This window comes from Xanthomonas sp. NCPPB 2864 (genome assembly GCF_056675615.1).
This window is the reverse complement of record NZ_JBWWVS010000002.1, coordinates 518,066-742,270: the sequence shown is the minus strand read 5'-3', so window position 1 is coordinate 742,270 and position 224,205 is coordinate 518,066. Positions and strand designations below refer to the sequence as shown.

Here is a 224,205-nt window from a genome sequence, read left to right as displayed (position 1 = left end):
CTGACGCAGCAGCGGCTTGACGCACGCCACCGCCGTCAGGAACAACGCATCAGCTCTTGACGTGAGCCTTGACGTAGTCGATCGCCTGCTGGACCGAGGTGATCTTCTCAGCCTCTTCGTCCGGGATCTCGCACTCGAACTCTTCTTCCAGCGCCATCACCAGCTCGACGGTGTCCAGCGAGTCGGCACCCAGGTCATCGACGAACGATGCGCTGGTGGTGACTTCCTCTTCCTTGACGCCGAGTTGTTCGACGACGATTTTCTTGACGCGTTCTTCGATGGTGCTCATTGGGGATATCGCTCCAGATGGAGTAGTGGTGGTACGAAAAAAACGCCATCGGGCTGCGATGGCCGCGTTGGATAGTGTAGTGGAAGCGACCGAGCCTTGCATTGCATCACAAGTCCCGGCCGATCAGCCACTTAGCGCCTCCCGGCGCCGCACGCTCACGGCATGTACATGCCGCCGTTGACGTGCAGGGTCTCACCGGTGATGTAACCGGCGCTCGGGCCGGCCAGGAATGCCACCGCGTTGGCGATGTCTTCCGGCGCGCCCAGATGCCCGAGCGCGATCTGCTGCAGCAGGTCGGCCTTGGCCTCCTCCGGCAGCGCCTTGGTCATGTCGGTATCGATGAAGCCGGGCGCCACCACATTCACGGTGACCCCGCGCGAACCGATTTCCTTGGCCAGCGACTTGGAGAACGCGATGATGCCGGCCTTGGCCGCGGCGTAGTTGGTCTGGCCGGGGTTGCCGGTCACGCCCACCACCGAGGCGATGTTGACGATGCGGCCCTTGCGCGCCTTCATCATGCCGCGCATCACCGCCTTGGAGGTGCGGAACACGCTGGTCAGGTTGGTGTCGATGATCGCCTGCCAGTCGTCGTCCTTCATCCGCATCAACAGGTTGTCGCGGGTGATGCCGGCGTTGTTGACCAGGATCGAGATCGCGCCGAACTCCTTGCCGATCGCATCGATCAGGCCATCGACCGCCGCGGCGTCGGTGACGTTGAGCTCGCGGCCGTGGCCGCCCTGGGCAGCCAGGCGCGCGCCGATCGCCGCAGCGCCGGAGGCCGAGGTCGCGGTGCCGATCACGGTGGCGCCCTGGGCGGCCAGCGTATCGGCGATGGCCGCGCCGATGCCGCGACTGGCACCGGTAACGAGGGCGATCTCGCCCTGCAGAGGCTTGCTCATGAATGCTGTTCCTCGAGTGGGGAGCTCGCGACCGCAGCCGCGAACGGTGAGGGCTGCCGGCAGCGCCGGCAGGTGCGTCGAATCAGTGCGTCCACGCCTCGAGCGCGCCGGCGTAATCGGCAGGCGTGGCCAGCGGACGGGCGTCCAGGCTCTTGTCGATGCGCTTGATCAGCCCGCTCAGCACCTTTCCGGGGCCGCATTCGGCGACCCGGGTGATGCCCTGGGCGGCCAGCGCCTGCACGCAGCCGGTCCACTGCACCGGCAGGTACAGCTGCTCGGCCAGCGCCTGGCGGATCGCATCGCTGCCGGTGTGCACGCGCGCATCGACGTTCTGCACCACCGGAATCTGCGGCGCGTGCCAGCTCAGCCCGGCCATCGCTTCGGCGAGCTGGTTGGCGGCATCGCGCATCAACGGGGTATGCGAGGGCACGCTCACCGCCAGCTTGACCGCCTTGCGCACGCCGCGCTCGGCCAGCAGGGCCAGCGCGCGATCCACCGCCGCCGCATCGCCGCCGATCACGATCTGACCGGGCGAGTTGAAATTGGCCGGCACCACCACCTGGCTGCCTGCCGCCTCGGCACAGACCTCCAGCACCAGCGCATCCTCGGCGCCCAGCACCGCCGCCATCGCACCGACACCGGCCGGCGCAGCGGCCTGCATGAACTGGCCGCGCAGCCGGACCAGGTGCGCGCCGTCGTGCAGCGACAGCGCGCCGGCAGCGACCAGCGCGGTGTATTCGCCCAGGCTGTGCCCGGCCAGGACCGCCGGGCGCTGCCCGCGCTGCGCATTCCACAGCCGCCACACCGCCACGCCAGCGGCCAGCAAGGCCGGCTGGGTGTACTCGGTGCGGTTGAGCATCTCTTCCGGACCGCCCTGGGACAGCGCCCACAGGTCGACGCCGGCGCCTTCGGAGGCTTCGGCGAAGGTTTCGCGGATCTGCGGATGCAGCTCGGACAGTTCGGCCAGCATGCCCAGGGACTGCGAGCCCTGGCCGGGGAACACGAAGGCGAGAGTGGATTCGGTCACGCGTTGCTGCCTACAAAAATCGAGCCGGGATGATACGTGCGAAATCGCCCCGGCGTCTGTACTGCCGCGTATGCAAGGCCCGTCCGGCGCGACCGCCGGCACACTTACAGCAAGGCGTTGAGCAGGTCCATTTCGCCATCGGCGAGCCAGTCCACGCACATCACCAGTACCAGCACCACGGCCAGGGAGGTCGCCGCGTGGATGGCCAGGATGGCGCGCGCCAGCGCCCCGGCCGAGCGCCCCAGGCGACCGGTGAGCTGCGCAAACCGCTGCAGGCGCCCGGTCACCACGTGCGCATGCGCCGCCACCGCCGGGCCGGCCGCATCGAAGGCGCCCGTCATCAACCGCTGCAGCACCTCGCGGCGGCCGCGGTAGTACTTGGCCACGCCGTAGCCGAACACCAGCCAGTCGCGCGCCTGGGCCTGGGCCAGGTCCATCACTTCCAGCGGGTCTTCTTCGAAATCGATGAAGCCGACCGCCTGCCCGTCGAAGGTCATGTTGCGCGGAAGCGGCTGGCCGAAATACGCGCCATCGCGATGGGCAGCGGCAATGGCCGCCACCGCCAGCGCGATCAGGCGGTCGCGCTCGGGCGCGTCGGCCTCGCGCAGGCAGCTGGCAAAGGAACGGCCGTTGTCGCTGAGCACCAGGACCGCCTGCCCGCAACCGACCACGCGCGGCACATTCACCGCCTGCGCCTGCAGTTCGCCGAGCCGGCGCGCTTCCAGATCGCGCGCGGCATCGCCGCCACGGTGCGGCGGTGGGCGCAAGGCGTCCAGGCCCCAGCGGCGGGCGACGAAGTTGAGTGCTCCGAGCGAGACCGCCCGGCTGTCGCGGCGGTACTGCTTCAGCCAGACGCGCTGTCCGGCGATGACGATGGGTTCTGCCATAACGGGTCCGTCCCTGACGCTGTCAGGCATCGCCGGCGGACGCGGCGCTGCCTGCGGAACTCAGTAGCGCAGCAGCGCCGAGCCCCAGGTAAATCCACCACCGAACGCTTCCAGCAGCAGCAATTGACCCCGCTGCACGCGGCCGGAGCGTACCGCTTCGTCCAGTGCCAGCGGCACCGAGGCCGAGGAGGTATTGCCGTGGCGATCCACGGTGACGACCACCTGCTCCATCGGCAGATCCAGCCGCTTGGCGGTGGCCTCGATGATGCGCAGGTTGGCCTGGTGCGGGATCAGCCAGTCCAGGTCGTGCTTGTCGTAGCCATTGGCGGCCAGGGTCTCGTCGACCACCGAATCCAGCGCCTTGACCGCGTACTTGAATACGTCGTTGCCCTTCATCAGCAAGGCGCCGCCGCCGTTCTTGCCTTCGCCGAAGCCCACCGACACGCCGACCGGATCCCACAGCAGCTCTTTCTTGCTGCCATCGGCATGCAGATGGGTGCTGAGGATGCCGGTGTCTTCGTCGGCCTTGAGCACGACCGCGCCAGCGCCATCGCCGAACAGCACGCAGGTGGTGCGGTCGGTCCAGTCGACGATACGGGTCAGGGTTTCTGCGCCCACCACCAGCACGGTCTTGGCGTCGCCGCTGCGCACGAACTTGTCGGCCACGCTGAGCGCGTAGACAAAGCCCGAGCAGGCGGCGTTGACGTCCATCGCGCCACACCCGACATTGCCCAGCCGCGCCTGCAACAGGCAGGCAGTGGACGGGAAGATCAAGTCCGGAGTGGTGGTGCCGACGACGATCAGATCGAGCTCGTCGGCGGTGACGCCGGCCGCTTCCATCGCCTTCAGCGAGGCGAAATACGCCAGGTCGCTGGTGGTCTGGTCGTCGGCGACGATGTGACGCTCACGGATACCAGTGCGCGAGAAGATCCATTCATCGCTGGTGTCGACGATCTTGGACATGTCGTCGTTGGTCAACACCTTTTCGGGCAAATAGCTACCCGTGCCCGCGATTCTGGAATAGATCCGCTTGCTCATACTGTTCCCTGTTGCAAGAGCCGCGGTGGTCGGCGGCTCCGGAAGAAGCGAGGGTCACCCGGTGGCGTCGAACGCGCCGGGTGCCACGAATCAATCTTCTTGGACGGCCGACGACTTGGTCGCAATCACCTTCTTGCCACGGTAGTAACCGTCAGCGGTGATGTGGTGGCGCAGATGGATTTCGCCGCTGGTCGGATCGGTCGACAGCTGCTTGGCGGTCAGGGCATCGTGCGAACGACGCTGGCCGCGACGCGACGGGGTAACTCGGGATTTCTGCACAGCCATGGGATTGCTCCAACTTAAGTTCGATAACTTGTCTGTCGAGTCGAACAGGACGCTTCACGCCCGCGCCGACCTGTCTTTCCGCCCTTCACAGCGGCGGTTACTGTTTTTTGAACGCTGCCAGTGCCGCGAACGGACTGGCCTTGTCTTGCTCTTCCTGGGTCGGAACCCACTCGGCCTCGACGGCTTCGCTACCCGGCGCCATCGGCACCACCGGTATCGACAGCACCAGTTCGTCCTCGACCAGATCCGCGGCCCGCAGCATGCCATCTTCCGGCACCAGCAAGGCCTCGTACTCGGCCGGCAACGCAGCTTCGTCGGCTTCGTCACGGATCAAACCAAGACGCTGTCTGATTTGCACCGGATACAGAAAACGCTGCAGGCTGCGCTGGCAGGCCAGCGGAAGCTCGACATCGACACTGAGTTCGACATAGGCGACCTTCAACAGGTCGTCATGATCGAATTGGAGCGAATAGACACACTCGCCCTCGGTATCGACCAAGCTCCCTTGCAGGCGGGTCATCGCAGAGAGCGGGATGCGGCCATCGAAGCGCCTGCGCGCTACGACCATCCGCCAAGCATCCAGCATTTCGGGTACGTTCGCGGACATAAGCCGCAGAATGTTAAAGACCCGCCGACGCCCTGTCAAATACCCCTATTCACGCGCCTCGCAAGGCGCCAACGCTGGCAGACTTCCCTGCCCGTCCTGTGCAGCGCCCCATGATGCCACGCCTGATTCTTGCCTCCACCTCTGTCTATCGACGCGAGCTGCTCGGCCGGCTGCGCCTGGAGTTCAGCACCGCCCGGCCGGAGGTCGACGAGCAGGCGCAGCCTGGGGAGCGCCCGGACGCGCTGGCCAGCCGGCTGGCTGCCGAAAAGGCAGCAGCGGTGGCTGCGCAGGCGCCCGACGCCTGGGTGATCGGTTCGGACCAGGTCGCCGACCTGGATGGCCTGGCCCTGGGCAAACCAGGCACGCTGGAGCGGGCGCATGCGCAGCTGACCGCGATGTCCGGCCGCGTGGTGCGCTTCCATACGGCAGTGAGCCTGGTCGGCCCTGGCCGCACCGCGCACGCGCTGGACCTGACCGAGGTGCAGCTGCGCCCGCTGATGCCCGCCGAAATCGACCGCTACCTGGCCGCCGAGCCAGCGCTGGATTGCGCCGGCAGCTTCAAGTGCGAGGGCTTCGGGATCAGCCTGTTCGACGCCATTCGCTCGCAGGACCCCACTGCCCTGGTCGGTCTGCCGCTGATCGCGCTGGCACGGCTGCTGCGCCAGGCGGGGTTCGAGATTCCGTAAGAATTGCCGTGCGACCAGGAGTGAAGGCCGCGCACGCACGGAAAAGATCGGGCACGAGCAAAACTCCCCGATCTCGAATCTCGAATCCCCAACCCCCAATCCCTGCACCCAGGCACGCAGCCCTAACCGGGCCGAGTCAACTCACAGAACTGATACGGATAATCAGCCTGCCCCACGCGCGAGGACAGCGTGCGGCAACGCGCAGGGTCCAGCGTCAGCCCATACGCGGCCAGGCGCTGCTGCGCGGCCTCGCGCACGGCACGGTCGGCGGCGGCGATGTCCAGCGCCCTGCCCTTGGCAACGTGGAGTACACAGCGGCCCGGCTGCGATGCATCCAGTTCGGCACGCAGTCCGCGCGCGATCAACCAGCGTAGGCGCGTGCATTGCGGTTGCACGCTCCAGCCCAGTTGCTGCGCCCAGCGATTCATCCGGTCGATCCGCAGCTGCTGCTTGTCGCGCGCCGCGCCCAGCATGGCGTAGAGCTGCGGCCGCTCGGCAATCAGCGTGCGCACGCGCTGCCGGTACTGGTCGGTCTCGGCGATATTCGTCGCCACACCGATATAACGCGCCTGCCGCGGAAGCAGCGGCACCCGCCAGGATTGCGGCTCGTCGCCGACCAGCAACACCGTGGAGGCGGCAGGTTCGCCCATCGCCGGTTGCTGCACCTGGAAGCTGTCGCGCGCCCAGGCTTCATGCCCCCAATCCTTCCACCCGGCCACCGCGACCAGGGCACATAGCCCGATCAACCAGGCCGCCTTGCGATCGGCTTGTGTGGCAAATGCATGCCGGCACACGATCCAGAGCACCAACGGCGCAAGCAGCTCCAGCACCACCAGATAGCGATGGATGCTGAAAATGGCCTGCCACAGCGCGTACGCAACGCCGAAGAACACCAGCAGGACCACGGCCGAGCGATCCAGCCCGACCTGTCGCACCGGCCGACGCAGCAACCCGCGCCCTGCAGCGACCAGCGTCACCGCATACAGCACCGCCCAACCGGCCTGCACCAGACCGAGATCGCCGATCCGCTGCGGCTTGAAGGTAAACAGCAGCGGCCAGATCAGCTGCTCGCCGAGATTGCGTGGCAACCACCGCACATCGGCGATCGACACCGGCTGCGCCAGCGGCGATTTGAAGACTCCGTTGAACTGCGGAAACAGCGGATTGCCCAGGTGTTGCCAGACCTGCCAATACCAGGGCCCGGCCACCAGCACCAACACCAGCGCCGCAACGCCGGAAAGCACACCAAGGCCCAGCACGCGGGAGCGCAGGCGCCCGCCATCGCACAGGACCGCCGGCACCAGCGCCAACGCGTAGAGCGCATTGGTGAGCTTGAGCGAGACGGCCAGGCCGATCAGTGCGCCGGCGATGGCCCATCGATGCACCGCATGCGCGCCCTGCCGCGCCCGCGCCTGCGCCGACAACACCAGCGCCAGCGGCGCCAGCACCGGGATCGCGCTAGCGGTGTCGCCCATGGTGCCGCCGAGCTCGGACAGAAACACCGCGCTGCACATGCCGGCCACTGCAAGCAGCGGTGCCCCCTGCGCGCGCTGCGTTTGCCCGGCCAATACGCGCCATGCCACTGCCGCCACCGGAACGAACACCAGCGCATGCAAGCCGCCCAGCAGCAGCCCGGCCACCGGCCCGGGAAGCTGCAGCATCAGCCAGGCATGCAGCACATCGAGCAATGGGCTGAAGTAACTCTGCATCTGCGCCGGCGCCAGATCCACGCCCAGCCGGTCGTGCGCCCAGGCATCGCCGATATAGAGGTGGTAGTTGCGCAGGTCCCAGTTGGCGTCCTGGCCCAGCCCAAGCGACAGCAGCGCACCCAGCAGCACGACCGCCGTCACCGCCGCGGCGATCTGGCGTGGTGAATGAAAGCCGAAACGGCGATCGGCCCAGCCCAACAGCCGCTGTCGCCGGCCCACCGGCGTCGATGTCGCGATGGCTGCCATCAGCGGGCGGCTCTAGGTGCACGCGCAGCGACAACAGTGGCGACGCCCGGCTCGGCCAGATACGCCAGATGCTTGGCCTCGACGCGTCCGCGCGTGACCGTATCCAGGATCAGCCCGCACGCCAGCAACAGGAAACCCAGCAGCATCAGCGCCACGCACAGGATCGCCGTGGGAAACCGCGGCACCAGCCCGGTCTGGAAATAGGTTTCGAACAATGGAATCGCCAGCACGATCGACAACGTGGCGCTAAGCACAAAGCCGATGGAGAAGAACAACAACGGCCGCTCGGCCTTGAACAACTTGGCGATGGTGGTGAGGATGCGCCAGCCATCGCGCCAGGTATTCAACTTGCTTTGCGAGCCCTCCGGGCGCACACCGTAGGCGGTTTCGACCTCGGCCACCGGCATGCGCAACTGCAATGCGTGCACGGCCAGTTCGGTTTCGGTTTCGAATCCCTGCGCATGCGCAGCGAAGGATTTGACATAGCGCCGCGAGAACACCCGATAGCCGGACAGCATGTCGTCGAAACTGCGGCCGAACAGCAGCCCCGCGCACCGCGTCAGCAACACGTTGCCGACGCGATGACCGGGCCGATACGCGGCCTGCTGCTGCTCGCGGCGCGCGCCGACCACCATGTCCAGGCGCTCGTCGATCAGCTTGCGCACCAGCGCCGGTGCGGCGGCCGCATCGTAAGTCGCATCGCCATCGACCAGCACATAGATGTCCGCTTCCACATCGGCAAATCCACGCCGCACCACATTGCCCTTGCCCTGCAGCGCCACGCGGCACACCTGCGCGCCTGCCGCTGCGGCGATCGTCGCGGTGGCATCGCTGGAATTGTTGTCCAGCACATGGATTGCCGCGCCCGGCAGGGCAGCGGCAAACGCAGCGACCACCGAGGCGACCGTCGCCGCCTCGTTATGGCAGGGCACCAGCACGGCGATTCGGATCCCGGGCACAGGCACGGGAGAGACAACAGTCATGGCGTCGGTCATTGCGTGATCTAAGGTGCGGAAACGGTGATGGGCTGTTCCCACCAGTCCTCGACGCTGCCGTCGTGGCCATGCAGGCGCAGTCCCAGCCAATGCGTGCCCGGCGGCAGCGCATGCGTGTCGAAGGTGGCGTTGAAACCGACGTTGGGGTGCTGCGGGTCGGTGGAGATCTTCCAGTACGGGCGCACATCCAGCGGCGTGCCGTACTCGGCCTGCGCGACCGGGCGCCCGTCCAGCAGCAGCTCCACCTGCGACAGCCCGACGCCGTCCTTGAATGCCCAGCCGCGCACCTGCACCTGCCCGGCCACGCGCACGTCCGGCAGCGGCGTGTCGATCCAGGCCATCGCCGGAGCGATGCACGGCCCGGGCTGGCGTTGCGCCGGCAGCGCAAACAGCAGGAAGCGCTGGTAGCCGTGATCGGTGGACACCACGGTGGGCGGCGGCAGCGGCCCGACCATCTCGCAGATGTCGTGGTAGCGCTTCAACAGGTCGCGATACCGCTGATCGCTGGGCGAGAGCACCAGCAGCCGCGGCCCGGCGCGCGTGCCGTCGCTGAGCAGCCCCCACTGCTGCAACTGCGCGCTGCGCCCGTGCTTGTCGTTCAACTCCGCGCGCAGCACTTCCACGTTGGCATCGTGCAGTTGAAAGCCAAGCTCGGCACCGACCTTGAAGTTTTCCGCCAGCACGCGCGTGCCCGGCGGCATCTGCGCAAGCCGGAGCTTGACCGCGCGCGCCAGGTCCTTCCACCCGGCAAAGTTGCGCGGATAGTATTTTTCGCCGGCCGCATGCGCGCGAATCGAGGGCACCGACACGGCCAGGTAATAGCCGTACGCACCCAGGGTGCCGAGCAGCGCAATCGCCCAGGCCGCGCGACGCAGCGTATGCGGCCAACGCATCAGGATCACCGGCACCGCCACCAGCAAGGCCAGGTAGCCCGGCAGCGGCCAGTGGAAGCTGATCCGCTCGGCATCGCTGAAGAAGCCGAGCACGAAGATCGCCACGGTCGAAATCCCGCCCAGCAGGCCGAAATACCGCCATTGCGCACGCGAACCGCCACCGGCGCGCGTGCCGGCCAGGCCGACCTTGAGCATCGCCCAGGCCAGCAGCGGGGTCACCAGCACCGCCTGTATCAGCAAGAACCACAGCCCGGTGATCTGAAAGCGCCAGGGATGCCGGTCGACCAGTTGGAAGCGCAGCCCGGCCTCGTCATGCTCGGTATTCCAGAACAGCAGCGGCAGCCAGCTCACCGCACCCACCGTCAGCGCCATCCAGATGCGCGGGTCGCGCATGACCGCGCGCCCCTGCGGAATGCACAGCAGCGCGATGCAGCCCACCCCGATCACCCCGGCAAAGCGGTAATGACTGAGCGCGCCGATCACCAGGCCGATGGCGAGCTCGAGCGCACTGGTGGCATCGACCTCGCGCAGCAGCCGCGCGCCGGCATCCATGCACAGCACCGCCGCCAGCGCCATCGGCACATCCGGCACCGCCAGGATGCCGAGCGTGGCCGACAGCGGCATCAGCAGGGTCAGGCTGCCGGCCTGCCAGCCCAGCGTGGAGCCGAACCAGCGCGTGGCGATATGCGCGATCAACCAGGGAATCAGCGCGGCAATGGCCAGAAACGGCAGGCGCAGGGCCAGCAGATGATGCCCGCCCAGTTCCACGCCCAGCCGCGCCAGCCAGGCGGTCATGCCCGGCAGATCCGAATACGCGGCGGCCAGATGCTGGCCTTCCTGCCAGTAGAACGCCTCGTCGACGAACAGCGGCAGCCGCGCGGCGATCAACAGCTTGACGGCCGTCGCCAGTGTCCACAGGATCACGAAGGTGCGATGTGCGCGTTGGTCCCCTTGCATTGCCCTGTGCACTCTTCTTCCACCTACGGAATTGTGATGTCGACACCGCTGCGTTCCACGGAAATGCTAACCGATGCGCTGCGCCAATCGCTGCGGCGCGCACAGGACCAGGTCAATTCGCTGCTGCTGGGCAAGGCGCAGGAAGTGCGCCTGGCGTTCGTGGCACTGCTGTCCGGCGGCCATCTGCTGATCGAAGACCTGCCCGGCCTGGGCAAGACCACTCTCGCCCACGCGATGGCCTCCAGCCTGGGGCTGGGCTTCCAGCGCGTGCAGTTCACCTCCGACCTGCTGCCGGCAGACGTGCTGGGCGTATCGGTCTACGACGCCGCCTCGCGCCAGTTCCAGTTCCATCCCGGCCCGGTGTTCACCAACGTGCTGCTGGCCGACGAAATCAACCGCGCGCCACCGCGTACGCAAAGCTCGCTGCTGGAGGCCATGGCCGAACAGCAGGTCACGCTCGACGGCGTCACCCATGCGTTGCCGGAGCCGTTCTTCGTGATCGCCACGCAGAACCCGGTCGACCTGTCCGGCACCTTTCCGCTGCCGGACTCGCAACTGGATCGCTTCCTGCTGCGGCTCAGCCTGGGCTATCCCAGCGCCGACGCCGAGCGCGCGTTGCTGTCGGGCGTGGATCGGCGCGAACTGATCGCCCAGGCCGCACCGCAGCTCAGCGACGCCGACGTGGTGGCGCTGCGCACGGTGGTGGGCCAGATCCATACCAGCGATGCGCTGATCGGCTATGTGCAGGCCTTGCTGCTGCGCAGCCGCCAGCACGCCGGAGTGCGCGTGGGGCTGTCGCCGCGTGCCGGCATCGCGCTGCTGCGCGCGGCCAAGGCCTACGCGCTGCTGCTCGGGCGCGAGCACGTGCTGCCGGAAGACGTGCAGGCGTTGTTCGTGGCGGTGGCCGGGCACCGGCTGGTGCCGGAGGCCGAATCCTCGTCCGGGCCGGCGCTGGCCAAGGCGCTGCTGCACAGCGTGCCGGTGGACTGACCCAGGTGCGTGCGCACGTGCGCGGCATCGGTCGCCGACTCAGCCTGCTGGCGCGTCCGCGGGGCGCGGAGGCCTTGCCGATCGTGCTGGATCGGCGGCGTATCTACGTGCTGCCGACGCGCTTCGGGCTGTTTGTCACCGCCTTGCTGCTGGCGATGCTGCTGGGCGCCTTGAACTACAACAACAACCCGGCCCTGCTGCTGGCGCTGCTACTGGCCACCGCCGGGATTGCCAGCAGCATCATGGCGCACCTGCAGTTGTCGGCACTGCGCGTCGAGGCGGTGTCGGCCGAACCGGTGGTCGCCGGCGAACCGTTGCGCATGCGGGTGTCGCTGGCACGCCGCGACAGCCGCGTACGGCGTGGGCTGCGCCTGGATCACCTGGACAGCAGCGGCTTCTGTGCGTTGCTCGAGCACGATATGGCCGAGGTCGACCTGCCGGTGCCCACCGAGCGGCGCGGCTGGCAGGACATCGAACGCATCCGCCTGTCCAGCACCCAGCCGCTGGGGCTGGTGCGCGCCTGGTCGTGGGTCTGGCCGGAGACACCGCTGCTGGCGTATCCCAGGCCCGAGGAACAGGGGCCGGCATTGCCCGAGGGCGCCGGTTCGCCCAACCAGACCCGCCTGCACCCGCAAGGCGAGGAGCTGCACCAACTGCGCCCGTATCGCGCCGGCGATGCGCCACGCACGATTTCCTGGAAGCACTCGGCACGCCGCGACAGCCTGCTGGTGCGCGAATACGAGCAACCGCTGGGCATCGAAGTCACGCTGGACTGGCGCACGCTCAATGCGCTGCCGTACGAGCGCCGCATCGCGCGGCTTGCCAGCTGGGTCAACCTGGCCGAGCGCGACGGGCGGCGCTACCGCTTGTTGTTGCCGGGCCAACCGCCGCTGGGGCCTGCACAAGGTCCGGCCCACCATCACCTGTGTCTGCGCGCCCTGGCCCTGCTTCCCCATGACTGAGCCGTCCGTCCCGATCACCCAGGCCAGCCGCGCCTGGGTGCTGGTCACCAGTTGGCTGGCGCTGGCGCCGTTGCTGTTGCAGCTGCCCGGCCCGCTCGCCGGCACCATTGCCGTGGCCGCCGTGCTGGTCGGGGTGCTGAGCTGGCGCGGCACCGTGATGGCACCGGTGCGGCTGTTGCTGGTGGTGGCAATGCTGGGCGCGGTGTACTGGCAGATCGGCATGCGCTTCGGCCGCGACACCGGCTGCGCGGTGCTGGCCGCGATGCTGGCGATCAAGGCCTCCGAGCTGCGCACCTTGCGCGATGCGCGCAGCCTGCTCGGCTTTGCGTTGTTCGCCCCGTTTGCGGCATTTCTGCTCGACCAGGGGCCGGCGACGATGGGGCTGGCGCTGCTGGCGGTGGTGAGCGCGCTGCTGAGCATGCAGCGGCTGGCCGACGAGGAACACCGCACCGCCACGCCTGCGCTGCGGATGCAGTTGCGCGGCATCGGCAAGCTGGTCGCCATCGGCGTGCCGCTGGCCCTGGCCACGTTCTGGCTGCTGCCGCGCCTGAGCTCGCCGCTGTGGGGCGTGCCCGAGCGCGCGCTGTCGCGGCCGGGCCTGTCGGACAACATGTCGCCGGGCGAATGGATCGACCTGATGGCCGACGACAGCCCGGCGCTGCGCGTGCAGTTCACCGGCAACGCGCCACCGCCGCAGCAACGCTACTGGCGCGGGCCGGTGATGTGGGACTTCGATGGCCGGACCTGGCAGCGCGCGCGCTGGACCGGCCGCGGCCAACCCGCCTCGGTCACCGCCGGGCCGCAGCGCTATCGCTATCGCCTGGACTACGAGCCCACCGATCGTCGCCAGTTGGTGTCGCTGGACCTGCCCACGCAGGCGGTGGCCAATACCGAGCTGTCGCCCGACTACGAACTGTTCGCGCAGCGGCCATTGAGTGCGTTGACCCGCTGGGAGCTGCAATCGGCGCCACCGGCACGCTTCGACACCGACCTGCCCGACCAGTTGCGCAAGCGCGCCCTCGCCCTGCCGCCGGGCTTCAATCCACGCACGCTCGCGCTGGCACGGCAATGGCGCGCGGAAGCCGGCAGCAACGACGATGCCGTGGTGCAGCGCGCGCTGCAGTGGATCACCCGCGACTTCGCCTACACCCTGGATACCCCCCTGCTCGGCCGCAACAGCGTCGACGAATTCCTGTTCCAGCAGAAGGCCGGGTTCTGCGAGCACTTCAGCTCTTCGTTCGTGGTGCTGATGCGCGCGGCCGGCATCCCGGCGCGCGTGGTCACCGGGTATGCCGGCGGCACCTACAACGGCTTCGGCAATTACTGGGTGGTGCGGCGCATGGATGCGCATGCCTGGACCGAAGTCTGGTTGGCCGGGCGCGGCTGGGTGCGGGTGGACCCCACCGCTGCGGTGGCGCCGGAACGCATCTACGACACGCTGGAAGACCGCGTGCAGGTCGGCGCGGGCAACAATTTCGCCCAGCTCGGCGTGTGGGCCAGCCTGGGCCAGGTCAGTGACCTGCTGCGTCGCGGCTGGAACGATCTGGTGCTGTCCTTCGATGCCGACCGCCAGCAACGGCTGCTGCAACCCTTCGGCATCGATCGCCTGGACAGCTCGCAGCTGGCCGCCATCTTCGGCGTGTTTGCGGTCAGCGCGCTGGCGTGGATGGGTTGGCTGCTGGCGCGCGGCGAGCGTGAACGCGACCCGCTGCTGCGCGCCTGGCATCGCCTGGGCCGCCGTTACGGCAAGCTCGGCCTGGCCCGCGAACCGCACGAACCGGCCATCGCCTGGGCGCAACGTGTCGCCCGTTCACACCCGAATCCGGCATTGTTGGCACTCAGCCAACGTTTCGCTGCCGCGCGCTACGCTGGCGCTGATTCGGACAGCGCCTCACTCCTCAAAGATCTGCAGCAGCATCGCCCGCGAACCGGAGCTTCCTCATGAGTACCCGCTTTCTTCTTCCCATTGTCGCCGTGCTCGGGCTCGCCGCCTGCGCCACCGCGCCCAAGCCGCTGCAGGGTCAGTTCCCTACGGTCAGTCCGAGCGATTCCACCGCCAGCGCCCAGGTCGGCACGTCGGTGCGCTGGGGCGGCAAGATCATCCAGACCAAGCCCGGGCAGGGCCAGACCTGCTTCGAGCTGATCTCGCGTCCGCTCAATGCCAGTGGCCGTCCGGACCGCAACGCCGTGGACGCCAGCGATGGCCGCTTCCTGGCCTGCCGCTCGGGCTTCTACGACCCGGCCGTGTTCGAGCCCGGCCGCGAAGTGACCTTCATCGGCAAGATCGAAGGCTACGAAACCACCAAGATCGGCGAGTACGACTACAAGCTGCCAAAGGTGAATGCCGACGTGGTCTACCTGTGGCCGGTCGTGCGCGAGGTGGATGTGGTGCCGGCCTACCCGTACGGCCCGTGGGGCGACCCGTGGGGCCCGCGTTGGGGCGGCGGCTGGGGCTGGGGCCGCGGCTGGTGGTAATCGACCGCTGAGTCAGTGACACGCAAAAACGCCGCTCGCAGGGAGCGGCGTTTTTGTTTATGCGATGCGACCAGGCGCTGATGCGCTCGATCGCGCAACCAGGTCAGGGCGTGCCGAACCGTCCCAGCGGCGCACCGGCCAGCAGATGCAGATGGATATGGAACACCGTCTGGCCGGCATGCTCACGGCAGTTCATCACGATGCGATAGCCGTCCTGCGCCAGCCCCTGCTCGCGTGCATACGATGCTGCAGCGAGTGCGAGCCTGCCCACCAACAGCGCCTGCTCCGGCGGCACGTCGTCCAGCGTGGGAATCGCATGCTGCTTGGGAATGAACAGCACATGCACCGGCGCCTGCGGTGCGATGTCCTGAAAGCCCAGCACCTCGTCGTCTTCATAGACGATGTTGGCCGGGATTTCGCGACGAATGATCTTGCCGAAGATGGTGTCGGTCATGGGTGGGGATTGGGGATTGGTCATTAGGGATTGGCAAGAGCTTACCGCGCATGCCTCCGCTTTTCGCTTCTACGAATCCCCAATCCCCGCCCTCAAAGCACCTCACCCCGGGTGCCAAAGGCATGCGACAAGGTGCCGCGATCGACGTATTCCAGCTCGCCGCCCAACGGCATGCCCTGCGCGAGCCGGCTCGGGCGCACCGCATGCTGGCGGGCAAGCTGCGCCAGGTAATGCGCGGTTGCCTCGCCTTCCACGGTGGCATTGGTGGCGATGATCATTTCGGTGACCTCGCCGGTGGCCAGACGCTCGCCGAGCCGGTCCAGGCCCAGCTCGCGCGGGCCGATGCCGTCCAGCGGCGACAGCCGGCCCTGCAGGATGAAGTACAGCCCGCGGTAGCCGGTGGCGTGCTCGATCGCCAGGCGATCTGCCGGCGATTCCACCACGCACAGCTGCTGCCGGTCGCGGCTACTGCTGGCACAGATCGCGCAGATCTCCGCCTCGGTGAAGTCGCGGCATTGCACGCAATGGCCAACCTTTTCCACCGCATTGGCCAGCGCCGCGGCCAGGCGGCGGCCACCCTCGCGCTCGCGTTCGAGCACGTGGTAGGCCATGCGCTGGGCCGATTTCTGGCCCACACCCGGCAATACCCGGAAGGCCTCGATCAGTTGTTCGAGAAGAGAGGACATTGGGTGGCCGGGATTGGGAATTGGAGATTTGGGATTCGCAAATGCAGAAGCGGATCTCGCTTCCAGCCAATCCCCAATCCCGACTCCCGAATCCCCTCGCTCAGAACGGCAACTTCATGCCCGGCGGCAGCTGCATGCCGGCAGTGGCCGAGCCCATGCGGTCCTTGGATTCGGCGTCGATCTTGTTGGAGGCGTCGTTGAAGGCGGCGGCGATCAGGTCCTCGGCCATTTCCTGGTCGGAGAGGATGCTCGGGTCGATGCGGACCTTGCGGCACTCCTTGGCGCCGGTCAGCGTCACGCTGACCATGCCGCCGCCGGCGGTGCCGGTGACTTCCAGCTTGGCCAGTTCTTCCTGGGCGCGCTGCAGGTTTTCCTGCATCTTCTGCGCCTGCTGCATCAATTGGGCAATGTTCCCACGCATGTGTCGTTACTCGTCGTAAGGGCGGATGGAATCGGGGACGACCCGCGCGCCTTGCTGCTGAATCAGCTGCTGCACGTTCGGGTCGTTCATGAACGCTGTTTCGGCCGCGCTCTGGCGCTCGCCTTTCTGGCGACTGGCCCGCTCGTGCAGGGTCTCGACATCGGCGTTGCCGGTCTCGATGACGATGCGCGGCGTATTTCCCAACTCGGGCGCGAGTGCCTGCGCAAGGTTGGCGATGGAACGCTCGGAATTGAGGTATTCGAAGCCCGGTGCCAGCGCCAGGCGCAGCACGCCGTCGCGATGGCCGATGAAGGCCGCATTGGCGGCGAGCTGTCGCGAGGGGCCGTTCAAGCCGCTGCGGGTGACCAGATCCAGCCACTGCTCGGCATCGTCGATGTGGCCATTGTCGAGCAGGGGCGATGGATCGGTTGTCTGTGCCGGTGCCGATATGGAGGGTGCGGCAACCGATGGCATCGACAGCACCGCCGCTGCAGATGCAGGTACCTCAGCCGCTGCGGCAACTGCCACTGCCGCTTCGGGCGCGACCGCGGCCGGCAACGCCGCATCGACTGCTGCGGGTGGCGCCATTGCCGCTTCCGGCGCCAGCACGGGCGTCGCCGCAGCGACGGGGGCAGCGTTGGCGCGCACCGGCGCATCGTCCATCGCCCAGGGCGGCGTGTCGTCGCTGCGCGTGGGAGCTGTCGATGGGCGGCTATCGGTCGATGCTTGCGCAGCGGGCAGCACCACGACAGGCGCGGGCGCAGCGGGCGCAGCAGCGACCGGCGCCGGCGCGGCGACCGCAGCCACGGCAGCAGGCGCGGCCTCCAGGTCGGCCGGTTTCGCCACCGCTGCGGGTGCGGGCGCGGCTGCCACCGGTGCGGCGGCCTGCACGCCGGTTGCCGTAGAACGCGCATGCCCCCCGGCACTGGCACCACGTCCATCGTCACTGCCGCCAGCCGGCACTGCCGCCGCTGGGCGGAAGGCCAGCATGCGCAGCACCGCCATCTCGAAACCGGCGCGCGGACTCGGCGCCAGATACAGATCGCGACGGCCGTTGAGCGCCATCTGGTACCACAGCTGCACCACTTCCGGCCGCAGCTGCGCGGCATAGGCGGTCGGGTCGATGCCATCACCGACGAATGCCACCGACGGCACCAACTGCTGCACCTGGATGCGATGCAAGGCCTCGGCCAGCGCCTCCAGCACGCCGCTCCAGTCGGGCGAGAACTCGGCCAGCGCGGCGACCACCTGCATCAGGCGCGCGCCATCGCCGTCGGCCAGCGACTGCAGCATCGCGCCGACCTGGGTGCGATCGACCGTGCCGAGCATGGTACGCACCACGTCCTCGCGCAGCGCGCCGCCGGCATAGGCAATGGCCTGATCGAGCAGCGACAGACCGTCGCGCAGCGAGCCGTCGGCGGCCTTGGACAGCTGCACGATCGCCGATGGATCCGATTCGATCTGCTCGGCGGCCAGGATCCGGGTCATTTGGCCCTGGATCTGGTCTTCGTCCAGCCGCTTGAGATTGAACTGCAGGCAGCGCGACAGCACGGTCACCGGCAGCTTCTGCGGGTCGGTGGTGGCCAGCAGGAACTTCACGTGCTCGGGCGGCTCTTCCAGCGTCTTCAGCAGCGCATTGAACGCCGCCTTGGAGAGCATGTGCACTTCGTCGATCAGATAGACCTTGAACTTGCCGCGCGAGGGCATGTACTGGGCGTTCTCGATCACCTCGCGCACATCGTCCACGCCGGTGTTGGACGCGGCGTCGATTTCCAGCAGGTCGATGTAGCGGCCGGCGTCGATATCCAGGCAGGCCGGGCACTGGCCGCACGGATCGGCACTGGTGCCGGTCTCGCAGTTCAGCGATTTGGCGAAAATGCGCGCGATTGTGGTCTTGCCCACGCCGCGGGTGCCGGTGAACAGGAATGCGTGGTGCACACGCCCACTGTCGAGCGCGTTACTGAGCGCGCGGACCACGTGTTCCTGGCCTACGAGTTCGGCAAAACGCTTCGGGCGCCACTTGCGGGCGAGAACAAGATAAGACATCGGGCAACCAGCTTCCTCTGAACCGATATTGTGCCACGGCACGTCAAGTGGATCGTTCAGCGGCCGTGCGCCCCGGCGTCGCCACCCACCGGAGGACTGCCGGACAGCGTCGGGGGCCGGCCAGACACCTGCGCTGGCACCGTCACGCCCGACCGGCAGATCCTTTACCTTGTTAATGGCGCCCGTGGCGGCTAGAATCCCGCTCCTGCCGACGACCTGGTCGCACGGCAGGTACGGAGAGGTGTCCGAGTGGTTGAAGGAGCACGCCTGGAAAGTGTGTAAGCGTCTAAACCGCGCTTCGGGGGTTCGAATCCCCCTCTCTCCGCCAGTTTCATGATCCTGCAATGCGATTGCATGGATCCAGGGTCACGCCAGTGACCCACGTCTTATGGTGGCCCCGTCGGTCCCTCGCGACGCTAGATCGAAAATCCCGCCAGGGCCGGAAGGCAGCAACGGTATCGATTGATGCGGGCGCCGAGGTCAACCGGCGGGGACACCACCCCAACCCAGACTGATGGCGCATCGACAGATGCCGCACGCATTCGGCGCGTAATGCTGACGGTGTGAAGCCGCCACTGCGACGCGGCACTTCGCGGCCATGCTCAAGGCTGGCCAGTGATTTGCACCGGCTGCAGCGATGGCTCGGAAATATGCGCAGCGTCAGGCACTTTCCGGCGCGCTCAACCGGCGGACACCAACTGATCTCTTGATGTTCCCGCAGCGCCTGACCTGCAAGACGCGCTACTGCGTCTGCGACTCCGGATGCAGCCAGCCGGCATCGCCTTCCAGGTAATGTTCGTGCTTCCAGATCGGCACGCGCGCCTTGACCTCGTCGATGATGAAGCGGCAGGCATCGAATGCGGCGCCGCGATGCGCCGCGCTGACGCCGACCCATACCGCCATGTCGCCGATGCGCAGCTCGCCCACGCGGTGCACGCAGTAGGCGTTGACGATGGCAAACCGACCCATTGCCTCGTCGAGCACGCGCTGGCCTTCGGCCTGCGCCAGTGCGGCGTAGGCCTCGTAACGCAGCCCGGCCACGCTGCGGCCCTCATTGTGGTCGCGTACCCAGCCTTCGAAACTGGCGAATGCGCCGGCATGCGGGTGCTCCAGCGCAGCGCGCAAGCTGTCGACCGGCAAAGGCACGTCGGAAAGCGCAAAGAGGGCGGAAGTCTGCTCGCTCATGCTCAACCTCCCGACACCGGCGGAATAAACACGATTTCACTGCCATCGCGCACGCCGTCCTCCCAGCGCGCAAACGCGCCATCCACCGCCACGCGCAGCTGCGCCGGCATCCAGCGCAGGCCATGGCGCGTATCGAGTTCGGCATATAGCGCGCGCAGGTCCTGCGCCTGCGATTGCACCTGCTCGCTGGCAATGCCCGCTGCCTCACGCAAGCTGGCGAAATACAGCACCGTCACTGTCGTGCTCATTGGTTTGCTCCGATATCGCGCTTGCCACCGCGCTTGGACACCAGCCTGGTCGGGCCGATGCTCATGCTGTGCGACAACGCCTTGCACATGTCGTAGACCGTCAGGGCCGCCACGCTGGCGCCGGTGAGCGCTTCCATTTCCACACCGGTGCGATGCACGCAGCGCACCGTGCAACGGATGTCCAGCAGCTGCTCGCCCGCCCAGTCGATCTCGAACCGGCAGGCATCGATCGGCAACGGATGGCAGAAGGGAATCAACTCGTGCGTGCGTTTGACCGCCATGGTGCCGGCGATCACCGCGGTTTCCACGATGCCGCCCTTGGCGCTGCGCAAGCCGTTGGCGCGCAACTGCGCGGCGACGGCGGCCGGAAAACGCACCCGGCTTTGCGCGGTGGCGCTGCGCGCGGTGACCGCCTTGTCCGAGACATCCACCATCGTGGGCAGTCCGGAATCGTCCAGGTGGGTCAGGCGTGCGGAACGGGATTTTGCAGGCATGGGAAACGACACGATGACAGGCGCTCAGGATGCGACATTCTCGGTGAACGGGGCGCCTGGATGGAACAGCAGTGCCTTACCCGCCGATCAGGAACATCTCCACCGGCTTGCCACGGCGCGGTGTCGATGCGCGCACCTCGCTGTAGCGGTCGCCACGTATGCTCCAGCGCGCACGTAGATGCTCGGACAATCCATGCTCGCCCTCGGCCAGGGCCGGCTTGAGGTCATGGCCCTGGCTGGCGAACAGGCAGGTGTACAACTGCCCGTCGGCCGACACGCGTGCGCGCTGGCAATCACCGCAGAACGGCACGCTGACCGAACTGACAAAACCCACCTCGCCGGCGCCATCGGCAAATGCATGCCGCTGCGCCACTTCGCCGGTGTAATTGGCATCCAGCGGCAGCAATGGCCAGCGCGCGTGGATGCGCGCGTGCAGTTGCGCCGAAGTCACCACCGCATCGGCGGTCCAGCCATTGCAACTGCCCACATCCATGAACTCGATGAAGCGCAGTACATGGCCGCTGCCACGGAAGTGTTCCACCAGGGGCAGCACCTGATCTTCGTTGACGCCGCGCTGCACCACGCAGTTGATCTTCAGGCGCTGGAAGCCGGCCTGCTCGGCAGCGGCGATACCGGCCAGTACCTGCGCGATCTCGCCACGGTTGCCACTCATGCGTCTGAACAGCTCCGGATCCAGCGCATCCATGCTCACCGTGATCCGACGCAGCCCGGCCTGGCGCAGCGCCACCGCCTGACGCGCGAGCAAGGTGCCGTTGGTGGTCAGCGCCAGATCCTCGATGCCCTCGATCGTGGTCAGGCGCGCAATCAGGCTGGGCAGATCACGACGCAACAGCGGCTCACCACCGGTCAGGCGTACCTTGGTGACGCCGACCGAGACGAAGGCACGCACCAGCGTTTCCAACTGATCGAAGCTCAGGCGCTGCTGCGCATCGAATCCGTAGTCGTCGGGCACGCGATCGGCCGGCATGCAGTAACCGCAGCGGAAATTGCAGGCCTCGATGACCGACAGACGCAGGTCGCGCAGCGGCCGGCCATAGCGGTCCTGCATCGGCGCGGCGGTCAGGTTCGGCAACAGCAGGGCGCTCATCAGGGCACCATGGCGGCAGTCGGCTCCGCCAGCGGCAGATGTTGACCAGGCACGGCCACGCGATGGCCGCGTGCGCGGAGCACGTCGCCGTCGGCGTCGCTGGCGTAGTGGTACAGCAGCATGCGGCTCAACAGGTCCTGCGGGTATTCCCGCTCCAAATCGTCCACCCCAGTATGCGACGGGTTGCCGTGAACGCCGCAGTCATGCGCGATGAGCTCGCTGTCATCGGCATACCGGGCCAGCATTTCCGGGATCGGCCGGGTGTCGCCGCTCCAGACCAGCGCCCCCTTCAGCCGCAGCCCGTAGGCGGTCTCCGGCCAGTGGTGGCGCGCCGGGAACACTTCCAGCCGCACCCCGTCGTGCCAGAACGCGTCGCCGACCGGCACCAGTTGGAAGGCATCCCAGAAGTTCGCGCCGCCCTCGGCCAGCACGTTCGGGTAGTCGGCGATCCGCCGCTGCAGCAACGGCACCACCGGCGCCGGCACGTACAGGCGCGTGCGGCCGCGGCGTTGGGAGAAATAGCTGTCCACGAACAGCCGTTCCAGCCCGCCGACGTGGTCCAGGTGCACATGGGTGATGAAGACCGCCTGCGGCAGATGACCGTACTGGGCCTGGTAGGCGGTCAGCCCTTCGCTGCCGCAATCGATGGTCAGCCACGGCGCGCCGGCGCGCTCGATGGTGGCCATCGGCGAACCGAGCGCCACCGCTGACGCATTGCCGACCCCTTGCACCCGCAATGCCCAGTTCATCAGTAGCCCCGGCCCCAGGCCAGTTCGTACGCGCGGTGCAGGCGTTCGTAATCCTTGTCGACCTCTTCTCGGCTGCGGTTGCCGCGCAATTTCAGCAGCGAGCGATGCAGGCGCTTGAGATTGCGTTCGCGCCAGCGCGTAGCCGGAATGCGCAACACGCCGCGGTCGAAATCGATCAACCAGCCATGCCCGCCGGCATCGAACAGGATGTTGTGCGCGTTGAGATCGGCATGATCCAGGCCGGCGCGATGAAAGCGCGCGATCAGCCGCCCGGTTTCTTCCCACGGCGCACCGCGCCCGGCGACCTGCGCATGATCGGCGAGCGAGCGCACGTTCTCCAGGCGCTCCATCAACAATGCAGCGCGATAACTCAGCCCCTCGCGCAGATAACAGGCCGCCAACGGGCGCGGCACCGGCAACTTGCGCTTGAGCAGTTCGCGCATCAGCCGGAACTCGGCAAAGCTGCGCGTGCGCCCGGCGCCCTTCCACATATAGTGATCGCGGCTCACGCGCGCGGCCATGCCGCCGCGCAGGTACTGCCGCAACACGCTGTGACCGAACGGCGCATCCACGAACCACGCCCCACCCCGTCCGCCTTCGTCGACCGGCCGTGCCCTGTCACCCCAGCGTTGCGGCGAAAACAGCCCGGCATCGGCTTGCCGCAGCCGTTCGCGGTCGAACAGAATGGCGCCATAGCCGCGGCCTTCGCGGTACGGCGCCAGCGCTTCAGTGGCGTCGAAAGAAACCATCTATCGAGTCTAACAACACCATGGCTTCTACGCCCGCCTCGTTATGCCTGCTGCGCCTGTCCGCCCTGGGTGACGTCACCCATGTGGTGCCGCTGGTGCGCACCTTGCAGGCGGGGTTTCCGGCAAGCCAGCTGCATTGGATCATCGACAAGGCCGGGCTGAAATTGCTCGACGGCCTGCCCGGCGTGCAGTTCCATGCCTACGACAAGCGCACCGGCGTGGCCGGTATGCGCGCGCTCCGCCGGTCGCTGGCGCCATTGGGTCGCTTCGACGCGCTGCTGCAGATGCAGGTGGCCTTACGCGCCAATGTGCTGTCGGCCTTCGTGCCGGCGCGGCGACGGATCGGCTATGACCGCAGCCGTTCCAAGGACCTGCACGGCCTGTTCGTCAACGAACGCATCGCCGACCGCCCTGGCATCCACGTACTCGACGCCATCGGCAGCTTCGCGCAGCCGCTCGGCCTGACCCAGACCCAGGTGCGCTGGGACTTGCCGGTCCCCGACGAGGCGCATCGCTGGGCACGCGCGCAATGGGACGACGATAGCCGCCCGGTGCTGATGATTTCGCCGTGCTCCAGCCACGCACGCCGCAACTGGTATCCCGACCGCCATGCCGCGCTGGCCGACCATGCCGCAGCGCAAGGCTGGCGGGTCGTGCTGTGCGGCGGCCGCAGCGAGCTGGAACGCAGCACCGCCGATGCCATCGTCGCGGCCGCGCGCACGCCGGTGCTGGACCTGGTCGGCAAGGACACGCTCAAACAACTCCCCGCCCTGCTCGCCCGCGCCGATCTGGTGGTCACCCCTGATTCCGGGCCGATGCACATCGCCAACGCGATGGGCACCAAGGTGCTGGGCCTGCATGCGGCCAGCAACCCGCTGCGCAGCGGCCCGTACTCGGACGTGCGCTATTGCGTAGACCGTTACGACGCGGCCGCCCGCAAATACCTGGGCAAGCCGGCCGACCAACTGAAATGGGGCACCAAGATCGAATTCGACCAGGTGATGGCGCTGATCACTGTGGACGATGCAATCGCCGCATTCGAGCGTTATCGCAGCGATCATCCGCGCTGAGAATCGGCGTCGGATCGTCGCTCGAACAGGCGTTCAATCGCGGCGCAGCTGCGCGCTGCGCCGCGGTGCAGACGCCCAGGACAGCCGGGAAGCAGGAGCCAAACACCGCCGGCTCACGTCCGCGGCAGCCAATCACCGCGGTGCCGGCCGACTCGAAGTGTGGCGGCGCACCAGAAAGCGCCGCGCACCCACCGACCACCACGTGTATCGGTTACGCAGACCTGCAGTCAGCGGCTCTCAGACACCGCTAGCGCGGTAGTCCTGATACGACTTCTCTTCCACGTACGACGAACCCAGCGCCAGGTTGATCTCTTTCTTGATGCGCGCGCGTTCGTCGTTTTCGATATAGACGCTGCGCGCCAGCTGCACGAAGCTGTCGTCGAAGGTCTGCGCCTGCTCCTTGAGCCGGATGTCGTCCTCGATCACCCACAGCCGCTCGTTGACGGCCTTGAGCGCAGCACGCAGACGCACGATGTCGTGGCCGGCGGCCGGATGCGCCATCCAGCTGGTCTCCAGCGCGGACAGCTCGCTGCGCACATTGGCCAGCTTGACGGGGTCGCTCATGCGCTCGGACTTGATCTGCAGGATCGCGATCTTGTCGAGCAGCTCACCAAAGGACACGGGCACCAGGATCTCGGACATGACAGGCCTCCAACGGATATCGGGCGGATTGTAGCCAGCGCAGCAGCGCGCGGCGGCGACACATAAACAAAAGCCCCCTTGCGGGGGCTGATGCGAATCTGGCGGAGAGGGGGGATTCACTCGGCATTTCGTGCCTTCGCCCTGCGGGCGGCTTCGCCGTGCAGACAGCGCTGCTGTCTGTCGAACCCGGGGCTTCTCACCCCCCAATGCCGCCGGCGAAACTCACGCGGCACTGGCACAACTGCTCGCCTCAATCTGGCGGAGAGGGGGGGATTCGAACCCCCGAGGCGCTATAAACGCCTGCCTGATTTCGAGTCAGGTACATTCAACCGCTCTGCCACCTCTCCAGATGGTCCCCAGTGTCCCGGGGCCGTGCATCATACGGGCACCGGCGCCCAGCCACAAGCGGCCCGGGCCGGCATCGCCGGCACGATCGAAGGTCCGGGCGTGAACCCGCCCTGCGGCACCGGCGATCGGCGTGTTGCTGCGGGCCGGCCGCGCCGCGATGATGGTCACGCACCTCCTTCCTTGGCGACCCGCCCCCATGCTCGAATTCGGACACCTTACCCATGTCGGCCTGCGCCGTGACCTCAACGAGGACACGTACTACGGCGACAGCGAGCTGGGGCTGTGGCTAGTGGCCGATGGTATGGGTGGGCATGCCTGCGGCGAAGTGGCCAGCGCCCTGGCGCGCGAAACCATCGTGCGCGAGGTGCGCGCCGGCACCCCGCTGGCCCAGGCGGTACGCATCGCCGACGAAGAGATCATCAAGACCTCGCGTCGCTGCAACGACACCTTGCCGATGGGCACCACTGTCGTCGCTGCGCGCGTGCTGGGCCAGCGCTTCGAAGTGGCCTGGGTCGGCGACAGCCGCGCATATCTGTGGCGCGACGGCCGGCTGGCGCAGCTGAGCCAGGACCATAGCTATGTGCAGGAACTGATCGCCCAGGGCACGCTGACCAGCGAGCAGGCACGCGCGCATCCGCATCGCAACGTGGTGACCCAGGCGCTGGGCGTCACCGATCCGGTCCACCTCAATGTCGCCACCATGCAGGGTGAGCTCAAATCCGGCATGCAACTGCTGCTGTGCAGCGACGGTCTCACCGAAGAAGTCGACGATGCCGCGATCGCCGCGACCCTGTCGCAGGCCGATTGCAGCGCGCAGGAATGTGTCGAATGCCTGGTCGCCGCCGCACTCGATGGCGGCGGCTCGGACAACATCACTGCGATCCTGGTGCGCAGCTACTGAAAGCGGCCAACAAGGCCTAGCGAGCGCCCGGCTGGCGGTGAGCGCAGAATTTCGTTGGCCGCATATGGTTGGATGCAGACAAACGCCTGGTCGGTCGAGGGCGCGATGTCCTCACCGCCTGCGGACCACGCCGTCAATCTAGCCCTGAAGACTTCCTGGCAGCATCCAGGCCGCCAAGGATCCCGGAGGCGTCGAGAGCACTGCACCAGAGCGTGAGTCGGCTGCCTAGTTGAATACCATGCACACCGACCATCTCGACAAGTCCTTGCCCGCCCACCGTCGCGGGACCTGACGCGGCATGGATGCCGCGTAAGAGCCTACACGGACGTACTTGCGGCGTGTCCCGCGAGGGTCGGCGGGCAAGGGCCCTGCAGCCAGGCCGCAGATCACCGGCCTACAGCCAAGAGCAAGCTCATCGCGCTCCGCAATAGACCGGATCGAAGTAGCTGTTAGCCGCGCCAAGCGCTGACATCGAACCTGCACGGCAGCGCGCTACTCACGCCCAGAATCGCCAGGCTTCAGCGGCGCACTGCACCACTCCCACCACATCGCCGCCCCACGCGACAGCCGGACACCCGTTGCCGACAGCCGCACTACCCGGCAGCAGCCACCTCTTCAACCGGCGCATCCCACAGCGCGCGCCCGGCCTTCTTGCGCAGGTACGCCAGACGCGCCTCATGCGCCTGCGACTCCGACGCGGTCACCACCACCCGTGCGCGCGGCAACAGCAACGCCGGATCGAAGGTGATCATGCCCTCGCCATGCTCGCTGCGCTGGCCGGTATCGGCGCTGGCAAAGCCGATCTCTTCCTGGCCCGAGGTCAGCGCGATGTACACATCGGCCAGGATCTGCGCATCGAGCAAGGCGCCATGCAACTGGCGATGCGAGTTGTCCACGCCCAGGCGCTTGCACAAGGCATCCAGCGAGTTGCGCTGCCCCGGATAGCGCTCGCGCGCCATCATCAGGGTATCCACCACGGTGGCGCGCTCGACGATACGGCCGTAGTTGTCACCCAGCAGCGACAGCTCGTTGTCCAGGAAGCCCAGATCGAACGCGGCGTTGTGGATGATCAGCTCCGCGCCGTCAATGTAGGCCAGGAACTCCTCGACCACATCGGCAAACAGCGGCTTGTCGGCCAGGAACTCCAGGGTCAACCCGGTCACTTCCTGCGCACCCGGTTCGAAATCGCAATCGGGCTTCAGGTAGCGATGGAAGTTGTTGCCGCTCGGGCGCCGCTCCAGCAGCTCCACCGCACCGATTTCGACGACGCGGTTGCCCTTGCGCCATTCCAGGCCGGTGGTTTCGGTATCGAGAATGATCTGACGCATGAATCCTCTTGCTGATTGCTTACGCGGTTGCGCTGCCACCGCGCTGGGCGATGGCCTGATTGCGGGCGAGCACGTCGACGCGCTCGTTGTCCGGGTCGCCATTGTGGCCTTTCACCCAACGCCAATCGATGCTGTGGCGTTGCGTGGCCGCATGCAGGCGCTCCCACAGTTCACGGTTCTTGACCGGGTCGCCGCCGGCGGTTTTCCAACCGCGGCGCACCCAGCCGGACATCCACTCGGTAATGCCCTGGCGTACGTATTGCGAGTCGGTATGCAGCACGATCTGGCATGGCTCGGTGAGCGTTTCCAGCGCCATGATTGCCGCCATCAACTCCATGCGGTTGTTGGTGGATGTGGCTTCGCCGCCGGACAATTCCTTCTCGCGGCCCTTGTAACGCAACAGGGCCGCCCAACCGCCCGGCCCGGGATTGCCGAGGCAGGAGCCGTCGGTATGCACTTCAATGGATTTCATCAGCTTCTGGTGTTTGGAAAGTGGTCGGTCGTCAGATCGTGGCTACAGGCTGCGGCCAGCGCGAGGGCATCGCGATCGGGGTCGGCCCGATCGAAGCGGCGGCGCGCTTTTCCACTTCGAGCAGATACACCGCGCGCCAGGGTGCGCGATCGGTGCCGGTAACGCCACGCCCGGTGCGCCAGATCGGCCCCAGGTAGCGCTCGGTCTCCACGCATTGCAGCCCCGCACGCTGCGCCAGCAGCCGCCAGCGATCCGGCCGCAGCGCCACCGGACCGCGCCGCGCCCAGCGAAAGCGGTACGGGCTCAGCGGATTGAGCGTGAACAGCCATAGCCGTCCGCCCGGCATCAGCAACCGCTCGCATTCGGCCAGGAATTCCGCCGCGCCGCCCACCACCGCATGCTGCACCACGATGGCCTGCAGGCTTTCGGTCGGCAACGGAAACGGCATGGCGCAACGCGCATCGCCCGCAAAGCGGCCAGCGCTGCGAGTCAGCCGCAGCCCGCGCCCTTGCAGCAGCTCGCGCGGCGGCAGCTCGGGCGTCGGCGTCAGCCACAACCAGGGCTGCGAGGGACGCGTTTGCAACGCCGCAAGCGCCAATTTGCGCTCCAGCAGGAGCAGGCTGCGCCCTGCACCTGTTTCAAACCAGGATGAGACGCCAGCTTGACGGGAGAATGGCGTGGCAGGCATGGTCCCAATTCTATGCGACTGACCGCCCTGCCCGCATTCGACGACAACTACATCTGGGCGCTGGTCGCCAGCGATGGCCGCGCAGTCATCGTCGATCCGGGCCAAGCCGAGCCGGTGTTCGCCGCCGCAGAGCGCGAAGGCTTCAGCCCCAGCGCCGTCCTGCTGACCCACCACCATGCCGACCACATTGGCGGCGTGGCAGCGCTGCAGCAGCGTTGGCCGGACCTTGCACTGTACGGTCCGGCCGACCAACGCATCCCGGCAGATGCCCACCGGGTGGGCCAGGGTGATCGCTTGAGCCTGCTTGGCAACAGCTTCGATGTGCTGGAAGTGCCCGGCCATACCAGCAGCCATATCGCCTTCGTCACCGAACGCCATCTGTTTAGCGGTGATACCCTGTTCAGCCTAGGCTGTGGGCGGATGTTCGAAGGTACCGCTCCTCAGATGTTCGACGCGTTGCAGCGCCTGGCCTCCCTGCCTGGCGAAACACTCGTGTGTTGCGGCCATGAATACACCTTGGCCAATGCGGTCTTTGCGCTGCACGTCGATCCCACCAACGCTGCCTTGCAGCGCCGTCAACAGGAAGCCCAGGCCATGCGTCATGCAGCCCGTCCTACCCTGCCGATTTCGCTCAAGAGTGAACTGGCCACCAATCCGTTCTTACGCACCAGCAGTCCCGAAATCCGCGCTGCGGTGGCATCTCGCGCAGGTGGGGCAATTTCCTCTGAAGTTGACGTTTTCGCCGAACTTCGGCGCTGGAAAGACGAATTTCGCGCATGAGGCGCCTGCTTCTGGCAGTGCTGACCGCATCAGCGGTCATCGCACCCGCAGCCGCATCGTCCAACGACGCAAGCCGCTCCAAACCCGCAGAGAGCTCGATCGCCCAGACCGCCACACCCCAGGTGCGCAACGGTCGGGAGATCTTTTCGTCGTTCCTGGACGGTCGCGCCGATCCAGGCTGCGACAGCGAACATAGCGATACCCGCTGGGAACAACATTTCTCGCGCGCGCCGGCCCGTCTGGCAGACGACGCACAGGATGTCTTGCCGCTGTTCGGCTACGTGGTCGATGAATTGCGCGAAGCCGACATGCCGACCGAATTTGCGCTGATTCCGTTCGTCGAGAGCGGTTACCGCCCGGGCGCCCGCAACGGCAGTGGCCCCGCCGGCCTCTGGCAGTTCATCGCTACCACTGCGCGCAACCACCATGTGCCGGTTGGCGCGCAATACGACGGACGCCTCTCGGCAGTGGACTCCACCACGGCGGCGGTGCGTTATCTCAAGACGCTGTATGGCATGTTCGGCGGCGATTGGCGCCTGGCGCTGATGGCCTACAACGCGGGCGAGTATCGCGTGCTGCAGGCCATGCGCACGGCCGGGATGAACGCGCACAACGCTCGCCCGTCCGAATTGCCCGGCATGTCCAAGGTCACCTACGAGTACGTGGAAAAGCTGCACGCGCTCGCCTGTGTGCTGGACCATGCGCAGCAGCAGGGCAATCTGCTGACCTCGCTCGACCGCCCGGTACCGGTACTCACCGAACATGCATTGCCGGCCGGCACCAGCCTCAACGCCTTCGCCGGACAACGCGCCATCGAGCCGCAGCTGCTGGCCCGGCTGAATCCGGCGCTGGCCAGCGCGCGCGCCGCACCGCGCGGCGTGCATGTGCTCGCCCCGATCGCGCCTGCGCAGCCAGGTGCTACAGGTGCCGCGGTCGCATCTGCCGACACGGGCAGCACTGCGGACAACAGCGCTGCCACTCCCACGGTCGTTGCCGCCGCGACGACGGATGCCTCCAGGCCACAGGCGCGCACCACGCATACGGTCCGCAACGGCGAATCCGCCTGGGCCATCGCACGCCGCTATGGCGTGACAGTCACGACACTGCTGACCAGCAATGGCCTGGACAAGCGTGCCGTGCTGAAGCCCGGCATGGTGTTGTCGTTCGACGACACACCCTGACCTAAGCCGCCTGCCTCCGGCGCCGTTCCGGCGCCGCTGACACCACAGCGGCATGCTTTTCGTCGACCTTGCACGGGGAAGTTGAGCGCCGCGCTGCGCAGGCGTAGGTCGGCTGCGAAGAGAGCGCCTGACACTTACCTTTTGCGTGCGCTGCTTGCGACGCCGTATGGAATCGGAAACGGGCGTACTCGCAGCCGATTGGCCCGCTATCGTTGCAAGCCGACCGACATCGCAGTTGATCGAGCGCGCTTGCAGCGTCTGCCGCCAACCGACAGGCAGCCACCCGTAGGCGCACCAAACGCGCAACCCGAGACTGGCTTTTCTGGCCTGGCAGATTGGCCTGGCAGATCAGCGCGCTAAATGACGCACGTCTTTGCGACCGCACGCCTGCAAGCATGACGCGCGAAATCCGCAACCCCGGCAGACCTATCCCAAACGGATGGCAATACGCACGACGTCAGATCAGTTGCGGCGGGCCATCGCAGTGCCTGTGCCAGTTGCTGCGGGCATCCAGTGCCTGGTCCACGCGACCACAGACTCGCCGCAGCGCCAGCGGCGGGATACCCCACACGAACGCTGGCACCTGCCCACGACGGCATCGGCCAAAGAAAAAGCCCGGTTCCCCGGGCTCTTTCTCCACCAGTCGAACAGCAGCGGTTACAGCTGCGCCTCTTCGATCTGGATCTTGTAGCGCTTGCGCATTTCCTTGACGTACGCCTGCGCCGCATTGTTGCCGTCGATCTGGCTCAGCTGCTCGCGCAGCATGGTCTGCTGCTCGGCCGGCATCTGCTTCAGGTCGCCTGGGGTCGCCTTGTTGATGACAAACACCGCAAAGCGCCCGCCATCCAGCTCCACCTTGCCCACCGACGGCTTGCCGTCGGTCGGACGCGGCGCGCTGAAGATGGCGCGGTTTGCCGCCGGCGTCGGAATCGGCGCGGTGCGCGGCAAGCCCGGAATCGGCTGCACCTGCAACTTCTCGCTGGCGGCCAGCGCCTGCAGGGTCTCGCCTTTCTGCACACGTGCCAGCAACGCGTCGGCAGCCGCTGCGGCGGCCTTCTCGGTGCGGTCCGCGCGGACGGCGGCGATCACCTTCTCGCGCACCTTGTCCAACGGCAGGGCCGCCTCGGCGGTGTGGTTGGTCACACGCAACACCACGCTGTGGTTCGGACCGATGGTGATCGGATCGCTCACCGTGCCGTCCTGCACCAGCGTTTCGGAGAATGCCGAACGCAGCACCGCCGGATTGGCCGCAATACCGCTGGCATCGGCGCGCGAGAACGGACCCAACGTCTGCACCGGCAGACCGACCTGCTTGGCTGCCGGCTCCAGCGCGGTGGGATTCTTGTAGACCTGATCCACCAGCTTGCCGCTCACATCCGTAAATGCCTTGTCGGCATCGGCCTTGAGCTGCTCGGCGGCGAGCTGATCGCGCACCTGCTCGAACGACTTGCCCTGGCCGCCCTTGACCTCGCGCAGCTGGATCACGTGGTAACCGAACTCGCTCTTGATCGGGCCGACCACCTCGCCAGCCTTCATCGAGAACAAGGCATCTTCAAACGGCTTGACCATCGTGCCCTTCTCGACCCAGCCAAGATCGCCACCAGCGCCCTTGGAACCAGGGTCCTGCGAATTGGCCTTGGCCAATGCGGCGAAATCGGCGCCGGGCTGCTTGGCTTCCGCAGCCAGCTTGGCCGCTTTTTCCTCGGCGGCTTTCTGCGCGGCAGGATCGCTACCGGCGGTGATCAGGATGTGCGATGCCAGACGCTGATCCGGCTCGACAAAACGCGCCTTCTCTTCGTCATAGCGCTTGCGCAGCGTCGCCTCGTCAGCGGCGGTTGCCGGCGGCAACTTGGCGGCATCGAGTTCGACATACTCGATCGTCACCGTCTCCGGCTGACGGAAATCCTGGGTATGCCCGTCGTACCACTGCTTGATCTGTGCATCGCTGACCGGCGCGGTATCGGCGGCCGGTGGCGGCAGCATGGCCAGCTGCACGTCGCGCGTTTCGCCCATCAGCTTGAGCAAGCGCTCGAACTCGGCCTTGGTGGCAAAGCCCGACTCGGCAATCGCCTGCGGAATCACCGACTGCTGCAAGCTGTCGCGCACCAACGCATCGAACTGCGCCGGCGTGCGCGGCGGCGTGCCCTGCGCAAGTGCAGCGCGGTACTGGTCGGGGCTGAATTTGCCGTCGACCTGGAACGCCTGAATGCCGGCGATGTAATCGCGCACCGTCGCATCGCCGATCACGATGCCGGCATCTTCGGCACCCAGACGCACGACTTGCTCGTCGACCAACTGGTCGAGCACCTGCAATTTGTTTTCGCGGGATTCGAACGTGCGCGGATCGAAATTCTCGCCCTGGCGCTGCCGCTCCTGCATGCGTGCCTGCTCGAAGCGGGCGCGGAAATCCTGGGTACTGATTTCATGGTGCTGCCACAGCAGCGAGACCGGCCACCACGACGGTGCCGATTTCCACCATGTCGGCGGTGCCTGCACCTTGGCCACGTTATTGGCGCCAATGCCGCCGAGGTAGCTGTTGTCGATGACGAACAGGAACGGAATCATCAGCAACCCCAGGATGGCGGTAGCGATCCAGCCTGACGTCTTGTCGCGAAGTTTCTGCAGCATTGGCAAATCACGGCCTGTGGGCGAGCCGCGCAGTGTAACGCGCCTGACGCCGGGCACCCAGCCCAATCCCGCACCGCACCGGATCCGACATGGCTTTCGGCGCGCAATTGCCGCCATAGCGGCCAAAAAAAAAGCCCCCGGCACGGAGCCGAGGGCTTTGTATAACTGGCGGAGCGGACGGGACTCGAACCCGCGACCTCCGGCGTGACAGGCCAGCATTCTAACCAGCTGAACTACCGCTCCGCTTCAAACTTGGACTGCTGCTTCTCCACCATTTCCGCAATGCGAATCCGGTGGAGAAAACGAAGCCCCCAATCGCTCAGGGGCTTCGGTATAACTGGCGGAGCGGACGGGACTCGAACCCGCGACCTCCGGCGTGACAGGCCAGCATTCTAACCAGCTGAACTACCGCTCCGCGCTTGAAACATTTGCCTGGTGCTTAATGGTGGGTGCTGAGGGTTTCGAACCCCCGACCCTCTCCGTGTAAGGGAGACGCTCTACCGCTGAGCTAAGCACCCTAGCGAGTCGATTAGTTTACTGCATCCTTCAGGGCTTTGCCAGCCTTGAATGCAGGATTCTTCGAAGCAGCGATCTTGATGCTGTCGCCGGTCTTCGGATTGCGGCCGGTACGCTCAGCGCGCGCGCGGACCTGGAAGGTGCCGAAGCCGACGAGGGTGACGGCATCGCCCTTCTTCAGCGCCTTGGTGATTTCGCTCACAACCGCGTCAACAGCACGGCCGGCCTCAGCCTTGGAGATGTCAGCGGCAGCGGCAACGCCATCGATCAATTCGGTTTTATTCATTCTTGAAACTCCCTTTGCGGCAGATGCCGCGGAATCGACAATCGGCGCTCTTGCCGTTAGCGAAGAACCCGACACAAGTGGTATCGCATGACGCATCACAATTTGCCGCGCCCACGAGTCGTGCATTTATACCAGCGCCCCCAACCGCACGCAAGCCAAAACCCAATAACGACGCGGGTTTTGGCTTGTTTTGCCTGGGTTTAGACAAGCGGTTTTAGTGCTTGACGCGGGTACCGGGAGTAGTGCGCGACTTGCCGCGGACCGCAACCCGCGAAGCCGTCTTGCGGGCCTTTTCCTTGCCCGCCTTCTTCGGTGCCAACGGACGTTCCAACGCGAGATCCAGCACTTCGTCGATCCACTTGACCGGCACGATCTTCAGATCGCGCGTGACGTTGGCCGGGATGTCGGCAAGATCCTTGCGATTCTCGTCGGGGATCAACACGGTGCGAATGCCACCGCGCAACGCTGCCAGCAACTTCTCCTTCAGGCCGCCGATCGCCGACACGCGACCACGCAAGGTGATCTCGCCGGTCATCGCCACATCGGCGCGGATCGGCACCTTGGTCAACACCGACACCAGCGAGGTCACCATCGCGATACCGGCGCTCGGGCCATCCTTCGGTGTCGCGCCATCGGGCACATGCACGTGCACGTCCTGCTTCTGCAGGAAATCCACGTCGATGCCGAGTCGCTCGGCGCGCGAACGCACCACCGACAAGGCGGCCGATGCCGATTCCTTCATGACGTTGCCGAGCTGACCGGTCAGGATCAGGTTGCCCTTGCCCGGCACCAGCGTGGACTCGACCTGCAGCAGCTCGCCGCCGACTTCGGTCCAGGCCAGGCCGGTGACCAGGCCGATTTCGTTCTCTTCTTCGGCACGGCCGAAATCGAAGCGACGCACGCCCAGATACTTGTCGAGATTCTTCGCGTTGACCGTGACCAGGGCCTTGGGCTTGCCCTTCTTGGCGACCACCTTCTTGGCATCCGGCTGCGGGCCGGCAAGCGCGATCTCCTTGACCACCTTGCGGCAAATCTTGGCCACTTCGCGCTCAAGGTTACGCACGCCCGATTCGCGCGTGTAGTAACGCACGATGTCCTGGATCGCATCGCTGCCGATCTCGATCTCTTCCGGCTTCAGGCCGTTGGCCTTGATCTGCTTGGGCACCAGGTAACGCATGGCGATGTTGAGCTTCTCATCCTCGGTGTAGCCGGGGATGCGGATGACTTCCATGCGATCCAGCAACGGACCGGGAATGTTGAGCGAGTTGGAGGTGGCGACGAACATCACCTCCGACAGGTCCAGGTCCACTTCCAGATAATGGTCGTTGAAGGAGTTGTTCTGCTCGGGGTCGAGCACCTCCAGCAGCGCCGAGGACGGGTCGCCGCGGAAGTCCATCGACATCTTGTCGATCTCGTCCAACAGGAACAGCGGATTCTTGCTGCCGACCTTGTTGAGGTTCTGCACCAGGCGGCCGGGCATCGAACCGACATAGGTCCGGCGATGGCCACGGATCTCGGCCTCATCGCGGATACCGCCCAGGCTCATGCGCACAAACTTGCGGTTTGTCGCCTTGGCGATCGATTGCCCGAGCGAGGTCTTGCCCACGCCCGGCGGCCCGACCAGGCACAGGATCGGCCCCTTCATCTGCTTCACGCGCGACTGCACCGCCAGATACTCGAGGATGCGTTCCTTGACCTTGTCCAGTCCGTAGTGATCGGCGTCCAGGGTGTCCTCCGCGACCTTCAGGTCCTTGCGGACCTTGGTGCGCTTCTTCCACGGCACGCCCAGCAGCCAGTCCAGATAGTTGCGCACCACGGCCGCCTCGGCGGACATCGGCGACATCTGCTTGAGCTTGTTGAGCTCGGCCTTGGCCTTGGTCTCGACCGGCTTGGGCATGCCCGCCTCGGCGATCTTGCGCGCCAGCTCCTCCAGCTCGCCCGGCGCATCGTCCAAATCGCCCAGCTCCTTCTGGATCGCCTTCATCTGCTCGTTGAGGTAGTACTCGCGCTGGCTCTTTTCCATCTGCGACTTGACGCGGCCGCGGATGCGCTTTTCCAGCTGCTGCACGTCGATTTCGCCGTCCACCAGCCCGACCAGCAGCTCCAGCCGCTCGCCGATCTCGGTGATTTCCAGCAGGCGCTGCTTGTCGGCAAGGCGCACGCCAATGTGCGCGGCGATGGTGTCGGCCAGACGGCCCGGCTCGTCGATGCCGGCCAGGGTCTGCAGCAGCTCCGGCGGCAGCTTGCGGTTGGTCTTGACGTACTGCTCGAACAGCGACATCAGCGAACGTGCGATGGCCTCCACCTCGCGCGGCTCACGCGCGTCGCTGGCTTCGATCTCGATGCCCTGGCCCTGCAGTGCGCCATCCAGCTCGACGACCTTGTCGACGGTGACCCGCGACAGACCTTCGACCAGCACCTTGATGGTGCCGTCGGGCAACTTGAGCAGCTGCAGCACCTGCGCGAGCGTGCCGACGGTATAGAGGTCGCTGGCGGTCGGGTCGTCGGTTTCGGCCGACTTCTGCGCAACCAGCAGGATGCGCTTGTCCGCCTCCATGGCTTTTTCCAGCGCGCGCATCGACTTGTCACGGCCGACGAACAGCGGAATCACCATGTGCGGAAACACCACCACGTCGCGCAGCGGCAACACCGGCAGATCGAGAACTTCTGGTTGGGACTGGGCCATGGGGCGCTCCGCAGGAATGGGGGTTTTGGGGCGTAAAAAAAGCCGATGGCCCCGTTATGGGGCCATCGGCCAGGTGTTGCAAGTAGCGTTCGGAAACCCTTTATCCGCGAGCGAGGCCGGGGCCCGGCGCGACGGCATCCAGGCCTCAGTCGCCGGACGCGGCCTTGGCCGGCGCCGGTTGCGCTTGGTAGATCAGATACGGCTCGGATTTGTGCTCGATCACCGACTCGTCCACCACCACCTTGCTGACATTTTCCTGCGAGGGCAGCTCGTACATCGTATCCAGCAGCACCGATTCGACGATGGTGCGCAGACCTCGCGCGCCGGTCTTGCGCTTGAGCGCCTTCTTGGCGATCGCCGACAGCGCATCGGGGCGGAACTCCAGCTCCACGCCTTCCATGTCGAACAGCTTCTTGAACTGCTTGGTGATGGCGTTCTTGGGCTCGGTCAGGATCTTGATCAGCGCCGGCTCGTCCAGTTCCTCGAGCGTGGCGACCACCGGCAGGCGGCCGACGAACTCGGGGATCAGGCCAAACTTGATCAGATCTTCCGGCTCGACCTCGGCCAGGATCTTGCCAACTTCCTGCTTGCGCTCACTGCTCTTGACCTTGGCACCGAAGCCGATGCCGCCAGCATCGTTGGAACGCTGCTGGATCACCTTGTCCAGCCCGGCGAACGCGCCGCCGCAGATGAACAGGATGTTCTTGGTATCGACCTGCAGGAATTCCTGCTGCGGATGCTTGCGACCGCCCTGCGGCGGCACCGAGGCCACCGTGCCTTCGATCAGCTTCAGAAGCGCCTGCTGCACGCCTTCGCCGGACACATCGCGGGTGATCGACGGGTTCTCGCTCTTGCGCGAGATCTTGTCGATTTCGTCGATGTAGACGATGCCCTGCTGGGCCTTCTCGACGTCGTAATCGCACTTCTGCAGCAGCTTCTGGATGATGTTTTCCACGTCCTCGCCGACATAGCCGGCTTCGGTCAGCGTGGTGGCATCGGCGATCGTGAACGGCACATTGAGCAGGCGCGCCAGCGTTTCGGCCAGCAGCGTCTTGCCCGAGCCGGTCGGACCGACCAGCAGGATGTTGGATTTCGCCAGCTCGACGTCATCGTTCTTGCTGCGGCTCTCGATACGCTTGTAGTGGTTGTACACCGCCACGGCGAGCGTGCGCTTGGCGCGCAACTGCCCGATCACGTATTGATCCAGCACCTCAAGAATCTCGCGCGGCTTGGGCAGACTGGAGCGTGCCGACTGCGCCTTCTCTTCGAGTTCCTCGCGGATGATGTCGTTGCACAGCTCAACGCACTCATCGCAGATGAATACGCTGGGACCGGCAATCAGCTTGCGGACTTCATGCTGACTCTTACCGCAGAACGAGCAGTAGAGAATCTTGTTGCTGTCGCCGGAACGACCTTGGCGGTCTTCGCTCATGCTTCTGTTACCCAGTTACCCCACCCGATGCACGGGGGTTCGATTTCGAGAATAGCACAGGGTCGGGAGGACATCCGCCCAGCCCGACCCTGCCGGTTTTTCCTGCAATTTCAGCAATCTGGCGATCAAGACGGCTGGATCGACTCTTCCGGACGGCGTTCCAGCACCTGGTCGACCAAGCCATAGGCCTGCGCATCGACCGCACTCTTGAAGTTGTCGCGCTCAGTGTCGCGCGCAATCGTCTCCAGGGACTGGCCGGTGTGCTTGGCCAGGATCTCGTTCAAACGCGAACGCAGGGTCAGGATCTCACGCGCATGGATGTCGATATCGGTGGCCTGGCCCTGGAAGCCGCCCAGCGGCTGGTGGATCATCACGCGCGAGTTCGGCAGCGCATAGCGCTTGCCGGCCGCACCCGATGCCAGCAACAGCGCGCCCATCGAGGCGGCCTGGCCGACGCAGATGGTGCTCACGTCCGGCTTGATGTACTGCATGGTGTCGTAGATCGCCATGCCGGCGGTGACCACGCCGCCCGGCGAATTGATGTAGATGCTGATGTCCTTTTCCGGGTTGTCCGCTTCCAGGAACAGCAGCTGGGCCACGATCACGTTGGCCATGTGGTCGTCGATCGGACCGACCAGGAAGATCAGACGCTCCTTCAGCAGACGCGAGTAGATGTCATACGCACGCTCGCCGCGGCTGGTCTGTTCGACCACCATCGGCACCAGGTTCAGGGCTTTGGTCACAATGCTCATCAGTCTTCCTGTAGTGGCAGCGGCTTGCGCCGATGCCCGGGTTTGACATCCGCATCCCAGCCATCGGGATGCGGGTTGGTGTCACGCGGTCGCTTACCTTAGACCCGAATGGCGTCCTGGAACGACAGCGACTGCTCGGTGTGCTGTGCGCGCTCGGCGATCCAGTCGATCACCTGCTCTTCCATGACACGGCTCTGCAGTCCACTCATCAATTGGGGGTCGTTGCGGTACATCTCAATGACCTGCTCCGGCTCTTCGTAGGTCGAGGCGATCAGACGCAGCGTTTCGCTGACGCGCTTGGATTCCAGGCGCAGCTCGTTGCGACGGGCCACCTCGCCCACCAGCAGACCGACCAGCACGCGCTTGGCAGCCGCGTCCATGAAACCCTGATGGGCATCGGCCGGAATCTCGCCCGGGTTGCGGCCGCTGCGGCGGACCTGCTCGACCTGCTGCGCCAGCATCGAACGGGCTTCGTTCTCGACCAGACGCGGCGGCATTTCCACGTGCGCATAGGCGGCGATCAGCTGCTCGCCCACTTCGCGACGCAGGCGGTTCATCAGCGCGCCCTTGAGCTCGCGCTCCAGGTTGGTGCGGATGTCGGCGCGGAACTGCTCGGCATCGCCACTCTTCACGCCGAAGCTCTTGATGAACTCCTTGTCCACCACCGGCAGCACCGGCTCGGAGACCTCGACCGCCTTGACGTGCACCTGCACGGTCTTGCCGGCCAGCTGCGGCACGCGCCACTCGGCCGGGAAGTCGATGGTCAGGGTCTTGTCTTCGCCCTTGACCAGGCCTTCCAGGCCCTTTTCGATCTGGTCGAACATCACGCCCGAGCCCAGCACGCTGCTGCCGGTCTCCACGCCTTCGGCGGGCAGACGCTCGTCGCCGGCCTGCGACCAGGTCTCCAGTGCCACCAGGTCACCGACCTGCGCGCCGCGCTCGACCGGGTTCCAGGTGCGGCGCTGCAAACGCAGGTTCTCGATCATCTGATCGATGTCGGCATCGGTCACTTCGGCGGTATGACGCACCACCGACAGCTTGGCCACATCGATATCGCCAAAATCCGGCACCACTTCGAAGGTGGCCACGAAGTCGAAATCGCTCTCGCCCTGGTCGATACGCGGGTTGCCGGCCAGACGCAGCGAATGCTCCCGCACCGCCGAATCGAAGGTCTCACGCAGCAGGCCTTCCATCGCCTCGGCACGCACCTGCTGACCGAAGCGCTGCTCGATGACCTTGGTGGGTACCTTGCCCGGGCGGAAACCCTTGATGCGCGTGGTCCGCGCAAGTTCGCGCAGGCGGCCACCGACATGCGTCTCCAGGCGCTCCTGCGGCAGGGTGAAGGTCAGGCGGCGTTCCAGATTGCCGGTGGATTCGATCGATGCTTGCATGTTGACTCCTGCCACCGACTGCACAAGCGTCGGCACGAGATGGAAGATGCGGGTTGACGGATGGCGAGAAAGCCGCCGAGCCTTGTAGTTTCGCCGATAACGGCGGCCGCTGCCAGCGGAATACGCGTCACTGCGCCGCGCAATGGAAAGCCCCCAGGCCTGCGGCGGGAAGCGGCCGGAACACGCACGGCCGCACTGCATTGGTGCGAAAGGGGGGACTCGAACCCCCACGCCTTGCGGCGTCAGAACCTAAATCTGGTGCGTCTACCAATTCCGCCACTTTCGCGATGCTGCCAGCCCGGCCATTGTTGCAGGGATGCCGGGAAAGAAAAAGCATCGCGAGGGCGATGCGGCTGGTAGAAACAGGAGCCGGCTTGCGTGCCTGCCGCCCGCACGGGCAGCACGATGCAAGGCGGCCCTGAATCCGACACACTAAAGGTAAATGCATTCATCATGCCACCCGGCCTGGCGGCGTACCTTCCGCCCCGCTAGCGCTGGGTAAAGCCTAGGTTCGCTAAAATTCCGTTAACACCAGTAGAGGCAGTCATCGCGATGAGAGATCGGTATCGGCAGATCGTGGCCCTGTCCCGCGACTGCATCAAGGAGATCGACCTCGATGGGCGGATTACGGCCATCAACGTCAATGGCCTGACCGAGCTTGGCGCCAGTCATCAGGATCAACTGATCGCGCGGAAGTGGCGCGACCTGTGGCCAGCGGAGGCAGCCGGGCTGGTGGATGCGGCCATCGCCGGCTCCCGTGCCGGTTCGATCCAGGAATTCGAGGCCGCCGGCGTGAACTTCGCCGGCGTGCGCCAGATCTGGCAGGTCGTCACCAGCCCGCTGTTCGATGCGCTTGGCAAGGTCGAAGCAATCCTGGCGGTGAGCAGGAACATTTCCGACCGCCGCGCGCTGGAGACCGCGTTTCGCACACTGGATTCGACCCTGGCCGCAGAGCGCGCGTTTTCCAGCGGCGTGCTGCGCATGGCGCGCGCGCGCGAACATTCGCTGTCGAGCGAACTGCACAGCCTGCGCGACCTGCAAGAGCGAATCGAAGGCGACCTGGACATTGCGCGCGCCGCACAGAGCGCTGCCGAAAAGATTTCCGAGCAGGCGCAAAAGGGCGAAGCGGTAGGACAACTGCTGGCCGGCGTGGTGCACGATTTGAACAACGTGCTGCAGGCGGCAACCTCGGCCATCGAACTGGTGGTACAGCGCGCCAGGATCGATGCGCACGATGCCAAGCTGTTGAGCGTGGCCGACGCGGCGCTTCAACATGGCTCGGTCATGGCACAGCGCCTGGTCGGGTTTTCGCGGCAATATCCGTACAGCCCGGAATCGGTGGACCTGGCTGCCTTGACCGAACAGCTCGGCCCCCTGCTCGAACAGGTGGTCGGCGCGGATCTGCAATTGCAGCTGCGCACCACCGAAGGTGGATGCTGCGCAATGGTGGATCGCCACACGGTGGAACGCGCCATCCTGAACCTGGTGATCAACTCCCGCGATGCCTGCCAGGGTGGCGGCGTCATTCGCGTGGAGACCGGCGACGCCGTGGTCGCTGAAGAACAGGCCAGCCTGGCCAGGCCGGCCGGGCGCTACGTCACCATCGCCGTGGCCGACAACGGGCATGGCATGGATGCGCACGTGCAGGCGCACCTGTTCGAAGCGTATTTCACCACCAAGGATGCCGACAAAGGCGCGGGCCTGGGGCTGGCGCAGGTGTACAGCTCGGTCCGTCAGGCAGGTGGCTTTGTCGAAGTGACATCGGCGCCCGACCAGGGCGCATGCTTTACGCTGGCGTTCCCACGCATGCAGCAGAGCGCGGCGCCCGCGCCCGCCGCAGCGCCGTAAGCGGCCACGGCTGCAGTTGCCCATCGCCGATCCGGCGTAGCGCATCGCTTCGGGGCCGTCAGCGCCATCCAGGGCAGCAAAGAACCTCTTCCTGCGCGTGCTGATGGACGTTGCCTGACGGCCCGTCACCTCGCGCGAGGCGACACTGCCAGGCGCGACCACATCAGCCAGACAAGCACGGCGCAGGCGCCACCTGCCGCCAACCCACACTGCAGCAGCGTCAGCATGACCGTGCGGTCGGCCATCATCGACCAGCCGCCGATGATCGCCAGCAGCAGCACGATCACCCCGGTCGAGAGCAGACCGCTCAACGCACCGATGCCAACGTGGACCAGCAGGTTTGGCGGGCGCCCACGGTACCGCCAGGCACAGATGCGCGCACACAGCCATCCCGCCGCGGCGCAGGCAATCACCGGCAACACCAGGCCGTAGGACCAGGCAACGATCAACAACGCGGTCAGCAGGTCGAACCGGGTCAACAGCACCAGGCCCAGCAGCCCGCCGAGCGGAGGACCGACGATCGCGAAGACGCCAACCTGGCCCAGGATCGAATGCCGCAATGCTCCGGACACAGCAGGCCTCATGTGCGCTCGCTCGACCGGGCAGCGACGACCGGTGGCGATTGCGCACCTGACACAAGCCAGACATCGTGCCCGGCCGAGATCAGCACTGCGTTGCCGCGGCCGCCGACCGAGACGACAGCGAAGCTGCAGCCGATTCCTTGCGTCATCTTTTCCTCAGCACAAAAAGAAAAGCACCTAGGCAGATGCCTAAGTGCTTTTGTTTGGTGGGCCGTCAAGGATTCGAACCTTGGACCTATTGATTAAGAGTCAACTGCTCTACCAACTGAGCTAACGGCCCTGAAACTGGTCGCACATTGTATGCGCGTTTTTGCGTCGTTGCAACACCCCGCGATGCATCGGGTCCAACTTTTCCTGCAATCAGTGGGGTGGCTGAGGGGACTCGAACCCCCGACATCTGGAATCACAATCCAGTACTCTAACCAGCTGAGCTACAGCCACCACTGAAACCTACTTCCTACCGCACCGCCGATGGCGCGCCCGACAGGACTCGAACCTGTAACCGCCGGCTTAGAAGGCCGGTGCTCTATCCGGTTGAGCTACGGGCGCCCGGACCGAACTTTGCATTCCCACGCCGTCAAGAGCTCGGAATGGTCGGGGTAGAGGGATTCGAACCCCCGACATCCTGCTCCCAAAGCAGGCGCGCTACCAGACTGCGCTATACCCCGGCGGGACCTTTCAATCCCGAAGGCTGGAAAGGTCGGCTATTTTGGGAATGATTGGCCTTGCTGTCAATCACTCTGTGTAAATCGGACGATCCGGTATCCTCGCGGCATCGCTCGCCAAGTCGGCAGGCATCTACATTTCATGGAGAACACGCATGCGTAGCGGCAATCCCGCCCTTCGGGAATCCACCTTCCTCGACCTCGGCTCCGGCTCGGTAGTCACCCGCGATGGTCAGGCGATGACGCTCAACGGCACCGTCAACAAGACCGGCCTGCTGTTGCTGATGGCGGTGGTCACCGCCGCCTTCGCCTGGTCGCAGTCGATCGGGGCCGATGGCGCTCCGTTGCCTGCCGCGCGGCTGTACATGATCGCCGGCGCGATCGGCGGGCTGGTGTTCGCGCTGGCGACCAGCTTCAAGCCGACCTGGGCCCCGGTCACCGCGCCGCTGTACGCGCTGGTGGAAGGCTTCTTCCTGGGCGCGATCTCGGCAGTCTACGAGGCGCGTTTCAACGGCATCGTGTTCCAGGCGGTCCTGCTGACCTTCGGCACCATGTTCGCGCTGCTGTTTGCCTATCGCAGCGGCATGATCAAGGCCACCGAGAACTTCAAGCTGGGCGTGGTGGCAGCCACCGGCGGCATTGCGCTGGTGTATCTGGCGACCATCGTGCTGGGCCTGTTCGGCGTGCGCATCCCTTTCATCCACGACTCTGGCCTGATCGGCATCGGCTTCAGCCTGTTCGTGGTGGTGGTGGCTGCACTGAACCTGGTGCTGGACTTCGACTTCATCGAAAGCGGTGTCGAACAGGGCGCTCCCAAGCACATGGAGTGGTATGGCGCGTTCGGCCTGATGGTGACGCTGGTGTGGCTGTACATCGAGTTCCTGCGCTTGCTGTCGAAGTTGCAGTCGCGGAATTGAGCGGGGAATCGAGCGTCGGGATTGGGGATTCGTAAGAGCGACTCCCCAAATCCCTGGACTCAACGCAAAAAAAAGGGCGCCTGGGCGCCCTTTTTTTGCTGTCGCCGTGTCGCTCAGAGGCGGCTGGCGATGGCCTTGGCGAAGCCCATGGTGTTGCCGGTGCCGCCCAGGTCGGGGGTCAGCGAATCCTTGGCTTCCAGGGTGGCCACGATCGCTTCGCGCAGGCGCTCGGCGTTCTGCGGCTGACCGATGTGGTCCAGCATCTGCGCGGCACCCAGCAGCAGCGCGCACGGGTTGGCCTTGCCCTGCCCTGCGATGTCCGGCGCCGAGCCATGCACGGCCTCGAAGATCGCCGCGTCCACACCGATGTTGGCGCCCGGGGCCAGGCCCAGGCCGCCGACCAGACCGGCGCACAGGTCGGAGATGATGTCGCCGAACAGGTTGGTGGTCACGATGATGTCGAACTGCTCAGGACGCATCACCAGCTGCATGCAGGTGTTGTCGACGATCATTTCCTGGAATTCGATTTCCGGATACTGCGTGGCCACATCGCGTGCCACCTTCAGGAACAGGCCCGAGGTCGACTTGATGATGTTGGCCTTGTGCACCGCGGTGACCTTCTTGCGGCCGGTGGCGCGCGCCAGGTCGAAGGCGTAGCGCACGATGCGCTCGGAGCCCTTGCGGGTGACGCGGGCGCCGGAGAACGCGGTCTCGCCGTCCTCGGACACGGTCTGGCCTTCGCTCAGGTAGGCGCCTTCGGTGTTCTCACGCACCGTGATCAGGTCCACGCCATCGGCGAAACGCGACTTGGTGTTGGGGAACGACTTGGCCGGACGCACGTTGGCGTACAGGTCGAACTTGCGACGCATGGCGACGTTGATCGAGCTGAAGCCCTCGCCGACCGGGGTGGTCAGCGGGCTTTTCAGGGCCACCTTGTTCTTGGTGATCGAGGCCAGGGTGGACTCGGGCAGCAGATCGCCGTGCTTTTCCAGCGCGACCAGGCCAGCGTCGGCGTACTCGTAGGTCAGGCCAGCCTGCAGCGCGTCGAGCACGAACAGCGTGGCATCCATGATCTCCGGGCCGATACCGTCGCCGCGGATGACCGTGATTGTCTGCGTCATAACGTTGGGTTTCCGAACTTGAAGGGGGGAGCGCCAGCCGCAATACCCGGCAGAGCGGCGCAAGGAGGTTTCACAGGCAATTATGCCCGATGCCGGTGAAGGCGCCCAAACCGACCTTGGTCTAAGAGCCCCCGGATGCGCACGGCAGCCATTCGGTGCAGCGAACGGCCGCGCGTACCACCGCCTGCAGGCACAACTTCAGTGCAGCTGCCTGAAAGCACCTGCCGTCCCAGCCAGCGGCCGGTGCCCAAATCGGACCACCTCAACGCAAAGCCGCCAACAACAGGCGGCACGCGCCCTCGCCCGCCGTTACGAATCCCGAATCACCTCTCCCCCTCCCACCCACTCACCCGTGCGCGTGCTGCTCCGGTGCCGGGGCGCCGCCGTCGAGCTGGTCGAGGAAGTCCACCGCGCGACGCAGATGCGGGATGACGATGGAGCCGCCGACCACCAGGCCGACCGAGAAGGTTTCGAAGAATTCCTCGCGGGTCACGCCGGCCTCCTTGCACTGGGCGACGTGGTAGCTGATGCAGTCGTCGCAGCGCAGCACCATCGAGGCGACCAGGCCGAGCAGTTCCTTGGTCTTCACATCCAGCGCGCCCGCCTGGTAGGTCTGGGTGTCCAGCGCAAAGAACCGGCGCACCACCTGGTTGGGCTCGGCCAGGATGCGCTGGTTCATGCGCTGGCGGAATTCGGTGAACTCGCGCAGCCGGTCGTCGCTGCCGCTGCCGGTCTCGCTCATGCCTGGCCGCCTGTGTTGCCGGCCAGCAAGGGCTCGAGCTTGCCGGCCCGGTGCATCGCCATCATGTCGTCGTAACCGCCCACATGGACGTCGCCGACAAAGATCTGCGGCACGCTGGTGCGCTTGGCCAGCGCAACCATCTTGTTGCGCTCGGCCGGATCCAGGTCGATGCGCACCTCGGTCCAGGTCCGGCCCTTGCTCTTGAGGAAGTTCTTGGCCGCCACGCAGTACGGGCAAATGGCGGAGGAATACAGGGTGATCTGCGGGCCGCTGGCCGCATCCTGCACGTTGGTGTCTTGGCTCACGGGAAACTCCGTGGTTGGTCTGAGGTCTGACAATGGTACCGGGCGACTGGAATTTCCATGTCGTCACCGCAACACTGTGGATTAACCGATGATTCACGCCATCGCGCCGTGCTGCCTGCATGCTCCGCGCACCACCTGGGAGTTCCACTTGCGCCTGCTACCGCTCGCCACCGCCCTCACGCTGGCCGTTGCCATGGGGGTGGCACCCGCGCAGGAAAACCGCCTGCCCGACATCGGCTCGTCTGCCGGCGAGCTGCTGACCCCGGCGCGCCAGGCCGAGTACGGCAAGATGATGCTGGCCGAGTTGCGCAACTACGACTACGTGCTGGACGACCCGCTGATCACCGACTGGCTGCAGACCATGGGCACCCGGCTCGGCGCCAACAGCGACCAGCCGCAGCAGCCGTTTACGTTTTTCATGCTGCGCGACCGCCAGATCAACGCCTTCGCCACGCTGGGCGGCTATATCGCGGTCAATGCCGGGCTGGTGTTGACCGCCGAGCGCGAGGACGAGGTGGCCGCGGTGCTGTCGCACGAAATCGCCCACGTCACCCAGCAGCATGTGCTGCGCGGGGTGGAACGGGCGCAGCGCGACCAGATCCCGATCCTGCTCGGCATGCTGGCGGCGGTGGTCGCCGCGCAACAGGCCGGCGGCAATTCCAAGGGCGATGCCACCATGGCCGGCATCACCAGTGCGATGGGGCTGATGCAGCAGCGCCAGATCGACTACACCCGCTCCAACGAATCCGAGGCCGACCGGCTGGGCATCCGCACGCTGGTGCGCAGCGGCTACGACGTGGATGCGATGGCCGGCTTCTTCGAGCGCATGTCGGTGGCGATGCGCGCCAACGAAGGCGGCTACAGCGCGCCGGACTTTCTGCAGACCCACCCGGTCACGGTCACCCGCATCAGCGAGGCCAAGGCGCGCGCCGAGCAGATGAAGAAGAACACCGTGGTGCTGACCACCTCGGTGCCGGGCGGCACGCGCCAGGAACGGGTGGACCCGGCCGACCCGTCGCTGTCCGAACCGCTGAGCCGCAACGGCAACGCACTGCTGCCGTATGCGCTGCGGCTGCCGGTGGATGCGCTGAGCCGCAGCGGCGACCAGCAGAACTTCGACTGGGCCAAGGAACGCCTGCGCGTGCTCAGCGCCACCACGCCGGATGCGGCCATCCGCGAATACGAGACCCTGCGCCGCAGTGCCAAGCACGGCCTGACCGATGCGCAGCGCTACGGGCTGGCGCTGGCACGCCTGCGCAACAGCGGCGGCCGGCCCAGTGAACCGGTGGCCGAACTGACCAGCCTGCTGGAAACGCACCCCGACAACCTGTGGCTGACGCTGGGGCTGAGCGAGGCGCAGGCGCGGGTGGGCCAGCGCGAGGTGGCCAATGCGCGTTTCGACGCGCTGCTCAAGCAACTGCCGAACAACCGCGCGGTGGCGCTGACCTATGCCGGCGCGCTCAACGAGCAGGCCAGCAAGGAATCCGGCCAGCGCGCGCGTCAGGTGCTGGAGCCGCTCCTGCATCGCAGCAGCGAAGATCCCCTGTTGCAACAGACCTACGCTCGCGCCTGCGAGCTGTCCGGCGACCATCTGCGTGCCAGCGAGGCCTATGCCGAAGCTGCGTACTTGAACGGACGCCCGGAACAGGCGCTGATCCAGTTGGAAGCGCTGAAGAAGAAAGATCTCGACTATGTGACACGGGCGCGGGTGGATGCACGCATCGCGGCGATCACGCCGACCGTGCTGGAGCTGCGCCGGCAAGGCATCCGCGACCCGGATCTGTCGACGCGCTAGCGCATGTGACGGTTGGCGCAGCGGTCATTTAGGTGTGTGCCGAGGGGTTCAGCACCGCGCCTGCCAGTGGCACAGGCCGCTTTGACCACGGCGGCAGCCCTCAGGCATGTCACATTAGAGTCACAAAACCGTAGTCTACTGGCGATCAACCTAAAGCCAGACGGTAAGCCCCGCGTGCAAAAACGCATTCTGATCGTCGACGACGAACCCGCGATTCGCGACATGGTGGCGTTCGCGCTGCGCAAAGGCGAGTTCGAACCCATCCATGCCGGCGATGCCCGCGAGGCGCAGACCGCCATCGCCGACCGCGTGCCGGACCTGATCCTGCTGGACTGGATGCTGCCAGGCACCAGCGGGCTGGATCTGGCACGGCGCTGGCGCAAGGAACAGCTGACCCGCGAGATTCCAATCATCATGCTGACCGCGCGCGGCGAAGAGAACGACCGCGTCGGTGGCCTGGAAGCCGGGGTCGACGATTACGTGGTCAAGCCGTTCTCGGCGCGCGAGTTGCTGGCGCGCATCCGCGCGGTGATGCGCCGCACCCGCGAGGACGACGAGGACGGCAGCGTGGCCGTGGGCCGCCTGCGCATCGACGGCGCCGCGCACCGGGTGTTTGCCGGCGATGCGCCGGTGCCGATCGGCCCGACCGAGTACCGCCTGCTGCACTTTTTCATGACACATCCCGAGCGCGTGTATACCCGCACCCAGCTGCTGGATCATGTCTGGGGCGGCAGCGTGTATGTGGAAGAGCGCACCATCGACGTGCATATCCGCCGCCTGCGCAAGACGCTGGAACCGTTCGGCCTGGAAAACATGGTGCAGACCGTGCGTGGCTCGGGCTACCGTTTCTCTTCGGCAACCTAGTGCTTGCCGCACAGCCGGTCGGCCCTGCCGCTGGGCTGGCTCGCACGCCCACCTGACGCTCCGTGGTAACGCCTTCCATGCCTCAACATATCCGTTCCGCCTGGCTCAAGACGCTCGGCACTCTCGCGCTGTTGCTGGGCGCTGCCGTGCTGGTCGGCGTGCTGATCGAGCATGTGTGGATGGCGTTGACGCTGACCGCGCTGGGGGTGCTGGCCTGGCATTACTGGCGGTTGCGCCAGGTGCTGCAGCGCCTGACCGCGCGCCAGCGCGCCGAGCCCGCCGCCGGGATCGGCGCCTGGAACGAGCTGGATCGCCTGCTCTATCGCAGCCAGGCCGAAATGCGCGGGCGCAAGCGTCGCCTGATCGAGATGCTGCGTACCTACCGCGCCGCCGCGCAGGCACTGCCGGATGCGGTGGTGGTGGTGGATCGCAACAGCCAGCGCGTGCAGTGGTTCAACCGCGCCGCGGGCGGACTGCTGGGGCTGCATCATCCGGGCGACATGGGCGTGTCGGTGGTGGAGCGGTTGCAGCCGTTGCCGCTGGCGCACTGGCTGGCGGCCGGCCGCAATGCCGAGCCCATGCTCGACGCCGCCTCGCCGGTGGATCCGGATCTGCGCCTGAATCTGCGCCTGATCCCCTACTCGGACGATTACTGGCTGCTGGTGGCGCGCGATGTCAGCAAACTGCTGCGACTGGAGCAGGTGCGCCGCGACTTCGTGGCCAACGTCTCGCACGAGCTGCGTACGCCATTGACGGTGGTGCACGGCTATCTGGACATGCTCGACCCGGAAGACTTTCCCGATTCGGGCCCGATGCTGGCCGAGATGCGCAAGCAGTCGCAGCGCATGGCGCAGCTGGTCGAAGACCTGCTGACGCTGTCGCGGCTGGAATCGCAGGAAGAACTCGGCGAGGAACACGTGGCGATGGCGCCGATGCTGTCGACGCTGCGGCGCGAGGCCGAAGCGCACAGCCAGGGCCGCCACACCGTGGAGGTGTTCGACGAGGCCGGCGTGGACCTGCTCGGCTCCAACAAGGAATTGCATAGCGCCTTCTCCAACCTGGTCACCAATGCGGTGCGCTACACGCCCGGCGGCGGCACGGTGACGATCCGCTTCGTGCGCGAAGGCGATGGCGCGGCCCTGGCGGTGCGCGACACCGGCTACGGCATTCCCGCCTCGCATCTGCCGCGCATCACCGAGCGCTTCTATCGCGTCTCCAGCAGCCGCTCGCGCGAGAGCGGCGGCACCGGGCTGGGACTGTCGATCGTCAAGCACATCCTGGGACTGCACCAGGCGCGTCTGGAAATCGAAAGCGAAGTCGGACGCGGGAGCGAATTCTCATGCCATTTTGTCGCTGCGCGCGTCGTGCAGCGCGATCAGTCCCTGCCACTGTCACGTTCGGCGTGATATGTAAGAGGTGCGCGCCGCACCGCGGTGCGATGCACGCGCGCACGACGCGCTGCATCGCCTGCGCTGCCTCTGGCGCGCTGCCACGCCGCACACCATCTCCGTCTTGATGACCGATTCCAATGGGCCACGCCAAAGAACTGCACGACGTCACACCTTCCGAGGACATCGCCACCGATCCGTTGCGCGATCCGGCGCTGTACATCAACCGGGAACTGTCGCAGCTGGACTTCAATTTCCGGGTGCTGGCACAGGCGTTGGACGAGCAGGTGCCATTGCTGGAACGGCTGCGGTTCCTGTGCATTTCCTGCACCAACCTGGATGAATTCTTCGAGATCCGCGCCGCCACCGTGCGGCATGCGCAGGAGTTCGGCCTGCCGCCGGCGCCGGATGGCCTGAGCCCGACCGCCATCCTCAACGCGGTGCACGACCGCGCCGCCAAGCTGGTCGAACAGCAGTACCACGCGTGGAATGAAGTGCTGCGCCCGGCGATGGAAGATGCCGGCGTGGCCGTGCTCAGCCGCACGGCCTGGACCTCGCGTCAGAAGCGCTGGCTGCGGGCGTACTTCCGCAACGAGATCATGCCGGTGCTGTCGCCGCTGGGGCTGGACCCGGCGCATCCGTTTCCGAAGATCCTCAACAAGACCTTGAACATCGTGGTGGTGCTGGAGGGCCAGGACGCATTCGGGCGCGCCGGTCATCTGGCCATCGTGCGTGCGCCGCGCTCGTTGCCGCGCATCATCCAGCTGCCGGCGAGCCTGTCGCCGGAGGGCGCGCAGAGCTTCGTGTTCCTGTCCTCGGTGCTGTCCGAGTTCGTCGACGAGCTGTTCCCCGGCATGCAGGTCAAGGGCTCGTATCAGTTCCGCGTCACCCGCAACTCCGAGCTGGTAGTGGACGAGGAAGAGGTCGAGAACCTGGCGCTGGCCTTGCGCGACGAGCTGGTCACCCGCGGCTATCGCCCGGCGGTGCGCCTGGAGATCGCGCACGACTGCCCGGCGCCGATCATGCGCACCCTGCTGCAGAACTTCGGCCTGAACGAAAACGCGGTGTACCGCATCGTCGGGCCGGTCAACCTGAGCCGCGTCACCCAGGTCTACGATCTGGTGCAGCGCCCCGAACTGAAGTATCCGTTGTTCAATCCGCGCACCCTGCGCGACAACGACGGCATCTTCGAGATCGTCAGCAAGGGCGATGTGCTGCTGCATCACCCCTTCGATGCGTTCACCGCGGTGCTGGACGTGATCCGCCAGGCCGCGGTCGACCCGAACGTGCTGGCGATCAAGCAGACGCTGTACCGCACCGGCAAGGACTCGCTGATCGTCGATGCGCTGATCCTGGCCGCGCGCAACGGCAAGGACGTCACCGTGGTGGTGGAGCTGCGCGCGCGTTTCGACGAAGAGGCCAACCTGGGCCTGGCCGACAAGCTGCAGGAAGCCGGCGTGCAGGTGGTGTACGGCGTGGTCGGCTTCAAGACGCACGCCAAGATGCTGCTGATCGTGCGCCGCGAGGGACGCAAGCTCAAACGCTATGTGCATCTGGGCACCGGCAATTACCACAGCGGCACCGCGCGCCTGTACACCGACATCAGCCTGATCACTGCGGATGTGGAAATCGGCAACGATGTGCACATGCTGTTCCAGCAGTTGTCCGGGCTGGCCCCGCGCATGAAGCTGGAGCAGTTGCTGCAGTCGCCCTTCACCCTGCACGCCGGCGTGTTGAAGCGGATCGAGCGCGAAACGCGGCTGGCCCGCAACGGCCGCCCGGGCCGCATCATCGCCAAAATGAATGCCCTCAACGAGCCGCAGGTCGTGCGTGCGCTGTATACCGCCTCGCAAGCCGGTGTGCAGATCGACCTGATCGTGCGCGGCGCCTGCACGCTGCGCCCGGGCGTTCCCGGCGTGTCCGACAATATCCGCGTGCGCTCTATCGTGGGGCGTTTTCTGGAACATAGCCGCGTGTACTGGTTCGGCAACGATGGCGCGGCAGAGTTGTATTGCGCCAGCGCCGATTGGCTGGAGCGCAACCTGCTGCGGCGCGTGGAGACCTGCTTCCCGATCCTGGACCCGGATCTGGCCAAGCGCGTCTACCGCGAAGTGCTGCAGAACTACCTGGACGACAACGTCAACGCCTGGGAGCTGGATGCCGACGGCGTCTATCACAAACGCCTACCAGGCCCTGGCGAGCCGGCCCATTCGGCGCAGATGACCTTGCTCGAGCGGATCTGAAAGCGGCGCGGGCGTGGCCCCTCACGGGGCCAACGGCCCATCGGCTACCATGCGCCCATGCCAATGCCCTCCCCCACGATCCCGCCCCTGCGCGATGGCGATTTCCTCGCCGCCATCGACTTAGGATCCAACAGCTTCCACATGGTCATTGCGCGCTACCTGATGGGTCAGCTGCGCGTGGTCGATCGTCTGCGCGAAACCGTGCGCATGGCCGACGGCCTGGATGGCAAGGGTGGCCTCTCCAACGAAGCGCGCCAGCGCGCGCTCGAATGCCTGGCGCGCTTCGGCCAGCGCATCCGGGAAGTGCCGTCGTTGCGCGTACGCGCGCTGGCCACCAACACGGTGCGTCAGCTGCGCTCGCCGCAGGCGTTCCTGATGCCGGCCGAAACCGCGCTCGGGCATGCGATCGAAGTGGTCAGCGGACGCGAGGAAGCGCGCCTGATCTATCTCGGCGTTGCGCATGCGCAACCGCCCAAGCCCGATCAACGCCGGCTGGTGATCGACATCGGCGGCGGCTCGACCGAGTTCATCATCGGCCGCGGATTCCAGACCCTGGAACGCGAGTCCCTGCAGGCCGGCTGCATCGCCAGCACGCGCCGCTTCTTTCCCGGCGGCAAGCTGTCGAAGAAGAAATGGAAGGATGCGCTGACCGAGATCGGCACCGAATTCCAGCAGTTCGCCAATCAGTACAAGGCGCTGGGCTGGCACGAGGCGATCGGCTCGTCCGGCACACACAAGGCCATCGGCGAGATCTGTGCGGCGATGAAGCTCACCAAGGGCGCAATCACCGCCGAGGCGCTGCCGGCGCTGCGCGATGAACTGCTCAAGGCCAAGCGCATCGAGGACATCCAGTTGCCCGGCCTGGCCGCCGAACGCCGGCCGATCATCGCTGGCGGCATCCTGGTGCTGGAAGCGGCGTTCCAGGCCCTGGGGCTGGAGAAGCTGATGGTCAGCAAGGCGGCGATGCGCGAAGGCATTCTCTACGACATGCTCGGCCGCGGTGGCGAGAACGACCCGCGCGACAGCTCGGTGGCCTCGCTGGTGCAGCGCTACGGCATCGACGAAGTGCAGGCGCAGCGCGTGGAAGCCACTGCCTGCCGCCTGTTCGACCAGGTCTGCGAATCCTGGCAGCTGGATGGCGACGACGCGCAGGTGTTGCGCCGCGCTGCGCGCCTGCACGAGCTGGGCCTGATCATCGCGCACAGCCAGTATCACGTGCACGGCAGCTACATCCTGGAGCACTCGGACATCGCCGGTTTCTCGCGCCAGGAGCAGCAGGTGCTGGCATCGCTGGTGCGCACGCACCGGCGCAACGTGCCCAAGACCGCGTTCGATGCGCTGCCGGACCGCCTGCTGCTGCCGACCCGGCGCAAGGCCGCGCTGCTGCGGCTGGCGGTGCTGCTGCATCGCGCCCACGAATCGGACCCGATTCCGACCCTGGAACTCACCGCCGACGACACCCGCCTGTCGTTGATCCTGTCGCAAAGCTGGATCGACTCGCGCCCGCTGCTGCGCGCCGACCTGATCGGCGAAGTCGAGAGCATGGCCGGGCTGGGGATCGCGTTCAAACCGTTTGTGACCTGAGGCCTGCGGCCTCAGGCGGGATTTGGGATTCGGGATTCGGGATTCGTTGACCGCGGCACGTGATGTATTGCGTACTCGCCCAGATGCGCGAAGACCGCTTTTGCGAATCTCCAATCCCGAATTCCTAATCCCGTCGCACTTGTCACCGCCGCGACTTATCCGCGCAACATCCATGCCATCGCCCTCCCGGAAGCTAGCGAAAACCGGAGAACGGGCATGCGCTACGCGATCGTTACCGAAACCTATCCCCCCGAAGTCAACGGTGTTGCGCTGACCGTGCACGGGCTGGAAACCGGCCTGCGCGCACGCGGACACCAGGTGGACGTGGTGCGTCCACGGCAGAGCGGCGATACCGATGCGGCCACCGCCCTGCTGGTGCGCGGCGCGGCGCTGCCGCGCTACCCGGGACTGAAATTCGGATTGCCGGCAACCCAACGCCTCGTTCGTCATTGGCAAATCACGCAACCGGATGCGGTCTATGTGGCCACGGAAGGCCCCCTGGGCTGGTCGGCGATGCGTGCCGCACGCCGGCTCGGCATTCCGGTCGCCACCGGCTTCCATACCCGCTTTGACGAGTACCTGCCCGACTACGGTGCCGCCTGGCTGCAGGGCACTGCGCTGCGCTGGATGCGCCGCTTCCACAATCAGGCCGAGGCCACCCTGGTACCCACGCGCGAGCTGCAGCAGTTCCTGCGCGACGGCGGCTTCGAGCGCGTGCAGTTGCTGGCACGCGCGGTGGACAGCCAGCAGTTCGATCCGGCCCGGCGCGATCCGGCCCTGCGTGCCGAATGGGGCATCGAGGGCGACGGCTTCGCCGCGATCTATGTCGGACGCATCGCCAACGAAAAGAATCTGCCGCTGGCGATTCGCGCCTTCCGCAAGCTGCAGCAGATCCGCCCGAAGGCGCGCTTCGTCTGGGTGGGCGATGGCCCGGCACGCGAAAAAATCGCGCACGAGAATCCGGACTTCATCTTCTGCGGCATCCAGCGCGGCGAGGCGCTGGCGCGCCACTTCGCCAGCGGCGATCTGTTCCTGTTCCCCAGCCGCAGCGAGACCTTCGGCAACGTGACCCTGGAGGCGATGGCCAGTGGTGTGGCCACCGTGGCCTTCGATTACGGCGCCGCACGCGAGTATCTGCGCAGCGGGCACAGCGGTGCGGCAGTGGAGAACGACGAGGCGTTCATCCAGGCGGCCGTCGCACTCACCGACGACGATGCGATGCGCCAGCGCCTGGGTGCGGCGGCCGCGCAGGCGATGAAGAAACTGCATCCGGACAACGTGGTCTCCGACTTCGAGGCCTTGCTGATGGGCATCACTGCGGCACGGGGGCGTTATGTCGGCAACGCGGCTTGAACTTCTGCGCGGTCACGAAGCGCGCTGGTGCCGGCGCGCCAACCACTGGTGCCGGCGCCACCCGGTGCGGCGCGCATTCGCCACCATCAGCCGGCTCGGCGATGGGGTGTTCTGGTACAGCCTGATGGGCTTGCTGGTGCTGCTCGACGGCATGGACGGCGTGCGCGCATCTGCGCACATGGCCGCCACCGGCGTGCTCGCGCTGACCTTGTACAAATCACTCAAGCGCTGGACGCGTCGGCCACGCCCGTACGCGGCCGACGTGCGCATCCGCGCCTGGGTGGCGCCGCTGGACGAGTTCAGTTTTCCGTCCGGCCACACCTTGCATGCGGTGTCCTTCAGCATCGTGGCACTGGCCTACTACCCGTGGCTGGCGCCCCTGCTGGTGCCGTTCTCGGCCGGCGTGGCGCTATCGCGCGTGGTGCTGGGCCTGCACTATCCCAGCGATGTCCTCGCTGCCACTGCGATCGGCGTGCTGCTGGCCAGCCTGTCGCTGTGGGGATTGCCGGTGTTGTTGGGGTAAGGAGCAAGCCCTGTCATCGCTGCGTTGGCCCGACCAGGCCAGCGATCCTCTCGTTGCCGCAGCCGGCCATTCACCCGGCACTCGCTCCGCGATGCAGCGCTCCACCGATTCCCCATTCCCGATTCCCGTCCCGCGCTCCCGCCGTACAATGGCGCGATGACGACCCTGTTCATTTCCGACCTGCATCTGGATCCGGCCCGGCCGGCGATCACCGAGCTGTTTCTGGACTTCCTGCGCACGCAGGTGCCCGGTAGCGACGCGCTCTACATCCTTGGCGATCTGTTCGAAGCCTGGATCGGCGATGACACGCCATCGACCGCTGCCGATGCGGTGGCCGTGGCGCTGCATGCGGTGGCCGATAGCGGCGTGCCGGTGTTCTTCATGCCGGGCAACCGCGACTTCCTGGTCGGCGAGGCGTATGCGCAACGCGCGGGCTTCCGCATCCTGCCCGACCCCACCGTGGTCGATCTGTACGGGCATCCGACCTTGCTGATGCATGGCGATCTGCTGTGCACCGACGACACCGCCTACCAGGCGTTCCGTGCGCAAACGCGCGATCCGGTCTTTCAGGCGCAGTTCCTGGCGCAGCCGCTGGCCGCGCGGGTGGCCTTCGCGCAGCAGGCGCGCGCTGCCAGCCAGGCGCGTCATGCAGAACTCAAGCAGGGCGACCAATCGCGCTTCGAGACCGTCACCGATGTCACCCCGGCCGAGGTGGAGGCCACCTTCGTGCGGTATGGCCTGGATCGCCTGATCCATGGTCACACCCATCGCCCTGCAATCCACACCCTGCAGGCCGGCGGCCAGACCTGCACACGCATCGTGCTGGGCGACTGGTACGAACAAGGCTCGGTGTTGCATGTGGATGCCGACGGCGTGTCGCTGGAGCAGTTGCCGCTTTAACGTGGCTGTCAGCAGCTAGCGAGCGGCCAGCTCGGCGCAGGCCGCTCGCCTGGCACCCGTTTGCAAGCGACAGACCGCGATGGGCACATGGAGGTGAGCGCCGTGATTTCGAGATCATGCCTGCGCGCCCTCGGTGTGCTGTTCACCCGTGCTGGAATGCAGCTTGACGCGTTGTCGGCACGCCTGATCGCGCCAGCCTGCTAGTCAACCACCGGTCCAGTCCCATCGATGGAAGGGTGACGAAACGGCTCGACTATGACCGTCCCGAAAGGCGACGGGGATGTACGCAACCGCACGGTCCCTGCAGTCTCCAGACGCATCACTGCATGCTGCGCGCATGTTCGGCGTAGTCGACAAAGTCGCCATTGACTATGTCGTACCAGAGCACCGTACCATCGGCCTGCACGCGGAAACGATCGCGCACCGGGTTGGTCTGCGGATCGCCGGGGCACTCGTTGCCATGCCGCTCGCGCACTGCGAAGTCGAACGCATCCGCTGCGGGCTCAGCGTCGTCTTCGTCGACGATGCTGATGCAGTTGTCCGGATAGAAATGGTCGTTCTGCAAGCGGGTTTCCAGCACATCCAGCGCGCGGGCGCGGGCATCGTTGGCGGTCGTGGCTGCAGGCGCGGACACCGCCGGTTTGGGTGGCGCAGGGGCCGGGTCGGCAGGTTGCTGTTTGCAGCCGGCAACTGCCAGCGCGACCAGGCACAGCGCCGCATAACGCAGGGACTTGGACATGGGTGCTCCGCTCCGCAGGACACGCCGGCAGCTGCCGGCAGTGCCTCTAGTCTGCGCGATCGCTGCGCCTGCGTGTAGCGGCAAAGGCCCGGCACCTGCGTGCCGGGCCCGACGACGGAACGATCGGCTTGGTCCTCAGCGGAAGCCGGCGATGGTGGCCTTGGTGTTGACCAGCACGCGCTGATTGTCGGCGGTGCTGGCGTTGCCCATGGGCACGCCGTTATAGCTGATGTTGGGGTTGGACCAGTAGTTCAAGCGCGGGCAGCTGCTGCTGCAGTCGTAGGCCATGATGGTGCGCCAGCTGTTGCCGTAGCGATAACCGTGCCCGTACGCATACGGCGAGGTGCTCGGGTCGTTGGTGGCGTCGTGACGGGCGCTCTGCAGATGGCCGATTTCATGCGCGAAGCTGTAATAGCCGGTGGCGCAATCCCAGTACACCGAGGCAAACGCGGTCGCTGCGGTTGAGCCGATGCCCGATGCCAGGCCGCAGTAACTGCTGTTGTTCAATACGATCACGCCCACATCGGCGGTGTAGGTGTTGCGGCTGGTGTGGATGCTGTCCATGTAACCGTCGTTGGTTACGCGGAAGCGTTGCAGGTCGGTGGTGAAATTGCCGGTTTCGCTATAGCTGGTGGTCTCGTAACGTGCCAGCTGCAAGGTGATGCCGACATTGCTGTTGATGTAGCCCTGGTTGGCCTCGGCCACTGCCAGTTGCACCAGCGACTGCATGTTGCCGCCGTAGGCGGCCACCGCCTGATTGGTGGCCACTACCAGCACGCGGATGGTCGCCGGGCTGCCCGACGATGCGGCGGCCGCGGTGACGCGCCCGTCGCTGGGCATGTCGATCTTCGGCAGCAGGCTGTATTCGGCAGGGTGTTCCTGCGGCAGGCGGCTTTCTTCCACCTGCACCAGCACGTGGCGGCCATCGGCGAGCGGCCGCAGCCGATACAGCTTGCCGGCGTAGCGGATGGTGCCGGTGACGGTATCGCCGCTGCGTACCAGGATGGCCGAGTTCAGCGGATCCACACCCGACAGCGTGCGGGCACGGGTGCCGGCGCGCGGGCCGAGATTGCCGTACCACACGCTATCGCCGCCTTCCAGCGCATCGACCTTGGCCTGGGTGGCGGTGACGGTCTGGCCATCCAGCTGCAGTTCCAGCAGCTTTTCCGAGGCGGTGACGGCACCGGCGTCAAGCTGGACCACCTGCGCGTTGGCGGTGGACGGTGCGCTGAGCAGGCGCTGCAACGAGGGTTCGGCAGTGGCGGTGGCGCTTGCGCTGCGGCTCAGCGCAGGGCCGGATTGATACAGCGGCTTGCCGGCAGCGGCGGCCGAACCGGCCAGACACATGGCGATCAGACCCACCGTGGTGCACATCGACTTCGACTTCATCGTCTCTCTCTCCTTAGACATGGAAGTAACGGATGTGAAACACCGGGCCCCTGCCCCCGGGACGCCATTAAGGCGCGTCGGTCCGTGCCGATTGCAAGTTGTTACAAAAGAAAATTACGTTTTTGTGATGTCTGCCGTTGAATGGATGCGATTCCGGCAGCTGTGCGGGAGGACGCAGCGCACAGTCCGGTGATCGAACGCGCGTTACCGCGCAGATGGCCTGTCGCGTTTGGCGGTAGCTAGGCGCGGGGCACGATGTCATGACGAAGGGATGCGATGCGCATCGCCCCAGTGCGCTGCGATCGTTCTGCCGCGCAATGCGCTCGGTACTTCATGAGCGAGGCTGCAAACGCGCATCACCCAGCGTGGCATCGGTACTGGCCGATTCAATCTGCTCCGCAAACAGTGATCGATAGATCGCGCACTGCAGCCCGCCCACACATTCACCACCGGCGGCTCAGCCGGCCTGCTCCACCAGATCGGCCAGTTCGTCCTCATCGAAGCCGGCAAGCAGCCGTGCCTGCAGATTGAACGGGCCATGCAGGTAACCACCGGCGTACTCGTGCAGCAGCGCCTTGAAGCGCGCGCGCGGCTCGATGCCGGCCTGCGCGCAATACCAGCGGTACCAGCGCGAGCCGGCCGCCACATGCGCCACCTCTTCGCGCAGGATGGTGTCCAGCACCTCGGCAGTGGCGGTATCGCCGAGCGAGCGCAGCTTGACGATCATCGCCGGTGTCACATCCAGCCCGCGCGCTTCCAGCACGCGCGGCACCAGCGCCATGCGTGCCAGGCCGTCATGTGCGGTTTTCTCGCACATTTCCCACAGGCCGTTGTGCGCGGCGAAGTCGCCGTAGTCGTGGTCGTGGTCGTGCAATCGCGCGCGCAGCAGCATGAAGTGGCGCGATTCGTCGTCGGCCACGCCAACCCAGTCGGCATAGAACGCCGCCGGCAACCCACGGAAGCGATACACCGCATCCCAGGCCAGGTCGATGGCGTTGAGCTCGATATGCGCGATGGCGTGGATAAAGGCGACGCGGCCTTCCGGGTTGCCCAGCCCGCGCCGCGGCACCTCGCGCGGGTGCACCAGCACCGGCCTTGCAGGTCGGCCAGGCATGCGGATCGGCTCCGGAGGCGCCGCCTGCGGCGTTGGCAACGGCAACTCACCGGCACGGAACGCGGCCGCATGTCGCTGCGTCAACGCGACCTTCTCCAGCGGATCGGCCGCTTGCAGGCAGGCGTATGCGGCTTGCAGAAGATCCATCGTGTCCATCACTCCATCGTTGCGGTAGCCGCCAGATCGACAACTGGCGCTTCGATCTGCAGCGGCGAGCGAGACCCCCACGCAGCCGTCGTAGGTGCGGTCTGCGAACAACCAGCGGCTGGCGCCACTATCGAACCAGCGCAGCGCACCGATTTGTCGATCGGCAGCAATCAAATCGCGCGATCGCCACGCAGGTACTCCTGCGTGGCATAGCGGCTCTAGGCCACGTCTGGGTAGCGCCGAGCTGCAGCGCTACCGCACAGCCTCACGCGCGGCGACGCTTCTTGGCATCGTCCGAGCGCAATTGCTGGATGCGTTCGAAATAGCCCGGTTCGATGCCGGTGATGTACTCGCCGTTGAAGCACGAGGAATCGAACTGCTGGATGTCCGGGTTGCCCTCGCGCACGGCCACTTCCAGGTCTTCCAGATCCTGGTAGATCAGCCAGTCGCAGCCCAAAAATTCCTGGATTTCCAGCTCGCTGCGGCCATGCGCGATGAGTTCTTCGGCCGCCGGCATGTCGATGCCGTAGATATTGGGGTAACGCACCGGCGGCGCGGCCGAGGCCAGATACACCTTGCGCGCACCGGCATCGCGCGCCATCTGCACGATCTGCCGGCTGGTGGTGCCGCGCACGATCGAATCGTCGACCAGCAGCACCACGCGGTTACGGAACTCCAGGTGGATCGGATTGAGCTTGCGCCGCACCGATTTCTGCCGCTCGCCCTGCCCCGGCATGATGAAGGTCCGGCCCACGTAGCGATTCTTGACGAAGCCCTCGCGGTACTTCACCCCGAGTACGTTGGACATCTCCAGCGCCACATCGCGCGAGGTGTCCGGGATCGGGATGATGGTGTCGATATCGTGGTCCGGGCGCAGCCGCAGGATCTTCTCGCCCAGCTTCAGGCCCATGCGCATGCGCGCCTTGTGCACCGAGATGTTGTCGATCATCGAGTCGGGACGCGCGAAGTACACGTACTCGAAGATGCACGGCGCGTTGACGGTTGGCGCGGCGCAGACTTCCGAAAACAGCTCGCCGCGCGCGGTGATCACCATCGCCTCGCCGGGACGCACGTCGCGCACGCGCTGGTAGCCGAGGATGTCCAGCGCGGCCGATTCGGAGGAGACGATGTATTCGGTGCCTTCGGCATGCTCGCGCTTGCCCAGCACCAGCGGACGGATGCCATGCGGGTCGCGGAAGGCCACCAGGCCCAGGCCCAGCACCACGCTGACCACCGCATAGCCGCCCTTGCAACGGCGGTGCACGCCGGCCACCGCGCGGATCGCCGCCTCGGGGGTGAGCATGCGCTGCGCGTCCAGCTCGTAGGCGAACACGTTCAGCAGCACTTCGCTGTCCGAATCGGTGTTGATGTTGCGGCGGTCGGCTTCGAACACCTGCTGGCGCAAGGCCTCGGTGTTGATCAGGTTGCCGTTGTGCGCCAGTGCGATGCCGTAGGGCGAGTTGACGTAGAACGGCTGCGCCTCGTCCATGCCTTCCGAGCCTGCGGTCGGGTAGCGGCAATGCGCGATGCCGACCCGGCCTTCCAGCACTGCCATCTTCTTTTCGTCGAAGACGTCGCGTACAAGCCCGTTGGCCTTTTGCACACGCAGGCGCGTGCCGTCTGCGGTGGCGATGCCTGCGGCGTCCTGCCCACGATGCTGCAGGACGGTCAGGCCGTCATAGAGCTGCCCGGCGACGTTCTGGTTGCCGACAATACCGACGATGCCACACATGGTGCGCGTTCTCCGCTACGGCTTGCGCCGTTACTGTGAAGGGGGCCGTGCCTGGCCTTGGGACTCGACCCGAGCCGGGTCGCTTTCTCCGCCGCGAACCTGCGCCGGATCGATATTGGCCGGCATCGCCTGCGCCGGATCGCGTCCGTCGCTGGCAGCTTTGCCGGGTTGCCCGAGCGCACGCGTGATGGTGTCGCTCAGACCGGACCCGGACAGCGCCTTGCCCAGGTCCGTATTATCGCCTGCCGAGGGCAACTTCCCCAACTCCGTTGGCAAGTTGCCGAGTTCCATTGATGGCATGTCCATCGACGGCATCCGCCAGGCCGGCAGTTGCGCCCGCATCCAGCTCGCGCCCGGCGACAGCATCGGCATCAGCATCGACTGGCGCCAGGACGGCTCGCGCGGCAGCGGCGTGAAGCTCATCAGCAGCACCAGCACGCTGGCCAGAAAACCGCCGCGCACCAGACCCAGGCCGAACCCGAGCATGCGGTCCATCCCGCCCAGGCGCACCGCATCCACCCCGGCACGGATCACCATGCCGATCACCGCCACGGTGATCAGCACGCCGACGAACACCATCGCGTAGCCGCCGAACGATTCGGTGGCCGATGGATGCTTGCCGTCGGCGATCCAGCGCGCGGCCGGGCCGCCGAACTGGAATGTCGCCCAGCCGGCCAGCAACCACGACAGCGTGCCGACCACGATCGCGACAAATCCGCGCAGCAGGCCCAACAGGGCCGACACCAGGATGATGACGCCCAGCACCATGTCGATCATTGCCCACTTCTCCGCGCGGCGCGTGCGCCGCTGGTCCAACCTGGCTCGGTGTTCATTGCGCTCCCCTCCATGGGTGTGAGGCGATCAGGAAATCCGCTCGCCGCTGGCGATACCACGCAAGCGGCGAGCAGTCGGGCCGCACTGCGCGTAGCGAACCAACCGTCATGCCGATCTCCGGCATGTACCGCGCCCGCCGGTTGGCGGCGCAGTCGTTTACGGATGCGGACGCACCATGCCGGAAATGCCGACCTTGGCCGCCACCTGCGCACGCAACTGTTCGGCATCGCCACGGTTGGCCACCGGGCCGACCCGAACGCGGTTGAGCGCGCCCTTGTCGGTCCGCACCTGTTCGACGAAGGCACTGAAACCGGCGGCGCGCACGCGGTCGCGCAAGGCGTCGGCGTCTTCGGCCCGCCCGAAGGCGCCCAGCTGCACCGCAAAGCCGATCGAACTGGCCGCAGGCGCTGCCGGCGCGGCGGGCGCCGCGACGACCGGCTTGGTCGGCTCGGGCTTGGCCGGCTCCGTTTTCGCCACCTCCGGCTTGGCCGGAGCGGGCTTGGGCGCTTCGGCCGGCTTGGGCGCGGCGGCCACCGGCTTGGCCGGCTCCGGCGGCAGGCTTTCGGTCTTGGTGGGTGCGGCGGTGCTGGCGGCGGCCACGCTGCTGCTGGGTTTTGCGGCCGGGGCCGGCGCCGGCGTCGGTGTACTGGCTGCAGGCGCTGGCGCGGCGGCATTGGCATCCAGCGTCACCACCTGGGCGTTGACGTCGCTGCGCACCTTCACTGCCTGCAGGCGCGCCGATTCGGCCTGCGCCTGGTCGACATACGGCCCCACGCGCACGCGCCAGGCCGGCCGGCCGTTGATCTGGGTCTTTTCGCTGAAGCCGGGCAGCTGCGCCTGCTTGAGCCGCGCCAGCACCGCGTCGGCATCGGCGCTGGTGGCGTAGGCGCCGAAGTTGACCGCATAGTTGCCGGCCGCCACCTCAGGCGCCGACGGCGCGCTGGACGGGTTGGCCAGATCGGCCGCATCCGGGTTGTCCTGCACCGCAGCCGGCGCCGAGCCGGCGCCGCGCATGCCCAGCGCGCCACCGGCCGGCGCATCGCCCGGGGTGACTAGCGGCAATTCGCGGGTTTCGAACTCGCCATTGGCCGGTGCGGCAGGCGCCTCCAGCGGCACATCGGCCACGCCGCTCGACGGCGCAGGGCCCTTGACCAGCATCGGCAGGAAGATCACGGCAAGCGCCACCAGAACGATGGCGCCAATCAGTCGCTGTTTCAGAGCAGTATCCACGTAGAGAGACGAGAGGCGGCGTGGCGGGGTGCCGCGGCGATTATAAGGCCGCAGCCGGGCTACCGACCCGGGTGGACTGAACGAAGTGCGCTTAGGGCGTCGGCAACGGTATGAAACGAGCCGAACACCAGCACCCGATCGCCCGGTGAGGCCTGCGCCAGCACCGCGCGCAGTGCGCCCGCCACATCGCCGTGGCAGGCCGCCTGCGCTGCGGCACTGCCCTGCAGACGGGCCTGCAAGGCCTGCGCCGACTGCCCCCGCGCACCGTCCAGCCCGGCCAGGACCCAATGGTCGACCTGCGCGCCCACCGCCTCCACCACGCCCAGCACGTCCTTGTCCGCCAATGCGGCGTAGATCGCATGGGTACTGCCGGTGTGCGCCTGCGCGCCCAGCGCATCGGCCAGCGCGCGCGCGGCCTGCGGGTTATGGCCGACATCCAGCAGCACCTGCACGCCATCGATGTCGCTGCGCTGCAGGCGCCCGGCCACCCGTGCATTGGCAATGCCCTGCGCCCAGGCGGCATCGGGCAGTTCCACCGGCAAGGCCTGCAACGCGGCGATCGCCGCGGCGGCGTTGGCCAGTTGCACCGGCGCCTGCAAGGCCGGCATCGGCAGCTCCAGGGTCACCGCGACATCGCGCCAGCGCCACTGCGGCGCGTCGGAGTGCTGCGCCTCGATCGGCTCGAAGAAATAATCGCTGCCGGCGCGGATCGCATTGGCGCCCAACTGGTAGGCCCGCCGTAACACGCTCGACGGCGGGTCGATTTCGCCCAGCACCACCGGCTTCCAGGCGCGGATGATGCCGGCCTTCTCGGTGCCGATCGCCTCGCGGTCTTCGCCCAGCCAATCGGTGTGATCGATATCCACGGTGGTGATCACCGCCACATCCGAATCAATGATGTTGACCGCGTCCAGGCGCCCGCCCAGGCCGATTTCCAGCACCGCCAGGTCCAGCCCGGAGCGCTGCAGCAGCCACAGCGCCGCCAGCGTGCCGTATTCGAAATACGTCAGCGCGGTCTGGCCACGTGCCGCTTCGACGGCGGCAAAGGCGTCCACCAGTTGCGCGTCGCCGGCCTCGTTGCCGTCGATGCGCACTCGCTCGTTGTAGCGCAGCAGATGCGGCGAGGTGTAGCAGCCCACCTTCCAGCCGGCGGCCTGCGCGATCGCCTCGATAAAGGCCACGGTGGAGCCTTTGCCATTGGTGCCGCCTACGACAATGACATGCCTGGCTGGCGCTTCAATCTGCAACCGCGCAGCGACCTCGCGCACGCGCTCCAGGCCCATGGCGATGTTCTGCGGATGCTGCTGCTCGATGTAGGCGAGCCAGTCGGAGAGGGAGTCGGTTGCGTTCACGGTCAGGGCTGCGCGAGAAGAAGCGCATTATCGCCGTTTGCCGGCGCGCAGCGCATATCACCAGGCACGCCGGCAGATCGCGCACCGTCGCATGGGCCGACAGGGTGCGCGCGCCTCAGCCAGCAACTGGAGGAGCGCTGTCGCCCGCAGTCAGGGGACATCGGAAATGGACGCAATGCGCATGCCCAACACGGAGCGTTGACCGCGCAACAGCACCGAGACGCGCTGCTCGGGATGACGCCGATATTGCGCTTCGTCGATGCACAGATGGCCCGGAAAACGATGCGCGAGCGGCCCGCCACTCAACCGGTATTTGCACGCTCGCGCGCCGGGCATGGCGGCGGTCTGCATCACATGCGTCTCTTCGAAATCGACGCCGGCGATGCGGGTGTAGACCCAGGGCCCACCTCTGGCCAGCACCAGCCAGCACAGCAATCCCAAGAGCGGCGGCGCCAGGCAGAGCGCCAGCACGGTGTTGAAAAGCTGCTTGCCAACGACCGCCTTCCACCCGCCGATGCGATAGGCCGGCGCGACGATCGATACCGTCAGACCGCTTCCCAGCAGCACCATCGGCGCTATCCAGGCCCGACCGGACAGGAAAGGCGCGGGAATGAAGTCGGAGAACGCTCCCAGCGCCAACAGGCCGGACACGCTGCCAAAAACAGCGTAGCGAAGCGCCCTGGGCCACCTGGCAATTGTGCCGATATCACAGGCCACGGTCTCATCCAGCGTCCGTGCCGGGCGTTGTCTTACAGCGCCCGATGCTTGGCTTCACCAAAAAACGGCGTGTGGTGCGCGCAGTCGTTGAGCCGCACCACTTCCAGGTGATCCACGTCCTCGCCTTCGAGCAGGTTGAGCGTGGTCGGTGCCTGGCGAAAGGTCCACAGCCGGGACAGCGGCAGGCCCAGGATCTTGCACAGGATCACGCGGTTGACCGCATCGTGCGCGACCACCAGCAAGGTATCGGCCGCGCCCAGGCCTTCGGCCGCGCGCGCCAGGCCGCGCCAGCTGCGGTCCAGCACCTGCCGCAGGGACTCGCCGCCGGGCATCAGCACGGTATCGGGCTCGTCGCGCCAGGCGCGCAGACGTGCCGGATCCTTGTCGTTGATCTCGCTGGCCAGCAGGCCTTCCCATTCGCCGTGGGCGATTTCCTGCAGGTCTGCATCGGTCTGCAGCAGGCTTTCGCGGTTGCTGCCCAGCGCCAGCCTGGCGGTGGCCTGCGCACGCGACAGCGGCGATGCCACCGCGCGGGTGATCTCCAACGATTGCAGACGCGCGCCGAGGGCGGCGGCCTGGCCTTCGCCGACCGGCGACAGCGGGATATCGATCTGGCCCTGGTAACGGCCTTCGGCGTTCCACGGCGTCTCGCCGTGACGGGCAAGCAGGATGCGCATGCGCGAGGGATTCCTTGGGGAAGGGGCCGGCTCGCCGCAGCGAAACGGGAGCGCATGATAACCCCTCCCGCTGCGGCGCCGGCCGCCCGCGTCAGCACACGCCGAATTCCGGCAACAGCTGCGATGCCGGGCGACTCCGGCATGACCCAGCGCAAATACCGGCTATCCACGGCGACCGTGCGGGTCATCGCCGGATCGAAGAGCCCGTTGCAGCCCACCGACGCTCGGTTGCCGTCGAGGCCAGAACAACCCGCCTCCCCTGCGCGTCCATCACCGGTGCGCCCCCGGCGCCGGCTCAGGCGCGCCCGAATGCCGGATCGCTGCGGCTGGGCCTGCCGGTTTCCAGATGCCCTGCCAGGCGGCGGCGGAATGCCGCGCCCGGCTGTTCCAGCACCAGGTCGTACCAGTGATCGCTGGCAGCAAGCGCCAGACGCACGGTCTGGCGCTGACCTGCAGCCAGGTGCAGCGAGCGCGCGGTCGGGTCTGCGTAGTCCAGCGCGCGCAGTTGCAGCGTGCACGGCTGCTGCCCGGCATTGCCGATGTCCAGCACCAGCGCCTCGCCGTCCTGCCGCGCCTCCAACCATGGCGCAGCCGACTGCGTCCCGGCCGCAGCGAGGTCGCCGGCGAATTCGCGCAAGAAGCCATTGGGTCCATGCACGCTCAGCGCATAGCCGCCGTTGTGCGCAGCGCCGACCGGCACATCGTCGAGGCGGGTGCCGGGCAATACGGTGTAGTACCACGGGCCCCCACTCGCAGCGCTGGTGTAGACGTTGAACGCGGCTGCCGCAGCGCCGCTGTTGACGAACTGCAGCTGCACGCCGCCGTCGCCCTGCTCGCGCGCATGCACCTGCAAGGCATACGGCAACGCGCGCGCCGGACGTTGTCCCGGCTCCTGCCGCAGCATGCTGGCCTTGGCCGGCGGCACCGGTAGCGGCTTGTTGCGCACCGCGGCGGTGCGCGCGCGGTAGTCGTCGACCGACGGCAATGCGCGCAGTGCCGAGTCGTCCGGCTTGCGGAAATCGAACACGCTGGTCAGATCGCCGCTCACCGCGCGACGCCACGGGCTGATGTTCGGCTCGGCCACACCGAAGCGGCGTTCCAGCAAGCGCAGCACCGAGGTGTGATCGAACACCTGCGAATTGACCCAGCCGCCACGCGTCCAGGGCGAGATCACCAGCATCGGCACGCGGATGCCCAGCCCCATCGGCACACCTTCGTAGACCTCCCCGCGCGTATCGACATTGCTGCGCCCCATGCGCGCATCCAGTGCCGGCAGCGCTGCGGGAACGTGATCGAAGAAGCCATCGTTCTCGTCGTAGTTGATGATCAGCGCAGTCTTCGCCCACACCTGCGGATTGGCGGTGAGCGCATCGATCAGGCGCGCCACCAGCGATTCGCCATAGGCCGGCGGCGCTTCCGGATGCTCGCAGTACGCGGTGGGCGGCACGATCCAGGACACCTGCGGCAAGCGATCGGCCTGCACGTCGGCGGCGATTGCAGCGATCAGATGATCGGCCTGCGTGGTGGCGGCATTGTCTGCAGTGGACCCGGGCACGCAGGCACGTGCACGTCGATAGCGTTCGTCGCTCGGGTGCAGATCGCGGTAGTGCGAAAAATACGCCAGCGAGTTGCAGCCGAAGTTGTCGTACTCCTGGTATACGCGCCAGTCCACGCCTGCGGCCTGCAGGCGCTGCGCATAGGTGGTCCAGTCCATCGCCGCATAACCGGGCTTGTCACGCACCATGTCGGCGGTCCAGTTGCCATCGTCGGCATTGGTCACCGCCTGCGCGCCGAGATTGCCCACGCTCGGGCCGCTGGTGCCGGTGAACAGATACATGCGATTGGGATTGGTCGGCCCGTGCAATGAACAGAAATAGCCATCGCAAATGGTGAACGCATCGGCCAGTGCGTGGTAGTACGGGATGTCGTGACGCTGGAAATATCCCATCGTCAATTCGCCCTTGTACGGCACCCAGGCGTCGTACTCGGCCCAGCGCGCCGGGTCCTGCCCGTGACCGGCTTTCCACGAATGATCCAGGCTCTTGATCAACGGCGCACAGGTGTCTTGCGAATCGAAGGCGAACGGCAGCAGGCGACGACCATCGGCGGCCGGCTGGCTCCATACCGGGTGACCGTCGCGCAGCTGCAACGGGCGCGGATCGCCGAAGCCGCGCACGCCGCGCAGCGCACCGAAGTAATGATCGAAGGAGCGGTTTTCCTGCATCAGGATCACCACGTGTTCGATGTCGCGCAGCGTGCCGGTGCGCGAGTTGGCCGGCAACGCGAGTGCGCGGCCGATCGAGGACGGCATGGCGCCGGCGGCGGTCAGCGCGGCGACGCGCTTGAGGAAATCGCGGCGCGAGGGGGAGGACGTCATGGCTACGGAACCTGCAGGAAATACGCGTACGTCGCCGCGCAGTGCGGCTGGGTACGACACGTATAGCGGGCAAGCACGACAGTTTTGCGACAGCCACCGTCATCAATGTTTCATACGTCGTTGACACCCTGCGTCGCGAAACGCCGGTCCTGCACCGTGCGTTGCCCTCAGCCGTGCTCGAACAGGATTCCCCCATGACTTCCGCTCGCCGTTTTCATGTCACTCCGCTGGCGCTTGCCCTGGCCGCGCTGCTCCCCGCCATCGCCTCTGCTGCCACACCGGCGGCCGATCCGGTTGCCGGTGCAGATGCGCCGGTAGCCGATGCCCCGGCCAGCGTGGCCGATGCCGCCACCAACGCCACCCAGCTGGACGCGATCAACGTGGTGTCGCAAGGCAGCACCCGCCAGGTCCAGCGCATCAGCCGGCAGGACATCGAGCAGCTGACACCGGGCAGCAGCGCCTTCAAGGCAGTGGAAAAGCTGCCGGGCGTGCAGTTCCAGTCGGCCGATCCGTTCGGCACCTACGAGTGGTCCACGCAGGTCACCCTGCACGGCTTCGATCAGAGCCGGCTGGGTTACACGCTCGATGGCATTCCGCTCGGCAACATGAGCTACGGCGTCACCAACGGCCTGCACATCACCCGCGCCATCATTTCGGAAAACCTCGGCTCGGTGGAAATCGCGCAAGGCGCCGGTGCGCTTGGCACCGCGTCCAACACCAACCTCGGCGGCACCATGCAGTTCTACTCGGCCGACCCGCAGAGCACGCCGGGCCTGCGCCTGGTGCAGACGGTCGGCAGCGATGCCACGCGCCGCACCTTCGTGCGCGGCGACACCGGCGATCGCAACGGCTTGTCGGCGTACCTGTCCTATGCCAATGCCAGCACCGACAAATGGAAGGGCTTCGGCGACCAGCAGTCCGAGCAGGCCAACCTCAAGACCGTCTACCAGTGGGGCGACGGCAACCGTCTGAGCCTGTTCGTGGACACCTCGCGGCGCAAGGAATACGACTACATGGACCTGTCGTTGACCAGCCAGCGCGCACTGGGCTGGGACTACGACTACCTGCAGCCGGATTGGGCCACCGCCGTGCAGATGGCGCGTGCGTATCAGAACACCGGCGCCACCAGTGGCGTGGCCAACGGCTATCCGCAATCGCTGGCCGGGCTGCCCGACGATTACAGCTGGCTCGATGCCAGCTACTACGCCGGCGGCGGCCTGCGCCGCGACAACCTGGCCGGGCTGTCGGGCACGTTCGTGTTCGGTGGCGCCACCCTGGATGCCACCGGCTACTACCACGGCAATCGTGGCGAAGGTCAGTGGGTGACGCCGTATGTACGCACCTCTGCGCAGGTGCCGCTGTCAATGCGCACCACCGACTACGGCCTGGATCGTTTCGGCGGCACCAGCGCCTTGAAATGGGCGTGGGGCAACCACGATCTGGAAGTGGGCCTGTGGGCGGAAAACGCACGCACCACGCAGCAGCGCAACTACTTCGCGCTCGGCAATGAAGGCTATACCTCGCTGTACAACGTGTATGAAGCGCAGACCCCGTTCCGTCGCGATTTCCTGCAGCGCTACACCACCCAGACCCGCATGTTGTACCTGCAGGACACCGTGCGCCTGCTCGACGATCGGCTGACCCTCAACTACGGCGCAAAGGCGCTCAGCACCACCACGCGCGCGCAATCGCTGGTGCCGACCACCGCACTGGCACAGGGTCGCATCCGCGCCGAAGACAACTTCCTGCCGCAGGTCGGCGTGAACTACAAGCTGGACGAGCGCCAGGACCTGTATGCCTCCTATAGCAAGAACATCGCCGCGTTCGGCTTCACTCCGTTCGGCACCTCGCAGGCGGCGTTCGACCGCAGCCGCTCCACGCTGGAGCCGGAAGAATCACAGACCGTGCAGGTGGGTTACCGCGTGCAGGATGCGCAGTTCCAGCTGTCGGCCGATGCCTACTTCACCAAGTTCTCCAACCGCTTGTTGACCACCTCACCATGTACCGCCGTGCAGACCTGCGCGGCGATCCTGAGCAACGTCGGCGCCGTGCATAGCGCGGGTGCCGACCTGGCCTTGATGTGGCGCCCGGTGGAGGGCCTGAGCTGGTTGAACTCGCTGTCGTGGAACCGCTCGCGCTACCAGGACGATTACCTCAACAACGGCGTGGTCGCCACCTCCGGCAAGGACGTGGTCGGCATCCCCGCGTTGATGTTCTCCTCCAGCGCGAGTTACCAGCTCGGCAACCTGCGCCTGGATCTGGACGGCAAGTACGTCGACAAGCGCTACATCACCTTCCTCAACGATTCGCAGGTGCCTTCGTACTGGCTGTTCAATGCCGGCGCGCGCTACGACTTCGGTCGCGTGGGCGGGGTGGCCGATGTGGCGTTGGCGCTCAACATCACCAACCTCACCGACAAGCGCTATTTCGCCAGCACCGGTACCAACGGCTATGTCGCCTCCGATCCGGATGGCTACAACCAGACCATGGTGGTCGGCGCACCGCGGCAGTATTTCATGAGTCTGGATGTGAAGTTCTGAGCCACCGCCGCCCCTCCTCTCGGGCGATAAGACACAGCTTGCGCACCCAGGCGCGCGTGCTTTGGAGCGTCCCGCCGCGGGTGCGGGCAGGGGCGCGGAGCGGGGGCGTTGAGGGTGAGGGTGACGCCGATCATTCATCCTGGCGACGCGCTTGCCATCGCAGGCGGCGACAGATCTCTGAGGCGCCCCTTCATCCGGCGCTTTGCGCCACCTTCGCCTCGTAAAGAGGCCAATGTCCCGACGGGAGAAGCAAGATCAAAGCCCCTCTCCCTCCGGGAGAGGGGTTGGGGTGAGGGTACGCTGCGAGGCACCCGGCGCGTCACTTCTGAAGGCGCGTGGCGACGCGTTTTTCATTGCATGTACTGGTAAATCTCTGAGGCGCCCCTTCATCCGGCGCTTTGCGCCACCTTCTCCCGAGGGGAAACGGACGGCACCGGCCCTACCCTGCCATGAACCGGGTCAGCCGACATCACTCACTTCCCGCACCGCCGCATGGCCGCGACCTCGCGCCGCATATAATCGCCGTCTTACTTTCACTCAGCAGGTCCCGCCAGATGGCGCAGACGATGAAGGCGCTGGTCAAGCGCGAAGCAAACAAGGGCATCTGGCTGGAACAGGTCGCCGTTCCCAGCCCCGGCCCCAACGAGGTGCTGATCAAGCTGGAAAAGACCGCGATCTGCGGCACCGACCTGCATATCTACCTGTGGGACGAGTGGAGCCAGCGCACCATCAAGCCCGGCCTGACCATCGGCCATGAGTTCGTGGGCCGCGTGGCCGAGCTCGGTTCAGCGGTGACCGGCTACCAGGTCGGCCAACGCGTGTCGGCCGAAGGCCACATCGTCTGTGGGCATTGCCGCAACTGCCGTGGCGGCCGCCCGCACCTGTGCCCCAACACGGTCGGCATCGGCGTCAATGTCAACGGCGCCTTCGCCGAGTACATGGTGATGCCGGCCAGCAACCTGTGGCCGATCCCCGACCAGATTCCCTCGGAGCTGGCCGCATTCTTTGATCCTTACGGCAATGCTGCGCACTGTGCGCTGGAGTTCGATGTGATCGGCGAGGACGTGCTGATCACCGGCGCCGGCCCGATCGGCATCATTGCCGCCGGCATCTGCAAGCACATTGGTGCGCGCAACGTGGTGGTCACCGATGTCAACGACTTCCGCCTCAAGCTGGCGGCCGACATGGGCGCCACGCGCGTGGTCAACGTGTCCAAGACCTCGCTCAAGGAGGTCATGGCCGACCTGCACATGGAAGGCTTTGACGTGGGCCTGGAAATGAGCGGCAACCCGCGCGCCTTCAACGACATGCTCGACTGCATGTACCACGGCGGCAAGATCGCCATGCTCGGCATCATGCCGCGCGGCGCCGGTTGCGACTGGGACAAGATCATCTTCAAGGGCCTCACCGTGCAGGGCATCTACGGCCGCAAGATGTACGAGACTTGGTACAAGATGACGCAACTGGTGCTGTCGGGTTTCCCGCTGCACAAGGTGCTGACCCACCAATTGCCGATCGACGATTTCCAGAAGGGCTTCGACCTGATGGAAGAAGGCAAGGCCGGCAAGGTCGTGTTGAGCTGGAACTGATCGGCCAATACGCTTCAACGCAAAAGGCGCCGCAAGGCGCCTTTTGCATGTCCATCTTCAGAGCACTGGCTACGCAGCAGGCAAAACTTACTGGTTGAGGGCGCGGCGCCCTTGCCGCTCGCGGGACACGCGGTGGATCCATCCCTGCAGGCGCCTTGGCGGCATCCATCCATGCCGCCAAGGGTTCCGCAACCGGCAAGGACACCGCACCAGAGAAATAGTCTGTGACCGCATAAGAAAACGCTTCGCCCAACCTACATTGGATATTGAGCCTGCACACCATTGTCGAACAGCGCGCACCAAGCACTGCTCCTACCGTGCACACCGACCATCTCGACTGGTCCTTGCCCGCTCACCGTCGCGGGACCTTGCGCGGCATGGATGCCGCGTAAGAGCCTACAGGGACGTACTTGCGGCGTGTCCCGCGATGGTGGGTGGGCAAGGGCCCTGCAGCCAGGCAGCAGATCAACCGCTCTACGATTGAGCTATCGCATCGGCGACTGCTTCAACGACCGACCATCTCGACTGGTCCTTGCCCGCTCACCGTCGCGGGACCTTACGCGGCATGGATGCCGCGTAAGAGCCTACAAGGACGTACTTGCGGCGTGTCCCGCGACGGTGGGCGGGCAAGGGCCCTGCAGCCAGGCAGCAGATCAGTCGCTCCGCAAGTGATCTATCCGCACGATGCATCACTCAAAGACAAAATAAACGAGATTTGAGCCTCGGTGTCCTTCAAATTTAGACACTGAAGAACCCAGGCATCGACTCTTGTTACCGCCTCACCACTACCACTGCACGGCCGAGTCGTTAGAGCCGCTGTTCAAGCGATTGCCATCACGGCATCACGGCCAGGTGACCGTGGCAGTCGCGACCAGATGGTTCTGCGAATTCTGCCGACCGAAGCCGAATTCCGCCGCCTCGCTGGTGTCGTAATAGCCCACGCTCAGGCCCAGCGGACCGAAGGCCTTGCCGACATTCACGCCGAAGTCGTTGTAGTCGTGGTCCACCTGACTCAGCGACGAGGTATAGACGCTGTGCCCCGCATGCGCGCCGAAGGTGAAGTCGTAGGGCAGCGACCAGTTGGCATCCAGCGCGTAGTAGTAGCCATCGGTCTTGGTGCCGTAGAGATCGTTGGTGTAGGCAACGGTGAGGCTATAGGTTTTCAGGAACGTGGTCTTGGTGATCAACTCGGCGTAATTGGACGCACCCGCTCCCAGGTACTGGTAGCGATTGACCATCACATCGAAATTGAAATTGGTGCCCAGATCGGTGTTGTAGCCGACAAAGCCATCCACTTCCCAATCCGGATCGCCGGCACCGTAGTCGACGTTGGACGTCCAGGTGCCGATGTACAGGCCGAACGGCGTCTTGTAGGTGAGTCCGGCCTGGAAGGCGGGCTCTTCATTGGTCTGCGAAATACCGCGGAACAGATAGTCGCTGGTCACCGCAAAGGTGCCGCTGAAGGGAGAAGCGGGGGCTTGTTCGTCCTGCGCCTGTGCCAACGGCACCACACCGAGCAGCAGCAACGACAGACAACACGCGAGCGAGGACGGCTTCATGAACATCTCCTAGAACGATGGGCGGTCGGATTGCGCAAGGCGGGACTGCCATGACTTCTTAGTCCAACCGTCATTGCAGCGCAACATACACGTCGCGCTCGCTTGACCCAGCGCACACGCTCAAGCGCAGATGACGCCGGTTAGCGTTCTGTCTCATCGACCGCCGGCGCGGAATCTTGATGGGCCGGGAGTGGAGATTGGGGATTAGCAGGGATTCGCTTCGCTTCTGCGAATCCCCAATCCCGAATCCCCAATCCCGGCTTAGATCAGACCGGAAACACCCCGTAATGCCGCGCGGCCAGCCGCAGCTGCTGCCCGGGCTGAAAGCTGCCCGCCGATGCCGGCAGCTCCACTTCCACCTCGTTGCCTGCCGGCTCCAGCGTTGCACGCAGACGCAGACGCGCCCCGCTGCGCTGGGACCAGGCCACCGTGGCCGGCCAGCCGGCATCGTCCGGCACCAGATCTTCCGGCCGCACGTAAACCTCGACCGGGCCGGCCGCCAGCGCGGCATTCGCCGCCGGCAAGGCATGCCCGGCGACTTGAATCTGGCCTTGCGCCAGCACGCCGGGAATACGGTTCACCGCCCCCACGAACGAATACACGAACGGCGAAGCCGGCTTGTCGTAGATCATCGCCGGCGTGTCGAGCTGCTCGATGCGGCCACGGTTGAGGATCGCCACCCGGTCGGCCAGCTCCAGCGCTTCTTCCTGGTCATGGGTGACGAACACCGTGGTCAGGCCGGTCCGCTCGTGCAGTTCGCGCAGCCAGCGGCGCAGATCGCGGCGCACCTGCGCATCCAGCGCACCGAACGGCTCGTCCAGCAACAGTACGCGCGGCTCGATCGCCAATGCGCGCGCCAAGGCCACACGCTGCCGCTGGCCACCGGACAGCTGGGTGGGATAGCGCTGCTCCAGGCCCTGCAACTGCACCAGCGCCAGCAGCTCCTCCACCCGTGCGCGGATACGCGCTTCGGCCCAGCGCTCGTTGCCGCGTCGCACCCGCAGGCCGAACGCGATGTTCTCGAACACGTCCATATGCTTGAACAGCGCGTAGTGCTGGAACACGAAGCCGACCCGGCGCGACTGCACGCTCATGCGGGTGGCGTCTTCGTCGCCGAACAGCACCTGCCCGCCATCGGCATGCTCCAGCCCGGCCATGATCCGCAGCAAGGTGGTCTTGCCCGAACCGGACGGCCCCAGCAAGGCCAGCAACTCGCCCTGACGCACGTCCAGGGTGATGTCGTCCAGCGCGGTGAACGTATCGAACTGCTTACGCAGGCGGTGGATGCGGATGCCCATGTTCACCTCAATGTCGGTGGTTGGCGGCGAGCGAATCGCCGTGCCGCCATTCCAGGTACGTCTTCAGCGCCAGCGTCAGCAGCGCGGTCAGTGCCAGCAACGAGGCACACGCAAACGCGGCGCTGTAGGCGTATTCGTTGTAGAGAATTTCCACATGTAGGGGCAGTGTATTGGTGCGCCCGCGGATATGCCCGGACACCACCGACACCGCACCGAACTCGCCCATCGCACGCGCTGCGCACAGCAACACGCCGTACAGCAGGCCCCAGCGGATGTTCGGCAGGGTCACGCGCCAGAACATCTGCCAGCCGTTCGCGCCCAGGCTCAAGGCGGCCAGTTCTTCATCGCTGCCCTGCTGCTCCATCAACGGCATCAGCTCGCGCGCGATGAAAGGAAAGGTGACGAAGGTCGTCGCCAGCACGATGCCGGGCAACGCAAACACGATGCGCGGCAACTGGATCAGCAACTCGCCAAAAAACGGCAACTGCAGTCGCCAGCCTTCGTCGATCAACGGCCACGCCCAGCCGCTGCGGCCGAAGATCAGCACGAAGATCAGGCCCGCCACCACCGGCGACACCGAGAACGGCAGGTCGATCAGGCTGATCAGCAAGCGCTTGCCGGGGAATTGGTGCTTGCTGACCGCCCACGCCGCCGCCACGCCGAACACCAGGTTCAGCGGCAGCACGATGGCAGTGACGATCAGGGTCAGCTTGATCGCCGACAATGCATCCGGGTCGACGATCGCGCGCAGAAAGGTTTCCCAGCCGCCGCGCAGCGCCTCGGCAAACACCAGCACCAGCGGCAGCAGCAGGAACGCCAGCAGGAACAGCAGCGCCCCCGCAATCATCAACCACTGCACCCAACGCGGCTCGTTGGTGGCCGAATCGGTGATGCGGCGGGCCTGTTCGGTCATCTGGCGGGTGTGCAACATGGCAGGCAGCGGCGAAACAGCATCGTTCATGCAGTCCTCCGTTGATAGCGCAGCAGGCGTGCCTGCAGCGCATTGACCACCAGCAGGATCACGAACGACAGCAGCAGCATCGCCGCGGCAATCGCGGTGGCGCCGGCATAGTCGAATTCCTCCAGCCGGATGGTGATCAGCAGCGGCGCGATCTCGGTCGAATTGGGCAGGTTGCCGGCGATGAAGATCACCGAGCCGTACTCACCCACACCACGCGCGAAGGCCAGCGCAAACCCGGTCAGGACTGCCGGCCAGAGCCCAGGCAGCACCACCCGCCACACTGTCTGCCAGCGCGATGCGCCCAGCGTGGCCGCGGCCGCTTCCAGCTCGCGCTCGCTCTCGGCCAGCACCGGCTGCACCACCCGTACCACGAACGGCAACCCGACGAACACCAGCGCCAGCACGATGCCCAACTGCGTGTAGGCCACCTTGATGCCGATCGCCTCCAGCCAGCGCCCAACCCAGCCGTTGCCGCCATACAACGCGGTCAGCGCGATGCCGGCCACCGCAGTCGGCAATGCGAACGGCAGGTCGATCACCGCATCGAACAGGCGCTTGCCTGGAAAGTTGTAGCGCACGAACACCCAGGCCACCCAGGTGCCCATCACCGCATTGAAGGCGCCGGCCGCGAACGCGGTGCCGAAGCTCACCCGCAGCGCCGACAGCACGCGCGGCTCGCTCCACACCCGCCACAGCCCATCCCAGCCCAGCCCGCTGGTCTTGATGAAGATGCCCAGCAGCGGGATCAACACGATCAGTCCCAGCCAGGTCAGCGTGATTCCAAGACTCAGACCCAGCCCCGGCATCACGCGTCGGCGCGGTGACGGCGCTGGATGGGGTGCAACCGACATCGGCATCGCCTACTTTTTTGCCTGGATCTGATCGAACACGCCACCGTCGGCGAAGTGTTCCTGCTGCGCCTTGTCCCACGATCCGAACGCGTCCTGGATGGTCACCAGTTTGATGTCCGGGAACCGCGCCAAATCGGCAGGGTCGGCAAATTCCGGATGGCGCGGGCGATAGAAATGCTTGGCCGCCAGCTTCTGCCCTTCCGGCGCATACAGGTAACGCAGATAGGCCTCGGCCACCTCGCGGGTGCCGTGCTTGTCGACGTTCTTATCGACCAGCGCCACCGACGGCTCGGCCAGGATCGACAGCTTGGGCACCACGATCTCGAACTTGTCCTTGCCCAGCTCTTCGCGCGCCAGCAGCGCCTCGTTTTCCCAGGCCAGCAGCACATCGCCGATGCCACGCTGCACGAACGTGGTGGTGGCGCCGCGCGCACCGGTATCCAGCACCGGCACGTTGCGGAACAACGCCTGCATGTAGCGCAAGATGCGCTCGCGGTCGCCCTTGAAGATATGGTCGGCGTAGGCCCAGGCGGCCAGATAATTCCAGCGCGCGCCACCGGAGGTCTTGGGGTTGGGCGTCACCACCGCCACGCCGGAGCGCAGCAGGTCCGGCCAATCATGGATGTTCTTCGGGTTGCCCTTGCGCACCAGGAACACGATCGTCGAGGTGTACGGCGCGCTGTTGTCGGGCAGGCGCTTTTCCCAGTCGCTGTCGATCAGCTTGGCCTTCTCGGCGATCGCGTCGACGTCATAGGCCAGCGCCAGCGTGACCACGTCGGCTTCGATGCCGTCGATCACCGCCCGTGCCTGTTTGCCGGAGCCGCCATGCGAGGTCTCTACCGTGACGGTGTCCTGCGGATGCTGCTGCTTCCACTGCGCGGCGAAGGCGCTGTTGTAGTCGCGATAGAACTCGCGGGTGGGGTCGTAACTGACATTGAGCAGGCCGATGTCGCGCGCGCCTGCCGGGCCGGCCAAGACCAGCAGGCTGCACAACACGGTCGATACAAGACGGAAGCGGGGGTGGGTCACAGCAATCTCCAAACCGTTGGGGCGCAGCTGAACAGCAAGCATGCCATGCTGCGCAGCGGCACGCAGGCGGTGAAATGACATCAAGGCCGCACCTTATGCCGATTTTGCATGACGTAGTGGTATGCCACCGTGATCGTTAAAATCATGCGTCTCTTGCCACTGCGACCGCCATGACCAACGCTCCCGCTGCGCTGACTGCCCATTACGCCGCCGAACTGGAAACCATCCAGTCCCAGGGCCTGTTCAAGTCCGAGCGCATCATCACCGGCCCGCAGTCGGCGCGGATCACCCTGGCCGATGGCCGCAGCGTGCTCAACTTCTGCGCCAACAACTATCTGGGCCTGGCCGACCACCCGGACATCATCCAGGCCGCCAAGGACGCGCTGGATACGCACGGCTTCGGCATGGCCTCGGTGCGCTTCATCTGTGGCACCCAGGACCTGCACAAGCAGCTCGAGCGCACCATCGCCGATTTCTTCGGCACCGAGGACACCATCCTCTACGCCGCCTGTTTCGATGCCAACGGCGGCCTGTTCGAACCGCTGCTCGGCGAAGCGGACGCGATCATTTCCGACGCGCTCAACCACGCCTCCATCATCGACGGCGTGCGCCTGTGCAAGGCCAAGCGCTTCCGCTACGCCAACTGCGACATGGCTGATCTGGAAGCGCAGCTGCAGGCCGCCGATGCGGCCGGCTGCAAGACCAAGCTGATCACCAGCGACGGCGTGTTCTCGATGGACGGCTTCATCGCCCCGCTGGACGAGATCACCGCCCTCGCCCGCAAATACAACGCGCTGGTGCATATCGACGAATGCCATGCCACCGGCTTTCTCGGCGCCAGCGGCCGCGGCTCGGCCGAGGTCAAGGGCGTGCTGGACCAGATCGACATCATCACCGGCACGCTGGGCAAGGCGATGGGCGGCGCCCTGGGCGGCTTCACCACTGCCAAGCGCGAAGTCATCGAACTGCTGCGCCAGCGCTCGCGCCCATACCTGTTTTCCAACTCGCTGCCGCCGCATGTGGTGGCCGCCGGCATCAAGGCCTTCCAGATGCTGGAAGCCGCCGGCGAGCTGCGCACGCAACTGGTCGACAACACCCGCTACTTCCGCGAGCGCATGACCGCTGCCGGCTTCGACCTCAAGCCCGGCGTGCACCCGATCAGCCCGGTAATGCTCTACGACGCGCCGCTGGCGCAAAAATTCGCCGAGCGGCTGCTGGAAGAAGGCATCTACGCGATCGGCTTCTTCTTCCCGGTGGTGCCCAAGGGCCAGGCGCGTATCCGCACCCAGATCAGCGCCGCGCACACCCGCGAGCAGCTGGATCAGGCGATCGACGCGTTCATCAAGATCGGCCGCGAACTGGACGTCATCCAGCACTGATGCGCTCGGCGCTGCGCCAACGGCTGCTGCTCGCGGCGCAGACCGATACCCAGGCGCAGCTGTTGGATGGCAACTGGGAAACCCGCTGCCTACATTGCCGTCGGCGCCTGCAACTACGCGCCGATGGCGAACCGCTCGGGCACACCACGCTGGAACATGTGGTCCCGCAGGCCTGGTTCGGCCGTCGCGCGGCGGCGGCCCTGTGTGCGCTGGTCGGCGACGATGCCAATGCAGCGCGCAATCTCGCCCTGGCCTGTGCCGGCTGCAATCATGCCAAGGGCCGACGCCACGATGCCAACGGTGCCGGCGACGCCCGCGCCGTCGAGGTGGTGAGCGCCTTGCTCAGCGCGCGTCTGGCGCGCTGGCGGGAGCCGCCGTCAGCGCACTGACTTCCGCTGGGCTGAGCATCCGCCACGCACCCTTGCCCAGCTCGCCCATCGCCAGCGAGCCGATCGCCACCCGCACCAGCCGCAGCACGCCGATCTCCACCGCAGCCAACAAGCGGCGGATCTGCCGATTGCGGCCTTCGTCCAGCACGATCTCCAGCCACGCATTGCGCTCGCCTTCGCGCAGCACGCCGACCCGCTTGGCGCGCAGCAGTACGCCCTCGCCGTCCGGATCGGGATCGACCACACCGGCCTGCAGTTGCGCCAGTTGCGCAGCGCTCGGGCGGCAATCGATCTGCACGTGATAGGTCTTGTCCGGCCCGGTCATCGGGTCGGTCACCGTGGCGGCCCATTGCGGATCGTTGCTGAAGAGCAGCAGGCCTTCGCTGGCCTTGTCCAGGCGCCCGACCGGGGCGATCCACGGCAATCCGGCGCCATCGAAGCAGCGATACACCGTGTCCCTGCCCTGCTCGTCGCGTGCGGTGGTGACCACGCCGCGCGGCTTGTTGAGCATCAGGTAGCACCGCGCCGGGCCGGCCAATGGCTGTCCGTCGACGCGGATGGTGGAGTGCTGATCAGCGCGGATCGGATATTCGGGATCGCGTATTACGCGCGCGGCCACGCTGACCCGCCCGTCGGCGACCCAGCGCGCCGCTTCGGTACGCGAACACACGCCCAGTTTGGACAGCACGCGCGCCAGCCCGTGGCGTGGCGCGCTGGTCGCCGTGGTCGTACCGGAGGCGCGCGACGCGCCCGCCGGACCACGCGTGCGCTGCCGGGACGTCGCCGGCGCAGGCCGCCGGGTCATGCCGTCCCGACCGCGTTGCTTACTTGTTTTCGACCGACTTGGCGTCGGCCGCAGGCGTTGCGGTTGCGGCAGCAGCCGGAGCCGGCGCAGCCACCGGGCGTGCCTTGACCACGCGCACGCCGCGCGCCTTCATCCAGGCATCGAATTCTTCGGCGGTCATGCGCTTGCCGTTCTGGCTCATGTCAAAGCGCCACGGCGTGTTGTCGAACGCGGTGGTGGCCTTGTAGGCGGCCGGATCGTTCGGATTGACGGTGCCGCCGGGCGGAATGACCTTGGCCAGATCCTGGCAGCCTTCCACGCGCAGACGCAGCAGCACGCGGTCCACCGACTGCTCGGTGGTGTAAGGCTGTGCCAGCACGCCGGTGGGCATGCCCAGCTGCACGCTACGGGTGTAGAACTCGGCGGCCGCCGGCGCAATGACGGTGGCGGGCAACGGCAGCGGCTGGGACACCGTGCTGCCGGCGCAGTTCGGAGCGGCGTAGGCGGCGGGAATCAAGGCGAGACAGAGCAATCCAGCCGTAGCGGTACGCAGCATCGGGTTCTTCCAATTATGAGTGTGGTGTTGACGCGGCGAGTGTAGGCAGCGATGAACGCCGTTTCAACCGGAAACGTGCCTGGATGGCAACGCAGACAGGATTTGCACCGTCCAGGCGCAGGTTTTGCGGTCCCCACAAAGACAAAACCCGGCGCAAGGCCGGGTTTTGTATGCAACAGCTAGCGGTCCAATTAGTTCTGGACGTTCAGCTCGGTACGACGGTTCTTCGCACGGCCTTCCGGATTGTCGGAACCATCCGGGTTGGTGTTCGGAGCAATCGGACGGCTCTCGCCGTAGCCGATCGGACCAACCAGACGCGACGCATCGACGCCGTTCTTGGTCAGGTAGTCGTACACGGTGGTCGCACGACGCTCGGACAGCTTCTGGTTGTACTCGTCGGTACCCTTCGAGTCGGTGTGACCAGCAACCTCAACCTTCAGGTCGGGGTAACGCTTCAGGATCTCGGTCGCTTCGCTCAGGATCGAGACGGCGTCCGGACGCAGGGTCGACTTGTTGAAGTCGAAGTTCACGCCCTTCAGATCGATCGACACAGGCACCGGGCAACCGTCCGGACCGATGGTCTGGCCAGGCTGCGAAGCCGGGCACTTGTCGTCGCAGTTGTTGACGCCGTCACCGTCGTCGTCCAGGTCTGCGCAGCTCGGAGCAACCGGAGCCGGGGCCGGCGGCGGAGCGGTCGACGGAGCCGGTCCCAACGGGATCACGACGCCGACCGAAGCCAGCACGTCGCCGAACCAGTCTTCCTGCGGAGCAGCAACGCTCTGGTCGTTGAAGTCAGCGCGGTAGGCCAACTCGGCACGCACGGCGACGCGCTTGTCGAAGGTGGTCTGCAGACCGACACCAGCCTTGGCGGCAAAGTTGCCGTCCTTCTGCTGGCCCGGCGAAACCGGGTTCGGGGTCGCGTCGAATTCTTCTTCCGAACGCTGGTAGCCCAGACCGAACAGCAGGTAGGGGTTCCAGCCGCGGCCTTCCTGGATGAAGTGGCGACGCAGGTCGAACGAGATGCCGTACTGGCTCCAGTTCTGATCCTGGTTGGCATCGAAGTTCGGGTTCTGATAGTTCAGCTCGCCGTCGATCGACCAGTTCGGGCTGACGAACTTGCCCAGACCCAGGGTGACGAACGGGGCATCATTGGTCAGACGATCGCTGTCCTGGAAGTTGAAGCCAGCGCTACCGGTCAGGTACCAACGGTCATCGAACTCCTGCGCGGAAGCAGCCTGGGCAACCGCCAGACCGCCGAGCAACGCGGCAGTGAGAATTTTCTTGTTCATGTGTATACAGCTCCTTCTTTGGGAGATAAAACCGATAGAGGCGTTGTTCTTGGTAAAGATGCTCGTCACATCCAGAGCCATCGGGGCGCAGATTAAGCCGGCTTCAGTGAAGATCGCGTTAACGGTCATATAACATGTGAAAGCAATCACCAGGGCCGGCGATCCCTTTCAATACTACGTATACAGTTTCATGAAGGGAAGGACCGTGCACTCAGTTTGCACATCTGACCTGCATGAACCGCAGCCCAATTAAGCCAGTTGAATACGCTGGCGGATCCACCTTGCCGGCGGGCTGCACAGTGATGCGAAAACCACATTGGTGAACGCCAGGCCCCGTCCGAGCTGAATTGTTGGGTCGGTGGTTGCAGCGCGACGGCTTCACAACGCACCCTGAACTCCCCACATGGAGCGACCCGATGAAAGCTGTCGTCATCACCCGTCATCTTCCGATCGACGATTCCGCCGCACTGCTTGACATGGAACTTCCGGCCCCGTTGGCCCCTTCGGGGTATGACTTATTGGTCCGCGTCGAGGCGATCTCGGTCAATCCGGTCGACACCAAGGTGCGTGCACCCAAGCCACACACGCTGGATGCGCCGAAGATCCTGGGCTACGACGCGGCTGGCGTCGTCGAAGCGGTAGGCCCCGAGGTCACCGCGTTCGCAGTCGGCGACGAGGTGTATTACGCGGGCGACATCGGCCGCCCGGGCAGCAACGCGCAATACCAATTGGTCGATGCGCGCATCGCCGGCTGCAAGCCCACCTCACTCAGCTTCGCCCAGGCCGCGGCCCTGCCGCTGACCACGTTGACCGCCTGGGAGCTGCTGTTCCAGCGCATGCCGTTCTCTTTCGACGGCGCGCGCAATCGCGGCAAGCACGTGCTGATCATCGGCGGTGCGGGCGGCGTGGGATCGATCGCCATACAGTTGGCGCGGCATGCCGGTTTCAGCGTGATCGCCACCGCCTCGCGACCGGAAACCATCGAATGGGTGCGGCAGATGGGCGCCCAGCATGTGATCGACCATCACCAGCCGCTGCAGCCGCAGTTGCAGGCCTTGGGAATGCAGAGCGTGGACGCCGCACTCAACCTGGCCGACACCGACCGCTACTGGGAGCAACTGGGCGAGATCCTGGCACCGCAGGGGCATGTGGGCTTGATCGTGGAGCCGCGCGGCCCGCTGTCGATCGGCGATCCCTACAAAGCCAAATGCATCGGCATCCACTGGGAGCTGATGTTCACCCGTGCCCGCTACGCAACCGAGGATATGGTCGAGCAACACCGCATCCTCAACCGTGCCGCCAGCTTGATCGATGCGGGCGAGCTGCGCACCACCCATACCGAAACGCTGTCACCGATCAATGCGCAGCAATTACGCGAGGCGCACCGACGGCTGGAAAGCGGCAGCACGATCGGCAAGCTGGTACTGGCGGGTTGGTGATCGCCGTGACCGCTTGAGTCCGGCTGCCGCAGCGGGCACGGGCCGTTGGCTCGCAGAGGAAGAAGGCAGCACGGCCCCAGCGCGCGCACATGACCCAGCGGCAAGGCGGGAGGGCACCCTGATCGTGCGGTCCGCCTCGCTGCTGGGGCGCAGGCCCGATCGCAGAGGCGTTTCCTGTAATGCGAGGCGATCTGTTCCGCGGCAGCGGCGCGGGCGGATCGGCCCCGCTCGACAGAGACTCGCCCCCGCGACCCGCGCGGCGCTGGAGCGCGGCCGCCCAGCTGACAGCACTGATCAAGAAGTCGGCAAGTGCGGCTCGAGCCTCAGCCAGCCAGCGGGCCAGCAGGGGCGTCTTCTTCGCGCCATTGGTTGCGCTTGGCAGACATGGGCGCCCCCACTGAGATACGGCCCGATGTGCAGGCCAACCGTACCGCCCTCCCCTCCGAAACCGCCGATTGCGCCGTATGAGCGGGTCAAGACTTGCCGCCAGGCCCGTTTGCCTGCATCGTGCGCACTCCGTACGCCAGCGTATCCACACCATGTCGCCCGCCACCGGCCCGTCCGTCTCGTCCTACCCGCACCTGTTCGCGCCGCTCGATCTGGGCTTCACGCAACTGCGCAACCGCGTCCTGATGGGCTCGATGCACACCGGTCTGGAAGACCGGGCGCGCGATTTCCCCAAACTGGCCGCGTATTTCGCCGAGCGCGCTGCCGGCGGGGTTGGCTTGATCGTCACCGGCGGCTTTTCGCCGAACGTGGTGGGCTGGCTCAAGCCGTTCGGCGGCAAGCTGTCGTGGCCGTGGGAGGTGCGCCCGCATCGTCAGGTCACCCGGGCGGTGCATGCGCACGGCGCGAAGATCTGCCTGCAGCTGCTGCATGCCGGGCGCTATGCCTATCACCCCCTGTCGGTGGCACCGTCCAGGCTCAAGGCGCCGATCAACCCGTTCACCCCACGCGCGCTATCGGCACGTGCGGTGGATCGTCAGATCGCCGCCTACGCGCGTGCGGCGCGGCTGGCCCGCGACGCCGGCTACGACGGCGTGGAGGTGATGGGATCGGAAGGCTATCTGATCAACGAATTCACCGCCGCGCGCACCAACCAGCGCAGCGATGCCTGGGGTGGCGATGCGACCAAGCGCATGCGCTTTGCGGTGGAGATCGTGCGACGCATCCGCGAGGCGTGCGGGCCGGACTTCATCATCATCTACCGGCTGTCGCTGGTGGACCTGGTCGAAGGCGGCAACCAGTGGCAGGACATCCTGACGCAGGCGCAGGCGATCGAAGCGGCCGGCGCAACCATCATCAATTCCGGTATCGGCTGGCACGAGGCACGCATCCCGACCATCGCCACCTCGGTACCGCGCGCCGCATTTGCGGGTGTGACCGCCAAGCTCAAGCCGCACCTGCGTATTCCGGTGGTGGCCACCAACCGCATCAACATGCCCGAAGTGGCCGAGCGCATCCTGGCCGACGGCGCCGCCGACATGGTGTCGCTGGCGCGCCCGCTGCTGGCCGATCCGCAGTGGGCCAACAAGGCACGCACCGGCCAGTCGCACGCCATCAATACCTGCATCGCCTGCAATCAGGCCTGCCTGGATCATGTGTTCGACAACAAGCTGGCGAGCTGCCTGGTCAACCCGCGCGCAGCGCACGAAACCGAACTGATCTACGCACCGACCCCCAACCCCAGGCGCATTGCGGTGGTCGGTGCCGGCCCGGCCGGTCTGGCTTGCGCGACAGTGGCCGCCGAGCGCGGTCATCGCGTCACCTTGTTCGATGCGGGCGATGCAATTGGTGGGCAATTCAATGTCGCCAGGCGCATCCCGGGCAAGGAAGAATTCAACGAGACGCTGCGCTACTTCGGCCACCGCATCGATGCGACCGGGGTGCAGCTGCGCCTGAATACCCGGGTAGAAGCCGCAGACCTGAAAGACTTCGACGAGATTGTGCTGGCCACCGGCATCGAGCCGCGCAAGGTGGACTTCCCCGGCGCCGATCACCCGATGGTCGTGAGCTATCTCGACGTGGTGCTGGGCCGCCATGTCGCTGCCGACAAGGTCGCGATCATCGGGGCCGGCGGGATTGGCTTCGATGTCGGCGAATTTCTCGTGCACACAGGGCCATCGTCGTCGCTGGACCCTGCGCGCTGGATGGCCGAATGGGGCGTGGACCCCAGCTTCGAAACGGCTGGGGCATTGGCCAGGCCGCAGCCCGAGCGCCCTGCCCGCCAGGTCTGGCTGCTGCAGCGCAGCCCCGGCAGACCCGGCGCGCGCCTGGGCAAGACCACCGGCTGGATCCACCGCGCCACGCTCAAGGCCAAGGGCGTCAAGATGCTGGGCGGCGTGGAATATCTGGGCGTGGACGACGCCGGACTGCGGATCCGCGTGGACGGCGCCGAACAAGTGCTCGATGTCGGCACGGTGGTGGTCTGCGCCGGGCAGGAGCCGCGCCGCGACCTGCTGGCCGCGCTGCAGGCCAACGGGCAGCAACCGCATCTGATCGGCGGTGCGGATGTCGCCGCCGAACTGGACGCCAAGCGTGCGATCGATCAGGCCTGCCGACTGGCGGCGAAGTTGTAACACGCGTTGCCGCAATGCGCTGAACGCCACAGCAGCCTGAGCGCGACACCCGCACCAACCTCTTTGTGAGCGTCATGGAGCGGGGCTGGCGCAACGTCAACGCCGGTGGTGGTGGCGGTGGTGGCGGTGATGAAACGATGACCGGTTCACCCATGAGATGCCGGCGCCGGGATCCATATGCGCCGGATCGATGCAGGCGATGACGCTGCCATCGACCTGGCGCCCAACCCCGTGAGCGCCGCTGATCGGTGCAGCGCAGTCCATTCTCTTTCTTTTCGCAGCTCGGCGATAAACCGGGCATGCCCGCGACGCCGACTACATCGCTGCATCCACTTCCCGCCGATGTCCATCTGATCAGCGTATTGCTGCTCAGCCTGCCCTTCCGCGCCGCTTATGCAGTCGGCGACGTCGCACAGAACACCTTGCTGGGATTGGGCCGCTGGTCCTGGCGTGGCACGCGCGGCGTCAGAGCGCTGCGTCCGATCGGCAGCGGGCTGGCCGCGCTCTTGGTCAGCGCCGCGATCGGCCTGGTTCTGAAGGCGGCACGCCTGCCGCCGCGTCGACTGCGTTGATGGTAGTCGCTTTGGTCAGCAGTATTGCCGTGCTGTCGGCATGGTGGTTACGCAACGCATTGCAGCCTTACGCGCATACGGCTGCCACGACTGCATCGCCAGTAGCTGCGCTGAAGTGGCGGCGCGATCAGTTGCTGCCCTTGGCGGTCATCGCAGCACTGGCCCTGACATTGCCGACGCTCACCAAATTGGCGCCGTATCTGGCGCAGTTGCGTACCGGCTCGTCTGCATGTCTGCATGTCTGCATGTCTGCATGTCTGCATGTCTGCATGTCTGCATGAGATTGTTTCGCACCATGTTGAACTTGATGCGTGTGATTCAACAGGCCTGATGCGTTCGAACATCTGCACTGCGAATAGCAACAGCGTTAGCAAGCGCGCACTGCGATTGCCGCATGGCCAACGCCGCTGTGCCACCGATACCGTCGAAGGAATCGTGATCGATGATTTTGACGATCTCGGTTGCATATCGTCGTGCAGCCACTACAAGCCATCTAAAATTCCGCTGACGCATTTGTGCACGATGGATATGCAAACTTGACGCACGACTTGGTGCTGCGATGCGAGCGCCAATACCGTCGTGGCGTTTGGTGTTCACTCGCCACCATCAACGCGCATCGAGCACCTCGGACGCCTCCTCTAGTGATTACAACACCGCGTTCTACGATGCACATGCGAGCGCTCGATGCATGATCCGGACTGCATCAAGCACCATGCACTGAAAGCTCCTTTATGCACCCCGCGTTCGCATCTCGACACATCCCCATTGCAGTAGAAAGCGGCGATACGCAAGCACATCCCTCAGTGACGATGACGTGTAGCGCAGACTGCAGATCGCATTGCATGCGTAGCCTAAGTGCAACGCGTTGCACGTCTCGAGCCATTGCGCAGGTGCGCAACAGCGCACGCGCACCGCATCGAGATCCGTTGCGGCATCCGCTGTCGCCAGCGCGATGCGACGCACACGACGGATGCGTCGCGCTGGTGTCATCGAACCAAGCCGCAGATGCAGCAAGCAATCACACCCGTCAAGCCCGCCTATTCAGCCGCGATTCTGTGATCGACGCCTACCTTGCGCCAACTTTTTGACCCGCCGCATTTGGCGGGCACCTCCGGTAGATCTTCTTTCGCCGGAGACCGGGCGACCCGTGGCAGGTCGCCTCCCCATGACGCCAAGCCCTCTGTACTGGTGCATCCACCTTGGATGCTCTGCGGATCGGCCCATACGGAGCAAGGAGTTATATGAAACTGGTTTGGATACTTTGGCTGTCGCAGTTGTTGCCGCAGCCGGCTGCAGATTCGTTGTGCTTGAGCACTACCGTGTACCTGGAAGCGCGTGATCAGACCTTGCGCGGCCAGCAAGCCGTCGCCGAAGTTGCGTTGCGTCGGCTGGACAGCGGCTTGTGGGGCGACTCGATGTGTCAGGTGGTCACTGCACGCAAGCAGTTCGCGCCTACCATCGTGGCTCCGGGGACGCAGCTGAAAAACGACGATGCCTGGAACAAGGCGCTGGATGTGGCACTGGCTGCAGAGCGCAACTGGGCGCTGCCGGTGGGGCAACGCAAGGAAATCGTGCCGGGCGCCAGTCACTTTGCCGCAAGCGCGATCGCAAGCCCGAGCTGGCGTAATGCCTACCAGGTGGCCACCATCGGCGACCACACGTTCTATCGCGTACAGAAGCTGCGCCCGCGCACCGCATCCTGACGCTGCCCACGCACTCACGCGTTGCCGCTAAGCTTGCGTCTTCGTTCTTGTGCGGAAATTCTCATGAAGCTGTACACCAAGCCGGGCGCATGTTCGCTGGCAGATCACATCGTGCTGCGCTGGTCGGGGCTGCCCTTCGATCTGCAGGTGGTCGACGCCGCGACGATGAAGTCCCCCGAATATCTGCGCCTCAACCCGGCCGGTGCCGTGCCGCTGTTGGTCGTCGACGACTGGGCACTGACCCAGAACGCCGCCATCCTCAACTACATCGCCGACATCGCGCCGCTTACCGGTCTGTCCGGCGATGGCACCGCGCGCAGCCGTGCGGAGATCAATCGCTGGATCGCCTTCGCCAATGCGGATGTGCATCCGGCCTTCAAGCCGATCTTCGGCAGCACCGCCTATCTGCAGGACGACGCGCTGATCGCGCGCAGCCATGACGACGCACGCAGCAAGCTGCGCACCTTGTACGAACGTGTCGACGCGCATCTGCAGGGACGCAACTGGCTGGCAGGCGACACCCATACCGGCGCCGATGCGTACCTGTTCGTGACGCTGCGATGGGCGCAGAAGGTGGGCGTGGATCTCGGTGGCCTGAGCGCGGTAGATGCATTCATGCAGCGCATGCTGGACGATGCCGATGTGCAGGCCGCATTGCAGGCCGAAGGCCTGGCCTGAGCCGGGAGCATCGCACAAGCGCCACATAAAAAACGCCGGGCATTGCCCGGCGTTTTCGTTACAACAGCAAGGCGAGAAACTCAGCCCAGCAGATGCGACACGCCGCTGCGCTCTTCTTCCAGCTCGGCCAGGGTCTTGTCGATGTACTTCTGGCTGAAGTCGTCGATCGGCAGATCCTTGACCAGGGTGTACTCGCCGTTGGCGGTGGTCACCGGGAAGCCGAAGATCACGCCTTCCGGGATGCCGTAGGAGCCGTCGGACGGCACGCCCATCGTCACCCACTTGCCGTTGCTGCCCAGCACCCAGTCGCGCACGTGATCGATGGCGGCATTGGCGGCCGACGCAGCCGAGGACAGGCCGCGCGCCTCGATGATCGCCGCGCCGCGCTTGCCCACGGTCGGGATGAAGGTGGACGCGTTCCATTCCTGGTCGTTGATCGCATCGCCTACCGAGGCACCATCGGAGGTTGCGAAACGGTAGTCCGGGTACATGGTCGGGCTGTGGTTGCCCCACACCACCAGCTTCTCGATGCCGCCGACCGGCTTGCCGAGCTTCTGCGACAGCTGGCTGAGCGCACGGTTGTGGTCCAGACGCAGCATGGCGGTGAAATTCTTCGGGTTCAGATCCGGCGCCGACTTCATCGCGATGTACGCATTGGTGTTGGCCGGGTTACCGACCACCAGCACCTTGACGTCACGCTTGGCGACCTTGTTCAACGCCGCGCCCTGCGCGGTGAAGATCTTGGCGTTTTCCAGCAGCAGGTCCTTGCGCTCCATGCCCGGGCCGCGCGGACGCGCACCGACCAGCAGGGCGACGTCGATGTCCTTGAACGCCACTTCGGCGTCGTCGGTGCCGACCACGCCGGCCAGCAGCGGGAATGCGCAGTCTTCCAGCTCCATGATCACGCCCTTGAGCGCGGCCTGGGCCTTTTCATTGGACAGTTCCAGCAATTGCAGGATCACCGGCTGATCCTTGCCCAGCATTTCGCCGGAGGCGATGCGGAACAGCAGGGCATAGCCGATCTGGCCGGCAGCGCCGGTCACGGCAACACGAACAGGTGCTTTCATGGGGAGTTTCCTCTGCTAAAAAACATGGGTGGAGGTGCACGCTGGCGTGGCGCAGGGCCTGGCGGCGCGCAGTGACAGACGAACGGCCGCACAGGGCGGCCGTTCGGGGGAAAGACATCAGGCGGCGAGGATCTTGTTCCACTCCGCGACACGGTCGGCCTTGGCGGCCAGCACGGCGTCGGTATCGCCTTCGATCGTCACCTTGTTGATCACATCGCCCTGGGCGACGGCATCGACCACGTCCAGGCCCTGGGTGACCTTGCCGAACACGGTGTGCTTGCCGTCCAGCCACGGGGTGGCGGTGTGGGTGATGAAGAACTGGCTGCCGTTGGTGTTGGGGCCGGCATTGGCCATGGACAGCACGCCGCGCTCGTGGCCGACGCCGTTGTTGGCTTCATCCTCGAAACGGTAGCCCGGGCCGCCGCGGCCGGAGCCTTCCGGGCAGCCGCCCTGGATCATGAAGTCGGCGATGACGCGGTGGAAGCTCAGGCCATCGTAGAAGCCGCGCTGGACCAGGTTGACGAAGTTGGCAACGGTCAGCGGGGCCTTGTCGGCGAACAGCTCGACCACGATCGGGCCGCGGGTGGTGTCGAAATGGGCAATCAGGGACATGGAAATCCTTGCAGGTTTCAGGGTGTATGACAGCCCATTAGGATACACCCGGGCGTGCAGGCGGCCGTGCAGGTTGGACCATCGTCGGGGTGTCCGGGCTAGCTGAATGGGCGTTTTGGACCGCTCAGCGGCCGAACGCAACGGTGCGGCAACGAAACCGCTATAATGTCGGGCTTACCTCATCTCAAGACTGGCGCCAGACAGGGGCCCTTTCCGCATGTCTATCGAAAAACTCCGCAATATCGCCATCGTCGCGCACGTTGACCATGGCAAGACCACCCTCGTCGACTGCCTGCTGAAGCAGTCCGGCACCCTGTCCGAACGCACCGTGCTGGCTGAGCGCGTGATGGACAGCAACGACCAGGAAAAGGAGCGTGGCATCACGATCCTGGCCAAGAACACGGCCATCACCTGGAACGGCAACCGCATCAACATCGTCGACACCCCGGGACACGCCGACTTCGGTGGCGAAGTCGAGCGCGTGCTGTCGATGGTGGACTCGGTGCTGATCCTGGTCGATGCGATGGACGGCCCGATGCCGCAGACCCGCTTCGTGACCCAGAAGGCGTTCGCGATGGGCTTCAAGCCGATCGTGGTGGTCAACAAGATCGACCGTCCCGGCGCACGCCCGGACTGGGTCATCGACCAGGTGTTCGACCTGTTCGACAAGCTCGGCGCAACCGACGAGCAGCTGGACTTCCCGATCGTCTACACCTCCGCCCTGAACGGCTACGCCAGCCTGGATTCGAGCGTGCGCGATGGCGACATGACCCCGCTGTACGAAGCGATCATGCAGCACGTGTCGGCACCGGACGTGGATCCGGACGGCCCGTTCCAGATGCGCATCAGCCAGCTGGACTACAACAACTTCGTCGGCGTGATCGGCATCGGCCGCATCCAGCGCGGCGTGCTGAAGAAGAACATGCCGGTCAGCGTGATCGACCGCGAAGGCAAGAAGCGCCAGGGCAAGGTGCTGCAGGTGCTGGGCTTCCTCGGCCTGGAGCGCATCGAGCAGGACACCGCCGAGGCCGGCGACATCGTCGCCATCTCCGGCGTGGCCGAGCTGACCATTTCCGACACCGTGTGTGCGCTCGACGCCCCGGAAGCGCTGCCGGCGCTGACCGTGGACGAGCCCACCATCTCGATGACCTTCCAGGTCAACAACTCGCCGTTCGCCGGCAACAAGGACCTGTCCGGCGGCAAGTTCCTGACCAGCCGCCAGCTGCGCGACCGTCTGGACCGCGAGAAGGTGCACAACGTGGCACTGAAGGTCGAGGAAGGCTCCGACGCCGACAAGTTCCTGGTCTCCGGCCGTGGCGAACTGCACCTGTCGGTGCTGATCGAGAACATGCGTCGTGAAGGCTACGAGCTGGCCGTGTCGCGCCCGGAAGTCATCATCAAGGAAATCGACGGCAAGCAGATGGAGCCGATCGAACAGCTGGTGGTGGACATCGAAGAACAGCACCAGGGCGGCGTGATGGAAAAGCTGGGCACCCGCAAGGGCCAGCTGAAGAACATGGAGCCGGACGGCAAGGGCCGCGTGCGCCTGGACTACATGATCCCGGCGCGTGGCCTGATCGGTTTCCAGAACGAGTTCCGCACCCTGACCCAGGGCTCGGGCCTGCTGTTCCATGTGTTCGACCATTACGGTCCGAAGGAACAGGGCGCGATCGCCAAGCGCCAGAACGGCGTGATGATTGCCAACGCTGCGGGCGCCACCCCGGCCTATGCACTGGGGCCGTTGGAAGAGCGCGGCCGTCTGTTCGCTGCCGAAGGCGACAACGTGTATGAAGGTCAGCTGGTCGGTATCCACTCCAAGGACAACGACCTGACCGTCAACGCGATCAAGACCAAGCCGCTGACCAACATGCGTGCTTCGGGCAAGGACGATGCGATCAAGCTGACCCCGGCGATCAAGTACACGCTGGAGCAGGCACTGGACTTCATCGAGGACGACGAGCTGGTCGAAGTCACCCCGAAGGAAATCCGCCTGCGCAAGAAGTTCCTCACCGAAAGCGACCGCAAGCGCGCTGGCCGTTCCGGCTAAGCACGGGACGTCCATCCCCGTGAGCAACACGCCCTACAGCCCGGATCCGCGCGCGCATCCGGGGCTGCATGTGATCGCCTTGCTAGAGGCGGTCAAGGGGACGCTTGCGCTGTTGGCGGCGACGGGCCTGGAAATTCTGGGCCCGCTCCCGCTGCAGGACGCGGTCAGCACGCTGATCCGCCGCTTCAATCTGGATCCCGACCACGGCGCACTGCCGTCGTTGCTCAAGACCATCAGTCCCGACGCCGTCCATCTGGCTGCTGCCGCAATGCTGGCGTATGGCCTGCTGCACGTGGTGGAAGCCTGGGGTCTGTGGCGTGCCAAGGCCTGGGCGTCGCTGCTGGGCTGCCTGTCGGCGGCCATCTACCTGCCGTTCGATATCTACGCCATCGTCCGCCATCCCGGCTGGACCGCCTGGGGCGTGCTATCGATCAATCTGATCGTGGTCGGCGTGCTGGCACGCGATCTGATCAAACGCCGGCGCCGCTGAGGCCCCCTGCCCGTCTGCGGGCATGTCATACACATTGTCACCCCGCCGCAGCGCCGTTAGCCTGCGAACAGTCCCCGGGGAACACCGCCAATGCGATCCACCACCTTGTCCTTCGCGCTGCTGCTTGCGCTGTGCGACTGTGCGCATACCGAAAGCCTGACCCCGGCCGGTGCCAACGCAGCCACTGCCAGGCAAGACGATCTGATCGACGCCGACATCGTCGGCCTGCAGGCACGCATGGCGTCCGGCACGACCAGCAGCCTGGACCTGACCCGCGCGTACCTGCAGCGTGTCGCCACCATCGATCGCGCCGGGCCCGCTCTCAATTCGGTGATCGAACTCAACCCGCAGGCCGAAGCCGACGCACGTGCATTGGACGCCGAACGCCGCGCCGGCCATGTGCGCGGCCCCCTGCATGGCATTACGGTACTGCTTAAGGACAACATCGATGCGCTGCCGATGGTCAACAGCGCCGGCTCGCTGGCATTGGCCGATTTCAGGCCCGGCCGCGATGCGTTTCTGGTGCAGCGCCTGCGCGCCGCTGGCGCGGTGATCCTGGGCAAGACCAACCTGAGCGAGTGGGCCAACTTCCGCTCCACCAAGTCCAGCTCCGGCTGGAGCGCACGCGGCGGGCTGACCCGCAATCCGTACGCGCTGGATCGCAATCCCTGCGGCTCCAGTGCCGGCACCGGCGCGGCGATCGCCGCCAGCCTGGCTACGGTCGGCATCGGCACCGAAACCGACGGCAGCATCACCTGCCCGGCCTCGGTGAACGGCCTGGTCGGGCTCAAGCCGACCGTGGGCCTGGTCAGCCGCGACGGCATCATTCCGATCTCGGCCAGCCAGGACACCGCCGGCCCGATGACGCGCAGCGTCGCCGATGCGGCCGCGGTGCTGCAGGCAATTGCCGCGCCCGACCCGCAGGATCCGGCGGCGCGCACTGCACCGACGTCCGCGCCGGATTATCTGGCGCATCTCAGACCCGATGGCCTGCGCGGCGCCCGCCTGGGCCTGCTGCGCAATCCCTTGCGCGAAGATCCGGCCGTTGCCGCCGCGCTGCAACGCGCGGTGCAGACGCTGCGCGCCGCCGGCGCCACCGTGATCGAAACCAGCCTGGCGACCGAGGGCCAGTGGGACGCCGCCGAGCAAACGGTCTTGTTGGTCGAATTCAAGGCCGGCCTGAACGCGTATCTGCGCAGCCACGCCGCGCCGGTGTCGAGCCTGGAGCAGGTGATCGCCTTCAATCGCAGCCACGCGCAGCGCGAGATGCCCTACTTCGGGCAGGAGCTGTTCGAGCAGGCGCAGGCCGCGCCCGGACTGGACGATGCCGCCTATCTCACGGCCCGCGCCACTGCCAAACGGCTGGCCGGGCCGGACGGCATCGACGCCGCGCTGCAGGCCAATCGCCTGGATGCGCTGATCGTGCCGACAACCGGTGCTGCCTGGGTCACCGACCTGGTCAAGGGCGATACCTTTCCTGGAGCCGGCTATGGTGCGGCTGCGGTAGCCGGCTATCCCAGCCTGAGCGTGCCGATGGGACAGACCCAGGGCCTGCCGCTGGGCCTATTGTTCATGGGCAGCGCCTGGAGCGAGCCGCGCCTGATCGAACTGGCCTACGCCTACGAGCAACGCAGCAAGGCGCGTGTTGCGCCCCGCTACGCGCCGACTGCGCCCAGCGCATCGGCGGCCGCGCCTGCAGCTACACCGTAGTCGCAGGCTCGCCGTCTTCGGCACCGGGCGAGCGCACGCTCTCCTGGGCGATCGGCGCGGCGGCACGCAGGGGCGGCTTTTCCTGCGCGGCGATTTCGGCGCGAATCCTGGGCAGTGCGTAAGGGTGCTCGCGGGTCAGGAAGTCGATCATGCGCTCGCGGCTGATGCAGCGCAGATCGAAGGCATCGCCGGAATTGCGTGCGCTCACCAGCAGGCGCACCTGGATCGTGCTCTCGCTGGTTTCAGTAACCTGGGTCACGCACACGCGCCCATCCCACAGCGGCTCGCTCTTGCAAATGCGCTCCAGCTCGGCGCGCACCGCCGCGATCGGAGTGCGGTAGTCCAGCCACAGGAATGCGGTACCGAGCAGGTCGGCGCTGCTGCGCGTCCAGTTCTGGAACGGGTGCTCGATCCACCAGGTCAACGGCACCACCATGCGCCGCTCGTCCCAGATCCGCACCACGACATACGAGCTGCCGATTTCCTCGATGCGGCCCCACTCGCCTTCCACGATCACCACATCGTCCAGCCGGATCGGCTGGGTCAGGGCGATCTGCAGGCCGGCGATCAGGTTGCCGAACACCGGCTTGGCCGCGATACCGGCCACCAGGCCGATGATGCCGGCCGAGGCCAGCAGCGTCTTGCCGATCTGGCGCACCTGCGGAAAGGTCAGCAGCACCACCGAGATGCCGAGCAGGATCACCGCGCCCATGACCACCCGGCTCAGCACGCGTGTCTGGGTCTGGATGCGCCGTGCGGTGAGGTTGTCGGACACCTCGATCGGGTTGCTGCGCAGGATCGCCATCTCGCCGGCGGCGACGGCGCGCACCAACAACCAGGTCACGCAGCCAACGATGCCGACGTGCAGCAGATGCTGCATCGCCGCCAGCCCCTTGCCGGATAACGGCGTCGCTTCGGTGGCGACGCCCAGAAACAGCAGCGGCAGGATGAAGGCAGCCGGCAGCGTGACAACGCGAATGATGCGCGCGCGGCGATAGTCGCGGCCCTGCATGCGGCGAAACAGCCACAGCATCAACGACCAGGTGACGATGCCCGCCAGCAGCGCGGCACCAAGCGGGATTGCGTATTCGCGGATGACGTTCCAATCGGCAGTCAAACCGTTCCTCCTGTGGGGGGAAAGAGGGATGGCTGCAGCATCATGCCGCACGCGGCATGAGCATCACGTCATGCGTACGGTGACATCACGCGCCCAGCGGTTGCGACGCCACCTGCTGTTGCTTGCGCACGATCGCCATTGCGATTTCCAGCGACTGCTCGTAGTTCAGCCGCGGATCCACGCTGGAGCGGTAGGCGCGCTCCAGATCGCGCTCGGTCAACTCGCGCGCGCCACCGGTGCATTCGGTGACGTCTTCGCCGGTCAGTTCCAGATGCACCCCGCCCAGCCGCGTCCCGGCGGCCGCATGCAGATCGAAGGACAACTCGACCTCGCTGCGGATATTGTCGAAACGCCGTGTTTTATAGCCATTTCCGGTGCTTTCGGTATTGCCGTGCATCGCATCGCACACCCACAACACCCGACGCCCATCGCGCTTGACCGCCTCCAGCAGCGGCGGCAACTTCTCGGCGATCTGCGCCGCACCCATGCGATGGATGAAGCTCAGGCGGCCGGGTTCGTCTTCGGGATTGAGCACGTCGATCAGACGCAATAGCTGATCCGGCTGCACCGATGGCCCCACCTTGATCGCGATCGGGTTACGCACGCCACGCAGGTATTCCACATGCGCGCCATCCAGCGCGGCGGTGCGCATGCCGATCCACGGGTAATGGGTGCTCAGGTTGAACCAGCCCCACTGGCGCGGCACCTGCCGGGTCAGGCCTTCCTCGTACGGCAGCAACAGCGCCTCGTGCGAGGTGTAGAAGTCGATGCGATTGAGGTTGTAGACCTCAGCGCCGGACAGGGTCTCCATAAAGCGCACCGCATCGCCGATCGATGCCACCATCTTCTGGTAGTCCGCCGCTAGCGGCGAATACCCCACCCAGTCCAGATTCCAGTATTCGGGATGGTGCAGGTCGGCAAAGCCGCCGTCGATCAGAGCGCGCACGAAATTCATCGTCATCGCCGAGCGCGAATGCGCGGTGATCATGCGCTGCGGATCCGGCACGCGCGCCGCTTCGGTGAAGGCTGGCGCGTTGATCACATCGCCGCGGTAGCTCGGCAAGGTCACCCCGTCGCGGGTTTCGGTGTCGGCCGAACGCGGCTTGGCGTACTGCCCCGCAAAGCGCCCTACCCGCACCACCGGCAGGTGCAGGCCATGCACCAGCACCAGGCTCATTTGCAGCAGCACCTTCAGGCGATTGGAGATCGTGCCCGATTCGCAATCGCTGAAGTTCTCGGCGCAATCGCCGCCCTGCAGCAGGAAGCGCTTGCCTTCTTGCGCCTCCGCCAGCTGGCGCTTGAGCGCAAAGATTTCCCAGGAGGTCACCAGCGGCGGCAGCTGCCGCAACTCGCCCAGCGTGTGTTCCAACGCAACGGCGTCCGGGTAGACCGGCATCTGCAACGCCGGACGCTGCCGCCAGCTCTGCGGCGACCACTGCTCCGCCTGGTTGACGGACGAATGAGGGGAAGCGGACATCGTGAACTCCAGAAATCTCGGGCGCCGGCCAGCGCCGGAACGAAACGATCAGAACAGTTTGCGCGGACCACGCTGCTTGAAGCCGGCGTACAGCGCCCACAGCGCCAGGCCCACGAACCACAGCATGCTCCACATCGGCATGCTCAGGCCCAGAAAGCGCCAATCGATATTGCCGCAGTCGCCGGTGCCGGTCAGCACGGTGCGGAACACTTCGAACGGCCCCATCGTCTCGCTCAGGAAGCTCAACGGCGGCCCGCACGAGGACATCATGTCCTTGGGCCGGATCTGCACCCAGACATGCCGCGCCGCGATGCCCATGCCGACGCCGGCAGCGATGAAGCTGAGCACGCCATAGAGCTTGCGCGTGCCCGCTGCGCGCGGCCCATGCAACGCGCCCAGCAGAAACAACAGCGCCAGCGCCGCAAACGCGATCCGCTGGAAGATGCATAGCGGGCATGGCTCCAGCCCAAGATGCAGCTGTACGTAGATCGCATAGGCAAGCAATCCTGCGCAGGCAAGAAAGCCCAGCAAGAACTGCGCCCGGAAACCCCAACGAAATGGATTCATCGCTACCGCTTGCCTAGGATCGAATGCCCGATTATCAGCCATCGCTGCCGCGGTGACCACGGATGCCTGCATCGGGCAGGTTGCCTGGCAGCAGGCCCGGTGCAGCCATGCATGTCGCCAATCATGTGTCGGTCTGCAGACCCTCGACACCGCCCGGAGACGGCCGCCTTTGCGGCGGCGAGATTGATCCTGGTTGAGCCATGCACATCGCTGCGCTGTTGCCGAAACACCCATACCAAGACCGACCGCCATGGTCTGGCACAGGCAATAAAAAAGCCCGGCGCTAGCCGGGCTTTTCGAGAATCTTTGCGAAGGGCGAACCGATTACTCGGCCACTTCCTCGGCGACGACCGGACGGTCGACCAGCTCGACATACGCCATCGGCGCATTGTCACCGGCACGGAAGCCAGCCTTCAGGATACGCAGGTAGCCGCCGGGACGGGTCGCGTAACGCGGGCCCAGTTCGACGAACAGCTTGCCCACTGCTTCCTTGTCGCGCAGGCGAGCGAACGCCAGACGACGATTTGCAACGCCATCGACCTTGCCGATGGTGATCAGCGGCTCGGCGACGCGACGCAGTTCCTTGGCCTTCGGCAAGGTGGTCTTGATCAGCTCGTGCTTGAACAACGACGCGGCCATATTGCGGAACATGGCTTCGCGGTGCGCGCTGGTGCGGTTGAATTTACGACCGGATTTCTGGTGACGCATGAGTGTGATTTCCTGAGGAATGTTGAGACTGCTTGAGAGACGCTGTCGCCATCCTGGCGCTGTTGAATGGACTGCGGTTGGTCCGAGCCGGCCGTCCTTTGACCGGATGTCACCGCGGGCTTTGGCCCGTCGATGTAAAAAAACAGCATGGGCGCCCGAAGACGCCCATGCGGTGATGCATTAACCAAGCATGCCGTGCTGGGCGACACCGGCCGGCGGCCAGTTCTCCAGCTTCATGCCCAGTGCAAGGCCGCGCTGTGCCAGCACTTCCTTGATTTCGGTCAGCGACTTCTTGCCGAGGTTCGGGGTCTTGAGCAGCTCCACTTCGGTCTTCTGGATCAGATCACCGATGTAGTAGATGCTCTCGGCCTTCAGGCAGTTGGCCGAACGCACGGTCAGCTCGAGGTCGTCGATCGGGCGCAGCAGCACCGGATCCACGCCGCTGGCAGCCGGCTTGGCCGCACCGCGATCGCGGTGGGTGAAATCGCCGAACACCGACAGCTGATCGCTGAGGATGTCGGCGGCGGTGCGCACGGCTTCCTCGGCATCGATCGTGCCGTTGGTTTCGATATCGATCACCAGCTTGTCGAGGTCGGTGCGCTGTTCAACGCGCGCAGCTTCCACGGCATAGGCAACGCGACGCACCGGCGAGAACGACGCATCCAGCATCAGACGACCGATGGTGCGGGTCTCTTCGTCCGGACGACGACGCGCGGCAGCCGGCTGATAGCCGAAACCACGCTCGATCTTCAGGCGCATGTTCAGCGCCGTGTCCTTGGTCAGGTGGCAGATCACGTGGTCGCCGTTGATGATCTCGACGTTGTGATCGGTCCTGATGTCGGCCGCAGTGACCGTGCCCGGACCCTGCTTGGACAACGACAGCGTCGCGCTGTCGCCACTATGCATACGAATCGCCACGTCTTTCAGGTTGAGCAGGACATCAAGCACGTCTTCCTGCAGCCCTTCGACCGTGGTGTACTCGTGCAGCACGCCGTCGATCTCGACCTCGGTGATCGCAAAACCCGGGATCGACGACAACAGCACACGACGCAGGGCATTGCCCAGCGTGTGCCCGTAACCGCGCTCCAAGGGCTCGATCACGACCTTTGCGCGATTGTCGGTAAGACGTTCGATCTGCGGACCACGGGGGCGCAGAACCTGGTTGGCGGTAACCGTCATGTTGCGGGGTCTCCTGCGAACCTCCGGCGGTGCCGGAGGCTCTCCAATGTGAATTACTTCGAATACAACTCGACGATCAGCGCTTCGTTGATATCCGAAGGCAGGTCAGCGCGATCCGGAACGGCCTTGAACACGCCGCTGAACTTCTTCGAATCGACTTCGACCCACGACGGCGTCATGTCGTGCTGCTCAGCCACGGTCAGGGCTTCCTGCACGCGAAGCTGCTTCTGTGCCTTTTCCGACAGCGTGATCGCATCGCCAGCCTTGATCTGGTACGAAGCCAGATTCACCGACTTGCCATTGACCAGCACGCCACGGTGCGACACCAGCTGGCGCGCGGCCGGACGGGTGACGGCAAAGCCCATGCGGTAGCAGACGTTGTCCAGACGGGTTTCCAGCAACTGCAGCAGGTTCTCGCCGGTGTTGCCCTTCTTGGTCGAGGCCTTCTTGTAGTAGTTGCGGAACTGACGCTCCAGCAAACCGTAGATGCGCTTGACCTTCTGCTTCTCGCGCAGCTGGGTGGCATAGTCGGAGAGCTTGCCTTTGCGAGCCGCGCCGTGTTGGCCGGGCTTCTGCTCAAGCTTGCACTTGGAGTCCAGCGCGCGCGCCGGGCTCTTGAGGGAAAGATCGACGCCTTCGCGGCGGGCGAGCTTACAGGTAGGACCGATATAACGAGCCATTTCTTATCGCTCCCTTTAGACGCGACGCTTCTTCGGCGGACGGCACCCGTTGTGCGGGATTGGCGTCACGTCGATGATGTTGGTGATCTTGTAGCCCACGTTGTTCAACGAACGCACGGCCGACTCACGGCCCGGACCCGGACCCTTGATACGCACTTCCAGCGACTTCACGCCGTAGTCGAGCGCAGCGCGGCCAGCCTTTTCGGCGGCAACCTGAGCAGCGAACGGGGTCGACTTACGCGAACCACGGAAGCCGGCGCCGCCGGACGTGGCCCACGACAGTGCATTGCCCTGGCGATCGGTGATGGTGACGATGGTGTTGTTGAACGAAGCGTGGACGTGAGCGACGCCGTCAGTGATGACGCGCTTGATCTTCTTCTTCGTTTTCTTTTCTGCTGGCTTTGCCATGATCTATCCCTTACTTCCTGATCGCCTTGCGCGGACCCTTGCGGGTGCGGGCGTTGGTACGGGTGCGCTGACCACGCAGCGGGAGACCACGGCGATGACGCAGACCGCGATAGCAGCCCAGGTCCATCAGTCGCTTGATCGCGATACCGATTTCGCGGCGCAGGTCGCCTTCGACGACATACTTGCCGACCTCGGCGCGCAGGCGCTCGATTTCGGGTTCGGACAGATCACGAATCTTCGTGGTCGAGGTAACGCCTGCGGATTCGCAGAGCTTCTTCGAACGGGTACGGCCGATGCCGTAGATGCTTTGCAACCCGACCCAGACGTGCTTCTGGGCTGGCAGGTTGACGCCTGCAATACGCGCCATGACGCGATTCTCCAACTGAGTGATGGCCCGACAGCGCCCAGGCGCCATCCGGCAGGATGGATCAAAAGTGAACTCGGAATTGTAGCAAGGCCTCGGATTGCTTTGAAGCCCGTGGAACCAAAAGTTCCATGGACCCGGCGTGGGGAGTGTGCCCTCGCTCCGGCGCCGGACGATGTTGATCCAGAAAACTTCTCCGAATCGCCTGTACTACTCCCGCACAGGACCACCTCGTCACACCCGCGCGCGAGACGTCGCGCGAGCCGCCCTTCTGATCGGAAGATCGTGGCCCGGGAACCAGGCCGTCTTCACGCAATGAAGATCTAGTGTACCACTTAACTGCGCGCCAGACCGCCGCGCGAGCCACCCTTGAGGTTGGCCTTCTTCAGCAGGCTCTCATACTGATGCGACATCAGATGGGCCTGGATCTGCGCGATGAAGTCCATCACCACCACCACGGCAATCAACAACGACGTGCCACCGAAGTGGAACGAGGTGCCCAGCTGGGTACGCATGATTTCCGGCAGCAGGCAGACGATCACCAGGTACAACGAACCCGCTGCGGTCAGCCGGGTCAGCACGCCGTCCACATAGTCAGCTGTCGCCTTTCCCGGACGGATACCCGGAATCAGTGCGCCAGACTTCTTGAGGTTGTCGGCGGTTTCCTGCGAGTTGAACACCAGCGCGGTATAGAAGAACGCGAAACCGATGATCAGTGCGGCGAACACCAGCATGTGCACCGGCTCGCCGGGCCCGAGCGCATTGGCGATCTTCTGCAGCCACGAACCCACGCCGCTACCGGAAGCAGCCTGACCCGACCACATCGACAGCGTGGCCGGAAAGGCCAGGATGCTGGACGCGAAGATCGGCGGAATCACGCCTGCCATGTTGAGCTTCAACGGCAGGAACGAGGTCTGGTTCATGTACGCATTGCGGCCGCCCTGGCGGCGTGCGTAATTGACCGTGATACGCCGCTGCCCGCGCTCGACGAACACCACGAACAGCGTGAACGCCAGAATGGTGATGACGATCAGCAGCAGCGAGATAAAGCTCAGATTGCCTTCGCGGAAGGCTTCGACGGTCTGGATCGCCGCCGACGGAAGGCCTGCAACGATGCCGGCAAAGATAATCAGCGACACGCCGTTACCGATGCCACGCTCGGTGACCTGCTCGCCCACCCACATCAGGAAGATGGTGCCGGCGGTCAGTGCAATCACTGCGGTGAGCACAAAGCCCATGCCCGGCGCATACACCACCGGAGCGCCACCAGGCGCGGTCTGGTTCTGCAGTGCCAGCGCGATACTGCCGCCCTGCACCACCGCCAGCAACACCGCACCGATGCGCGAATACTGGGTGATCTTGCGTCGGCCGGATTCGCCTTCCTTCTGCATCGCCTTGAGGGCGGGAAAGATGTGCGTGGCCAACTGGATCACGATCGATGCCGAGATATACGGCATCACGTTCAATGCAAAAATACTGAAACGGTGCAGGGCGCCGCCCGAGAACATGTTGAACATGTCCACGATGCCGCCGCCCTGCGCCTGCATCAACGAAAGCATGGCATCGGGATTCACGCCAGGCACCGGCACATAGCAGCCGATGCGATAGACGATCAATGCCCCGAGGACGAACAGTAGCCGCTGGCGAAGTTCCGTGAACTTGCCGAGCCCGCCACCGAGGTTACCAATGCCAGCCTGCGCCATCTGCCGATTACTCCTCTACGCTGCCGCCGGCAGCTTCGATTGCTGCCTTGGCGCCCGCACTTGCGGCGACACCCTTCAGCAAGAACTTCTTGCTCAGCTCGCCCTTCAGCACGATCTTCGCCTTCTTGGCGCGGCTCGGGACCAGATTGGCCGCACGCAGCGCTGCAAAGTCGATCTCACCGGCTTCCAGCTTGTCCAGCTGGTAGGACAACACTTCGGCACTGTCACGCGCCATCTTGGAACGGAAGCCGATCTTCGGCAGACGGCGCTGCATCGGCGTCTGGCCGCCTTCGAAGCCGGCCTTGATCTTGCCGCCGCCCTTGCGAGCGAACGAACCCTTGTGGCCGCGGCCGCAGGTCTTGCCGAGACCGGAACCGATGCCGCGACCGACGCGGGTGCGCTCGGTACGGGCGCCGTCGGCGGGCTTGAGGTCATTGAGATGCAAAGTCATGGGATTAGTCCTCAACCTTGACGAGGTAGTGAACGGTGTTGATCAGACCGCGAACCTGCGGGCTGTCCTTCAGTTCACGCACATCGTTGAGCTTATTCAGGCCCAACGCACGCACCGACAGGCGGTGACGCGACTGGGTTCCACGCAGGCCACGCACCAGGCGCACCTTCACGGTCTTGTTGGTGTCCTTAGCCATGGTTGAGCTCCTCCACCTTCTTGCCGCGCTTGGCCGCAACACGGGCCGGCGACTGCACTTCCGACAGACCCTTCAGGGTTGCACGGACCAGGTTGATCGGATTACGCGAACCAACCGCCTTGGCCAGCACGTTCTTGACGCCGACCGCTTCCAGCACGGCGCGCATGGCGCCGCCGGCGATGACGCCCGTACCTTCCGACGCTGGCTGCATGTAGACGCGTGCTGCGCCGTGGCCGGACTTGACGGCATGCCACAAGGTACCGTTGTTCAGATCCACAGTGGCCAGGTTCTTGCGCGCCTGCTCCATCGACTTCTGGATGGCGACCGGCACTTCGCGCGCCTTGCCATAACCGAAACCGACCTTGCCCAGACCATCGCCGACCACGGTCAACGCGGTGAAGGTGAACTGGCGACCGCCCTTGACCGTCTTGCTGACGCGATTGACCGCGACCAGCTTTTCGATCATGCCATCGTCGACTTTCTCTTCGCGGTTACGGTCGCGATCACGACCCCGCGGTGCACGTTCTTCTGCCATCTTGATTCCTTGATTGATTGGGTATGTACGGCTCGAAGCCGCTTATGGTTGTGAAGTCATGCTGTGTTCCCGGCACCGTTGCAAAAGAACGGGACGGTCCGGCATCTCCCCTGCCGGCGGTAACGCGGATGTGGCCGATGGCCACATCCGCAGCAGTGCTTAGAACTGCAGGCCGCCTTCGCGAGCCGCGTCGGCCAGCGCCTTGATACGGCCATGGTAGCGATAGCCCGAGCGGTCAAATGCGACCTTCTCGATGCCCGCAGCCTTGGCGCGCTCGGCGATCAGCTTGCCGACCTTGACGGCCGCATCGCTGTTCTTGCCGTTCTTCAGGCCTTCCTTGACGTCGGCCTGCAGGGTGTTCGCCGCAGCGATCACCTTGGAGCCGTCGGCGGTGAAGACCTGCGCATACAGATGCTGGCCGGTGCGCAGCACCGACAGGCGAGCGACGCCCAGTTCACGGATGTGCGAACGGGTGGACTTGGCGCGACGCAGACGGGCGATGTTCTTGTTGATGCTCATGATATTTATCCTACGGAAGCTGAAGGAAGCAGGCTTTTGCATCGAAAAGTCCGGCCATGGATGGCCGGGCTCCTAGCAGAGGGACCTGCATTACGCCTTCTTGGCTTCCTTGCGAATGATGACTTCACCGGCGTACTTCACACCCTTGCCCTTGTAGGGCTCCGGCGGACGGAAACCGCGAATCTTGGCGGCAACTTCGCCGACGCGCTGCTTGTCGGCGCCCTGGACCACGATTTCGGTCTGGGTCGGGGTCGACAGCGTGATGCCTTCCGGCGCCACGAACACCAGCGGGTGCGAGAAGCCGAGCGCCAGGCTCAGGTCCTTGCCCTGCATGGCGGCACGGTAACCGACGCCCACCAGTTCGAGCTTGCGCTCGAAGCCTTCGGACACGCCCTTGACCATATTGGCAAGAATGGCGCGCACGGTGCCGGTGATGGCGATCTGCGACGGTTCGTTGGCCGACAGCGTGGCAACGTCGCCGTCAACGGCGATTTCGACGCCAACCGGCTTCGGCAGGGTCAGGGTGCCCTTCGGGCCCTTGACGCTGACCAGCTCGGGCTGGACCTTGAGTTCAACACCCTTCGGAAGGGAGACAGGCTTCTTGGCTACACGGGACATGATCGATTCCTTCCCTTAGGCCACGAAGCACAGGACTTCACCACCAACGCCGGCTTCGCGAGCCTGCGCATCGGTCATGATGCCCTTCGACGTGGAAATGATGGCGATACCCAGGCCACCCAGGACCTTGGGCAGCTCAGTCTTGCCGCGGTACTGGCGCAGACCCGAGCGCGAGAAACGCTTCAGGGTCTCGATGACCGGACGGCCTTCGAAATACTTCAGCACGATTTCCAGCTCCGACTTGTTGTTCTCGGTCGCTGTCACGCGCAGGTCGGTGATGTAACCCTCGTCCTTCAGGACCTGGGCGATCGCGACCTTGATCTTGGACGACGGCAATTTCACCGTCTGCTTACCAACCGCGGCCGCATTCTTGATGCGTACCAGCAGGTCGGCGATGGGATCAGTCATGCTCATATGAGTACCTTTGAGTGCACCGATATCCGCTTTCGCGAAAATCTTGTGTTTTCCTGGGGATGGGCCAGGACCCTTTACGCCATGCCAGGCCCGTGCGGGCAAGACAGAAGCGGAAGTATACGACAAAAGAGCCCGACCTGCGTCGGACTCCCATGTTGAACAGAACCATCCTGCTAAAGCCGGCCGCGAGCGACCGGCAATGCTGTTACCAGCTTGCCTTGCGCAGGCCCGGAACGTCGCCGTTCATGGTGGCTTTGCGCAGCATGTTGCGACCCAGACCGAACTTGCGGTAGACACCGCGCGGACGACCGGACAACTCGCAACGGTTGCGGTGGCGGCTCGGCGACGAATCGCGCGGCAGCTTCTGCAACTTGGTCGACGCGTCGATCTTCTCTTCGTAGGACGCATCCTGGCTGGAGAGGATCTTCTTCAGCGCATCACGCTTGCCGGCGAATTTCTTCGCCAGCTTTGCACGCTTGATGTCGCGGTGGATCATGGAGGTCTTTGCCATTTCGGATGTCCTCGACGGTCAGTTACGGAACGGGAACTTGAACGCTGCCAGCAGCGCCTTCGCTTCCGCATCCGTCTTGGCGGTGGTGGTGATGGCGATATCCATACCGCGGATCGCGTCGACGGCGTCGAAGTCGATTTCCGGGAAGATGATCTGTTCCTTCACACCCATGTTGAAGTTGCCACGACCGTCAAAGGAGCGACCGGAAACACCACGGAAGTCGCGCACGCGCGGCAGCGAGATGTTGATCAGACGATCCAGAAACTCGTACATCTTGGCGCGACGCAACGTGGTCTTGCAGCCGATCGGCCAACCGTCACGAATCTTGAACGATGCGACCGAAACGCGCGACTTGGTGACCACCGGCTTCTGACCGGAGATCTTGGACATGTCGGCGACCGCATTTTCCAGAATCTTCTTGTTGGTAGCCGCCTCGCCCACGCCCATGTTGAGCGTGACCTTGACCAGCTTCGGCACTTCCATCGGATTGGTGTAGCCGAATTCCTTCATCAGGGCCGGCACCACGTTTTCCTTGTAAAACTTTTCGAGACGAGTGTTCATGATCGCATTCCTCAGGCGTCGAGCGCCTCACCGCTGGAGCGGAACACACGCAATTTGCGTCCATCCTCCAGCACCTTGAAGCCAACGCGCTCGCCCTTGCCCGTTGCCGGGTTGACGATATTGACGTTGGAGATATGGATCGACGCTTCACGCTCGACCACGCCGCCGGCGACACCCGCCTGCGGGTTCGGCTTGGTGTGCCGCTTGATGACGTTGGCATTGGAGACGATCACGCGATCGCCATCCACACGCACAACTTCACCCTGCTTACCCTTGTCCTTGCCGGTGTTGATGACGACCTGGTCGCCCTTCTTGATACGGTTAGCCATGTATATGTCCTCCGCTCACAGCACTTCGGGAGCGAGCGAGACGATCTTCATGAACTTCTCGGAACGCAGCTCGCGCGTCACCGGCCCGAAGATGCGGGTCCCGATCGGCTCCTGCTTATTGTTCAACAGCACAGCGGCGTTGCCATCGAAGCGGATCAGCGAACCGTCGGGACGGCGCACACCCTTGCGGGTACGCACCACGACGGCGTCGTAGACTTCGCCCTTCTTGACCTTACCGCGCGGAATGGCGTCCTTGACGGTCACCTTGATGATGTCGCCAATGTGTGCGTAACGGCGCTTGGAGCCGCCCAGCACCTTGATGCACATCACTTCCTTGGCACCCGAATTGTCGGCGACATCGAGGTAGCTCTGCATCTGGATCATGATTCAGATCTCCCTTATTCGGCCGAACGGGTGACGATTTCGACCACCCGCCAGTTCTTGGTCTTGGACATTGGAGCAATCTCGGTCACACGCACGACATCGCCTTCGTTGCAGGCATTGTCGGCGTCGTGTGCGTGGAGCTTGGACGAGCGCTTGATGTACTTACCGTACAACGGGTGCTTGACCTGGCGCTCCACCAACACGGTGACCGTCTTGTCCATCTTGTTGCTGACGACACGGCCTTCGACCGTGCGCAGCGCTTGCTTTTCGTTGTTGTCGCTCATCGCGGCCGTCCTTACTTGGTGCTGCCGAGCAGGTACTTGACGCGAGCAATCTCGCGGCGCACCCGGCGGGTATCGTGGGTCTTCGGCAGCTGGCCGGTGACCTGCTGCATACGGAGCGAGAACTGCTCCTTACGCAGATCGGTCAGGTGGGCCTTCAGTTCGTCAGCCGACTTCTCGCGGAGTTGTTTGATATCCATCAGCGCACCGTCCGGGTCACGAAAGTGGTGGTCACCGACAATTTCGCGGCGGCAAGGCGGAACGCCTCACGTGCGATATCCTCGGGAATACCCTCGATTTCATAGATCATGCGGCCCGGCTGAATCTGCGCGACCCAGTACTCCACGTTGCCCTTACCGGAGCCCATGCGGACTTCGATCGGCTTCTTGGTGATCGGCTTGTCGGGGAACACACGAATCCACATCTTGCCGCCCTTCTTGACGTGGCGGCTGATCGTACGACGTGCTGCTTCAATCTGACGCGCGGTCAGCTGACCGTGCGCGGTTGCCTTGAGGCCGTACTCGCCGAAGCTGACGGCGTTTCCGCTCCATGCCAGGCCGTCGTTACGGCCCTTGTGCATCTTGCGATATTTGGTTCGCTTGGGTTGCAACATTGCCGTTACCTCGCTTCACGAGCCGGGCGCGAAGGACGGTCACCACGGTCGCCGCGATCATTACGATCGTTGCGCGGGCTGTCGTCCTGCTTCTCCTGGCCAACCTGGGAGAAGTCGAAGACCTCACCCTTATAGATCCAGACCTTGATGCCGATGATGCCGTACGTCGTGGACGCCTCGGCAAAACCGTAATCGATGTCGGCACGTAGCGTGTGCAGCGGCACGCGGCCTTCGCGGTACCACTCCGAACGGGCGATTTCTGCACCGTTGAGGCGGCCAGCCACGTTGACCTTGATGCCCAGGGCACCCAAGCGCATCGCGTTGCCGACCGAGCGCTTCATTGCGCGGCGGAACATGATGCGACGCTCAAGCTGCTGCGCGATCGACTCGGCGACCAGCTGCGCATCCAGCTCCGGCTTGCGCACTTCGGTGACGTTGATGTGGGCAGGAACACCCATCATCGCGCTCACTTCCTTACGCAGCTTTTCGATGTCCTCGCCACGCTTGCCGATCACCACGCCCGGACGGGCGGTGTGGATCGTCACGCGGGCGGTTTTGGCAGGGCGCTCGATCAAGATCTTGCTGATACCTGCCTGCGCGAGCTTCTTGCGCAGCATTTCACGCACTTTCAGGTCGGCTGCCAGGTAGGCGGCGAAGTCGGCCTTGCTTGCGTACCACTTGGAATTCCAGTCCTTGGCGATGCCAAGGCGAATTCCAGTCGGATGAACTTTATGACCCATGGTCTTTTCCTTTCCGCTTACTTGGCGGCGCCGACAATCACAGTGATGTGACTGGTGCGCTTGAGGATGCGGGTACCGCGGCCTTTCGCCCGCGCCATGAAACGCTTCAGGGAGGGACCCTCATCAACCATGATGGTCTTGACCTTCAGCTCGTCGACATCCGCGCCCTGATTGTTCTCAGCATTGGCAATAGCCGACTCCACAACCTTCTTGATCAGGTGCGCAGCCTTCTTGTCCGAGAACTTCAGCAGATTGACCGCACGTTCGGCGGACAGTCCACGCACCTGGTCAGCGACCAGGCGGGCCTTCTGCGGGGAGATGCGCGCGGTGCGCAGGATTGCTTTCGCTTCCATCGTCATCTCTCCTTACCTGCTCGACTTCTTGTCGCCACCGTGACCCTTGAAGGTCCGGGTGACGGCAAATTCGCCGAGCTTGTGGCCGACCATATTCTCGTTGACGAGCACCGGAATGTGGTTCTTGCCGTTATGCACGGCGATGGTGATGCCTACCATTTCCGGCAGGATCATCGAACGGCGCGACCAGGTCTTGATCGGCTTCTTGCTACCCGCAGCGGACTCCACCTTCTTTGCAAGGTGGTGATCGACGAACGGGCCCTTCTTAAGTGAACGTGCCATGGTCGATTAGCCCCTACGATCGCGGACGATGAATTGCTGGGTGCGCTTGTTCTTGCGCGTCTTGTAACCCTTGGTCGGAACACCCCACGGGGTGACCGGATGCGGATTACCCTGGCCAGCCTTGGCCTCACCACCACCGTGCGGGTGATCGACCGGGTTCATGGCCGCACCGCGAACGGTCGGGCGAACACCGCGCCAGCGCTTGGCGCCAGCCTTGCCCAGCTTCTCGAGGTTGTGCTCGTCGTTGCCGACTTCGCCGATGGTGGCGCGGCACTCGACCGGCACCTTGCGCATTTCGCCCGAGCGCAGACGCAGCGTGGCATAGATGCCTTCGCGAGCGACCAGCTGGACGGCTGCACCGGCAGCACGTGCGATCTGAGCGCCCTTACCCGGCTTCAGCTCGATACCGTGGACCGTCGTACCGACCGGGATGTTGCGCAGCGGCAGCGTGTTGCCGGTCTTGATCGGTGCATTGGCACCGGCAATGACCTGATCGCCAGCCTTCAGGCCCTTGGGGGCGATGATGTAGCGGCGCTCGCCGTCGACGTAGCACAGCAGGGCAATATGAGCGGTACGGTTCGGATCGTATTCGATCCGCTCCACACGCGCCGGAATACCTTCCTTGTTGCGCTTGAAGTCGATGATGCGGTAGTGCTGCTTGTGACCACCACCGACGTGACGCACGGTGATGCGGCCATGGTGGTTACGACCACCGGACTTGCTCTGCGAGTCGAGCAGCGCCGCGTGCGGTGCGCCCTTGTGCAGATCGGGGGTGACCACGCGCACGGCGGAACGACGGCCGGGAGAGGTGGGTTTGAACTTCATCAATGGCATGGGATGGACCTCAGGCCTTGGCCGTTACGTCGATGGACTGACCATCAACCAGGCGGACGTACGCCTTGCGCCAATTGCCACGGCTGCCAGCACGGTTACGGAAGGACTTGCTCTTGCCCTTGACGTTGACCACGTTGACCGCTTTGACCTTGACGTCGAACAGCTGCTCAACCGCGGCCTTTACATCGGCCTTGGTGGCTTCGTTCGAAACTTCGAAGACATACTGGTTGGAGATTTCCTGCAGGCGCGCGGTCTTTTCGGAGACTCGCGGAGCACGCAGCACGCTGAAGATTTTTTCGTTGCTGCTCATGCCAGCCACTCCTCGACCTTCTTGACCGCATCGGCGGTGATCACGACCGTATCGGCCCCGACCAGAGCGACCGGATCCAGACCCTGCACATCACGCACCTGCACATACGGCAGATTGCGGGCGGACAGATACAGGTGCTCGGACGCTTCCTCGGTGACGATCAGCGGGCGCTTGCCCACGTCCAGTCCCTTCAGCTTCTCGATCAGACCCTGGGTCTTGGTGGTTTCGACGTCGAACGCATCGACGATCATCAGGCGACCCTGGCGATTAAGCTCAGAGAAGATCGCGCAGATGGCCGCACGGTACATCTTGCGGTTGACTTTCTGTTCGAAGCTGCGCGGCTTGGCCGCGAAGGTCACGCCGCCGCCGATGAAGATCGGAGCCGTCAGCGCGCCATGACGCGCACCGCCGCCCTTCTGCTTCTTCGACTTCTTGGTCGTGCCCGCAACTTCCGAACGCGTCTTCTGAGCCTTGGTACCAGCGCGGCCGGCATTGCGATAAGCGACGACGACCTGGTGAACCAGATCTTCGCTGAATTCGCGACCGAACACGGCATCGGAGACCGAGACCTTGTTGTTGCTACCCGTGATAACGAGTTCCATCGTCATCTCTCCTTATGCCTTGCTCGCCGGACGGACGATCACGTCGCCACCAGCTGCGCCAGGCACGGCGCCGCGGATAGCAATCAGACCACGCTCGACGTCGACCTTGACCACTTCCAGGTTCTGCGTGCTTTGCTGCACGGCGCCCATGTGGCCCGACATCTTCTTACCCGGGAAAACGCGACCCGGGGTCTGGCGCTGACCCAACGAACCCGGCGCGCGATGCGACAGCGAGTTACCGTGAGTTGCATCGCCCATACGGAAGTTGTAGCGCTTGATGGTGCCCTGGAAACCCTTACCCTTGGTGACGCCCTGGACGTCGACCTTCTGGCCGACCTCGAAAATGTCCGCCTTGATTTCGCCGCCGACGGCGAAATCGCCGAGCTGCGCATCTTCAACGCGGAATTCCCACAAGCCGCGACCCGCCTCCACCTTCGCCTTGGCGAAGTGACCAGCGGCCGGCTTGTTGACCAGTGCGGCGCGACGCGCGCCAACGGTAATCTGCACTGCGCTGTAACCGTCGGTTTCAACGGTCTTGATCTGCGCGATGCGGTTCGGAGTTGCTTCGATCAGCGTAACCGGCACCGAGCGGCCGTCTTCAGTGAAGACGCGGCTCATGCCAGCCTTGCGGCCCACGAAGCCCAACGAATATTTCTTCGTCATGGTCGTAGTCCTCAGGTCAACTTGATCTGTACGTCGACGCCAGCCGCGAGTTCGAGCTTCATCAGCGCGTCCACGGTCTTGTCGTTCGGGTCGACGATATCGAGCACACGCTTGTGCGTGCGGGTTTCGTACTGGTCACGCGCATCCTTGTCGGCATGCGGGGATACGAGGATGGTGTAACGTTCGATCTTGGTCGGCAACGGGATCGGGCCACGCACTTGCGCGCCGGTCCGCTTAGCCGTTTCGACGATCTCGCTGGCCGAACGGTCGATCAAACGATGATCGAACGCCTTCAACCGAATCCGGATCTTTTGTTCCGACATGACGGAAGCTTCCTTCGTTAAAAGAGCGACGGGCAAGGCCTCTGGGATACCTGCCCCGATATTCCTGACGTAGATGAAATCGCCGCGCATCCTGCTGGCGAGGGCATTTCCTCCGCCCAAAAACTGAGGCAGACCGGTAAACCGGCCTGCCCAGACGGAAAAGTATAGTGCGCAACAAGAGCACGGTCAACAACATGTGAGTTGTTGAGTGCTCCATGCGACGCGACCTTCCCGGTCTGGCGAACACGAGCGGCATCCTGCCGTTCTTTTCGCTGTAACTCAGCGCCCTACCCAGGGACACCGAGCCGCGCATTATAGCGATGGACTTTTACCTGTGCAAGCGCCCTGGTCTGTCAATACGCCCCCGCAAGCACATCCACCCGACCTGGCGAACAAAAAAAGGGCCGGCTTGCGCCGACCCTCCTTCTTGCAGATCCAGCGACTAAAGCCGCTGGATTGCAGGCACTTACTTGATGATCTTGGCAACCACGCCGGCGCCGACGGTACGACCGCCTTCACGGATGGCGAAGCGCAGACCTTCATCCATCGCAACCGGGTTGATCAGGGTCACGACCATCTTCACGTTGTCGCCCGGCATCACCATCTCCACGCCTTCCGGCAGCTGGCATGCGCCAGTGATGTCGGTGGTGCGGAAGTAGAACTGCGGACGGTAGCCCTTGAAGAACGGGGTATGACGACCACCCTCATCCTTGGACAGCACGTAGACTTCGGCTTCGAACTCGGTGTGCGGCTTGATCGAACCCGGCTTGCACAGCACCTGGCCGCGCTCGACGTCGTCACGCTTGGTGCCGCGCAGCAGCAGACCGGCGTTGTCGCCTGCCTGGCCCTGGTCCAGCAGCTTGCGGAACATTTCCACGCCGGTGACGGTGGTCTTCTGGGTGTCGCGGATGCCGACGATTTCGATTTCGTCGCCGACCTTGATGATGCCGCGCTCGATACGGCCGGTCACCACGGTGCCGCGGCCGGAGATCGAGAACACGTCTTCGACCGGCATCAGGAACGGACGGTCGACGTCGCGGGTCGGCTCCGGAATGAACGAATCCAGCGCCTCGACCAGCTTCAGGATCGCCGGCACGCCGATGTCGCTCTGGTCGCCGTCCAGCGCCAGACGCGCCGAACCGTGGATGATCGGGGTGTCATCGCCCGGGAAGTCGTACTTGCTGAGCAGCTCGCGCACTTCCATCTCGACCAGCTCGAGCAGCTCGGCGTCGTCGACCATGTCGGCCTTGTTCAGGAACACCACGATGTGCGGCACGCCGACCTGACGCGAGAGCAGGATGTGCTCGCGGGTCTGCGGCATCGGGCCGTCAGCAGCCGAACACACCAGGATCGCGCCGTCCATCTGCGCCGCACCGGTGATCATGTTCTTGACGTAGTCGGCGTGGCCGGGGCAATCGACGTGCGCGTAGTGACGGGTCGGGGACTCGTATTCGACGTGGGCGGTCGAAATCGTGATGCCGCGCGCCTTCTCTTCCGGCGCCGCGTCGATCGCGTCGTACGCCTTGAACTCGCCACCGAAACGCTCAGCACCGATCTTGGTCAGCGCGGCTGTCAACGTGGTCTTGCCATGGTCAACGTGACCGATGGTGCCGACGTTCACGTGCGGCTTGGTGCGCTCAAATTTAGCTTTTGCCATGACTAACTACCTCTAATTGAAAAATTTGTGAGAAGCGGCTGAGCGAACTCAGCCCTTCTTGGTGACGGCGTCGGCGATGTTGGCCGGTGCCTCTTCGTAGTGGTCGAATTCCATCGAGAACGTCGCGCGGCCCTGGCTCATCGAGCGCAGCGAGGTCGCGTAGCCGAACATTTCACCGAGCGGAATCATCGCGTTGATGATCTTGCCCGACGGGCTGTCGTCCTGACCCTGCAGCACGCCACGACGGCGGCTCACGTCGCCCATCACGTCACCCAGGTAATCCTCCGGGCTGACGATTTCGACCTTCATGATCGGCTCCAGCAACACCGGGCTGGCTTTCGCAAAGCCCTGCTTGAACGCCATCGACGCGGCCAGCTTGAACGCCATTTCCGAAGAGTCGACGTCGTGGTACGAGCCGAACACCAGCTTGACCTTCACGCCCACCACCGGGAAGCCAGCGATCGGACCACTGGTGATCGTCTCGCGCAGACCCTTTTCGACCGAGGGGATGAATTCCTTCGGGATGATGCCGCCGGTGATGTCGTTGATGAAGAGGAAATCGTCCTTGACGTTGTCGCTCTTGCGATCTTCCTCGGTCATCGGCGACAGCTCGATCACCACGTGACCGTACTGACCCTTACCACCGGACTGCTTGGCGTGCTTGTAGTCGGACTTGACGTCGGACTTGCGGATGGTTTCGCGGTAGGCCACCTGCGGCTTGCCGACGTTGGCCTCGACATTGAACTCGCGACGCATACGGTCAACGATGATGTCCAGGTGCAACTCGCCCATGCCCGAGATGATGGTCTGGCCGGATTCCTCGTCGGTCTTGACGCGGAACGATGGATCTTCCTGCGCCAGACGGCCCAGGGCCATGCCCATCTTTTCCTGGTCCGACTTGGTCTTGGGCTCCACCGCCATCGAGATCACCGGCTCCGGGAACACCATGCGCTCCAGGGTGATGACCTTGTCCTGCGCACACAGCGTGTCGCCGGTGGTGACGTCCTTCAGACCCACGGCAGCGGCGATGTCACCAGCGCGCACTTCCTTGATCTCTTCGCGATTGTTGGAGTGCATCTGCAGGATGCGGCCCACGCGCTCTTTCTTCGACTTGACCGGGTTGTAGACCTGGTCGCCGGAGTTCAACGTGCCCGAGTAGACACGGAAGAACGTCAGCGAGCCCACGAACGGGTCGGTCATGATCTTGAACGCCAACGCCGAGAACGGCGCGGTATCGGTGGCCGGACGGGTGTCTTCCTTCTCGTCCTCATCGATACCCTGGACCGGCGGACGGTCGGCCGGCGACGGCAACAGGTGCACGACGCCGTCGAGCATGGCCTGCACGCCCTTGTTCTTGAACGCCGAGCCGCAGAACACCGGCACGATTTCGACCTTCAGGGTGCGCTCGCGCAGACCCACCAGGATCTCTTCTTCGCTCAGGTCGCCTTCGTTGAGGTACTTGTCCATCAGGTCTTCGCTGGCTTCTGCAGCCGCCTCGACCATGAACGAACGCGCCTCGGTCGCGATCTCGACCAGATCGGCCGGGATGTCGCGGTATTCGAAGGTGGTGCCCTGCGATGCGGTATCCCAATGGATCGCCTTCATCTTGAGCAGATCGACCACGCCCTCGAAGCCGTCTTCGGCGCCGATCGGCACCTGCATCGGCACGGCGTAGGCACCCAGACGGGCCTTCAGCTGCTCGACGACCTTGTCGAAATTGGCACCGGTACGGTCCATCTTGTTAACGAAGGCCATGCGCGGCACGGAGTACTTGTTGGCCTGGCGCCACACGGTCTCGGACTGCGGCTGCACGCCACCGACGGCGCACAGCACGAACACCGCACCGTCGAGCACGCGCAAGGAGCGCTCCACTTCGATGGTGAAGTCAACGTGCCCGGGGGTGTCGATGATGTTGAAGCGGTGCTGCGGCATGGACTTGTCCATGCCCGACCAGAACGCAGTGGTCGCAGCGGAGGTGATGGTGATACCACGCTCCTGCTCCTGCTCCATCCAGTCCATCACTGCAGCGCCGTCATGGACTTCGCCGATCTTGTGACTGACACCGGTGTAGAACAGGATGCGCTCGGAAGTGGTGGTCTTGCCGGCATCGATGTGGGCCATGATGCCGAAGTTGCGGTAACGCTCGATAGGGGTGGTGCGGGCCACGGGGAGCCTCTCAATTTCTTGGATTTCGGATGGCCGAACGCCGCCTTTCGGCGGCCTTCGGATTGGATGCGGCGCGTAACGCGTCGCAAACAGCACTCAGATGGTGCTGAAGGGCCCCGTTACCAAGGCCCACGAGGTCACCAGCGGTAATGTGCGAACGCCTTGTTCGCCTCCGCCATACGGTGCGTCTCTTCGCGCTTCTTGATCGCGCCGCCGCGGCTTTCCGAGGCGTCCAACAGTTCTGCAGCCAGCTTGCGCGGCATGGTGTTCTCGCCACGCTTGCGCGCGGAGTCGATCAACCAGCGCATTGCCAGCGCCATGCGACGGGAGGAGCGCACTTCGACGGGCACCTGATAGGTAGCACCACCGACGCGACGCGATTTAACTTCGACAGCCGGGGCCACGTTGTCCAGTGCTTTCTGCACCAGCTCGACGGCATTCGGATTCTTTTCGCCAATGACGTCCATCGCGCCATAGACAATTTTCTCAGCAACCGACTTCTTGCCACTTTGCATCACCATATTGATGAAGCGGGCAATGGTTTCGCTGCCATGCTTTGGATCAGGCAGGACGGTGCGCTGCGGAGTAGAACCTTTACGGGACATTGGAGTGTTTCCTTAGCTCTTCGGGCGCTTGGCGCCGTACTTGGAACGACCTTGACGGCGCTTTGCGACGCCGGCGGCGTCCAGCGAACCACGGACGGTGTGATAACGCACACCGGGAAGATCCTTGACGCGGCCACCACGAATCAGGACCACGGAGTGCTCCTGCAGGTTGTGGCCTTCACCACCGATGTAGCTGATGACCTCTTCCTGGTTCGTCAGGCGCACTTTGGCAACCTTACGCAGGGCCGAGTTCGGCTTCTTCGGGGTAGTGGTATAGACGCGTGTGCAGACGCCACGGCGCTGCGGACACTTGTCCAGTGCCGGGGAGGCACTCTTGTAGGTGGTCGCTTGCCGAGGCTTGCGGACCAGCTGATTGATCGTCGTCATCAGTTGATTCTTCTGATTGAGAGGCCGAGACGGCCTTGCACGAAAACAAAGGCAGGCCGAAAAACGGCCCGCCGAGACAGGGAAGTATAGCTGGCAGGACGAAACTCCGTCAACTTCACGGAATTCTAACCCTGCTGGCCCATCCAAGGCCGGAAAACGGAGGGCCTCCTGCCCTCCTTTTCGCTTGGCTTACGGCGGTCTTGCGACCGCCGTCGGAGCGCTTACTCCTCGTCCGCGCCAGCGTCGGCCACGGCTGCGACCGGTTCGGCCACCGCCGGCTTGCCCGACAGCGTTTCCATTTCCGAGTCGGTCAGACCCGACGACTTGCGACGTCCGGCGTGATACGCCAGGCCGGTACCGGCCGGGATCAGACGACCCACGATCACGTTTTCCTTCAGACCGCGCAGGTTGTCGCGGGTGCCGCGCACGGCAGCCTCGGTCAACACGCGGGTGGTCTCCTGGAACGAGGCCGCCGAGATGAACGACTCGGTGGCCAGCGAGGCCTTGGTGATACCGAGCAGCACCGGATCGTACTTGGCCGGCAGCTCGTTGCGCTTGACCAGGCGTGCATTTTCCTCGATGACGCGTTGGCGCTCGACCTGCTCGCCGTTGAGGAACTTGCTGGTGCCCTGGTCGACGATCTCGACCTTGCGCAGCATCTGGCGCGTGATCACCTCGATGTGCTTGTCGTTGATCTTCACGCCCTGCAGGCGGTACACGTCCTGGATTTCCTTGACCAGGTACGCAGCCAGCGGCTCGACACCCAGCAGACGCAGGATGTCCTGCGGGCTCGGCTCGCCGTCCACCACGGTCTCGCCCTTGGTCACATGCTCGCCTTCGAACACGATGATCTGGCGGTACTTCGGGATCAGCTCTTCGTGTTCCGACCCGTCGGTGTCCTTGATGATCAGGCGCTGCTTGCCCTTGGTGTCCTTACCGAAGCTGATGATGCCCGAGCGCTCGGCCAGGATCGCAGGATCCTTCGGCTTGCGTGCTTCGAACAGGTCGGCAACGCGCGGCAGACCACCGGTGATGTCGCGGGTCTTGGACGCTTCCTGCGGGATCTTGGCAACCACGTCGCCCACGCCGACGGCGGCGCCGTCCTGCAGGTTGACAATGGAGCGCGGCGGCAACAGGTACTGGGCCGGCAGATCCGTATTCGGGATCGTCAGGTCGTTGCCCTTGCCATCGACGATGCGCACGATCGGGCGCAGTTCCTTGGCATGTGCACCGCGACGCTTCGGGTCGGTGATTTCGCGCGAGGCCAGACCGGTCAGTTCGTCGGTCTTCTCGATGACGGTGACGCCGTCGACGAAGTCGATGAAGCGGATGAAGCCAGCCACTTCCGACACGATCGGGTGGTTATGCGGATCCCAGTTCGCCACGCTCTGTCCGGCCTTGACCGCATCACCGTCCTTGGCGGTGATGGTGGCGCCGTACGGCAGCTTGTAACGCTCGCGCTCGCGGCCGTGGCCGTCGAGCACGGACAGTTCGCCCGAACGCGAGACAGCGACCAACGCGCCGCTGGCGTGCGCCACCGACTTGAGGTTGTTGAACTTCACCGAACCAGTGGTCTTGACGGTGATGTTGTCCACTGCCGCCGCACGCGATGCCGCACCACCAATGTGGAACGTACGCATGGTCAGCTGGGTACCCGGCTCGCCGATCGACTGGGCGGCGATGACGCCGACCGCTTCACCGATGTTGACCTGGTGACCGCGTGCAAGATCGCGACCGTAGCAACGTGCGCACACGCCGAACGAGGACTCGCAGCTGATGGTCGAACGCACCTTCACCGACTGCACGCTGGCGTCTTCCAGCTTGGCAACCCAGGCTTCGTCCAGCAGCGTGTTGCGGGTGACGATCGGCTCTTCGTCGTTGCCCGGCAGGTAGACGTCCTCGGCCACCACACGGCCCAGCACGCGCTCCCTCAACGGCTCCACCACGTCGCCGCCTTCCACGATCGGGGTCATGATCAACCCTTCGGTGGTGCCGCAATCGACTTCGGTGATCACCACGTCCTGCGCCACGTCGACCAGACGACGGGTCAGATAACCCGAGTTCGCGGTCTTGAGCGCGGTATCGGCCAGACCCTTACGGGCACCGTGGGTGGAGTTGAAGTACTCCTGCACGTTCAGGCCTTCGCGGAAGTTCGCCTTGATCGGCGTCTCGATGATCGAGCCATCCGGACGCGCCATCAGGCCGCGCATGCCGGCCAGCTGACGGATCTGCGCCTGGCTACCACGCGCACCGGAGTCGGCCATGATGTACAGCGAGTTCATCGACTTCTGGTCGATGGTCTCGCCCTTGGCGTTTTCGACCTTCTCGGTACCGATGGTGTCCATCATCGCCTTGGCGATGCGCTCGCTGGTACGCGACCAGATGTCCACGACCTTGTTGTAGCGCTCGCCGGCGGTGACCAGACCGGACTGGTACTGCTCCTGGATTTCCAGCACTTCGGCTTCGGCCTCGGTCAGGATGCCCTTCTTCTCGTCCGGGATCAGCATGTCGTCGATGCCGATCGACACGCCTGCGCGGGTTGCGTAGGCATAGCCGGTGTACATCAGCTTGTCGGCGAACACGACGGTGTCCTTCAAGCCCAGCAGACGGTAGCTGGAGTTGATCAGACGCGAGATGTTCTTCTTGGTCATCTCGGTGTTGGCCAGCTGAAACGGCAGGCCTTCGGGCAGGATTTCGCTCAGCAGTGCACGACCGACCGTAGTGTCCACGATCGAGGTGCCGCTGCTGCGCTTGCCGTCGGCTTCCACGTCCACCTGGGTGATGCGGACCTTGACCTTGGCGTGCAGTTCCACCACGCGGTTGTCGTAGGCGCGCTTCACTTCGCTGGTGTTGGCGAACACCATGCCCTCGCCCTTCTTGTTCTCCAGGGCGCGGCTCATGTAGTACAGGCCCAACACCACGTCCTGCGACGGCACGATGATCGGCTCGCCGTTGGCCGGCGACAGGATGTTGTTGGTGGACATCATCAGCGCACGCGCTTCCAGCTGGGCTTCCAGCGAGAGCGGCACGTGGACGGCCATCTGGTCACCGTCGAAGTCGGCGTTGAATGCAGTACACACCAGCGGATGCAGCTGGATGGCCTTGCCTTCGATCAACACCGGTTCGAACGCCTGGATGCCCAGACGGTGCAGGGTCGGCGCACGGTTCAGCAGCACCGGATGCTCGCGGATCACCTCTTCCAGGATGTCCCAGACTTCGGCTTCTTCGCGCTCGACCAGCTTCTTGGCCGCCTTGATGGTGGTGGCCAGGCCGCGACGCTGTAGCTTGGCGAACACGAACGGCTTGAACAGCTCCAGCGCCATCTTCTTCGGCAGGCCGCACTGGTGCAGCTTGAGGTACGGACCGACGGTGATGACCGAACGGCCGGAGTAGTCCACGCGCTTGCCGAGCAGGTTCTGACGGAACCGGCCCTGCTTGCCCTTGATCATGTCGGCCAGCGACTTCAGCGGACGCTTGTTGGTGCCGGTGATGGCACGGCCGCGACGGCCGTTGTCCAGCAGCGCATCGACCGATTCCTGCAGCATGCGCTTCTCGTTGCGCACGATGATGTCCGGCGCATTGAGCTCGAGCAGACGACGCAGACGGTTGTTGCGGTTGATCACGCGGCGGTACAGATCGTTCAGATCCGAGGTTGCGAAGCGGCCACCATCCAGCGGCACCAGCGGACGCAGATCCGGCGGCAGCACCGGCAGCACGGTCATGACCATCCACTCCGGACGGTTGCCCGATTCCAGGAAGGCTTCGATCAGCTTGATGCGCTTGGTGAGGCGCTTGAGCTTGGTTTCCGAACCGGTGCTGGCGATTTCCTCGCGCAGGCGGGTCATTTCCGACTGCAGGTCGATCGTGCGCAGCAGCTCGTACACGGCCTCGGCGCCCATGGCGGCGTCGAAGTCGTCGTTGTACTCCTGGCGTGCGGTCAGGTACTGCTCTTCGGTCAGCAGCTGGCGGCGCTCGAGCGGGGTCAGGCCCGGCTCGGTGACCACGTAGGCTTCGAAGTACAGCACGCGCTCGATGTCACGCAGGGTCATGTCCAGCATCAGGCCGATGCGCGAGGGCAGCGACTTGAGGAACCAGATGTGCGCGACCGGCGAGGCCAGGTCGATGTGACCCATGCGCTCGCGACGCACCTTGGCCAGGGTGACTTCGGTGCCGCACTTTTCGCAGACCACACCGCGGTGCTTCATGCGCTTGTACTTGCCGCACAGGCACTCGTAGTCCTTGATCGGTCCGAAGATGGCGGCGCAGAACAGGCCGTCACGCTCGGGCTTGAAGGTACGGTAGTTGATGGTTTCGGGCTTCTTCACTTCGCCGTAGGACCACGAACGGATCAGGTCAGGCGATGCCAGCGCGATCTTGATCGCGTCGAAATCCAGCGTCTGGCGCTGTTGATTGAAGAGGTTGAGCAGGTCTTTCATTTGATATCTCCGGGTCGGAGGAATTTCGTAGCTGAGATGAAACCGAGGGCCTTACGTTCCGGATCCCGGCGCCGCGTCGCGGCGCCAGGATTCAGCTCGATCACTCTTCCAGTTCCATGTTGATCGCCAGCGAGCGGATTTCCTTCACCAACACGTTGAAGGATTCCGGCATGCCCGCGACCATCTCGTGCTCACCATCGACGATGTTCTTGTACATCTGGTTGCGGCCCTGCACGTCGTCGGACTTCACCGTCAGCATTTCCTGCAGGGTGTAGGCCGCGCCGTAGGCTTCCAGCGCCCAGACTTCCATCTCACCGAAGCGCTGACCACCGAACTGCGCCTTGCCGCCCAGCGGCTGCTGGGTGACGAGCGAGTACGGACCGGTCGAGCGTGCATGCATCTTGTCGTCGACCAGGTGGTTCAACTTCAGGTAGTGCATGTAGCCGACCGTGGTCTTGCGATCGAACGCTTCACCGGTACGACCGTCGTACAACTGGGTCTGACCGCTCTGCGGCAGTTCGGCCAGTTCCAGCATGCGCTTGATCTCCGCTTCGCTGGCACCGTCGAACACCGGGGTGGCCATCGGCACGCCATCGACCAGGTTCTTGCCCAGGTTGAGCAATTCCTCATCGCTGAACTGCGACAGATCCACGCGCTGTGCATTGATCGCGCTGTCGTGGTTGTAGATGTCGTCCAGGAACTTGCGCAGCTCGCTGACCGCCGCCTGGGCTTCCAGCATGCGCTGGATCTTGCGACCCAGGCCCTTGGCGGCCCAGCCCAGATGCACTTCCAGAATCTGGCCGATGTTCATACGCGACGGCACGCCGAGCGGGTTCAGCACGATGTCGACCGGCTCGCCGGTGGCCATGTACGGCATGTCCTCGACCGGCACGACGTTGGAGACCACACCCTTGTTGCCGTGGCGGCCTGCCATCTTGTCGCCCGGCTGGATGCGGCGCTTCACTGCCAGGAACACCTTGACCATCTTCAGCACGCCCGGTGCGAGGTCGTCGCCCTGGGTGATCTTGCCGCGCTTATCGGCGAAGCGTGCCTCGAATTCCTTTTCGTGCGCCTGGATCTGCTTCTGCGCACGCTCGATGGCATCGGCAGCGTCTTCGTCCTTCATGCGCAGCTGGAACCAGTCGGACTTCTTCAGCCCATCCAGATACGCGTCGGTGACGTTGTCGCCCTTCTTCAGGTTCGGACCACCGTTGGCGACCTTGCCCACGATCTGCGAACGCAGACGTGCGTAGATGGCCGCTTCCAGGATGCGGAACTGGTCGTCGAAGTCCTTCTTGACGCGCTTGATTTCGGACTCTTCGATCTGACGCGCACGCTTGTCCTTCTCGATGCCGTCGCGGGTGAAGACCTGCACGTCGATGACGGTGCCGTCCATGCCCGGGGGCACGCGCAGCGAGCTGTCCTTCACGTCGGACGCCTTCTCACCGAAGATCGCACGCAGCAGCTTTTCTTCCGGCGTCAGCTGGCTCTCGCCCTTCGGCGTGACCTTGCCGACCATGATGTCGCCGGCGCGCACTTCCGCACCGATGTACACCACGCCGCTCTCGTCCAGACGGTTCAGGGCCTGCTCGGACACGTTCGGGATGTCGGCGGAAATTTCCTCCGGCCCCAGCTTGGTGTCGCGCGCAACGCAGGTCAGTTCTTCGATGTGGATCGTGGTGTAACGATCCTCTTCCACCACGCGCTCGGAGAGCAGGATGGAGTCTTCGAAGTTGTAGCCGTTCCACGGCATGAACGCGATCAGCATGTTCTGACCCAGCGCCAGCTCACCGATGTCGGTGGACGGGCCGTCGGCCAGCACGTCGCCGCGTGCGATCACGTCACCCACGTTCACCAGCGGACGCTGGTTGATGCAGGTGTTCTGGTTGGAGCGGGTGTACTTGATCAGGTTGTAGATATCCACGCCGGCATCAGTGCCGCCGCCGATTTCTGCCTCGTTGACCTTGACCACGATGCGGGCCGCGTCGATCTGCTCGATCACGCCACCACGCAAGGCATTGACGGTCACACCCGAGTCGCGCGCAACCGCACGCTCGATACCGGTACCGACCAACGGCTTCTGCGAACGCAGCGTCGGCACGGCCTGGCGCTGCATGTTGGCGCCCATCAGTGCGCGGTTGGCGTCGTCGTGCTCCAGGAACGGCACCAGCGCCGCGGCGACCGACACGGTCTGCATCGGCGAGACGTCCATGAAGTGCACTTCGGCCGGCGGCTTGAGCAGCGACTCGCCCTGGAACCGGCACGGCACGAACTGCTCGGTGAGCATGTTCTTGGCGTCGGTCAGCGCGTTCGCCTGGGCGATCACGTACTCGTTTTCCTCGATCGCCGACAGGTACTCGACGTCGTCGGAGACCTTGCCGTCCAGCACCTTGCGGTACGGCGTCTCGAGGAAGCCGTACTGGTTGGTGCGGGCGAACACGGCCAGCGAGTTGATCAGGCCGATGTTCGGGCCTTCCGGGGTTTCGATGGTGCAGACGCGGCCGTAATGGGTCGGATGCACGTCGCGCACTTCGAAGCCGGCGCGCTCGCGGGTCAGACCGCCCGGGCCCAGTGCGGAGACGCGACGCTTGTGCGTGACTTCCGACAGCGGGTTGTTCTGATCCATGAACTGCGACAGCTGCGAGGAACCGAAGAATTCCTTGATCGCCGCAGCCACCGGCTTGGCGTTGATCAGTTCCTGCGGGGTCAGGCCCTCGGACTCGGCCATCGACAGGCGTTCCTTGACCGCGCGCTCGACGCGGACCAGGCCCACGCGGAACACGTTCTCGGCCATTTCGCCGACCGAACGCACGCGACGGTTGCCCAGGTGATCGATGTCATCGACCACGCCGCGACCGTTGCGGATCTCGGTGAGCACCTTGATCACTTCCAGGATGTCGGAGGTGTCGGTGTGCTCGGCGACCAGACGCTTGGATTCTTCGTCGTTGCGCTCGGCAAAGTACTTCTTGTCGTACAGCACCGACTCGCCCAGCACGTCCTTGCGGCCGACGCGACGGTTGAACTTCATGCGGCCGACCGTGGACAGGTCGTAGCGCTCGAAGGTGAAGAACAGGTTGTGGAACAGGTTCTGTGCGGCTTCCTTGGTCGGCGGCTCGCCCGGACGCATCATGCGATAGATCTCGACCAGCGCTTCGAGCTGGGTCTTGGTCGGATCGATCCGCAGGGTGTTGGACAGGTATGGACCGCGGTCCAGATCGTTCACCCACAGGGTGCCGACCGCATCGACGCCGGCCTTGCGGAACGCTGCCAGCTGGTCTTCGGTGATCTCGTCGTTGGCATTGGCCAGCAGTTCGCCGGTGGAACCATCGACCACGTCATGCGACAGGATGCGGGTGAGCAGATAGTCGTCCGGCACGGCCAGCGCGGCGACGCCGGCGGCTTCGAGCTGCTTGACGTGACGGGCGGTGATGCGCTTGCCCGCTTCCACGATGACCTTGTCGCCATCGGCCAGGTCGAAGTTCAGCGTTTCGCCACGCAGACGCTCCGGCACTAGCTCCAGCTGCACGCCTTCGTCCGGATTGATGTGGAACGTATTGATCTCGAAGAACTCGGCCAGCATCTCTTCGTTGCTGTAGCCGAGCGCGCGCAGCAGGATCGACACCGGCAGCTTGCGGCGACGGTCGATACGGGTGAACAGCGCGTCCTTCGGGTCGAACTCGAAGTCCAGCCAGGAACCGCGGTACGGGATGATGCGGGCGCTGTACAGCAGCTTGCCCGAACTGTGGGTCTTGCCACGGTCGTGGTCGAAGAACACACCCGGCGAGCGGTGCAGCTGCGAGACGATGACGCGCTCGGTGCCGTTGACGATGAAGGTACCGTTGTCGGTCATCAGCGGGATTTCGCCCAGATAGACCTCCTGCTCCTTCACGTACTTGATGGCCTTGGTCGACGACTCGCGGTCGTAGATCACCAGGCGCACGGTCACGCGCAGCGGCGCGCCATAGCTCATGCCACGCTGACGGCATTCACGCTCGTCAAACACCGGCTGACCCAACTTATAGCCCACGTATTCCAGCGCGGCATTGCCGCTGTAGCTGGAAATCGGGAACACCGACTTCAATGCCGCGTGCAGACCGAGGTCCTTACGCTTGTTCGGCTCCACGTCTTCCTGCAGGAACTCGCGGTAGGAATCGACCTGGATGGCAAGCAGGAACGGCACTTCGAGAATCGAGCGCTGCTTGCCGAAGTCCTTGCGGATACGCTTTTTTTCGGTGAACGAATAAGACGTCATGAGTCTTCACCCTAGGCTGCGGGGGCCGCGTCGCGGCGGCCCTGAAATAACAAAATTGTCAGTTGGAAGTCGCTGGTATTGCCGGCACCAGCACGCCTTCTCCCGCTACTTCCAACTACCAACTCGGTGAAGCGGGGATTGGGAATCGCATGATTGGGGATGCGCGAAGATTGCCTTCGAATCCCGAATTCCGCCTCTCAAATCCCGGCTTTCCATCAACGGCCAAAGGCCGGGAGCTTTACGCTCCCAGCCTTCAGTGCATCACCGTGAAACGCTGGCGATGCAAGGGACTGCTTACTTGATTTCGACAGTCGCGCCAGCTTCGGTCAGTTCCTTCTTGATCTTCTCGGCTTCGTCCTTCGACGCGCCTTCCTTCAGCATGCCACCGGCTTCGGTCAGATCCTTGGCTTCCTTCAGACCCAGGCCGGTCACGGCGCGGACGGCCTTGATGACGCCGACCTTGTTGGCGCCGCAGTTGGTCAGCACCACGTTGAACTCGGTCTGCTCTTCGACCACGGCAGCCGGGCCAGCTGCAGCAGCAGCGACCGGAGCGGCGGCGGAGACGCCGAACTTTTCTTCGATGGCCTTGACCAGCTCCATCACTTCCATCAGGGACTTCTCGGCGATGGCGTCGACGATCTGTTCGTTGGTAAGGGACATTGTGATTACCTTTAAATGATTTTCTGGATTGGGGTTCTAGCGAACGCTAGGACATCAAGCTTCGGCAGTCTCGGCGACCGGCGCGGCGGCTTCGTCGCCACCACCCTGCTTGTCGCCCACGGCCTTGACGGCACGGGCAAACATGGCAGCCGGTTCGGACAGCACGCGGGCCAGCATGGCCAGGGCCTGATCGCGGGTCGGCAGCGAAGCCAACACGTCGACATGGCCAGCCGGGAACAGTTCCCCGCCGATGGACACGACCTTGGCCTGCAACTTGTCGTTGCCCTTGGCGAATTCCTTGATCAGGCGACCGGCAGCGCCGGGCTCCTCCATCGAAAACGCATACAGCAAAGGACCGACCAGCTTGTCAGCGACGACAGCGAAATCAGTACCTTCAACGGCGCGCGCAGCCAGGGTGTTCTTGACAACTTTCAAGAACACGCCGGTTTCGCGGGCCTGCTTGCGCATCGCGGTCATCTGGGAGACCGTGATGCCAGCGTATTCGGCGGCGATCAAGGAGTGAGCCTTGGCGGCGATGTCTGCCAGCTCGGCGACTACTTCTTGCTTCTGAGACAGATTGAGAGCCATTGCACTCCTCCGTTAAAGCCGGGATTCGGGATTAGCGATTCGGGATTCGCCAGAGCTGATGAAGCCGCTTCTGTCAATCCCCAATGCCGAATCTCCAATCCCAGCTTCAAACTACTCCGCTCGCGGCTCCTGCCGGTTGCGGTCCAGGGCAGCCTCCTTCCTGGAAGCCGGGAACATCGACCGATGTTCCTTTGGTGGCCGTTCTAGACCTGGAGTGGGCTCGATCCGGGATGTCCCAGACGCGCGTAAACCAGAAAGCTCCAGAAGGGCGACACCATCTACGCCGGCCGGCTCTTGCGAACCTGATTAAGCGATCCCGCTGCATCGACGGCGACTCCTTGCCAAAGCGAGCATCCATGCCCGTCGTCGATCTGCGCTGACCGCGCCTGCGGTCTTTGACGGCTACCGCCGGACATGCCGGCGATCGCCTTCAAAATGTCCGTTACCCCAAAGGAGGGAACGGACTCCCAGCACACGGTGACCCGGGCCGGAAAAACGATGCTGTACTACACAGACGGGTCAGGCCCATGACAGGCCCGCCCCCTCAACTCACTTCAGCGCGAGGCTGGACTGGTCGACCGTCACGCCAGGGCCCATCGTCGAGCTGACCGACACCTTCTGCAGGTAGGTCCCCTTCGAGGTGGCCGGCTTGGCCTTGATCAGGTCCAGCAACAACGCCTGCAGGTTCGACTTCAGCGCTTCGTCATCGAAGCTGGCCTTGCCGATGGTGCAGTGGATGATGCCGGCCTTGTCGGTGCGGTAACGCACCTGACCCGACTTGGCATTCTTGACCGCTTCGCCCGGGTTGGCCGACACGGTGCCGACCTTCGGGTTGGGCATCAGGCCGCGCGGGCCCAGCAGGGTGCCGAGCTTACCGACGACGCGCATCGCGTCCGGGGTGGCGATGACCACGTCGTAGCTCAGATCGCCGGCCTGCATCTTCTCGGCCAGGTCGTCCATGCCCACCGCCTCGGCACCAGCGGCCAGGGCTTCGTCAGCCTTGGCACCGGCCGGCGCGAACACCGCAACGCGCACGCTCTTGCCGGTACCGGCCGGCAGCACGGTGGAACCGCGCACCTGCTGGTCGGACTTCTTGGCGTCCACGCCCAGGCGCACGGCAACGTCGATCGACTCGACGAACTTGGCCTTGGTCACGGTCTTCAGGATCTTGATTGCGTCTTCGAAGGCATAGGTCTTGCCCGGAACGACAGCGGCCGCAATGGCCTTAACGCGCTTGCTCTGTGCCATGTCTTAGCCCTCCACCGTCAAACCCATGCTGCGGGCAGAACCCGCAATCGTGCGCACTGCCGCTTCCAGCTCGGCTGCCGTCAGATCGGCTTCCTTGACCTTGGCGATCTCTTCCAGCTGCTTGCGCGTCACCTTGCCCACCTTGTCGGTGTTGGGGCGCTTGGAGCCGGAGCTCACGCCTGCAGCCTTCTTGAGCAGCACGCTGGCCGGAGTGCTCTTGGTGATGAAGGTGAAGGTACGGTCGGAGTACGCGGTGATGACCACCGGCGTCGGCAGACCCGGCTCCAGCTTGGACGTCGCTGCGTTGAACGCCTTGCAGAATTCCATGATGTTCAGACCGCGCTGACCCAGGGCAGGGCCGACCGGCGGCGCAGGATTGGCCTGACCGGCCTTGACCTGCAACTTGATGTAAGCAGTTATCTTCTTTGCCATTTCGATACTCTCCGGGTGCTAGCGCCTTGACTGCAGGCTCCCCATCGGACCGGGAAATCACGTGTCCCGGCTTCACGTTTCTGACCACACGCAGATGGCTGCCATGCGGCAGCCATTGGTTCCCGGCGGTTCGCCAGGTCAGCGAGCCGCGCACTATAGCAGCATTCAAGTCGGACGCCTAGACGGCGCCCGGCCGGCGTCAGCCCTTCTCGACCTGACCGAACTCGAGCTCGACCGGCGTGGAGCGACCGAAGATGAGCACGGCAACCCGCAGCCTGCTCTTCTCGTAATTGACCTCTTCCACAACGCCATTGAAGTCGTTGAACGGACCATCGGTGACGCGCACCATCTGACCCGGCTCGAACAGCACCTTCGGACGCGGCTTCTCGACGCCGTCCTGCACACGCTGCAGGATCGCATCGGCCTCTTCGTCGCGAATCGGCAGCGGACGGTCGGCAGTGCCGCCAATGAACCCCATCACCTTGGAAGTTTCCTTCACCAAGTGCCAGCTTTCATTGTCGATGCGCGGGATACCGGCCTCTTCGTGGGTCTCGATCTGCACCAGCACGTAGCCGGGGAAGAACTTGCGCTCGGACCGACGCTTCTGGCCGGCGCGCATTTCGATGACCTCTTCGGTCGGCACCAAGACGTCGCCAAAACGGTCTTCCATCTCGGCACGGGCGATACGGTCACGCAATGCCTGCGCAACAGATTTTTCGAAGCCTGAATAGGCGTGAACGACATACCAACGCTTCACTGCTTGATTCTCCTCAACGAGCCAGGAACCACTGCGTGAGCTTCTGGATGACAAAGTCGAAGCCGCCCAACAGCAAACTCAGAATGATCACAACGACAATCACGACCCAGGTGGTGCGGATGGCTTCCTGACGCGTCGGCCAGACCACCTTGCGCAACTCGAACCTGGATTCGGACATGAATTCACGGGTTTCCCGGCCCTTGCCGGTTCCCAAAAACACGAATGCGCCAGCCACCAGCCCCACGATCACTGCCAGCGCACGCAACTGCGGCGTCCAGGCACCAAACTGGGTGGCGCGCTCGGGCGCAGAAAACCAGAACCACACAAACAACCCCGCGATCACCAGGAGCGCGGAGATGACGTATTTCACGATATCAGCGCTGGCAGCAGACGCGCTTTTGGAAGGCTCGATTTTGCTATTCATCCGGCTCTAGTTACCGATCTGACCCGAATCGCTGGGCCGGAAAGAGGAGTGGCACGCCAGGAGGGACTCGAACCCCCAACCTGCGGTTTTGGAGACCGCTGCTCTGCCAATTGAGCTACTGGCGTATGTACTCGTTTACCGCAAACCCTAAGACAACGAAGGCGGACCGCGGTTCAGCCGGCCCGCCATTCGTTTGGCACCAGCCGCCGCGAGGCGACTGGATGCAGGCACTTACTTGATGATCTTGGCAACCACGCCGGCGCCGACGGTACGACCGCCTTCACGGATGGCGAAGCGCAGACCTTCGTCCATCGCGACCGGGTTGATCAGGGTCACGACCATCTTCACGTTGTCGCCCGGCATCACCATCTCCACGCCTTCCGGCAGCTGGCATGCACCAGTGATGTCGGTGGTGCGGAAGTAGAACTGCGGACGGTAGCCCTTGAAGAACGGGGTATGACGACCACCCTCATCCTTGGACAGCACGTAGACTTCGGCTTCGAACTCGGTGTGCGGCTTGATCGAACCCGGCTTGCACAGCACCTGGCCGCGCTCGACGTCGTCACGCTTGGTGCCGCGCAGCAGCAGACCGGCGTTGTCGCCTGCCTGGCCCTGGTCCAGCAGCTTGCGGAACATTTCCACGCCGGTAACGGTGGTCTTCTGGGTGTCGCGGATGCCGACGATTTCGATTTCGTCGCCAACCTTGATGATGCCGCGCTCGATACGACCGGTCACCACGGTGCCGCGGCCGGAGATCGAGAACACGTCTTCGACCGGCATCAGGAACGGACGGTCGACGTCGCGGGTCGGCTCCGGAATGAACGAATCCAGCGCCTCGACCAGCTTCAGGATCGCCGGCACGCCGATGTCGCTCTGGTCGCCGTCCAACGCCAGACGCGCCGAACCGTGGATGATCGGGGTGTCATCGCCCGGGAAGTCGTACTTGCTAAGCAGCTCGCGCACTTCCATCTCGACCAGCTCGAGCAGCTCGGCGTCGTCGACCATGTCGGCCTTGTTCAGGAACACCACGATGTGCGGCACGCCGACCTGACGCGAGAGCAGGATGTGCTCGCGGGTCTGCGGCATCGGGCCGTCAGCAGCCGAACACACCAGGATCGCGCCGTCCATCTGCGCCGCACCGGTGATCATGTTCTTGACGTAGTCGGCGTGGCCGGGGCAATCGACGTGCGCGTAGTGACGGGTCGGGGACTCGTATTCGACGTGGGCGGTCGAAATCGTGATGCCGCGCGCCTTCTCTTCCGGCGCCGCGTCGATCGCGTCGTACGCCTTGAACTCGCCACCGAAACGCTCAGCACCGATCTTGGTCAGCGCGGCTGTCAACGTGGTCTTGCCATGGTCGACGTGACCGATGGTGCCGACGTTCACGTGCGGCTTGGTGCGCTCAAATTTAGCTTTTGCCATGGGTGCGTGTCTCGGTAATCGTTTGGAGTTGAAGACGATTGAGTAGTGGTGCTCACGAAAGGAATCGAACCTTCGACCTCCTCCTTACCAAGGAGGTGCTCTACCGACTGAGCTACGTGAGCGAGTTTTGTATTATGCCATGCATTTGCGTTCAATGGAGCGGGAGACGGGAATCGAACCCGCACCATCAGCTTGGAAGGCTGAGGTTCTACCGTTGAACTACTCCCGCGCCGGGAACTGCATGCCACAACATGAAACTGGTGGAGGGAGGTGGATTCGAACCACCGAAGGCGTAAGCCAGCAGATTTACAGTCTGCCCCCGTTGGCCGCTTGGGTATCCCTCCAGCTTTTACTACCGGACCGGTGCGCGATGAGGCGAATTCGGTTCGGGGTGAAGCAGCCCGTTATTTTGTTGTGGGATGCATGCGGTGTCAACAAAAATTTTGAGCAGATCGTCAGTGCCGAAGACGCGCGACCATCGGGGTCGCGCGCAACCGGTCAGACGTTGAAGCGGAAGTGCAGCACATCGCCTTCCTGCACGCGGTATTCCTTGCCTTCCAGACGCAAACGCCCGGCGTCGCGCGCACCGGCTTCGCCGCGGTGCTTGATGAAGTCGTCGAAGCCGATCGTCTCGGCGCGGATGAAGCCCTTTTCGAAATCGGTATGGATCACCGCTGCCGCCTGCGGCGCGGTCGAGCCAGCCCTGACCGTCCACGCACGCACTTCCTTGACGCCGGCGGTGAAGTAGGTCTGCAGGCCAAGTAGCTTGTAGGCGGCACGGATGACGCGATTCAGACCCGGCTCGTCCAGACCCAGGTCGGCCAGGAAGGTGTCGCGGTCCTCGTCGTCGAGCTGCGACAGCTCTTCCTCGATCGCTGCCGAGACCGGCACAACTTCCGCACCTTCGGCCAACGCATGCCGACGCACCGCGTCCAGGTGCGGATTGTTCTCGAAACCGTCCTCTAGCACGTTGGCGATGTACATCACCGGCTTGAGCGTCAACAGGAACAGATCGCGCACCAGCGCCTTTTCATCATCATCCAGGCCGGCTGCACGCCCCGCCTTGCCATCGGACAGCGCGGCCTGCAACTTGGCCAGCACCGGCTTGCGCGCCGCAGCATCCTTGTCGCCACCCTTAGCGCTACGCTCGGCACGGTTGAGCGCCTTTTCCACGCTGTCCAGATCGGCCAATGCCAGTTCGGTATCGATGGTTTCGATATCGCTGATCGGGTCGACCTTGTTGTTCACATGGATGACGTCGTCGTTTTCAAAGCAACGCACCACGTGGGTGATCGCGTCGACTTCGCGGATATGCGCCAGGAACTTGTTGCCCAGCCCTTCGCCGCTGGCCGCACCCGCCACCAGGCCGGCGATATCGACGAACTCAACCGCGGTCGGAATCAATTTCTGCGGCTTGACGATCTCAGCCAGTTGATTGAGGCGCGGATCCGGCACCGGCACGATGCCGACGTTCGGCTCGATGGTGCAGAACGGAAAATTGGCCGCAGCGATGCCCGCCTTGGTCAGCGCATTGAACAGGGTCGACTTGCCGACGTTGGGCAGGCCGACGATGCCGCATTTGATACCCATGGGTCACATCCGGGATTTGGGATTCGGGATTGGAGATTCGCCATGCCGCACGGCTGCAAATCCCCAATCCCCAATCACGCATCCCTGCTGGTATGCAGGCGCTTCATCGCCTCGTTGAAATTACCTTGCAGTGCCAGCGGCAGGACATCGATGGCCGCGTCCACCGCAGCGCCGATTGCCGCGTCGTCGTCGCGCCCTGCCCGTCCCAGCACCCAGGGCACCACACGGTCCTTGTGGCCGGGATGGCCGATGCCGATCCGCAAGCGATGGAATTTACCGTGTCCGAGCAGGCGAATGGTGTCGCGCAGGCCGTTCTGGCCGCCGTGGCCGCCATCGAACTTGAGCCGCGCGATGCCCGGCGCAAGATCCAGTTCGTCGTGTGCAACGAGCAGTTGCTCCGGCTCGATCTTCCAGAACCGCAACGCGGCGGTGATCGATTTGCCGCTGAGATTCATGAAGGTGGCCGGCTTGAGCAGCCAGACAGATTGCCCGGCGATCTCGACCTTGGCGGTCTCGCCGAACAACTTGGCGTCCAGCCCCCAGCGCACGCCATGGCGCTCGACGAGGGCATCGACGAAACGAAACCCGGCGTTGTGCCGGGTTTGCGCGTGTTCCGGACCGGGATTCCCGAGTCCGACAATCAGGCGGAGTGCAGACATGCCAGTGACCGCAGCCGATCCCGCGCAGTGCGAGGGATCGGCCGACGGCTTACTTGGTCTCGGCGCCTTCGCTGCCTTCTTCACCGGCAGCGTCTTCTTCCTCGATCCGCACGTGCTTGGCAGCAACCACCGCCACGTCGTGCTCCTTGCCCAGCTTCAGCTCCGGAATTTCCACACCGGCCGGCAGCTTGATCTCGGACAAGTGGATCACGTTGCCCACTTCCAGGGCACCGAGGTCCACTTCGATGAACTCCGGCAGATCCTTCGGCAGGCAGACGACCTGAACTTCGTTGAGTTCGTGGGTGACGACCACTTCGCTGGACTTACCGGCCGGCGATGCTGCTTCGTTGATGAAGTGCAGCGGCACGGCGGCGCTGAGCTTCTCGTTGGCGCTGACGCGCTGGAAGTCGATGTGGATGATCAGCTGCTTGAACGGATGGCGCTGCATGTCACGCAGCAGCACCTGCTGCACGTCGCCATTGAGGTTCAGGTCGAGGATCGACGAGTAGAACCACTCGTTCTGCTGGGCAAGCCAGATCTGCTCGTGGTTGAGCTGGATGCTGACCGGCTCGAGTTCGCCACCGTAAACGATGGCCGGAATGACGCCAGCGTGACGTAGGCGGCGGCTCGCACCCTTCCCCTCGTTCGCGCGGCGCTCGACCTTGATTTCGTGAGTCTTTGCCATGTTGTTTCACTACCTAGATTGGAATACCGCCTCGCGGCGATGAAGCGTCTCACCCGCGACCAGGCGAGACGTGGTACCGGCACCCGGAACTCCGGGCACCGAATGCGGCATCAGTCGACGTAGAGCGAACTCACCGACTCGCCGAAGGCGATGCGGCGAATGGTCTCGGCCAGCAGTTCGGCCACGCTCAGCTGACGAATCTTGGCGCAGGTGCGCGCAGCTTCGTTCAGCGGAATCGTGTCGGTGACCACCAGCTCGTCGAGCTGCGAATTGTTGATGTTGTCCACTGCCGGGCCGGACAGCACCGGGTGGGTGATGTAGGCCACCACCTTGAGCGCGCCGCGCTGCTTCAGCGCTGCTGCGGCGGCGCACAGGGTACCGGCGGTGTCGACCAGATCGTCGACCAGCACGCAGGTCTTGCCCTGCACATCGCCGATGATGTTCATCACCGTGGCGACGTTGGCGCGCGGACGGCGCTTGTCGATGATGGCCAGATCCGCATCGTCCAGGCGCTTGGCGACGGCGCGCGCGCGCACCACGCCGCCCACGTCCGGCGATACCACGATCAGGTTGTCGGTGCCGTAGGCGCGCCAGATGTCGGCCAGCAGCAGCGGCGAGGCATAGACGTTATCGACCGGCACGTCGAAGAAGCCCTGGATCTGGTCGGCGTGCAGATCGACCGTCAACACGCGGTCGGCCTCCATTGCGCAGATCATCTTGGCGGCGACCTTGGCAGTGATCGGCACGCGCGAGGAGCGCATGCGACGGTCCTGGCGCGAGTAGCCGAAGTACGGGATGACCGCGGTCACCGACGCGGCGCTGGCGCGCTTGAGCGCGTCGATCAGCACCAGCAACTCCATCAGGTTTTCCGCGCTCGGCGCGCAGGTCGGCTGGATCACGAACACTTCCTGCCGGCGCACGCTTTCTTCGATCTCGACCTGTACCTCGCCATCGGAGAAGCGCGTGACCAGCGCCTTGCCCATGCGAACGCCGAGCTCCTTGCAGATGCTCAGGGCAAGCGGCTTGTTGGCATTGCCGGAGAACACCAGCAGGTTACGTTGGTCTTGCATGGGATCTCTCGGGCGGCGGCAAAGAGCGTGCGGGCGATGATGGAGCTGGACAAAGCCGACCAAATGCCGGGCTTCTTGTTCAATCCCCGCACATGGATGTGCGGGCTGTTGCAGAGGGACCTGCATATACGGCTGTTGCAGGGGACCTGCATGTACCACTGCTGCAGAGGGACCTGCATCAACAACTGGCAGGGGCGGTAGGATTCGAACCTACGAATGCCAGGATCAAAACCTGGTGCCTTGGGCCTCTTGGCGACGCCCCTGCATCAAACCTGTCTCGCGTCCAGCGCGTCGAGCAGTGGCGAGTGCGCTGCACCTTCCACGACCCACGCCCTCAGGTTGTCCGGCAACTGCGCCATGGCCTGCTCTGCAGCAACGCGCGTGGCGAATTCGACGAAACACCCGCTCCCCGACCCGGTCAAACGCGGCGTCCCGATCCTGGACAGCGCCTGGAACACTGCCTCGATGGCGGGTTCACGGCGCCGCAGGACCGGCTCGAACGCATTGTCGAGCAGGGAACCCGAAGCGAAGTCCGCTATTTTCACGGGCGCGGCATCCCGCGTCAATTCCCGTGATTGAAATAAGACCGGGGTGGGCACGTGAATTCCCGGATCGACCAGCACGTAGGACGCCGCCGGGAGACCGATCGGGGTCAGTCGCTCGCCGACACCCTCGGCCCAGGCATTGTGACCGCGCACGAACACCGGCACGTCGGCGCCCAGTCGCAGCCCCAACTCGGCCAGCGTCTGGACCGGCAAGCCCAGGCCCCACAAGGCATTCAGCGCGACCAGCACGGTGGCGGCATCCGACGAGCCGCCGCCGAAGCCGCCGCCGGCGGGGATGCGCTTGTCGACCCGGATGTCGGCGCCGGCCTGCGTGCCCGCGCTGGATTGCAGCAGGCGCGCGGCCCGGATGACCAGGTCATCGTCTTCCGCCACGCCGGGCAGGCTGTCGCCGATGCGCCGGATCAGCCCGTCGTTGCGCACACGAAGATGAATGGTGTCCCCCCAGTCCAGCAGCCGGAACACGGTCTGCAGCAGGTGGTAGCCATCGGCGCGGCGCCCGACAATCTGCAGGAACAGGTTGAGCTTGGCCGGCGCAGGCCACGCCGACCACCCCGTCTCCACCGCGGACATCAGGGCGATACCGTCCATTGATCGACCAACAGGCGCACCTTGGCCTCGCCGTTGCGGGCTTCGATGCGCTGCGGCAGCTCGGGTTGCCCGGCGCCGGCCGGCGCCCAGGCGAGAAAGTCGATGGTCCAGCCATCCTGCTGCACGGTACGCGGCCGCCCGGCCGCATCCAGATCGGCGCGTTCGGCACCGGCGTCGGCGATGCGCAGCGCGCGCACCCAGTCCGGCATCTGGTTGACCGGGATGGTCCACCCGGTCGCTTCAAGCAGCACCTGCTCGGCATCCGGACCGCTGCGCGGGCCGCCGTCCAGCCCTTCCAGGCGTCCGGCGCCGCTGGCGGTGTCGCCAGTGAGCACCCAGCTCTGCCGGGTTACCGGCGCACTGAGCTGCACGCGATACTGCGCACCGTCCTGCTGCCAGTCGATGCGGCCGCTACCACCATTGCTGCCCTTGCTGATCGCCACCCGGCCCTGGAACGACCAGACCGGATGCGCCTGCAGCCAGGCCTGACGTGCGGCTTCGGCCTGCCGCGCACCCTCGGAAACCTGCGCGACCACTGCGGCGCCACCGCCCTGCCCGCGCGGCACGCTGACGCAGGCCGACAGCCCGACCAGCACCAGCCCGCTCAGGGCCAGTGTTCGGATCGTCCCGCTCATAGCCCGAATTTTTCCAGGGCGCGTTGCAGCGCGCGGTTGTCCGGATCCAGACGCCGCGCCTCATCGAAGTAGCGCCGCGCTTCGTCCTGCTTGCCGCTGACCCACAGCACCTCGCCCACGTGCGCGGCGATTTCCGGGTCCTTGACCAGCGCCCAGGCGCGGCGCAGCTGCACCAGGGCTTCCTTGGTGCGGCCCATGCGATACAGCACCCAGCCGTAGCTGTCGACGATGGCCGGGTTGTCCGGGTCGGCGGTGCGGGCGCGGTCGATCAGCGCCAGCGCTTCCTTGTAGCGGGTGGTGCGGTCGGCCAGGGTGTAGCCCAGCGCGTTCAGCGCCGCCACGTTTTCCGGTTCGGCCACCAGGATCTTGCGCAGGTCGGCCTCGGCACGCGCGACATCGTCGCGGCGCTCCCAGGCCAGGCCGCGGGCGTACAGCAGCGCGCCGTCGTCCGGATAGGCGGCCAGGCCGCGCTCGAAGGCATCCAGTTCACCCGCTGCGTCGTCGGCGCGCTGGTGCAGCTCGGCTTCGAGCACATAGGCGTCGCGACGCGCGTCGTCGTCGGCAGTGGCATCGCTCTGCAATGCGCGCGCTTCGGCGAGCGCCTCGGGCTTGCGACCCAGTTCGTACAGGGCGCTGGCGGCGCGCAGGCGCGCCTCGCTCAGCTGCGGGCCGCCGGGCACGCCGCGATACCATTCCACCGCCTCGTCGTAGCGCTTGAGGAATTCGGCGATCTTGCCGAGCAGCAGGCGGCGGTCAGGGTCGGGCTTGGCGGCATTGCTCTTGAGCTCGCCGTACAGCGCCTCGAGCGCAGTGCGATCCTTTTCCTTGGCCAGCATGGAGGCACGCAGCCCGTAGGTCTGGGTGTCCTGCGGCCCGGTCGACAACACCCGTGCGGCGGCTTCGGTCTGCCCCATGGCGTCGTAGGCAAACGCCAGCGCGCCACGCAGCTCGGAATCCTTGACCGCCTGCGGCTCGACATTCTTCAGCAGTGCCAGCGCTTCGTCGTTCTTGCCTTCCTGCTGCAGCTGGGTGGCGTGCAACAAGGCCACGCGCGGCTCTTCGGGGAAGCGGCGCACCACTTCGTCGACGATGCGCTTGGCCAGCGCCGGGCGCTCCATGCGCAGGGCGAGCCGGCCGAATTCCTGCCAGGCTTCGATCTGATTGGGGATGGCGCCGGCCTTGACCAGGTCCTCGAGCACGTCGGCGGAGGCTTCCGGCTCGCGCCCGCCATTGGCCAGGGCGATCAGGGCGAAGCGCCAGCCGCGCGGGTCTGGCTCCTTGAGCAGGCCGAGCAGATCACGGCGGGCGGTACGCAGGTCGTTGCGGCGCAAGGCCAGCGAGGCTTCGGTACTGCGCATGGACATCGACGAGGGTGCGCGGGAGCGCCACAGCGCCAGGGCCTCGATCGCACGCGGGTCGTCGTTGGCCAGCATGGCGATGCGGGCGGCCCGTTCGGCCAGCCCGGCGTCGCCGGCCTCGGCCTTGGCGGCGTCCAGGTAGGCGCGGGCGGCATCGTCCAACTGCCCGGCCTGCAAGGCGAACTCGCCGGCGAGCACCGGCTCCAGCGAGGTGGTGCCGGCGCGACCGGGCGGTGGCGCAGGCGGTGCTTTCTTGGGTGCTGCAGTGGCACTGGTGGAGACTGCGACCAGCAAAAGAACACACAGGATGCGAATCGGTACAGGCATCGGGGGCAACCGGGCCGTAAAATGGGGCCCTGAATGGCCGCCAGCTTATCGCAAGCAACTGAACAATGACGTTGTGGGTGCTCGGACTGAATCACCAGACCGCACCTGTGGACCTGCGCGAACGCGCGGCGTTCGCAGGTGACGCGTTGCCGCGCGCGCTCGAATCCCTGCGCGCGTTGCCGCAGGTGCGCGAGGCCGCGTTGCTGTCCACCTGCAACCGCACCGAGCTGTATGCGATGTCCGACGACCCGCACAGCCTGGTGAGCTGGCTGGAAACCCATGCGCCGGGCTTGAGTGGTTACCTCTATCAGCATCAGGAGGAAGCGGCGGTGCGCCACCTGTTCCGCGTCGCCACCGGGCTGGACTCGATGGTGCTGGGCGAGCCGCAGATCCTGGGCCAGGTGAAGGATGCCTGGGCAGTGGCCCGTGCACATGGCGCGCTGGGTAGCGGGCTGGACCGCCTGTTTCAGCAGACCTTCTCGGTCGCCAAGCGGGCGCGCACCGATACCCGCGTCGGTGCCAACCCGGTGTCGGTGGCCTCCACTGCGGTACGACTGGCGCAGGAATCCTTCGCGCGGCTCAACGAGTCCACCGTGCTGCTGATCGGCGCGGGCGAAACCATCGAGCTTGCGGCCAAGCATCTGAGCGAAGGCCGCGTGCGCCGCTTGTTGATCGCCAATCGCACGCTTGCGCATGCGCAGACGCTGGCCAGCCAGCACGGCGGTTACGCCCTGCCGCTGACCGATCTGGACCGCCATCTGGCCGAAGCCGACGTGGTGTTCTCGGCCACCGCCGCGCGCGAGCCGATCGTGACGCGGGTGCAGGTGGAACAGGCACTGCGCGCGCGCAAGCGCAAGCCGATGCTGCTGTTCGACCTGGCGGTGCCGCGCGACATCGAAGCCTCGGTGGCCGAACTCGGCGACGCCTACCTGTACACGGTGGACGACCTGGAACGCGCGGTGGAAGACAACCGCCGCGGCCGCCGTGAAGCCGCCGATCAGGCCGAAGCCATCATCGACCTGCAGGTGGCTCGCTATGTCGAGACCTTGCAGGCCAACGCGCGCCAGGCGCCGCTGAAGCGCTTGCGCGCGTTCGGCGACAGTACCCGCGACGAACTGCTGGCCAAGGCGCGCCAGCAATTGCACAACGGCAAGCCGGCCGACGAAGTACTGGAACAGCTGGCGCACGCGCTGACCAACCGGCTGCTGCATCCGCCCACCGCCGCGCTGCGCGATGCCGCGCTCAACAACGACCTGGAATTGACCAGCGCGGCCGACCGGCTGTTCCCGGAAAAACCGGGTTACCAACATCCCCCTGTAGCCACCCCGATCGTGAGGACCGATGACGCCGACCCTGCGCCGTAAGCTCGAAGCGCTGGCCGAGCGCCGCGAAGAACTGCAGCACCTGCTCTCTGACCCCGATGTGGTCAACAACAACGACAGGTTCCGCGCGCTGTCGCGCGAACTGTCGCAGCTGGAGCCGGTGGCCGTGGCCCTGGAAGACGAAGCGCGCGCCAAGGCCGACCTGAGCGCGGCCGAAGCGATGCGCAACGATCCGGAGATGCGCGAGCTGGCCGAAGAGGAGATCGCCGCCGCACAGGCGCGCCTGGAAGAACTGGATGCGCAACTGGCCTTGCTGCTGGTACCGCGCGACCCGCGCGATGACGGCAACCTGTTCCTGGAAGTACGCGCCGGTACCGGCGGCGACGAGGCGGCGATCTTTGCCGGCGACCTGTTCCGCATGTACGCGCGCTATGCCGAGCGCCAGGGCTGGAAGGTGGAAATCGAATCCGACAGCCCCGGCGAGCACGGCGGCTACAAGGAAGTGGTGGCACGGGTGGTCGGACGCGGCGCGTATTCGCGGCTGAAGTTCGAATCCGGCACCCATCGTGTGCAGCGCGTGCCGGCGACCGAGTCGCAGGGCCGCATCCACACCTCGGCGGCGACGGTGGCGATCATTCCCGAAGCCGACGATGTGGAAGAGATCGTGATCAACCCGGCCGACCTGAAGGTGGACACCTTCCGCTCGTCCGGTGCCGGCGGCCAGCACGTCAACAAGACCGAGTCGGCGATCCGCATCACCCATGTGCCCAGTGGCGTGGTGGTGGAATGCCAGACCGAACGCAGCCAGCACGCCAACCGCGACAAGGCGATGAAGCGGCTGAAGGCGCAATTGGTGGAAGCCGAACGCAGCAAGGCGGCCGCCGCCGAAGCGCAGACGCGCAAGTTGCAGGTCGGCAGCGGCGACCGCAGCCAGCGCATCCGCACCTACAGCTTCCCGCAGGGCCGCATCACCGACCACCGCGTGGAAGGCCTGACGCTGTACGACCTGCCCAACATCATCGAAGGCGATCTGGATGCACTGATCGCACGACTGCTGCACGAGCATCAGGCCGACGAACTGGCACGGTTGAGCGACAGCCCGTGAGTGCGCAGGTGCCGCGCGAGCTGCTGCAGCTTCGCGAGGCGGTGCGACGCCAGCCGGGCGACTTCATCGCCTGGCTGATGCTGGCCGACGCCGAACTCGGCATGGGCGCGGTCGCTGCAGGCGAGGCCGCGGTGCAACGCGCGCTTGCACTGCAGCCGGGCCATCCGGAAGCGGTGGCGCGGCTTGGCCGGGTGCGCTGGACACAGCAACGACATGCCGAGGCGGCAGCGTTGTTGCAGCAGGCATCGGACCTGGTGCCGCAACATCCGGGCATCGCGCTGTGGCTGGGGCATGCATTGGAAGATACAGGCCAGGCCGAAGCGGCCGCGGCCGCGTATACGCGTGCGCATCAGCTGCTGCCCGATGAGCCGTATATCGCTGCGCAACTGCTCAACTGGCGACGCCGCCTGTGCGACTGGCGTGAGCTGGATGCGCTCGCTGCGCAGGTGCGCAGTGCCGTGGCCCAGGGCGCTGCCGCGGTGGAACCGTTCGCCTTCCTGAGCGAGGACACCAGCGCTGCCGAACAGCTTGCATGTGCACGGACGCGCGCGCAGGCAGTCGCTGCGATGTTGCGCCCGTTACCGCCGACTGCCATGCGCAGCCAGGGCGGGTTGCGGCTCGGCTTCGTTTCCAACGGGTTTGGTGCGCACCCCACCGGCTTGCTGACGGTCGCGCTGTTCGAAGCGCTGAAGCGCCGGCAGCCGGCGCTACAACTGCATCTGTTCGCCACCAGCCATGACGACCGCAGCGAGATCCGCGCGCGCCTGGCGCAAGCCACCACGCTGCACGATGTCACAGCGCTCGGGCACCTGGCCACCGCGCAGCACATCCGCGACCAGGGCATCGATCTGCTGTTCGACCTGCGCGGGTGGGGCGGTGGCGGGCGCCCGGAAGTGTTCGCACTGCGGCCGGCGCCGCTGCAGCTCAACTGGCTGGCATATCCGGGCACGTCGGGCGCGCCGTGGATGGACTATGTGCTGGGCGATGCGTTTGCGCTACCGCCGGCGCTGCAGCCGTTCTATCGCGAGCGCGTGCTGCGCCTGAACGGTGCGTTTCAGCCGTCGGACACCTCGCGCGTGGTCGCCGAGCCGCCGCCGCGGGCGCAGTGCGGTTTGCCCGAGCATGGCGTAGTGCTGTGCTGCTTCAACAACAGCTACAAGCTCAATCCCCGCAGCATGGCGCGCATGCTGGCGGTGTTGCGTGCGGTGCCGGGCAGCGTGCTGTGGCTGTTGTCCGGACCCGGCGAGTCCGACGCACGCCTGCGTGCGGTGGCGCAGACGCAAGGCGTGGCTGCGCAGCGCCTGGTGTTCATGCCGAAGCTGCCGCACGCGCAGTATCTGGCGCGCTACCGGCATGCAGACCTGTTCCTGGATACGCATCCGTACAACGCGCATACCACCGCATCGGATGCCTTATGGGCGGGTTGCCCGGTGTTGACCACGCCCGGCGAGACATTTGCCGCGCGCGTGGCCGGCAGCCTGAATCATCATCTGGGCCTGGATGAGATGAATGTGGCCGATGACGCTGCGTTCGTTGCCAAGGCGGTGGCGTTGGCGACTGACCCAGCGGCATTGAGCGCGTTGCGTGCGCGGGTGGCGGAGCGTCGGCGCGAGTCGGGCGTGTTCGATATGGATGGGTTTGCCGACGGGTTCGCGGACCTGATGCATGCACTCGCGCGCCAACATGGTTGGTCAGGTAACTAGCGGCCTGCTTGCCTTTTCAAGGTAGATGGCTGTCTTCCGCCGCACCCTCACCCCAACCCCTCTCCCGGGGGAGAGGGGCTAGAGAGCGACTCGTCCGTTGTGCAGCTTCACGCCGTGGTGCTGTACCCGGTCGCCCCGGCTCGCTAGGCTTGGGGCATGCCTTCCAATCCCGACTTCATTCCCTTGCACCTGTGCGTGCTGACGGTGTCCGACAGCCGCACGCTGGCCGATGATCGCTCCGGCGACTATCTGGTCGATGCCCTCACTCACGACGGTCACGTGCTGCACGAGCGCGCCCTGTGTCCGGACGATCGCTACCGCATGCGCGCGATCGTCTCTGCGTGGATCGCCGATGCGCAGGTCGACGGCATCCTGATCACTGGCGGCACCGGCTTTACCGGCCGTGACAGCACGCCGGAGGCGATTACCCCGTTGCTGGACAAGACCATGCCCGGTTTCGGCGAGTTGTTCCGCGCGGTCAGTGTCGACGAAATCGGTACCTCGTCACTGCAGTCGCGCGCGTTTGCGGGGCTGGCCAATCACAGTTTTGTGTTCTGCCTGCCCGGCTCCACCTCGGCCTGCCGCACGGCCTGGGAAAAGATCGTGCGTGCGCAGCTGGATGCGCGGACCAAGCCCTGCAATCTGGCGACACTGCGTCCACGTCTGGGCGAATAGCCTGCGCGCTCCATCGCTGCTGGAACGCGCATGTCGCACTTGAAACGCAAGGCCTACAAGAAGTTGCTGGCACCGCTGCAGCTGGAGCTGGTCAACATGGCGCGCTGGCTACGGCATACCAACCAGCGCGCGCTGGTACTGGTGGAAGGCCGCGACACCGCCGGCAAGGGTGGTGTGATCCAGGCCATCGCCAGCCATCTGAACCCGCGCCAGTGCCGGGTGGTGGCGTTGCCGACACCCAACGATCGCGAAAGCACGCAATGGTATTTCCAGCGCTATGTGGCGCACCTGCCAGCGGCCGGCGAGTTGGTGCTGATGGATCGCAGCTGGTACAACCGCGCCGGCGTGGAACGGGTGATGGGCTATTGCACCGACGCGCAATACGACGCGTTCCTGGAGCAGGCGCCGCGCTTCGAACAACTGCTGGTCGACGACGGCATCCTGTTGTTCAAGTACTGGCTGTGCGTGGATCAGGCCGAGCAGGAACAGCGCTTTGCCGAACGCCAGGAAGATCCGCTCAAGGGCTGGAAGCTGTCGCCGGTGGACCTGCAGTCACGCAGCAAGTACGAGGACTACACCGCCGCGCGTGAGCGCATGCTCGAGGTGACGCATACGCCGGACGCGCCATGGACGCTGGTGGATTTCAACGACCAGAAGCGCGGCCGGTTGAGCCTGATCCGCAATCTGCTGGATCGGCTCCCGGACACCGCGGTGCCCGATGACACGCTGCAGCTGCCGCCACTGGACGGCAAGCCGCACAAGGAACGTTACGGCGTGCTGGAGCCGATCGACGATTACGCCGGCCAGTCCTGAGAGATCTCGTCGCTGGCCGCGGTGGCGCGCGGCAAGGGATACAGGCCGGCCTGGCGTTCGGCCTGCTCGGCCTGCAGCACCAGCTGGCTCAGGCGCTGGCTGAACAGCTGCATGAAACCGCGGTGCAGCGGGCGCATCGCTTCGATGTAGTCGACGTCGTCGGCCTGCGCACCGAGCGGGCTGCAGGACGACAGCAGCACTTCGTCCAGGCGTAGCGCGCTGTCGGGCAGACGCACCAGCGCGGCGCGGCGCAACCAGTCGCGCATGCCCTGGCGGTACTCGGCAGCCAGGATATAGGCCACTTCGACCTGATCCAGGTCCACATCCGGGTTCCACGCCAGCACCTGGATGACCTGCGAGCGCTCGTCCAGCATGCGGCTCTCGGCAACCAGGCCGTGCAATTGCTGCAGCAGACGCCACTGGACGCCGGCGGCCTCGCGCTGCGGGGCCGGCATGGTCTCGATCGCCAGCGCCAGACGGCGTGCGAACAGTGCCGGCACTTCGGCCAGGACGATCGGGCCGGCATCGGCGCCGAGCAGGAAACGTTCGGTGCGCAGCGTGGCGGTGTCGGGCAGGTAGCCGTCCTGCAGCGGGCGCATCACGCCGTGGTCGAGCAGCGACAGCACCACGTCCAGCCAGTAGCGACGCTCCTGTTGCAGCGCGCGGTTGGCGGTGGCGTTCTGCCAGGCCGGACGGAGATCGTCCAGACGCGCGATGCAGGCCTGGGCATCGAGGGTGTCCCAGGGCGCACGGGTGGCGTCGTTGGGATCGAAATTCTCCACGCTGAGCATGCCGCCGCCGAAACGGTGCCAGGCTGCGCCGCGCTGGGTGCCGGCGGGATCCGGCCTGGAGGCCGACAGCGGCACCGCGGGGGCCGGGCGCAACAGGGCTGCGTAGGCGTCGGCCCAGGAATCGGGCAGACGCGCCGACAGCGGATAGCTGGCAGCGGACGCGCCCAGGCCGCGACGTGCGAGCTTCAGGCTCCACAGCACCGCAGCGATCACGATGCCGCCGAAGATCCAGGCCAGCAGCCAGCTGGTGGCCGCCTGCCCCGGCTGCAGCACGCGGGTCTGCGGCTGCAGAAACAGCAGCCAGCCACTGCCCGACAGGACGCCCAGGTACAGCCATGGCGCCAGCTGCGCCAGGCGACGGTTGCGGTGGTGGGCAGGCAGTTCGTGCCCGTCGGTGTGATCTTGAGATGGAGCGGCCATATATTCCCCCTGCACGCCTGATCGCGCTGACAAGGTTATCGGCGACGCATCGCAAGTCTGTTGGCCTGCTCGGCTGGCAGCGACTCAGCCAGTTACAAATTCTTCAGTCGGCGGCGGCGCGTAGGGCGTGCGGGTCACCGCCGCGACCCTGGCCGCCGGCGGGCCTTGCCATAACCAGGATTCCAGCGCGTCCAGCGCAGCGTCGGGCCCGGCGGCGACCACTTCCACGCTGCCGTCGGGCTGGTTGCGCGCATGCCCACGCAGGCCCAGCGCAACCGCACGCTCGCGGGTGGAGGCGCGGAACCACACGCCCTGCACCACGCCGGTGACGATAAAGCGCGCCGCCTGCATCAGCCGGCCTTGCCGGTGATGCCCACCGCCGTCTCGATGTCGCGTGCGGTCACCGGGCCGAGGAACTGCTTGGCCACCTTGCCGTCCGGCCCGATCAGATACGTCATCGGCAAGCCGCGCGGCGTGGCGAAGTCCTGCGGCGGCTGGTAGGGGTCGAGGATGGCGATCGGGTACGACACCGGGTGGTCCTTCAGGAACGCCTGCATGTCGGCGCTGCTGATGTCTTCATAGGCCAGGCCCACCACTTCGACGGTGTCGCGCATGGTGTGCAGCGCCGACAGCTCGGGCATTTCCTTCAGGCACGGCGCGCACCAGGTGGCCCAGAAATTGACCACCACCCACTTGCCGCGATGCGCGGCCAGGTCGTAGGCCTCGCCGGTCACGGTCGGCAGCGACAGCTTGGGCATCTCGGCGGTCTGCTGCACCACCGAGGTGTCGGTTGGGCTGGCCGGGTCGGCGGGGGCGGCCGGCTCTTGCGGTGTCTGTGCGGTGGTCGCCGGCGCTGCACCGCCGGCGGCGGGCGTGCCCTCGCCGGTGGGTTTGCAGGCGGTCAGCAACACCAGCGGCAACAGCAGCGCACAGGCGCCGCGCACAAGGCGCACGGTCATGGGAGGTCTCCGGGAAGGTGGGTGTAGAGGTCGCCGACCGGTTGCGCCAGCACGCTGCGCAAGGGTTGGCGCAGTTGTTCCAGCGCAGCGGCAGCGGCCTGGCCGTAGGCATCGTCGCGGCACGGCAGGGGGCGGTCTTCGATCGGCACGCGCAGCTGGCAGCTTTCGTAGAGTTCGGCCAGCGGCACCACGTCCAGATCGCGCGCCAGCAGCCATTGGCCGCGCTCGTCGCGGCGCAACAGGCGGATGCGTTTGAGTTCGCACAGCAACTCCTGCATCAGCGTGTCGGTGAGCATCGGCTCCAGCGCCAGGATGCGGTCTTCATCCAGGCCGTTGCCGTGGATGCGTGCCTGGCGGAAGCGGCCGAGCAGGCGCAGCAGGCCATAGATCTCGAAACCCGGCGGCAGCCGCATCGCTTCGGGCTGGTAGCGGAATGCCGCCATCGAGGAGGCCAGCGAGGCGCCCAGCAGCACCGAGACCCAGCTCAGGTAGATCCACAACAGCAGGATCGGCAGCGCCGACAGCGCACCGTAAATGCGCTGGTAGGTCTGGAAATTGCCCAGATAGAAGCCGAAGCCCCATTTGACGATTTCCATCAGGATCACCGCCAGCAACGCGCCCGGCAGCGCATGCCGCAGGCGTACCCCATGCTGCGGCACCACGCGGTAGATCAGCACGATGCAGACGAATTCCACCGCCATCGGCGCCAGCCGCCAGGCGAATTCGGCCAGCCACTGGCCTTCGGTGGTGCGGAACAGCGGCAGCGCGAACACGTAGGCGGCCATCGCCATCGAGGCGGCGGCCAGCATCGTGCCCAGGGTCAGCACCGTCCAGTAGATCAGGAAGCGTGTCACCTTCGGGCGTGCGGCGGCCACCCGCCAGATGCTGTTGAAGGTCTGCTCGATGCTATGCAGGGTGATCAGCAGCGAGGCCACCAGCGCGACCATACCGGCCACGGTGAACTTGCCCAGATCCTCCAGCGAACGATTGAGGTAGTTCTGCACCGAGCGTGCCGCGCCAGGCACGAAGTTGTTGAAGATGAAGTCGGTCAGCGCGTCCTTCCACTCGTTGAAGGCCGGGAACGCCGACAGCACCCCGAACACCACGATCGCCAGCGGCACCAGCGCGAACACCGTGGTGTAGGCGAGCGAGGCGGCCGCCTGGAACAGGCGGTCGTCGAGAAAGCGGCGCCACAGGAAGCGCCCGAAGCTGACCGTCCGCGCGCGGTCGCGCAGCCGTTCTTTCCATTGGTGGATTTTGTTCACGCGCAACATCGCGCAAGGGTACCCGATGCGCCGTCATCGCGGCCTTGCCGCAACTGCGGCGTGCAGGCAGACGGTGGCTTGGCCGATACTGCGGCAACTCACACAGGCGGTAGATGCGCGATGGCGGAGATTCTGGTGCTGTATTACAGCCGTGGCGGTTCGGTGGCGCGGCTGGCGCGGCAGATCGCGCGCGGCATCGGCGAAGTGCCGGGCATGGGCGCGCGGCTGCGCACGGTACCGCCGGTAGCGGCGGTGACCCAGACCAGCGCCCCGCCGGTGCCGGACGAGGGCGCGCCGTATGTGGACAAGGCCGATCTGGCCGAGTGCAGCGGCTTGCTGCTGGGCAGCCCGACCCGCTTCGGCAACATGGCCGCGCCGATGAAGCATTTCCTCGACGGCCTGGGTGCCGAGTGGGCCAGCGGCATCCTGGCCGGCAAGCCGGCAGGCGTGTTCACCTCCACCGCCTCGATGCACGGCGGCCAGGAATCCACCTTGCTGTCGATGCACCTGCCGCTGCTGCACCACGGCTGCCTGATCGTCGGCATCCCGTTCACCGAGCCGGCGCTCAGCCATACCACCAGCGGCGGCACGCCCTATGGCGCCAGCCATGTCTCCGGCGCCGGCGGCGACCCGCAACCGAGCGAGGACGAAGCGCTGCTGGCGCGTGCGCTGGGTCGCCGGGTGGCCGATATCGCCCGGCGCCTGGCCAGCCCATGAGCGTGCGTGCCACGCACTGGCTGCTGACTGCCGCGCTGATCGCGCTGACGGTGCTGTTCGTGAGCTGGTTTCACGACGACCGCCACCGCACCGCGGCGCTGCTGGTGTTCGCACTGCCGCCGGCGCTGATGGCCGCGCTGGCGCTGCGCAGCGCACGTGCGCGTTTCTGGGCTGGCGTGTTTGCGCTAGGCTGGTTCAGTCACGGCGTGATGGCGGCCTGGAGCCAGCCGCAGGCACGTGGGCTGGCCTGGCTGGAAGTACTGCTGGCCCTGCTGGTGGTGGCATTGGTGGGCGGCCCCGGCATGGCGGCGCGCTTCGGCCGCAAGCGCCCTCCACGTTGACCCGCTTGGGCAGCACCCGCGCCGGGGTCGTATCATGACGGCCCTCGCGCGGCCTGCACCGCGCCCGTTTGAAGGACCCGCAGCAATGGAAGACCTCCTGATCGTCACCACCGGTGGCACGATCGACAAGATCTACTTCGACGACAAATCGGACTACCAGATCGGCGACCCGCAGATCGGCCAGATCCTCAAGGAGCTGGGCGTGACCTTCCGCTTCTCGGTGATTCCGATCATCCGCAAGGATTCGCTGCACATCACCGACGCCGACCGCGAACTTGTGCGCGCCACCATCGCCGCCCAGCCGACCCGCCACGTGCTGATCACCCACGGCACCGACTCGATGGTGGAAACCGGCAAGGTACTGCAGTCGATCGCAGACAAGACCATCGTGATGACCGGCGCGCTCAATCCGGCGCGCTTTCGCGGCTCCGATGCCGAGTTCAACATCGGCTGCGCGGTCGGCGCGGTGCAGTCGCTGCCTGCGGGCGTGTACATCGCCATGAACGGGCGCATCTGGAATCCGGAAAAGGTGCGCAAGAACGTCGCCGCCAACCGCTTCGAATCGCTCTGACGCCATGAGCAAGGCCACCCGCGCGACCAAGGCATTGGATGCCGCCGGCGTGGCCTATGTGTTGCACCCCTACGCCTACCAGGCCGATGCCGACGCGAAGGGCGTGCAGGCGGCGAACGCCCTGGGACTGGTGCCGCACACGGTGCTGAAAACATTGATGGCCTGGGTCGACGACGAGGCGGTGTGCGTGGTGATCCCGTGCGATCGCCGGGTGTCGCTGAAGAAACTGGCCAGTGCCTGCAACGGCAAGTCGGCGCGCATGATGGAGGTGGCCGATGCCGAGCGTCGCACCGGCTACAAGGTCGGCGGCATCAGCCCGCTGGGGCAGCAACGCCAGGCGCCGGTCCTGATCGAAGCCAGTGCACTGGATGCCCCGTCGCTGTGGATCAACGCCGGGCAACGCGGCTTGCTGCTGGAATTGCCGGGCGATGGCATCGTTGCCGCATTGCAGGCGCGGCCCTGCAGTGTTTGCGACTAGCCGCGGCGAGACACCGCGCCGCGTGGCCGGCTGACGCAAGCCGGCATCTGGAAATCCAAAGGTGGCTCCGGTTCGCGGCAGCGATCACGCACCTCCGCTGCGGCGTGATGGGTTCGCCGGCGTCACATGGCCGATGCAAGATCACGCCCCAAGCAAGACCGAAGTCCTGCACCCCACCGGCGCAGGACTCCGGGCACGCTCAGTACGTGGCCACCAGCGTGACCGCCGAGAACGCCAGCGTGGCCTTGAGCCGCACGTAATACACCCCTGGCGCGGGCGCGCTCAGCGTGCAGCTGTCGGCATTGCCCACCACCGCAGTGCGGCAGTTGTAGGCGGTATCGCTCGGCAATGCACCGGCACGCAGCGACAGGTCGGCATTGCCGCTGCCACCGCTGAGCGCCACCCGCAGGCTGCGCGTGCCTGCGGGCACGTTGACCTGGTAATACAGCGAGCCACCGGTGGCTGCAGCCAGGCCGTTGCGTGCTGCATTGCTGGTCAGGGTGGTCGAGGCGATCACCGCAGCCACCGCACCATCGGCGTTGACCAACCCTGCCCCACACCCCTGCGGACACGCCACCGGCAATGCACGCGCCGTGCTCTTGAGCATCGCTTCGACGCTGGCCGCACTGAGCGGATTGAGCGCCACCGACTGCATCAATGCCACCACGCCAGCCACATGCGGCGCCGCCATCGAGGTGCCGCTGTAGACCGCGTAACCTGGGGTGCCCACCGCCGTGCTGCCGCTGTTGAGCGTGGACAGAATCGCCTGCCCCGGCGCGGCGATATCCACGCCCTGGCCGAAGTTGGAAAAGCTGGCCTTGGCCCCGGCCGAGGTGGTCGCCGCCACCGCGATCACGTTCGGGCAATTGGCCGGCACGCTTTTGGATACGTCGATATTGCTGTTGCCGGCAGCCACCACCACGCTGGTGCCGCGCGACACCGCGCTGGCGATCGCATTGCTCAAGGTGGTCGAACAGGAACCGATGCCGCCCAGCGACAGGTTGATCACCCTGGCCGGGGTCGGATTGGCCGGCACGCCGGACACCGTGCCGCCGGAGGCCCACACGATCGCATCGGCGATGTCGGACAGGTAGCCGCCGCAACGGCCCAGCACGCGCACCGGCAGCACCTTTGCATTGAACGCCACGCCCGCGGTGCCGGCGCCATTGTTGGCGGCGGCCGCGACGATGCCGGCCACATGGGTGCCATGCCAGCTGGAACTGGACGCGCTTGCGCCGCTGCCGCACTCGTTGGCCGCGGCCCAGTCGCCCGGATCGGCGGCATCGGTGTCGCGCGCGTTGCCGTCGCGGGCGATGAAGGCATCGCTGATGAAGTCATAGCCGGCCAGCACATTGGCCGACAGCTCCGGATGCGCGGTCACGCCGGTATCGATCACCGCCACCACCGCGCCCTTGCCGGTGGCCTTGTCCCAGGCCGGGCGCACGTTGATGCCGGCGCTGGTGGTCCCCAGCGCCCATTGCTCGGACAGGCGGCTGTCGTTGGGCACCAGCATCGGGCGCAGCAGCATGTCCACTTCCACCCGCTTGACCGCCGGGTCGGCCGCCAGACGACGCATCAGGGTTTCCGCATCGACCCGGTCCAGCGCGCGATCGGCCACCAGCAATTGCGGCCCGACCCCGAGCCAGCGCGACGACGACAGGCCGAGCGCCCGCCCGCGCCGCGCCGGCACCGCACGGGCGATCTCGCGCAACGAGCCACTCAGGCGCCCACGGTTGCCGGCGCTGCTGTCCTTGTAGCTGACGATGAAACGCTGATGGGCCGATGCCGACCCCAGCCCCTGCAGGCTGACGTCGCCAGCGAATGCAGGCGCAGTGCCGCATAGCAGTGCACAGGCCAGCGCGACATGGCGCAGCCCCTTGAACGGTAAATAACGCATGGATCGACCCCTCCCCGGGATGTCGTGGTGCAAACGAGGGCACACCTGTGCCGCCCTTGCATCGTGGTGAGGCGCGCCGACTGGCGTCGCTGCCCACCTGCCCACGCTATCGACCGGGTATGCGCGGACCTGAGCCGGTATCGCTGGCCAGGCGTGGCGAACCACCGGGTTGGTTAAGGTGGCCGCTCGAGAGGCAGATGCCGGCGGCGGCCAGGACCGCGCCGTCCCACCCTCCAGCGCTGCCCCCAAAACGCCATTGCCCCGCACTCTGGCGGGGCAATGGGGGTATCGAGCGTGCTGCAGACACACCGCATCACGCAGACCGCAGCGGTGCCAACGGCTCGGCCGCTGGCACCGCGAGGCGTCTTACGGGGTCTGGCTGACCGCACCGGCCGCGTTGACGATGCCGGCACCGCAGCCGCCCGAGCAGGCGCCCGGCAGCGGACGGGCGGTGTTCTTCAACAGCGTTTCCACTGCAGCCGGGGTCAGCGGACGGCTGGCCACCGACTGCACCAGCGCCACCACGCCGGCCACGTGCGGTGCCGCCATCGACGTACCGTTGTAGGAGGCGTAGCTGGCGCTGCCCGGGGTGGTGGTGCCGCTGTTGAGCGTGGACAGGATCGCCGAGCCCGGGCCGGAGATGTCGATGGTGCTGCCAAAGTTGGAGAAGCTCGAACGCGCACCGGCCGAGGTGATCGACGCCACCGAGATCACGTTGGCGCAGCTGGCCGGGGTGAAGTTGGCCACGTTGGCATTGCTGTTGCCGGCCGCCACCACCACCGTGGTGCCGCGCGACACCGCGCCATTGATGGCGTTCTGGTAGGTGCTCGAGCAGGTGCCGTTGCCGCCCAGCGACATGTTGATCACTTCGGCCGGATTGGCATTGGCCGGCACGCCGGAGACGGTGCCGCCGGATGCCCACACGATTGCGTCGGCAATGTCGGAGGTGGTGCCGCCGCACAGGCCCAGCGCACGCACCGGCACGATGCGCGCATTGAACGCGGTCCCCGCCACGCCGGTGCTGTTGTTGGTGACCGCGGCAATTGTGCCGGCCACATGGGTCCCGTGCCAGCTGGAGTTGGCCGCTGCCACGCCGGAGCCGCATTGGTTGGCTGCGCGCCAGTCGCCCTGGTCGGCCGGGTTGTTGTCGCGGCCATTGTTGTCGCGCGCACGCGCCGCGTCGCTGATGAAGTCGTAGCCCGGCAGCACGTTGGCGTTGAGGTCCGGGTGGCTGGTGATGCCGGTGTCGATCACTGCCACCACCACGCCGGTGCCGGTGGCGGTATCCCAGGCCGGACGCACGTTGATGCTCGAGGCGGTGGTGCCGAAACCCCACTGCTCGGACAGACGGGTGTCGTTGGGGGTCAGCGTCGGGTACATGATCTGATCGACTTCCACGTACTCCACGCTCGGGTCGGCGGCGATCCGGCGCATCAGCGTCTCGGCCTCGGCACGGTCCAGGCCACGGTCGGTCTTGAGCACTTCCGACCCCAGTGCGGTACGACGCACGTGATTCAGGCCCAGCGCACGGCCGGCGCGGGCCGGCACGGCGGTGGCGACCGAATTGAGCGATGCGCGCAGCGAGGTCGGGCTCACCGCGGCGCTGGAACCGTCCCTGTACTTGACGATGAAGCGGTCCAGGGTGGGCTGCGAATCCAGCCCGGAAAGATTGACCTGACCAGCAAACGCCGGCACTGCCAGCAGCGAGGTCAGCGCGGACACACCTAGAACCACCAGCGCGCGCGTGGGCGCACGACGTTGCGACACATTGGACATCGATCGTTCCTTAATTGAGAGGTACCGCAATTGCGGCGAGATGGCCAAACCGGCTCCACGTGCTGCGGATCGGGTCAGGCAGTGCACGGGCGCGGGCGCCCGGCGAGACGACTGACCGATGTCCATTCCGGTCGAGCGGCAACACACCGCCGGCGCCTGCCGATGCGGCAGACGTGGGCAATAGGTCGCTGATGGGGTGAAGCGGATCGGATCGGCACTGCCTGGCCGGGGCCAGGCAGTGCCGACGTGCCTCAGTAACTGGCGCGCAAGGTCACGCCGGAGAACGTGCTGTACGCCTTGAGGCGCACGTAGTAAGTGCCAGACGGCGCGCTGATGCTGCAGGTCTCGGCATTGCCGCTACGGTACGGACGGCAGGTGTAGGTGGTGTCGGTCGGCGCACTGCCGGCACGCACGTACAGGTCTGCATCGCCGCTGCCGCCACTAATCGCCACGGTCAGCGTGCCGCTACCGGCCGGCACTGCGATGGTGTAGTTCAGTTCCGCACCCGTGGCTGCGCCCAGTCCGGTGACCGGCGTGCCGTTGGTCAGGGTGTTGCCGGTGCCGCCGCCGCCATTGCTGCCACTGATGGCGGCAGTCACCGCCGCATCGGCATTGACGATGCCGGCGCCGCAGCCGCCCGAGCAGGCGCCCGGCAGCGCACGCGCGGTGTTCTTCAACAGGGTTTCCACGGCAGCCGGGGTGAGTGCGCTCGGCGCGACCGACTGCACCAGCGCGACCACGCCGGCCACATGCGGCGCCGCCATCGAGGTGCCGTTGTAGGACGCGTAGCTGGCGCTGCCCGGGGTGGTGGTGCCGCTGTTGAGCGTGGACAGGATCGCCGAACCCGGCGCCGACACGTCGATCCCGGTGCCGAAGTTGGAATAGCTGGCCTTGGCGCCGGCCGAGGTGGTGGCTGCCACCGCGATCACGTTGGCGCAGTTGGCCGGCAGCGAACCGGACACGTTGGCAGAATCGTTGCCTGCCGCCACCACCACCGTGGTGCCGCGCGATACCGCACCGCTGATCGCATTCTGCATGGTGGTCGAGCAGGTACCGCCGCCGCCGAGCGACATGTTGATCACTTCGGCCGGATTGGCGTTGGCCGGCACGCCGCTGACGCTGCCGCCGGAGGCCCAGATGATGGCGTCGGCGATATCCGACAGCGAGCCGCCGCACTTGCCGAGTACGCGCACCGGCACGACCTTGGCGTTGTAGGCGGTCCCCGCCACGCCGGTGGTGTTGTTGGTCACTGCGGCCACCGTGCCGGCCACATGGGTGCCATGCCAGCTGGAGTTGGCGGCGGGAATGCCGGAGCCGCATTCATTGGCGGCGTACCAGTCGCCTTCGTCGGCGGGATTGCTGTCGCGCCCGTTGCCATCGCGCGCCGTGGCGGCATCGCTGATGAAGTCGTAGCCCGGCAGGATGTTGGCGTTGAGATCGGCATGGGTGGTGATGCCGGTGTCGATCACCGCCACCACCACATTGGCGCCGGTGGCCTTGTCCCAGGCCGGGCGGATATTGAGGCCGGCATTGGTGGTGCCGAAGGCCCACTGCTCGGACAGGCGGGTGTCGTTCGGGGTCAGCGTGGCGTGCAGGATCTGGTCAACTTCCACGCTCTGCACGTTGGGGTCGGAGGCCAGTTGGCGCATCAGGGTCTCGGCTTCGGCACGGTCGAGTGCACGGTCGGCCTTGACCAGCTCCGGTCCCAGCGCCAGGCGGCGCACCGAGTTCAGGCCCAACGCCTTGCCGGCCTTGGCCGGAACAGCGCGCGCGGCGGTGCGCAGCGAGGTGCTCAGCGCGGTTGGACTGGCCAGCGCGGTGCTGCCGTCCTTATAGGTCACGATGAATTTCTGGTGGGTTTGGGCGGTGGCCAGGCCATCCAGATACACCTCGCCGGCAAAGGCCGGGGTTGCCAGCAACAACGAGGTCAGCGCAGCTGCGCTCAGGATGGTCAGTGCGCGGGGGCGCTTGCGGAAAGACTCGTTCGACATCGAATTCCCTTCTAGATCAAAGAGAACCGCCGTAGCGGTGGTAGCCGGTGCCGCCTTCCATAGGTCAGCACCGAGGTCCCGGACCGATCCCCTGTTATCGATCCGTTCAGCGAACCTACCGCACTACAACCAGACTGGACAATAAGAAGTTCGCACTTTCGAAAAATTAAATATCAGATTTGTGACACCGTACGGCACCGTTCAGCCAGTTGACGACACATCCGGACATGAATTGGCACACACCTGCTGCGTTGCCCCAAAAAAAAGGCCCCTGCGCGACCGCGCAGAGGCCTTCTTTGACGCGATGCGCTGGCTCAGGACAGACGCACCAGCCAACCGTGGCGGTCCGGGACGCGCCCGTACTGGATGTCGGTCAGCTCCTGGCGCAGCGACATGGTCACCTCGCCGGCCGGTGCGGAGAGATCGCCGACCGCAAAGCCATCGCCCTTCAGCTCGCCGATCGGGGTGACCACGGCAGCGGTGCCGCAGGCGAACACCTCGGTGATCTCGCCCGACGCCACGCCCTGCTTCCACTCGTCGATGGCGACCTTGCGCTCGATCACCTGCATGCCGCGATCGCGGGCCAGTTGCAGGATGCTGTCGCGGGTGATGCCTTCCAGGATGCTGCCGGACAGTTCCGGCGTCACCAGCGTGCCGTCCTTGTAGACCAGGAACACGTTCATGCCGCCCAGTTCTTCGATGTATTTGCCTTCCACCGGGTCCAGGAACAGCACCTGCGAGCAGCCTTGCGCATAGGCCTTCTGCTGCGGCAGCAGCGAGGCGGCATAGTTACCGCCGCACTTGGCCGCACCGGTGCCGCCCTTGGCCGCTCGTGCGTACTCGGTGGACAACCAGATCGACACCGGTGCCACGCCCTTGGCGAAATACGGACCGGCGGGACTTGCGATGACGTAGTACGAGGCCTTGTGCGCCGCACGCACGCCCAGGAACGCCTCGTCGGCAATCATGAACGGGCGGAAGTACAGGCTGGTTTCCGGGGCCGACGGCACCCAGCTCGCATCCACCGCCACCAGCTGGCGCAGCGATTCGACGAACAGGTCCACCGGCAGTTCCGGCAGCGCCAGCCGCCGCGCCGAGCGCTGCAGCCGCTCGCCATTGGCCTGCGGGCGAAAGGTCCAGATCGAGCCGTCGGCATGCCGGTAGGCCTTGATGCCTTCGAAGATTTCCTGGCCGTAATGCAGCACCGAGGCGGCCGGATCCAGCTGCAGCGGGCCGTACGCGCGTACCTGCGCGTCGTGCCAACCGAGCTCGTTGGTCCAGGAAATGGCGACCATGTGGTCGGTGAAATGCAGCCCGAAGCCGGGCGCGGCCAGGATCACGGACAGCTCGTCGGCACTGCGCGGCGACGGGGAACGGGTGGAAGCGAAGGACACGGACACCGGAAGATTCCTGTAGGGCGGGCGAAAGGACGCGGCGCCACCTGTTGGACATGGCGCCTGACGGTCAGAGCATGCCGGTCTCGAGACGGGCTGCTTCGGACATCATATGCCGGCCCCACGGCGGGTCGAAGACCAGCTCGACGTCGGCCTCGGCAATGGTCGGAATCATTTCGACCTTGCTGCGCACGTCGTCGACCAGGATCTCGCCCATGCCGCAACCGGGCGCGGTGAGGGTCATTTTGACGTCCACCCGGCGCTGATCGTCTTCCTCGCGATGGCTGACCACCGCCTCGTAGACCAGGCCCAGATCGACGATGTTGAACGGGATCTCGGGGTCGAAACAGGTGCGCAGCTGCTGCCACACCAGAGCCTCCACCTCTTCGTCGCTGGCATCGGCGGGCAGTTCCAGCCCCGGCGGGGCCTCCTTGCCGATCGCATCGCCATCCTTGCCGGCAATGCGGAACAGGTTGCCTTCGACAAAGACCGTGTAGCTGCCACCCAGCGCCTGGGTGATATAGCCGTAACTGCCTGCGGGCAGGGTCACCGAATCGCCCTGCGGCACCATGACGGCATCGCAATCGCGTTCGAACTGGACGGGTTCGCTGCTACGGGAGTACATGGGCTGGATATGGGGCCGCGGCGGATGCGCGCAAGTCCGCCATTCTAGCCGACCACGGCAAGGCCGCTGCCGTTGCGGGATGGAGCCAGCGACGACGCTGCATTCCATCGGCGCGTCCATCACCGCGCAAAGTACATCGCGCGCTTTATCATGTGCGCACTGTCAGGAGCTCCAATGCCGCCTACCACCGCGTCCGCCAGAACTGCCCACTGGCTCTGGCCCCCGCTCCTGCTGCTGGGGTGCGTCACCGCCCTGATCGCCTGGATGCTCATCGCGCTCGCCCTGGGCAACCAGGCCGGCTGGATGGCGGTGCTGGTAGCGCTGGAAATCGTCTGGATGCTGCGCCTGGGCACGCTGGGCGCCGGTCCCTTGCGCATCGGCATCGCGGTCGTGGCGACCGCGCTGATCATCGTCGGCGCCAACTGGGGCATCGCCTCGGCGCAGCTGGGCAACGCACTGGGCCTGGACCCGTGGACCTCGGCACAGAAGATGGGCACCGGGCTGGCCTGGACCCTGCTGCAACTGGCCAACAACGGCTTCGACTTGCTGTGCTATGCCGCCGCGCTGGTCCTGGCGTGGTGGGCGGCGCGCTGAGTCGGACGCGTTCGCAATGGCTGCCACTAGGCATCCGTGGAAGCTGATGCTTCATGTGCACAACTCAAGTCACGCCGCTCCTGCTCAGTGCTGGCGCTTTATTTTCCTGACGCAGCGATATCCGGGAGAGCTCTGCGGCTTGGCTGCGGGGCCCTTGACGCTGTGAGTTTGCTGCAAGGCCCTTGCCCGCCCACCATCGCAGGACACGCCGCAAGTACGTCCTTGTAGGCTCTTACGCGGCATCCATGCCGCGTAAGGTCCCGCGACGGTGAGCGGACAAGGACCAGTCAAGATAGTCGGTGTGAATGGTTTTCGACAGAGCAACCGGTAACCGATGCGGTGTCCTCGCCGCGCCCCCGACGCTGTGAGTTTGCTGCAGGGTCCTTGCCGGCCCACCATCGCAGGACACGCCGCAAGTACGTCCATGTAGGCTCTTACGCGGCATCCATGCCGCGTAAGGTCCCGCGACGATGGGCCGGCAAGGACCTGTCGAGATGGTCGGTAGGTTTGGTTGCAAGCAAAGCATGGTGTGTGTTGTTCGGATCACCGTGCGTTCGATCAGCTTTCCAGCGCAAACCGAGTAACGGCAGCGGCTCAACAAAGCAAGCTGCAAACGTTTCAGCGTCCCGACGCAAGACTTGCAATCGCAACAGGCAGCTTTTTATTCGACCACCGACCAACTTCCTGGTGCGGTGTCCTTGCCGGTTGCGGGACCCTTGGCGGCATGGATGCCGCCAAGGAGCCTCCATGGATGGATTCACGGCGTGTCCCGCAAGCGGTAAGGGCACCGCGCACTCGAAGAGCCGAGCTTTTGAATGTCTTTAAACACCGCTACGCCCCACAAAGCCCGGTATTTTCTTGAAGCGACGTCTCAGTGTCTGCTCCCGTCCAGCGCCTTCAGCTCGCTGACCAGCGCGCCGGCCGCTTCCGCGCCATCGCCGTACAGCATGCGGGTGTTGTCGGCGTAAAACAGCGCATTCTCGATACCGGCAAAGCCGGTGCCCTTGCCGCGCTTGATCACTACCGTGTTCTTCGAATTGACCACGTCCAGTATCGGCATGCCGTAGATCGGGCTGGCCGGGTCGGTCCTGGCCACCGGGTTGACCACGTCGTTGGCGCCGATCACCAGCGACACGTCGGTGCTGGCGAACTCGGGGTTGATGTCGTCCATGTCGGCGATCAGGTCGTAGGGCACGCCGGCTTCGGCCAGCAGCACGTTCATGTGCCCGGGCATGCGCCCGGCGACCGGGTGGATTGCGAACTTCACCTTGACCCCGCGCGCGATCAGCCGCTGCGCCAGCTCCCAGATCTTGTGCTGCGCCTGTGCCACCGCCATGCCGTAGCCGGGCACGATCACCACCCGCTCGGCGAACGCCATCATCGCCGCCACGTCGCCGGCCTCGATCGGCTTCTGCGCCCCGGCGATCTCCTGCGCCTGCCCGCCGCCGCCGAAGTTGGAAAACAGCACGCCGCTGATCGGCCGGTTCATCGCCTTGGCCATCAGGCGCGTCAGCAGGATGCCGGCCGCGCCGACCATCATGCCGGCGATGATCAGCGCCTCGTTGCCCAGCACATAGCCTTCGAACGCCACCGCCAGGCCGGTGAATGCGTTGTACAGCGAGATCACCACCGGCATGTCGGCACCGCCGATCGGCAGCGTCATCAATACACCCAGCGCCAGCGCCACCACGAAGAAGGCGATGATCGCCAGCGGCTGCAGGCTGCTGGCCGCCCAGATGCCGAGCACCAGCACCGCCAGTGCCACCAGCAGATTGAAGGCCTGCTGGCCCGCAAAGGTCACCCGACGGTCGAGCCGGCCATCCAGCTTGGCCCAGGCCACGATCGACCCGGACAGCGACACTGCGCCGATCGCCGAGCCCACCACCGCCAGCACCACCGTGGTGGTGTCCGGCCGCCGCGCCGCCAGTTCGGCGATCGCCTGAGCGCTCCAGTGGGTGGTGTCGCGGTTGGCGAAGAAGGCAAAGCGCAGCAACTCCACCGCCCCGATCGCCGCCGCCGAGCCGCCGCCCATGCCGTTGTACAAGGCCACCATCTGCGGCATGTCGGTGATGGCAACCTTCCTGGCCGACCACCACGCCACCCAGGTACCGATCGCCAGCGCGGCCAGGATCAGCGGCACGTTACGCAGCTCGGGCAGGAAGAATGTCGCCACCGTGGCTATCAACATGCCGAGCCCGGCCCAGCGGATGCCGCTGCGCGCGGTCAGCGGCGACGCCATGCGCTGCAGCCCGAGCAGGAACAAGGTCGCCGCGACCAGATAGCTGGACTTCACCAGCCATGCCAGCAGCTCGGCAGTGGAGACGTTCATGGCGCGTCCCCGCCCGACGGCTTCTTGCTGGACTTGAACATGTCCAGCATCCGCTCGGTCACCACGTAACCACCGGCCGCATTGCCCGCACCCAGCATCACCGCGACAAATCCCAGCGCCTTTTCCAGCGTGGTATCGGCATGCCCCAGCACCACCATCGCACCGATCAGCACGATGCCGTGGATGAAGTTGGAGCCGGACATCAGCGGGGTATGCAGGATCACCGGCACCCGCGAGATGATCACGTGGCCGGCGATGGCCGCCAGCATGAAGATGTACAGCGCTACGAATCCGTCGCTCATCGTCGTTCGCTCCACTGGCCGGTGCGGCCCGCCGATCATACCCACGCCGTGCGCGCCCGGGCGCGTGTCAACCGAATCGGCACTCGCCCGTTGACGTCGTATCGTCTCCGCGGAAGCTACGCTGTGCTGGTGGGAACCCCTTTCGATCCGCAACCTGCCGCACCGGCCGCCACCGTGCCGGTTTCGCTGGACGCCTTCCTGGCCGGCATCGGCCCGCGTGCGTTCCGCTTTGCCGAGGCCGGCCTGCGTCACCGCGAAGATGCGCTGGACGCCGTGCAGGACGCCATGGTGAAGCTGCTCGGCTACCGCGAGCGCCCGGCCGCCGAATGGACGCCGCTGTTCTGGAGCATCCTGCGCAGCCGCATCATCGACCTGCAGCGCCGGCGCAGCTTCCGCCTGAAGTTCTGGGCGCCGGCCGAACGCGCCGACGACGAGGGCACCATCGACTGGGCCGCCCCCGGCACCGGCCCGGTGGACGAACAACAGCATCAACAGGCCTACCAACGGCTGGTCGAGGCCTTGCGCAACCTGCCTGCGCGCCAGCGCGAAGCGTTCACGCTGCGCGTGCTGGAAGACCTGGACGTGGCCACCACCGCCAAGGCGATGGGCTGCTCGGAAGGCTCGGTCAAAACCCACCTGTCGCGTGCGCGCGACGCGTTGCAAAAACAGTTCGAGGATTTCCTGTGAACCGCTCCCACGACCCGGCCCAGCTGGATGCGCACCTGCGCCAGCTGCATGCCTCCGCACTGACCAGCCTGCCGCCGCAGACCCTGGCGCGCCTGCGCCAGGCCCGTCATGCGGCCGCTCCCACGCGCGCCCGGCGCGGCTACTGGTTGCTGGCGACCGCGTGTTCCGGCCTGCTGGCGGTCGGCATCGGCCTGCAGCTGCGTCCAGGCGAGCGCGCCTCGCCGGACCGCACCCCGACCCAGGTGGTCGCCGGCACCACCACCGATACCGACGACATGCTGACCCAGAACCCGGACCTGTACGTCTGGCTGGGGTCCGATACCGCCCTGGCCATGGAATAACCACGATGACCCGCACCACCCGCCTGTTGTTGACCCTGCTGCTGTGCGCCGCGCCTTGCGCATCCCTGCTGGCTCAGGCCCATTCCCCCGGACCGCCGGGACCGCCACCGCCGGATGGCCCCGGCCCGCGAGGACCCGGACCGCGCGAGGCAGACACGCCGATGCCCGAGTGGGACAAGCTCACCCAGCAGCAGCGGCAGGTGTTGATCGATGCGCTGCGCGAACGCTGGAACGATGTGCCGGAAGAACGCCCGCGCATGTACCGGCATGCGCGCCGCTGGCTGGACATGACCCCGGAGCAGCGCAAACAGGCCAAGGCCGGCATGGACCGCTTCCGCAACATGAGCCCGGAGCAACGCCGCGAGGCCAAGGCCTTGTTCGAACGCATGCGCACGCTCAACCAGCAACAACGCAATGAGCTGCAGCAACGCTGGCAGAAGATGAGCCCGGCCGAGCGCAGCACCTGGCTGCGCGAGCATCCGCCCACCGACGATTGACGCAGCGCTGCCGCGGCAAGCGCGCCACGCCAGCGCACGGGTTCATCCCGGTCACAGGCGGACATGCGCGCAGCCCCCGTAGGAGCGCGCTGGCGCGCGATGGAGCATTACAGATAAGCGCCATCGCGCGACGGATCGTTACCGATAAAGCGCCATCGCGCGCCAGCGCGCTCCTACCCGCCAGTGCGCAAGGCGCATGGGCTCGGCGGAGCTACGCAGTCGCTGGCGCCGACCAGCGTGTCTTGGCCAGCAGTTCGTCGTCCCAGTCGAACGACAGCGCGCCATCCTTGATCAGCAATGCGGCGAACGCGTAGACGTTGCGCGCGAACATCTCGCTGGCGTGCACCGCGCCCTGGCTAGCCAGGTTGAGCGGCCCGGCGATCACCACGCCGTCGCGCTCATAGGTATCGCCGGGCCGGGTGGCAGCGCAATTGCCGCCGGTTTCCGCGGCCAGATCGACGATCACGCTGCCGGCGCGCATGCCGTGCAGCATCTCCGTGCTCAGGATCTTCGGCGCCGGCCGGCCGGGCACGGCGGCGGTGCAGACCACCACGTCCACGCCTTTGAGGTGTTCGGCCAGCCGGCGTTGCTGTTCGGCGCGTTCGTCGTCGGTGAGCTGGCGCGCATAACCGCCCTCGCCGGCCGCGCTCACGCCCAGATCCAGGAAGCGCGCACCCAGCGAGGCGATCTGCTCGCGCGTTTCCGGGCGCACGTCGAAGCCTTCGACCTGCGCGCCCAACCGTTTGGCAGTGGCGATCGCCTGCAGCCCGGCCACGCCCGCACCGATCACCAACACCTTGCTCGGGCGCATGGTGCCGGCGGCGGTGGTCAGCATCGGAAAGAAGCGCGGCGCCAGCTGCGCGGCGATCAGCACGGCCTTGTAGCCGGCCATGCCGGCCTGCGAACTCAAGACGTCCATCGATTGCGCACGTGTGGTGCGCGGCAGGCGCTCCAGCGGAAACGCGACCAGCGCACCGGTGGCAATCGCCTGCGCACGTGCCGGGTCGGCGTCCGGCGCCAGCATGCCGATCAGCACGGTGTGGGGCCTGCATTGCTGCAGAAGCTCGGTGGGCGGTGCCTGCACGCTCAGCAGCACCTCGGCCTGGGCCAGCGTGTCTGCCGTGGCGAGCTGCGCCCCGGCCTGCAGATACGCGGCGTCGGCCATGCTACTGGCACAGCCGGCGCCTGGCTCGATCCACACGCTGGCGCCGAGCGCGACCAGTTTCCTGACCGTTTCCGGCGTGGCGGCGACGCGGCGCTCGCCTGCCGCGCGTTCTTTCAGCACCAGCACCTGCACAGCCATGGCCTGCTCCGCTCGCGCGCCTGTCGTCGCGGCGATGCTAGCAGAGCGCGGCAGCCACGCTCAGGGCGTCAGCAAGGCCGGCAGCATCGGGGCGAGCAACTGCTCGGGCGGCGCCAGCGCCACCACTTCGGTGCGGTGGTCGATGGCCAGACACGCATAACCATGCGCCGCGCTCCAGGCCAGCAGCACCCGTTGATGCAGCAGGTGCGCATCCGGCGCACTGCCGTGCCGGGCCAGCCAGGCCGCATGCAGGGCATCGCGCAGGCAGGCCATCGCCGCATCGGTGGCCGCCAGCAGGCGCGGCAGGCTGCGTCGCTGCGGCTCCAGGCTCTGCATCAGGCGAAACTGCTGCGGGTAGGCGATGGCGAACCGGATATAGCCCAGGCCGCCACCCAGCAGTGGGTCGACCTCGCGCTGGGCCTGCATGATCCACTCGACCATGCGTTCGTACCCGTCTGCAACCAGTTCCACCACCAGACCTTCCAGCGAGCCGAAGTGATGTGCCGGCGCGGCATGCGAAACGCCCGCACGGCGGGCGCACTCGCGCAGGCTCAACCCGCGCGGACCCGATTCGCCGACGATCTCCCAGGCCGCGCGGCGCAGGGCGGCGGGCAGATCGCCATGGTGATACGTCGCTGACCTGGGCGCGTGGGACATGGCGGCTTCGCAAATCGGGATGTCATTGGAGCAGGGAATCTTGACGCTGACAAGATTGAAGGTGCAGACTCGCCCCCGCATCTTGCCAGCGTCAAGATCGGCGCCGGATGCAGCCCCTCCCCAGTGAGTTTTTTCATGGCCAAGGCATTCTCCCGCTGGCGCATGCGCCTGACCCGCACGTTGTTCGGGTCGGCCAGCCGCCTGGCTCCCGGGCCGACCGGCCGCCTGCTGGCGCGCCGCTTCGTGACGCCGGATGCGGCATCGCGCCGGCATGCCGCATCCACCCTGGCGACGCTGTCCGACGTGGGCCGCGACAGCCTGTCCATCGATGGCATCGAGATCGCGGTGTATGTCTGGGGCGATCCGGCGCAGCAACCGTATGTGCTGCTCTCCCACGGCTGGTCCAGCTATGGCCTGCGCTTTGCCGCCTGGGTGCCACGGCTGCAGGCGCTGGGCTATGCGGTGGTGGCCTTCGACCAGGCCGGGCACGGATTGAGCGGTGGGCGCATCAGCTACATGCCGCACTTTGTCGAGGTGCTGCGCCGGATCGGGCGGCACTTCGGCCGGCCGGCGGCCTTCATCGGTCATTCGCTGGGTTCGGCATCGGTCGTGTTCGCCGATGAAGCGGCCTGGCAGCCGGCGCGCTACGTGCTGATCGCGCCATTGCTGGCCCCGGCCGAGACCGCACGCCGCCAGTTCCGCGCCTTTGGCATCGCGGCCAAGACCTTCGTTCCGTTCGAGAACCTGCTGCATGCGATCACCGGCAAACGCTTTGCCGATTTCGATGCGTCCCCGCATCTGCCGCGTTTCCAGCGCCCGGCCCTGATCATCCATGACCGCCGCGACCGCGAGACACCCTGGGACGAAGGCGCGCGTTTTGCGGCGCTGTGGCCGCAGGCGCAATTGCTGACCACCGAAGGCCTGGGACACAACCGCATGGTCGACCATGCCTCGGTCATCGAAGCGGCGCTGGACTTTATCGGACCGGCGCGGGCCTGAGCGTACCGCGATGCGGCAAGCGCATCGCGCGGTACCCGCTAGTGCACGGTGCTGTTGTGCAACGGATCCAGGCGGTCGATGACGCCCTGCATGGCGCTGTCGAAGGCGCCGTCGTTGATGTGCTCGCGCAGCCTGCCCAGGCGCACCATCACCGCCAGTTCTTCCGGCGAAGCGACGCAGAAGCGTACGCCGCGGCGATTGACGAACAGCAGCCGCTGCGAGATCGGGCTCACCCACGACAGCTTGCCCGCCTGCACCTTGCCGTCCTTGTCGACGAAATCCAGCCAGGTGCCGATATCCATCGCACGGAAACGCTCGGCATCGGCGCTGTCGATGCTCTGCGCCACCGCCTCGGCCCCCAGCACCACGCTGACGCTTTCGGCAGCCGGCGGCGGCAGGTTGACCTGCGGCAGTTCCGGCAAGGCCTTTTCCAGCTCCGGGCGCGCTTCGGCGATGGCCTGCAAGGTGTCGTGCAATGCGGTGATGGCCACCACCACCGCGTCGCCATGCAGGCCGACGCTGGCAAATACGCGATGCAGGGCCGGCTGCCAGACCTGCAGCCACGGCTTGCCGACGATGTGGCGACGCGCCTCGGCCAGTTCTTCCAGTACGCCATCGGCCAGGGCCAGTGCCTCCACGGTGCCCGGACCTTCCTCACCGTCGCGCAGGATCGCCATGGTCAGATGGTGCAGCCACGGCTGACGCAGGAAATCCTCCACGGCCCTGGGCAGCGGCGTGCCGGCCTGCGTGCGCTGTTCCAGCTCCGACAGCGCGCGGCTGCGTGCCAGCTCGAGCTTTTCCTGGCCGCGCTGGGTTTCGGTGGCGCGCCGCTCGGCAATTTCCACCCGGCGCCGATGCTGCGACAGGAAATCGCGGAATTCCTCTTCCAGGGTCAGGAAGATCGCCAGGTTCTCGTTGAATTCGGCCACCAGGCGGTCGACGATTTCCTCGACCTTGCCCATCAGCACACGCTCGGCAGCGCTGTCGCCGGTGTTGCCTTCGCAGGCCTCGGCCAGCGAATTGAGCAGGCGCCGCGCGGGATGGGTCTTCTGCACGAACATCTTGCGATCCAGCAGCGCGACCTTGACGAAGGGCACCACCAGCCGGCCGATCATTTCGCGCGAACGGTTTTCCAGATCGCGCTCGTCCAGCATCACGTCGAACAGCATGCCGACCAGGTCGATCGCATCCTCATCCATCGGGTCCAGGCGCGCGGTCGCCGGGTCCACGCCCAGCCGCGTGGCGCTGGACAGCACTTCGTTCTTCAGCCGCTGCGCCAGCGACTCGGTGTCGTCGCCGATGGCCGCCTGCAGCGTCGCGCTCGGCGTGGCCTGCAGCAGCGACAGCACCGACATCATCTCGCGCTGGCTCAGCGGGCGTTGCTGGCCCACCGCCACCGATGCGGCAGAGGCGGTGTTGTCGCGCACGCTGCGGGTCTGCTGCAGCAATTCGTGCAACGCTTCCAGCAACATGCCCTGGCTGCCGCCGGGGTGATCGGCCTCGCCCCCATCCATGCCGCCGGCAACGCCGCCACCGGCCTGGCCACGCTGGGCGGCGGCCTGCATGCGGCCGCGGCTGTGCGCCCAGCGGTCCAGGAAGCGGTTGGCCCAGGCCGGTGCGTACTGGTCGCTCTGGTCGTCGCCGCCGATGTCGGCAGCCGCGCCCTGGGCCTCGGCCTGGGCGCGCTCCTCGGGCGTGTCGCCGCGTGGCTGCACGCGCGGCGGCGGGCGCTTGGGCTGGGAGATTTCCGGCATGACGCCGGCCTTGGCCAGCGTCTCGTCCAGGCGCGCATACAGCTTGCCGATCGGCTCGGCCAGGTCGCGCTCGCACAGCTTGATCAGTACCAGGCGCACTTCCGGCGCCAGGTCGCAGGTGGCGAAGGCTTCGTGGATCGCCACGCCCAGATGCTCCGGACCGAGCGGGTTGGTGTCGGCCACCAGTTCCAGGCCGCCGGCGATCCAGCCCAGGCGGCGGTCCACCCGCGCCAGCACCTGCTTGAAGTCGCGCAGCAGCACCGTGGCCAGGTTGCGCACCGCCAGCCGCGATTCGAGCACGTGTTCGGGCACCAGACTCAGCGGGCCGGTGCCGATGTCGCCTGCCAGGACCACCTCGGCCGACAGCGGCTCGCCCAGCAACAACGCCTGCCAGCCGTCGTCCAGCTGCTGGCGGAACCGCGTGGCCACTTCGTCGCGCTTGCGGCGCAACTCGCGCATGCCGTCGAGAAACAGCAACTGCGATGTGCCCGCGGATTCGGCGCGATCGAACAGCACATCGTCAAAGTGTGCGACTGCAGCGGCAAAAACCTGCGCGAGTGCGGGCACGAACACGGCGTGCGCCTGTTCGAGCAAGCGTTGGTCACGGCCCGGATGTCCCGACGGACTGGGCTGAAAAGTCATGCGCAAAGGCTCCCCGCCCCTGCAGGCGTGAAAATATTCAAACGAAAGAAAACAGACGCGGCCCCAAATTCCGCCACCGCATGGTAGGCGTTTCGCTCGTTTGTTAAGTGTGACGCAATTCGCACTTTAGTCGTGACCGCCCAGGGTTTGCGTGTCAGTCGGACATCCTAGCGTGCATCGCTGCGGTGGCGCTTGCCAGCGCGTATTAACCGCCTGCGGGGGTTAAGCCTTCAGCATGTGCGGCCGGTCCAGCGCATCGACGACATCCTGCATCGCGCTGTAAAACGCGTCCTCGTCGCGATGCAGACGCAGGCGGTCCAGCCACACCATCATCGCCAGTTCCTCCGGCGAGGACACGCACAGCCGCCCGCCGCGCCGGTTGACGAACATCAGCCGCCCGGAGATCGGGCTGATCCAGCACAACCTGCCGGCCTGCACGCGGCCATGCCGGTCGACGAACTCCAGGCAGGTGCCGAGCGCCATGCCGCGGAAGAAATCGGCGGTGACACGATCGAATTCCACCTGCGCAGTGACATCCAGCATCGGCGTCAGCGGCTCGCCGACCGGCTCGGCCGGACCGGGGCTGGGGCGCAGCGCGCTCAAGGTCGGCGCAAACAGGGCGGGATCCGGCGCTCCAGCAGCCGGCACCGATGACGTGGACAGCAGCGCGCGCTGCAGTTCCTGCAGGGCCAACTCGGCGTCGCGTTGCGCCAGGCCGGCCAGCGCGAAAGCCTGCAGCAGCTGCGCACGCTGCGGCTCCAGCGCGGCGTCACCAGGCGCAGCACCCAGTTGCGCCAACACCGCATCGCCCAGGGCCACGGCCGCGTCCAAGGCCTGGCCGGTGCCGTCGCCACGCAACGCCACCTGTTGCACATACGGCTGCCAGACGCGGCCGAGGAAGTGCTCGACCAGCGGCGGCAGCGGCCCGCGCGCCAGGCGCTCTGCCAGCGCCTGCGCGGCAATGCTGCGTGCGGCTTCGCGGCGTTCTTCGGCGCGCTGCAATTCGCTGGCACGGCGCTCGGCGATTTCCACCCGGCGCCGATATTGTTCGTAGCTGGCGCCGAACTCGGCCTCCAGCGTCAGAAACAGCCCCGGATGCTCGTCGAAATCGCGCACCACCGTGTCGATCACCGCCTGCACCTGGCCGAGCAAGGCCTGATCTGCCGCAGTTTCGCCGGCATTGCCATCGCAGGCGTCGACCAACAGGTTGAGCAGGCGGCGTGCGGGATGGCCGTCGCGCACGAACAGGTGGCCGTCCAGCATCGCCAGCTTGGCCATCGGCACCAGCAACTGGCCGAACAGGCTGCGCTGCGCATCCGACAGATGGCTCTGCACCAGGATCGCGGCGAACAACAGGGCCACCAGATCCAGCGCGTCCTCGTCGTCGGGGTTGAGGCAGGTGGTGGCCGGATCTACCCCAAGCGCGGCGGCGGCGCGCCTGACCTGCTGCCGCAGGCCACATGCCAGGCCCGAATCGGTGCCGTCGATGGCATCGAAGCCGGCCGCAGGCATGGTCTGCAGCAGCGACAGCGCCGACACCACCTCGCGCGGCGACAGCAGGCGCTGCCCGGCAGGTGCGGGTGTGTCGCCATCGGGTTCGCGTTGGCGGCGTGCATGCTGCAGCAAATGGTGCAGGCCGGCCGGCAACAGCTCGCGGCCGCTGCGCAGATGCACGTCGATCGCCTCGACGCCAGCCAACGCGCCCTGCCCGCCCGACCAGTCGGCGAAGAAGCGTGCGATCCAGTCCGGCGTCTCGGCGGCCTGCTCGCCGGCGCCTTCGTCCTGGCGCGGAATGCCGCGCCGCCGGCTGCGCGGCTGCGGCAACTCGCGCAAGCGCGCCACCTGCGCCAGCGCCTGTTCCAGCGCGCCGTAGCGCTGGCCGACGCGTTCCATCAGGTGCTGCTCGCAGACCTTGATCACCGCCAGATGCGCCTTGGGCGCCAGCGTCACCCCCTGAAAGGCCTCGTACAGGGCCACGCCCAGATGCTCCGGCCCGAACGGATTGCTGTCGCCATCGATACGCAGCCCACCGACAATGAAGCCCAGATAGCGATTGAGCCGCATCAGCTCCGTGCGCCACTGGTGCTGCAGCGCGCCGGCCAGGTTGCGCACCGCCAGGCGCACCTCCAGGTCCTGCTCGGGCAGCAGGGTCAGCCCGGCCGCACCACGTCCCAGGCTGCGATCGGCCGACAACGGCCGCCCGGATTCCAGCCCCTGCCAAGCCTTGGCCAGATGCCCGCGAAAACGCGCGGTGATCGGCTCGCGCTGCTGCCGCACCGCCTGGATGGCTTCCAGGAAGTCGTTCTGGGCCGGGCCGGCATCGGCCGCCAGCTGGAACAGCGCCTCGGCCAAGGTGTCCTGGAATTGGACAAAGGCATCGGCCAGCGGCACCAGCACGATCTCGCGTACCTGATCGAGCAACTGCGCATTGCGGCTGGGGAGCACGGGGGTGGATACGAACTGGGTCATCGGGCGGCGCACAGGACGAACATGGAGGGGATGTCACGACCGGGCCGGCATCGGCCCGCCACCCATGATGCGGCGGGCGTTGGGAAGGGCCCGTCTATAATTGCCCGCATCCTCGCCTCGACCCGGAATTATGCACGCACCGTATTCGCTCCAGGCGCTGGACGCGCGCCGCTCGGTCCCCTCCAAACAGCTGGGCGAACCCGGCCCGGATGAAGACACCCTGCTGCGCATGCTCACCTCGGCAGTGCGCGTGCCCGACCACGGCAAGCTGGTGCCGTTCCGCTTCTTGCGCATCAGCGGCGATGCCCGCCAGGCACTGGGCGATTTCCTGGCCGAGCGCAGCCTGGCCGCCGATCCGCTGGCGCCGCCCGCCGCGGTCGAAAAAGACCGCAACCGTTTCAACGATGCGCCGCTGGTGATCGTGGTCATCGCCGCGCTGCGCCCCGGGCACAAGGTGCCCGAGCAGGAACAGCTGCTCACCGCCGGCTGCGTGTGTTTTGCGCTGCTGCAGGCCGCGCAGGCGCATGGCTTCGGTGCGCAATGGCTGACCGCGTGGATGGCCTACGACCCGGCGGTGACCGGCTATCTGGGCCTGGAGCAGAACGAGCGCATCGCCGGTTTCATCCATATCGGCACCCCGCGCCTGCAGGTGCCAGAGCGCGAGCGCCCGGACCCGCGTGCGCTGCTGCGCGACTGGACCCCGTGACCACGCACACCCCCATGCTTGCAGGTGCGCCCGCAGCGATCAGCCGCCCGACCCCGCTGTATCTGGTCGATGCCAGCCTGTACGTGTTCCGCGCCTGGCATTCGATCCCGGACGAATTCCAGGATGCGCAAGGCTGGCCGACCAACGCCGTGCACGGCTTTGCGCGCTTCCTGCTCGACCTGCTCGAACGCGAGGATCCGCAGCACATCACCATCGCCTTCGACGAGGCGCTGGACAGCTGTTTTCGGCATGCGCTCTACCCGGCCTACAAGGGCAATCGCACTCCGGCACCGGATGCGTTGCGGCGCCAGTTCGCGCATTGCAAGGCGCTGTGCGCGGCATTGGGCCTGAGCGTGCTGGCGCACCGCGATTACGAGGCCGACGACCTGATCGGCAGCGCCTTGCACAGCGTGCGTGCGCACGGCCTGCGCGGGGTGATCGTGTCGGCCGACAAGGATCTGTCGCAGCTGCTGCTCGAACACGACGAGCAGTGGGATTACGCGCGCAACCTGCGTTGGGGCATGGACGGGGTCAAGGCGCGCCACGGCGTGCACGCCCATCAGATCGCCGACTACCTGGCGCTGTGCGGCGATGCGATCGACAACATTCCCGGCGTCACCGGCATCGGCGCCAAATCGGCGGCGGTCCTGCTGGCGCATTTCGGCAGCCTGGATGCCTTGCTGGAGCGCATCGACGAGATCCCGTTCCTGCGCCTGCGCGGCGCGGCGCAGATGGCCGCGCGCCTGCGCGAGCAACGCGAACACGCGCTGCTGTGGCGTCAGCTCACCACCATCGCACTTGACGCGCCGCTGGCGCTGACCGATGCCGGTTTCACGCGCGCGCCAGCCGATACCGACATGCTGGGCGGCTTGTGCGAGAGCCTGCGCTTCGGCCCGCTCACCCGGCGCCGGTTGCTGGCCGCCTGCGGCGGCGCGCCGGCACCGCGCACTCCCGTTTCCCTGGAACAAGGCCTGCATCCATGAACCGACACGACACCCCGCCCACCGTGGTCTACGAAGGCAAGTACCAGCGCATGGTCGTGCGCGGCACCTGGGAATATTCCGAACGCGTGCACGCCGGCGGCCTGGCCGCGATCATCGTGGCGGTGACCCCGGACGATGCGATGTTGTTCGTCGAGCAGTTCCGCGTGCCGCTGCAGGCCCGCACCATCGAAATGCCGGCCGGCCTGGTCGGCGACGTGCATGCCGACGAGTCGATCGAGCTGTCGGCCATTCGCGAACTGGAAGAAGAAACCGGCTGGACCGCCGAGCACGCCGAAGTGCTGATGATCGGCCCGACCTCTGCCGGCGCCAGCAGCGAGAAGATCGCCTTTGTGCGCGCCACCGGGCTGCGCAAGGTCGGCGCCGGCGGCGGCGATGCCAGCGAAGACATCACCGTGCACGAGATCCCGCGCGCGCAGGTCGGCGCCTGGCTGGTGCAGAAGATGGCCGAGGGCTATCAGATGGATCCCAAGCTGTGGGCCGGGCTGTATCTGGTCGATCACGCACTGGACGGCACCCCGCGTGGCTGAAGCGACCGCTGCCCGCCTGCTCGGTGCCGACGATCCCGCGCCGTTCAGCGTGCACAACCCGCAGGCCGCCTCGCCGTGGCTGCTGATCGCCGACCACGCCGGTCAGCGCGTGCCGGCGCGGCTGGCCAATCTGGGCCTGCCGCAGCAGGAACTGGACCGCCATATCGGCTGGGATATCGGCATTGCCGAGGTCACCCGCCTGCTGGCCGATGCGCTGGATGCGGTCGCCATCGCGCAGACCTATTCGCGCCTGGTGATCGACTGCAATCGCCCGCATGGTTCGGCCACGCTGATGCCCGAGGTCAGCGACGGCACCTCGGTTCCGGGCAACCTGCAGCTGTCGGCCGACGATCGGCAGCAGCGCATCGATGCGATCTTTGCGCCATACCACGCGCGCATTGCGGCGGAACTGGATGCACGCGCACAGCGCGGGCAACCCACCGTGCTGGTGTCGATGCACAGCTTCACGCCGATCATGGCCGGCAATGCACGGCCCTGGCATGCCGGCGTGCTGTACAACCGCGACACGCGGCTGGCGCACCGCCTGCTGCAGGCCTTGCGCAACGAGCCGGATCTGGTGGTTGGCGACAACCAGCCCTACGCGGTCAGCGACACCAGCGACTATGCGATTCCGGTCTACGGCGAAGGCCGCGGACTGCTGCATGTGGAACTGGAACTGCGCCAGGACCTGATTGCCGATGCCGCCGGGCAACAGGCGTGGGCGCAGCGCCTGGCACGCATCCTGCCGCCGCTGGCGCAGGCGCTGCTGCCGCACTGACTCCTACGGAGCATGCGGCGGCCGCGCTGATCCGCAGCCTCGGTGACGACGGTTGCCTCGTAGGAGCGCACCCGGGCGCGACAGGCCGTCCCGTTACCCTACGTCGCGCCCGGGTGCGCTCCTACCGCTGGCGCGCGAGCGCTGCTGCAGCTTCCCGTGCACGCTCGCGGTTGCGCTCAGGCGAACCCGTCGGTGGCGCGCACCAGCGCATCGACATTTTCCGGCTCGAAGGCCGAATGCCCCGATGCCGGGCTGATCTGCAGCTGTGCCTTCGGCCATACCTTGTGCAGGTCCCAGGCGCTTTGCAGCGGGCACACCACGTCGTAACGGCCGTGCACGATCACGCCGGGGATGTCGGCGATGCGGTGCGCGTCACGCAGCAACTGGTCTTCGACCTCGAAGAAACCGCCGTTGACGAAGTAGTGGTTCTCGATGCGCGCGAACGCCAGGGCGAAGTGCGCGTCCTCGTGTCCGGTGACGAAGTCGGCGTCCACATGCAGGAAGCTGGTGGCACCTTCCCACACGCTCCACGCCTTGGCCGCGGCCAGACGCGTGGCTTCGTCGTCGCTGGTCAGGCGGCGATGGAAGGCGGAGATCAGATCGGCGCGCTCCACCACTGGAATCGCGTTGACGTAATGCTCCCAGGCATCCGGAAACAGCCGGCTGGCGCCCTGCTGATAGAACCATTCCAGCTCGAAACGGCGCAGCAGGAAGATGCCGCGCAGCACCAGCTCGGTGACCTGCTGCGGATGGGTCTGCGCATAGGCCAGCGCCAGGGTCGAGCCCCAGCTGCCACCGAACACCTGCCAGCGCGCGATGCCCAGGTGTTCGCGCAGGCGCTCGATGTCGGCGACCAGGTCCCAGGTGGTGTTGTTCACCAGATCGGCATGCGGGGTGGAACGGCCTGCGCCGCGCTGGTCGAACAGCACGATGCGGTATTTGGCCGGGTCATGGAAGCGCCGCATCTTGTCGTTGCAACCGCCGCCGGGGCCGCCGTGCAGCATCACCACCGGCTTGCCCTGCGGATTGCCGCACTGCTCGAAATACAGCGTGTGGCGGTCGTCGACCTGGAGGGTGCCGTGGTCGTACGGCGTGATCTCGGGATAGAGCGTGCGCATGCGTCGGTCCTGCGGGAAACCGCTAGTGTATCGGCACCCGGTCTGCACACGCGGGCGCCCCATGCGATCGAGCCAGGGCGGGCGCACGGCGAAGCGCGAGGGCGTGGAGCGACGGAGCCAGGCTCCTGCACGCAGCGCCGGACGGGCACGGTCGGTGCCCGGAAGCGGCATGTCCTGTTTCAGCTCCGAGCGCGCCGTCCCCCCTCCACCTGGCGACCGCTCCGTGGCCGGCCGCGCTAGCCCGCAGCGGGCGACCAGCGCCCCGACGTCACCCGGTCACGCTGCTCCAGGTCCTGATGCGTGGCCACCGCGTCGAAGCCACGCGCCTGCAGCAGCCCGGCCACCGCCGCGCCCTGGTCCCAGCCGTGTTCGAGCAGCAGCCAGCCGCCCGACAGCAGATGCGCAGGCGCATCGGCGACGATCAGGCGGATGTCGTCCAGGCCATCGGGGCCGGAAGCCAGCGCACTGGCCGGCTCGTAGCGCAGGTCGCCTTCGCCCAGATGCGGATCCTGCGCGGCGATATACGGCGGGTTGCTGGCAATCAGGTCGAAGCGCTCGCCGGCCAGCGGCGCAAACCAGTTGCCCTGCCGGCATTCGACATTGCGTAAGCGGTGGCTGTCGGCATTGCGCCGGGCAACCGCCAGCGCCGCCGCGCTGGCATCGGTGGCGATCACCTGTGCCTGCGGCCGCTCGCTGGCGATGGCCAGCGCGATCGCGCCGCTGCCGGTACCCAAATCGGCAACGCGGCGGCCCGGCCGGGCGTCCAGTCGCTCAAGTGCCAGCTCGACCAGCACCTCGGTGTCGGCGCGCGGGATCAGCGTGGCAGGGGAGACCGCCAGATCCAGCGTCCAGAACCCACGCGTGCCGGTCAGGTACGCCACCGGTTCGCCGGCCTGGCGCCGCTGCACCAATGCCGCGAATGCCTGAGCGACCGACGACTCGACCGGATCGCGGCCATGCGCGAACAGCCAGGCGCGGTCGCGGCCCAGCGCGTGCAGCAGCAGCGGCTCGGCATCACTGCGCTCGATCCGCTCGACCGCACGCCGCAGCAACTGCTCGGCGGCAAGACCGGCTGGGTCCTCACTCATACGGATCATTCACTCATGCGCAACATCGGCTGACCATTATCGGAGATGGAATCGGCCCCTGCAGCGGCAGACGCCGTCTGCAAACTCGATAGCCACAGCCTATCTATACAATTCCATCAATCGATTTGAGAAATCTATCGATCCTACCTACCATGGCGACTGTTCCATCCCCCGCCCCCTTCATCGCACGAGGAAACTCAATGTCTCTTATCAACACTCAGGTCCAGCCGTTCAAGGCGAATGCGTACCACAACGGCAACTTCATCGAAGTCACCGAGGCCAGCCTGAAGGGCAAGTGGTCGGTGCTGATCTTCATGCCGGCCGCCTTCACCTTCAACTGCCCGACCGAAGTGGAAGACGCCGCCGACAACTATGCCGCGTTCCAGAAGGCAGGCGCCGAGGTCTACATCGTCACCACCGATACGCACTTCTCGCACAAGGTGTGGCACGAAACCTCGCCGGCCGTGGGCAAGGCGCAGTTCCCGCTGATCGGCGATCCGACCCACAAGCTGACCCGCGCGTTCGGCGTGCACATCGAAGAAGAAGGCCTGGCCCTGCGCGGCACCTTCATCATCAACCCGGACGGCGTCATCAAGACCCTCGAGATCCACGACAACGCGATCGCCCGCGACGTCACCGAGACGCTGCGCAAGCTGACCGCTGCCCAGTTCGTCGCCAACAACCCGGGCCAGGTCTGCCCGGCCAAGTGGAAGGAAGGCGCCAAGACCCTGGCTCCGTCGCTGGACCTGGTCGGCAAGATCTAAACCGACTGATACCTCCGGCCTGTGGTTGAGGCCGGAGCATCTCCGGCCCAGCACTGGGCCGGGGGTGAACCGGAGCCGGTGCCGGGCTGCCCGCCAGCCATCGCCAGCACGCATTCCCGACATCGCGCCGGCTGCGGTTCATCCCCTCCTCCCCGGCGACCTGCCTCAGCGCAGCGACGCCACGCCCTCCCCTTGCCCATTCCCAGGAGTTCTCCATGTTGGATGCCAACCTCAAGACCCAGCTGACCGCCTACCTGGAACGGGTTACCCGTCCGATCCAGATCAACGCCTCGATCGACGAAAGCGCCGGCTCGCGCGAAATGCTCGACCTGCTCGAGGATCTGGTGCTGCTGTCGGACAAGATCAGCCTGGACATCCACCGCGATGACAACCAGCGCAAGCCCTCGTTCGCGCTGACCACGCCGGGCCAGGACATCTCGCTGCGCTTTGCCGGCCTGCCGATGGGCCACGAGTTCACCTCGCTGGTGCTGGCGCTGCTGCAGGTGGGCGGTCACCCGTCCAAGGCCGCCGCCGAGCTGATCGAGCAGGTGCAGCACCTGGATGGCGACTACCAGTTCGAAACCTATTTCTCGCTGTCGTGCCAGAACTGCCCGGACGTGGTGCAGGCGCTGAATCTTGCCGCCGTGCTCAACCCGCGCATCAAGCACGTGGCCATCGACGGTGCGTGGTTCCAGGACGAGGTCGAAACCCGCCAGATCATGTCGGTGCCCACCGTCTACTTGAACGGCGAGCTGTTCGACCAGGGCCGCATGACGCTGGAACAGATCGTCGCCAAGCTCGACACCAACGCGGCCAAGCGCGACGCCGCCAAGATCGCCGCCAAGGACGCCTTCGAGGTGCTGGTGGTCGGCGGTGGCCCGGCCGGCTCGGCAGCGGCCGTCTACGCCGCGCGCAAGGGCATCCGCACCGGCGTGGCCGCCGAGCGTTTCGGTGGTCAGGTGCTGGACACCATGTCGATCGAAAACTTCATCTCGGTACCGGAAACCGAAGGCCCGAAGATGGCCGCCGCGCTCGAGCAACACGTGCGCCTGTACGACGTGGACATCATGAACCTGCAGCGCGCCGAGCAGCTGATTCCGGCCGGTGCCGATGGCCTGATCGAGATCAAGCTCGCCAATGGCGCCTCGCTCAAGAGCAAGACCGTGATCCTGTCCACCGGCGCGCGCTGGAGGCAGATGAACGTGCCAGGCGAAGAGCAATACAAGAACAAGGGCGTGGCCTATTGCCCGCATTGCGATGGCCCGCTGTTCAAGGGCAAGCGCGTGGCGGTGATCGGCGGCGGCAATTCGGGCGTCGAGGCGGCGATCGATCTGGCCGGTATCGTGGCGCATGTCACGCTGGTGGAGTTCGACGACAAGCTGCGCGCCGACGAAGTGCTGCAACGCAAGCTGCGCAGCCTGCACAACGTGCGCATCATCACCAGCGCGCAGACCACCGAAGTGCTGGGCGATGGCCAGAAGGTCACCGGCCTGGTCTACAAGGACCGTACCGGCGGCGACATCCAGCACGTGGATCTGGAAGGCGTGTTCGTGCAGATCGGCCTGCTGCCCAACACCGAATTCCTCAAGGGCTCGGTGGCATTGTCGCCACGCGGCGAGATCATCGTCGACGACCGTGGCCAGACCAATGTTCCGGGCGTATTCGCTGCCGGCGACGCCACCACGGTGCCGTACAAGCAGATCGTGATCGCGATGGGCGAAGGTTCCAAGGCTGCGTTGAGCGCGTTCGATTACCTGATCCGCTCCAGTGCACCGGTCAGCGCCGACAACGTCGCCCAGGCAGCGTAAGCGTACTCAAGCCAGCGCCCGGCCAGCCCGGGCGCTAAGCTCCAGTCGTACCCCGTCACCGCAATGAGGGCTGCTGCACATGAATCTGCGTGACCTGAAATATCTGGTCGCCCTGGCCGACCACAAGCATTTCGGCCGTGCTGCGACGGCCTGCTTCGTCAGTCAACCGACGCTGTCCACACAGATCAAGAAACTCGAAGACGAGCTCGGCGTGCCGCTGGTGGAACGTGCGCCGCGCAAGGTGATGCTGACCCCGGCCGGCCGCGAAGCGGCGATGCGCGCACGCGGCATCGTGGCCGAAGTGGAACAGATGAAGGAAGCCGCGCGGCGCAGCCAGGATCCGGAAGCCGGCACCGTGCGGCTGGGCATCTTTCCCACCCTGGCGCCGTATCTGTTGCCGCATGTGGTGCCGCGGATCCGCGAGCGGTTCCCGCGCCTGGAACTGCTGCTGATCGAGGAAAAAAGCGATCAGCTGGTACACCAGCTGCGCGAAGGCCGTCTGGATGCGGCGCTGCTCGCACTGCCGTTGCAGGATGAGCAACTGCATGCCGAATTCCTGTTCGAGGAACCCTTCGTGCTGGCCGTGCCGGAAGGCCATCCGCTGTCGCGCCACGACAGCATGACGCTGGACGATCTGTCCGAGCAGCGGCTGTTGTTGCTGGAAGACGGCCACTGCCTGCGTGAGCAGGCGCTGGATGTCTGCCATCTTGCCGGCGCGCTGGAAAAATCCGAATTCCAGGCCACCAGCCTGGAGACGCTGCGCCAGATGGTGGCTGCCAACGTCGGCGTGACCTTGCTGCCGCTGCTGGCGGTCAAACCACCGGTCGCGCGCTCGGAGAACATCCGCCTGATCCGTTTCCGCGAAGACAAGCAGCCCAGCCGCCGCATCGCCATGGCATGGCGCCGCAGCTCGGCCATGACCGCGTTCCTGGAGCAGCTGGCGCAGTTGTTCAAGGAGTTGCCGGAGAGCCTGTTTACGCTGGACCAGCCGGCGACCGGGCCCAAGGCGGTTGCGGCCTGAGGATTCGGGAATCGGGAATCGGGAATCGGGAATCGGGAATCGGGAATCGCAAGATCGTTTCATGTCTGCGGTTGCTTGGCGGGATGTTTTTTCACCTGTTCTCGGACATAAGCGACGCGCAAGCGTCGTTTTTTGTTTGGTGGGTGGTTACGACTCGATGTCTCTGGACGCACATGGCGGTTGTGGTGTCATTGGCACGTGGTGGACTCCCACGAGGCACTTCAAGTCAGTCGCTGGGTGATGGCAGATGGCACGCACCTGGGCGCTGCAGCGCTGCCTGCCTGATGCGCTGGCCACGGCCCGTTCCTCTCGGTGCCGCGCCTGCCGTACCTGACATCTGCCGTGGATTGCGCCATCTCGCCATGCATTGCGATCGGGCAGCGGCGCCCTCATCTGGGCAGTGAGGTTTGCCATGTTGGCGGGCCGTCATCGTCAAGGAGATTGCCATGACTTCGCAGCACCACAGCGGCTTGCCGCCGTCCATCCTGGTTTCCAGCCACGACCTCGCCCGGCTCGAGGCCCTGCTCGATTCCCCCGCTTTCAACAAGCACCCGGCCGCCACCGCGCTGAGTGACGAACTGGGCCGTGCACGCGTCGTGCCGCCCGACCAGATTCCCGGCGATGTCGTCACCATGCACTCCCGCATCGATTGCGAAGATGAGCTGCATGGCGAACGACATACGCTCACCCTTGTATATCCGCACGAAGCCGATGTGCAGCACGGCCGCATCTCGGTGCTGGCGCCGGTCGGCAGTGCGCTGCTTGGCCTGTCGGTCGGTCAGAGCATCGACTGGCGTACGCCCGACGGGCGCGACCTGCGTCTGCGTGTCAGCGCCGTGCACGATCAACATGCCCTGGCCGGCGCCTGACTTCACACGCCAGGCGCGCTACCGTAGCGCGCTGCGTCCTATCCACGACCCGTTCCACGATTCGAGAGAACCCGCATGACTGCTCCCTCCAAGCTTGCCCAGTTGCGTGACCTGTCCGTCGTCGTTGCCGACACCGGCGACTACGATGCCATCAAGCGCCTGAAGCCGGTCGACTGCACCACCAATCCCACCCTGGTCAAAAAGGCATTGGATCTGCCGGTGTATGCCGACCTGATCGAGCGCGAACTGGCCTGGGGCCGCGAACACGGCGGCGAAGACCGCACCAGCACCGTCAACGAAGTGGCCGACCGCCTCACTATCGGCGTCGGCGTCAGGCTGGCCGAGCTGGTCCCCGGCCGCGTCTCCACCGAGGTCGATGCCGACCTGGCGCACGACACCGAGGCGACCATCGCCAAGGCGCGCAAGTTCATCGCGATGTACGCCGAGCGTGGCGTGTCCAAGGACAAGATCCTGATCAAGATCGCGGCCACCTGGGAAGGCATCGAGGCTGCGCGCCAGTTGCAGCGCGAAGGCATCGACTGCAATCTGACCCTGATCTTCAACCGCTCGCAGGCGCTGGCCTGTGCGGAAGCGGGCGTGTTCCTGATCTCGCCGTTCGTCGGCCGGATCCTGGACTACTACGTCGCCCAGGGGCAGACCCCGGCCAGCATCGACGAAGACCCGGGCGTGGTGTTCGTGCGCACGGTCTACAACGAGTTCAAGCAGCGCGGCTCGTCCACCGTGGTGATGGGCGCCTCGTTCCGCTCCACCGCGCAGATCGAAGCCCTGGCCGGTTGTGACCGGCTGACCATCTCGCCGGAGCTGCTGGAAAAGCTCGACGCCGAACAGGGCGAGCTGCCGCGCAAGCTCTCGCCTGCGCAGGCCGACAACGCGCAGATCACCCCGATCGACAGCGACAGCTTCGCCACCGATCTGGCAGCCGACCCGATGGCCACCGAAAAGCTGGCCAGCGGCATCGACGCCTTCGACAAGGATCTGCAGGCACTGCGCAAGACCATCACCGACAAGCTCGCCGGATGATTGCAGCACCGCGGGTCGCAGTACCAACGCCTGCAGCCTGGTGGCTGTGGGCGTTTTGGTTTTTGCAGTCTGGCTGCGTAGCACACGATGCAGCCACGGCGTGTAAGGCAACGCCGCTGGCGATACTGGATTGGAAACTGCGACCGGCCTGGGCTGCCGTACTTTCCAGTCACCGTCGAGCTTGTGGGCGCATCGATGCCTGCGCAGCCGCCGCCGAGCTGCCATGCGCGCGTCTTGGCCTGAGCGGCGCGCGGATCTGCGTCGCTCTCCACGCGCCGCTTACACCCGCGCAAGCCGCACTGCCTAGAATCCGGGTTCCTCAACTGGCGTAGCGGACAATGGCAAACATTGCAGTGGTGATGGTCGACGGCGTGGCCGATTGGGAGATTGGCGTTGTCCTGCCGGCGGCGCGCGAATGGTTCGGCGACCAGATCGCCTTCGCCAGCATCGATGGTCAGCCGGTGCAGTCGATCGGCGGGCTGCGCATCACCCCGGACTTCGCCCTCTCCGATCTGGCGCCGCTGGATGCCGATCTCTGGATCCTGCCCGGCAGCGAGCGTTGGCAGGCCGGCGAAATCCCCGGCCTGAGCGGCCTGCTGGTCGAGCGCGTGCAGCACCAGCGCCCGGTCGCGGCGATCTGCGGCGCCACCATCGCCCTGGCCTATGCCGGCCTGCTCGACCAGCGCGCACACACCAGCAACGCGCTGGCCTTCCTGCAGGAACACGTGGTGCCGTATGCCGGTGCTGCGCAATACCGGCACGAAAAGGTGGTGACCGCCGATGGCGTGATCACCGCACCCGGCACCAGCCCGGTCGGCTTCGCGCTTGCCTGCATGCGACTACTGCATCCGGAACGCACCGACATGCTCGCCCAGCTGCGCGGCATGTTCGCCGGCGAGTTCGTCTGATCCGGCGGATTCCGGCACGCCTGGCGCATTGGCTGCACTGACTGGATGCAGTGGGTCGCCGCACCGATCCATCACACCGATTGGCGGTCGTGATTGACCGCAATGATCCGCCGGGCCGGTTCGCCGGTCAGCTACCCGCGGCGGTGCCGGCGCGGCTTACGCACGCCGCAAAAAAAAGATGGCCACGTCGTCTCCGACGTAGCCATTCAAGTTGCCTGGCATGCACTCCCATGCGCTGCCTGATCGTGATAACGCTGCCGGTCACTGTTGGCCATCGGCACGCCGCCACGATCACGTGGATGACAGCGCTTCAATCCGGCCCGCCTTTCCGTCAGGCATCCAGCCCGATCGGGCAGCTCACTCCCGTTCCGCCAAGCCCGCAGTAGCCATTGGGATGCTTGGCGAGATATTGCTGGTGATCGTCTTCGGCGTAGTAGAACGCGGGCGCCGGGAAACGGATCTCCGTGGTGATCGCGCCATACCCGGCGGCGTCCAGTTGCTGCTGGTACGCATCGCGGCTGGCAAGCGCAGCGTCGTATTGCGCCTGTGTCGTGCAATAGATCGCCGAGCGGTATTGCGTGCCGACGTCGTTGCCCTGCTGCATGCCCTGGGTGGGGTCATGGTTTTCCCAGAACGTGCGCAGCAACTGTGCGAACGACACCGACGCTTCGTCGTACACCACCAACACCGCTTCGGTATGGCCGGTCTGCCCGGAACACACTTCGCCGTAGGTGGCGTTGGGTGTCTCGCCGCCGGCGTAACCCACCGCCGTGGTGTACACCCCTGGCAGGTTCCAGAACTTGCGTTCTGCACCCCAGAAGCAGCCGAGCCCGAACTGCACCTGGGCCAGGCCGGTGAACTCCCCGCGCAACGGATGGCCGTTGATCAGGTGGGTGTTGTGGAGCGGTAGTGCCTGCGCGCGTCCGGGCAAGGCCTCGCCCGGACGTGGCATGCGTTGTTTGAAAGCGCCGATTCCCAGCATGGTGCAACTCCGCAATCGTGAGGATTGCCTGCTGGATGGCGCCGGCCGTAGCGGCTTTCAAGCCACTACGGCCAATGCGGCGTTACTTCCTGGTCACCGAGGCGGTGGCGGTGTCCACTTCCGGCATCGCCGAGCTGTGGTGATTGATGATCAGCCACTTGCCGTCGCGCTTCTCGTACACGAAGGTGTAGCGCGCCTGCACGTCGGTTTTCTTGCCGTCCTTGTCGGTCAGCGTGAAGGTGTAGACGCCGGCATCCACCGCGCTGTCGTCATCGAGCACACGCACGGTGCGGTAGTTGACGACGCCCTGCGGCTTCTTGGTCAGGAACATCTCGAAGTACTTTTCGATCTGCTCGCGCGAGGCGCGGACCTCGTTGGAGACGGTCGGCAGCAACACGCCATCCGGCGCGTACAGGTCGGCCACCTTGTCCGGATTGCCGGTAGCCAGTGCCGCGTTCCAGGTGTCGAACAGCGCGGCGACTTCGCGTTCTTCGCCGCCGGCCGGCAACGTGGCCTTGTCGGTGTAGTGCATCACGCCGCCAGCCAGCGCCGGGGTGGCAGCCAGAGCCAGAACCAGAGAGAACAGTGTGCGACGCATGGGAAATCTCCGTGTGGTTGAGGGGGGTGCCGCATCGGGCAAGCGCAGTATCGAAACCAAGCGGCCCCAACAATTCTGCCGACTGGCATATACTCAAATATGCTGATCGGCCTAGAGCGAACTCATGGAAACCCCTACCAATGCTGGCGATTGGCGCCTGACGCTACGCCGCGAAGCATCCGACAGCGCACGCTGGCAGGCGCTCTGGGAAGTCGCGGTGGCGCTGCGTCAGGCACAGACGCCGGAACAGGCCTGCGACGCGGTACTGGGCCGGGTGCTGCTGTTGCTGGGCCTGGAAGATGGCGCGGTGCTGGCACAGCGCGGGCCACGCGCGCAGGTGCTGGCCAGCCGCGGCCGCGCATTGCCGCCCGGTGCCAGCGCAGCCGGCGACAGCCATGAAGCGGCCTGGCTGATGCCACCGCGCCCGGCCGATATCCGCGAGGCCAAGGTACCGATCCAGGCGCTGGGCAGCACCCTGGGCATGCTGTGCGTGGCCTGGAACGACACCCGTCCCGCCCCCGGCAACGACGATGTACAGGCCCTGCAGGCCTTCGCATTGCTGCTGCCGGCGATGGTGGCCGAACCGGCCAGACCGCTCGCCACGCGTCGGCGCAAGCCGGTGCAGGACGACCGCCTGGCCGCGCTCAGCAAGCGCGAGAAACAGGTGCTGTCCCTGCTGCCGCGCGGCCTCACCAATGCGACGCTGGCAGCTGAACTGGGGATTTCTCCCGGCACGGTCAAAGTGCACGTGGAGCGAATCCTGCAAAAACTTGAGGTAAAAGATCGCACCCAGGCCGCGGTGTACGCGGTCCAAGCCGGACTCGCGCTATGAATGCAATGGCGGTGCGTTGGAACGATTGGCCGATCACCCGCAAGAGCCTGGCGGTGGTGACCCTGCCCCTGCTGCTGCTGGCGGTGGCCCTGATGGCGATCTACAGCGTGGAGCGGCAGAACATCGCCGCCGAAAACGATGTGCGGCAGACGCTGGAGGTGTTGAGCGATCTGTACGAAGCACACGCGCTATTGGCCGAAACCGCGGCCGGCGTGCGCGGGTATCGGCTGGTGCGCCGCGATGAATTCCTTACCCCATACCGCGATGCCGAGCCGCGCCTGCAACGGGTGGCCGAGCGGCTGTCGCAACGCATCACCGACCCGGGGCAGGCGCAACGGTTTGCGCGCATCAAACCGTTGTTTGCGGAAAAAATGCAGGGGTGGCGCCGGTTGCTGGCACCGGATCTGAGCCGCGAAGAAGAGATCCGCCAGCTGTGGGACGGCAAGTACAAGCTCGACATCCTGCGTGCCGAACTGCGCGAACTGCGCAATTACGAAACCGCGCAATTGCAGCTACGTACCGCCAAGGCGCAGGGGCTGCGCCAGCGCAATCTCATCATCACTTTAAGTGCGGCGATGCTGGGCGGCCTGGGCGCGGTGTTCGCGGTGGCGTGGTTCGCCTCGGCACTGTCCGGACGCCTGCGCACGCTGGCCGCCAATGCCGACCGGCTGGGCGAAGGCCTGCCGCTGGCGCCGCAACCGCGCGCCGGCGACGAGCTGGGCCAGGTCGGCCAGCGCCTGGCGCAGGCCAGCGAACTGCTCGCCGCACGTGCCGCCGAAGCGCAACTGGCACGGCGCGAGGCAGAAACCGCCAACCGCGCAAAGACCGAATTCCTGTCGCGCAGCAGCCACGAATTGCGCACGCCGCTCAATGCGATCCTGGGCTATGCGCAGGTGCTGGAAATGGATCTGCCCGAGCCCGGGCATCGCCGTCATCTGCAGCATATTCTCGGCGCAGGCCGGCACCTGCTGGGGCTGATCACCGAGCTGCTGGACATCGCGCGGATCGAAGCCGACCAACTGGATCTGAGCCCGGAGCCGGTCTCGGTGCGCGCTGCCGTCCACGAGGCCTTGGGCCTGATCGCCCCGGACGCGGACAAGCACGGCATCGCGCTGCAGCCGGCTGCCATCGACGGGCCGTGGACGGTGCGCGCCGATGCGCAGCGGCTGCGCCAGGTATTGCTCAACCTGCTGTCGAACGCGGTCAAGTTCAATCGCACCGGCGGCCAGGTGCAGGTGAGCGCGCAACCGGATGGCGAGCAGGTGCGCATCACGGTCGCCGACCAGGGCGCGGGCCTGACGCCGGCACAGATCGAGCGGCTGTTCACGCCGTTCGAGCGGCTGGGTGCCGAGCGCTCGGCGGTGGAAGGCACCGGCCTGGGCCTGGCACTGAGCAAGCGGCTGATCGAGGCCATGGGCGGGCGCATCGGCGTGGACAGCAGCCGCGATGGCGCGCGCTTCTGGATCTCGCTGCCGCAGGGCGAACCGCAACGCAGCGAGCCGGCGCGCGCCATCGTGCCGCCGAGTAACGCGGGCACGGGCGTATGCCGGCTGCTGAGCATCGAAGACAACCCGTCCAACCAGGCCCTGATCCGCACCCTCAGCGAACGTCGCCCGCAATGGCAGCTGCTGGAAGCGGCCAGCCTGGCGCAGGCGCGCGCGCTGCTGCAGCACGGCGTGCCGGATCTGATCCTGCTGGACCTGCATCTGAGCGACGGCAACGGCGAAGAACTGCTGCGCGAGCTGCAGGCGCAGCCGGCCACGGCCGGCGTGCCGGTGGTGGTGATCAGTGCCGATGCCACCACCGCCACCCTGGCGCGCGTCGGCAATCAGGGCGTGCGCGCGTATCTGACCAAGCCGCTCGATGTGGCGGAATTCTTCACTGTGATCGACGGACTGCTGGCATGACACGCGACGAAATCCTGGCTTCCCGCATCCTCATCGTCGACGACGAGCCGGCCAATGTGCGGCTGCTCGAAGACCTGCTGCAGCGCGAAGGCTTCCAGCAGGTCATCGCCACCACCGACCCATTGCGGGTGATGGGGCTGGTGTCGGCATTCGCGCCGGACCTGATCCTGCTGGATCTGAAGATGCCGGAACTGGACGGCTATGCACTGCTGGAACAGCTGGCGCGGCTGTCCGATCCCGGCCACTTCCTGCCGGTGATCGTGCTCACCGCCGACCCCAGCCGCAGCGCGCGCCATCGCGCCCTGGGCCTGGGCGCCAAGGACTTCCTGACCAAGCCGCTGGACACCTTCGAGGTCGCGCTGCGGGTCTGGAACGTGGCCGAAACCACCGTGCTGTTCAAACGCCTGCGGGCGCTGGCCGCACCGGATGCGGCACCGCCAGGGTGGCGCCAGCCGGAATGACGCGCGCACATCGTAGGAGCGCACCCGGGCGCGACGTGGCGTTTATCGGCACAGCCTCGTCGCGCCCGGGTGCGCTCCTACGACTTGCGCTGCGCTACAGCGCGCGGGTGACCTCGCCGCACAGGCCGATCTCTGCCAGTACCGCCTGTGCCTGGCTCAGGTGCAGGTCGGCCACGCAGACCTGCAGCACGCCGAAGGCAGGCAGTTCCCCGGCGCCGCCCAGGAGCGACTCGCCGAACACGAAGGCGGTGATGCCGGCATCCTCCAGCGCGTGCTTGGCCAGATGCGCGTCGATGATGTGACTTGCGCGATACGCGATCTGCATGTCAGCCGCGCTCCAGGCGTTCGCGCGCGGCGTCCTGCTTCCACTCGCGCAGTGCCGGCAGTGCATCCAGTGCAGCCAGGTAATCGCCGGCAGCCTCGAACAGCGGCACGCCGTAGCTGGCAAAACGCAGCGCGACCGGGGCGAACATCGCATCGACAATGCCGAAATCGCCGCACAGGAACTGCCCGGCATGGCCATGTTCGGCGCGCAGGCTGGCCCACAGCGCCTGGATGCGGGTGATGTCGCGCTCGGCAGCCGCGTCCCAGCGCGCCGGGCCAGGTGCGCGGGCCAGGTTCATCGGCAGCTGGGTGCGCAAGTCCACAAAGCCCGAGTGCATTTCCGCCGTCGCCGCGCGTGCCTGCGCGCGCACCGACAGCTCGGCCGGCCAGCCGCGGCCATCCAGCCAGCGTTCGTTGACGTATTCGCAGATCGCCAGCGAATCCCAGACATGCAGGGTGTCGTCCCACAGCACCGGTACCTTGCGGGTGGGCGAATAACCGGCGATGCGGGCCTGGAACTGCGGCGTATCCAGCGGCAGCGCGATCTCTTCGAACGGTACCTGGAAATGCCGCAGCAGCAGCCACGGGCGCAGCGACCAGGAGGACAGGGTCTTGTCGCCGATCACCAGGCGGGGCAAAGGCATGCGTGGGGCACTCCGAAGGATCGCCGCAGCGTACGCGCCGGCGGCGGTGCCGGCCAGCCCGCCGTGCCGCCTGCCGATGGCAGCCGGCCTGGCTGCGGCCAGCCCGTGCAGCCCCAGGCAGCAAGGCGCTTGCGCGCAGGATCACCGCGCGCAGGTGGCGCGCGATGTACGCCCCCGACACGCCGCCTACCCCTAACCGGTGCCACCGCCTAAACTTGCGGTTTACCTATTGCTGATGCGCGCATGTCCGAGACCCTAGCCACCGACGCCACCGCCCCGGCGGAGAAGAAAGACTTCATCCGCCAGATCGTCCGCGAGGATCTGGCCAGCGGCAAGCACACGGTCATCCGCACCCGCTTCCCGCCCGAGCCCAACGGCTATCTGCATATCGGCCACGCCAAGGCGATCTGCCTGGATTTCGGCCTGGCCTCCGAGTTCGGCGGGCTGTGCAATCTGCGCCTGGACGACACCAACCCGGCCAAGGAAGACCCCGAGTTCGTGGTCGCCATCCAGGACGACGTGCGCTGGCTGGGGTTCGAGTGGGCGCAGCTGCGCCACGCATCGGATTATTTCCAGGTGTATTACCTGGCCGCGGAAAAACTGATCCGCGACGGCCATGCCTTCGTCTGCGACCTGTCCGCCGAGCAGGTGCGCGAATACCGCGGCACGCTGACCGAGCCCGGCCGCAATTCGCCGTTCCGCGAGCGCAGCGTCGAGGAAAACCTGGATCTGTTCCGGCGCATGCGTGCCGGCGAGTTCCCCGATGGCGCGCGCACCCTGCGCGCCAGGATCGACATGGCCAGCGGCAACATCAACCTGCGCGACCCGGCGCTGTACCGCATCAAGCATGTCGAGCATCAGAACACCGGCAATGCGTGGCCGATCTACCCGATGTACGACTTCGCGCATTCGCTGGGCGATGCGGTGGAAGGCATCACCCATTCGCTGTGCACGCTGGAATTCGAAGACCACCGCCCGCTCTACGACTGGTGCGTGGACAAGGTGGACCTGGCCGCGCATCCGGAGCTGCTGCAGCCTCTGCTGGACAAGGGCCTGCCGCGCGAGGCCGCCAAGCCGCGCCAGATCGAGTTCTCGCGTCTGAACATCAACTACACGGTAATGAGCAAGCGCAAGCTCACCGCGCTGGTGGAAGAACAGCTGGTGGACGGCTGGGACGACCCGCGCATGTACACGCTGCAGGGCCTGCGCCGGCGCGGCTATACGCCGGCGGCGATGCGCCTGTTCGTGGACCGGGTGGGGATCAGCAAGCAGAACTCGCTGATCGATTTCTCGGTGCTGGAAGGCTGCCTGCGCGAGGACCTGGATGCGGCCGCGGCGCGCCGCATGGCGGTGGTCGACCCGCTCAAGCTGGTGCTGACCAATCTGCCGGAAGGCCACGTAGAGACGCTGAGTTTCTCCAACCATCCCAAGGACGAGAGCTTCGGCACGCGCGAGGTGCCGTTCGCACGCGAGCTGTGGATCGAGCGCGAGGATTTTGCCGAAGTCCCGCCCAAGGGCTGGAAGCGCCTGGTGCCCGGCGGCGAGATCCGTCTACGCGGCGCCGGCATTGCGCGCGTGGACGAGGTGATCAAGAACGACGCGGGCGAGATCGTCGAGCTGCGGGGCTGGCTGGACCCGGAGTCGCGTCCGGGCATGGAAGGCGCCAACCGCAAGGTCAAGGGCACCATCCATTGGGTCAGCGCCGCGCATGCGGTGGAAGCGGAAATCCGCCTGTACGACCGCCTGTTCTCGGTGGAGAAGCCCGATGACGAGTCCGAGGGCAAGACCTACCGCGACCATCTCAACCCCGAGTCCAAGCGCAGCGTGCGCGGCTATGTGGAGCCGAGCGCGGCACATGCTGCACCCGAGCAATCGTTCCAGTTCGAGCGTACCGGCTACTTCGTTGCCGATCGCCGCGACCATAGCCCCGCCACGCCGGTGTTCAACCGCAGCGTGACCCTGCGCGACACCTGGGCCAAGTGAGTCCGAACCGCGCCGGGTGCCAGCCATCCGGCGCGGGAATGGCGGCAGGCAGCCGCAGCCAGGCCTGCGGCGATCGGCGCACAGCTGGTGGTCACCGCGCGTGATCCAGCCAGCGGGGACGACGCCTCAGAGCGGTATCTTCTGAGTTGATGAGCAAGCGCAATGGAGACTGCGTGCCGCACTTCGTTGCATGCTGCATGGCATGAAGGAGCAGCACGATGCGTGAGCGCTTGATGGTGGGTGTTGCCTGCGGCATCGGCGCAGGTGCGTTATGGGGACTGGTGTTTCTGGCGCCGCAGTTGCTGGCGGCGTTTACGCCGTTGCAACTGGCCGTTGCCCGTTATCTGTCGTATGGCGCGGTCGCAGCCCTGGTGCTGGCACCGCGCGCGCGCCAGACCGCTGCGCGGCTGGGGCGCGCCGAATGGTGGGCGCTGGTGCGTCTGAGCCTGCTGGGCAACCTGATCTATTACGTGCTGCTCGGCAGCGCGGTGCAGTGGGCCGGCAGTGCGGCGACCGCACTGATCATCGGCCTGCTGCCGGTGGTGGTCACCGTGATCGGCACGCGGGCCGCAGGCGCGGTGCAGCTGCGACGCCTGGCCGCGCCATGCGTGTTGTGCGTCATCGGCGTGGCGCTGGTCGCCCTGGACACCTTGCAGCACGATGCCGCTCACCACGCCAGCGATCGCGCCACCCGCATCGCCGGCCTGCTGTGCGCATTCGGTGCACTGGTGTCGTGGTCGGCCTACTCCATCGGCAATGCGCGCTGGCTGCGGCGGCGCCCGGACCTGTCAGGTGGCGATTGGTCGCTGCTGACCGGCGTGGTCACCGGCGCATTGGCGCTGTTGTTGGCGCCGGCCGCACTGATCGGCAGCGCGCCACATGCACCGATCGACTGGGCCAGTTTCTGGGGCATCTCGCTGTTGCTGGGCATCCTGGCCTCGGTGATCGGCAACGCCCTGTGGAACCGGGCCAGCCGGGTGCTGCCGCTGACTCTGGTCGGCCAGATGATCGTGTTCGAGACGATCTTTGCGTTGCTATACGGCTTTGCCTGGGAAATGCGCCTGCCCACGCCACTGGAGCTGGCCGCTATCGCCTGCCTGCTGGTCGGCGTGCTGTGGTGCGCAGCACTGCATGCGGAAGCGAAATGACGCCGGCACCTGATGCACGCAGCGGCCTAGATTGCAGGCTGTGTCCGCCAGCAACGCCGCCATGTGCCTCCCACAACCATGTCCACGCCCGCCTGCAAACACGCTGCGCAGCGCGGTGTTCTCGCTGTCGTTCGGCCTGGCGGCCTGCTCGCCGCAGCCACCCGTCTCGAACGCGGTGACCCCGGCCGAGGTGTTCTGCACACTTCTTCCGAGCCGGCCAGATGACGATCTGCCCAGCGACCGGCGCGACGAAAGCATGCAGCAACTGGACCTTGCCACGCGCTGCCACTGGGCTCTGCGCAGACAGCGTTGACTGCGGTGAAACTGCAGGCGTGTTGCGGTCGCACGCCGCGCCCCGGCCAGCGTCATCAGCCGTAACGCGCGCAGGGCCCCGATCCCCGGGTTTTCCGTAGCTGATCCAGCGCGCGCCACATTCCGCGCATCCCGGGCTTACCATGGCCGCTCACCTGTCCTGATCGGAGCGGCCGCATGTCCCGTCTTTTGTCCCGGTGTCTGAGCACGCTGTTGCTGCTGGCCTGCCTGGTGTCGATCGGCTGCGTGGCCGCACCACCGGCCGATACCGCCGCGCAGCCTCCGGCGACCGACTCGGCAAGCGGCCCGGCCACCGGCAAACCGGTCACCGTGACCACCACCTGCCGCACCGACGCCGATTGCACGGTGAAGAACGTCGGCAACTGCTGCGGCGCCTTCCCGGCCTGCGTCAACGTCAACAGTGCCACCGACCCCAAGGGCGTGATGGCGCACTGCCAGGCCAGCGGCATGATGAGCGTGTGCGGCTTCCGCGAGATCAGCGCCTGCCAGTGCGTGGCCGGGCAATGTGCCGCAAAGGACGCCCAGGCCGATACACTGCGCCCCGCTCCCCCCTCTACAGAAATGGTCCACTGATGCTCTACGCGCAAGTCCACCTCACGCTGCCCGACTGGATCCACGCGCATGTCGACGACAGCCGCGCCTATCCCAGCGACGAGGACAAGGTGGCGCTGGCAATCGAACTGTCGCGGATGAATGTGCAAGAGCGCAGCGGCGGCCCGTTCGGTGCGGTCGTGTTCGGCCCGGACCACCGCATCATCGCCGCGGCGGTGAACCGCGTGGTGCCGCAGACCACTTCGCTGGCGCATGCCGAAAACATGGCCTACATGCTCGCGCAGCAGCGCCTGCAGACGCCGCGCCTGAACGATGTGCTGTCGCCGGTAACGCTGGCCACCTCCGCGCAGCCGTGCTGCCAGTGCTACGGCGCCACGGTGTGGGCCGGCATCGACCGCCTGCTGATCGGCGCACGCGCCGAAGACGTGATGGCGCTGACCGAATTCGACGAAGGCCCGCTGCCTGCCGACTGGGTGGGCGAGCTCACCCGCCGCGGCATCGAGGTGGTGCGCGACGTGCATCGCGACCAGGCCTGCGCGGTACTGCGCAACTATGGCGAGGGCGGCGGTGACCATTACTGATCTGCCCCGCAGCGATCGTGCACGCCAGGCACTGCGATGAGCGGCCTGCTGTGTTACTGCCGCCAGGGCTTCGAGCCGGAGCTGGCCGCCGAGTTGAGCGCGCGTGCCGCATTCGTCGGCATCGCCGGCTATGCGCGTACCCAGCGCAACGACGGCTATGTGCTGTTCGTCTGCGATGAGGCCGCACAACTGGCTGCCAAGCTGCACTGGCGCGAGCTGATCTTCGCGCGGCAGAAGCTGGTGGTGATTGCCGAACTCAAGGGCATCGACCCCAAGGACCGCATCACGCCGATCCTGGCCGCACTGGAAGGCCAGCCGCGTTTCGGCGATCTGTGGGTGGAACACCCGGATTCGGACGCGGGCAAGCCGCTGGCAGGGCTGGCACGCAGCTTCGGCAATGCCTTGCGTCCGGCCTTGCGCAAGGCCGGCCTGCTCACCGACAAGCCGCAGTCGCGCCTGGCACGGCTGCATATCTGTTTTCTCGATGGCGACCACGCCTTGCTGGCGGTGGCCGACAGTGCCGACAGCGCGCCCTGGCCTCTGGGCATTCCACGTTTGAAGCTGTTGCCGGAGGCGCCATCGCGCTCGGCGCTCAAGCTCGACGAAGCCCTGCTCACCCTGCTCGCACCGGACGAACGCGAAGCGCTGGTCAAGCCCGGCATGCGCGCCGCCGACCTGGGCGCAGCTCCCGGCGGCTGGACCTGGGTGCTCACCCGCCAGCACCTGCATGTCACCAGCGTCGACAACGGTCCGCTACGGGAGCATGTGCTGGAGACCGGCCTGGTCGAGCATCTGCGCGCTGACGGTTTTCATTGGAAGCCTGCGCAGGCACTGGACTGGATGGTCTGCGACATGGTCGAGCAACCGCGCCGCGTGGCCGAACGCATGGCCACCTGGATCCGCGAAGGCTGGTGCCGCAACACCATCTTCAACCTCAAGCTGCCGATGAAAAAGCGCTGGGACGAGACCCGCCTGTGCCTGGACCTGTTCGAGCAGCAAGCCGAGAAGTCGCTGATCGTGCGTGCCAAGCAGCTGTATCACGATCGTGAGGAGATCACGGTGTTGGCGATGCGGGGTTAGGGACTGGGATTCGGGATTGGGGAATCGGGAATCGTAAAAGCGGGGGATTGGTGGCGTTGTTGCTGTGGGTGCTGGCGGGTATCGCATTACTTTGGTGTGGCGTTCCACATCAGCGCAGTCGGCAGTGCTGGCAGTACGGCGTGATTGATCGGCAGCCGCTTTCGGTGCTGGACTGCACGGCCCTTGGGGACTTCATCGTGGCAGGCTGGTGCGCGCCAGCCTGCTCGTTTCGCTTCGGCGGGAAGCTCCGTTGATTGACGGAGCTTAGGCGCGATCAGAGCACGATTCGCTTGCTGCCCTCGCGGGCCGAGCGGTAGATCGCATCGACGATGCGGATGTCGCGCAGGCCTTCTTCGCCGGGCGCACGCAGCGGGGTGCCATTGATGATCGCCAGCGCGTCCTCGTCCATCTGCAGTGCCTGCTGGTGCGGCACCTTGGCGTCGAACACGCGCCCGTCGCTGGCCTTGCCGGTCACGCCCTGGTAGCTCTGGAACGGCGACAACTCATACCAGCCGCGCTCGCATTCGGCACGCAGCACATTCATGTTGTTGCCGAAGCTGGTCTTGCACTCGGCACGCACCGCGTTCGGGAATTCCAGGGTGAAGTCCATATGCTCGTCGACTTCGTCGAACAGCTCGGGGCGATCGGTCCAGCGCTTGGCGGTCACGGCCAACGGCTCGCTGCCCACCGTGTAGCGCGCGGCATTGAGCGGGTACACGCCCATGTCGTACATCGCCCCGCCGCCGAACTGGGAGCGCAAGCGCCACGGACGGTCGGCCTTGGTCGCATCGTGATAGCCGTTGTACCCGGCCTCGGCGCGCACACGCTGCATCGCGCCGAACGGCTTCTCGCTGGCCATCGCGATCAGGCGCCGCGTGTTGGGTTCGTGCTGCATGCGGTAACCGATGGTCAGCGCCACCTTGTTGCGCTTGCACGCCGCGATCATCGCCTCGCATTCGCCGGCATGCATCGCCATCGGCTTTTCGCACCAGACGTGCTTGCCGGCCGCCGCCGCGCGCAGCGTCAGCGGCGCATGCAGATGGGTCGGCGTGACGATGTACACCACGTCGATGTCGTCGTTGTCGGCGATCCGGTCGAAGTTCTCGTAGTTGTAGACGTTGCGGTCGGCGATGCCGTACTTGGCCTGCCACTGCGGAATCTTCGCGGGCGTGCCGGTGACGATGCCGGCCAGCCTGCAATGCTTGGTCAATGCCAGGCCCGGCGCGAGCTGTTCGCTGGCATAACTGCCCAGGCCGGCCAACGCCACGTTGAGCGGTTTGCCCGGCTTTTTCTTCGGCAATGCCCAGCCGGGCGCAGCAAGCAGGATGCCTGCACTGCCGAACGCGGCGAGCAAACGGCGACGTGTGATCGATTCCACGGACATGCAAACCTCCTTGGCAAGATTGAGAGCGGCTGACACCATCGCATGCGGTCGTCAGCGACGACGACACACTCGCACGGAGTGTCAGTGGGTACATGCCGCACCGCGCCCACTCACACTGCCCGCAGATGGGCGCAGTGCTGCTGTTGGTCGCTCGTCGGCCAATGCTGCCCGGGCACCTTACTTGATCGTGCGTGATCACCGCCATGGCCGCTGCGCACGTTCTGGCACACTGGCAACGATCCCATCTGGAGCATGCCGCATGACCGCTGTTGCCCGCCGCCGTTTCCTGCCATTGGCGTTGCTGTTGTCCAGCTCGCTGGCGATCGCTGCCGATGCGCCCTTTGTTGCGCGCGACCTGATCGGCGACGGCGCCTTCACCCACAATGCCGAAGGTCCTGCAGCCGGACCGGATGGCGCGCTCTATGCGGTGAATCTGGGCAAGGACGGCACCATCGCGCGCATTGCCCTGCACGCCGATGGCAGCGCCAAGGCAGAGGTGTTCGTGACCTTGCCCGAGGGCAGCACCGGCAATGGCATCCGCTTCCGCGACGGGACGATGTACGTGGCCGATTTCACCGGCCACAAGATCCTGCAGGTGAACCTGCAGACGCGCGCGGTCAGCACCTTCGCCTCGCTGCCCGACGCCGACGGCCCCAACGATCTGGCGATCGCGCCCGATGGCAGCTTCTATGCAAGCGACCCGAACTGGAAGGACAACAGCGGCCGCCTGTGGCACATCAGCCGCGAGGGCGTCGTCACGTTGATCGAATCGGGCATGACCACGCCCAACGGGTTGGACGTCAGCCCCGACGGCAAGCATCTCTACGTCAACGAAAGCATGTCGCGCAAGGTATGGGTATACGACCGCGTCGACGGCGGCCTGCGCAACAAGCGCCTGCTGATCAGCTTCCCGGACTTCGGCATGGATGGCATGCGTTGCGATGCCGACGGCAACCTCTATATCGCCCGCTACGATGCCGGGCAGATCGCGGTGGTCTCGCCGCAGGGCAAGTTGCTGCGCACGGTCGCGTTGAAAGGCCGCAAGGCCAGCAACGTCGCGTTCGGCGGCACCGATGGCAAACAGGTGTTCGTCACCTTGCAGGATCGTGGCGCAGTTGAAACGTTCAGGTCCGATCGTCCGGGCCGCGAAACCGGACGCTGAAACTGCTGCGCGCGTCGCAACGGTTCTCAGGTCGCGCAACAGCGTCCTGGCATCCTGCAGGTCACCCGTGGAGGACTCCCCATGCAACCGATCGAACTCAAGGACGCGGCTGCCTTCGGCAACGAATTCCTGCGCCTGACCCTGCTGCAGGGATTCCAATCGCTGACCAAGCGCGATCTGGAATTGCTGATCTTCGTGCTGCTCGAACGCGACGGCGCCATCTCGCGCAACAGCTCCAACGCAATGGTCGCGCTGCAGCTGCGGGTGACCTCGGCCAAGGTCAAGGCGCTGCGTCGCGACGGCTATGCGCGCTGGCGCTCGCTGGTACCCGAGGAAGGCGACGCGGCAATGCAGCGCATCGTCGCCAACGTGCTCACCGAAGACAACCTGCGCTCCGGTGCCAAGCACGTCAGCGAGCGTAGCCGCAAGGAAGGCTTTCTGGCGGTGCGCATCGAGCACCCGGACGATGCGCAGCAATTCGAACAGGCCATCCTGGATGTGGGTGCCTTGCCGGTGTACGAGCGCAATCGCGAAGTGGTCGCGGTACGCTTCGACACGCTGCTGAAAGTCGCCGAGCGCTGGGGCTATCTGCAACCGGACCCGCAGGCCACCGTGCGCGAACTGCAAAAGCTCACGCCCACCGCCGAAGAAGTGGCGGACCTGTTGAAGAAGGACATCGCGCAGGTGCGTTGGGAAGACGTACGGCGCGCGCTCAACAGCCTGGGCGCCAAGGCCGTGGCCAGCACTGCCGAGGGCGGTCTGAAGGGCTTGTTGAAGATCGTGTTTCCATTCATCCCCGGCTGAGCCGTTGTCCCGGGTGCAGCGTGCGAGGTAGCGATGCGGCCATTGGCTCCGAATCCCATCCCGGTTGCCGATGCCGCATCGCGCACGCCGCACCGTCAGCCTAGTGCATGCAGTTACTGTCGCCAGACATCGAGCGCACGTTGCACACCTCAGGACGCCCGACAGCCTCTATGCTTGCGGGCTGTTCCACATCAGGGGGATCTGATGACCACCGTTCGTACCGTTTCGTTTTCCGTATTGCTGCTACTCGGCGGCCACGCGCTCGCGCAACAGGCGCCAACGCCGGCCAGCAGCATGCCGCTGATCGATGTGCCCAATGTGATTCGCACCCAGCCGCTGTCCAGCGGCGAGGTCACCCATCAGGCCCAGCTGGAGCGCCCGCGCGGCGAGTCCAGCGTGATCGTGCGCTCGATCCAGCCCAACAGCGTGGTCGGCAGCTACCGCATCGACTTCCAGGCCATGGATACCGATGGCGACGGCAGCATCAGCCGCGCCGAGGCACAGGCCAACCCGGCACTGGCCGATGAATTCGACGCGCTCGACACCCAGCACAGCGGCCACCTGAGCCGCGAACAGCTGGCCGGCTGGTTGATCCAGTAAGGCATTCGGCAGCATCGCAAACAGGGCCGCGCGCGTCCGCGCTACGCAGGCGCGCACGGCCCTTCGTTTATGACCGCCACAACCTCTTGCAGTGCCCGCTTCGGTCGGCTAGATTGTATTTAACGGATACAATTTGGATGGATCGATGAGCGCTCGCCTGGCCCTTGCCGCAGACCTTGGCTATCAATTGCAACTGGCGACCCTGGCCTCCAGCCACGCCGCGCGCCAGGAACTGGCCGAACTGCACCTGACCCCGGCGCGCGTCACCGCCTTGATCCACATCCGCGACCAGCCCGGCTGCGACCAGACCGAACTGGGCAACCGCCTGCTGGTCAATCGCGCTGCCGGCATGAAGATCGCCAACGCACTGGCCGAGCAGGGCCTGATCGAGCGCCTGGCCGGCCGCGACCGACGCAGCAAGGGTCTGTACCTCACCCCGCTTGGCGAGCGCACGCTCGGCACCGCCCAGGGCTGCCTGGCGCGGGCGGTCGCGCGCACCTGTACCGGCCTGCAGGCCAGCGAGCAGCAGACCTTGTTGCGCCTGCTCTGCAAGTTGAACGCCAGCGCCACGTTGGAACGGGCAAACGTGCCGGACGCCGCGCTCGCCGAAGAACTGTGATTTCCACTCTGTACCGACTCGAAGGAGACGCCGCTTGAACGAGCATGACGTGGTATCGGTCCGCATCGAAAACCGCATTGCCTGGGTGAAGTTCGCACGCCCCGACAAACGCAATGCGATGAGCCCGGCGCTCAACCGCCGCATGATGGACGTGCTGGACGAGCTGGAATTCGACGACAACGTCGGCGTGCTGGTACTCGGTGGCGAAGGCACCGCTTGGTCGGCCGGCATGGACCTGAAGGAATATTTCCGCGAGACCGAGGCCCAGGGCCTGCGCGGTGTACGTCGCTCGCAGCGCGAATCCTACGGCTGGTTCCGCCGCCTGCGCTGGTACCAGAAACCCACCATCGCGATGGTCAACGGCTGGTGTTTCGGTGGCGGCTTCGGGCCGTTGTTCGCCTGCGATCTGGCGATCGCCGCCGACGAGGCGCAGTTCGGCCTGTCGGAAATCAACTGGGGCATCCTGCCCGGTGGCGGCGTCACCAAGGTCGCGGTGGAACTGCTGTCCATGCGCGATGCGATGTGGATGACGCTGACCGGCGAGATGGTCGACGGCAAGAAGGCCGCCGAATGGCGCCTGGTCAACGAAAGCGTGCCGCTGGAACGGCTGGAAGCGCGCACGCGCGAGGTGGCCGAGCTGCTGCTCAGGAAGAACCCGGTCGCGCTGAAGTACGCAAAAGATGCGGTGCGCCGGGTCGGCACCATGACCTACGACGAAGCCGAAGATTACCTGGTGCGCATGCAGGAAGCGGCCAATTCGTTCGACAACAACGCCCGCAAGGAAGGCATCCGTCAGTTCATCGACGAGAAGAGCTACAAGCCTGGCCTGGGCGAATACGACCTGACCAAAAACAGCGCCTGAGCACGTCCTACGGCGCCTGAAGCGATGCGCGCAGCACGCGCATCGCTGGCGCTGCCAGTGGTTTTCTGCACCGAGGAGGGAGTATGGAAGCCTTGTCCGCAACCCTGCGCGGGATCGCCGCGCGTGGGCCGTTGGGCCTGTTCATCGACGGCCAATGGCGCGCAAGCAGCGGCGATCGCGACGTCGATGTGATTGCCCCGCACACCGAACAACGCCTGCTGCGCTACACCGAGCCCTCGCCGGCGGACACCGAGGCGGCCATCGCCGCCGCGCGTGCCGCGTTCGACAGCGGCCCCTGGCCGCAGCTATCGCCGCAAGAGCGTGGCGTCGTGCTCAAGCGCGTGGCCGCACGGTTGCGTGCGCGCCTGCCGGAGCTGGCCGAAGCCTGGACGGGGCAGGTCGGCGCCACCATCGGCTTCAGTCGCCGCGCCTCGCAGCAGGCACCCGGCCTGTTCGACTATTACGGCGACCTGATCGCAACCCACCCATTCGTGGAGCCGCGTGCACGTGCCAACGGCGGCCGCGTGCATATCGTGCAGGAGCCGGTAGGCGTGGTCGCCACGATCACTCCCTGGAACGCACCGCTGGTGTTGCTCTGCTACAAGGTCGCTGCGGCCCTGGCGGCCGGTTGCACGGTGGTGGCCAAACCCTCACCGGAAACGCCGATCGACGCCTACATCCTGGCCGAATGCATCAGCGCCGCCGGCGTGCCCGATGGCGTGTTCAATCTGCTGCCGGGCGGTCGCGAGGTCGGCGAACAGCTGATCCGCCATCCGCAGGTGGACAAGGTGAGTTTCACCGGCTCCACCCAGGCGGGGCGGCTGATCGGGGTGGCCTGCGCCGAGCGGCTGGCGCGGGTCGGGCTGGAGCTGGGCGGCAAGTCGGCCGCGATCGTGCTGGACGATGCAGACATCGCCAAGCTGCTGCCCAGCCTGGTGCCCTACTCGATGCCGATCACCGGCCAGGTGTGCTTCGCGCTCACCCGGGTGCTGGTGCCGGCGCAGCGACGCGACCAGATCCTGCAGGCGTACTGCGCGGCTGTGGGCGCGCTCAAGCTGGGCGACCCGTTCGCAGCCGAGACCGGCATGGGCCCGTTGGCGCTTGGCCGCCAGCTCGAGCGCGTGCAGTCCTACATCGCACAAGGCCGCGCCGAGGGCGCGCGCCTGGTCATGGGCGGCGGCCGCCCGACGCATCTGCCGCGCGGCTTCTTCATCGAGCCGACGGTGTTTGCCGGGGTGACGCCGGACATGACCATCGCCCGCGAAGAGATCTTCGGCCCGGTGGTGAGCTTCATCGATTACCACGACGAGGCCGACCTGATCGCCAAGGTCAATGCCAGCGACTTCGGCCTGCACGGCACGGTCTACAGCGAGGACCCCGATCGCGCCTACCGCATCGCCCGCCGCGTACGCAGCGGCAGTCATTCGATCAATGGCATGTGGGTGGACTTCGACATGCCGTTCGGCGGGGTCAAACATTCCGGGATCGGCCGCGAAGGCGGCATCGAAGGGCTGCACGCCTTCCTCGAAACCAAGACCATCTATCTCAGTTAGGCCCTTCAGTCCACCGATCGCGCAATCACCAGAGCGCGGTCGCAACGCGATGCGACAGGCACTGCCTTGTCCATCGGTTCCTGCGGTGTGTCCGCACTTTCTGGTGAACGTTCGCCAGGTGTTTTCGCACACGCGTCAACCTTCAGCCGCAGCCGTCGCACTCACGCCAGTCACTCTCCCAATCTGCATTCGGAAGACAGCGCCATGACCATGCCGACCGACTCGATCTCCTTCCACGCCCGCCTCACCCCACACCGGCTTGCCGCCCGCGACCTGCTGCAGGACCGGCAATGGACGTACGCAGAACTGGATGTCTTGATCGGCCGTCTGGCCGCCTTGCTGCAGGCGCGCGGCTGCATCGATGGCGAACGGCTCGCCGTGCTGGCGCGCAATTCGGTCTGGCAGGTGGCGCTGCATTTCGCCTGTGGACGCGTCGGCGCGATTTACGTGCCGCTGAACTGGCGGCTGAGCACAGCCGAACTGGATGCATTGCTGCAGCGCGCCGAGCCACGCCTGCTGTTGGGCGACGACGTTGCGGCAGGGCGCGCCGATGTCGCCTCGCTGGCCGACTTCGTCGATGCGGCGAACACGCTCGAACCGGCGGACACCGGGTCGATTCCCCCCGAACGCATCAGCCTGATCCTGTTTACCTCCGGCACCTCCGGCCAGCCCAAAGGCGTGATGCTGAGCGAGCAGAACCTGCAGCAGGTGGCGCACAACTTCGGCGTCACCACGCGCGTGGATGCCGGCAGCAGTTTCCTGTGCGAAGCGCCGATGTTCCACATCATCGGCCTGGCCACCAACGTGCGCCCGGTGCTGGCGGTGGGCGGCTCGATCCAGGTCTCCAACGGCTTCGAGCCCAGGCGCACGCTGGGCTGGCTGAGCGACCAGTCGCTGGGCATCACCCATTACGTCGGCGTGCCGCAGATGATGCAGGCCTTCCGCAGCCAGCCCGGTTTCGACGCGGCGTCGCTGCGGCATCTCACCGCGCTGGTCAGCGGCGGCGCGCCGCATGCCAGCGATGACCTGCTCGGCTGGCTGGACGACGGTGTGCCGATGGTCAGCGGCTTCGGCATGAGCGAGGCCGGCACGGTGTTCGGCATGTCGGTGGACTGCGCGGTGATCCGCGACAAGCTGGGCGCAGTCGGCATTTCGACCCCTGCGGTGCAGACGCGCGTGGTCGATGGCGATGGCAACGACTGCCCGGTCGACATGCCCGGCGAGCTGTTGTTACGCGGCGCCAACCTCAGCCCCGGCTACTGGCGCGACCCGCAGGCAAGCGCCGCTGCGCTCGACGAGCACGGCTGGTTCCGCACCGGCGACATCGTGCGGCGCGATGCCGACGGGTTCTTCTGGGTCGTCGATCGCAAGAAGGACATGTTCATTTCCGGCGGCGAGAACGTGTACCCGGCCGAGATCGAAGCGCTGCTTGCCGATCACCCGCAGGTGCGCGAATGCGCAGTGGTGGGGATCGCCGACCCCCAATGGGGAGAGGTGGGCTACCTGGCGATCGTGCCGGCCGACGAGACGCCGGATCTGGAGCAGATCCGCGCCTATCTGATCGAACGGCTGGCCAAATACAAGGTGCCCAAACACCTGCGCGTGGTCGAGGCGCTGCCGCGCACCGCGACCGGCAAGCTGCAGAAGGCGCGCCTGAAAGATGCGCTGGCTAACGAAGTGTGATGCGCCCGGATCTGGATTACGCCGCAAGCAGCCGGCAGTGACGCGCAGGCTGCTGCCCCGCCACAACAGCGACACGGCAGCGGCCGATGCCAGACAGCACAACGGGCAGCCTGAGCTGCCCGTTGCATGCATGCCGCACTCCAGCGCCATCACGACATGGCAGCGGCTTGCGCCGCGCATGCCGCACTCAATCGATCACGCGGACTCGCCCAGCAACAGGTTGTCCTCGCTGATCTGGTCGTCCACCCACACCGCCCCCTGCTCGGCCATGACCGCCAACTGGTGTTCCAGTTCGCGCATCAACAGGCGCACGCCGGGCTTGTGGATGGCACTGCCATCGCGATAGATCACCCCGCCTGCGCGCGCCTGCGACGGCTGCTGCAGCTGGAAGGCACGCAGCTCGCCGCGTGCGATATCCCCGGCCACCATCATGCTCGGCATCACCGCGATGCTGTCGGTGCCGAGCAGGATCTCGCGGGTGAAGCTGGCCGAACTGGAACGCAGCTGATCGCGCGTGGCCAGCCCATGCTCGCGCATCACCTGCGCCACGTCGCGCTCGACATGCTGGCTCAGCGTCGGCAGCACCTGGCGATACGCAGCGGCTTCGGCGATGCGCACCTGGCCGTTGGCAAACAGGGGGTGATCGCTGCGCGCCACCAGCGCGATCGGGTCCTGGTACAGCACCTTGCGGATCAACGCGTCGTAGCGGGCCAACGGATACAGCCGGCCCACCACCAGGTCGATCTCGTTACCGGCCAGCTTGGGCAGCAGTTCGTCGGTGCGTCCGTGCAGCAGGCGTACCCGCAGCGTGGGTTCGGCGCGATACAAGGCGGCCAGCACGGCCGGCAACAGGCCGCTGGCGGCGACCGGCAACGCGCCCACGGTGATGGTAAGCGCGTCGTCCTGCAGCAGCCCTTCGAAGGTGTCCTGCGCGCGGCGCAACTGGCCGAGCACGACATGCGCGGTCTGTACCAGCACCTCGCCCATCGCATTGGGGCGCACGCCGCGCGAATGGCGCTCGAACAGCGGCGCGCCGACGATCTCTTCGATCTCCTGCAGGGCACGCGTCAATGCGGGCTGGGTGACGTTCAACACGCGTGAGGCGCGGAGCAGGCTTTTCTGCCGGTCCAGCGCCTCGATGACACGTAGATGCCGGACCTTGATGCGGTGTTCGAAGAACACGGAGGACATGGTCATGGGGGTAGACCTTACGTTGGGAAGTCGGGGAATGCGGCGGGACGGCACCAGGCCGCCGCCTGCAGCTCAGCGTGCATCGGGTACACGCCGGGTCTGCATGAAATCTTCGAAGGATTCGCCACGCATGATGGCGTAGACCTGCAGATTGGTCATGCGCACCACGCGGGCAAATTTTTCGATGACGAAGAAGTTGGCGCCGTACTGCACCAGCCCGAGCCAGTCGCGTGCACGGATCAGCGCCTTTTCATGCTCGGTGAGGCCGGCTTCCTGCATCAGGGTTTCGGAATCTTCGAGAAAGCGATCGCGCCATGGGGCGCGGATCATATGCCAGAAGAATCGGTTGATGCGCAACGCGCGGTTGCTGGTGCGCAGATCGAACAGGTAAGTGCCGCCGATCTGCTCCATGCCCTGTACTTGCGGATTCATCGGCCGGCCCTCATGCAGCATTCGCGGTAGACGTGGCGTGCGCGAGCAATTGCGTCGAAGACGGCGCGTCAGCGGCTTCGACGCCCGGCTCGTACAGCACCACCGTCATCGCGGTGGTGGTCATCAGGTAGTAGTTCTGATGCAGCTTGCGGATCGGCCCGCCCAGCGCGCCACGCATCGCCAGCCACATGATCTGCTCCACGCTTTCGGCGCCGCCCAGGCGCACGTAATCGGTGTGGGTGAGATCGGTCAGCGTTTCCGGCGCATGCTGGAAGCGGTCCAGAAATTCCATGTCCCAGTCGGTGTTGTTGAAACCGGTGCGCTCGCCGTGGATCTGGTGCGACAGCCCGCCGGTGCCCACCACCACCACCTTGAGATCCTCCGGATAGGATTCGATCGCCCGCCGCACCGCCTGGCCCAGGCGGTAGCAGCGGCGCGCGGTCGGCAGCGGGTACTGCAGCACGTTGATCGCGATCGGCACCACCGTGCCCGGCCAGTCCGGCACGTGCGGCCACAGCAACGGCAGCGGCGCCGCGCAGCCATGGTCGATCGGCTTGTCCTGAAAGACCGTCAGATCGAACTCGTCGTTGACCAGACATTCGGCGATATGCGCCTGCAATTGCACATCGCCGCGGATCGGCGGCAGGTTGCGCAGCCCTGCGCCTTCGTCGGCCACCGGGAAGCGCTCGCCGATGCCCAGGGCGAAGGTCGGATACAGGTCGAAGAAGAACGTCGTGCAATGGTCGTTGTAGAAGAACACCAGCACGTCTGCCTGCTGCTCGGCCAACCAGGCAGCCACCGGCGTGTAGCCGTCGAACAACGGCTTCCACAACGGATCCTGCTGTTTGCCCTTGTCGTAGGCCACCCCGATGGTGGGAACGTGCGAGGTTCCGATGCCGCCGATGATGCTTGCCATGCTGCACTCCTGCGATGCACGCCGGCCACTTTCCCTGGCCGGGTGCGCACCATTGATTGAGTCGAAATCCGTCCCGCCATGGGATCCCAACAACGCCGACCAGCCACTCCGGACCGCCAAAACGGTATCCTTGGGATCCAAAGTGCCACCAAGCGCTCTCATCTGCAAGGTTTTTATACCGGTTTTGCGAGTTTTCCCCGTCGAAGGAACGTGCGCTGCGGTACGGCGCGAGAGAATGGAGCCAATGGCGAACAACCACCGATTGCAAGCGGTCCAGCAGCTACGCGAACTGATCCTGTGCGGCACCTTTGCCCCCGGTGAGCGCATCACCGAAGCCGCGCTGGCCGAACGACTGGCCATCTCGCGCACCCCCATCCGTCAGGCCCTGCCGGCGCTGTGCCAGGAAGGCCTGCTGGTGCAGGCCGGCAACCGCGGCTATGCGGTGCGACGTTTCAGCCAGCAGGAAAGCCTGGACGCCCTGGCGGTGCGTGCCCTGATGGAAGGCATGGCCGCACGCGCCGTCGCCGAACAGGGCGCCTCGGCTGCGTTGCTGGCCACGCTGCATGCCTGTCTGGGCGAAGGCGACCGGATCCTGGCCTCGCGCAGCCTGGATGCCGACGACGAGCAGGCCTATGGCGCGATGAATGCCCGCTTCCACCGTGCCATCGTGGTGGCCGCCAACAAGCCGATCCTGACCGAGACCGTGGACCGGTGCACCGTGGTGCCCTTCGTCAGCCCGGTCAATGTGGTGTTCGGCCAACGCTCGCCCACCCTGGCCTACGACGATCTGTACTACGGACATCGGCAGCACGGCGCCATCGTCTCGGCCATCGAACAACGCGATGGCGCGCGTGCCGAGCTTTTGTTCCGCGAGCATGCCAATACCCAGCGCCACAGCATGGGCATCTGACGCGCGCACGGGTCTGGCGCGGACAGCGTGCACTGGCGAGGCCTGGTCTGGCGAAGCAGCCTGCACAGCTCAGAACTCGAACGTAGGACTACCCGGGCTTGCGCTGCATGCAGCGTTGCCTGCATCCGTCTGCGCCGCAGCATGCACGCAGACCCGCCGGCGTGCATGCTGCGGATATGTGCGTGCTTCCACGTCAAAGGGAATGCACGAACATCAGGTTGACGCTGGTGCCGGCCACCGAGTTCTTCACCTCTACCGGTAGATAGACATTGAAATTCAGCAGGTTGTTGGCATCCAGCCGCCAGGATAGCCCCGGCCCGAGATAGAACTGCATGCGTTTGCTGTCGGGCACACGCTGCCCGTTGGTGCGGTTGTCCTTCAGCTGCTGCAGGTAATACCCGTTGATGCCCAGGCGCAGTTGCTCGCTGACCTTGAACGAGCTGGCCAGGTTGGCCCACAGCACATCGCCGGCCTGACCATTGCGAAAACGGAATCCCGGGATCGGCGGTACGCCGCCGGCGCGATCGGTGCGGAAATTGTAGAGATAGTTCAGCCGCATGCTGATCTCCCAGTTGTCGCTGGGCTGCACGGTGAACGCCCAATGCGGCGCCACCGACCAGAATCCGGTGCTCTGGTTGATCGCGACATCGCGATCGAACTTGCCCACCGGAGCGAACGCATCGATTGCGAAGCGCTGGAAGAACAGGACTCGTCCGTTGCGCATCACCGGGTCGATCTGCAGCGCCGGGCCGAAGGAAATGTCGCCCATCCCGAACCCGTTGCCGCGCAACTGCACGGGGCTGTCTGCGGCGAAGGACATGTCGTAATTGACCAGCGGCACGATCGCATTGAGGCTCAGCGACGCGCGCTTCCACCGATAGGGCGTGACGTAGATCAGCTGGGTCAGCAGGACGCTGACACCGACCTTGGGATCGCGGAAGGCGGCCGAATCGTCGCCGCGCGCGTCCTTGATCGCGTCGAAGTCGTAGTGGCGTAGATACTCGATCACCGTCCAGCCCGGCGTCGAGGAGCCGAAGCCATCGAGAAAACTCGTCCCGCCCAGGTTGATGCCCTGCGGCGGTGCAGCGGTTTCCGGCACCGCTTGTGCGGATGCCGCAACGGGCACGCCGGCGCCCAGCAGTGTCAGCAAGGTCAGGACACGGCGCCGGTACGACGGCAACCGTGGCGGTGCAACGGCACAACGGGCAGATGAGCTCACGCGTTCCACTAGGCGATTCTCCAATGCGATGGATGGATGACTGCGGCGCGACGTGGGGGAGGAAAGCGGTGCTGCGGTACGCGGCGGCGGCGAACGCGCCGTCTGTGCGTCGTTGAATGGGTTAGAGGCAGCGATCAGTCAGCGCCGATGCGCATCAGCAAGGCGCCAAGCCGCTGCTTGAACAACCAGCGCCCCTGCTCCAGTACCAGCACGTCGTCGAAACTGCCGAGCAACGCAGGCGATTGAGCCGTCCAGGGCGGCGCCGTCGAGGTGTCTGCAGCGGTGTAGAGCAGGACCTTGCTGTGCGCATGCGCCAGGGTCGGCGACTGGATGCTGACCAGGGTGTTGAGCATCAGGTGACAGGTCGTCCGCGGCGGGCGCGCGCGGAACGATTGCAGAATCGCCTCGCGCCCGTGCACCGGCAGCTCCGGCGCACTGGGGCGGGCGAACACGCCGTCGGCAGTGAACAATGCGGCGAGCCCGTCGTGATCGTGACGATCGTTGAGCAGTGCGAATTGGCGAATCGCCTGCTCGCAGGCAATGATGATCGATGCATCGTCGGGCATGCAGCCTCCTCGGGGTGTTGCTGAAAAAACCGACACGCCTGGTCAGCGACGGCAGCGCACGCGCCGCCAGCCGGACCGGGCCGCCATCACGCGTCCTGCAGCCAGTCGCGCATTGCAGCACTGACGGCCGCGGGCGCTTCCAGGGGCGCCATATGCCCGCTGTTTTCGAAGACCACCAGCCGTGCGTGCGGGATCTGCCGCGCCATCTGCTGGTGCTGGGCCAGGGGGCTCCAGACGTCCTGGCGACCCACGCCCAGCAAGGTCGGGCAGCGGATCTGTGCCAGCACCGGCGCGGCATCGGGGCGCTCCAGCAAGGCTTCGATCTGGCCGGCGTAGGTCTGCACGCTATGCCGCTGCACCATCGCCATCAGTGGGTTCATCAGCCCGGCATCGGCGTGCCGGTCCGGATGCAGCATCGGCGGCAGCCATTGCCGTGCCAGCGCCTGCATGCCTTGCGTCTGCGCAAGCCGCACCAGCGCCGCGCGCTGCTCACGCTCGCCGTCGCGGCGTGGCGCAATACCGGTGTCCAGCAAGGCCAGGCGCTGCACGCGTTGCGGCGCCTGGCGCATGATCTCCAGCGCCACCCGCCCGCCCATCGAATGGCCGGCCACTGCGAACTGCGGCGGAGCGACGGCCAATACGTGTGCTGCCATCTGCACGATGCTGTCGAAGCCGGCGAAGTCCAGCACCTGCACCTCGGCCAGATCGCTCAGCGCCGCGCGTTGCGGCTGCCAGATGCTGGCGTCGCAGAGCAGGCCGCAGAGCAGCAGCAGGCCAGGTCGGGACGAATGGGTGGCGGAAGATGACATGGCTCGACTGTAGCCACGCCGGCTGCGCCCGTCGTATGGAACATGCTGCCCGCGCTATAAGCGAATCAACATACCAAGACATGGCCGCCAACGTGCGCGTCGCGCTGTCACGCGATCACGCGCTGCCGGAGGCGCGCTTCCACAGCACATCGACCAGCGGCGGCAACGTGCCGGCCAGCCCGAGCACCGACCCGCGCAACAGGGTCAGGTGCATGTCGTCGTTGGAGAACACCGTGTTGATCGCATCGAAGCCATAGGCGGCCACGGTGTTCTCGCTACGCCGGGTGCGCGCCCAGCGCTGCAGCCGATGCGGGGCGGCCCAGTCCGCACGCCTTGCCAGCGCATTGCGCACCTCATCGCGCAACGCAGCGACATCGCGCAGGCCCAGATTGACGCCCTGCCCGGCCAGCGGATGCACCACATGCGCGGCGTCGCCCAATGTCAGCACGCGGCCGCTGACGTATTGCTCCACGAGTTGCCGTTGCAGCGGAAACGCCGTGCGCGCGGAGACCACACGCACCTGCCCCAGCCGCGCCGCGAAGGCCTGGGTCAGCTCGCGCGAGAAGTCGGCATCGTCCAGCGCCAGCACGCGCGCGGCCTCGGCATCCGGCAAGGTCCATACGATCGAACTGCGGCCATCGGCGAACGGCAGGAATGCCAGCGGGCCGGTGGTCAGGAAACGCTGCCAGGCAGTGGCCTGATGCGGCTGTTCGGTCTCCACGAAGGCGACCACGCCGCGCTGCGCGTAGGCATGCCGCGACACCGGCAGACCGGCGAGCTCGCGCAAGGTCGATGCGGCGCCATCGGCAGCGATGGCCAGCGCCGCTTCCAGGCGGCTGCCATCGTCCAGGCGCAGGCGCACGCTGTGTGCATCCTGCTCCAGCTCGACCACGCGCGCCGGGCAATGCACCTCGATGCCGGCCGCATGCACGGCGGCCCACAGGCGATCGACCAGCACCGCGTGTTCGATGATCCAGCCGAGTTGTTCGCGGCCCAGGGTGTCGGCATCGAAGCTCAGCTCGCCACCACCGGCCGCATCCCAGACCCGCATGCGCCGGTACGGCTGCACGCGGGCAGCGCGCACCAACGCCCAGACGCCCAGGCTGTCGAGCAATGCAGCATTGTCGGCGGCAAAGGCATAGACGCGCAGATCGGGCTGGTCGGCCCGCCAACGCGCGGGCTCGCGGCCTTCGACCAGGGCCACGCTCAGGCCGGCATCGGCCAGCGCCAGCGCGCAGGCGGCACCGACCACGCCACCGCCAACGATCAAGGCATCACGATTACCACGACGGCTCATGCGACGCCCCTGCACAACTGCGGCACATCGCCCCGGAAACCCATCGCCCCGCCGACCAGCATCGACTGCAGCGGCGCCGCCTGCGAGGTGGCGAGCAGGCCGAGGCTGCGCAACGGCCGCAGCAACGGCGCCGGATTCCCGGTAAGCCGCGCCAGCCCGCTGGAAAACCCGATGGTCTGCTCGCGGTCCACGCGTCGGCGTGCCAGGTAACCGGCCAGCAATGCGCCGGCCCCGGCATCGCTGCGATCGTGCTCGATCAATTCGGCCAGCGTCAGTGCATCGCGCAAGCCGAGGTTGAAGCCTTGCGCGCCGATCGGATGCAGCGTCTGCGCGGCGTTGCCGAGCAGCACCACGCGCTCGGCGACCAACTCGTTGGCCAGCACCTGCACCAGCGGGTACGCGCTGCGCTCCCCGCTGGCGACAAAGCGCCCGGCGCGCCATCCAGCCGCCCGCTGCAACCTGGCCAGCCAGCCGGTCTCGTCGAGCGCGGCCACCGCCTCGGCCTCGGCGCGCGCCACGCAGTGGATCGCGCCGTAATGGCGGTCGCCGCGCGGCAACAGCGCAGTCGGCCCGTGCTCGCCGAAGCGCTCCCAGGCGGTGCCATCCGGTGGGCGGGAGGCACGCACCCGGGCCACGAACAAGGTCTGCAGGAAGTCGTGCGCATCGCTGCCGATATGCAGCAGCTCGCGCACTGCGCTATGGGTGCCGTCGGCGCCCACCACCAGCCGGGCCTGCACGCGCTGCTCGCCATCGGCGGTGGCAATCCGCAGCGCGCGCACACCGTCCTGCACCGGCTCGACCCCGATGCAGCGTGCCGGGCGATAGCGGCGCAACCGGGTCAGCTCGTCCAGGCGTGCCGCCAATGCCTCGCCGAAATCGCGCGCCACCACCACCTGGCCGAAGCTGTCGCGGCCGTAATCGGCCGCATCCAGCTGCACCCGGCCGAAGTCGCCCGCCCGGCTGACGTGGATGCGCCGGATCGGCCCGGGTGCGCTGCGCAGCTTGGCCATCACCCCCAGCACGCTCAGCGCATTGACGGTGGCGGCAGCAAAACTCAGGTTGCGCTGGTCGAACACCGCTGGCGGCGTGCCGGCCGGGGTGGCTTCCACCAGCCCGACATCCAGGCCGATGCGGTCCAGCGCAATCGCCAGGCTGGAGCCGACCAGGCCGCCGCCGACGATCAGAACGTCATGTGGATGTGTCATTGCCACATGATAAGCCTTCGCCCATGACCCGTTGCCGCGAGCGGGTGGGACAGCTTGCCGCGCCCTAGCTGGTCTGACGCGGCCGGCTGCTCGCGCAGGGAGCGCTGCCGGCCCTGGCCGGTGCAGGGCGCATCCGGGCACCCACCGATTTGCGTTCGTCGTGTCCAGCAACGGGGGCGGCCGGGCGGGCCACCGCAAAGCCGCCAATGGCGCGGGCGTGCCGGGTTCCACGCTACACTCGCCAGCCTGTGATCCGGCCACCCCCGCGCATGACTCCTCGCTCGCACGACACCTTGGTTTTGAGTCTGCTTGCCGTCCTGATGGCGGCCACGCGGATCAATCACTTCGCGCCGATCCCCGACGCGTCCTGGGCGGTGTTTTTCATCGGCGGCTTCCATCTGGCCGCGCGCACCAGGCTGGCGTTCCCGCTGCTGATGCTGCTGGCAGTGGCGGTGGATTGGCTGGTGATCACCAGCCAGGGCCTGAGCTTCTGGCGGCACTACTGCGTGTCGCCGGCGTACTGGTGCCTGATCCCGGCGTATTTCGCGCTGTGGGCCGGGGGCATGTGGCTGCGTCGGCAGTACCACGGCGCGCAGTGGAGCGCGCTGGCCCGGCTGGTGCCGGCGCTGTTGCTCTCGGTGGCGCTGTGCCAGTTGATCGCCCAGGGCAGCTTCTACTGGATCAGTGCCAGCGTGGCCGAGCCGACCGTGACCGGCTGGTTCAAGAACTACACCGACTGGCTTGGGCCGTATCTGCGCAGCGCCGCGCTATATGTCGCCGCTGCCGCGGCGATCCAGGTGGCCGCCGAGCGCCTGACCAGCGCGCCCGGCCAGACCCAGGCCGGCTGAGATGGGCAACCGGCTCTCGCGGATCTATACGCGCACCGGCGACGACGGCAGCACCGGGCTGGGCGACGGCAGCCGTACCGGCAAGGATGCGCTGCGGGTCAACGCCTACGGCACCGTGGACGAGGCCAATTCCGCCATCGGCGTGCTGCTGGCTGCCCCCGGCGTGCCGGAACCGATCGCCGGGCTGCTGACCACCGTCCAGCACCAGTTGTTCGATCTGGGCGGCGAGCTGTGCATCCCCGGCCATGCCGCCATCGATAGCGCCGATATCGATGCGCTGGAGCGCCAGCTGGACCTTTTCAACAACACGCTGCCCCCGCTGAAGGAGTTCATCCTGCCGGCCGGGGGCGAGGCCGCTGCGCGCTGCCACCTGGCCCGCACCATCGTGCGCCGGGCCGAGCGCGAGACCGTTGCGCTGTCGCGCCAGGAGACCGTGCGCAGCGAGGCGATCGGTTACCTGAACCGGCTGTCCGACCTGCTGTTCGTGCTGGCGCGCGTGCTGGCGCGCGCCGATGGCCAGCAGGAAGTGCTGTGGCGGCACGACCGCCGGCGCGGCTGACCTGCACATGGCACGGCGGACAGGCTAGATTTGCCCCATGTTGGTCTTTACCCATCCCGCCTGCCTCGGGCACGACGCCGGCCCCGAGCATCCCGAAAGCCCCGCCCGCCTGGAAGCGGTGGTGGAGGCACTGCGCGACGCGTTCCCGGACTTGGACTGGCGCGAGGCGCCGCTGGCCAAGCTCGGCGACCTGTGCCGGGTGCATGAGCGCGAACAAGTCGACGCGGTGCTGGAAACCGCCTTCGAAGGCCACCACCGGCTCGACGTGGACACCGTGATGTCGCCCGGCTCGCGCGCGGCGGCGTTGCGCGCGGCCGGGGCCGGCATCGCCGCGGTGGACGCGGTGATGCAGGACGCCACCCGCACCGCCTTCTGCGCCGTGCGCCCACCCGGGCACCATGCCACCGCGCAGGTGTCGATGGGCTTTTGCCTGTTCAACAACATTGCCGTGGCCGCCGCGCACGCGCGCGACCGGCATGGGCTGGAACGCATCAGCATCGTGGATTTCGACGTCCACCACGGCAACGGCACGCAGGCGATCTTCGAACGCGACCCGAGCGTGCAGTATCTCAGCACCCACCAGTCCGGGCTCTATCCGCACTCGGGCAGCGTTTACGAGCGCGGCATCGGCAACATCCACAACCTGCTGCTGCAACCAGGCAGCGACGGGCTGCGCTTCCGCAACGTGTGGGAAGACGAGATGCTGCCGCTGGTGGATGCCTTCCGCCCGCAGCTGATCCTGATCTCGGCCGGCTTCGATGCGCATCTGCGCGATCCGCTGGCCGATCTGATGCTCGATGCCGACGACTTCGCCTGGCTGACCGGCGCGCTGCGCACCCTGGCCGAGCGGCATGCCCGTGGCCGGGTGGTGTCCATGCTGGAAGGCGGCTACGACCTGCAGGCCTTGCGCGAAAGCAGCGTGGCGCACGTGGCCGCGCTGCGTTGAACCCTACCGGCGCCTTGCTCGCGCCCCCCATCGCGATGAACCTCGCCCTCCCGACCAGGGAGCTCTTCATTGCCCCTATGCGGGGTATACGGCAAGCTAGTCGCCATTTTATTGGTTGAATCACGCGTGCGCCGAGTTCTCCGCCTGCTGCCCCTGCCTTTGAGCATCGCCATCTGCCTCCCGGCCATGGCTGCCGACAAGCCGTTGAACTGGGGACTGTGCCCGGCCGTGGATCCGCTGCCAGGCTTCGACGGCGCGCCCGCCGCAGATGCCAAGGCCGCCGAAATGCGCCAGCAGTTGCCGACCGACATCGAAGGCGACCAGCTGTCAGGCACCAGCACCACCCCGCAGTACCAGGGCAATGTGGCGCTCAAGCGCGGCGACCAGTTCCTGGGCGCCGACAACCTGCGCATGGACACCGAGACCGGCAACTACATCGCCGAAGGCCATGTCCGCTACCAGGACACCTCCTTCCGCATGGTCGCCGACCGCGCCGAAGGCAATCAGGACACCGACGCCCACAAGGTCACCAATATCCAGTACCAACTGGTGGACCGGCGCGGCAATGGTGCGGCCGAGTCGGTGGACCTGCAGGGCCAGGTCGGGCAGATGCACCGCTCGACCTATACCACCTGCGATCCCTCGCAGCCGATCTGGCGCGTGCGCGCGCCGGAGATCGACGTCGACAACGAAGAAGGCTTCGGCACCGCCCGCAACGCCGTGCTGCAGATCGGCAAGGTGCCGGTGCTGTATTTCCCCTGGTTCAAGTTCCCGATCGACGACCGTCGCCAGACCGGCCTGCTGTTCCCACAGTTCGGCCTGTCCGGCCGCAATGGCTTCGACTACCTGCAACCGATCTACCTGAACCTGGCGCCGAACTACGACGCAACCCTGTTGCCGCGCTACATGAGCAAGCGCGGTTTCATGTTCGGCACCGAGTTCCGCTACCTGTACGAAGGCGGTCGCGGCGAAATCACCGGCAACTACCTGCCCAACGACAAGTTGCGCGACAAGGACCGCGGCAGCGTCTTCTACAGCGGCTACCACAACATCAATGATCACTGGCAGGCGCGCAGCAGTATCTCCTGGGTCAGCGATACGCGTTACGTGGAAGACTTCACCAGCCGCCTGAACGGCATGGGCTCGGCCTCTAGCGTGCAGAGTACCGTGGGCATCTACGGTACCGGCGAAACCTGGACCGCCGGCCTGATGGCCGACCGCTGGCAGCTCACCGACTACACGCTGGATGAGCAGTCGCTGCCCTACAACCGCCAGCCGCGCGCGTATTTCACCTGGGACAAGCCGTTCGGCATCTTCGAGGCCGGCGTGTATGCCGAGGCAGTGCGGTTCACTCACGATGATTCTTACTTCGTCAGGCCCCCATTGAACGGGAGCACCAGCGGCAATGACGATGATGACGATTACGTCCGCACCAATATCCGCAACAAAGAATATGGCAGCGGTTCGCGCCTTGACATCAAGCCCTACATCTCGATGCCGTTGTCCGGCGCAGCCTGGTTCTTTACTCCGACCGTGGCGTGGCGCTACACCACCTATCAGCTGGATTCGACGTTGGCCAACACCGCGCCGCTGACCGGTGATCGCTCCCCCTCGCGCAGCCTGCCGATCGCCTCGCTGGACGCCGGCCTGTATTTCGACCGCGAGACTTCGCTGTTCGGTACCAACTATCTCAATACGCTGGAACCGCGGATGTACTACCTGTACGTGCCGTACCGCGACCAGGACGATCTGCCGGTCTTCGATACCCGCCCGTTCACCTTCAGCTATGGCCAGTTGTTCCGTGACTCGCGCTACACCGGCGCCGACCGTCAGAACGATGCCAACCAGCTGACCCTGGCGGTGACCTCGCGCTGGCTGCGCCAGGATGACGGTCGCGAGAAGCTGTCGCTGAGTGCAGGCCAGATCCTGTATTTCAACGATTCGCTGGTCACGATCAACAACAGCACCAATTCGGCCGCCGGCAGCGAACAACCCATCGAACAGGGCAAGTCCGCCTGGGTGGCAGATGCCAACTACATGATCAACGACCGCTGGTCGATGGGCGCCACCTATCAGTGGAACCCGAATTCGCGCAAGGAAGATCTGGCCAGCCTGCGTACGCGTTATTTGCTCAACAACGACGGCATCATCAATCTTGCGTATCGCTACCGCCGTAACCCGACCAACAATAGCGACCAGCTTGAGCAGGCAGATTTCTCCTTCCTGTACCCGATCAACCCCAGCTGGAGTGCGGTCGGCCGTTACTACTACTCGCTCCTGGATCGCAAACCACTGGAGATGATCGGTGGCGTGCAGTGGGACAGCTGCTGCCTGGCGGTGCGCGCGCTGGTGCGCCGGTTCGTGCGCAACCGTGATGGCGAAATGGACAACTCCATCCAGGTGGAGTTCGTGCTGAAGGGCTTGAGCTCGTTCGGGCAGAACACGGACCGCACTTTGCGCCGTGCTATTCTCGGCTATTACCGCGACGACCTGTACCTGGTCCCGCCCAGCAATACCACGACTAATCCGGACGATTACGATCCGAACTTGATTCCATGACCAAGCCTTTCTCTGTTGTTCTTGCCTCGCTGCTGGTACTCACCAGCACGCTCTCGCCGTTGGCCTCGGCACAGCAATCCCAGCCGCTGGATCGCATTGCCGCCATCGTCGATGAAGACGTGGTGCTGCAGAGTGAGCTCGATCGCGCCGTACGCAACGTCAAGTCGCAGTACGCCGGCCGGGAAAACCAGCTGCCGCCGGACGATGTCCTGCAGCGCCAGGTGCTGGAGCGTCTGGTCCTGGTCAAATTGCAGGTCGGTCGTGCCGATGGCAGCGGTATCCGCGTCAGCGACGAGGAACTCAACCGGGCAATCGCCAGCATCGCCCAGCAGAACGGCACCACCGTCGATGGCCTGCGCCAGAAGCTGGCGGCCGACGGCATGGGCTATGGCGATTTCCGCGCTTCGGTGCGTGACGAAATCATCGTGCAGCGCCTGCGTCAGAGCTTTGCGCAGAGCCGCATCAGCGTGAGCGAAGGTGAAGTGGACACTGCGCTGGCGCAGCAGGCCACCACCGGCAGCCAATATCACCTGGCGCACATTCTGGTCGGCCTGCCGGAAGGCGCGACGGCCGATCAGATCGCCACCGGCCAGAAAAAGGTCGATGGCGTGAAGGCATTGATCGACAAGGGCGAGCTGGACTTCTCGGCAGCGGCAGTGCGGTATTCCGACAGCCCGAACGCGCTGGAAGGCGGCGACCTGGGCTGGCGCAGCCTGGACGAGATCCCCAACGCATTCGCCCAGCTGATCCGCGACATGCAGCCCGGTCAGGTCGCCGGTCCGTTGCGCGGCCCGAGCGGTTTCCAGTTGCTCAAGCTGGTGGAAATGCGCGACGCCAATGCCGGCGGCGAAAAGAAGCTGGTCACCGAATACAACGCACGCCACATCCTGGTGCGCATCAACGACAGCCAGACCGAGGCGCAGGCCAAGGCCAAGATCGACACGCTGCGTGCGCGCATCGTCGGTGGCGCCGATTTCCAGGCCACCGCGAAGGAGTCGTCCGAAGACACCAACAGCCGTGGCCAGGGGGGCGATCTGGGCTGGTTCCCCGCCGACGCATTCGGCCCGGACTTCGGCAAGCAGGTCGAAGGCCTGGCCGACGGCGCGGTGTCCGAGCCGTTCCGCACCCAGGCGGGTTGGCACATCGTGCAGCGCGTGGGCAGCCGTCAGACCGACGTCAGCGCCGAAAGCCAGCGTGCGCAGATCCGTGAAACGATCGGCCGCCGCAAGCTGGAAGAAGAGTACAACCGCTATCTGCAGGAACTGCGTGGCGAAGCCTACGTGAGCTTCCGCACCGGCGACCGCGCCGATGGCGATGCCAGTGCCGCTCCGGCCAAGCCAGCCGACCCTGCCGCGCCGACGCCGCCGCCGGCACAGCCGACACGCTGATTCGATGCTCCCGTCGCTCGCGCTGGTGCCAGGCGAGCCGGCCGGGATCGGGCCGGAACTGTGCGTCCGGCTCGCCCAGCGGCCGCGCTCGGATGCCCACCTGATCGCCTACGCCGATCCGGACACCCTGCACAGCGCCGCAAAGGCGCTGTCTTTGTCTGTGCGGCTGCTCGATCCGGACCAGCGCGCCCGCGCGCCCGGCGACCTGCCGCTGCATCCGATCCGTCAGGCGGTGCCGACCCGTTTCGGCACCGCGGACCCCGCCAATGCGGCGGCGGTCATTGCCGGCCTGCGTGGCGCTGCCGGCGACTGCCTGTCCGGCAAGCTGCAGGGCATCGTGACCGGTCCGGTGCACAAGGCGGCGATCAATGCCGGCGGCATTCCCTACACCGGCACCACCGAGCTGCTGGCCGAGCAGGCGGGCTGCCCGGTGGTGATGATGCTGGCCAACGCCATCGTGCGCGTCGCCCTGGTGACTACCCATCTGCCGCTGCGCGCAGTGGCCGATGCGATCACTGCCGAGGCCGTGGCGCGCTGCCTGCGCATCACCGACGCCGCGATGCGACGCGACTTCGGTCTGGAGCACCCGCGCATCGCGGTGCTGGGCCTCAATCCGCATGCCGGCGAAGATGGGCACCTGGGCCGGGAGGAACTGGACGTCATCATCCCGATACTGGAGCAGCTGCGCGGCGACGGCATGCAGCTGATCGGCCCGCTGCCGGCCGATACCGCATTCCTGCCGCAGAAGCTCAGCGGCTTCGATGCGGTGGTGGCGATGTATCACGACCAGGGCCTGCCGGTGCTCAAGTACAGCGGCTTCGAGCAGGCGGTCAACATCACGCTCGGCCTGCCCTATCCGCGCGTGGCGGTCGATCACGGCACCGCGCTGGAGCTGGCCGGGCGCGGTATCGCCGACCCGTCCAGCCTGATGGCGGCGACCGAGCTATGCGCGCGCCTGGCCGCACGCGGCTGAGCGAGGCCTGATTGCCAACAATCGACGGGGCGCAGCGTGCACGCAGCCCGTCTGGCGTGCCGGCGATGCGCAGAACCGGCACCGCGTGCAGGCGCTGCCACGTTAAACTGCGCACATGAATCATTCTTTCAGCGCACCGGCCAAGAAGTCGCTTGGCCAGCACTTTCTTGCCGACCGGTATTACATCGACCGCATCGTGCAGGCAGTGGACCCGCGCGCCGGCCAGCACCTGGTCGAAATCGGTCCTGGTCAGGGCGCGATCACCTTTCCGCTGCTGCGCAAGCACGGCGCACTGACCGTGATCGAATTCGACCGCGACCTGATCGCACCACTGACCGACGCCGCCGCACCGATCGGCGCGCTGAGCATCATCCATCGCGATGTGCTCAGTGTGGATTTCACTGCACTGGCCGATGGCACGCCGATCCGGCTGGTCGGCAACCTGCCCTACAACATCTCCTCGCCAATTCTGTTCCACGCGCTGGACCATGCCGGTGCGGTAGCCGACATGCACTTCATGCTGCAAAAGGAAGTAGTCGACCGCATGGCCGCCGGCCCCGGCAGCAAGGTGTACGGGCGCTTGAGCGTGATGCTGCAGGCGTATTGCGAGGTCACCGCGCTGTTCGTGGTGCCGCCGGGCGCATTCCGGCCGCCGCCGAAGGTGGACTCGGCGGTGGTACGGCTGGTGCCGCGCGATCCGGCCACGGTGCAGATCAGGGATCGGCGGCGCTTTGCCGACGTGGTGCGCGCCGGCTTCGGCCAGCGTCGCAAGACCCTGCGCAATGCCTTGTCCAACGTCTGCGAGCCCGCCCACTTCGAGGCCGCGCAGGTGCGTCCGGATGCTCGCGCCGAACAACTCGAGGTCGCGGATTTCATCCGCCTGGCCAATGTCGAGCCGGCTTGAGCGCCGCTCCCACACGGTTTTATTTAGACTTTCCGCATGCACGATGATCCGCGCTACCGGGTCGAGGTCGAGGTGTCGCCCCGCTTCCTCGCCCATCAATCGACCCCCGACGAAGGCCGCTATGCCTTCGCCTACAGCATCCGCATCCAGAACGCGGGGGCCGTGCCTGCGCGCCTGATCGCGCGCCATTGGCAGATCACCGACGCCAACGGACGCACCGAACGGGTGGATGGCGAAGGCGTGGTCGGCGAACAGCCCTGGCTGCGTCCCGGCGAGGCGTTCAGTTACACCTCCGGCGTGCTGCTGGAGACCGAGCAGGGACAGATGCAAGGTCATTACGACATGGTGGCCGACGATGGCACCGAATTCACCGCCCCGATCGCCGCCTTCGTGCTGAGCGTACCCAGGACGCTGCACTGATGGATGCTGGACTGATGGAGCGCACGCGATGAGCGTCTGGGCAATTGGCGACCTGCAGGGGTGTTACGACATCACCCAGCGCCTGCTGGAAAAAATCAACTTCGACCCCGCGCAGGACACCCTGTGGTTCTGTGGCGACCTGGTCAACCGCGGCGGTCAATCGCTGGAAACGCTGCGCCTGGTGCATTCGCTGCGCGCGCATAGCGTGGTGGTGCTGGGCAACCATGACCTGTCGCTGCTGGCGATCGGCGCGCGTTCGGAAGAGGAACAGCGCAAGGTCAACCCGGATCTGCTGCGCATCGTGCTGGCCGAGGACCGCGACCTGCTGCTCGACTGGCTGCGGATGCAGAAGCTGGCGCACGTGGACCGCGAACTGGGCTGGATGATGATCCATGCCGGGCTGGCGCCGAAATGGACCACGCAGATGGCCGAGAAACATGCGCGCGAGGTCGAGCAGCAACTGCAGGGCGGCGGCTATCGCAAACTGCTGCGCAACATGTACGGCGATCAGCCGGGCTGGTCGCCGGGCCTGAGCGGGTACGACCGCAGCCGCGCAATCATCAACCTGTTCACGCGAATGCGCTATTGCACCCCGCGCGGGCGCATCGCCACCGACGACAAGGGCACGCCGGGTACCCAGGCGCAGGGCCTGTATCCCTGGTTCGAAGTACCGGGCCGGGTCGAGCGCGATCTCAAGATCGTCTGTGGGCATTGGTCCGCACTCGGGCTGACCATCACCCAGGGCGTGCATGCCATCGATACCGGTGCGGTATGGGGCGGCAAGCTCACCGCCTTGCAGCTGGATACCGACGAACTGCGCGTGGTGCAGGTGCCGGGAATCCCGATCACGCAGCCGCAGAAGACCGCACAGCGCAGCCGGCCACCGCGCCGCCGGCAACGCCAGCGCGGCGGTGGCGGAGACAATGCGAACGCAGGCACCGGCTCCGCCGCTTCCAGTGCCGCCCCGCCCGCTGCCACTGCGGACTAAGTAACGGGCGTGGCGGCGCACTGCCGCAGCATGCCGGGGTAATGCCTCGGCGCTTGCGAATCAGCCTGATCCTGCATCCGCCACGTGACTGGCACGCTTGCACATTGGGCCTTTCGGCACGCAAGCGCATCGATTTGCATCGCTGTCTCGAAACCGCCGGACTGGCATGCCCCCGGCAGCACCATCGTGCGTGCGCGGCTAAGTGAGCTCAGCGCCGCTGATAGTCCACGTAATCGAATGCGAAGGCATGCCGCGCATCGGCCGCATGCGACGCGCGTTGCACCGGTTCCCACACGGCCGGGTCGATCGGTGGAAAGTAGGTGTCGGCCCGTTCCACGGTGGTGTCCACTTCGGTGACAGCCAGCAGGTCCGCACGCTCCATGGTCAGGCGATAGACCTCGCCGCCACCGATCACGCACAGCTCCTGTGCACCGGCCGCCTCGGCCTGCGCAATCGCCTCATCGAGCGACGCCACCGCCTGCATGTCTGCGAACGGCACCTGCCCCGAACGCGTCAACACCAGGTTCAATCGCCCCGGCAAGGCACGCCCCAGCGACTGCGCGGTCTTGCGCCCCATCAGGATCGGCTTGCCCACGGTCAGCGCCTTGAAGCGCTTGAGATCGTCCGGCAACTTCCACGGCAATTCGTTGTCGCGGCCGATGGCGTTGCTGCGGTCGAAGGCGACGATCAGGATAAGTTTCATGCAGCGGACGATATCCCTTCGAACATCAAATCAATGTGTGGCATCACTCAGCCAGTGAAGCGACGCTCACACCGCCACCGGCGCCTTGATCGCCGGATGCGGGTCGTAGCCCTCGATGGCGATGTCCTCGAAGCGGAACGCGAACAGGTCGTTGACGGCGGGATTCAGGCGCAGGCGCGGCAGCGCGCGCGGTGTGCGGGTCAGTTGCTCGCGCGCCTGCGCGAAGTGATTCGAATACAGGTGCGCATCGCCCAGCGTGTGCACGAAATCGCCCACGCCCAGGCCGGTGGCCTGCGCCACCATATGCGTCAGCAGTGCATAGCTGGCGATATTGAACGGCACGCCGAGAAAGATGTCGCCGCTGCGCTGATACAGCTGGCAGCTGAGCTTGCCGTTCACCACATAGAACTGGAACAGGCTGTGGCACGGCATCAAGGCCATCTGCGGCAGCTCGCCGACATTCCAGGCGCTGATCACCAGCCGGCGCGAATCCGGGTTGCGCTTGATCTCGTCCACCAGCCATTGCATCTGGTCGATCTCGACGCCGTCCGGGCCGGTCCAGCGCCGCCACTGCTTGCCGTACACCGGGCCGAGATCGCCGTTGTCGTCGGCCCATTCGTCCCAGATGCGGACCTGGTGGTCCTTGAGATAGCCGATGTTGGTGTCGCCCTGCAGGAACCACAGCAGCTCATGGATGATCGAGCGCAGGTGCAGCTTCTTGGTGGTGACCAGCGGAAAGCCATCATTGAGGTCGAAGCGCATCTGCCAGCCGAACACGCTGCGCGTGCCGGTACCGGTGCGATCGGACTTCTCGGCGCCGTGTTCCAGCACATGCTGCAGCAGGTCCAGATAGGGCTTCACTTGGCCGCCTCCGCGCCCGCGGTATGCGCCAGCATCGGCTGCAGCACCGGCGCGCGGCGCGACATCGCCAGCAACACCAGGCCGCCGATGATCAACGGCAGGCTCAGGATCTGCCCCATCGTCAGCCAGTTGAAGGCCAGGTAGCCGATCGGTGCATCCGGCACGCGCACGAATTCCACGATGAAACGGAACACGCCGTACAGCAGCGCGAACATCCCCGACACCGCATAGCGTGCGCGCGGCTTCATCGAGAAGGTCCACAGCACCACGAACATCACCACGCCTTCCAGCGCCGCCTCGTATAGCTGCGAAGGATGGCGCGCGAACTGGTTCAACGCACCGGCGGCGTACTGCGCCTGGAGTTCTGCCGGCAACTTGCCGGCCAGTTCCGGTGCAAGCGGGAAGATCACGCCCCAGCCGGCATCGGTGAACTTGCCCCACAACTCGCCGCCGACGAAATTGCCGAGCCTCCCGAAGCCCAGGCCCAGCGGCACCAGCGGCGCCACGAAATCCATCACGTCGAAGAAGTGCAGCCGGTGCTTGCGCGCCCACAGCCCGCAGGCGATCAGCACGCCCAGCAGGCCGCCGTGGAAGCTCATGCCGCCCTGCCACACCTTGAACAGGATCAACGGGTTGGCCAGCAGGCTGTCGAACGCATAGAACAGCATGTAGCCGATGCGCCCGCCCAGCAC

At 65.8% G+C, this 224,205-nt stretch carries 217 protein-coding genes, 15 tRNA genes, 1 other RNA gene and 2 pseudogenes (1 of these 235 running past the window's edge); 83 read left to right on the top strand and 152 right to left on the bottom strand.

From position 1 onward, the window contains the following. Positions 1-49: 49 nt before the first annotated feature. From acpP to AC1KVE_RS08285, 7 genes are all read right to left on the bottom strand, one after another. Complete coding sequence (acpP, locus tag AC1KVE_RS08315; protein ID WP_002814322.1) at positions 50-289, bottom strand: acyl carrier protein; 240 nt, start codon at positions 287-289, stop codon at positions 50-52. A gap of 155 nt (positions 290-444) precedes the next feature. Further along, a complete protein-coding gene (gene fabG, locus AC1KVE_RS08310) occupies positions 445-1,188 on the bottom strand; it encodes a 3-oxoacyl-ACP reductase FabG (RefSeq protein ID WP_481092829.1) in 744 nt (247 codons plus the stop codon). 82 nt (positions 1,189-1,270) lie between these two features. Beyond that, the gene (fabD, locus tag AC1KVE_RS08305; protein WP_024938453.1) at positions 1,271-2,215 is read right to left on the bottom strand and encodes an ACP S-malonyltransferase; all 945 of its coding nucleotides are present in this window, start codon (positions 2,213-2,215) and stop codon (positions 1,271-1,273) included. A 104-nt stretch (positions 2,216-2,319) separates the two neighbouring features. Further along, positions 2,320-3,102, bottom strand: coding sequence for a BUD32 family EKC/KEOPS complex subunit (locus tag AC1KVE_RS08300; protein WP_104541516.1), 783 nt, complete (start codon positions 3,100-3,102; stop codon positions 2,320-2,322). Positions 3,103-3,162: 60 nt separating this feature from the next. Then, the gene (locus AC1KVE_RS08295) at positions 3,163-4,140 is read right to left on the bottom strand and encodes a beta-ketoacyl-ACP synthase III (RefSeq protein ID WP_024938452.1); all 978 of its coding nucleotides are present in this window, start codon (positions 4,138-4,140) and stop codon (positions 3,163-3,165) included. 90 nt (positions 4,141-4,230) lie between these two features. Beyond that, positions 4,231-4,425, bottom strand: a complete 195-nt coding sequence (gene rpmF, locus AC1KVE_RS08290; protein WP_003483870.1) for a 50S ribosomal protein L32 — start codon at positions 4,423-4,425, stop codon at positions 4,231-4,233. 97 nt (positions 4,426-4,522) lie between these two features. Beyond that, a complete protein-coding gene (locus tag AC1KVE_RS08285; RefSeq protein WP_046341941.1) occupies positions 4,523-5,032 on the bottom strand; it encodes a YceD family protein in 510 nt (169 codons plus the stop codon). A gap of 110 nt (positions 5,033-5,142) precedes the next feature. Here AC1KVE_RS08285 and AC1KVE_RS08280 point away from each other — a divergent pair, with 110 nt between their 5' ends. Continuing rightward, complete coding sequence (locus AC1KVE_RS08280) at positions 5,143-5,718, top strand: Maf family protein (protein ID WP_054590838.1); 576 nt, start codon at positions 5,143-5,145, stop codon at positions 5,716-5,718. A 122-nt stretch (positions 5,719-5,840) separates the two neighbouring features. Here AC1KVE_RS08280 and AC1KVE_RS08275 read toward each other — a convergent pair whose 3' ends face one another. The 3 genes from AC1KVE_RS08275 to AC1KVE_RS08265 are packed head-to-tail and all read right to left on the bottom strand — an operon-like array spanning position 5,841 to position 10,518. Then, positions 5,841-7,673 (bottom strand): hypothetical protein, encoded by a 1,833-nt coding sequence (locus AC1KVE_RS08275; protein WP_481092830.1) that lies wholly within the window; start codon positions 7,671-7,673, stop codon positions 5,841-5,843. Then, positions 7,673-8,668 carry a glycosyltransferase gene (locus tag AC1KVE_RS08270; RefSeq protein ID WP_481092831.1) on the bottom strand — a complete coding sequence of 332 codons (996 nt, stop codon included), beginning with the start codon at positions 8,666-8,668 and terminating at the stop codon, positions 7,673-7,675. Before AC1KVE_RS08270 ends, AC1KVE_RS08275 begins: the two co-directional genes overlap by 1 nt. Positions 8,669-8,676: 8 nt before the next feature. After that, positions 8,677-10,518, bottom strand: coding sequence for a glycosyltransferase family 39 protein (locus AC1KVE_RS08265; protein ID WP_039523897.1), 1,842 nt, complete (start codon positions 10,516-10,518; stop codon positions 8,677-8,679). Between the two features lie 36 nt (positions 10,519-10,554). Between AC1KVE_RS08265 and AC1KVE_RS08260 the strand changes: the two genes are divergently transcribed. The 4 genes from AC1KVE_RS08260 to AC1KVE_RS08245 are packed head-to-tail and all read left to right on the top strand — an operon-like array spanning position 10,555 to position 14,945. Then, positions 10,555-11,508 (top strand): AAA family ATPase, encoded by a 954-nt coding sequence (locus AC1KVE_RS08260; RefSeq protein ID WP_016902524.1) that lies wholly within the window; start codon positions 10,555-10,557, stop codon positions 11,506-11,508. 5 nt (positions 11,509-11,513) lie between these two features. Continuing rightward, a complete protein-coding gene (locus AC1KVE_RS08255; RefSeq protein WP_184455194.1) occupies positions 11,514-12,470 on the top strand; it encodes a DUF58 domain-containing protein in 957 nt (318 codons plus the stop codon). Continuing rightward, positions 12,463-14,415, top strand: a complete 1,953-nt coding sequence (locus tag AC1KVE_RS08250) for a transglutaminase TgpA family protein (RefSeq protein ID WP_184455192.1) — start codon at positions 12,463-12,465, stop codon at positions 14,413-14,415. The genes AC1KVE_RS08255 and AC1KVE_RS08250 overlap by 8 nt, the downstream gene beginning before the upstream one ends. Beyond that, positions 14,412-14,945 carry a Slp family lipoprotein gene (locus AC1KVE_RS08245; RefSeq protein ID WP_024938444.1) on the top strand — a complete coding sequence of 178 codons (534 nt, stop codon included), beginning with the start codon at positions 14,412-14,414 and terminating at the stop codon, positions 14,943-14,945. Before AC1KVE_RS08250 ends, AC1KVE_RS08245 begins: the two co-directional genes overlap by 4 nt. 103 nt (positions 14,946-15,048) lie before the next feature. Here the strand turns inward: AC1KVE_RS08245 and AC1KVE_RS08240 are convergent, their stop codons facing one another. The 4 genes from AC1KVE_RS08240 to dnaX form a co-directional block, all read right to left on the bottom strand. Continuing rightward, positions 15,049-15,399, bottom strand: coding sequence for a histidine triad nucleotide-binding protein (locus tag AC1KVE_RS08240; RefSeq protein ID WP_016902528.1), 351 nt, complete (start codon positions 15,397-15,399; stop codon positions 15,049-15,051). A 92-nt stretch (positions 15,400-15,491) separates the two neighbouring features. After that, positions 15,492-16,085, bottom strand: coding sequence for a recombination mediator RecR (recR, locus tag AC1KVE_RS08235; protein ID WP_016902529.1), 594 nt, complete (start codon positions 16,083-16,085; stop codon positions 15,492-15,494). 100 nt (positions 16,086-16,185) lie between these two features. Further along, positions 16,186-16,506: a YbaB/EbfC family nucleoid-associated protein gene (locus tag AC1KVE_RS08230; RefSeq protein ID WP_005913896.1), complete on the bottom strand. Its 321-nt coding sequence runs from the start codon at positions 16,504-16,506 to the stop codon at positions 16,186-16,188. Between the two features lie 6 nt (positions 16,507-16,512). Further along, positions 16,513-18,552: a DNA polymerase III subunit gamma/tau gene (gene dnaX, locus AC1KVE_RS08225; RefSeq protein ID WP_184455190.1), complete on the bottom strand. Its 2,040-nt coding sequence runs from the start codon at positions 18,550-18,552 to the stop codon at positions 16,513-16,515. Between the two features lie 235 nt (positions 18,553-18,787). Between dnaX and AC1KVE_RS08220 the strand changes: the two genes are divergently transcribed. Both AC1KVE_RS08220 and ffs read left to right on the top strand, forming a co-directional pair. After that, positions 18,788-18,880: transfer RNA gene (locus AC1KVE_RS08220), tRNA-Ser, on the top strand. Between the two features lie 69 nt (positions 18,881-18,949). Further along, positions 18,950-19,046: signal recognition particle sRNA small type (ffs, locus tag AC1KVE_RS08215), an RNA gene on the top strand. 247 nt (positions 19,047-19,293) lie between these two features. Here ffs and AC1KVE_RS08210 read toward each other — a convergent pair. From AC1KVE_RS08210 to AC1KVE_RS08185, 6 genes are all read right to left on the bottom strand, one after another. Further along, a complete protein-coding gene (locus AC1KVE_RS08210) occupies positions 19,294-19,743 on the bottom strand; it encodes a molybdenum cofactor biosynthesis protein MoaE (RefSeq protein WP_167708533.1) in 450 nt (149 codons plus the stop codon). Then, a complete protein-coding gene (locus AC1KVE_RS08205) occupies positions 19,740-19,985 on the bottom strand; it encodes a MoaD/ThiS family protein (RefSeq protein WP_184455188.1) in 246 nt (81 codons plus the stop codon). Before AC1KVE_RS08205 ends, AC1KVE_RS08210 begins: the two co-directional genes overlap by 4 nt. Then, entirely contained in the window at positions 19,982-20,479 is a 498-nt protein-coding gene (moaC, locus tag AC1KVE_RS08200) for a cyclic pyranopterin monophosphate synthase MoaC (protein ID WP_047128244.1), read from the bottom strand. Before moaC ends, AC1KVE_RS08205 begins: the two co-directional genes overlap by 4 nt. A 76-nt stretch (positions 20,480-20,555) precedes the next feature. Continuing rightward, entirely contained in the window at positions 20,556-21,587 is a 1,032-nt protein-coding gene (gene moaA, locus AC1KVE_RS08195) for a GTP 3',8-cyclase MoaA (protein WP_024938435.1), read from the bottom strand. Continuing rightward, positions 21,587-22,336 carry an MBL fold metallo-hydrolase gene (locus AC1KVE_RS08190; RefSeq protein ID WP_016902535.1) on the bottom strand — a complete coding sequence of 250 codons (750 nt, stop codon included), beginning with the start codon at positions 22,334-22,336 and terminating at the stop codon, positions 21,587-21,589. The genes moaA and AC1KVE_RS08190 overlap by 1 nt, the downstream gene beginning before the upstream one ends. Further along, positions 22,336-23,085 (bottom strand): 3-deoxy-D-manno-octulosonic acid kinase, encoded by a 750-nt coding sequence (locus AC1KVE_RS08185; RefSeq protein ID WP_184455185.1) that lies wholly within the window; start codon positions 23,083-23,085, stop codon positions 22,336-22,338. Before AC1KVE_RS08185 ends, AC1KVE_RS08190 begins: the two co-directional genes overlap by 1 nt. Positions 23,086-23,105: 20 nt before the next feature. Between AC1KVE_RS08185 and AC1KVE_RS08180 the strand changes: the two genes are divergently transcribed. Continuing rightward, a complete protein-coding gene (locus AC1KVE_RS08180; protein WP_184455183.1) occupies positions 23,106-24,155 on the top strand; it encodes a glycosyltransferase family 9 protein in 1,050 nt (349 codons plus the stop codon). A 237-nt stretch (positions 24,156-24,392) separates the two neighbouring features. On the opposite strand, the gene AC1KVE_RS08175 is transcribed toward AC1KVE_RS08180, so the two are convergent. Both AC1KVE_RS08175 and AC1KVE_RS08170 read right to left on the bottom strand, forming a co-directional pair. Beyond that, on the bottom strand, positions 24,393-24,797 hold the full coding sequence (locus tag AC1KVE_RS08175; protein ID WP_039530440.1) for a DUF6165 family protein: 405 nt from the start codon (positions 24,795-24,797) through the stop codon (positions 24,393-24,395). Positions 24,798-25,053: 256 nt separating this feature from the next. After that, positions 25,054-25,144: transfer RNA gene (locus AC1KVE_RS08170), tRNA-Ser, on the bottom strand. Between the two features lie 197 nt (positions 25,145-25,341). On the opposite strand from AC1KVE_RS08170, the gene AC1KVE_RS08165 reads away from it, so the two are divergent. After that, a complete protein-coding gene (locus AC1KVE_RS08165; protein ID WP_024938430.1) occupies positions 25,342-26,046 on the top strand; it encodes a PP2C family protein-serine/threonine phosphatase in 705 nt (234 codons plus the stop codon). 593 nt (positions 26,047-26,639) lie between these two features. On the opposite strand, the gene dnaQ is transcribed toward AC1KVE_RS08165, so the two are convergent. From dnaQ to AC1KVE_RS08150, 3 genes are read right to left on the bottom strand one after another with little or no spacing between them, the layout of a single operon-like run. Continuing rightward, entirely contained in the window at positions 26,640-27,374 is a 735-nt protein-coding gene (gene dnaQ / locus AC1KVE_RS08160; protein WP_024938429.1) for a DNA polymerase III subunit epsilon, read from the bottom strand. A 19-nt stretch (positions 27,375-27,393) separates the two neighbouring features. Continuing rightward, the gene (rnhA, locus tag AC1KVE_RS08155; protein ID WP_184455180.1) at positions 27,394-27,846 is read right to left on the bottom strand and encodes a ribonuclease HI; all 453 of its coding nucleotides are present in this window, start codon (positions 27,844-27,846) and stop codon (positions 27,394-27,396) included. Positions 27,847-27,877: 31 nt separating this feature from the next. Further along, a complete protein-coding gene (locus AC1KVE_RS08150; RefSeq protein WP_024938427.1) occupies positions 27,878-28,534 on the bottom strand; it encodes a hypothetical protein in 657 nt (218 codons plus the stop codon). A gap of 12 nt (positions 28,535-28,546) precedes the next feature. On the opposite strand from AC1KVE_RS08150, the gene gloB reads away from it, so the two are divergent. After that, positions 28,547-29,314, top strand: coding sequence for a hydroxyacylglutathione hydrolase (gloB, locus tag AC1KVE_RS08145; RefSeq protein ID WP_184455170.1), 768 nt, complete (start codon positions 28,547-28,549; stop codon positions 29,312-29,314). After that, entirely contained in the window at positions 29,311-30,495 is a 1,185-nt protein-coding gene (locus tag AC1KVE_RS08140) for a lytic transglycosylase domain-containing protein (protein ID WP_184455162.1), read from the top strand. The genes gloB and AC1KVE_RS08140 overlap by 4 nt, the downstream gene beginning before the upstream one ends. 657 nt (positions 30,496-31,152) lie before the next feature. Here the strand turns inward: AC1KVE_RS08140 and AC1KVE_RS08135 are convergent. The 10 genes from AC1KVE_RS08135 to AC1KVE_RS08090 all read right to left on the bottom strand — a co-directional run bounded on the left by AC1KVE_RS08135 (position 31,153) and on the right by AC1KVE_RS08090 (position 40,472). Beyond that, positions 31,153-33,123, bottom strand: coding sequence for a peptidyl-prolyl cis-trans isomerase (locus AC1KVE_RS08135; protein ID WP_102581887.1), 1,971 nt, complete (start codon positions 33,121-33,123; stop codon positions 31,153-31,155). 166 nt (positions 33,124-33,289) lie between these two features. After that, a tRNA-Asp gene (locus AC1KVE_RS08130) sits at positions 33,290-33,366 on the bottom strand. 95 nt (positions 33,367-33,461) lie between these two features. Then, positions 33,462-33,538, bottom strand: a tRNA-Asp gene (locus tag AC1KVE_RS08125). A gap of 28 nt (positions 33,539-33,566) precedes the next feature. Further along, a tRNA-Val gene (locus tag AC1KVE_RS08120) sits at positions 33,567-33,641 on the bottom strand. Between the two features lie 11 nt (positions 33,642-33,652). Further along, positions 33,653-33,925 (bottom strand): HU family DNA-binding protein, encoded by a 273-nt coding sequence (locus AC1KVE_RS08115; protein ID WP_024938423.1) that lies wholly within the window; start codon positions 33,923-33,925, stop codon positions 33,653-33,655. A 214-nt stretch (positions 33,926-34,139) separates the two neighbouring features. Next, positions 34,140-36,611, bottom strand: coding sequence for an endopeptidase La (lon, locus tag AC1KVE_RS08110; protein ID WP_016904733.1), 2,472 nt, complete (start codon positions 36,609-36,611; stop codon positions 34,140-34,142). A gap of 145 nt (positions 36,612-36,756) precedes the next feature. Then, positions 36,757-38,043, bottom strand: coding sequence for an ATP-dependent Clp protease ATP-binding subunit ClpX (gene clpX / locus AC1KVE_RS08105; protein ID WP_003483788.1), 1,287 nt, complete (start codon positions 38,041-38,043; stop codon positions 36,757-36,759). Between the two features lie 125 nt (positions 38,044-38,168). Then, positions 38,169-38,795 (bottom strand): ATP-dependent Clp endopeptidase proteolytic subunit ClpP, encoded by a 627-nt coding sequence (gene clpP, locus AC1KVE_RS08100; RefSeq protein ID WP_002806026.1) that lies wholly within the window; start codon positions 38,793-38,795, stop codon positions 38,169-38,171. A gap of 98 nt (positions 38,796-38,893) precedes the next feature. After that, positions 38,894-40,186 carry a trigger factor gene (tig, locus tag AC1KVE_RS08095; protein WP_104608469.1) on the bottom strand — a complete coding sequence of 431 codons (1,293 nt, stop codon included), beginning with the start codon at positions 40,184-40,186 and terminating at the stop codon, positions 38,894-38,896. A gap of 201 nt (positions 40,187-40,387) precedes the next feature. Further along, a tRNA-Leu gene (locus AC1KVE_RS08090) sits at positions 40,388-40,472 on the bottom strand. Between the two features lie 266 nt (positions 40,473-40,738). Between AC1KVE_RS08090 and AC1KVE_RS08085 the strand changes: the two genes are divergently transcribed. Next, complete coding sequence (locus tag AC1KVE_RS08085) at positions 40,739-42,034, top strand: sensor histidine kinase (protein ID WP_104541546.1); 1,296 nt, start codon at positions 40,739-40,741, stop codon at positions 42,032-42,034. A 125-nt stretch (positions 42,035-42,159) separates the two neighbouring features. Here AC1KVE_RS08085 and AC1KVE_RS08080 read toward each other — a convergent pair whose 3' ends face one another. From AC1KVE_RS08080 to AC1KVE_RS08060, 5 genes are all read right to left on the bottom strand, one after another. After that, the gene (locus AC1KVE_RS08080; RefSeq protein WP_481092832.1) at positions 42,160-42,618 is read right to left on the bottom strand and encodes a hypothetical protein; all 459 of its coding nucleotides are present in this window, start codon (positions 42,616-42,618) and stop codon (positions 42,160-42,162) included. Positions 42,619-42,819: 201 nt separating this feature from the next. Continuing rightward, positions 42,820-42,895, bottom strand: a tRNA-Lys gene (locus AC1KVE_RS08075). 84 nt (positions 42,896-42,979) lie between these two features. After that, positions 42,980-43,056 (bottom strand) — tRNA-His (locus AC1KVE_RS08070). Positions 43,057-43,087: 31 nt separating this feature from the next. Then, positions 43,088-43,164: transfer RNA gene (locus AC1KVE_RS08065), tRNA-Arg, on the bottom strand. Positions 43,165-43,206: 42 nt separating this feature from the next. Continuing rightward, positions 43,207-43,283, bottom strand: a tRNA-Pro gene (locus tag AC1KVE_RS08060). A gap of 152 nt (positions 43,284-43,435) precedes the next feature. On the opposite strand from AC1KVE_RS08060, the gene AC1KVE_RS08055 reads away from it, so the two are divergent. Beyond that, a complete protein-coding gene (locus AC1KVE_RS08055) occupies positions 43,436-44,197 on the top strand; it encodes a Bax inhibitor-1/YccA family protein (RefSeq protein WP_016902241.1) in 762 nt (253 codons plus the stop codon). A gap of 113 nt (positions 44,198-44,310) precedes the next feature. Here the strand turns inward: AC1KVE_RS08055 and AC1KVE_RS08050 are convergent, their stop codons facing one another. The 3 genes from AC1KVE_RS08050 to grxC all read right to left on the bottom strand — a co-directional run bounded on the left by AC1KVE_RS08050 (position 44,311) and on the right by grxC (position 46,365). Then, positions 44,311-45,318, bottom strand: a complete 1,008-nt coding sequence (locus tag AC1KVE_RS08050) for an isocitrate dehydrogenase (protein WP_005998180.1) — start codon at positions 45,316-45,318, stop codon at positions 44,311-44,313. 346 nt (positions 45,319-45,664) lie between these two features. Further along, complete coding sequence (locus AC1KVE_RS08045; protein WP_046345833.1) at positions 45,665-46,060, bottom strand: carboxymuconolactone decarboxylase family protein; 396 nt, start codon at positions 46,058-46,060, stop codon at positions 45,665-45,667. After that, positions 46,057-46,365 carry a glutaredoxin 3 gene (grxC, locus tag AC1KVE_RS08040; RefSeq protein ID WP_016902239.1) on the bottom strand — a complete coding sequence of 103 codons (309 nt, stop codon included), beginning with the start codon at positions 46,363-46,365 and terminating at the stop codon, positions 46,057-46,059. The genes AC1KVE_RS08045 and grxC overlap by 4 nt, the downstream gene beginning before the upstream one ends. Positions 46,366-46,513: 148 nt before the next feature. On the opposite strand from grxC, the gene AC1KVE_RS08035 reads away from it, so the two are divergent. From AC1KVE_RS08035 to lpxH, 8 genes are all read left to right on the top strand, one after another. Next, positions 46,514-48,160 (top strand): M48 family metalloprotease, encoded by a 1,647-nt coding sequence (locus AC1KVE_RS08035; protein ID WP_102252690.1) that lies wholly within the window; start codon positions 46,514-46,516, stop codon positions 48,158-48,160. A gap of 174 nt (positions 48,161-48,334) precedes the next feature. Continuing rightward, positions 48,335-49,024: a phosphate regulon transcriptional regulator PhoB gene (gene phoB, locus AC1KVE_RS08030; RefSeq protein WP_002806631.1), complete on the top strand. Its 690-nt coding sequence runs from the start codon at positions 48,335-48,337 to the stop codon at positions 49,022-49,024. A 77-nt stretch (positions 49,025-49,101) separates the two neighbouring features. After that, positions 49,102-50,430, top strand: coding sequence for a phosphate regulon sensor histidine kinase PhoR (gene phoR, locus AC1KVE_RS08025; RefSeq protein ID WP_016902237.1), 1,329 nt, complete (start codon positions 49,102-49,104; stop codon positions 50,428-50,430). 122 nt (positions 50,431-50,552) lie between these two features. Next, positions 50,553-52,655 (top strand): polyphosphate kinase 1, encoded by a 2,103-nt coding sequence (gene ppk1, locus AC1KVE_RS08020; protein WP_024938416.1) that lies wholly within the window; start codon positions 50,553-50,555, stop codon positions 52,653-52,655. A 63-nt stretch (positions 52,656-52,718) separates the two neighbouring features. Further along, positions 52,719-54,239, top strand: a complete 1,521-nt coding sequence (ppx, locus tag AC1KVE_RS08015; RefSeq protein ID WP_024938415.1) for an exopolyphosphatase — start codon at positions 52,719-52,721, stop codon at positions 54,237-54,239. A gap of 216 nt (positions 54,240-54,455) precedes the next feature. Then, complete coding sequence (locus AC1KVE_RS08010) at positions 54,456-55,592, top strand: glycosyltransferase family 4 protein (protein ID WP_481092833.1); 1,137 nt, start codon at positions 54,456-54,458, stop codon at positions 55,590-55,592. Then, positions 55,573-56,115, top strand: coding sequence for a phosphatase PAP2 family protein (locus AC1KVE_RS08005; protein WP_024938413.1), 543 nt, complete (start codon positions 55,573-55,575; stop codon positions 56,113-56,115). The genes AC1KVE_RS08010 and AC1KVE_RS08005 overlap by 20 nt, the downstream gene beginning before the upstream one ends. A gap of 156 nt (positions 56,116-56,271) precedes the next feature. Then, a complete protein-coding gene (gene lpxH / locus AC1KVE_RS08000) occupies positions 56,272-57,015 on the top strand; it encodes a UDP-2,3-diacylglucosamine diphosphatase (RefSeq protein WP_016902232.1) in 744 nt (247 codons plus the stop codon). Positions 57,016-57,334: 319 nt separating this feature from the next. On the opposite strand, the gene AC1KVE_RS07995 is transcribed toward lpxH, so the two are convergent. The 11 genes and pseudogenes from AC1KVE_RS07995 to AC1KVE_RS07945 all read right to left on the bottom strand — a co-directional run bounded on the left by AC1KVE_RS07995 (position 57,335) and on the right by AC1KVE_RS07945 (position 69,323). Beyond that, positions 57,335-57,754 (bottom strand): hypothetical protein, encoded by a 420-nt coding sequence (locus tag AC1KVE_RS07995; RefSeq protein WP_102255759.1) that lies wholly within the window; start codon positions 57,752-57,754, stop codon positions 57,335-57,337. Between the two features lie 135 nt (positions 57,755-57,889). Then, the gene (locus tag AC1KVE_RS07990; protein WP_024938410.1) at positions 57,890-59,143 is read right to left on the bottom strand and encodes a zinc-dependent metalloprotease; all 1,254 of its coding nucleotides are present in this window, start codon (positions 59,141-59,143) and stop codon (positions 57,890-57,892) included. Between the two features lie 457 nt (positions 59,144-59,600). Next, positions 59,601-60,404 (bottom strand): ferritin-like domain-containing protein, encoded by an 804-nt coding sequence (locus AC1KVE_RS07985; protein ID WP_456362898.1) that lies wholly within the window; start codon positions 60,402-60,404, stop codon positions 59,601-59,603. Between the two features lie 265 nt (positions 60,405-60,669). Next, entirely contained in the window at positions 60,670-62,136 is a 1,467-nt protein-coding gene (gene purF / locus AC1KVE_RS07980) for an amidophosphoribosyltransferase (RefSeq protein ID WP_016902228.1), read from the bottom strand. Between the two features lie 30 nt (positions 62,137-62,166). Beyond that, the gene (locus AC1KVE_RS07975; protein WP_016902227.1) at positions 62,167-62,913 is read right to left on the bottom strand and encodes a CvpA family protein; all 747 of its coding nucleotides are present in this window, start codon (positions 62,911-62,913) and stop codon (positions 62,167-62,169) included. Between the two features lie 213 nt (positions 62,914-63,126). After that, complete coding sequence (locus tag AC1KVE_RS07970) at positions 63,127-64,200, bottom strand: SPOR domain-containing protein (protein ID WP_184455148.1); 1,074 nt, start codon at positions 64,198-64,200, stop codon at positions 63,127-63,129. A 59-nt stretch (positions 64,201-64,259) separates the two neighbouring features. Further along, the gene (gene folC, locus AC1KVE_RS07965) at positions 64,260-65,552 is read right to left on the bottom strand and encodes a bifunctional tetrahydrofolate synthase/dihydrofolate synthase (protein ID WP_184455146.1); all 1,293 of its coding nucleotides are present in this window, start codon (positions 65,550-65,552) and stop codon (positions 64,260-64,262) included. 150 nt (positions 65,553-65,702) lie between these two features. After that, positions 65,703-66,248, bottom strand: coding sequence for a hypothetical protein (locus AC1KVE_RS07960; RefSeq protein WP_440585406.1), 546 nt, complete (start codon positions 66,246-66,248; stop codon positions 65,703-65,705). A 53-nt stretch (positions 66,249-66,301) separates the two neighbouring features. Next, a complete protein-coding gene (locus AC1KVE_RS07955; RefSeq protein WP_016902223.1) occupies positions 66,302-66,946 on the bottom strand; it encodes a histidine phosphatase family protein in 645 nt (214 codons plus the stop codon). Positions 66,947-67,037: 91 nt separating this feature from the next. After that, a pseudogene (locus tag AC1KVE_RS07950) lies at positions 67,038-67,238 on the bottom strand (S46 family peptidase); the annotation flags it as partial. Positions 67,239-67,241: 3 nt separating this feature from the next. Then, positions 67,242-69,323, bottom strand: coding sequence for a phosphocholine-specific phospholipase C (locus tag AC1KVE_RS07945; RefSeq protein ID WP_481092834.1), 2,082 nt, complete (start codon positions 69,321-69,323; stop codon positions 67,242-67,244). A gap of 194 nt (positions 69,324-69,517) precedes the next feature. Here AC1KVE_RS07945 and AC1KVE_RS07940 point away from each other — a divergent pair, with 194 nt between their 5' ends. Together AC1KVE_RS07940 and tdh are read left to right on the top strand one after the other, a co-directional pair. After that, positions 69,518-71,863 carry a TonB-dependent receptor gene (locus AC1KVE_RS07940; protein ID WP_102252630.1) on the top strand — a complete coding sequence of 782 codons (2,346 nt, stop codon included), beginning with the start codon at positions 69,518-69,520 and terminating at the stop codon, positions 71,861-71,863. 554 nt (positions 71,864-72,417) lie between these two features. Next, positions 72,418-73,452: an L-threonine 3-dehydrogenase gene (gene tdh / locus AC1KVE_RS07935; protein ID WP_172641694.1), complete on the top strand. Its 1,035-nt coding sequence runs from the start codon at positions 72,418-72,420 to the stop codon at positions 73,450-73,452. An 842-nt stretch (positions 73,453-74,294) separates the two neighbouring features. Here tdh and AC1KVE_RS07930 read toward each other — a convergent pair. From AC1KVE_RS07930 to AC1KVE_RS07910, 5 genes are all read right to left on the bottom strand, one after another. Then, positions 74,295-75,011 (bottom strand): TorF family putative porin, encoded by a 717-nt coding sequence (locus AC1KVE_RS07930; RefSeq protein ID WP_024938543.1) that lies wholly within the window; start codon positions 75,009-75,011, stop codon positions 74,295-74,297. Positions 75,012-75,277: 266 nt separating this feature from the next. Next, positions 75,278-76,309, bottom strand: a complete 1,032-nt coding sequence (locus AC1KVE_RS07925) for a sulfate/molybdate ABC transporter ATP-binding protein (protein ID WP_016902217.1) — start codon at positions 76,307-76,309, stop codon at positions 75,278-75,280. A gap of 7 nt (positions 76,310-76,316) precedes the next feature. Continuing rightward, positions 76,317-77,270, bottom strand: a complete 954-nt coding sequence (gene cysW, locus AC1KVE_RS07920; protein ID WP_024938545.1) for a sulfate ABC transporter permease subunit CysW — start codon at positions 77,268-77,270, stop codon at positions 76,317-76,319. Further along, positions 77,267-78,127: a sulfate ABC transporter permease subunit CysT gene (cysT, locus tag AC1KVE_RS07915; protein ID WP_481092835.1), complete on the bottom strand. Its 861-nt coding sequence runs from the start codon at positions 78,125-78,127 to the stop codon at positions 77,267-77,269. The genes cysW and cysT overlap by 4 nt, the downstream gene beginning before the upstream one ends. A gap of 3 nt (positions 78,128-78,130) precedes the next feature. Beyond that, positions 78,131-79,231 (bottom strand): sulfate ABC transporter substrate-binding protein, encoded by a 1,101-nt coding sequence (locus AC1KVE_RS07910; RefSeq protein ID WP_026064742.1) that lies wholly within the window; start codon positions 79,229-79,231, stop codon positions 78,131-78,133. Between the two features lie 89 nt (positions 79,232-79,320). Between AC1KVE_RS07910 and kbl the strand changes: the two genes are divergently transcribed. After that, the gene (kbl, locus tag AC1KVE_RS07905) at positions 79,321-80,529 is read left to right on the top strand and encodes a glycine C-acetyltransferase (RefSeq protein WP_046345819.1); all 1,209 of its coding nucleotides are present in this window, start codon (positions 79,321-79,323) and stop codon (positions 80,527-80,529) included. Beyond that, positions 80,529-80,918, top strand: coding sequence for an HNH endonuclease (locus tag AC1KVE_RS07900; RefSeq protein ID WP_104608448.1), 390 nt, complete (start codon positions 80,529-80,531; stop codon positions 80,916-80,918). Before kbl ends, AC1KVE_RS07900 begins: the two co-directional genes overlap by 1 nt. On the opposite strand, the gene AC1KVE_RS07895 is transcribed toward AC1KVE_RS07900, so the two are convergent. The 3 genes from AC1KVE_RS07895 to AC1KVE_RS07885 all read right to left on the bottom strand — a co-directional run bounded on the left by AC1KVE_RS07895 (position 80,872) and on the right by AC1KVE_RS07885 (position 83,547). Then, positions 80,872-81,723 carry a pseudouridine synthase gene (locus tag AC1KVE_RS07895; protein ID WP_054591852.1) on the bottom strand — a complete coding sequence of 284 codons (852 nt, stop codon included), beginning with the start codon at positions 81,721-81,723 and terminating at the stop codon, positions 80,872-80,874. The genes AC1KVE_RS07900 and AC1KVE_RS07895 overlap by 47 nt on opposite strands. Before the next feature lie 19 nt (positions 81,724-81,742). Beyond that, positions 81,743-82,258, bottom strand: a complete 516-nt coding sequence (locus tag AC1KVE_RS07890; RefSeq protein WP_024938551.1) for a hypothetical protein — start codon at positions 82,256-82,258, stop codon at positions 81,743-81,745. 191 nt (positions 82,259-82,449) lie between these two features. Continuing rightward, positions 82,450-83,547, bottom strand: coding sequence for an OmpA family protein (locus AC1KVE_RS07885; RefSeq protein ID WP_024938552.1), 1,098 nt, complete (start codon positions 83,545-83,547; stop codon positions 82,450-82,452). Positions 83,548-83,963: 416 nt separating this feature from the next. Between AC1KVE_RS07885 and AC1KVE_RS07880 the strand changes: the two genes are divergently transcribed. The 5 genes and pseudogenes from AC1KVE_RS07880 to AC1KVE_RS07860 all read left to right on the top strand — a co-directional run bounded on the left by AC1KVE_RS07880 (position 83,964) and on the right by AC1KVE_RS07860 (position 90,518). After that, entirely contained in the window at positions 83,964-84,986 is a 1,023-nt protein-coding gene (locus AC1KVE_RS07880; protein WP_184455131.1) for a zinc-binding alcohol dehydrogenase family protein, read from the top strand. A 539-nt stretch (positions 84,987-85,525) separates the two neighbouring features. Further along, entirely contained in the window at positions 85,526-87,565 is a 2,040-nt protein-coding gene (locus AC1KVE_RS07875; RefSeq protein ID WP_184455128.1) for an oxidoreductase, read from the top strand. Between the two features lie 332 nt (positions 87,566-87,897). Further along, positions 87,898-88,364, top strand: a pseudogene (locus tag AC1KVE_RS07870) (MFS transporter); the annotation flags it as partial. Positions 88,365-89,378: 1,014 nt separating this feature from the next. Then, positions 89,379-89,840 carry a cell wall hydrolase gene (locus AC1KVE_RS07865; protein WP_016905076.1) on the top strand — a complete coding sequence of 154 codons (462 nt, stop codon included), beginning with the start codon at positions 89,379-89,381 and terminating at the stop codon, positions 89,838-89,840. A gap of 63 nt (positions 89,841-89,903) precedes the next feature. Continuing rightward, positions 89,904-90,518: a glutathione S-transferase family protein gene (locus AC1KVE_RS07860; RefSeq protein WP_481092836.1), complete on the top strand. Its 615-nt coding sequence runs from the start codon at positions 89,904-89,906 to the stop codon at positions 90,516-90,518. Between the two features lie 80 nt (positions 90,519-90,598). On the opposite strand, the gene AC1KVE_RS07855 is transcribed toward AC1KVE_RS07860, so the two are convergent. Both AC1KVE_RS07855 and AC1KVE_RS07850 read right to left on the bottom strand, forming a co-directional pair. Then, a complete protein-coding gene (locus AC1KVE_RS07855) occupies positions 90,599-91,585 on the bottom strand; it encodes a malate dehydrogenase (protein ID WP_104576263.1) in 987 nt (328 codons plus the stop codon). A 117-nt stretch (positions 91,586-91,702) separates the two neighbouring features. Beyond that, a complete protein-coding gene (locus tag AC1KVE_RS07850) occupies positions 91,703-92,197 on the bottom strand; it encodes a peptidylprolyl isomerase (protein WP_016904578.1) in 495 nt (164 codons plus the stop codon). Between the two features lie 217 nt (positions 92,198-92,414). On the opposite strand from AC1KVE_RS07850, the gene typA reads away from it, so the two are divergent. The 3 genes from typA to AC1KVE_RS07835 all read left to right on the top strand — a co-directional run bounded on the left by typA (position 92,415) and on the right by AC1KVE_RS07835 (position 96,444). Next, the gene (gene typA, locus AC1KVE_RS07845; protein WP_016904579.1) at positions 92,415-94,244 is read left to right on the top strand and encodes a translational GTPase TypA; all 1,830 of its coding nucleotides are present in this window, start codon (positions 92,415-92,417) and stop codon (positions 94,242-94,244) included. Positions 94,245-94,314: 70 nt separating this feature from the next. Next, positions 94,315-94,734, top strand: coding sequence for a DUF2127 domain-containing protein (locus AC1KVE_RS07840; protein WP_181142402.1), 420 nt, complete (start codon positions 94,315-94,317; stop codon positions 94,732-94,734). A 105-nt stretch (positions 94,735-94,839) separates the two neighbouring features. Then, on the top strand, positions 94,840-96,444 hold the full coding sequence (locus AC1KVE_RS07835) for an amidase (RefSeq protein WP_481092839.1): 1,605 nt from the start codon (positions 94,840-94,842) through the stop codon (positions 96,442-96,444). Here AC1KVE_RS07835 and AC1KVE_RS07830 read toward each other — a convergent pair. The 55 genes from AC1KVE_RS07830 to AC1KVE_RS07560 all read right to left on the bottom strand — a co-directional run bounded on the left by AC1KVE_RS07830 (position 96,434) and on the right by AC1KVE_RS07560 (position 140,678). Continuing rightward, positions 96,434-97,561 carry a mechanosensitive ion channel family protein gene (locus tag AC1KVE_RS07830; RefSeq protein WP_047128220.1) on the bottom strand — a complete coding sequence of 376 codons (1,128 nt, stop codon included), beginning with the start codon at positions 97,559-97,561 and terminating at the stop codon, positions 96,434-96,436. The genes AC1KVE_RS07835 and AC1KVE_RS07830 overlap by 11 nt on opposite strands. 85 nt (positions 97,562-97,646) lie before the next feature. Further along, entirely contained in the window at positions 97,647-99,038 is a 1,392-nt protein-coding gene (locus tag AC1KVE_RS07825; RefSeq protein WP_046345812.1) for a class II 3-deoxy-7-phosphoheptulonate synthase, read from the bottom strand. Between the two features lie 48 nt (positions 99,039-99,086). Continuing rightward, entirely contained in the window at positions 99,087-99,605 is a 519-nt protein-coding gene (locus tag AC1KVE_RS07820; protein ID WP_029219231.1) for a disulfide bond formation protein B, read from the bottom strand. Positions 99,606-99,929: 324 nt separating this feature from the next. Then, positions 99,930-100,313 (bottom strand): 50S ribosomal protein L17, encoded by a 384-nt coding sequence (rplQ, locus tag AC1KVE_RS07815; protein WP_003486665.1) that lies wholly within the window; start codon positions 100,311-100,313, stop codon positions 99,930-99,932. Positions 100,314-100,493: 180 nt separating this feature from the next. Beyond that, complete coding sequence (locus AC1KVE_RS07810; RefSeq protein ID WP_002811635.1) at positions 100,494-101,492, bottom strand: DNA-directed RNA polymerase subunit alpha; 999 nt, start codon at positions 101,490-101,492, stop codon at positions 100,494-100,496. 53 nt (positions 101,493-101,545) lie between these two features. Further along, positions 101,546-102,172 (bottom strand): 30S ribosomal protein S4, encoded by a 627-nt coding sequence (rpsD, locus tag AC1KVE_RS07805; protein ID WP_024938562.1) that lies wholly within the window; start codon positions 102,170-102,172, stop codon positions 101,546-101,548. Between the two features lie 15 nt (positions 102,173-102,187). Then, positions 102,188-102,580: a 30S ribosomal protein S11 gene (gene rpsK, locus AC1KVE_RS07800; protein WP_003486671.1), complete on the bottom strand. Its 393-nt coding sequence runs from the start codon at positions 102,578-102,580 to the stop codon at positions 102,188-102,190. 10 nt (positions 102,581-102,590) lie between these two features. Then, positions 102,591-102,947 (bottom strand): 30S ribosomal protein S13, encoded by a 357-nt coding sequence (rpsM, locus tag AC1KVE_RS07795; RefSeq protein WP_003486672.1) that lies wholly within the window; start codon positions 102,945-102,947, stop codon positions 102,591-102,593. Positions 102,948-103,279: 332 nt separating this feature from the next. Then, positions 103,280-104,647: a preprotein translocase subunit SecY gene (gene secY / locus AC1KVE_RS07790; protein ID WP_016900648.1), complete on the bottom strand. Its 1,368-nt coding sequence runs from the start codon at positions 104,645-104,647 to the stop codon at positions 103,280-103,282. A 7-nt stretch (positions 104,648-104,654) separates the two neighbouring features. Then, complete coding sequence (gene rplO / locus AC1KVE_RS07785) at positions 104,655-105,098, bottom strand: 50S ribosomal protein L15 (protein WP_481092837.1); 444 nt, start codon at positions 105,096-105,098, stop codon at positions 104,655-104,657. A 4-nt stretch (positions 105,099-105,102) separates the two neighbouring features. Further along, on the bottom strand, positions 105,103-105,294 hold the full coding sequence (gene rpmD, locus AC1KVE_RS07780; protein ID WP_024938563.1) for a 50S ribosomal protein L30: 192 nt from the start codon (positions 105,292-105,294) through the stop codon (positions 105,103-105,105). Continuing rightward, positions 105,287-105,829, bottom strand: coding sequence for a 30S ribosomal protein S5 (gene rpsE / locus AC1KVE_RS07775; RefSeq protein WP_003486682.1), 543 nt, complete (start codon positions 105,827-105,829; stop codon positions 105,287-105,289). The genes rpmD and rpsE overlap by 8 nt, the downstream gene beginning before the upstream one ends. Before the next feature lie 159 nt (positions 105,830-105,988). Next, positions 105,989-106,348: a 50S ribosomal protein L18 gene (gene rplR, locus AC1KVE_RS07770; RefSeq protein WP_016900655.1), complete on the bottom strand. Its 360-nt coding sequence runs from the start codon at positions 106,346-106,348 to the stop codon at positions 105,989-105,991. A 90-nt stretch (positions 106,349-106,438) separates the two neighbouring features. Next, a complete protein-coding gene (gene rplF, locus AC1KVE_RS07765; protein WP_024938564.1) occupies positions 106,439-106,966 on the bottom strand; it encodes a 50S ribosomal protein L6 in 528 nt (175 codons plus the stop codon). Between the two features lie 15 nt (positions 106,967-106,981). Then, a complete protein-coding gene (gene rpsH / locus AC1KVE_RS07760) occupies positions 106,982-107,380 on the bottom strand; it encodes a 30S ribosomal protein S8 (protein WP_010371096.1) in 399 nt (132 codons plus the stop codon). A gap of 205 nt (positions 107,381-107,585) precedes the next feature. Further along, positions 107,586-107,891: a 30S ribosomal protein S14 gene (gene rpsN, locus AC1KVE_RS07755; RefSeq protein ID WP_005917137.1), complete on the bottom strand. Its 306-nt coding sequence runs from the start codon at positions 107,889-107,891 to the stop codon at positions 107,586-107,588. Between the two features lie 18 nt (positions 107,892-107,909). Further along, positions 107,910-108,452: a 50S ribosomal protein L5 gene (gene rplE / locus AC1KVE_RS07750; RefSeq protein WP_010371090.1), complete on the bottom strand. Its 543-nt coding sequence runs from the start codon at positions 108,450-108,452 to the stop codon at positions 107,910-107,912. Positions 108,453-108,463: 11 nt separating this feature from the next. Next, a complete protein-coding gene (gene rplX / locus AC1KVE_RS07745; RefSeq protein WP_003486696.1) occupies positions 108,464-108,781 on the bottom strand; it encodes a 50S ribosomal protein L24 in 318 nt (105 codons plus the stop codon). Positions 108,782-108,796: 15 nt separating this feature from the next. Then, positions 108,797-109,165: a 50S ribosomal protein L14 gene (gene rplN, locus AC1KVE_RS07740; RefSeq protein WP_003486699.1), complete on the bottom strand. Its 369-nt coding sequence runs from the start codon at positions 109,163-109,165 to the stop codon at positions 108,797-108,799. A gap of 14 nt (positions 109,166-109,179) precedes the next feature. Then, positions 109,180-109,449, bottom strand: a complete 270-nt coding sequence (rpsQ, locus tag AC1KVE_RS07735; protein WP_016900663.1) for a 30S ribosomal protein S17 — start codon at positions 109,447-109,449, stop codon at positions 109,180-109,182. Positions 109,450-109,460: 11 nt separating this feature from the next. Then, entirely contained in the window at positions 109,461-109,646 is a 186-nt protein-coding gene (gene rpmC / locus AC1KVE_RS07730; RefSeq protein ID WP_006450638.1) for a 50S ribosomal protein L29, read from the bottom strand. Further along, on the bottom strand, positions 109,646-110,059 hold the full coding sequence (rplP, locus tag AC1KVE_RS07725; protein WP_011036127.1) for a 50S ribosomal protein L16: 414 nt from the start codon (positions 110,057-110,059) through the stop codon (positions 109,646-109,648). Before rplP ends, rpmC begins: the two co-directional genes overlap by 1 nt. A gap of 5 nt (positions 110,060-110,064) precedes the next feature. After that, positions 110,065-110,799, bottom strand: coding sequence for a 30S ribosomal protein S3 (rpsC, locus tag AC1KVE_RS07720; protein ID WP_024938565.1), 735 nt, complete (start codon positions 110,797-110,799; stop codon positions 110,065-110,067). A gap of 17 nt (positions 110,800-110,816) precedes the next feature. Further along, positions 110,817-111,152, bottom strand: coding sequence for a 50S ribosomal protein L22 (gene rplV, locus AC1KVE_RS07715; RefSeq protein WP_002811686.1), 336 nt, complete (start codon positions 111,150-111,152; stop codon positions 110,817-110,819). A 12-nt stretch (positions 111,153-111,164) separates the two neighbouring features. After that, positions 111,165-111,434, bottom strand: coding sequence for a 30S ribosomal protein S19 (gene rpsS, locus AC1KVE_RS07710; RefSeq protein WP_005993369.1), 270 nt, complete (start codon positions 111,432-111,434; stop codon positions 111,165-111,167). A gap of 6 nt (positions 111,435-111,440) precedes the next feature. Next, positions 111,441-112,268, bottom strand: coding sequence for a 50S ribosomal protein L2 (gene rplB / locus AC1KVE_RS07705; protein WP_003486715.1), 828 nt, complete (start codon positions 112,266-112,268; stop codon positions 111,441-111,443). 10 nt (positions 112,269-112,278) lie between these two features. Further along, positions 112,279-112,578: a 50S ribosomal protein L23 gene (gene rplW, locus AC1KVE_RS07700; protein WP_002811694.1), complete on the bottom strand. Its 300-nt coding sequence runs from the start codon at positions 112,576-112,578 to the stop codon at positions 112,279-112,281. Next, on the bottom strand, positions 112,575-113,180 hold the full coding sequence (gene rplD, locus AC1KVE_RS07695) for a 50S ribosomal protein L4 (protein ID WP_024938567.1): 606 nt from the start codon (positions 113,178-113,180) through the stop codon (positions 112,575-112,577). The genes rplW and rplD overlap by 4 nt, the downstream gene beginning before the upstream one ends. A gap of 12 nt (positions 113,181-113,192) precedes the next feature. Continuing rightward, the gene (gene rplC, locus AC1KVE_RS07690; RefSeq protein ID WP_005993363.1) at positions 113,193-113,843 is read right to left on the bottom strand and encodes a 50S ribosomal protein L3; all 651 of its coding nucleotides are present in this window, start codon (positions 113,841-113,843) and stop codon (positions 113,193-113,195) included. An 11-nt stretch (positions 113,844-113,854) separates the two neighbouring features. Then, positions 113,855-114,166, bottom strand: coding sequence for a 30S ribosomal protein S10 (gene rpsJ / locus AC1KVE_RS07685; protein ID WP_003486723.1), 312 nt, complete (start codon positions 114,164-114,166; stop codon positions 113,855-113,857). Between the two features lie 466 nt (positions 114,167-114,632). Beyond that, positions 114,633-115,823 carry an elongation factor Tu gene (gene tuf, locus AC1KVE_RS07680; protein WP_003486726.1) on the bottom strand — a complete coding sequence of 397 codons (1,191 nt, stop codon included), beginning with the start codon at positions 115,821-115,823 and terminating at the stop codon, positions 114,633-114,635. 48 nt (positions 115,824-115,871) lie between these two features. Continuing rightward, a complete protein-coding gene (gene fusA / locus AC1KVE_RS07675; RefSeq protein WP_046345811.1) occupies positions 115,872-117,989 on the bottom strand; it encodes an elongation factor G in 2,118 nt (705 codons plus the stop codon). A 137-nt stretch (positions 117,990-118,126) separates the two neighbouring features. Next, positions 118,127-118,594 (bottom strand): 30S ribosomal protein S7, encoded by a 468-nt coding sequence (gene rpsG / locus AC1KVE_RS07670; RefSeq protein WP_005993356.1) that lies wholly within the window; start codon positions 118,592-118,594, stop codon positions 118,127-118,129. Between the two features lie 12 nt (positions 118,595-118,606). Next, positions 118,607-118,981: a 30S ribosomal protein S12 gene (rpsL, locus tag AC1KVE_RS07665; RefSeq protein ID WP_002811712.1), complete on the bottom strand. Its 375-nt coding sequence runs from the start codon at positions 118,979-118,981 to the stop codon at positions 118,607-118,609. Between the two features lie 221 nt (positions 118,982-119,202). Continuing rightward, positions 119,203-123,417 carry a DNA-directed RNA polymerase subunit beta' gene (rpoC, locus tag AC1KVE_RS07660; protein WP_024938569.1) on the bottom strand — a complete coding sequence of 1,405 codons (4,215 nt, stop codon included), beginning with the start codon at positions 123,415-123,417 and terminating at the stop codon, positions 119,203-119,205. A gap of 100 nt (positions 123,418-123,517) precedes the next feature. After that, positions 123,518-127,669 (bottom strand): DNA-directed RNA polymerase subunit beta, encoded by a 4,152-nt coding sequence (gene rpoB / locus AC1KVE_RS07655; RefSeq protein WP_024938570.1) that lies wholly within the window; start codon positions 127,667-127,669, stop codon positions 123,518-123,520. Between the two features lie 294 nt (positions 127,670-127,963). Next, positions 127,964-128,329, bottom strand: a complete 366-nt coding sequence (gene rplL, locus AC1KVE_RS07650; protein ID WP_008574194.1) for a 50S ribosomal protein L7/L12 — start codon at positions 128,327-128,329, stop codon at positions 127,964-127,966. A gap of 54 nt (positions 128,330-128,383) precedes the next feature. Continuing rightward, the gene (gene rplJ / locus AC1KVE_RS07645; RefSeq protein ID WP_016900680.1) at positions 128,384-128,917 is read right to left on the bottom strand and encodes a 50S ribosomal protein L10; all 534 of its coding nucleotides are present in this window, start codon (positions 128,915-128,917) and stop codon (positions 128,384-128,386) included. Positions 128,918-129,466: 549 nt separating this feature from the next. Then, positions 129,467-130,165, bottom strand: a complete 699-nt coding sequence (gene rplA, locus AC1KVE_RS07640; protein ID WP_016900681.1) for a 50S ribosomal protein L1 — start codon at positions 130,163-130,165, stop codon at positions 129,467-129,469. Between the two features lie 3 nt (positions 130,166-130,168). Continuing rightward, positions 130,169-130,597 (bottom strand): 50S ribosomal protein L11, encoded by a 429-nt coding sequence (gene rplK, locus AC1KVE_RS07635; protein ID WP_046345810.1) that lies wholly within the window; start codon positions 130,595-130,597, stop codon positions 130,169-130,171. Between the two features lie 199 nt (positions 130,598-130,796). After that, positions 130,797-131,354, bottom strand: a complete 558-nt coding sequence (gene nusG / locus AC1KVE_RS07630; protein WP_047128216.1) for a transcription termination/antitermination protein NusG — start codon at positions 131,352-131,354, stop codon at positions 130,797-130,799. Between the two features lie 13 nt (positions 131,355-131,367). Then, positions 131,368-131,778, bottom strand: a complete 411-nt coding sequence (gene secE, locus AC1KVE_RS07625) for a preprotein translocase subunit SecE (RefSeq protein ID WP_016900684.1) — start codon at positions 131,776-131,778, stop codon at positions 131,368-131,370. 49 nt (positions 131,779-131,827) lie between these two features. Then, a tRNA-Trp gene (locus AC1KVE_RS07620) sits at positions 131,828-131,903 on the bottom strand. A gap of 106 nt (positions 131,904-132,009) precedes the next feature. Next, entirely contained in the window at positions 132,010-133,200 is a 1,191-nt protein-coding gene (tuf, locus tag AC1KVE_RS07615) for an elongation factor Tu (RefSeq protein WP_003486726.1), read from the bottom strand. Positions 133,201-133,246: 46 nt separating this feature from the next. Next, a tRNA-Thr gene (locus tag AC1KVE_RS07610) sits at positions 133,247-133,322 on the bottom strand. Between the two features lie 33 nt (positions 133,323-133,355). After that, positions 133,356-133,429, bottom strand: a tRNA-Gly gene (locus tag AC1KVE_RS07605). A gap of 29 nt (positions 133,430-133,458) precedes the next feature. Beyond that, positions 133,459-133,544, bottom strand: a tRNA-Tyr gene (locus tag AC1KVE_RS07600). 154 nt (positions 133,545-133,698) lie between these two features. After that, the gene (ychF, locus tag AC1KVE_RS07595) at positions 133,699-134,790 is read right to left on the bottom strand and encodes a redox-regulated ATPase YchF (protein ID WP_054591844.1); all 1,092 of its coding nucleotides are present in this window, start codon (positions 134,788-134,790) and stop codon (positions 133,699-133,701) included. Between the two features lie 74 nt (positions 134,791-134,864). After that, positions 134,865-135,449: an aminoacyl-tRNA hydrolase gene (gene pth, locus AC1KVE_RS07590; protein ID WP_065031994.1), complete on the bottom strand. Its 585-nt coding sequence runs from the start codon at positions 135,447-135,449 to the stop codon at positions 134,865-134,867. A 49-nt stretch (positions 135,450-135,498) separates the two neighbouring features. Continuing rightward, positions 135,499-136,134, bottom strand: a complete 636-nt coding sequence (locus AC1KVE_RS07585; RefSeq protein WP_016900688.1) for a 50S ribosomal protein L25/general stress protein Ctc — start codon at positions 136,132-136,134, stop codon at positions 135,499-135,501. Positions 136,135-136,244: 110 nt separating this feature from the next. After that, the gene (locus AC1KVE_RS07580) at positions 136,245-137,204 is read right to left on the bottom strand and encodes a ribose-phosphate diphosphokinase (protein ID WP_002811729.1); all 960 of its coding nucleotides are present in this window, start codon (positions 137,202-137,204) and stop codon (positions 136,245-136,247) included. Positions 137,205-137,390: 186 nt separating this feature from the next. Further along, positions 137,391-137,467 (bottom strand) — tRNA-Gln (locus tag AC1KVE_RS07575). A 3-nt stretch (positions 137,468-137,470) separates the two neighbouring features. Then, a complete protein-coding gene (gene ispE / locus AC1KVE_RS07570) occupies positions 137,471-138,358 on the bottom strand; it encodes a 4-(cytidine 5'-diphospho)-2-C-methyl-D-erythritol kinase (protein WP_184631618.1) in 888 nt (295 codons plus the stop codon). After that, a complete protein-coding gene (lolB, locus tag AC1KVE_RS07565) occupies positions 138,340-138,993 on the bottom strand; it encodes a lipoprotein insertase outer membrane protein LolB (RefSeq protein ID WP_126966976.1) in 654 nt (217 codons plus the stop codon). Before lolB ends, ispE begins: the two co-directional genes overlap by 19 nt. Then, positions 138,990-140,678, bottom strand: coding sequence for a tetratricopeptide repeat protein (locus AC1KVE_RS07560; protein ID WP_481092144.1), 1,689 nt, complete (start codon positions 140,676-140,678; stop codon positions 138,990-138,992). Before AC1KVE_RS07560 ends, lolB begins: the two co-directional genes overlap by 4 nt. A gap of 65 nt (positions 140,679-140,743) precedes the next feature. Here AC1KVE_RS07560 and hemA point away from each other — a divergent pair, with 65 nt between their 5' ends. The 5 genes from hemA (at position 140,744) to ppk2 (ending at position 146,296) form a co-directional block, all read left to right on the top strand. Then, on the top strand, positions 140,744-142,042 hold the full coding sequence (gene hemA, locus AC1KVE_RS07555) for a glutamyl-tRNA reductase (protein WP_039810738.1): 1,299 nt from the start codon (positions 140,744-140,746) through the stop codon (positions 142,040-142,042). Then, positions 142,020-143,105, top strand: coding sequence for a peptide chain release factor 1 (gene prfA, locus AC1KVE_RS07550; RefSeq protein WP_046345802.1), 1,086 nt, complete (start codon positions 142,020-142,022; stop codon positions 143,103-143,105). The genes hemA and prfA overlap by 23 nt, the downstream gene beginning before the upstream one ends. Further along, entirely contained in the window at positions 143,102-144,808 is a 1,707-nt protein-coding gene (locus AC1KVE_RS07545; protein WP_481092145.1) for an O-linked N-acetylglucosamine transferase, SPINDLY family protein, read from the top strand. The genes prfA and AC1KVE_RS07545 overlap by 4 nt, the downstream gene beginning before the upstream one ends. Positions 144,809-144,964: 156 nt before the next feature. Then, positions 144,965-145,483 carry a molybdenum cofactor biosynthesis protein B gene (moaB, locus tag AC1KVE_RS07540; protein WP_024938580.1) on the top strand — a complete coding sequence of 173 codons (519 nt, stop codon included), beginning with the start codon at positions 144,965-144,967 and terminating at the stop codon, positions 145,481-145,483. Positions 145,484-145,513: 30 nt separating this feature from the next. Further along, on the top strand, positions 145,514-146,296 hold the full coding sequence (ppk2, locus tag AC1KVE_RS07535) for a polyphosphate kinase 2 (protein ID WP_024938581.1): 783 nt from the start codon (positions 145,514-145,516) through the stop codon (positions 146,294-146,296). Here the strand turns inward: ppk2 and AC1KVE_RS07530 are convergent. From AC1KVE_RS07530 to AC1KVE_RS07515, 4 genes are all read right to left on the bottom strand, one after another. Further along, a complete protein-coding gene (locus tag AC1KVE_RS07530; protein ID WP_481092146.1) occupies positions 146,278-147,507 on the bottom strand; it encodes a hypothetical protein in 1,230 nt (409 codons plus the stop codon). The two genes, ppk2 and AC1KVE_RS07530, sit on opposite strands and share 19 nt — an antisense overlap. A gap of 84 nt (positions 147,508-147,591) precedes the next feature. After that, a complete protein-coding gene (locus tag AC1KVE_RS07525) occupies positions 147,592-147,858 on the bottom strand; it encodes an acylphosphatase (RefSeq protein WP_481092147.1) in 267 nt (88 codons plus the stop codon). Next, positions 147,858-148,466: a TlpA family protein disulfide reductase gene (locus AC1KVE_RS07520; protein WP_481092148.1), complete on the bottom strand. Its 609-nt coding sequence runs from the start codon at positions 148,464-148,466 to the stop codon at positions 147,858-147,860. The genes AC1KVE_RS07525 and AC1KVE_RS07520 overlap by 1 nt, the downstream gene beginning before the upstream one ends. After that, positions 148,463-149,740: a YihY family inner membrane protein gene (locus tag AC1KVE_RS07515; protein WP_024938585.1), complete on the bottom strand. Its 1,278-nt coding sequence runs from the start codon at positions 149,738-149,740 to the stop codon at positions 148,463-148,465. Before AC1KVE_RS07515 ends, AC1KVE_RS07520 begins: the two co-directional genes overlap by 4 nt. A gap of 51 nt (positions 149,741-149,791) precedes the next feature. Between AC1KVE_RS07515 and wrbA the strand changes: the two genes are divergently transcribed. The 4 genes from wrbA (at position 149,792) to ybaK (ending at position 151,838) form a co-directional block, all read left to right on the top strand. Beyond that, positions 149,792-150,448 carry an NAD(P)H:quinone oxidoreductase gene (gene wrbA / locus AC1KVE_RS07510; RefSeq protein ID WP_184610387.1) on the top strand — a complete coding sequence of 219 codons (657 nt, stop codon included), beginning with the start codon at positions 149,792-149,794 and terminating at the stop codon, positions 150,446-150,448. After that, entirely contained in the window at positions 150,445-150,789 is a 345-nt protein-coding gene (locus AC1KVE_RS07505; RefSeq protein ID WP_047128204.1) for a DUF2069 domain-containing protein, read from the top strand. Before wrbA ends, AC1KVE_RS07505 begins: the two co-directional genes overlap by 4 nt. 85 nt (positions 150,790-150,874) lie before the next feature. Next, positions 150,875-151,360, top strand: a complete 486-nt coding sequence (locus tag AC1KVE_RS07500) for an asparaginase domain-containing protein (protein WP_016900703.1) — start codon at positions 150,875-150,877, stop codon at positions 151,358-151,360. Between the two features lie 4 nt (positions 151,361-151,364). Further along, positions 151,365-151,838, top strand: a complete 474-nt coding sequence (gene ybaK, locus AC1KVE_RS07495; RefSeq protein ID WP_481092149.1) for a Cys-tRNA(Pro) deacylase — start codon at positions 151,365-151,367, stop codon at positions 151,836-151,838. A gap of 199 nt (positions 151,839-152,037) precedes the next feature. Here the strand turns inward: ybaK and AC1KVE_RS07490 are convergent, their stop codons facing one another. The 5 genes from AC1KVE_RS07490 to sufT form a co-directional block, all read right to left on the bottom strand. Then, positions 152,038-153,735 carry a S8 family peptidase gene (locus AC1KVE_RS07490; RefSeq protein ID WP_054591332.1) on the bottom strand — a complete coding sequence of 566 codons (1,698 nt, stop codon included), beginning with the start codon at positions 153,733-153,735 and terminating at the stop codon, positions 152,038-152,040. Positions 153,736-154,101: 366 nt separating this feature from the next. Next, positions 154,102-155,511, bottom strand: coding sequence for a S8 family peptidase (locus AC1KVE_RS07485; protein WP_024938590.1), 1,410 nt, complete (start codon positions 155,509-155,511; stop codon positions 154,102-154,104). Between the two features lie 251 nt (positions 155,512-155,762). Then, positions 155,763-157,502 (bottom strand): S8 family peptidase, encoded by a 1,740-nt coding sequence (locus tag AC1KVE_RS07480; RefSeq protein WP_481092150.1) that lies wholly within the window; start codon positions 157,500-157,502, stop codon positions 155,763-155,765. Between the two features lie 314 nt (positions 157,503-157,816). Next, positions 157,817-158,902: a branched-chain amino acid aminotransferase gene (locus AC1KVE_RS07475; RefSeq protein WP_039523741.1), complete on the bottom strand. Its 1,086-nt coding sequence runs from the start codon at positions 158,900-158,902 to the stop codon at positions 157,817-157,819. A gap of 64 nt (positions 158,903-158,966) precedes the next feature. Next, positions 158,967-159,521, bottom strand: a complete 555-nt coding sequence (sufT, locus tag AC1KVE_RS07470) for a putative Fe-S cluster assembly protein SufT (protein ID WP_016900709.1) — start codon at positions 159,519-159,521, stop codon at positions 158,967-158,969. 174 nt (positions 159,522-159,695) lie between these two features. Between sufT and AC1KVE_RS07465 the strand changes: the two genes are divergently transcribed. Next, the gene (locus AC1KVE_RS07465; protein WP_102254755.1) at positions 159,696-160,115 is read left to right on the top strand and encodes a hypothetical protein; all 420 of its coding nucleotides are present in this window, start codon (positions 159,696-159,698) and stop codon (positions 160,113-160,115) included. Positions 160,116-160,986: 871 nt separating this feature from the next. Here AC1KVE_RS07465 and AC1KVE_RS07460 read toward each other — a convergent pair. Both AC1KVE_RS07460 and AC1KVE_RS07455 read right to left on the bottom strand, forming a co-directional pair. Then, positions 160,987-162,444 carry an NAD(P)(+) transhydrogenase (Re/Si-specific) subunit beta gene (locus tag AC1KVE_RS07460; protein ID WP_481092151.1) on the bottom strand — a complete coding sequence of 486 codons (1,458 nt, stop codon included), beginning with the start codon at positions 162,442-162,444 and terminating at the stop codon, positions 160,987-160,989. Further along, complete coding sequence (locus AC1KVE_RS07455) at positions 162,441-162,746, bottom strand: NAD(P) transhydrogenase subunit alpha part 2 (RefSeq protein WP_046346232.1); 306 nt, start codon at positions 162,744-162,746, stop codon at positions 162,441-162,443. The genes AC1KVE_RS07460 and AC1KVE_RS07455 overlap by 4 nt, the downstream gene beginning before the upstream one ends. Before the next feature lie 123 nt (positions 162,747-162,869). On the opposite strand from AC1KVE_RS07455, the gene AC1KVE_RS07450 reads away from it, so the two are divergent. From AC1KVE_RS07450 to AC1KVE_RS07440, 3 genes are read left to right on the top strand one after another with little or no spacing between them, the layout of a single operon-like run. Then, the gene (locus AC1KVE_RS07450) at positions 162,870-163,433 is read left to right on the top strand and encodes an RNA polymerase sigma factor (protein WP_481092152.1); all 564 of its coding nucleotides are present in this window, start codon (positions 162,870-162,872) and stop codon (positions 163,431-163,433) included. Next, entirely contained in the window at positions 163,430-163,774 is a 345-nt protein-coding gene (locus AC1KVE_RS07445) for a hypothetical protein (protein WP_104590445.1), read from the top strand. Before AC1KVE_RS07450 ends, AC1KVE_RS07445 begins: the two co-directional genes overlap by 4 nt. Positions 163,775-163,779: 5 nt before the next feature. Then, the gene (locus AC1KVE_RS07440; protein WP_039810786.1) at positions 163,780-164,271 is read left to right on the top strand and encodes a DUF3106 domain-containing protein; all 492 of its coding nucleotides are present in this window, start codon (positions 163,780-163,782) and stop codon (positions 164,269-164,271) included. A gap of 211 nt (positions 164,272-164,482) precedes the next feature. On the opposite strand, the gene AC1KVE_RS07435 is transcribed toward AC1KVE_RS07440, so the two are convergent. Beyond that, the gene (locus tag AC1KVE_RS07435) at positions 164,483-165,574 is read right to left on the bottom strand and encodes an NAD(P) transhydrogenase subunit alpha (protein ID WP_481092153.1); all 1,092 of its coding nucleotides are present in this window, start codon (positions 165,572-165,574) and stop codon (positions 164,483-164,485) included. Positions 165,575-165,634: 60 nt separating this feature from the next. Next, a complete protein-coding gene (locus AC1KVE_RS07430) occupies positions 165,635-166,231 on the bottom strand; it encodes a TetR/AcrR family transcriptional regulator (RefSeq protein ID WP_481092154.1) in 597 nt (198 codons plus the stop codon). Between the two features lie 135 nt (positions 166,232-166,366). Here AC1KVE_RS07430 and AC1KVE_RS07425 point away from each other — a divergent pair, with 135 nt between their 5' ends. Then, positions 166,367-167,230 (top strand): alpha/beta hydrolase, encoded by an 864-nt coding sequence (locus AC1KVE_RS07425; RefSeq protein ID WP_481092155.1) that lies wholly within the window; start codon positions 166,367-166,369, stop codon positions 167,228-167,230. Between the two features lie 38 nt (positions 167,231-167,268). Here the strand turns inward: AC1KVE_RS07425 and AC1KVE_RS07420 are convergent, their stop codons facing one another. Further along, positions 167,269-169,626 carry a DUF1631 domain-containing protein gene (locus AC1KVE_RS07420; protein ID WP_046345787.1) on the bottom strand — a complete coding sequence of 786 codons (2,358 nt, stop codon included), beginning with the start codon at positions 169,624-169,626 and terminating at the stop codon, positions 167,269-167,271. A 222-nt stretch (positions 169,627-169,848) separates the two neighbouring features. Beyond that, positions 169,849-172,095, bottom strand: coding sequence for a DUF1631 domain-containing protein (locus AC1KVE_RS07415; RefSeq protein WP_481092156.1), 2,247 nt, complete (start codon positions 172,093-172,095; stop codon positions 169,849-169,851). Between the two features lie 130 nt (positions 172,096-172,225). On the opposite strand from AC1KVE_RS07415, the gene AC1KVE_RS07410 reads away from it, so the two are divergent. Genes AC1KVE_RS07410 through AC1KVE_RS07395 form a run of 4 tightly spaced genes read left to right on the top strand, consistent with a single transcriptional unit; the run spans position 172,226 to position 175,110 of the window. Further along, the gene (locus AC1KVE_RS07410; RefSeq protein WP_039523709.1) at positions 172,226-172,801 is read left to right on the top strand and encodes a nitroreductase family protein; all 576 of its coding nucleotides are present in this window, start codon (positions 172,226-172,228) and stop codon (positions 172,799-172,801) included. Positions 172,802-172,815: 14 nt separating this feature from the next. Continuing rightward, positions 172,816-173,784, top strand: coding sequence for a 5'-3' exonuclease (locus AC1KVE_RS07405; protein WP_221202393.1), 969 nt, complete (start codon positions 172,816-172,818; stop codon positions 173,782-173,784). Beyond that, positions 173,781-174,332 (top strand): NUDIX hydrolase, encoded by a 552-nt coding sequence (locus AC1KVE_RS07400; RefSeq protein ID WP_005988855.1) that lies wholly within the window; start codon positions 173,781-173,783, stop codon positions 174,330-174,332. Before AC1KVE_RS07405 ends, AC1KVE_RS07400 begins: the two co-directional genes overlap by 4 nt. Continuing rightward, positions 174,325-175,110, top strand: a complete 786-nt coding sequence (locus AC1KVE_RS07395) for an N-formylglutamate amidohydrolase (RefSeq protein ID WP_104568885.1) — start codon at positions 174,325-174,327, stop codon at positions 175,108-175,110. Before AC1KVE_RS07400 ends, AC1KVE_RS07395 begins: the two co-directional genes overlap by 8 nt. A gap of 176 nt (positions 175,111-175,286) precedes the next feature. Here AC1KVE_RS07395 and pip read toward each other — a convergent pair whose 3' ends face one another. Both pip and prmC read right to left on the bottom strand, forming a co-directional pair. Next, the gene (gene pip, locus AC1KVE_RS07390) at positions 175,287-176,228 is read right to left on the bottom strand and encodes a prolyl aminopeptidase (protein WP_039512881.1); all 942 of its coding nucleotides are present in this window, start codon (positions 176,226-176,228) and stop codon (positions 175,287-175,289) included. A 236-nt stretch (positions 176,229-176,464) separates the two neighbouring features. Beyond that, positions 176,465-177,316: a peptide chain release factor N(5)-glutamine methyltransferase gene (gene prmC, locus AC1KVE_RS07385; protein WP_065032006.1), complete on the bottom strand. Its 852-nt coding sequence runs from the start codon at positions 177,314-177,316 to the stop codon at positions 176,465-176,467. Between the two features lie 200 nt (positions 177,317-177,516). Between prmC and ahpC the strand changes: the two genes are divergently transcribed. The 6 genes from ahpC (at position 177,517) to AC1KVE_RS07355 (ending at position 183,727) form a co-directional block, all read left to right on the top strand. Further along, positions 177,517-178,080 carry an alkyl hydroperoxide reductase subunit C gene (ahpC, locus tag AC1KVE_RS07380; protein WP_016900725.1) on the top strand — a complete coding sequence of 188 codons (564 nt, stop codon included), beginning with the start codon at positions 177,517-177,519 and terminating at the stop codon, positions 178,078-178,080. A 215-nt stretch (positions 178,081-178,295) separates the two neighbouring features. Further along, on the top strand, positions 178,296-179,888 hold the full coding sequence (ahpF, locus tag AC1KVE_RS07375; protein WP_481093056.1) for an alkyl hydroperoxide reductase subunit F: 1,593 nt from the start codon (positions 178,296-178,298) through the stop codon (positions 179,886-179,888). A gap of 79 nt (positions 179,889-179,967) precedes the next feature. Beyond that, positions 179,968-180,909, top strand: a complete 942-nt coding sequence (locus tag AC1KVE_RS07370; protein WP_024940621.1) for a LysR substrate-binding domain-containing protein — start codon at positions 179,968-179,970, stop codon at positions 180,907-180,909. Positions 180,910-181,355: 446 nt separating this feature from the next. Next, a complete protein-coding gene (gene rnk, locus AC1KVE_RS07365) occupies positions 181,356-181,778 on the top strand; it encodes a nucleoside diphosphate kinase regulator (protein WP_016900728.1) in 423 nt (140 codons plus the stop codon). Positions 181,779-181,853: 75 nt separating this feature from the next. Then, positions 181,854-182,819: a transaldolase gene (gene tal, locus AC1KVE_RS07360; RefSeq protein ID WP_481092157.1), complete on the top strand. Its 966-nt coding sequence runs from the start codon at positions 181,854-181,856 to the stop codon at positions 182,817-182,819. Between the two features lie 338 nt (positions 182,820-183,157). Beyond that, a complete protein-coding gene (locus tag AC1KVE_RS07355; protein WP_228910983.1) occupies positions 183,158-183,727 on the top strand; it encodes a type 1 glutamine amidotransferase family protein in 570 nt (189 codons plus the stop codon). Between the two features lie 331 nt (positions 183,728-184,058). On the opposite strand, the gene msrA is transcribed toward AC1KVE_RS07355, so the two are convergent. Together msrA and AC1KVE_RS07345 are read right to left on the bottom strand one after the other, a co-directional pair. After that, a complete protein-coding gene (gene msrA / locus AC1KVE_RS07350) occupies positions 184,059-184,709 on the bottom strand; it encodes a peptide-methionine (S)-S-oxide reductase MsrA (RefSeq protein ID WP_228910984.1) in 651 nt (216 codons plus the stop codon). 82 nt (positions 184,710-184,791) lie between these two features. Beyond that, positions 184,792-185,307, bottom strand: a complete 516-nt coding sequence (locus tag AC1KVE_RS07345; RefSeq protein ID WP_024938253.1) for an SgcJ/EcaC family oxidoreductase — start codon at positions 185,305-185,307, stop codon at positions 184,792-184,794. 124 nt (positions 185,308-185,431) lie between these two features. On the opposite strand from AC1KVE_RS07345, the gene AC1KVE_RS07340 reads away from it, so the two are divergent. Genes AC1KVE_RS07340 through AC1KVE_RS07330 form a run of 3 tightly spaced genes read left to right on the top strand, consistent with a single transcriptional unit; the run spans position 185,432 to position 188,507 of the window. Next, the gene (locus tag AC1KVE_RS07340; RefSeq protein WP_024938254.1) at positions 185,432-186,139 is read left to right on the top strand and encodes a helix-turn-helix transcriptional regulator; all 708 of its coding nucleotides are present in this window, start codon (positions 185,432-185,434) and stop codon (positions 186,137-186,139) included. Continuing rightward, complete coding sequence (locus tag AC1KVE_RS07335) at positions 186,136-188,046, top strand: ATP-binding protein (protein WP_184610359.1); 1,911 nt, start codon at positions 186,136-186,138, stop codon at positions 188,044-188,046. The genes AC1KVE_RS07340 and AC1KVE_RS07335 overlap by 4 nt, the downstream gene beginning before the upstream one ends. Next, positions 188,043-188,507, top strand: coding sequence for a response regulator (locus tag AC1KVE_RS07330; protein ID WP_039530555.1), 465 nt, complete (start codon positions 188,043-188,045; stop codon positions 188,505-188,507). Before AC1KVE_RS07335 ends, AC1KVE_RS07330 begins: the two co-directional genes overlap by 4 nt. A gap of 94 nt (positions 188,508-188,601) precedes the next feature. Here AC1KVE_RS07330 and AC1KVE_RS07325 read toward each other — a convergent pair whose 3' ends face one another. Together AC1KVE_RS07325 and AC1KVE_RS07320 are read right to left on the bottom strand one after the other, a co-directional pair. After that, on the bottom strand, positions 188,602-188,832 hold the full coding sequence (locus AC1KVE_RS07325) for a putative signal transducing protein (RefSeq protein WP_016900736.1): 231 nt from the start codon (positions 188,830-188,832) through the stop codon (positions 188,602-188,604). A gap of 1 nt (position 188,833) precedes the next feature. After that, positions 188,834-189,475 carry a glutathione S-transferase family protein gene (locus AC1KVE_RS07320; protein ID WP_481092158.1) on the bottom strand — a complete coding sequence of 214 codons (642 nt, stop codon included), beginning with the start codon at positions 189,473-189,475 and terminating at the stop codon, positions 188,834-188,836. Between the two features lie 243 nt (positions 189,476-189,718). Between AC1KVE_RS07320 and AC1KVE_RS07315 the strand changes: the two genes are divergently transcribed. The 6 genes from AC1KVE_RS07315 (at position 189,719) to rlmM (ending at position 195,152) form a co-directional block, all read left to right on the top strand. Then, positions 189,719-191,458 (top strand): glutamine--tRNA ligase/YqeY domain fusion protein, encoded by a 1,740-nt coding sequence (locus AC1KVE_RS07315; protein ID WP_481092159.1) that lies wholly within the window; start codon positions 189,719-189,721, stop codon positions 191,456-191,458. Between the two features lie 218 nt (positions 191,459-191,676). Continuing rightward, positions 191,677-192,606: a DMT family transporter gene (locus tag AC1KVE_RS07310; RefSeq protein WP_102252714.1), complete on the top strand. Its 930-nt coding sequence runs from the start codon at positions 191,677-191,679 to the stop codon at positions 192,604-192,606. A gap of 40 nt (positions 192,607-192,646) precedes the next feature. Beyond that, positions 192,647-192,919, top strand: coding sequence for a hypothetical protein (locus AC1KVE_RS07305; RefSeq protein ID WP_146093049.1), 273 nt, complete (start codon positions 192,647-192,649; stop codon positions 192,917-192,919). Positions 192,920-193,095: 176 nt separating this feature from the next. After that, a complete protein-coding gene (locus AC1KVE_RS07300) occupies positions 193,096-193,512 on the top strand; it encodes a hypothetical protein (protein WP_481092160.1) in 417 nt (138 codons plus the stop codon). Next, positions 193,512-194,072 carry a nucleoside deaminase gene (locus AC1KVE_RS07295; RefSeq protein WP_024938261.1) on the top strand — a complete coding sequence of 187 codons (561 nt, stop codon included), beginning with the start codon at positions 193,512-193,514 and terminating at the stop codon, positions 194,070-194,072. The genes AC1KVE_RS07300 and AC1KVE_RS07295 overlap by 1 nt, the downstream gene beginning before the upstream one ends. A 36-nt stretch (positions 194,073-194,108) precedes the next feature. After that, positions 194,109-195,152 (top strand): 23S rRNA (cytidine(2498)-2'-O)-methyltransferase RlmM, encoded by a 1,044-nt coding sequence (gene rlmM / locus AC1KVE_RS07290; protein ID WP_104577238.1) that lies wholly within the window; start codon positions 194,109-194,111, stop codon positions 195,150-195,152. A gap of 274 nt (positions 195,153-195,426) precedes the next feature. Here rlmM and AC1KVE_RS07285 read toward each other — a convergent pair whose 3' ends face one another. Beyond that, complete coding sequence (locus tag AC1KVE_RS07285) at positions 195,427-196,536, bottom strand: Gfo/Idh/MocA family protein (protein WP_046345768.1); 1,110 nt, start codon at positions 196,534-196,536, stop codon at positions 195,427-195,429. A gap of 259 nt (positions 196,537-196,795) precedes the next feature. On the opposite strand from AC1KVE_RS07285, the gene AC1KVE_RS07280 reads away from it, so the two are divergent. The 7 genes from AC1KVE_RS07280 (at position 196,796) to AC1KVE_RS07250 (ending at position 203,819) form a co-directional block, all read left to right on the top strand. Then, positions 196,796-197,698, top strand: a complete 903-nt coding sequence (locus AC1KVE_RS07280) for an SMP-30/gluconolactonase/LRE family protein (RefSeq protein WP_104577237.1) — start codon at positions 196,796-196,798, stop codon at positions 197,696-197,698. A gap of 81 nt (positions 197,699-197,779) precedes the next feature. Then, positions 197,780-198,502: a hypothetical protein gene (locus tag AC1KVE_RS07275; RefSeq protein ID WP_016900745.1), complete on the top strand. Its 723-nt coding sequence runs from the start codon at positions 197,780-197,782 to the stop codon at positions 198,500-198,502. A 204-nt stretch (positions 198,503-198,706) separates the two neighbouring features. Continuing rightward, entirely contained in the window at positions 198,707-199,102 is a 396-nt protein-coding gene (locus tag AC1KVE_RS07270) for an EF-hand domain-containing protein (RefSeq protein ID WP_039530569.1), read from the top strand. A 145-nt stretch (positions 199,103-199,247) separates the two neighbouring features. Next, complete coding sequence (locus AC1KVE_RS07265) at positions 199,248-199,721, top strand: MarR family winged helix-turn-helix transcriptional regulator (RefSeq protein WP_024938266.1); 474 nt, start codon at positions 199,248-199,250, stop codon at positions 199,719-199,721. Positions 199,722-199,755: 34 nt separating this feature from the next. Continuing rightward, entirely contained in the window at positions 199,756-200,583 is an 828-nt protein-coding gene (locus AC1KVE_RS07260; protein ID WP_046345766.1) for a p-hydroxycinnamoyl CoA hydratase/lyase, read from the top strand. A gap of 83 nt (positions 200,584-200,666) precedes the next feature. Further along, a complete protein-coding gene (locus AC1KVE_RS07255) occupies positions 200,667-202,136 on the top strand; it encodes an aldehyde dehydrogenase (protein WP_434982409.1) in 1,470 nt (489 codons plus the stop codon). A gap of 204 nt (positions 202,137-202,340) precedes the next feature. Continuing rightward, a complete protein-coding gene (locus AC1KVE_RS07250) occupies positions 202,341-203,819 on the top strand; it encodes an AMP-binding protein (RefSeq protein ID WP_104577235.1) in 1,479 nt (492 codons plus the stop codon). Positions 203,820-204,014: 195 nt separating this feature from the next. Here AC1KVE_RS07250 and AC1KVE_RS07245 read toward each other — a convergent pair whose 3' ends face one another. From AC1KVE_RS07245 to AC1KVE_RS07235, 3 genes are all read right to left on the bottom strand, one after another. Then, positions 204,015-205,016: a LysR substrate-binding domain-containing protein gene (locus tag AC1KVE_RS07245; protein WP_016900751.1), complete on the bottom strand. Its 1,002-nt coding sequence runs from the start codon at positions 205,014-205,016 to the stop codon at positions 204,015-204,017. 66 nt (positions 205,017-205,082) lie between these two features. Beyond that, positions 205,083-205,442: a protocatechuate 3,4-dioxygenase subunit alpha gene (locus AC1KVE_RS07240; protein ID WP_016900752.1), complete on the bottom strand. Its 360-nt coding sequence runs from the start codon at positions 205,440-205,442 to the stop codon at positions 205,083-205,085. A gap of 10 nt (positions 205,443-205,452) precedes the next feature. Then, the gene (locus AC1KVE_RS07235) at positions 205,453-206,358 is read right to left on the bottom strand and encodes a gallate dioxygenase (protein WP_104577234.1); all 906 of its coding nucleotides are present in this window, start codon (positions 206,356-206,358) and stop codon (positions 205,453-205,455) included. 235 nt (positions 206,359-206,593) lie between these two features. Here AC1KVE_RS07235 and AC1KVE_RS07230 point away from each other — a divergent pair, with 235 nt between their 5' ends. Then, positions 206,594-207,268 (top strand): GntR family transcriptional regulator, encoded by a 675-nt coding sequence (locus tag AC1KVE_RS07230; RefSeq protein ID WP_024938271.1) that lies wholly within the window; start codon positions 206,594-206,596, stop codon positions 207,266-207,268. A 193-nt stretch (positions 207,269-207,461) separates the two neighbouring features. Here AC1KVE_RS07230 and AC1KVE_RS07225 read toward each other — a convergent pair whose 3' ends face one another. From AC1KVE_RS07225 to ubiH, 5 genes are all read right to left on the bottom strand, one after another. After that, on the bottom strand, positions 207,462-208,496 hold the full coding sequence (locus AC1KVE_RS07225; RefSeq protein WP_184457042.1) for a SphA family protein: 1,035 nt from the start codon (positions 208,494-208,496) through the stop codon (positions 207,462-207,464). 125 nt (positions 208,497-208,621) lie between these two features. Then, positions 208,622-209,053 (bottom strand): nuclear transport factor 2 family protein, encoded by a 432-nt coding sequence (locus tag AC1KVE_RS07220; protein ID WP_024938273.1) that lies wholly within the window; start codon positions 209,051-209,053, stop codon positions 208,622-208,624. 86 nt (positions 209,054-209,139) lie between these two features. Beyond that, positions 209,140-209,862: an alpha/beta fold hydrolase gene (locus AC1KVE_RS07215; RefSeq protein WP_184457044.1), complete on the bottom strand. Its 723-nt coding sequence runs from the start codon at positions 209,860-209,862 to the stop codon at positions 209,140-209,142. Positions 209,863-209,977: 115 nt separating this feature from the next. Beyond that, complete coding sequence (locus AC1KVE_RS07210; RefSeq protein WP_102252703.1) at positions 209,978-211,159, bottom strand: UbiH/UbiF family hydroxylase; 1,182 nt, start codon at positions 211,157-211,159, stop codon at positions 209,978-209,980. After that, the gene (ubiH, locus tag AC1KVE_RS07205; protein WP_184457046.1) at positions 211,156-212,364 is read right to left on the bottom strand and encodes a 2-octaprenyl-6-methoxyphenyl hydroxylase; all 1,209 of its coding nucleotides are present in this window, start codon (positions 212,362-212,364) and stop codon (positions 211,156-211,158) included. Before ubiH ends, AC1KVE_RS07210 begins: the two co-directional genes overlap by 4 nt. Positions 212,365-212,633: 269 nt before the next feature. Between ubiH and AC1KVE_RS07200 the strand changes: the two genes are divergently transcribed. The 9 genes from AC1KVE_RS07200 (at position 212,634) to AC1KVE_RS07160 (ending at position 221,949) form a co-directional block, all read left to right on the top strand. After that, positions 212,634-213,212, top strand: a complete 579-nt coding sequence (locus AC1KVE_RS07200; RefSeq protein ID WP_046345758.1) for a hypothetical protein — start codon at positions 212,634-212,636, stop codon at positions 213,210-213,212. A gap of 1 nt (position 213,213) precedes the next feature. Next, positions 213,214-213,771, top strand: a complete 558-nt coding sequence (locus AC1KVE_RS07195; RefSeq protein ID WP_184381335.1) for a cob(I)yrinic acid a,c-diamide adenosyltransferase — start codon at positions 213,214-213,216, stop codon at positions 213,769-213,771. Between the two features lie 37 nt (positions 213,772-213,808). Next, positions 213,809-214,717: a histone deacetylase family protein gene (locus AC1KVE_RS07190; protein ID WP_046345757.1), complete on the top strand. Its 909-nt coding sequence runs from the start codon at positions 213,809-213,811 to the stop codon at positions 214,715-214,717. Between the two features lie 126 nt (positions 214,718-214,843). Continuing rightward, positions 214,844-217,276, top strand: a complete 2,433-nt coding sequence (gene lptD / locus AC1KVE_RS07185) for an LPS-assembly protein LptD (RefSeq protein WP_184457048.1) — start codon at positions 214,844-214,846, stop codon at positions 217,274-217,276. Next, positions 217,273-218,664 (top strand): peptidylprolyl isomerase, encoded by a 1,392-nt coding sequence (locus AC1KVE_RS07180; RefSeq protein ID WP_104577228.1) that lies wholly within the window; start codon positions 217,273-217,275, stop codon positions 218,662-218,664. Before lptD ends, AC1KVE_RS07180 begins: the two co-directional genes overlap by 4 nt. Before the next feature lie 4 nt (positions 218,665-218,668). Next, positions 218,669-219,637 carry a 4-hydroxythreonine-4-phosphate dehydrogenase PdxA gene (pdxA, locus tag AC1KVE_RS07175; protein ID WP_481092161.1) on the top strand — a complete coding sequence of 323 codons (969 nt, stop codon included), beginning with the start codon at positions 218,669-218,671 and terminating at the stop codon, positions 219,635-219,637. A gap of 115 nt (positions 219,638-219,752) precedes the next feature. Further along, positions 219,753-220,541 carry a 16S rRNA (adenine(1518)-N(6)/adenine(1519)-N(6))-dimethyltransferase RsmA gene (gene rsmA, locus AC1KVE_RS07170; protein ID WP_024938283.1) on the top strand — a complete coding sequence of 263 codons (789 nt, stop codon included), beginning with the start codon at positions 219,753-219,755 and terminating at the stop codon, positions 220,539-220,541. Between the two features lie 36 nt (positions 220,542-220,577). After that, entirely contained in the window at positions 220,578-220,961 is a 384-nt protein-coding gene (gene apaG, locus AC1KVE_RS07165) for a Co2+/Mg2+ efflux protein ApaG (RefSeq protein WP_039523655.1), read from the top strand. 28 nt (positions 220,962-220,989) lie between these two features. Further along, on the top strand, positions 220,990-221,949 hold the full coding sequence (locus tag AC1KVE_RS07160) for a symmetrical bis(5'-nucleosyl)-tetraphosphatase (protein ID WP_184432040.1): 960 nt from the start codon (positions 220,990-220,992) through the stop codon (positions 221,947-221,949). Between the two features lie 208 nt (positions 221,950-222,157). Here the strand turns inward: AC1KVE_RS07160 and AC1KVE_RS07155 are convergent, their stop codons facing one another. The 3 genes from AC1KVE_RS07155 to lgt all read right to left on the bottom strand — a co-directional run. Beyond that, a complete protein-coding gene (locus AC1KVE_RS07155) occupies positions 222,158-222,652 on the bottom strand; it encodes a dihydrofolate reductase (RefSeq protein ID WP_102252696.1) in 495 nt (164 codons plus the stop codon). Positions 222,653-222,718: 66 nt separating this feature from the next. Then, positions 222,719-223,513: a thymidylate synthase gene (locus tag AC1KVE_RS07150; RefSeq protein ID WP_104555959.1), complete on the bottom strand. Its 795-nt coding sequence runs from the start codon at positions 223,511-223,513 to the stop codon at positions 222,719-222,721. Then, positions 223,510-224,205 carry the 3' portion of a prolipoprotein diacylglyceryl transferase gene (gene lgt, locus AC1KVE_RS07145; protein ID WP_184457053.1) on the bottom strand. The gene runs 195 nt beyond the window's last position, so only the last 696 of its 891 coding nucleotides appear in the window; its start codon lies beyond the right edge, outside the window — the gene reads right to left on this strand; the stop codon is at positions 223,510-223,512. Before lgt ends, AC1KVE_RS07150 begins: the two co-directional genes overlap by 4 nt.

What these genes read in the sequence shown, in the direction of transcription:
- AC1KVE_RS08275 (WP_481092830.1), bottom strand. Translation starts at nt 7,673, where the DNA reads ATGGCAGCCATCGCGACATCGACGCCGGTGGGCCGGCGACAGCGGCTG.
- rpoC (WP_024938569.1), bottom strand. Translation starts at nt 123,417, where the DNA reads ATGAAAGACCTGCTCAACCTCTTCAATCAACAGCGCCAGACGCTGGAT.
- prmC (WP_065032006.1), bottom strand. Translation starts at nt 177,316, where the DNA reads ATGAGTGAGGACCCAGCCGGTCTTGCCGCCGAGCAGTTGCTGCGGCGT.
- AC1KVE_RS08140 (WP_184455162.1), top strand. Translation starts at nt 29,311, where the DNA reads ATGAGGCGCCTGCTTCTGGCAGTGCTGACCGCATCAGCGGTCATCGCA.
- AC1KVE_RS07210 (WP_102252703.1), bottom strand. Translation starts at nt 211,159, where the DNA reads ATGAGCCGTCGTGGTAATCGTGATGCCTTGATCGTTGGCGGTGGCGTG.
- AC1KVE_RS07440 (WP_039810786.1), top strand. Translation starts at nt 163,780, where the DNA reads ATGACCCGCACCACCCGCCTGTTGTTGACCCTGCTGCTGTGCGCCGCG.
- cysT (WP_481092835.1), bottom strand. Translation starts at nt 78,127, where the DNA reads ATGCCGATGTCGGTTGCACCCCATCCAGCGCCGTCACCGCGCCGACGC.
- AC1KVE_RS08055 (WP_016902241.1), top strand. Translation starts at nt 43,436, where the DNA reads ATGCGTAGCGGCAATCCCGCCCTTCGGGAATCCACCTTCCTCGACCTC.
- ahpF (WP_481093056.1), top strand. Translation starts at nt 178,296, where the DNA reads ATGTTGGATGCCAACCTCAAGACCCAGCTGACCGCCTACCTGGAACGG.
- AC1KVE_RS08230 (WP_005913896.1), bottom strand. Translation starts at nt 16,506, where the DNA reads ATGCGTGGGAACATTGCCCAATTGATGCAGCAGGCGCAGAAGATGCAG.
- AC1KVE_RS07415 (WP_481092156.1), bottom strand. Translation starts at nt 172,095, where the DNA reads ATGACCCAGTTCGTATCCACCCCCGTGCTCCCCAGCCGCAATGCGCAG.
- AC1KVE_RS07820 (WP_029219231.1), bottom strand. Translation starts at nt 99,605, where the DNA reads ATGAATCCATTTCGTTGGGGTTTCCGGGCGCAGTTCTTGCTGGGCTTT.
- acpP (WP_002814322.1), bottom strand. Translation starts at nt 289, where the DNA reads ATGAGCACCATCGAAGAACGCGTCAAGAAAATCGTCGTCGAACAACTC.
- AC1KVE_RS07515 (WP_024938585.1), bottom strand. Translation starts at nt 149,740, where the DNA reads ATGTTGCGCGTGAACAAAATCCACCAATGGAAAGAACGGCTGCGCGAC.
- AC1KVE_RS08185 (WP_184455185.1), bottom strand. Translation starts at nt 23,085, where the DNA reads ATGGTTTCTTTCGACGCCACTGAAGCGCTGGCGCCGTACCGCGAAGGC.
- AC1KVE_RS07340 (WP_024938254.1), top strand. Translation starts at nt 185,432, where the DNA reads ATGGAAACCCCTACCAATGCTGGCGATTGGCGCCTGACGCTACGCCGC.
- ubiH (WP_184457046.1), bottom strand. Translation starts at nt 212,364, where the DNA reads ATGACACATCCACATGACGTTCTGATCGTCGGCGGCGGCCTGGTCGGC.
- rplR (WP_016900655.1), bottom strand. Translation starts at nt 106,348, where the DNA reads ATGAGCATCAACAAGAACATCGCCCGTCTGCGTCGCGCCAAGTCCACC.
- AC1KVE_RS07465 (WP_102254755.1), top strand. Translation starts at nt 159,696, where the DNA reads ATGCCGCCTACCACCGCGTCCGCCAGAACTGCCCACTGGCTCTGGCCC.
- rpsD (WP_024938562.1), bottom strand. Translation starts at nt 102,172, where the DNA reads ATGGCTCGTTATATCGGTCCTACCTGTAAGCTCGCCCGCCGCGAAGGC.
- rsmA (WP_024938283.1), top strand. Translation starts at nt 219,753, where the DNA reads ATGAATCATTCTTTCAGCGCACCGGCCAAGAAGTCGCTTGGCCAGCAC.
- gloB (WP_184455170.1), top strand. Translation starts at nt 28,547, where the DNA reads ATGCGACTGACCGCCCTGCCCGCATTCGACGACAACTACATCTGGGCG.
- AC1KVE_RS07940 (WP_102252630.1), top strand. Translation starts at nt 69,518, where the DNA reads ATGACTTCCGCTCGCCGTTTTCATGTCACTCCGCTGGCGCTTGCCCTG.
- rpsQ (WP_016900663.1), bottom strand. Translation starts at nt 109,449, where the DNA reads ATGAGCGACAACAACGAAAAGCAAGCGCTGCGCACGGTCGAAGGCCGT.
- rplA (WP_016900681.1), bottom strand. Translation starts at nt 130,165, where the DNA reads ATGGCACAGAGCAAGCGCGTTAAGGCCATTGCGGCCGCTGTCGTTCCG.
- rpsM (WP_003486672.1), bottom strand. Translation starts at nt 102,947, where the DNA reads ATGGCGCGTATTGCAGGCGTCAACCTGCCAGCCCAGAAGCACGTCTGG.
- AC1KVE_RS07485 (WP_024938590.1), bottom strand. Translation starts at nt 155,511, where the DNA reads ATGTCCAATGTGTCGCAACGTCGTGCGCCCACGCGCGCGCTGGTGGTT.
- rpmC (WP_006450638.1), bottom strand. Translation starts at nt 109,646, where the DNA reads ATGGATATCAAACAACTCCGCGAGAAGTCGGCTGACGAACTGAAGGCC.
- AC1KVE_RS07245 (WP_016900751.1), bottom strand. Translation starts at nt 205,016, where the DNA reads ATGACCATGTCCTCCGTGTTCTTCGAACACCGCATCAAGGTCCGGCAT.
- AC1KVE_RS07430 (WP_481092154.1), bottom strand. Translation starts at nt 166,231, where the DNA reads ATGTCCCACGCGCCCAGGTCAGCGACGTATCACCATGGCGATCTGCCC.
- tuf (WP_003486726.1), bottom strand. Translation starts at nt 115,823, where the DNA reads ATGGCAAAAGCTAAATTTGAGCGCACCAAGCCGCACGTGAACGTCGGC.
- AC1KVE_RS08190 (WP_016902535.1), bottom strand. Translation starts at nt 22,336, where the DNA reads ATGAACTGGGCATTGCGGGTGCAAGGGGTCGGCAATGCGTCAGCGGTG.
- prfA (WP_046345802.1), top strand. Translation starts at nt 142,020, where the DNA reads ATGACGCCGACCCTGCGCCGTAAGCTCGAAGCGCTGGCCGAGCGCCGC.
- AC1KVE_RS08295 (WP_024938452.1), bottom strand. Translation starts at nt 4,140, where the DNA reads ATGAGCAAGCGGATCTATTCCAGAATCGCGGGCACGGGTAGCTATTTG.
- rplF (WP_024938564.1), bottom strand. Translation starts at nt 106,966, where the DNA reads ATGTCCCGTGTAGCCAAGAAGCCTGTCTCCCTTCCGAAGGGTGTTGAA.
- AC1KVE_RS07405 (WP_221202393.1), top strand. Translation starts at nt 172,816, where the DNA reads ATGCTTGCAGGTGCGCCCGCAGCGATCAGCCGCCCGACCCCGCTGTAT.
- AC1KVE_RS07345 (WP_024938253.1), bottom strand. Translation starts at nt 185,307, where the DNA reads ATGCGTCGCACACTGTTCTCTCTGGTTCTGGCTCTGGCTGCCACCCCG.
- pth (WP_065031994.1), bottom strand. Translation starts at nt 135,449, where the DNA reads ATGTCTGCACTCCGCCTGATTGTCGGACTCGGGAATCCCGGTCCGGAA.
- pip (WP_039512881.1), bottom strand. Translation starts at nt 176,228, where the DNA reads ATGCGCACGCTCTATCCCGAGATCACGCCGTACGACCACGGCACCCTC.
- AC1KVE_RS07180 (WP_104577228.1), top strand. Translation starts at nt 217,273, where the DNA reads ATGACCAAGCCTTTCTCTGTTGTTCTTGCCTCGCTGCTGGTACTCACC.
- AC1KVE_RS07200 (WP_046345758.1), top strand. Translation starts at nt 212,634, where the DNA reads ATGACTCCTCGCTCGCACGACACCTTGGTTTTGAGTCTGCTTGCCGTC.
- rplB (WP_003486715.1), bottom strand. Translation starts at nt 112,268, where the DNA reads ATGCCATTGATGAAGTTCAAACCCACCTCTCCCGGCCGTCGTTCCGCC.
- AC1KVE_RS08005 (WP_024938413.1), top strand. Translation starts at nt 55,573, where the DNA reads ATGTCGGCAACGCGGCTTGAACTTCTGCGCGGTCACGAAGCGCGCTGG.
- AC1KVE_RS07855 (WP_104576263.1), bottom strand. Translation starts at nt 91,585, where the DNA reads ATGAAAGCACCTGTTCGTGTTGCCGTGACCGGCGCTGCCGGCCAGATC.
- AC1KVE_RS07295 (WP_024938261.1), top strand. Translation starts at nt 193,512, where the DNA reads ATGCTCTACGCGCAAGTCCACCTCACGCTGCCCGACTGGATCCACGCG.
- fabG (WP_481092829.1), bottom strand. Translation starts at nt 1,188, where the DNA reads ATGAGCAAGCCTCTGCAGGGCGAGATCGCCCTCGTTACCGGTGCCAGT.
- ppx (WP_024938415.1), top strand. Translation starts at nt 52,719, where the DNA reads ATGCCCTCCCCCACGATCCCGCCCCTGCGCGATGGCGATTTCCTCGCC.
- rplQ (WP_003486665.1), bottom strand. Translation starts at nt 100,313, where the DNA reads ATGCGTCACCAGAAATCCGGTCGTAAATTCAACCGCACCAGCGCGCAC.
- AC1KVE_RS07425 (WP_481092155.1), top strand. Translation starts at nt 166,367, where the DNA reads ATGGCCAAGGCATTCTCCCGCTGGCGCATGCGCCTGACCCGCACGTTG.
- AC1KVE_RS07530 (WP_481092146.1), bottom strand. Translation starts at nt 147,507, where the DNA reads ATGGCCGCTCCATCTCAAGATCACACCGACGGGCACGAACTGCCTGCC.
- AC1KVE_RS07255 (WP_434982409.1), top strand. Translation starts at nt 200,667, where the DNA reads ATGGAAGCCTTGTCCGCAACCCTGCGCGGGATCGCCGCGCGTGGGCCG.
- AC1KVE_RS07890 (WP_024938551.1), bottom strand. Translation starts at nt 82,258, where the DNA reads ATGCTGCGTACCGCTACGGCTGGATTGCTCTGTCTCGCCTTGATTCCC.
- AC1KVE_RS07250 (WP_104577235.1), top strand. Translation starts at nt 202,341, where the DNA reads ATGACCATGCCGACCGACTCGATCTCCTTCCACGCCCGCCTCACCCCA.
- typA (WP_016904579.1), top strand. Translation starts at nt 92,415, where the DNA reads ATGTCTATCGAAAAACTCCGCAATATCGCCATCGTCGCGCACGTTGAC.
- tig (WP_104608469.1), bottom strand. Translation starts at nt 40,186, where the DNA reads ATGCAAGCATCGATCGAATCCACCGGCAATCTGGAACGCCGCCTGACC.
- AC1KVE_RS07270 (WP_039530569.1), top strand. Translation starts at nt 198,707, where the DNA reads ATGACCACCGTTCGTACCGTTTCGTTTTCCGTATTGCTGCTACTCGGC.
- msrA (WP_228910984.1), bottom strand. Translation starts at nt 184,709, where the DNA reads ATGCTGGGAATCGGCGCTTTCAAACAACGCATGCCACGTCCGGGCGAG.
- dnaX (WP_184455190.1), bottom strand. Translation starts at nt 18,552, where the DNA reads ATGTCTTATCTTGTTCTCGCCCGCAAGTGGCGCCCGAAGCGTTTTGCC.
- rpsJ (WP_003486723.1), bottom strand. Translation starts at nt 114,166, where the DNA reads ATGTCGGAACAAAAGATCCGGATTCGGTTGAAGGCGTTCGATCATCGT.
- rpsS (WP_005993369.1), bottom strand. Translation starts at nt 111,434, where the DNA reads ATGGCACGTTCACTTAAGAAGGGCCCGTTCGTCGATCACCACCTTGCA.
- AC1KVE_RS07400 (WP_005988855.1), top strand. Translation starts at nt 173,781, where the DNA reads ATGAACCGACACGACACCCCGCCCACCGTGGTCTACGAAGGCAAGTAC.
- AC1KVE_RS08165 (WP_024938430.1), top strand. Translation starts at nt 25,342, where the DNA reads ATGCTCGAATTCGGACACCTTACCCATGTCGGCCTGCGCCGTGACCTC.
- rplJ (WP_016900680.1), bottom strand. Translation starts at nt 128,917, where the DNA reads ATGGCTCTCAATCTGTCTCAGAAGCAAGAAGTAGTCGCCGAGCTGGCA.
- secE (WP_016900684.1), bottom strand. Translation starts at nt 131,778, where the DNA reads ATGAATAGCAAAATCGAGCCTTCCAAAAGCGCGTCTGCTGCCAGCGCT.
- AC1KVE_RS08050 (WP_005998180.1), bottom strand. Translation starts at nt 45,318, where the DNA reads ATGACGCAGACAATCACGGTCATCCGCGGCGACGGTATCGGCCCGGAG.
- moaA (WP_024938435.1), bottom strand. Translation starts at nt 21,587, where the DNA reads ATGAGCGCCCTGCTGTTGCCGAACCTGACCGCCGCGCCGATGCAGGAC.
- AC1KVE_RS07330 (WP_039530555.1), top strand. Translation starts at nt 188,043, where the DNA reads ATGACACGCGACGAAATCCTGGCTTCCCGCATCCTCATCGTCGACGAC.
- AC1KVE_RS07265 (WP_024938266.1), top strand. Translation starts at nt 199,248, where the DNA reads ATGAGCGCTCGCCTGGCCCTTGCCGCAGACCTTGGCTATCAATTGCAA.
- AC1KVE_RS08175 (WP_039530440.1), bottom strand. Translation starts at nt 24,797, where the DNA reads ATGTCCGAGATCCTGGTGCCCGTGTCCTTTGGTGAGCTGCTCGACAAG.
- AC1KVE_RS07160 (WP_184432040.1), top strand. Translation starts at nt 220,990, where the DNA reads ATGAGCGTCTGGGCAATTGGCGACCTGCAGGGGTGTTACGACATCACC.
- rplO (WP_481092837.1), bottom strand. Translation starts at nt 105,098, where the DNA reads ATGACTTTGCATCTCAATGACCTCAAGCCCGCCGACGGCGCCCGTACC.
- pdxA (WP_481092161.1), top strand. Translation starts at nt 218,669, where the DNA reads ATGCTCCCGTCGCTCGCGCTGGTGCCAGGCGAGCCGGCCGGGATCGGG.
- AC1KVE_RS07230 (WP_024938271.1), top strand. Translation starts at nt 206,594, where the DNA reads ATGGAGCCAATGGCGAACAACCACCGATTGCAAGCGGTCCAGCAGCTA.
- AC1KVE_RS07460 (WP_481092151.1), bottom strand. Translation starts at nt 162,444, where the DNA reads ATGAACGTCTCCACTGCCGAGCTGCTGGCATGGCTGGTGAAGTCCAGC.
- AC1KVE_RS08180 (WP_184455183.1), top strand. Translation starts at nt 23,106, where the DNA reads ATGGCTTCTACGCCCGCCTCGTTATGCCTGCTGCGCCTGTCCGCCCTG.
- rnk (WP_016900728.1), top strand. Translation starts at nt 181,356, where the DNA reads ATGACTTCGCAGCACCACAGCGGCTTGCCGCCGTCCATCCTGGTTTCC.
- AC1KVE_RS07505 (WP_047128204.1), top strand. Translation starts at nt 150,445, where the DNA reads ATGAGCGTGCGTGCCACGCACTGGCTGCTGACTGCCGCGCTGATCGCG.
- rplC (WP_005993363.1), bottom strand. Translation starts at nt 113,843, where the DNA reads ATGACGAAGAAATATTCGTTGGGCTTCGTGGGCCGCAAGGCTGGCATG.
- AC1KVE_RS08205 (WP_184455188.1), bottom strand. Translation starts at nt 19,985, where the DNA reads ATGAGCACGACAGTGACGGTGCTGTATTTCGCCAGCTTGCGTGAGGCA.
- hemA (WP_039810738.1), top strand. Translation starts at nt 140,744, where the DNA reads ATGACGTTGTGGGTGCTCGGACTGAATCACCAGACCGCACCTGTGGAC.
- AC1KVE_RS08135 (WP_102581887.1), bottom strand. Translation starts at nt 33,123, where the DNA reads ATGCTGCAGAAACTTCGCGACAAGACGTCAGGCTGGATCGCTACCGCC.
- AC1KVE_RS08245 (WP_024938444.1), top strand. Translation starts at nt 14,412, where the DNA reads ATGAGTACCCGCTTTCTTCTTCCCATTGTCGCCGTGCTCGGGCTCGCC.
- AC1KVE_RS07875 (WP_184455128.1), top strand. Translation starts at nt 85,526, where the DNA reads ATGTCGCCCGCCACCGGCCCGTCCGTCTCGTCCTACCCGCACCTGTTC.
- AC1KVE_RS08115 (WP_024938423.1), bottom strand. Translation starts at nt 33,925, where the DNA reads ATGAATAAAACCGAATTGATCGATGGCGTTGCCGCTGCCGCTGACATC.
- AC1KVE_RS08270 (WP_481092831.1), bottom strand. Translation starts at nt 8,668, where the DNA reads ATGACCGACGCCATGACTGTTGTCTCTCCCGTGCCTGTGCCCGGGATC.
- AC1KVE_RS07955 (WP_016902223.1), bottom strand. Translation starts at nt 66,946, where the DNA reads ATGCGCATCCTGCTTGCCCGTCACGGCGAGACGCCGTGGAACGCCGAA.
- rpmF (WP_003483870.1), bottom strand. Translation starts at nt 4,425, where the DNA reads ATGGCTGTGCAGAAATCCCGAGTTACCCCGTCGCGTCGCGGCCAGCGT.
- rpmD (WP_024938563.1), bottom strand. Translation starts at nt 105,294, where the DNA reads ATGGCTAAGGACACCAACAAGACCGTGAAGGTGCGCCTGGTGCGTGGC.
- AC1KVE_RS08285 (WP_046341941.1), bottom strand. Translation starts at nt 5,032, where the DNA reads ATGTCCGCGAACGTACCCGAAATGCTGGATGCTTGGCGGATGGTCGTA.
- AC1KVE_RS07850 (WP_016904578.1), bottom strand. Translation starts at nt 92,197, where the DNA reads ATGTCCCTGATTGCCCATTTCGACACCACCCGCGGCCCGATCGTGGTC.
- cysW (WP_024938545.1), bottom strand. Translation starts at nt 77,270, where the DNA reads ATGAACGATGCTGTTTCGCCGCTGCCTGCCATGTTGCACACCCGCCAG.
- AC1KVE_RS07275 (WP_016900745.1), top strand. Translation starts at nt 197,780, where the DNA reads ATGCAACCGATCGAACTCAAGGACGCGGCTGCCTTCGGCAACGAATTC.
- ppk1 (WP_024938416.1), top strand. Translation starts at nt 50,553, where the DNA reads ATGGGCCACGCCAAAGAACTGCACGACGTCACACCTTCCGAGGACATC.
- AC1KVE_RS07910 (WP_026064742.1), bottom strand. Translation starts at nt 79,231, where the DNA reads ATGTCATTTCACCGCCTGCGTGCCGCTGCGCAGCATGGCATGCTTGCT.
- moaC (WP_047128244.1), bottom strand. Translation starts at nt 20,479, where the DNA reads ATGCCTGCAAAATCCCGTTCCGCACGCCTGACCCACCTGGACGATTCC.
- apaG (WP_039523655.1), top strand. Translation starts at nt 220,578, where the DNA reads ATGCACGATGATCCGCGCTACCGGGTCGAGGTCGAGGTGTCGCCCCGC.
- rpsC (WP_024938565.1), bottom strand. Translation starts at nt 110,799, where the DNA reads ATGGGTCATAAAGTTCATCCGACTGGAATTCGCCTTGGCATCGCCAAG.
- AC1KVE_RS07410 (WP_039523709.1), top strand. Translation starts at nt 172,226, where the DNA reads ATGCACGCACCGTATTCGCTCCAGGCGCTGGACGCGCGCCGCTCGGTC.
- dnaQ (WP_024938429.1), bottom strand. Translation starts at nt 27,374, where the DNA reads ATGCGTCAGATCATTCTCGATACCGAAACCACCGGCCTGGAATGGCGC.
- AC1KVE_RS08085 (WP_104541546.1), top strand. Translation starts at nt 40,739, where the DNA reads ATGAGAGATCGGTATCGGCAGATCGTGGCCCTGTCCCGCGACTGCATC.
- AC1KVE_RS08260 (WP_016902524.1), top strand. Translation starts at nt 10,555, where the DNA reads ATGTCGACACCGCTGCGTTCCACGGAAATGCTAACCGATGCGCTGCGC.
- rplX (WP_003486696.1), bottom strand. Translation starts at nt 108,781, where the DNA reads ATGGCTAACCGTATCAAGAAGGGCGACCAGGTCGTCATCAACACCGGC.
- rpsK (WP_003486671.1), bottom strand. Translation starts at nt 102,580, where the DNA reads ATGGCAAAGCCAGCAGAAAAGAAAACGAAGAAGAAGATCAAGCGCGTC.
- AC1KVE_RS07900 (WP_104608448.1), top strand. Translation starts at nt 80,529, where the DNA reads ATGCGCTCGGCGCTGCGCCAACGGCTGCTGCTCGCGGCGCAGACCGAT.
- AC1KVE_RS07930 (WP_024938543.1), bottom strand. Translation starts at nt 75,011, where the DNA reads ATGAAGCCGTCCTCGCTCGCGTGTTGTCTGTCGTTGCTGCTGCTCGGT.
- AC1KVE_RS07155 (WP_102252696.1), bottom strand. Translation starts at nt 222,652, where the DNA reads ATGAAACTTATCCTGATCGTCGCCTTCGACCGCAGCAACGCCATCGGC.
- sufT (WP_016900709.1), bottom strand. Translation starts at nt 159,521, where the DNA reads ATGTACTCCCGTAGCAGCGAACCCGTCCAGTTCGAACGCGATTGCGAT.
- AC1KVE_RS07995 (WP_102255759.1), bottom strand. Translation starts at nt 57,754, where the DNA reads ATGTCCAAGTCCCTGCGTTATGCGGCGCTGTGCCTGGTCGCGCTGGCA.
- AC1KVE_RS07300 (WP_481092160.1), top strand. Translation starts at nt 193,096, where the DNA reads ATGTCCCGTCTTTTGTCCCGGTGTCTGAGCACGCTGTTGCTGCTGGCC.
- rplV (WP_002811686.1), bottom strand. Translation starts at nt 111,152, where the DNA reads ATGGAAGCGAAAGCAATCCTGCGCACCGCGCGCATCTCCCCGCAGAAG.
- AC1KVE_RS07480 (WP_481092150.1), bottom strand. Translation starts at nt 157,502, where the DNA reads ATGTCGAACGAGTCTTTCCGCAAGCGCCCCCGCGCACTGACCATCCTG.
- AC1KVE_RS07895 (WP_054591852.1), bottom strand. Translation starts at nt 81,723, where the DNA reads ATGACCCGGCGGCCTGCGCCGGCGACGTCCCGGCAGCGCACGCGTGGT.
- AC1KVE_RS07355 (WP_228910983.1), top strand. Translation starts at nt 183,158, where the DNA reads ATGGCAAACATTGCAGTGGTGATGGTCGACGGCGTGGCCGATTGGGAG.
- AC1KVE_RS07315 (WP_481092159.1), top strand. Translation starts at nt 189,719, where the DNA reads ATGTCCGAGACCCTAGCCACCGACGCCACCGCCCCGGCGGAGAAGAAA.
- AC1KVE_RS07860 (WP_481092836.1), top strand. Translation starts at nt 89,904, where the DNA reads ATGAAGCTGTACACCAAGCCGGGCGCATGTTCGCTGGCAGATCACATC.
- clpP (WP_002806026.1), bottom strand. Translation starts at nt 38,795, where the DNA reads ATGAGCATTGTGACCAAAGCCCTGAACCTGGTGCCGATGGTGGTCGAA.
- AC1KVE_RS07370 (WP_024940621.1), top strand. Translation starts at nt 179,968, where the DNA reads ATGAATCTGCGTGACCTGAAATATCTGGTCGCCCTGGCCGACCACAAG.
- AC1KVE_RS07235 (WP_104577234.1), bottom strand. Translation starts at nt 206,358, where the DNA reads ATGGCAAGCATCATCGGCGGCATCGGAACCTCGCACGTTCCCACCATC.
- recR (WP_016902529.1), bottom strand. Translation starts at nt 16,085, where the DNA reads ATGTCCTCTCTTCTCGAACAACTGATCGAGGCCTTCCGGGTATTGCCG.
- AC1KVE_RS07990 (WP_024938410.1), bottom strand. Translation starts at nt 59,143, where the DNA reads ATGAAGTCGAAGTCGATGTGCACCACGGTGGGTCTGATCGCCATGTGT.
- AC1KVE_RS07865 (WP_016905076.1), top strand. Translation starts at nt 89,379, where the DNA reads ATGAAACTGGTTTGGATACTTTGGCTGTCGCAGTTGTTGCCGCAGCCG.
- AC1KVE_RS08045 (WP_046345833.1), bottom strand. Translation starts at nt 46,060, where the DNA reads ATGAGCGAGACCGGCAGCGGCAGCGACGACCGGCTGCGCGAGTTCACC.
- rpsL (WP_002811712.1), bottom strand. Translation starts at nt 118,981, where the DNA reads ATGACGACGATCAATCAGCTGGTCCGCAAGCCTCGGCAAGCGACCACC.
- AC1KVE_RS07825 (WP_046345812.1), bottom strand. Translation starts at nt 99,038, where the DNA reads ATGTCCGCTTCCCCTCATTCGTCCGTCAACCAGGCGGAGCAGTGGTCG.
- rplL (WP_008574194.1), bottom strand. Translation starts at nt 128,329, where the DNA reads ATGTCCCTTACCAACGAACAGATCGTCGACGCCATCGCCGAGAAGTCC.
- AC1KVE_RS07880 (WP_184455131.1), top strand. Translation starts at nt 83,964, where the DNA reads ATGAAAGCTGTCGTCATCACCCGTCATCTTCCGATCGACGATTCCGCC.
- AC1KVE_RS07455 (WP_046346232.1), bottom strand. Translation starts at nt 162,746, where the DNA reads ATGAGCGACGGATTCGTAGCGCTGTACATCTTCATGCTGGCGGCCATC.
- AC1KVE_RS07310 (WP_102252714.1), top strand. Translation starts at nt 191,677, where the DNA reads ATGCGTGAGCGCTTGATGGTGGGTGTTGCCTGCGGCATCGGCGCAGGT.
- secY (WP_016900648.1), bottom strand. Translation starts at nt 104,647, where the DNA reads ATGGCGCAGGCTGGCATTGGTAACCTCGGTGGCGGGCTCGGCAAGTTC.
- AC1KVE_RS07520 (WP_481092148.1), bottom strand. Translation starts at nt 148,466, where the DNA reads ATGACCGTGCGCCTTGTGCGCGGCGCCTGTGCGCTGCTGTTGCCGCTG.
- AC1KVE_RS07490 (WP_054591332.1), bottom strand. Translation starts at nt 153,735, where the DNA reads ATGCGTTATTTACCGTTCAAGGGGCTGCGCCATGTCGCGCTGGCCTGT.
- rplD (WP_024938567.1), bottom strand. Translation starts at nt 113,180, where the DNA reads ATGGAACTCGTTATCACGGGTAGCAACAACAAGGTCTCGGTCTCCGAT.
- ybaK (WP_481092149.1), top strand. Translation starts at nt 151,365, where the DNA reads ATGAGCAAGGCCACCCGCGCGACCAAGGCATTGGATGCCGCCGGCGTG.
- AC1KVE_RS08240 (WP_016902528.1), bottom strand. Translation starts at nt 15,399, where the DNA reads ATGACCGACACCATCTTCGGCAAGATCATTCGTCGCGAAATCCCGGCC.
- rplE (WP_010371090.1), bottom strand. Translation starts at nt 108,452, where the DNA reads ATGAACACTCGTCTCGAAAAGTTTTACAAGGAAAACGTGGTGCCGGCC.
- lolB (WP_126966976.1), bottom strand. Translation starts at nt 138,993, where the DNA reads ATGAGCGGGACGATCCGAACACTGGCCCTGAGCGGGCTGGTGCTGGTC.
- AC1KVE_RS07985 (WP_456362898.1), bottom strand. Translation starts at nt 60,404, where the DNA reads ATGGATCTTCTGCAAGCCGCATACGCCTGCCTGCAAGCGGCCGATCCG.
- purF (WP_016902228.1), bottom strand. Translation starts at nt 62,136, where the DNA reads ATGTGTGGCATCGTCGGTATTGTCGGCAACCAGAACGTCGCCGGGCAG.
- AC1KVE_RS07500 (WP_016900703.1), top strand. Translation starts at nt 150,875, where the DNA reads ATGGAAGACCTCCTGATCGTCACCACCGGTGGCACGATCGACAAGATC.
- AC1KVE_RS07335 (WP_184610359.1), top strand. Translation starts at nt 186,136, where the DNA reads ATGAATGCAATGGCGGTGCGTTGGAACGATTGGCCGATCACCCGCAAG.
- rplN (WP_003486699.1), bottom strand. Translation starts at nt 109,165, where the DNA reads ATGATCCAGATGCAGAGCTACCTCGATGTCGCCGACAATTCGGGTGCC.
- rpsN (WP_005917137.1), bottom strand. Translation starts at nt 107,891, where the DNA reads ATGGCAAAGACCTCCATGATCCACCGCGACATCAAGCGTGCAAAGCTG.
- AC1KVE_RS07560 (WP_481092144.1), bottom strand. Translation starts at nt 140,678, where the DNA reads ATGCCTGTACCGATTCGCATCCTGTGTGTTCTTTTGCTGGTCGCAGTC.
- AC1KVE_RS07320 (WP_481092158.1), bottom strand. Translation starts at nt 189,475, where the DNA reads ATGCCTTTGCCCCGCCTGGTGATCGGCGACAAGACCCTGTCCTCCTGG.
- AC1KVE_RS07240 (WP_016900752.1), bottom strand. Translation starts at nt 205,442, where the DNA reads ATGAATCCGCAAGTACAGGGCATGGAGCAGATCGGCGGCACTTACCTG.
- ahpC (WP_016900725.1), top strand. Translation starts at nt 177,517, where the DNA reads ATGTCTCTTATCAACACTCAGGTCCAGCCGTTCAAGGCGAATGCGTAC.
- rpsG (WP_005993356.1), bottom strand. Translation starts at nt 118,594, where the DNA reads ATGTCCCGTAAAGGTTCTACTCCGCAGCGCACCGTCCTGCCTGATCCA.
- AC1KVE_RS07435 (WP_481092153.1), bottom strand. Translation starts at nt 165,574, where the DNA reads ATGGCTGTGCAGGTGCTGGTGCTGAAAGAACGCGCGGCAGGCGAGCGC.
- rplW (WP_002811694.1), bottom strand. Translation starts at nt 112,578, where the DNA reads ATGAGCAGCAACGAAAAAATCTTCAGCGTGCTGCGTGCTCCGCGAGTC.
- AC1KVE_RS07325 (WP_016900736.1), bottom strand. Translation starts at nt 188,832, where the DNA reads ATGCAGATCGCGTATCGCGCAAGTCACATCATCGACGCGCATCTGGCC.
- AC1KVE_RS07420 (WP_046345787.1), bottom strand. Translation starts at nt 169,626, where the DNA reads ATGACTTTTCAGCCCAGTCCGTCGGGACATCCGGGCCGTGACCAACGC.
- AC1KVE_RS07585 (WP_016900688.1), bottom strand. Translation starts at nt 136,134, where the DNA reads ATGGCAAAGACTCACGAAATCAAGGTCGAGCGCCGCGCGAACGAGGGG.
- tuf (WP_003486726.1), bottom strand. Translation starts at nt 133,200, where the DNA reads ATGGCAAAAGCTAAATTTGAGCGCACCAAGCCGCACGTGAACGTCGGC.
- ppk2 (WP_024938581.1), top strand. Translation starts at nt 145,514, where the DNA reads ATGTCGCACTTGAAACGCAAGGCCTACAAGAAGTTGCTGGCACCGCTG.
- AC1KVE_RS08080 (WP_481092832.1), bottom strand. Translation starts at nt 42,618, where the DNA reads ATGAGGCCTGCTGTGTCCGGAGCATTGCGGCATTCGATCCTGGGCCAG.
- AC1KVE_RS08265 (WP_039523897.1), bottom strand. Translation starts at nt 10,518, where the DNA reads ATGCAAGGGGACCAACGCGCACATCGCACCTTCGTGATCCTGTGGACA.
- AC1KVE_RS07925 (WP_016902217.1), bottom strand. Translation starts at nt 76,309, where the DNA reads ATGGGCATCCGCATCCACCGCCTGCGTAAGCAGTTCGATACGTTCACC.
- AC1KVE_RS07215 (WP_184457044.1), bottom strand. Translation starts at nt 209,862, where the DNA reads ATGTCATCTTCCGCCACCCATTCGTCCCGACCTGGCCTGCTGCTGCTC.
- rpsE (WP_003486682.1), bottom strand. Translation starts at nt 105,829, where the DNA reads ATGGCAGAAGAACGTGCACCGCGGGGTCGTGATCGCGACCGTAACCGC.
- kbl (WP_046345819.1), top strand. Translation starts at nt 79,321, where the DNA reads ATGACCAACGCTCCCGCTGCGCTGACTGCCCATTACGCCGCCGAACTG.
- phoR (WP_016902237.1), top strand. Translation starts at nt 49,102, where the DNA reads ATGCCTCAACATATCCGTTCCGCCTGGCTCAAGACGCTCGGCACTCTC.
- moaB (WP_024938580.1), top strand. Translation starts at nt 144,965, where the DNA reads ATGCCTTCCAATCCCGACTTCATTCCCTTGCACCTGTGCGTGCTGACG.
- rpoB (WP_024938570.1), bottom strand. Translation starts at nt 127,669, where the DNA reads ATGACGTCTTATTCGTTCACCGAAAAAAAGCGTATCCGCAAGGACTTC.
- AC1KVE_RS07945 (WP_481092834.1), bottom strand. Translation starts at nt 69,323, where the DNA reads ATGACGTCCTCCCCCTCGCGCCGCGATTTCCTCAAGCGCGTCGCCGCG.
- AC1KVE_RS07195 (WP_184381335.1), top strand. Translation starts at nt 213,214, where the DNA reads ATGGGCAACCGGCTCTCGCGGATCTATACGCGCACCGGCGACGACGGC.
- AC1KVE_RS08250 (WP_184455192.1), top strand. Translation starts at nt 12,463, where the DNA reads ATGACTGAGCCGTCCGTCCCGATCACCCAGGCCAGCCGCGCCTGGGTG.
- AC1KVE_RS07220 (WP_024938273.1), bottom strand. Translation starts at nt 209,053, where the DNA reads ATGCCCGACGATGCATCGATCATCATTGCCTGCGAGCAGGCGATTCGC.
- rplP (WP_011036127.1), bottom strand. Translation starts at nt 110,059, where the DNA reads ATGTTGCAACCCAAGCGAACCAAATATCGCAAGATGCACAAGGGCCGT.
- AC1KVE_RS07580 (WP_002811729.1), bottom strand. Translation starts at nt 137,204, where the DNA reads ATGCAAGACCAACGTAACCTGCTGGTGTTCTCCGGCAATGCCAACAAG.
- AC1KVE_RS07280 (WP_104577237.1), top strand. Translation starts at nt 196,796, where the DNA reads ATGACCGCTGTTGCCCGCCGCCGTTTCCTGCCATTGGCGTTGCTGTTG.
- AC1KVE_RS07975 (WP_016902227.1), bottom strand. Translation starts at nt 62,913, where the DNA reads ATGATCGACATGGTGCTGGGCGTCATCATCCTGGTGTCGGCCCTGTTG.
- lon (WP_016904733.1), bottom strand. Translation starts at nt 36,611, where the DNA reads ATGGCCCAGTCCCAACCAGAAGTTCTCGATCTGCCGGTGTTGCCGCTG.
- rplK (WP_046345810.1), bottom strand. Translation starts at nt 130,597, where the DNA reads ATGGCAAAGAAGATAACTGCTTACATCAAGTTGCAGGTCAAGGCCGGT.
- AC1KVE_RS07525 (WP_481092147.1), bottom strand. Translation starts at nt 147,858, where the DNA reads ATGCAGGCGGCGCGCTTTATCGTCACCGGCGTGGTGCAGGGCGTGTGG.
- lpxH (WP_016902232.1), top strand. Translation starts at nt 56,272, where the DNA reads ATGACGACCCTGTTCATTTCCGACCTGCATCTGGATCCGGCCCGGCCG.
- AC1KVE_RS08010 (WP_481092833.1), top strand. Translation starts at nt 54,456, where the DNA reads ATGCGCTACGCGATCGTTACCGAAACCTATCCCCCCGAAGTCAACGGT.
- ychF (WP_054591844.1), bottom strand. Translation starts at nt 134,790, where the DNA reads ATGGGTATCAAATGCGGCATCGTCGGCCTGCCCAACGTCGGCAAGTCG.
- clpX (WP_003483788.1), bottom strand. Translation starts at nt 38,043, where the DNA reads ATGAGCGAAGACCGCCAAGGTCGTTCCGGCGACAGCAACAAGATTCTC.
- tdh (WP_172641694.1), top strand. Translation starts at nt 72,418, where the DNA reads ATGGCGCAGACGATGAAGGCGCTGGTCAAGCGCGAAGCAAACAAGGGC.
- tal (WP_481092157.1), top strand. Translation starts at nt 181,854, where the DNA reads ATGACTGCTCCCTCCAAGCTTGCCCAGTTGCGTGACCTGTCCGTCGTC.
- rlmM (WP_104577238.1), top strand. Translation starts at nt 194,109, where the DNA reads ATGAGCGGCCTGCTGTGTTACTGCCGCCAGGGCTTCGAGCCGGAGCTG.
- AC1KVE_RS08280 (WP_054590838.1), top strand. Translation starts at nt 5,143, where the DNA reads ATGATGCCACGCCTGATTCTTGCCTCCACCTCTGTCTATCGACGCGAG.
- AC1KVE_RS08150 (WP_024938427.1), bottom strand. Translation starts at nt 28,534, where the DNA reads ATGCCTGCCACGCCATTCTCCCGTCAAGCTGGCGTCTCATCCTGGTTT.
- rpsH (WP_010371096.1), bottom strand. Translation starts at nt 107,380, where the DNA reads ATGAGCATGACTGATCCCATCGCCGACCTGCTGGTACGCATCAAGAAT.
- AC1KVE_RS08300 (WP_104541516.1), bottom strand. Translation starts at nt 3,102, where the DNA reads ATGGCAGAACCCATCGTCATCGCCGGACAGCGCGTCTGGCTGAAGCAG.
- AC1KVE_RS07190 (WP_046345757.1), top strand. Translation starts at nt 213,809, where the DNA reads ATGTTGGTCTTTACCCATCCCGCCTGCCTCGGGCACGACGCCGGCCCC.
- ispE (WP_184631618.1), bottom strand. Translation starts at nt 138,358, where the DNA reads ATGGACGGTATCGCCCTGATGTCCGCGGTGGAGACGGGGTGGTCGGCG.
- AC1KVE_RS07810 (WP_002811635.1), bottom strand. Translation starts at nt 101,492, where the DNA reads ATGACGGTTACCGCCAACCAGGTTCTGCGCCCCCGTGGTCCGCAGATC.
- AC1KVE_RS07885 (WP_024938552.1), bottom strand. Translation starts at nt 83,547, where the DNA reads ATGAACAAGAAAATTCTCACTGCCGCGTTGCTCGGCGGTCTGGCGGTT.
- rnhA (WP_184455180.1), bottom strand. Translation starts at nt 27,846, where the DNA reads ATGAAATCCATTGAAGTGCATACCGACGGCTCCTGCCTCGGCAATCCC.
- AC1KVE_RS07285 (WP_046345768.1), bottom strand. Translation starts at nt 196,536, where the DNA reads ATGTCCGTGGAATCGATCACACGTCGCCGTTTGCTCGCCGCGTTCGGC.